General features: G+C 53.9%; 181 protein-coding genes, 7 tRNA genes, 3 rRNA genes, 1 riboswitch and 1 other annotated feature (2 of these 193 only partly in view). Of the genes, 36 read left to right on the forward strand and 155 right to left on the reverse strand.

Annotated features, from left to right (window positions below):
- On the forward strand, positions 1–834 hold the final stretch of the coding sequence (locus tag NST69_RS23185) for a sensor histidine kinase (protein ID WP_051478650.1). 915 nt of this gene lie to the left of the window's left edge; the window shows 834 of its 1,749 coding nt (coding positions 916–1,749); its start codon lies off the left edge, out of view; the stop codon is at positions 832–834.
- Positions 812–2,419 (forward strand): response regulator, encoded by a 1,608-nt coding sequence (locus NST69_RS23190; protein ID WP_036732293.1) that lies wholly within the window; start codon positions 812–814, stop codon positions 2,417–2,419. Before NST69_RS23185 ends, NST69_RS23190 begins: the two co-directional genes overlap by 23 nt.
- A 5-nt stretch (positions 2,420–2,424) precedes the next feature.
- Here NST69_RS23190 and NST69_RS23195 read toward each other — a convergent pair whose 3' ends face one another.
- From NST69_RS23195 to NST69_RS23220, 6 genes are all read right to left on the reverse strand, one after another.
- Positions 2,425–5,397: a hypothetical protein gene (locus NST69_RS23195; protein WP_342547252.1), complete on the reverse strand. Its 2,973-nt coding sequence runs from the start codon at positions 5,395–5,397 to the stop codon at positions 2,425–2,427.
- A 208-nt stretch (positions 5,398–5,605) separates the two neighbouring features.
- The gene (locus NST69_RS23200; RefSeq protein WP_051478652.1) at positions 5,606–10,159 is read right to left on the reverse strand and encodes a carbohydrate binding domain-containing protein; all 4,554 of its coding nucleotides are present in this window, start codon (positions 10,157–10,159) and stop codon (positions 5,606–5,608) included.
- Positions 10,160–10,402: 243 nt separating this feature from the next.
- A complete protein-coding gene (locus tag NST69_RS23205; protein WP_036690502.1) occupies positions 10,403–10,612 on the reverse strand; it encodes a hypothetical protein in 210 nt (69 codons plus the stop codon).
- 14 nt (positions 10,613–10,626) lie between these two features.
- Positions 10,627–11,148 carry a PRC-barrel domain-containing protein gene (locus NST69_RS23210; protein ID WP_036732295.1) on the reverse strand — a complete coding sequence of 174 codons (522 nt, stop codon included), beginning with the start codon at positions 11,146–11,148 and terminating at the stop codon, positions 10,627–10,629.
- 87 nt (positions 11,149–11,235) lie between these two features.
- Complete coding sequence (locus NST69_RS23215) at positions 11,236–12,387, reverse strand: cysteine desulfurase family protein (protein WP_036732296.1); 1,152 nt, start codon at positions 12,385–12,387, stop codon at positions 11,236–11,238.
- Positions 12,388–12,518: 131 nt separating this feature from the next.
- Positions 12,519–12,989 (reverse strand): DUF523 domain-containing protein, encoded by a 471-nt coding sequence (locus NST69_RS23220; protein WP_036732298.1) that lies wholly within the window; start codon positions 12,987–12,989, stop codon positions 12,519–12,521.
- A 113-nt stretch (positions 12,990–13,102) separates the two neighbouring features.
- Here NST69_RS23220 and NST69_RS23225 point away from each other — a divergent pair, with 113 nt between their 5' ends.
- The 3 genes from NST69_RS23225 (at position 13,103) to NST69_RS23235 (ending at position 16,322) form a co-directional block, all read left to right on the forward strand.
- Positions 13,103–13,801 (forward strand): SOS response-associated peptidase, encoded by a 699-nt coding sequence (locus NST69_RS23225; RefSeq protein ID WP_339250363.1) that lies wholly within the window; start codon positions 13,103–13,105, stop codon positions 13,799–13,801.
- 110 nt (positions 13,802–13,911) lie between these two features.
- A complete protein-coding gene (locus NST69_RS23230) occupies positions 13,912–15,726 on the forward strand; it encodes an alpha-glycosidase (protein ID WP_339250365.1) in 1,815 nt (604 codons plus the stop codon).
- Between the two features lie 191 nt (positions 15,727–15,917).
- Positions 15,918–16,322, forward strand: a complete 405-nt coding sequence (locus NST69_RS23235; protein ID WP_339250367.1) for a GNAT family N-acetyltransferase — start codon at positions 15,918–15,920, stop codon at positions 16,320–16,322.
- Positions 16,323–16,328: 6 nt separating this feature from the next.
- Here NST69_RS23235 and NST69_RS23240 read toward each other — a convergent pair whose 3' ends face one another.
- The 3 genes from NST69_RS23240 to NST69_RS23250 are packed head-to-tail and all read right to left on the reverse strand — an operon-like array spanning position 16,329 to position 18,254.
- Positions 16,329–16,808, reverse strand: a complete 480-nt coding sequence (locus tag NST69_RS23240; protein WP_036732304.1) for a hypothetical protein — start codon at positions 16,806–16,808, stop codon at positions 16,329–16,331.
- Positions 16,805–18,064 carry a DNA polymerase IV gene (locus tag NST69_RS23245; RefSeq protein ID WP_339250369.1) on the reverse strand — a complete coding sequence of 420 codons (1,260 nt, stop codon included), beginning with the start codon at positions 18,062–18,064 and terminating at the stop codon, positions 16,805–16,807. Before NST69_RS23245 ends, NST69_RS23240 begins: the two co-directional genes overlap by 4 nt.
- Complete coding sequence (locus tag NST69_RS23250) at positions 18,057–18,254, reverse strand: hypothetical protein (RefSeq protein ID WP_339250371.1); 198 nt, start codon at positions 18,252–18,254, stop codon at positions 18,057–18,059. The genes NST69_RS23245 and NST69_RS23250 overlap by 8 nt, the downstream gene beginning before the upstream one ends.
- Positions 18,255–18,516: 262 nt before the next feature.
- Here NST69_RS23250 and NST69_RS23255 point away from each other — a divergent pair, with 262 nt between their 5' ends.
- Together NST69_RS23255 and NST69_RS23260 are read left to right on the forward strand one after the other, a co-directional pair.
- Positions 18,517–18,861 carry a DUF3221 domain-containing protein gene (locus NST69_RS23255; RefSeq protein ID WP_339250373.1) on the forward strand — a complete coding sequence of 115 codons (345 nt, stop codon included), beginning with the start codon at positions 18,517–18,519 and terminating at the stop codon, positions 18,859–18,861.
- 634 nt (positions 18,862–19,495) lie between these two features.
- The gene (locus NST69_RS23260; RefSeq protein WP_339250375.1) at positions 19,496–20,497 is read left to right on the forward strand and encodes a VanZ family protein; all 1,002 of its coding nucleotides are present in this window, start codon (positions 19,496–19,498) and stop codon (positions 20,495–20,497) included.
- Between the two features lie 106 nt (positions 20,498–20,603).
- Here NST69_RS23260 and NST69_RS23265 read toward each other — a convergent pair whose 3' ends face one another.
- The 7 genes from NST69_RS23265 to NST69_RS23295 all read right to left on the reverse strand — a co-directional run bounded on the left by NST69_RS23265 (position 20,604) and on the right by NST69_RS23295 (position 27,687).
- Positions 20,604–21,092 carry a DUF4358 domain-containing protein gene (locus NST69_RS23265; RefSeq protein ID WP_342547253.1) on the reverse strand — a complete coding sequence of 163 codons (489 nt, stop codon included), beginning with the start codon at positions 21,090–21,092 and terminating at the stop codon, positions 20,604–20,606.
- Between the two features lie 22 nt (positions 21,093–21,114).
- Positions 21,115–22,263 carry a DHHW family protein gene (locus NST69_RS23270; protein ID WP_339250379.1) on the reverse strand — a complete coding sequence of 383 codons (1,149 nt, stop codon included), beginning with the start codon at positions 22,261–22,263 and terminating at the stop codon, positions 21,115–21,117.
- A 23-nt stretch (positions 22,264–22,286) separates the two neighbouring features.
- Positions 22,287–23,693, reverse strand: a complete 1,407-nt coding sequence (locus tag NST69_RS23275; protein ID WP_339250381.1) for an MBOAT family protein — start codon at positions 23,691–23,693, stop codon at positions 22,287–22,289.
- A gap of 35 nt (positions 23,694–23,728) precedes the next feature.
- Positions 23,729–24,415, reverse strand: a complete 687-nt coding sequence (locus tag NST69_RS23280) for a GDSL-type esterase/lipase family protein (protein ID WP_339250383.1) — start codon at positions 24,413–24,415, stop codon at positions 23,729–23,731.
- Between the two features lie 174 nt (positions 24,416–24,589).
- Positions 24,590–26,407, reverse strand: a complete 1,818-nt coding sequence (locus tag NST69_RS23285) for a HAMP domain-containing sensor histidine kinase (protein ID WP_339250385.1) — start codon at positions 26,405–26,407, stop codon at positions 24,590–24,592.
- On the reverse strand, positions 26,404–27,081 hold the full coding sequence (locus NST69_RS23290; RefSeq protein WP_036732321.1) for a response regulator transcription factor: 678 nt from the start codon (positions 27,079–27,081) through the stop codon (positions 26,404–26,406). The genes NST69_RS23285 and NST69_RS23290 overlap by 4 nt, the downstream gene beginning before the upstream one ends.
- 186 nt (positions 27,082–27,267) lie before the next feature.
- Entirely contained in the window at positions 27,268–27,687 is a 420-nt protein-coding gene (locus NST69_RS23295) for an Rrf2 family transcriptional regulator (protein ID WP_036732323.1), read from the reverse strand.
- A 276-nt stretch (positions 27,688–27,963) separates the two neighbouring features.
- Between NST69_RS23295 and mnmA the strand changes: the two genes are divergently transcribed.
- Entirely contained in the window at positions 27,964–29,085 is a 1,122-nt protein-coding gene (mnmA, locus tag NST69_RS23300; protein ID WP_036732325.1) for a tRNA 2-thiouridine(34) synthase MnmA, read from the forward strand.
- Positions 29,086–29,301: 216 nt separating this feature from the next.
- Here the strand turns inward: mnmA and NST69_RS23305 are convergent, their stop codons facing one another.
- The 4 genes from NST69_RS23305 to NST69_RS23320 all read right to left on the reverse strand — a co-directional run bounded on the left by NST69_RS23305 (position 29,302) and on the right by NST69_RS23320 (position 37,042).
- Positions 29,302–32,172: a glycoside hydrolase family 48 protein gene (locus NST69_RS23305; RefSeq protein ID WP_339257597.1), complete on the reverse strand. Its 2,871-nt coding sequence runs from the start codon at positions 32,170–32,172 to the stop codon at positions 29,302–29,304.
- 30 nt (positions 32,173–32,202) lie between these two features.
- Positions 32,203–34,938 carry a glycoside hydrolase family 9 protein gene (locus NST69_RS23310; RefSeq protein WP_339250388.1) on the reverse strand — a complete coding sequence of 912 codons (2,736 nt, stop codon included), beginning with the start codon at positions 34,936–34,938 and terminating at the stop codon, positions 32,203–32,205.
- A 350-nt stretch (positions 34,939–35,288) separates the two neighbouring features.
- On the reverse strand, positions 35,289–36,593 hold the full coding sequence (locus NST69_RS23315) for a replication-associated recombination protein A (protein ID WP_340950727.1): 1,305 nt from the start codon (positions 36,591–36,593) through the stop codon (positions 35,289–35,291).
- 158 nt (positions 36,594–36,751) lie between these two features.
- Positions 36,752–37,042 carry a CD3324 family protein gene (locus NST69_RS23320; protein WP_036690524.1) on the reverse strand — a complete coding sequence of 97 codons (291 nt, stop codon included), beginning with the start codon at positions 37,040–37,042 and terminating at the stop codon, positions 36,752–36,754.
- Between the two features lie 610 nt (positions 37,043–37,652).
- On the opposite strand from NST69_RS23320, the gene NST69_RS23325 reads away from it, so the two are divergent.
- A complete protein-coding gene (locus NST69_RS23325) occupies positions 37,653–39,668 on the forward strand; it encodes a methyl-accepting chemotaxis protein (protein WP_342547256.1) in 2,016 nt (671 codons plus the stop codon).
- Positions 39,669–40,114: 446 nt separating this feature from the next.
- Here NST69_RS23325 and NST69_RS23330 read toward each other — a convergent pair whose 3' ends face one another.
- The 10 genes from NST69_RS23330 to NST69_RS23375 form a co-directional block, all read right to left on the reverse strand.
- Entirely contained in the window at positions 40,115–42,325 is a 2,211-nt protein-coding gene (locus NST69_RS23330) for a UvrD-helicase domain-containing protein (protein WP_342547258.1), read from the reverse strand.
- A gap of 210 nt (positions 42,326–42,535) precedes the next feature.
- On the reverse strand, positions 42,536–43,837 hold the full coding sequence (locus tag NST69_RS23335; RefSeq protein WP_209872288.1) for an NCS2 family permease: 1,302 nt from the start codon (positions 43,835–43,837) through the stop codon (positions 42,536–42,538).
- Positions 43,838–44,030: 193 nt separating this feature from the next.
- Positions 44,031–44,789 (reverse strand): tRNA threonylcarbamoyladenosine dehydratase, encoded by a 759-nt coding sequence (locus NST69_RS23340; protein ID WP_340980023.1) that lies wholly within the window; start codon positions 44,787–44,789, stop codon positions 44,031–44,033.
- 76 nt (positions 44,790–44,865) lie between these two features.
- Positions 44,866–46,644: an aspartate--tRNA ligase gene (aspS, locus tag NST69_RS23345; RefSeq protein ID WP_339311227.1), complete on the reverse strand. Its 1,779-nt coding sequence runs from the start codon at positions 46,642–46,644 to the stop codon at positions 44,866–44,868.
- A gap of 50 nt (positions 46,645–46,694) precedes the next feature.
- Positions 46,695–47,954: a histidine--tRNA ligase gene (hisS, locus tag NST69_RS23350; protein WP_339311228.1), complete on the reverse strand. Its 1,260-nt coding sequence runs from the start codon at positions 47,952–47,954 to the stop codon at positions 46,695–46,697.
- Positions 47,955–48,984: 1,030 nt separating this feature from the next.
- On the reverse strand, positions 48,985–49,446 hold the full coding sequence (locus NST69_RS23355) for a hypothetical protein (protein ID WP_036732344.1): 462 nt from the start codon (positions 49,444–49,446) through the stop codon (positions 48,985–48,987).
- A gap of 59 nt (positions 49,447–49,505) precedes the next feature.
- Positions 49,506–50,012 (reverse strand): type 1 glutamine amidotransferase domain-containing protein, encoded by a 507-nt coding sequence (locus NST69_RS23360; RefSeq protein ID WP_209994230.1) that lies wholly within the window; start codon positions 50,010–50,012, stop codon positions 49,506–49,508.
- 259 nt (positions 50,013–50,271) lie between these two features.
- The gene (locus tag NST69_RS23365) at positions 50,272–50,427 is read right to left on the reverse strand and encodes a hypothetical protein (protein ID WP_209872300.1); all 156 of its coding nucleotides are present in this window, start codon (positions 50,425–50,427) and stop codon (positions 50,272–50,274) included.
- Positions 50,428–50,609: 182 nt separating this feature from the next.
- Positions 50,610–51,053, reverse strand: coding sequence for a D-aminoacyl-tRNA deacylase (dtd, locus tag NST69_RS23370; RefSeq protein WP_341167292.1), 444 nt, complete (start codon positions 51,051–51,053; stop codon positions 50,610–50,612).
- Positions 51,054–51,082: 29 nt separating this feature from the next.
- A complete protein-coding gene (locus NST69_RS23375; protein WP_036690535.1) occupies positions 51,083–53,263 on the reverse strand; it encodes a bifunctional (p)ppGpp synthetase/guanosine-3',5'-bis(diphosphate) 3'-pyrophosphohydrolase in 2,181 nt (726 codons plus the stop codon).
- A gap of 312 nt (positions 53,264–53,575) precedes the next feature.
- Here NST69_RS23375 and uraA point away from each other — a divergent pair, with 312 nt between their 5' ends.
- Positions 53,576–54,886 carry a uracil permease gene (uraA, locus tag NST69_RS23380; protein WP_076081673.1) on the forward strand — a complete coding sequence of 437 codons (1,311 nt, stop codon included), beginning with the start codon at positions 53,576–53,578 and terminating at the stop codon, positions 54,884–54,886.
- Positions 54,887–54,998: 112 nt separating this feature from the next.
- On the opposite strand, the gene NST69_RS23385 is transcribed toward uraA, so the two are convergent.
- The 6 genes from NST69_RS23385 to NST69_RS23410 form a co-directional block, all read right to left on the reverse strand.
- Complete coding sequence (locus NST69_RS23385; RefSeq protein ID WP_036732465.1) at positions 54,999–55,517, reverse strand: adenine phosphoribosyltransferase; 519 nt, start codon at positions 55,515–55,517, stop codon at positions 54,999–55,001.
- 82 nt (positions 55,518–55,599) lie between these two features.
- Positions 55,600–58,002, reverse strand: a complete 2,403-nt coding sequence (gene recJ, locus NST69_RS23390) for a single-stranded-DNA-specific exonuclease RecJ (protein ID WP_342547259.1) — start codon at positions 58,000–58,002, stop codon at positions 55,600–55,602.
- Positions 58,003–58,031: 29 nt separating this feature from the next.
- Positions 58,032–58,997, reverse strand: a complete 966-nt coding sequence (locus NST69_RS23395) for a cation diffusion facilitator family transporter (RefSeq protein ID WP_209872317.1) — start codon at positions 58,995–58,997, stop codon at positions 58,032–58,034.
- A gap of 121 nt (positions 58,998–59,118) precedes the next feature.
- Positions 59,119–60,018 carry a protein translocase subunit SecF gene (gene secF, locus NST69_RS23400; protein ID WP_076081676.1) on the reverse strand — a complete coding sequence of 300 codons (900 nt, stop codon included), beginning with the start codon at positions 60,016–60,018 and terminating at the stop codon, positions 59,119–59,121.
- Positions 60,008–61,261 carry a protein translocase subunit SecD gene (gene secD, locus NST69_RS23405; RefSeq protein ID WP_076081677.1) on the reverse strand — a complete coding sequence of 418 codons (1,254 nt, stop codon included), beginning with the start codon at positions 61,259–61,261 and terminating at the stop codon, positions 60,008–60,010. Before secD ends, secF begins: the two co-directional genes overlap by 11 nt.
- A 233-nt stretch (positions 61,262–61,494) precedes the next feature.
- Positions 61,495–61,746: a post-transcriptional regulator gene (locus tag NST69_RS23410; RefSeq protein WP_340980030.1), complete on the reverse strand. Its 252-nt coding sequence runs from the start codon at positions 61,744–61,746 to the stop codon at positions 61,495–61,497.
- Positions 61,747–61,960: 214 nt separating this feature from the next.
- Here NST69_RS23410 and spoVB point away from each other — a divergent pair, with 214 nt between their 5' ends.
- The gene (gene spoVB / locus NST69_RS23415) at positions 61,961–63,562 is read left to right on the forward strand and encodes a stage V sporulation protein B (protein ID WP_076081678.1); all 1,602 of its coding nucleotides are present in this window, start codon (positions 61,961–61,963) and stop codon (positions 63,560–63,562) included.
- On the opposite strand, the gene NST69_RS23420 is transcribed toward spoVB, so the two are convergent.
- Entirely contained in the window at positions 63,559–64,368 is an 810-nt protein-coding gene (locus NST69_RS23420; protein WP_076081679.1) for a DUF421 domain-containing protein, read from the reverse strand. The genes spoVB and NST69_RS23420 overlap by 4 nt on opposite strands.
- Before the next feature lie 200 nt (positions 64,369–64,568).
- On the opposite strand from NST69_RS23420, the gene NST69_RS23425 reads away from it, so the two are divergent.
- Complete coding sequence (locus tag NST69_RS23425; RefSeq protein WP_342547260.1) at positions 64,569–64,961, forward strand: TIGR04086 family membrane protein; 393 nt, start codon at positions 64,569–64,571, stop codon at positions 64,959–64,961.
- Positions 64,962–65,060: 99 nt separating this feature from the next.
- Positions 65,061–65,900, forward strand: a complete 840-nt coding sequence (locus NST69_RS23430) for a phosphatase PAP2 family protein (RefSeq protein ID WP_340980032.1) — start codon at positions 65,061–65,063, stop codon at positions 65,898–65,900.
- A gap of 89 nt (positions 65,901–65,989) precedes the next feature.
- Here NST69_RS23430 and yajC read toward each other — a convergent pair whose 3' ends face one another.
- The 9 genes from yajC to NST69_RS23475 all read right to left on the reverse strand — a co-directional run bounded on the left by yajC (position 65,990) and on the right by NST69_RS23475 (position 75,191).
- Positions 65,990–66,304, reverse strand: a complete 315-nt coding sequence (gene yajC / locus NST69_RS23435) for a preprotein translocase subunit YajC (protein WP_036732365.1) — start codon at positions 66,302–66,304, stop codon at positions 65,990–65,992.
- Between the two features lie 45 nt (positions 66,305–66,349).
- Positions 66,350–67,486 (reverse strand): tRNA guanosine(34) transglycosylase Tgt, encoded by a 1,137-nt coding sequence (tgt, locus tag NST69_RS23440; protein ID WP_036690552.1) that lies wholly within the window; start codon positions 67,484–67,486, stop codon positions 66,350–66,352.
- A 21-nt stretch (positions 67,487–67,507) separates the two neighbouring features.
- Positions 67,508–68,536 (reverse strand): tRNA preQ1(34) S-adenosylmethionine ribosyltransferase-isomerase QueA, encoded by a 1,029-nt coding sequence (queA, locus tag NST69_RS23445; protein ID WP_340980036.1) that lies wholly within the window; start codon positions 68,534–68,536, stop codon positions 67,508–67,510.
- Between the two features lie 17 nt (positions 68,537–68,553).
- Entirely contained in the window at positions 68,554–70,656 is a 2,103-nt protein-coding gene (locus NST69_RS23450; RefSeq protein WP_076081682.1) for a SpoIID/LytB domain-containing protein, read from the reverse strand.
- Between the two features lie 95 nt (positions 70,657–70,751).
- Positions 70,752–71,759: a Holliday junction branch migration DNA helicase RuvB gene (gene ruvB, locus NST69_RS23455; protein ID WP_036732369.1), complete on the reverse strand. Its 1,008-nt coding sequence runs from the start codon at positions 71,757–71,759 to the stop codon at positions 70,752–70,754.
- Between the two features lie 26 nt (positions 71,760–71,785).
- A complete protein-coding gene (gene ruvA / locus NST69_RS23460) occupies positions 71,786–72,409 on the reverse strand; it encodes a Holliday junction branch migration protein RuvA (protein ID WP_209872343.1) in 624 nt (207 codons plus the stop codon).
- Complete coding sequence (gene ruvC, locus NST69_RS23465; protein ID WP_340980038.1) at positions 72,406–72,909, reverse strand: crossover junction endodeoxyribonuclease RuvC; 504 nt, start codon at positions 72,907–72,909, stop codon at positions 72,406–72,408. Before ruvC ends, ruvA begins: the two co-directional genes overlap by 4 nt.
- A 205-nt stretch (positions 72,910–73,114) precedes the next feature.
- Entirely contained in the window at positions 73,115–73,861 is a 747-nt protein-coding gene (locus NST69_RS23470) for a BofC C-terminal domain-containing protein (RefSeq protein WP_076081684.1), read from the reverse strand.
- Between the two features lie 88 nt (positions 73,862–73,949).
- Positions 73,950–75,191 carry a serpin family protein gene (locus tag NST69_RS23475; protein ID WP_342547262.1) on the reverse strand — a complete coding sequence of 414 codons (1,242 nt, stop codon included), beginning with the start codon at positions 75,189–75,191 and terminating at the stop codon, positions 73,950–73,952.
- 194 nt (positions 75,192–75,385) lie between these two features.
- Here NST69_RS23475 and fabV point away from each other — a divergent pair, with 194 nt between their 5' ends.
- The gene (gene fabV / locus NST69_RS23480) at positions 75,386–76,576 is read left to right on the forward strand and encodes an enoyl-ACP reductase FabV (RefSeq protein ID WP_340980040.1); all 1,191 of its coding nucleotides are present in this window, start codon (positions 75,386–75,388) and stop codon (positions 76,574–76,576) included.
- A gap of 372 nt (positions 76,577–76,948) precedes the next feature.
- Here fabV and NST69_RS23485 read toward each other — a convergent pair whose 3' ends face one another.
- The 3 genes from NST69_RS23485 to NST69_RS23495 all read right to left on the reverse strand — a co-directional run bounded on the left by NST69_RS23485 (position 76,949) and on the right by NST69_RS23495 (position 79,542).
- Positions 76,949–77,659 (reverse strand): ABC transporter permease, encoded by a 711-nt coding sequence (locus NST69_RS23485; RefSeq protein ID WP_340980041.1) that lies wholly within the window; start codon positions 77,657–77,659, stop codon positions 76,949–76,951.
- Positions 77,656–78,501 (reverse strand): ABC transporter ATP-binding protein, encoded by an 846-nt coding sequence (locus tag NST69_RS23490; protein WP_209872352.1) that lies wholly within the window; start codon positions 78,499–78,501, stop codon positions 77,656–77,658. Before NST69_RS23490 ends, NST69_RS23485 begins: the two co-directional genes overlap by 4 nt.
- A 105-nt stretch (positions 78,502–78,606) precedes the next feature.
- Complete coding sequence (locus NST69_RS23495; protein WP_342547263.1) at positions 78,607–79,542, reverse strand: LytTR family transcriptional regulator DNA-binding domain-containing protein; 936 nt, start codon at positions 79,540–79,542, stop codon at positions 78,607–78,609.
- A gap of 109 nt (positions 79,543–79,651) precedes the next feature.
- On the opposite strand from NST69_RS23495, the gene NST69_RS23500 reads away from it, so the two are divergent.
- Both NST69_RS23500 and NST69_RS23505 read left to right on the forward strand, forming a co-directional pair.
- Positions 79,652–80,113, forward strand: a complete 462-nt coding sequence (locus NST69_RS23500) for a hypothetical protein (RefSeq protein ID WP_342547264.1) — start codon at positions 79,652–79,654, stop codon at positions 80,111–80,113.
- A 104-nt stretch (positions 80,114–80,217) separates the two neighbouring features.
- Positions 80,218–81,360 (forward strand): glycoside hydrolase family 88 protein, encoded by a 1,143-nt coding sequence (locus NST69_RS23505; RefSeq protein ID WP_342547265.1) that lies wholly within the window; start codon positions 80,218–80,220, stop codon positions 81,358–81,360.
- A gap of 44 nt (positions 81,361–81,404) precedes the next feature.
- On the opposite strand, the gene NST69_RS23510 is transcribed toward NST69_RS23505, so the two are convergent.
- The 20 genes from NST69_RS23510 to NST69_RS23605 all read right to left on the reverse strand — a co-directional run bounded on the left by NST69_RS23510 (position 81,405) and on the right by NST69_RS23605 (position 104,014).
- Entirely contained in the window at positions 81,405–82,064 is a 660-nt protein-coding gene (locus NST69_RS23510) for a response regulator transcription factor (protein WP_342547266.1), read from the reverse strand.
- Positions 82,042–84,423 (reverse strand): ATP-binding protein, encoded by a 2,382-nt coding sequence (locus NST69_RS23515; protein ID WP_036732390.1) that lies wholly within the window; start codon positions 84,421–84,423, stop codon positions 82,042–82,044. Before NST69_RS23515 ends, NST69_RS23510 begins: the two co-directional genes overlap by 23 nt.
- 33 nt (positions 84,424–84,456) lie before the next feature.
- The gene (comX, locus tag NST69_RS23520; protein WP_209872369.1) at positions 84,457–84,636 is read right to left on the reverse strand and encodes a competence pheromone ComX; all 180 of its coding nucleotides are present in this window, start codon (positions 84,634–84,636) and stop codon (positions 84,457–84,459) included.
- 145 nt (positions 84,637–84,781) lie between these two features.
- Positions 84,782–85,699: a polyprenyl synthetase family protein gene (locus NST69_RS23525; protein ID WP_051478665.1), complete on the reverse strand. Its 918-nt coding sequence runs from the start codon at positions 85,697–85,699 to the stop codon at positions 84,782–84,784.
- Between the two features lie 109 nt (positions 85,700–85,808).
- Positions 85,809–86,591: a hypothetical protein gene (locus NST69_RS23530; protein ID WP_342547267.1), complete on the reverse strand. Its 783-nt coding sequence runs from the start codon at positions 86,589–86,591 to the stop codon at positions 85,809–85,811.
- 18 nt (positions 86,592–86,609) lie between these two features.
- The gene (locus NST69_RS23535) at positions 86,610–87,437 is read right to left on the reverse strand and encodes a SagB family peptide dehydrogenase (RefSeq protein ID WP_342547268.1); all 828 of its coding nucleotides are present in this window, start codon (positions 87,435–87,437) and stop codon (positions 86,610–86,612) included.
- Positions 87,421–88,335 carry a thiopeptide-type bacteriocin biosynthesis protein gene (locus NST69_RS23540; protein WP_342547269.1) on the reverse strand — a complete coding sequence of 305 codons (915 nt, stop codon included), beginning with the start codon at positions 88,333–88,335 and terminating at the stop codon, positions 87,421–87,423. Before NST69_RS23540 ends, NST69_RS23535 begins: the two co-directional genes overlap by 17 nt.
- A 12-nt stretch (positions 88,336–88,347) precedes the next feature.
- Positions 88,348–90,288, reverse strand: a complete 1,941-nt coding sequence (locus tag NST69_RS23545) for a YcaO-like family protein (RefSeq protein ID WP_342547270.1) — start codon at positions 90,286–90,288, stop codon at positions 88,348–88,350.
- Positions 90,230–91,597 (reverse strand): hypothetical protein, encoded by a 1,368-nt coding sequence (locus NST69_RS23550; RefSeq protein ID WP_342547271.1) that lies wholly within the window; start codon positions 91,595–91,597, stop codon positions 90,230–90,232. Before NST69_RS23550 ends, NST69_RS23545 begins: the two co-directional genes overlap by 59 nt.
- Complete coding sequence (locus tag NST69_RS23555; protein WP_342547272.1) at positions 91,578–92,678, reverse strand: hypothetical protein; 1,101 nt, start codon at positions 92,676–92,678, stop codon at positions 91,578–91,580. The genes NST69_RS23550 and NST69_RS23555 overlap by 20 nt, the downstream gene beginning before the upstream one ends.
- Positions 92,659–95,238: a lantibiotic dehydratase gene (locus NST69_RS23560; protein WP_342547273.1), complete on the reverse strand. Its 2,580-nt coding sequence runs from the start codon at positions 95,236–95,238 to the stop codon at positions 92,659–92,661. Before NST69_RS23560 ends, NST69_RS23555 begins: the two co-directional genes overlap by 20 nt.
- A 19-nt stretch (positions 95,239–95,257) precedes the next feature.
- Positions 95,258–96,421: a M20 family metallopeptidase gene (locus NST69_RS23565; RefSeq protein WP_342547274.1), complete on the reverse strand. Its 1,164-nt coding sequence runs from the start codon at positions 96,419–96,421 to the stop codon at positions 95,258–95,260.
- Complete coding sequence (locus NST69_RS23570) at positions 96,405–97,130, reverse strand: ABC transporter permease (protein ID WP_036732404.1); 726 nt, start codon at positions 97,128–97,130, stop codon at positions 96,405–96,407. The genes NST69_RS23565 and NST69_RS23570 overlap by 17 nt, the downstream gene beginning before the upstream one ends.
- Complete coding sequence (locus NST69_RS23575; protein WP_209872394.1) at positions 97,127–97,987, reverse strand: ABC transporter ATP-binding protein; 861 nt, start codon at positions 97,985–97,987, stop codon at positions 97,127–97,129. Before NST69_RS23575 ends, NST69_RS23570 begins: the two co-directional genes overlap by 4 nt.
- Positions 97,988–98,028: 41 nt before the next feature.
- A complete protein-coding gene (locus tag NST69_RS23580) occupies positions 98,029–99,867 on the reverse strand; it encodes a YcaO-like family protein (RefSeq protein WP_342547275.1) in 1,839 nt (612 codons plus the stop codon).
- Positions 99,864–100,922, reverse strand: a complete 1,059-nt coding sequence (locus NST69_RS23585; protein WP_342547276.1) for a hypothetical protein — start codon at positions 100,920–100,922, stop codon at positions 99,864–99,866. The genes NST69_RS23580 and NST69_RS23585 overlap by 4 nt, the downstream gene beginning before the upstream one ends.
- A 4-nt stretch (positions 100,923–100,926) precedes the next feature.
- Positions 100,927–103,350, reverse strand: a complete 2,424-nt coding sequence (locus NST69_RS23590) for a hypothetical protein (protein ID WP_342547277.1) — start codon at positions 103,348–103,350, stop codon at positions 100,927–100,929.
- 74 nt (positions 103,351–103,424) lie between these two features.
- Positions 103,425–103,583, reverse strand: coding sequence for a thiazolylpeptide-type bacteriocin (locus tag NST69_RS23595; RefSeq protein WP_036732412.1), 159 nt, complete (start codon positions 103,581–103,583; stop codon positions 103,425–103,427).
- A 55-nt stretch (positions 103,584–103,638) separates the two neighbouring features.
- Positions 103,639–103,797, reverse strand: a complete 159-nt coding sequence (locus NST69_RS23600) for a thiazolylpeptide-type bacteriocin (protein WP_036732414.1) — start codon at positions 103,795–103,797, stop codon at positions 103,639–103,641.
- Positions 103,798–103,855: 58 nt separating this feature from the next.
- On the reverse strand, positions 103,856–104,014 hold the full coding sequence (locus NST69_RS23605) for a thiazolylpeptide-type bacteriocin (protein ID WP_081751417.1): 159 nt from the start codon (positions 104,012–104,014) through the stop codon (positions 103,856–103,858).
- Between the two features lie 238 nt (positions 104,015–104,252).
- Here NST69_RS23605 and NST69_RS23610 point away from each other — a divergent pair, with 238 nt between their 5' ends.
- The 6 genes from NST69_RS23610 (at position 104,253) to NST69_RS23635 (ending at position 110,491) form a co-directional block, all read left to right on the forward strand.
- Complete coding sequence (locus NST69_RS23610) at positions 104,253–104,828, forward strand: DUF6609 family protein (protein WP_340950674.1); 576 nt, start codon at positions 104,253–104,255, stop codon at positions 104,826–104,828.
- Between the two features lie 88 nt (positions 104,829–104,916).
- A complete protein-coding gene (locus tag NST69_RS23615; RefSeq protein WP_036732416.1) occupies positions 104,917–105,882 on the forward strand; it encodes an MBL fold metallo-hydrolase in 966 nt (321 codons plus the stop codon).
- Positions 105,883–106,053: 171 nt separating this feature from the next.
- Positions 106,054–106,758, forward strand: a complete 705-nt coding sequence (locus NST69_RS23620) for a response regulator transcription factor (RefSeq protein ID WP_209872412.1) — start codon at positions 106,054–106,056, stop codon at positions 106,756–106,758.
- Positions 106,755–107,753: a sensor histidine kinase gene (locus NST69_RS23625; RefSeq protein ID WP_209994201.1), complete on the forward strand. Its 999-nt coding sequence runs from the start codon at positions 106,755–106,757 to the stop codon at positions 107,751–107,753. The genes NST69_RS23620 and NST69_RS23625 overlap by 4 nt, the downstream gene beginning before the upstream one ends.
- 118 nt (positions 107,754–107,871) lie before the next feature.
- On the forward strand, positions 107,872–108,639 hold the full coding sequence (locus NST69_RS23630; protein WP_036732423.1) for an ABC transporter ATP-binding protein: 768 nt from the start codon (positions 107,872–107,874) through the stop codon (positions 108,637–108,639).
- Positions 108,611–110,491, forward strand: coding sequence for an ABC transporter permease (locus NST69_RS23635; protein ID WP_342547278.1), 1,881 nt, complete (start codon positions 108,611–108,613; stop codon positions 110,489–110,491). The genes NST69_RS23630 and NST69_RS23635 overlap by 29 nt, the downstream gene beginning before the upstream one ends.
- Positions 110,492–110,626: 135 nt before the next feature.
- On the opposite strand, the gene NST69_RS23640 is transcribed toward NST69_RS23635, so the two are convergent.
- The 6 genes from NST69_RS23640 to NST69_RS23665 form a co-directional block, all read right to left on the reverse strand.
- The gene (locus NST69_RS23640) at positions 110,627–114,400 is read right to left on the reverse strand and encodes an Ig-like domain-containing protein (RefSeq protein WP_342547280.1); all 3,774 of its coding nucleotides are present in this window, start codon (positions 114,398–114,400) and stop codon (positions 110,627–110,629) included.
- 37 nt (positions 114,401–114,437) lie between these two features.
- Entirely contained in the window at positions 114,438–115,988 is a 1,551-nt protein-coding gene (locus tag NST69_RS23645; protein ID WP_342547281.1) for an ABC transporter substrate-binding protein, read from the reverse strand.
- Positions 115,989–116,026: 38 nt separating this feature from the next.
- Complete coding sequence (locus NST69_RS23650; RefSeq protein WP_036732429.1) at positions 116,027–116,911, reverse strand: carbohydrate ABC transporter permease; 885 nt, start codon at positions 116,909–116,911, stop codon at positions 116,027–116,029.
- Between the two features lie 15 nt (positions 116,912–116,926).
- Positions 116,927–117,913, reverse strand: coding sequence for an ABC transporter permease subunit (locus NST69_RS23655; RefSeq protein ID WP_051478672.1), 987 nt, complete (start codon positions 117,911–117,913; stop codon positions 116,927–116,929).
- Between the two features lie 257 nt (positions 117,914–118,170).
- Positions 118,171–120,480, reverse strand: coding sequence for a helix-turn-helix domain-containing protein (locus tag NST69_RS23660; RefSeq protein ID WP_342547282.1), 2,310 nt, complete (start codon positions 120,478–120,480; stop codon positions 118,171–118,173).
- A gap of 69 nt (positions 120,481–120,549) precedes the next feature.
- A complete protein-coding gene (locus NST69_RS23665) occupies positions 120,550–121,302 on the reverse strand; it encodes a GDSL-type esterase/lipase family protein (protein WP_342547283.1) in 753 nt (250 codons plus the stop codon).
- A 133-nt stretch (positions 121,303–121,435) separates the two neighbouring features.
- On the opposite strand from NST69_RS23665, the gene NST69_RS23670 reads away from it, so the two are divergent.
- The gene (locus tag NST69_RS23670) at positions 121,436–122,302 is read left to right on the forward strand and encodes an AraC family transcriptional regulator (RefSeq protein ID WP_340950655.1); all 867 of its coding nucleotides are present in this window, start codon (positions 121,436–121,438) and stop codon (positions 122,300–122,302) included.
- A 19-nt stretch (positions 122,303–122,321) separates the two neighbouring features.
- Here the strand turns inward: NST69_RS23670 and NST69_RS23675 are convergent, their stop codons facing one another.
- Positions 122,322–123,227, reverse strand: coding sequence for an AraC family transcriptional regulator (locus NST69_RS23675; protein ID WP_342547285.1), 906 nt, complete (start codon positions 123,225–123,227; stop codon positions 122,322–122,324).
- Between the two features lie 129 nt (positions 123,228–123,356).
- On the opposite strand from NST69_RS23675, the gene NST69_RS23680 reads away from it, so the two are divergent.
- Both NST69_RS23680 and NST69_RS23685 read left to right on the forward strand, forming a co-directional pair.
- A complete protein-coding gene (locus NST69_RS23680) occupies positions 123,357–125,342 on the forward strand; it encodes an alpha-amylase family protein (protein ID WP_342547286.1) in 1,986 nt (661 codons plus the stop codon).
- A gap of 65 nt (positions 125,343–125,407) precedes the next feature.
- On the forward strand, positions 125,408–125,830 hold the full coding sequence (locus NST69_RS23685; RefSeq protein WP_339311266.1) for a VOC family protein: 423 nt from the start codon (positions 125,408–125,410) through the stop codon (positions 125,828–125,830).
- A 21-nt stretch (positions 125,831–125,851) separates the two neighbouring features.
- On the opposite strand, the gene NST69_RS23690 is transcribed toward NST69_RS23685, so the two are convergent.
- A complete protein-coding gene (locus NST69_RS23690; protein WP_340950653.1) occupies positions 125,852–126,736 on the reverse strand; it encodes a LysR family transcriptional regulator in 885 nt (294 codons plus the stop codon).
- A 141-nt stretch (positions 126,737–126,877) separates the two neighbouring features.
- On the opposite strand from NST69_RS23690, the gene NST69_RS23695 reads away from it, so the two are divergent.
- Positions 126,878–127,825, forward strand: coding sequence for a hydroxyacid dehydrogenase (locus NST69_RS23695; RefSeq protein ID WP_339311270.1), 948 nt, complete (start codon positions 126,878–126,880; stop codon positions 127,823–127,825).
- 70 nt (positions 127,826–127,895) lie between these two features.
- On the opposite strand, the gene NST69_RS23700 is transcribed toward NST69_RS23695, so the two are convergent.
- The 44 genes from NST69_RS23700 to NST69_RS23915 all read right to left on the reverse strand — a co-directional run bounded on the left by NST69_RS23700 (position 127,896) and on the right by NST69_RS23915 (position 170,928).
- Positions 127,896–127,974, reverse strand: a tRNA-Leu gene (locus tag NST69_RS23700).
- A gap of 66 nt (positions 127,975–128,040) precedes the next feature.
- Positions 128,041–128,117: transfer RNA gene (locus NST69_RS23705), tRNA-Arg, on the reverse strand.
- A gap of 6 nt (positions 128,118–128,123) precedes the next feature.
- Positions 128,124–128,198 (reverse strand) — tRNA-Gly (locus tag NST69_RS23710).
- 32 nt (positions 128,199–128,230) lie between these two features.
- A tRNA-Asp gene (locus NST69_RS23715) sits at positions 128,231–128,308 on the reverse strand.
- Positions 128,309–128,317: 9 nt separating this feature from the next.
- A tRNA-Met gene (locus tag NST69_RS23720) sits at positions 128,318–128,391 on the reverse strand.
- 40 nt (positions 128,392–128,431) lie between these two features.
- A tRNA-Val gene (locus NST69_RS23725) sits at positions 128,432–128,507 on the reverse strand.
- Between the two features lie 187 nt (positions 128,508–128,694).
- Positions 128,695–128,769 (reverse strand) — tRNA-Glu (locus NST69_RS23730).
- 821 nt (positions 128,770–129,590) lie between these two features.
- Positions 129,591–129,707: ribosomal RNA gene (rrf, locus tag NST69_RS23735) — 5S ribosomal RNA — on the reverse strand.
- Between the two features lie 145 nt (positions 129,708–129,852).
- Positions 129,853–132,778 (reverse strand): 23S ribosomal RNA (locus tag NST69_RS23740).
- 250 nt (positions 132,779–133,028) lie between these two features.
- Positions 133,029–134,589: ribosomal RNA gene (locus NST69_RS23745) — 16S ribosomal RNA — on the reverse strand.
- Together the 16S, 23S and 5S rRNA genes form the textbook arrangement of a ribosomal RNA operon.
- A 463-nt stretch (positions 134,590–135,052) precedes the next feature.
- Complete coding sequence (locus NST69_RS23750; protein WP_340950649.1) at positions 135,053–136,597, reverse strand: LysM peptidoglycan-binding domain-containing protein; 1,545 nt, start codon at positions 136,595–136,597, stop codon at positions 135,053–135,055.
- Positions 136,598–136,811: 214 nt separating this feature from the next.
- Positions 136,812–137,693 (reverse strand): branched-chain-amino-acid transaminase, encoded by an 882-nt coding sequence (gene ilvE / locus NST69_RS23755; RefSeq protein WP_209877020.1) that lies wholly within the window; start codon positions 137,691–137,693, stop codon positions 136,812–136,814.
- 4 nt (positions 137,694–137,697) lie between these two features.
- Positions 137,698–138,585: a prephenate dehydratase gene (pheA, locus tag NST69_RS23760; protein WP_036725885.1), complete on the reverse strand. Its 888-nt coding sequence runs from the start codon at positions 138,583–138,585 to the stop codon at positions 137,698–137,700.
- On the reverse strand, positions 138,582–139,562 hold the full coding sequence (gene thrB, locus NST69_RS23765; RefSeq protein WP_036725886.1) for a homoserine kinase: 981 nt from the start codon (positions 139,560–139,562) through the stop codon (positions 138,582–138,584). The genes pheA and thrB overlap by 4 nt, the downstream gene beginning before the upstream one ends.
- A gap of 64 nt (positions 139,563–139,626) precedes the next feature.
- Positions 139,627–140,913, reverse strand: coding sequence for a homoserine dehydrogenase (locus tag NST69_RS23770; protein ID WP_036725890.1), 1,287 nt, complete (start codon positions 140,911–140,913; stop codon positions 139,627–139,629).
- Positions 140,914–140,921: 8 nt separating this feature from the next.
- Entirely contained in the window at positions 140,922–141,359 is a 438-nt protein-coding gene (locus NST69_RS23775) for an ACT domain-containing protein (RefSeq protein ID WP_036698990.1), read from the reverse strand.
- A 175-nt stretch (positions 141,360–141,534) separates the two neighbouring features.
- Positions 141,535–142,290: a hypothetical protein gene (locus tag NST69_RS23780; protein WP_342547288.1), complete on the reverse strand. Its 756-nt coding sequence runs from the start codon at positions 142,288–142,290 to the stop codon at positions 141,535–141,537.
- 15 nt (positions 142,291–142,305) lie between these two features.
- A complete protein-coding gene (locus tag NST69_RS23785; protein WP_342547290.1) occupies positions 142,306–143,052 on the reverse strand; it encodes a hypothetical protein in 747 nt (248 codons plus the stop codon).
- Between the two features lie 5 nt (positions 143,053–143,057).
- Entirely contained in the window at positions 143,058–144,236 is a 1,179-nt protein-coding gene (locus NST69_RS23790; protein WP_342547291.1) for an SPFH domain-containing protein, read from the reverse strand.
- 213 nt (positions 144,237–144,449) lie between these two features.
- Positions 144,450–145,757, reverse strand: coding sequence for a GTPase ObgE (gene obgE, locus NST69_RS23795; RefSeq protein WP_036725896.1), 1,308 nt, complete (start codon positions 145,755–145,757; stop codon positions 144,450–144,452).
- A gap of 15 nt (positions 145,758–145,772) precedes the next feature.
- A complete protein-coding gene (locus NST69_RS23800) occupies positions 145,773–146,513 on the reverse strand; it encodes a Spo0B domain-containing protein (RefSeq protein WP_342547292.1) in 741 nt (246 codons plus the stop codon).
- Positions 146,514–146,752: 239 nt separating this feature from the next.
- The gene (gene rpmA / locus NST69_RS23805) at positions 146,753–147,064 is read right to left on the reverse strand and encodes a 50S ribosomal protein L27 (RefSeq protein ID WP_020429282.1); all 312 of its coding nucleotides are present in this window, start codon (positions 147,062–147,064) and stop codon (positions 146,753–146,755) included.
- A 17-nt stretch (positions 147,065–147,081) separates the two neighbouring features.
- Complete coding sequence (locus tag NST69_RS23810; protein WP_036725900.1) at positions 147,082–147,417, reverse strand: ribosomal-processing cysteine protease Prp; 336 nt, start codon at positions 147,415–147,417, stop codon at positions 147,082–147,084.
- A gap of 12 nt (positions 147,418–147,429) precedes the next feature.
- Entirely contained in the window at positions 147,430–147,741 is a 312-nt protein-coding gene (gene rplU / locus NST69_RS23815; protein ID WP_036698983.1) for a 50S ribosomal protein L21, read from the reverse strand.
- Between the two features lie 203 nt (positions 147,742–147,944).
- Positions 147,945–149,186, reverse strand: coding sequence for an Rne/Rng family ribonuclease (locus NST69_RS23820; RefSeq protein WP_036725903.1), 1,242 nt, complete (start codon positions 149,184–149,186; stop codon positions 147,945–147,947).
- Between the two features lie 34 nt (positions 149,187–149,220).
- A complete protein-coding gene (locus NST69_RS23825) occupies positions 149,221–150,063 on the reverse strand; it encodes a M50 family metallopeptidase (RefSeq protein ID WP_342547294.1) in 843 nt (280 codons plus the stop codon).
- On the reverse strand, positions 150,056–150,922 hold the full coding sequence (locus NST69_RS23830) for a M23 family metallopeptidase (protein WP_342547296.1): 867 nt from the start codon (positions 150,920–150,922) through the stop codon (positions 150,056–150,058). The genes NST69_RS23825 and NST69_RS23830 overlap by 8 nt, the downstream gene beginning before the upstream one ends.
- Positions 150,923–151,088: 166 nt before the next feature.
- A complete protein-coding gene (minD, locus tag NST69_RS23835) occupies positions 151,089–151,883 on the reverse strand; it encodes a septum site-determining protein MinD (RefSeq protein WP_342547297.1) in 795 nt (264 codons plus the stop codon).
- 5 nt (positions 151,884–151,888) lie between these two features.
- Positions 151,889–152,548 carry a septum site-determining protein MinC gene (gene minC / locus NST69_RS23840; RefSeq protein WP_036698972.1) on the reverse strand — a complete coding sequence of 220 codons (660 nt, stop codon included), beginning with the start codon at positions 152,546–152,548 and terminating at the stop codon, positions 151,889–151,891.
- Positions 152,549–152,629: 81 nt separating this feature from the next.
- On the reverse strand, positions 152,630–153,160 hold the full coding sequence (gene mreD / locus NST69_RS23845) for a rod shape-determining protein MreD (RefSeq protein WP_083685133.1): 531 nt from the start codon (positions 153,158–153,160) through the stop codon (positions 152,630–152,632).
- Positions 153,160–154,029, reverse strand: coding sequence for a rod shape-determining protein MreC (gene mreC, locus NST69_RS23850; protein WP_342547298.1), 870 nt, complete (start codon positions 154,027–154,029; stop codon positions 153,160–153,162). The genes mreD and mreC overlap by 1 nt, the downstream gene beginning before the upstream one ends.
- Before the next feature lie 67 nt (positions 154,030–154,096).
- Positions 154,097–155,131, reverse strand: a complete 1,035-nt coding sequence (locus NST69_RS23855) for a rod shape-determining protein (RefSeq protein ID WP_036725912.1) — start codon at positions 155,129–155,131, stop codon at positions 154,097–154,099.
- A 39-nt stretch (positions 155,132–155,170) separates the two neighbouring features.
- Entirely contained in the window at positions 155,171–155,860 is a 690-nt protein-coding gene (gene radC, locus NST69_RS23860) for a DNA repair protein RadC (protein WP_036725914.1), read from the reverse strand.
- A gap of 26 nt (positions 155,861–155,886) precedes the next feature.
- Positions 155,887–156,489: a Maf family protein gene (locus NST69_RS23865; protein ID WP_209877001.1), complete on the reverse strand. Its 603-nt coding sequence runs from the start codon at positions 156,487–156,489 to the stop codon at positions 155,887–155,889.
- A gap of 37 nt (positions 156,490–156,526) precedes the next feature.
- Positions 156,527–156,772, reverse strand: a complete 246-nt coding sequence (locus NST69_RS23870) for a DUF4321 domain-containing protein (protein ID WP_036698966.1) — start codon at positions 156,770–156,772, stop codon at positions 156,527–156,529.
- A 227-nt stretch (positions 156,773–156,999) separates the two neighbouring features.
- Positions 157,000–158,355 (reverse strand): SPOR domain-containing protein, encoded by a 1,356-nt coding sequence (locus NST69_RS23875; RefSeq protein ID WP_342547301.1) that lies wholly within the window; start codon positions 158,353–158,355, stop codon positions 157,000–157,002.
- A 76-nt stretch (positions 158,356–158,431) separates the two neighbouring features.
- Entirely contained in the window at positions 158,432–159,619 is a 1,188-nt protein-coding gene (locus NST69_RS23880; RefSeq protein ID WP_342547302.1) for a glycosyltransferase, read from the reverse strand.
- Between the two features lie 175 nt (positions 159,620–159,794).
- A complete protein-coding gene (locus tag NST69_RS23885; protein WP_342547303.1) occupies positions 159,795–160,976 on the reverse strand; it encodes a glycosyltransferase family 4 protein in 1,182 nt (393 codons plus the stop codon).
- A 229-nt stretch (positions 160,977–161,205) separates the two neighbouring features.
- Positions 161,206–162,582 carry a UDP-N-acetylmuramate--L-alanine ligase gene (gene murC / locus NST69_RS23890; RefSeq protein WP_036725920.1) on the reverse strand — a complete coding sequence of 459 codons (1,377 nt, stop codon included), beginning with the start codon at positions 162,580–162,582 and terminating at the stop codon, positions 161,206–161,208.
- A gap of 7 nt (positions 162,583–162,589) precedes the next feature.
- Positions 162,590–163,966 carry a folylpolyglutamate synthase/dihydrofolate synthase family protein gene (locus tag NST69_RS23895; RefSeq protein ID WP_342547305.1) on the reverse strand — a complete coding sequence of 459 codons (1,377 nt, stop codon included), beginning with the start codon at positions 163,964–163,966 and terminating at the stop codon, positions 162,590–162,592.
- A gap of 5 nt (positions 163,967–163,971) precedes the next feature.
- Entirely contained in the window at positions 163,972–166,608 is a 2,637-nt protein-coding gene (locus NST69_RS23900; RefSeq protein ID WP_342550215.1) for a valine--tRNA ligase, read from the reverse strand.
- Positions 166,609–166,767: 159 nt separating this feature from the next.
- Positions 166,768–167,052: a binding site (T-box leader), on the reverse strand.
- Between the two features lie 92 nt (positions 167,053–167,144).
- Positions 167,145–167,807 carry a stalk domain-containing protein gene (locus NST69_RS23905; RefSeq protein ID WP_342547306.1) on the reverse strand — a complete coding sequence of 221 codons (663 nt, stop codon included), beginning with the start codon at positions 167,805–167,807 and terminating at the stop codon, positions 167,145–167,147.
- Between the two features lie 199 nt (positions 167,808–168,006).
- The gene (locus NST69_RS23910) at positions 168,007–169,371 is read right to left on the reverse strand and encodes a LysM peptidoglycan-binding domain-containing protein (protein ID WP_342547307.1); all 1,365 of its coding nucleotides are present in this window, start codon (positions 169,369–169,371) and stop codon (positions 168,007–168,009) included.
- Positions 169,372–169,506: 135 nt separating this feature from the next.
- Positions 169,507–170,928 (reverse strand): glycosyltransferase family 4 protein, encoded by a 1,422-nt coding sequence (locus NST69_RS23915; RefSeq protein WP_339250528.1) that lies wholly within the window; start codon positions 170,926–170,928, stop codon positions 169,507–169,509.
- 195 nt (positions 170,929–171,123) lie between these two features.
- Between NST69_RS23915 and NST69_RS23920 the strand changes: the two genes are divergently transcribed.
- Entirely contained in the window at positions 171,124–172,365 is a 1,242-nt protein-coding gene (locus tag NST69_RS23920; protein WP_339311292.1) for a GGDEF domain-containing protein, read from the forward strand.
- Between the two features lie 297 nt (positions 172,366–172,662).
- On the opposite strand, the gene NST69_RS23925 is transcribed toward NST69_RS23920, so the two are convergent.
- The 11 genes from NST69_RS23925 to hemA form a co-directional block, all read right to left on the reverse strand.
- Positions 172,663–173,523 carry a neutral zinc metallopeptidase gene (locus NST69_RS23925; protein WP_340980081.1) on the reverse strand — a complete coding sequence of 287 codons (861 nt, stop codon included), beginning with the start codon at positions 173,521–173,523 and terminating at the stop codon, positions 172,663–172,665.
- 194 nt (positions 173,524–173,717) lie between these two features.
- Positions 173,718–174,269, reverse strand: a complete 552-nt coding sequence (locus tag NST69_RS23930) for a hypothetical protein (RefSeq protein WP_036725930.1) — start codon at positions 174,267–174,269, stop codon at positions 173,718–173,720.
- A 182-nt stretch (positions 174,270–174,451) separates the two neighbouring features.
- Positions 174,452–174,895, reverse strand: coding sequence for a hypothetical protein (locus NST69_RS23935; RefSeq protein WP_342547310.1), 444 nt, complete (start codon positions 174,893–174,895; stop codon positions 174,452–174,454).
- Between the two features lie 419 nt (positions 174,896–175,314).
- Positions 175,315–176,508 carry an RluA family pseudouridine synthase gene (locus tag NST69_RS23940; protein ID WP_342547311.1) on the reverse strand — a complete coding sequence of 398 codons (1,194 nt, stop codon included), beginning with the start codon at positions 176,506–176,508 and terminating at the stop codon, positions 175,315–175,317.
- Positions 176,505–177,806 carry a glutamate-1-semialdehyde 2,1-aminomutase gene (hemL, locus tag NST69_RS23945; RefSeq protein WP_342547312.1) on the reverse strand — a complete coding sequence of 434 codons (1,302 nt, stop codon included), beginning with the start codon at positions 177,804–177,806 and terminating at the stop codon, positions 176,505–176,507. The genes NST69_RS23940 and hemL overlap by 4 nt, the downstream gene beginning before the upstream one ends.
- A 24-nt stretch (positions 177,807–177,830) precedes the next feature.
- Entirely contained in the window at positions 177,831–178,829 is a 999-nt protein-coding gene (gene hemB / locus NST69_RS23950) for a porphobilinogen synthase (RefSeq protein WP_342547313.1), read from the reverse strand.
- Between the two features lie 141 nt (positions 178,830–178,970).
- A complete protein-coding gene (gene cobA, locus NST69_RS23955) occupies positions 178,971–180,518 on the reverse strand; it encodes a uroporphyrinogen-III C-methyltransferase (protein ID WP_342547314.1) in 1,548 nt (515 codons plus the stop codon).
- A 91-nt stretch (positions 180,519–180,609) separates the two neighbouring features.
- Complete coding sequence (hemC, locus tag NST69_RS23960) at positions 180,610–181,554, reverse strand: hydroxymethylbilane synthase (RefSeq protein WP_036725936.1); 945 nt, start codon at positions 181,552–181,554, stop codon at positions 180,610–180,612.
- A 350-nt stretch (positions 181,555–181,904) separates the two neighbouring features.
- Positions 181,905–182,924 (reverse strand): NAD(P)-dependent oxidoreductase, encoded by a 1,020-nt coding sequence (locus tag NST69_RS23965; protein WP_342547315.1) that lies wholly within the window; start codon positions 182,922–182,924, stop codon positions 181,905–181,907.
- A gap of 1 nt (position 182,925) precedes the next feature.
- Positions 182,926–183,753, reverse strand: coding sequence for a cytochrome c biogenesis protein CcsA (gene ccsA / locus NST69_RS23970; RefSeq protein ID WP_340950627.1), 828 nt, complete (start codon positions 183,751–183,753; stop codon positions 182,926–182,928).
- A 5-nt stretch (positions 183,754–183,758) separates the two neighbouring features.
- Entirely contained in the window at positions 183,759–185,150 is a 1,392-nt protein-coding gene (gene hemA, locus NST69_RS23975) for a glutamyl-tRNA reductase (RefSeq protein WP_036725939.1), read from the reverse strand.
- A 331-nt stretch (positions 185,151–185,481) separates the two neighbouring features.
- A riboswitch (purine riboswitch) is annotated at positions 185,482–185,584 on the forward strand.
- A gap of 127 nt (positions 185,585–185,711) precedes the next feature.
- Between hemA and NST69_RS23980 the strand changes: the two genes are divergently transcribed.
- The 3 genes from NST69_RS23980 to hpt are packed head-to-tail and all read left to right on the forward strand — an operon-like array spanning position 185,712 to position 188,378.
- Positions 185,712–186,272, forward strand: a complete 561-nt coding sequence (locus tag NST69_RS23980; protein WP_342547316.1) for a phosphoribosyltransferase — start codon at positions 185,712–185,714, stop codon at positions 186,270–186,272.
- Positions 186,273–186,305: 33 nt separating this feature from the next.
- Positions 186,306–187,820 (forward strand): IMP dehydrogenase, encoded by a 1,515-nt coding sequence (locus NST69_RS23985; RefSeq protein ID WP_342547317.1) that lies wholly within the window; start codon positions 186,306–186,308, stop codon positions 187,818–187,820.
- A gap of 30 nt (positions 187,821–187,850) precedes the next feature.
- On the forward strand, positions 187,851–188,378 hold the full coding sequence (gene hpt, locus NST69_RS23990; protein WP_342547318.1) for a hypoxanthine phosphoribosyltransferase: 528 nt from the start codon (positions 187,851–187,853) through the stop codon (positions 188,376–188,378).
- Positions 188,379–188,802: 424 nt separating this feature from the next.
- Here the strand turns inward: hpt and NST69_RS23995 are convergent, their stop codons facing one another.
- The 13 genes from NST69_RS23995 to NST69_RS24055 all read right to left on the reverse strand — a co-directional run bounded on the left by NST69_RS23995 (position 188,803) and on the right by NST69_RS24055 (position 202,962).
- Positions 188,803–190,365 (reverse strand): glycoside hydrolase family 76 protein, encoded by a 1,563-nt coding sequence (locus NST69_RS23995; RefSeq protein ID WP_342547319.1) that lies wholly within the window; start codon positions 190,363–190,365, stop codon positions 188,803–188,805.
- Between the two features lie 56 nt (positions 190,366–190,421).
- Positions 190,422–191,480 (reverse strand): glycoside hydrolase family 76 protein, encoded by a 1,059-nt coding sequence (locus NST69_RS24000; RefSeq protein WP_342547320.1) that lies wholly within the window; start codon positions 191,478–191,480, stop codon positions 190,422–190,424.
- Between the two features lie 18 nt (positions 191,481–191,498).
- Positions 191,499–192,575 carry a glycoside hydrolase family 76 protein gene (locus tag NST69_RS24005; RefSeq protein WP_340980090.1) on the reverse strand — a complete coding sequence of 359 codons (1,077 nt, stop codon included), beginning with the start codon at positions 192,573–192,575 and terminating at the stop codon, positions 191,499–191,501.
- 42 nt (positions 192,576–192,617) lie between these two features.
- Positions 192,618–193,505: a carbohydrate ABC transporter permease gene (locus NST69_RS24010; protein WP_036725951.1), complete on the reverse strand. Its 888-nt coding sequence runs from the start codon at positions 193,503–193,505 to the stop codon at positions 192,618–192,620.
- A 34-nt stretch (positions 193,506–193,539) separates the two neighbouring features.
- Complete coding sequence (locus NST69_RS24015; RefSeq protein ID WP_339250561.1) at positions 193,540–194,427, reverse strand: sugar ABC transporter permease; 888 nt, start codon at positions 194,425–194,427, stop codon at positions 193,540–193,542.
- Between the two features lie 75 nt (positions 194,428–194,502).
- A complete protein-coding gene (locus tag NST69_RS24020) occupies positions 194,503–195,804 on the reverse strand; it encodes an ABC transporter substrate-binding protein (protein ID WP_342547321.1) in 1,302 nt (433 codons plus the stop codon).
- A 48-nt stretch (positions 195,805–195,852) separates the two neighbouring features.
- A complete protein-coding gene (locus NST69_RS24025) occupies positions 195,853–197,139 on the reverse strand; it encodes a glycoside hydrolase family 125 protein (protein WP_342550216.1) in 1,287 nt (428 codons plus the stop codon).
- A 249-nt stretch (positions 197,140–197,388) separates the two neighbouring features.
- On the reverse strand, positions 197,389–198,552 hold the full coding sequence (locus NST69_RS24030) for a GntR family transcriptional regulator (protein ID WP_342547322.1): 1,164 nt from the start codon (positions 198,550–198,552) through the stop codon (positions 197,389–197,391).
- Between the two features lie 265 nt (positions 198,553–198,817).
- The gene (locus NST69_RS24035; RefSeq protein ID WP_036725959.1) at positions 198,818–199,084 is read right to left on the reverse strand and encodes a hypothetical protein; all 267 of its coding nucleotides are present in this window, start codon (positions 199,082–199,084) and stop codon (positions 198,818–198,820) included.
- Between the two features lie 128 nt (positions 199,085–199,212).
- Positions 199,213–199,545, reverse strand: a complete 333-nt coding sequence (locus tag NST69_RS24040; protein ID WP_036725961.1) for a DUF3139 domain-containing protein — start codon at positions 199,543–199,545, stop codon at positions 199,213–199,215.
- Positions 199,546–199,977: 432 nt separating this feature from the next.
- Entirely contained in the window at positions 199,978–200,760 is a 783-nt protein-coding gene (locus NST69_RS24045) for a glucose 1-dehydrogenase (protein ID WP_342547325.1), read from the reverse strand.
- Between the two features lie 113 nt (positions 200,761–200,873).
- Entirely contained in the window at positions 200,874–201,191 is a 318-nt protein-coding gene (locus tag NST69_RS24050; RefSeq protein ID WP_076079414.1) for a hypothetical protein, read from the reverse strand.
- A gap of 580 nt (positions 201,192–201,771) precedes the next feature.
- The gene (locus NST69_RS24055; RefSeq protein WP_342547326.1) at positions 201,772–202,962 is read right to left on the reverse strand and encodes a hypothetical protein; all 1,191 of its coding nucleotides are present in this window, start codon (positions 202,960–202,962) and stop codon (positions 201,772–201,774) included.
- Positions 202,963–203,168: 206 nt separating this feature from the next.
- Between NST69_RS24055 and NST69_RS24060 the strand changes: the two genes are divergently transcribed.
- Positions 203,169–203,348 carry a hypothetical protein gene (locus NST69_RS24060; RefSeq protein WP_036697495.1) on the forward strand — a complete coding sequence of 60 codons (180 nt, stop codon included), beginning with the start codon at positions 203,169–203,171 and terminating at the stop codon, positions 203,346–203,348.
- A 72-nt stretch (positions 203,349–203,420) separates the two neighbouring features.
- Here the strand turns inward: NST69_RS24060 and NST69_RS24065 are convergent, their stop codons facing one another.
- From NST69_RS24065 to NST69_RS24085, 5 genes are all read right to left on the reverse strand, one after another.
- On the reverse strand, positions 203,421–204,317 hold the full coding sequence (locus NST69_RS24065; protein WP_342547327.1) for a sugar phosphate isomerase/epimerase: 897 nt from the start codon (positions 204,315–204,317) through the stop codon (positions 203,421–203,423).
- 44 nt (positions 204,318–204,361) lie between these two features.
- Complete coding sequence (locus tag NST69_RS24070; RefSeq protein ID WP_342547328.1) at positions 204,362–205,384, reverse strand: LacI family DNA-binding transcriptional regulator; 1,023 nt, start codon at positions 205,382–205,384, stop codon at positions 204,362–204,364.
- 66 nt (positions 205,385–205,450) lie between these two features.
- Positions 205,451–207,025 carry a DUF3502 domain-containing protein gene (locus NST69_RS24075; RefSeq protein ID WP_342547329.1) on the reverse strand — a complete coding sequence of 525 codons (1,575 nt, stop codon included), beginning with the start codon at positions 207,023–207,025 and terminating at the stop codon, positions 205,451–205,453.
- Positions 207,026–207,104: 79 nt separating this feature from the next.
- A complete protein-coding gene (locus tag NST69_RS24080; RefSeq protein WP_036725974.1) occupies positions 207,105–208,001 on the reverse strand; it encodes a carbohydrate ABC transporter permease in 897 nt (298 codons plus the stop codon).
- 27 nt (positions 208,002–208,028) lie between these two features.
- Positions 208,029–208,964, reverse strand: a complete 936-nt coding sequence (locus NST69_RS24085) for an ABC transporter permease subunit (protein WP_036725975.1) — start codon at positions 208,962–208,964, stop codon at positions 208,029–208,031.
- A gap of 407 nt (positions 208,965–209,371) precedes the next feature.
- On the opposite strand from NST69_RS24085, the gene NST69_RS24090 reads away from it, so the two are divergent.
- Together NST69_RS24090 and bglX are read left to right on the forward strand one after the other, a co-directional pair.
- Positions 209,372–212,722 (forward strand): cellobiose phosphorylase, encoded by a 3,351-nt coding sequence (locus NST69_RS24090; RefSeq protein WP_342547330.1) that lies wholly within the window; start codon positions 209,372–209,374, stop codon positions 212,720–212,722.
- 29 nt (positions 212,723–212,751) lie between these two features.
- Positions 212,752–214,917 (forward strand): beta-glucosidase BglX, encoded by a 2,166-nt coding sequence (gene bglX / locus NST69_RS24095; protein WP_342547331.1) that lies wholly within the window; start codon positions 212,752–212,754, stop codon positions 214,915–214,917.
- Between the two features lie 85 nt (positions 214,918–215,002).
- Here the strand turns inward: bglX and NST69_RS24100 are convergent, their stop codons facing one another.
- Positions 215,003–215,773, reverse strand: coding sequence for a DeoR/GlpR family DNA-binding transcription regulator (locus NST69_RS24100; protein WP_342547332.1), 771 nt, complete (start codon positions 215,771–215,773; stop codon positions 215,003–215,005).
- 890 nt (positions 215,774–216,663) lie between these two features.
- Here NST69_RS24100 and NST69_RS24105 point away from each other — a divergent pair.
- The 3 genes from NST69_RS24105 (at position 216,664) to NST69_RS24115 (ending at position 221,755) form a co-directional block, all read left to right on the forward strand.
- A complete protein-coding gene (locus NST69_RS24105) occupies positions 216,664–217,632 on the forward strand; it encodes a metallophosphoesterase family protein (RefSeq protein ID WP_342547333.1) in 969 nt (322 codons plus the stop codon).
- Between the two features lie 25 nt (positions 217,633–217,657).
- Complete coding sequence (locus tag NST69_RS24110) at positions 217,658–218,530, forward strand: EamA family transporter (protein WP_036725981.1); 873 nt, start codon at positions 217,658–217,660, stop codon at positions 218,528–218,530.
- A gap of 69 nt (positions 218,531–218,599) precedes the next feature.
- Positions 218,600–221,755, forward strand: coding sequence for an ATP-binding protein (locus NST69_RS24115; RefSeq protein WP_342547334.1), 3,156 nt, complete (start codon positions 218,600–218,602; stop codon positions 221,753–221,755).
- A 95-nt stretch (positions 221,756–221,850) separates the two neighbouring features.
- On the opposite strand, the gene NST69_RS24120 is transcribed toward NST69_RS24115, so the two are convergent.
- The 4 genes from NST69_RS24120 to NST69_RS24135 form a co-directional block, all read right to left on the reverse strand.
- On the reverse strand, positions 221,851–227,121 hold the full coding sequence (locus NST69_RS24120) for an S-layer homology domain-containing protein (RefSeq protein WP_342547335.1): 5,271 nt from the start codon (positions 227,119–227,121) through the stop codon (positions 221,851–221,853).
- A 262-nt stretch (positions 227,122–227,383) separates the two neighbouring features.
- Complete coding sequence (locus tag NST69_RS24125; RefSeq protein WP_342547336.1) at positions 227,384–229,168, reverse strand: aminopeptidase P family protein; 1,785 nt, start codon at positions 229,166–229,168, stop codon at positions 227,384–227,386.
- Positions 229,169–229,245: 77 nt separating this feature from the next.
- Positions 229,246–229,398, reverse strand: a complete 153-nt coding sequence (locus tag NST69_RS24130; protein ID WP_155991469.1) for a hypothetical protein — start codon at positions 229,396–229,398, stop codon at positions 229,246–229,248.
- Between the two features lie 357 nt (positions 229,399–229,755).
- Positions 229,756–230,686, reverse strand: the 3' portion of a protein-coding gene (locus tag NST69_RS24135; RefSeq protein ID WP_342550217.1) for a helix-turn-helix transcriptional regulator. The gene runs 470 nt beyond the window's last position; the window shows 931 of its 1,401 coding nt (coding positions 471–1,401); its start codon lies beyond the right edge, outside the window; its stop codon occupies positions 229,756–229,758.

A 230,686-nucleotide genomic window follows, 5' to 3' on the forward strand; every position in this document is an offset into this window, starting at 1 on the left:
TACCGCCAGGTGCAGCGTCCGGTGAGCCTTCTGCTGCGTTCGCTCAACCGGATGAAGGAAGGGCGCTGGTCTACCCGTATCCATACCCGGACCAACCCGGAGTTCACGCTGCTTAATGAAGAATTTAATGATATGGCCGAGAAAATTCAGTCGCTGATCGAGCAGGTCTATCTGGAGCAGCTCCGGGCCAAGGATGCCCATCTGAAGCAGCTTCAATCACAGATCAATCCGCATTTCCTGTACAACTGCCTGTTCTTCATCAAGAGCAAGGCCGCCATAGGAGATACCGAGTCCGTGGAGGCGATGGCACTCAGCTTAGGCGAATATTACCGCTATATCACCAGGGTCGATCATTCCCTCACCACCCTTCAGGATGAGCTGAAGCTGCTGGAGAATTACCTGAAGATCCAGAACCTGCGGAAGCAGCGTATCTGCTACGAGATGGATATGGAGAGCGAGCTGCTGAACCTGCACATTCCGCGGCTGCTGATTCAGCCGCTAGTAGAAAATAGTATCATTCATGGCATTGAGCGAAAAATCGGCCCCGGCTCCATCCGGATCACCGGCCGCCATACCGAGGAAGCCATTCTCATTACCGTCGAGGACAACGGCGCCGGTATGACAGAGGAAGCCATTGCCGCACTTCAGGCGCGTATCAACGAAACTACGCGTGAGGATGGAGGCTGCGGGCTATGGAATGTTCAGCAGCGTCTCAAATTACATTACGGCGAGGCTTCCGGCCTGATGATTGCCCCTTCACCGGAAGGCGGTCTAATAACAACTCTCCGTATGGAGAAGAAAGAGGAACCTGATGCACCAAATTCTATTGGTTGACGATGAACCCTATGTGGTCGATGATCTGTCCATTTCGATTCCCTGGGCGGAGATGGGCTTCGGACAGGTCCACAAGGCTTATTCCGGGTATGAGGCGCTGGAGCTGCTCCAGCGTCATCCCATCGATATTGTAGTCACAGATATCAATATGCCGGAGCTGTCCGGCACCGAGCTGATTGCCGCCATCCGCAAGCGCTGGAAGCATATCCGGGTGGTCATGCTGACCGGCTATGCGGAGTTTGAATATGCCCGCAAGGCCATTGAGGAGCAGGCCAGTGCCTATCTGCTTAAGCCGATAGCCAATGACCAACTGATCGCCGTCATCGGTAAGCTGCAGGAGAAGCTGCGCAGTGACTGGGAGGCCTGGTCCTCCCACCAGCGGACGATGCAGACCTTCCGCGAGCATCTGCCCATTCTGCGGGACCGCCTGCTCGGGGAGCTGCTGCAGGGACGGAAGCTGCCCGGGCCGCAGCTTCAGGAGCGGCTGGACCAGTTCGACCTGCCGTTCAGGGCCGGACAGCCGGTCTGTCTGGCCGTGGTCCGGCCCGAGGAATTCTTCCGCCGCCAGGATATGCACAGCATGCTGCTGTTTGAATATGCAATCATTAATATCGCCCAGGAGCTGTTCCAGGACCGGTTCCTGATCTGGTCCTGCAAGGATGTGCATGACTATCTCGTATTCCTGCTGCAGCCCAGGGAGGATCTTGAACATGGCGGCAATCCGGGAAATGAGGTGGCCCAGGCTGCCTATCAGCTGCAGAATCATGTCAGTACCCTGATGGGAGGCGGCCTGTCCGTGGTGACCACCGGCTGGGGAGACTTCCCGGATCAGGTCTACACTCTCTATCAATCCGCCATCTCGGCCATCCGCCAGCATATCGGGAGCGAGACCGGCATCTATCTCGATACTACGGATAACAGCAGCTCCCAGCCCGTGGAGATTCTCCAGCCGCTGTATGAGCCTCCGCTGCTGTTCCACATGTTCGAAGCGAACAACTGGCAGGGCATTGAAGATAAGCTGAACGCTATCGTATCGGAGCTGATCCACAGTCCCGAGCGGTCACTGGAGCATATCCAGGAAGCCCGTCTGCACTTGGAGACGGCCTTCTATTACTTCGCCCACAAGAATAACAAGCTGCTGAGCGAGATTGTCGGCAATCCGCTGCTGGAGCAGGCTCCCTTTCAGACGCCGGACAAGCTGCGGGAGTGGGCCATGGAGGTTATCCTTCTGCTGAGAGAGCATACGGATTCCGAACGGCGGAACAGCCGGACCGTGCTGATCCGCAAGGTACATGAGTATATCAACCGCAATCTGCACTATGTCTCCCTACAGGCCATCGCCGACCATGTCCAGATGCATCCGGTCTATCTCTCCAAAATGTACAAGCTGGAGACCGGCAAGCGGATCAGCGACTACATCAGTCAGGTAAAGATGGAAAAAGCGGCGTATCTGCTTATCCATACGCCGCTCAAAATTTATGAAGTTTCCTCGGAGCTCGGGTACTCCAACGCCCATTATTTCATCAAGCTCTTCAAGGAATATGCGGGGATGACCCCGCATGAATACCGTGACCGGGCGTTGTAATTCCATCAGCCTGCGAAGATAAGCTCTACCTCATGGGCGAAGCCGTCATCTACGGCCGGTACCAAGCCGTCCTCCAGTACCCGGCCGTCCAGCATCAGGCGGGTTGCCCCATCCTGCATGCGGTGGAAGCCCTCCGGCTTACGGACCTGAATCCGGTAGGAGGAGCTGCCAAGCTTCAAGGTGTAGGTAAGCTCCGTCTGCTCTTCCCGCAGCACCGGACTCAGGGCTATGCCCTGCTCCGTATATTCAATACCCAGCGCTTCCATCAGCGAGAGGGTGAGCCAGGTCGAGGTGCCGCTAAGCATCGGACCGATGTTCTCACCAGTCTCGCTGTTGTTGTATTGGGTGCAGAACCGCGGATTCCCGCAGACGGCAAACGGATCATCCATCGTCTTGAACGGCATAATCCGGTCCAGCAGCCAGTAACCCAGGCGGCAGAGCTCTGCTGCCAGATCCGGGCTGGATACTTCCTTGGCCCCCTTGAACATAGCCGCAGCAGCCATCATGCAGGCATGCTTGAATACGCCGCCGTTCTCACGGTCACCCGGGAAGTATTCATCCGATGCCGTGTGCGTGGATACCCGGCCCAGCGCCACCGGCGAGACCAGCTTCATGCCGTAAGGCGTCATCAGATGCGCCTTCATGGTGTCCAGCATCACCGCGATCTGATTCTCATCTGCACAGCCCGCCAGAATGCTCCAGCTGAACGAATTCAGGAAGTACGAGCCGTCCTTCGCCGGATCGGAGGACATCCCGTCCCCGGCAGCGCCGAGATACGTGTATTCTCCGTTCGCATAGCGGTTGAACAGCACACGGGCGAAGAAATCCCCCTTCCAGGCATGCTCCTGGATGCGTTGACGCAGCTTGGCTCCGAAGCCGGTCAGCTCATCTGCATACGCCTGCTCGCCTTTGCGGGCGGCCAGGGCGGACAATTCATCGACCGCCACCTTCAGCAGGAAGGCGTTCATGACGCTCTCGGAATAATCACTCTCCAGCGAATCCCCGAAGACACCGCCGGCCTCCAGCTGCTTCCGGTAGAGTGCTTCCTTGGCCGGGCCGTTCAGGTAGGTGTCATCGAGCTTCAGACAGTCGTTCCAGTCTGCGAAGTCGAGCAGCGGCAGGCCGTGGCGTCCGATCGAGATCTGTCCGGAATAGACAATAATGGCCTTCAGGGTCTCGAATACCGGCCGTTCTGTGTCCGTGCCTGCTACCGGACAAGACTCATCGAGGAACTCCGAATCTCCGGTCAGCATGACATAACGGTAGACAGCCTGGATCAGCCATAGCGCATCATCGGACCATTTGCCCGGCTCTTTGCCGGCCCAGAAGAAATTGTGATACGCATACCCCAGCTCGAAGACCATGCTGGTCCATTCTTTCAGCAGGCTCTTGACGAGGCCGCCCCGGCCCATCCCGACGAAATAATACATCGAGGCATACATATCCTGAATTTCACGGAAGCCGATCTCCCGGTAGCCCTTCTGGGTCTGACAGAAGGAACGGGAGACAAAGCTCTGGTAGAGCACCTGAAAAGGCAGATTACGGTTCACGAACTGGTCGAAATCCGCGTCCCCGGAGGATACCTGCAGGAACCTGGAGTAATTCCGCACGAACTTCAGGGATTGCGCCAAAGCTTCTTCCGCCGAGCTGCGGCTTGTGAAGCGGGCGATCAGCGCACCTACCTCTTCCTCCAGTACCGTATCGCTCCAGGATGCACCGCTCTTGTCGGAGACAAGGCCCGTCAGCTGGTCAACTGCTGCCGTGGCTCCGGCAGCAACCTGAATCTCCCCTGCTACCGCGAAGAAGCCCGGCCCCTTGCGGTGCAGAATGCTGCTTAGCTTCAGCGCGCCGGATGGGCGGTGAAGCGAGCCGGTGCCGACGAACTCATTGTAGCTGACGCAATATTCGCGGGGCAGCACCGGTCCGTCTTCCCCGTGGATGATCATCGTGTGGAAGCGCAGATCATGACGCCCGCCTTCCGGGTAGTAGTCAGGGCTGATTGCAGCCACGGCACCATCAGCGTCCTGCAATACGCCGCCTTGCATAATAACATTGCTATACAGCACATCCTCGAACAGAGCGCCCGGTGCTGCCGAACCGAACATGCCCGTGTACACCAGACGAAGCTGGCGGCTGCTCTCTCCATGGTTCGTAATCGTAACGCGCTGCATCTCGGTCGCCAGCGGCAGACCCTCAGCATGCGGCAGAATGAAGATGGTGCGCGTAATCTCAAGTCCGCCGTACAGGCGGTACGTGATGATGGTTACATTCTGTGAATGGCGGCAGACCGCCGATTCAATGCCTTCTCCGCCCGGATCAGCGGAATAGAAGATCTGCTTCCCGTCCTCGAACAGATAGAATTGACGGTTGGCCGGGAAACCGTTCTCCTCCTGGCGCATATCCCAGCGGGTCGCCAGCACCTGGGTAGCCGCATGGGAACGGAAGCTGCCGCCGCCAAGGCGGTCTACCACGCTCTTCGGTGTAGTCTGGAGCGGATGAGGGAACTCCAGCCGGTTGCCCAGCAGCAGATTGACCGCGAAGTGCGGACCCGGAACGGGGGAACGCAGGTCAATCACATGCTCGCCTTCAGCGTTAAGGGCACCAGCCCAGCCCGGTGCAGCCTGAAGCTGCACCAGTGCCGCGTTTGCAGCCGCCTCCGGTATAGCTATTGCCTGTTCCTGTCTTCCGGCATGGCGGATATGCAGGGATAGCTCCGTACCTGTATCATTCACGGTGAACAGCGCCGATGCGCCAGTCTCCTTCGGCAGCAGCGCTGCCACCTCCGGGAGCTTAAGCAGCTCCTGAATGGCAGGCAGCCGAAGCGGAAGGCCCGCTACGCCAACAGCCCCGATGCACCTGGAATCCGTGAAGACGGCGCTTAGCTGGCCGCCCTCGTCTATCCGGTCTGCGAATGCCTGTCTCAGGATATCTTCAGGCGAAGCAGCCGCTGCTCTTGCGGTATTGAATTTCAGCATCATGAATGGTTCTCCTCTTTTCCTGTTTTCTATTGGATGATACTCATTCCCTGTTATGTATACTCATTGGGCCGAAGAATTGGGGAAGGTTCTGGACAAGCATGAAGAACGGTTGCCCGTTCTCCATGTAATGATTATAGAAGTGTATGCGGCCAGTCTAAATACCAAATCGTAAGCCTGAATAACAAAATCCAAAGCATGTTCAAGGTGCTTAAGGTGCAGCTGCTGTCCCGTTATTCGTGAGCACAATATCATCCACGTCCACCGTCAGATGCCCGGTGCCGCCATCCTTGATATCCCCCAGCTCGAAGGAAATGCGGCCGATGGAGGTGCTGCCTCCGGCAACATCGAATTCTACGGTATATTCCTGATATTCACTGCCCAGATCAACAATTTTGCTCGTATACCCGTGCCAGTTGTAATTGTCTGCTACATCCAGCCAGCCGATGCTGATATTCATTTTGCGTTCAGCCGATGCCTTGGCCTTGAAGGTAAGTGTATAATGATTACCTTCGTTGTAAGCGACTCCCTCATAAAAGACCTGCCGGTCCCAGGTGTTCGTGCCGGTGGAGCCCACCTTGATCTGCAGCGCTCCATCCACATTGTCAATGGCTAACTCCCCGTTGTCGGAGGAGTAGCTGCTCCAGCCCTTAAGCGGCTCTGAGAAATCTCCGTTTGGAATCAGATTCTCCCCGTAAGCCTCACCATCCAGCACCGGGCTTACCTGAAGCAAGGAGATATGGCTCAGGTTGACCGTATGCGCTCCCAGCTCTTCGGTGATCTTGCCCAGACTGAACTGGAGCACCGCTGCGGGATCCGTTGCCGGGGCAGTGAACAGATATTCATAGTGTCCGCCGTCTTGGCTGAGTCTCAGCTCCTGTTCCAGATAAGGAGTCCAGTTGCCATCGTCAGTCCCGTCATGCTGAACCAGCGCTTTAATATCCCGGCCTACCGAAGCATCCGCATCGAAGCGCAGCAGATATTTCTTGCCCTGCTCTACCGGGATGCCCGGTTGCTTCACCTGTGCATGCCAAGCCTCCGTTCCAGTTCCGCCGAGGCTAACCTGCAGTTCTCCATACACAGCCTTCATTACAGTGCTCTTCCCCGGGTCATTGTCATCCCAGTCCTTCTTGTATAGCGTCCAGTTGTCGGTGGAAGCGTCCTTGAAGCTGCCGTTCACCACCAGCTCGCGGGACAGATCCAGCCAGGCCAGATTGTAGCCGCTGCCGCCAAGACGGATGTAATAGCTTCCCGCAGGCAACTCCAGTGGTGCTCCAACGATCGCCCGGTAGGACTGAAGCCCTCCGGTATCGCCTACTGCCGTGCTGTAGACAGATTCCGTCACCACATTCTGCTTGCCGGCATCCAATACGGACAGGGTAAGCTCCGAATCCGCGCGCACACTGGATACACGGGTTACCGGAACAATGCTGCCTGCCTGTGGCAGTACCACCTTGTATTCCACATAGTCGCCCTTATCCATATCCGTGATATCCTTGCCTCCTTCACCGCTCGGAATCAGGCCGGTTCCTGAGGCGCTCCAGAACTGGTCTCCGCGCAGATGCAGGTAGTTAGTGAGCACTGGCGGATCGGTCATCCGTACCAGACGCACATTGTCAAGCTCGGTCTGTCCCGCAGCCGCGCCCAGAAGGAACGATAATGCAGCTTCCGTACCGGACCCGCCGGACAGCTCAATTTCTGCTGTATAACTCTTCCACTCCGGTGTCAACGTGAAGGTGGTTCCGTCAGGATAGACCGTCTGTCCACCGCTGCTTGCCAGCTTAATGCCAAGCGGCTGCGCCTCGGCCGATCTCGCATCGAAGGCAAGCTGGTAGACGGCTGCCGCCGACACAGGAATTCCTGCCTGGGTCAGCGTCACATCCTCCGGCGATCCTCCGGCCTTCTGCACGTCCGCCCGGAATTCCCGCTTCATCATCGGCAGGGCAAGTGTATTGGTTACACTGGCCTTCGCCGCTGCTTCCGAGCCCTGCCTAACGGCAAAGCTCCAATATCCGAGCCGCGCTTCTCCCAGATCGAAGCCTCCGTTATAGATCAGGTTGCCGTCAGCAAGCGGGGTGCGTACTACCGGCGGTGCTTCTGTCTCTACCACTCTTACATTCGCGAAGTAGGCGGAAATGTTGTTCAGACCCAGATTGAATTCAAAGCGGGCATTATTGTCCGAAGCCTTGGCCATTGTGAAGCTGTACTCATACGGCTGCCAGTCCGGTGTAAGCTGGAAATTGCGCTCCCCGGAGTAAGCCGTCCATCCGCCGCCGAATTCGGTCAGCTTGCTCATCAGCGGCCGGGCTGCATCCGCTTTGGCATCGAAGGTTACCTTATAGGCTTTGCCCCGCTCCAGCAGCAGCGGCTTCTGCGCAAGCTGAATGGAATAATTCTGTTTGCCGGCCTCATGGACGGCAACCTTCACCGCCTTTCCCTTATCCTGATCATCAATGACGGAGGCTGTTCCGCTCCCGCCTTCATTCTCAATTAATTCCCAATATTCCGGCTGACCCTGGGCTGCTACAGTACCCTTGAAGTCCCCGTTGTAGATCTGATTCCCGTCTGCCAGGGCAGGACGCTGCGGGGCCGAGTGCCCCGGATCGATCGGCCGCTTGCCTGTTACATCCGGCCATTGGTCCAGGTTCTTGTACTTGTAGACCCTTACATAGTCCACATACATCTTATCCGACTTGAAGTCGGCCTTCGGATCACCCGGCCAGTCGCCGCCCACGGCCAGATTCAGAATCATATAGAACGGCCGGTCAAACGGAGCAGGGTACGTATAGTAATCCGGCTGGCCTTTGGCCATCGTTCCCCAGTCTTTGGTTTCAAAATACATTTCATCGTCCACATAATACCGGATCAGGCCCGGAAGCCATTCCAGCGTGAAGTCGTGATAATCATCCGCGAAGGTCTGGCCCTCCGGCAGTACATAGGTTTTGGTCTGGGATGCGTGCGGAATGTCGTAGTGAATCGAGCCATGGACCGTTCTTGGATAGAGATCCGCCTCTGCCTTGCCGGCAACCGGTCCCGTCAATTCCATAATGTCCATCTCGCCGCTTCCCGGCCAAGGTCCATACTGCGTCTCGTCATCGGTTGGCATCATCCAGATGGCTGGCCACATGCCCTGCTGAACCGGCAGCTTGGCCCGCACGGTAAATTTGCCGTAGGTCCAGTCGCCCTTCATCTTCGAGGTCAGCTTGGCTGAAGTATAATTCTTCCCGCCGTAAGCCTGCTTCCGGGCTTCCAGCTCCAGTACGCTCTGCCCGCTCTCTGTCGTAAGCGAAGCGTTGTCCGGGTGATAATATTCCAGCTCGTTATTGTACACCGTGCCGGTATCCTGTACATTCCATTTGCCCTCATCAATGGCCTGGCCGTCGAATTCGTCATTCCACACCAGCTCCCATGGATTGTTCTGGGTTGGCGGAGTCGGGGCCGGCGTTGGGGTTGGTGTGGTAGCAGGCGCCGCTGTCGGCACCGGCGTCGCTGGTGAAGGTGTTGAGCTTGGCGCTGGTGTGACACCGCCTGCACTTCCGCCGCCCGCTTGGGCCGGGGCAGTGGTAGCCTTGGCACTTGCCTGCGCTGTAGCTCCCGTGCCGGACAAGTCCCGAAGCGTCTCGCCGGACTTGAGTGCCTGGCCGTTGAGCAGCACACGATCTGCCTGGTTCTCAAGCCGGCCGATCTGCCCCCGGCTCACGATCTCTGATCCTGCAGCGCCTGCGCCAATGAGCACAGTCTCTGCGCGTGAGCCCGCTCCGATCTCCACCTTCGCCGGCTTAAGCAATTCAATGCGCGCTGCGGTGCTGCCATCCTCCAGTACCATCCTTACCAGGGTGGTAAGCTTATTCAGCTTGATCTGTCCCAGGGTAGATTGGCGGAACACCACCGAATGGTCACCGCCTCCTGAGATATGTGCCGTTCCCTGCACCTTAATGCCCGAGAACGAGACTTCCCCTTCCCCTGCTCCGGCTGTGACGTAGAGATTGCCGCTGACCGGGCCGCCTTCGAGCTGCACATTCGCCCGGTTGACAATCACATTGCCGGACACGGCTCCAAGCTTCTGGCTTCCCTCGCCTGAGCTGATCCACCCGACCATCCGGCTCAGCAGCTCGGCCAGCTCGGCCCGGGTCATCTGCGCCTTGGGATTCAGCTTGCCGTCCGCATCGCCGCGCAGGTAACCGGCGTCCAGCATCGCACTCACGGCTTCCCGGGCATAGCCGCTGACCACTGCCGCATCTGACTGTGCAGCCAGCGCACCCGGGGAGCCCGCCTCCAGCGTGAACGCCCGGCTCAGCATGGTTACAGCTTCCTGGCGGGTGACCGCCGATCCCGGCTGGAACCGGCCGTCCGCGTAGCCTTGAATAACGCCTGCGGCATTCACGCGGCTTACATCCTTGCCATACCAGGAAGAAGCGCTTACATCACTGAACACAGTGCTGCCCGAATCCGAATAACGGAACACGCGGCTGATGATGGCGGCCATCTCTGCCCGTGAGACCGCTTTTCCCGGTCTGAATTGTCCTGCCTCGTCCCCTTGCAGAATTCCTGCGGCTGACAGCTTGTTCACTGCAGCCGACGCCCAGTGCTGTTTCATATCGGTGAACCCTGCCGCCCGGGCTGCATCTGCCTGTCCTGTACATGCAGACAGCCTGTCTGCGTCTTTCCCGTTATCTGCCTGCGCTATTCCTGTAGTTCCCGGAAGCTGAATTCCTGACAGCAGCAATCCGGCAATCAGAAGCTTCGATATTCCTTTGCGGTACATCTGAATATTCCCCCTCGTGTAGAACCTTGTTGAATTCTGGCCCCGTGCCAGTCGATTTCAGTATAGGGTCCGTGTCCCGGAGACGACATACCAATTCCTTAGCCCTTATAACAAAGATGCAACTTTCGTAGTGTTGTTTTGCAGACGGCAAAAAGCCCAAATACCGGACGGCTTCAAGAGCCGCCCGGTATTTGGGCACGGCGAATCTATGTAACTGTTAGCCGGTTATGAATCAGGCAATGCTCAAGAGGAGGCGTGGATTTGCGGGAAATCCTGTGCAACCTCTTCACCCGAGAACAGATCGTCAAGCGAGCTGAGCGTGCCATCCTCTTCAACCTGATACACCGACATTTTCTCGCCGTTGACCGTTAGTTCGATGAAACAGCCCCAGCAATAGAACTGGTGGGAGCCGATCTTGCCGATATCCTTGGAGTTGCAGTTTGGACACTTCATATAATACATTCCACCTATCCGTTAACAATATTAATGGCATTTTGGAGCCGTTCTTCACTCATCGCGGGAACCAGTACAGAATCCTCTCCGATAGTCATCTCTTCAGAACAAGGCAGCCATTTGCGGCCTTCGATCAAATCAGTTACAAGCCCGTCACTGATTTCCAGCGCTACTATTGTGTTTCCCAACTTTTGGTCAAAATAAACATCCGATATTCGCCCAAGCACCGTTCCCGATGCTGTAAGCACCTGCCTGTCCTTCAATTTGTTCTTTCCCAAGAGGAAAGTGTAGGATATATGGTCAGCGTCAACCTTAACAATCGACTCTTTATTGCGGATCATGACAGCATCTTCGCCATAAGCGGCAATATTATCCCATGCCACAACTTTCACAAGCCTTCCAAAAAAAGATTTACTTTCCAGTTCAATACCCGTAATATTCCAGTTTGAATCCAGTCCAATGTCGATTATTTCACCGACTTCCGTACCTTCTTCAACTTCATATACAGTGAGGCCAATCATATCTTGAAGCTTCATGGTATCCAAAGTCCCCTCACCTTAAGTATTGCATACGGGTCCCATGGGCCAAAGACCTCCCGAACGTCTGCCAGACTGCACGAAAACCTAGTCTTTTGTACGCAGCCGGTTCAAAACGGTTCCAACTTTCTGGGCCACAACCTGCATTTCTTCATTAGTATTACCCAAACCTGTACTAAAGCGAATCGCAGAGTTCAAAAGTTCTTCCGGAAGCTTCATCGCCTGCAGAACATGCGAGATTTCCAGAGATCCTGATGTACAGGCTGAGCCGCTGGCTGCCGCAATCCGTTCCATGTCCAGGTTCATCAGCAGCACATCTGTCTTGGCCCCGGGGAAGCTGATATTCAGAATTCCAGGCACCGTATGCTGTTCATTTCCGTTGACGACATATCTCTCTGCTCCGACCTGCTTGTCCAGCTCTTCCAGCAGTGTTCTGCGGAGCTCCAGAGCCTGCTCATGATGACCCGGCAGCCCTTGTACAACCAGTTCAACGGCTCTGGCGAACCCGGCGGTATGAGCCAGACTCTCCGTGCCCGCCCGCCGGCCGCGCTCCTGAAGTCCGCCATGCTGTCTTGGCATAAGCGGCGCCCCCCGCCGGACGTACAAGCCTCCAATCCCCTGCGGACCTCCGATCTTGTGGGCCGAGAAGCTCATATAGTCTACCGGCAGATCGCGGAGCACCAGGGGCAGCGTTCCCAGAGCTTGTACAGCATCTACATGCACAAGCACACCCCGTTCGGCCGCTAATCTGCCAATCTCTTCTATAGGCTGTACAGTTCCCACTTCATTATTCACATACATTATGCTAATCAGTACTGTATCCTCGCGCAGAGCCGATTCTACATCCTCCAAAGAGACACGGCCGGTAGAATCGACAGGAAGATAGGTGACCTCGAAGCCCTGCCCTTCCAGTTCCGCGCAGGTATGCAGCACTGCATGATGCTCAACCGCTGTAGTAATGATATGTCTACCCTTGGAAGCAGAAGCATAGGCCGCCCCGAACAGGGCGAGATTATCGCTCTCCGTGCCGCCGCTTGTGAACACCCACTCCTCAGGGGAACAGCCCAAAAAGCCCGCGATTCTATCGCGCGCCCCATTTATAATTCTCTTGGCAGACCGTCCGAACTGGTGCACACTGGACGCATTGCCGTACTCGTTCAACAGCATATGATACATAACCGCTGCCACCTCCGGATGAACCGGTGTTGAGGCGGCGTGGTCCAAATAGATGGGTTTCATAACGAAATTCTCCACTTCTTGAAATTCAGGATTTTCTTACAGGACTACTAGATTATACTGCTGAACTGCCTGTTTTACCACCTGTTAATAAACACAATATTGTAACATTTGTCCATGGTTGGCGCTCCCGATCAGCCCTCTAATTCCGGCAACCGCGCGGCAAGCTGCTCCTCGGAGATCACTTCAATACCATGCAGCCGCAAGAGGGCTGTGGTCACCCCTTCTCCGGGGATTTTCCCGCCCGCAAATTCTCCGTTATAGATCCTTGAGCTGCCGCAGGAAGGGCTGTTCTCCTTAAGGACAACAAGCGTGGCAGCTAAGCTGCGTGCCTGCTCCAGCGCGGCATGCGCGCCTTCTATATACATTGCGGTTACATCATTCCCTGTTCTGTCAACCACCCGGGCCTGCCCCTCCAGCACATCTCTGCCGCTGCCGCCTATAATCTCTGCCGGTTCTCTTGGGGTAGAGAAGCCGCCCAGCAGCTCGGGGCATACTGCAACCGCCTGCCGGCTGTCCAGCAATTGCCGGATGCCCTGCTCCAGACAATCGGTTCCATTATATCTGACCTTCATTCCTGCCAAGCAGGAGCTTACGATAATCATGTGCTGCCGTCCCCCTTCGCAATCTTCAGTCTCATCTTATATAATTCTAATATAATGCTAAGACAAGCTGTTCAGTCTGTAAACCGTTAACTACCCAGGGAGGCATAGATAAAATGTGCGGAAGATATACGATTACGGTAACGCTGGAGGAGCTGATCGCCAAGTATTTCATCCGGGAGCATCCGCTCATCCAATATGCGCCAAGGTATAACGCGGCTCCGATGCAGCATATTGCTGCGGTTATTCATGACGGCACACAGAATAAGCTCGGAGAACTCCGCTGGGGGCTGCTCCCTTCCTGGTCCAAGGAGGACAAGAACGCTGCCAAGCTAATCAATGCACGCAGTGAGACGCTGCTGGAGAAGGCTTCATTCAAAGGGCTGGTGGCCTCCCGCCGCTGTGTGATTCCCGCAGACGGCTTCTATGACTGGAAGGCCCTGGAAGGCGGCAAGCAGCCGATGCGGATCACGATGCGGGACGGTAAGCTGTTCTCCATGGCTGCACTGTATGATATCTGGACCAGTCCGGACGGCGGCAGAATCTCCACCTGCACGATCATCACCACCGCTCCGAACACTCTCATGAAAGACATCCATGACCGGATGCCGGTCATTCTGGATGCAGACGGGGAAGCGCAGTGGCTGGAGCGCAACAACCGGAATATTCCCTACCTGATGAAGCTGCTGCGGCCTTACGATGCGGAACAGATGATGGCTTATCCCGTCTCCCCAGCCGTGGGCAATGCTCGGAGTGACTACCCGGAGCTGATCCGCAGAGCCGGGCCGGAGCCGGTGCAGGGCACCCTATTTTGACTGCTGCCTGGTGAAATATCTGCTGTTTGAAACCTCCGGTCCCAGGGTATTAACTAAAGCTCATACCTCATAATATCCATCCACAATACGTATCCCAGGAGGAATTTCATATGGCTCCCAGCAGACAAGCAGTGTCCTTAAGCGCATCCGGCGCCTCCATCGAGCTGGAATGTCTCTATCATTCAACGCAGGGGCGATGGGCGTATGCCTATAACAAGGACACCTACCACTTAAGAATCCGCAGCAAAAAAAACAATGTAGACCGGGTATTTGCCCTGATCGGCGATAAATACGACTGGGAGCAGCATCATCAGGAGCTGAGCATGCGCAAGGTGGCTACCGACAGCTTCTTCGATTATTGGGAAGCAGAGATCTTCCCCGAATTCAAACGTTTCTCCTATGGCTTCCGGCTGGAAACCGATCAGGAAACCGTATGGATGCTAGAATCCGGCTTCTTTACAGACGGGCTGCCCGAGCCTGCCGGAGGCTACTACGAAATGCCTTACCTTCATGAGGCCGACCTGCTCCAGGTTCCCGAATGGGCGAAATCTGCGGTCTTCTATCAGATTATGCCGGACCGCTTCGCTAACGGAGATCCGGCGAATGACCCCGAAGGGACGCTCGAATGGGGGGCACCGCCCACCCACGACAGCTATTTTGGCGGAGACTTGCAGGGGATGATTGACCATCTGGATTATATTGCCGAGCTTGGCGTAACGGCGCTGTATCTGACCCCGATCTTCCAGGCTCCCAGCAACCATAAATATGACACCGTTGACTACGGAACGATTGACGCCAGCTTCGGGGATCTTGATAAGCTCAAGCAACTGGTTGATCTCGCCCATTCCAAAGGGCTTAAGGTGGTCCTCGATGCCGTCTTCAATCATACCAGCTCCGAGTTCGCACCGTTCAAGGATGTGCTGGAGCATGGAGCGGATTCCAAATACGCAGGCTGGTTCCATGTCCATGATTATCCCGTTCAGGTGCTGGACGGCAAGGCCAACTATGATACCTTCGGCTTCTTCAGCGGAATGCCCAAGCTCAACACTGCCCATCCGGAAGCCAGAGATTATCTGCTGGATATCACCAAATTCTGGCTCAAGGAGGTACACATCGACGGCTGGCGGCTGGATGTAGCCAATGAGGTGGACCATGTATTCTGGCGGGATTTCCGCAAGGCGGTCAAAGAAATTAACCCGGAAGCGTTCATCATCGGCGAGGTGTGGAGCGACTCCCTCAGCTGGCTGCAGGGCGACCAGTTCGATTCGGTAATGAACTATCCCTTCTCTGACCGGCTGCTGAAGTTCTTCGGGACCGACGAGGAGGTTGATCCCGGAACCTTCGCTGCTCAAATCTACGGGCTGCTCATGCGTTATCCCCGGCAGGCGAATGAGGTGCTGTTCAATCTTCTGGCGAGCCATGATACCCCGAGAGTGCTTAACCGGCTCGGCGGGGACAAGGGGCGGCTGAAGCTTGCGGTCACCTTCCTCTTCACCTTCACCGGGACGCCGTGCATCTTCTATGGGGACGAGATCGGACTTACCGGCGGAGACGACCCGGACTGCCGCAAATGTATGATCTGGGAAGAGGACCGGCAGGACCGTGAGCTGCTGCGCTTTTATCAGAGCCTCATTGCCCTGCGCAAAGAGCACGAGGTGCTGCGCACCGGCCAGTTCCGCTTCCTGCGGAGTGATCCGGGCAGCCGGGCCCTAGTGTATGAACGCTGGAATGAGCACACCCGCTTCACAGTCTGGATGAATAATTCCGCTGAACCGCTGACGCTTACGCAATCACTGAGCGGCGGAGCTTGGCAGGATGCCTTTAGCGGTGAGCCGGCCAAGATGAACGGAGATCAGATCCGCCTGACGCTGGAGCCGCTGGAATACCGGATTCTGTATAGCGGACAAGCTGGCGGCGAAGCCTGATTACCTGCGCACCAGCACAATGTATGCTGTTTTTGGCATACATTCGGGCCAATCAAAAACAAAGACAAGCCCCGGGAAGGGGCTTGTTTGTTTATAGCTGTTTGTTACACCGAACCAGACAACCAGAGGTGGTAGACTTTTGTAAGGACAATCGTTCTTCACACACTATACAATGACAGGAGAATCGCCCTATGAACATGAGAACCGCAACTGAAGCCGATTATGATTATCTCGCAAGCCGTGACCGCCATATCCTGAACTCACTTCTTCTCTCTAAAATAAACCAGCAGGAGATTTACATACTGAGCGAGGGTAGCCTGGACATTGGCTGGCTGCGGTACGGGTATTTCTGGGACCAGATCCCCTTCATGAATCTGCTGTGGATTGATGAGCCTTATCGCGGCGCAGGCTTTGGCAGACAGGCGGTGCAGCACTGGGAGCAAGCGATGCAGGCCATGGGCCATAAGCAGGTTATGACCTCCTCGATGGCGAGTGAAGAGGCACAGCATTTCTACCGGAAACTGGGCTACCGGGACTCAGGCTGCCTGCTGCCGGATAATGAGCCGCTGGAGATTTTCTTCACCAAAGCGCTATAGCTGATACTAACTGCTCAAATGCTGGTTTTTCAGACCGGCTCCAAGCTCCGCCGTGTACCTGGTCAGCCGCAGGCTGATCTCGGTGCGCATCACATCCCGGGTAAGTCCGAAGCGTTCCTGATAGCCCCGGCAAAAGATTTTGTAATACACCAGGAACTCCTCCTGCTCATCGGCCAGCACCCGGATATTATGCTGCTTCAGCTCTTTCTGGAGCTGGTAGGTATCCTGCATAATACGCTGCTGAATCGCCTGGCCGGCGAGCATGAAAGCCCGCTTAAGAATACTATTGGACAGCTCAAGCTCCTTCAGACTTTTGCTGACCATCGTATCCAGGTAAGGAAGCAGAATGAGGTCACGCACCATCGTCCGCTCCTCTACCGTAATCATTTTCCTGCCCTCTGTCCCCTGCTTCTGCTCATACTGCTGGACATGCTCTGTCATTAACATTTTGGATTTCCACCGCTCATTTCCGTCTAGCTTGCTCATTTATAGTGCCCCCCAATCTGCTGCGCCCGTTCCAGAGCAACCCCAGACTCCAGCAAAGAAGACGCGCGGATCAGCGCCCCGCTTCCGTACCGGTTCTTGATCTGATCAATAGCCCGTTCTCTGCTACTGCTCCGCATCCGGTCGTCGAACAAGGTCAGCTGCATCACGCTGTCATCTGTCAGCTGGGATATGGAGATAGTCAACCGGCTAATCGGCAAGCCGCTCCAATGATCCACGAATAGCCGGTAGGCTGCCGCTGCCACCTCATGGGTTAACGACGAAGGCTCCGGCAGTGTCGTCTGCCGGCTGTAGGCATTCGAGGTGTTGCCGTCTGTCTCTACTACCGCAACAGACACTACCGCCCCCATGTACCGGTACTTCCGCGCCCGCCGGCAGACCTCAATCACCAGCTCCAGCAGCACCACCTCAATCTCCGGCAGCCGGGTATACAGATTCCAGCGCAGCGCTTTTCCATGGCCGACAGACTTCATCTCATGGCGTATCCCGGTGACCACCGGGCTGGGATCGATGCCGCGTGCGGTCTGCCAATAATATTCCGCTTGAATATCGCTCTGCTTGCCCAGGGTGCTGCGCATTCTCCGCTTCAGCTCGCCCAGCTCCATCCGGGCAATATCTCCAATGGTCGTAATGCCCATACGATAGAAATTCTTGGTCATCCGGCCCGCCACCATGAACATTTCATGCACCGGGCGCGGCCATAGCTCTGTGTCCAGATTATCGTAATCCAGCCGGAAGGTTCCGCCTGCCTTCTTCTTGGCGAAATTATTGGCCATTTTAGCGAGGATTTTGGACGGGCCGATGCCCACCCGGGTCCACACTCCGGTAGATAACAGAACATGCTGCTGGATCGAGTAAATCAGCTCCGGCAAATCCCCTCCGAACACGCGCAGAGAACCGGTCACATCCAGGAACTGCTCATCAATGCTGAACGCCTCCACCAGATCGGTATACCCCTGGTAGATCTCTGAGATCAGCAGCGAGACCTGAATATACGTCCCCATCCGCGGCCGGATGACCACGAGATCCCGGCATTTCGTCAGGGCTTCGCCCACGCGTGATGCGGTAGTTACGCCATAGGATTTCGCAAGCGGGCAGGCGGCCAGCACAATCCCGTTCATCCGCGACGGATCACCCACAGCGACAGGCTGATCCGCATATTCGGGATGGGCCGCCTTCTCGACGCTGGCATAGAAGGACTGGCAGTCCGAGAGCAGAATAATCCGGTCCTTAGGCATACCTCCGCCCCCGTACCGGATGCCACGACAGAATATTGGCGGTTAGGAATACACGGGGCTGGCCGGTACTCAGACAGGTGGCACGTATGCGGCCGTCACGAATGCCGCGCACTTCAATTTTCCGCTGCGTAATCTGGCCCGCTTTGTCCAGGTATATGATTTCTATGGTTTGGCCGATGCTCATCTTCATGACTAATCGCCTCCGAGCTTAAGTAAGAACATTTGTTTGTATTATAACCAGGATTAAGATTTTTAAGCAATGGTAAAATAGAACAAATGTTCCCGTTAAGATAAGGGTATGCTGAGTCGGGGATAGTTAGAACCGGGAAGGAACATTTAGAGATAGAGAAAAGCTGGAACAAACAGGAATTCCACCGCATTCCCTAGATGGAACTGAAACCCAAAAGGAGGAAATATTGAATAATCTCATACCCCTTCAAAGGAGAACGTCCATGCTTCTAAAAGCGAGTCTCCAATCGACTCTCATTTTCGTTTTTTTGTTAGCCCTGGCCGCCTGTAGCAAGGGGGATAATGTTTTAAAAGGGAAGGTACACACAGTAGATGTAGAGAATACAAGGATCTTGGTAATCGCTCAGTTGAAAGAAGAAGACTTGAATAAGAATTACAAGGAAGTTCTAGAAACTAATATGTATTCTCAAGCCATTTGGGTAAATGGAGTTTCACCTTCTAAATATAAAAAGGGTGAAGAAATTGAAGTGTTCTATCAAACAAGTGATGATTCGTTTCCGGCACAAGTTACCGCCAGCAAAATTGTAAAATCAAAAATTGAGCAATGAAGCCTGCAAGCCAAGCAAGGGGCCCCGAGCTACTTCGGTTCCTTACGGACCAGAGAGCCGTTAATTTGAAGAAACAGGAACTTCTTGCGGAGTAACGGACCGAGTGGACCTTATTGTCTCTCTAAAGAACGTTTAGGAGCGGAATATTCGTTAATAAGGGCCGTGGTGTCCGCAACTTGCCCAAGTTGTGACTCTCCTTCGAAATAAGCGCGTCTCAGTCCGTAACGCCGAGCCGACCGTCCCATTAAGACCGAACCCCGTCGGAGTATGAGCATACACTGATCAAGGAGAATAGAGGATGAATGGATTGATCTAGTATAAAAAATCCCGCCGGCCAATTAAGGCTGACAGGTTTTTTTTCTTTTATCCAGTCGAAACGCCGGAAAAGGTCACGGGTCCGGTAACACTGGCAGTATTGAGCAGAACATTGGTGCTGTTATTGGCCACACCCAAAGAATAGGCATTGGATGGATTGCAAGTACGATTAACACATTAATGTGTGTGGATAGAGGAAGCTCGATTACTGAGGGGCTGGACTGCAACTGTCCGCCTTGCTTGGGCTAACGAAGATAGCTTATACTTCCTTTGTCCTCTGCAAGGGACATAAACTACCGGTAAAGAGAGGTTAACCATCATGCTTCAAGGCAAAACGAGGACGGCCGTTTGGACCGGTTTGGTTCTGTACACGGGTCTCACTCTGTTTTTCTTATTTGTCGGCTTCAACCGCTCATCGGCTCTGCCGGAGACAGGCTTACGGTATCACCTGTCTTTTGACGGGATTCCGTTGATATTTCCGGGCTATGGTTATTCGGAGCTTTGGGTCTTCAGCCTGGGTAACTATCTGGCCTTCGTACCGTTCGGGCTATTCATTCCGCTACTGGTCCGCTCCCGGTTCCTGCCGTTCCTCTTGGTCTTCATAGCAGCCATCACCGGGGTAGAGCTGATTCAGATGGTGACCCATTTGGGTGCGTTCGACATTAACGACATCGTCGTTAATACGCTCGGTGCAGCTGTCGGCTACGGCGCCCAGCGGCTGATCCGCCGCGACCGGTGGGCGCCAATAGGTATGCTCAAGCTCCTGTCCTCAGGCGCGGTCTTGACACTACTTGTCTACTCCGCCGTGAGCGGTATCAATTATTATCTGGAGCATGGCCGCGGGGAGATCAGGGCGCTGGATCAGCTCCCTGTTGAACGTGGTAAAATACAGTGGGAACAAAGGCTCAACAGCTTCACTATGGCCCAAGAACAGATCGAACCAGCTATCAATCTGTACAGCCCTAATCATCCGGGACTCCACGAGTTCTCACTGCGCCTGGATGGACAGTATAAGGAGTTAACCGGGAATTTCGGCGTCCCTGACGATGCTATCCCTGCTAAGGGCAGCGGCACCAGCAGCGTCATGATCAGCGCCGACGGAGAAGAGCTTTACTCCCTGGATGTGAATATCGCACCAGGCGAGAATCAGCCGCTGTCTTTTCAGGTGCCGCTTGAAGGCAAACAGGAGCTGACCCTTACAGTCAAAACTGATGCTGCCGACCCTCGAACCCATGCGGTATTGTGGGACCTTACGCTCGTAGAGGCCAATGCCGGCCAAAAGCTGGCAACGCGGCTTCAGCGGCTGTTGGGCGGGGGATAAAATAAATAGGCCCGCTAGCCAGATAGCTCCTGCAGATAGAAACTTATGCGTGCCCCTTCCAAGCCGTGGATGGCCCGAGGGGTCTTTTTCGCATTTGTGAATGAGATTATTTAAGCGCTTCGTTAAACGCACTTTCGATTTGCTCCGCATTCTTGGAGACCGTAAACAAAATATATGGGCCTTTGACCTTTAATATATGCTTTTCGACGAGGTAAAATTGCTCAGGACGGTAGTCCTTCAGCTTGACCTTTTGAGCCTCAATTCTTTTCATGATTTTCTCCTTAACGCTTTCCGCCTGATTCTCTTGCTTCACCCTGATCACGGCCAGCTCATTTGCTTCGACGTTCGATTCTGCCGTATAGAGCACAAAATCCTGAACTTCCTCTACATTAAAATGATAGAGCTTCTTAAGCCTGTTCATATCCCCTTTTTCCATGGCTTCCATAGAAGCCGCTTGCTTGATACGCTCCTCAATGGTATGGACAGGAACATCCTTGGCGTCTTCCTTCTTACTGGAGCATCCGATCAGAATGCCACATAAGCTCATGACTGCAGCCAGGACAACTAAGTATTTCATTCTCTTTCCCGGAAACATCGTTACTCAACCCCTTTATGGATTATTCCACAGAATCTGCTAATGATGTAATAGATGGATCTTCAACAAATGTGGTGATGTTATACAAAATCAGCATGTCGCGGATTTGCCGTTCTTCCGTAAGCTTCAGTAGATCCCCATCATAATAACGGAGGTCTACCACATCAATTTCACTGAAATGCGATGTTAAAAAAGGGATCAGGCTGTTGGCATACGAATCTTTAACAATAAGCAGTCTCCGCCCTTCCGTATGTCCGGTTGTTATGCGGATCAGGCTATGATTCCCATTGAAAAAAACAGTGTATTTATCCTTCTTTGTGAGGTTTTCCATAACGTACATCGAATCCGCACTTTGCTGTTCGTGGGCATAATCCACGGACAGGGCCGCCGGTCTCTTGGGATAATACAGCTCTATAGAATCCGGCTGTACGTGCCTGAATCCGCTTTTCGAATACAAAGATCCGTAGAACTGACCGGGGACCTCACGAATGTTGAAATCGTCTTCGTTCTTGGGGGTAAAACTTATGGATGCACCCAGCTCCCGATAGGCTAGAAAAGTGCCTTTGGTCGTCCAGTGATGGTCAGTTTTGTAATAGAGCGGCTGCTCCTTGTTCGCCTCCAGCGCGGGGAAAACATCGATCCAGTGAATATTCCCGAGATCAGAAGCCTTTATCTTGTTCCAATAGACCCTCTCACCGCCCCCGGAAGCATAAGGCGGCAATTTATCCTCAAGTATGGAAGCTGCCGTCGGCACCAGCATCATATATTTGCGCAGACCAGGCGTAGCCTGATCAAAGGCTTGAATGGCTTTCACCTTGTCTTCCAACTCTCCTTCCCCGGGAGGAGTAAATTTTTGAATTAAGTATCCGTCCTTGCCGATGTAAACCCCGTTGCTCTCTTTCCTTCCCAATCCCCGGTCCGCGTCAGATTTCAGTCCAATCCAAAAGTCCCTCTCCATAAACTGATCCGATAGATACGCTTCAAATTCGGAAGTAAACTTGCCTGATTCTAAGGCTTGAAGCGAGAAGGCCGGGAGCTGCTGCAGCATCCGGTTCTCTGATTCGGAAAATACCTTTCCCGGGGTCAGAATATTGACAACCAATACCGCCCCGGTAAACATAAGCAGTACAATGGCGAGTGCGCGGTAATAGACTTGGTCGTATTTCTTCAATCAAATCACCTCCAGCAAAAACATCAAAAACGAAAGTATAAGAATGGATTGTACGTTGCATTGACCAGATACGCTGTTGAGGCCACGATGAAAATGCAGTAGATGACAAGCGTGGCAATCGTGCCGGACCGGGCAAATCTGGTTCGGATACGGGCCAAGGCTTTGCCGGGTAACGGAGTGGCACAAACCGTGAGGATCAGCAGCAGCAGGGCATTCCCCGACAGATCGTAGAGCGCCCGGTTGTCAGCGAATCCATGTGTTCCGGCACCAAACATCGTTCCGATGAAGGTCAGGGCTGCGGGCAATTGTTCAAATTCGAAAAATACCCAGCCGATGATCACGATCATCAGGGTGTAGACATGGCTTACCAAGACAGGCAAGCGCTGAAGCTGTTTCAAGAGAATTAGCTTTTCAAGTGTGACAAAGAGACCGAAATATAAGCCCCAAATGATAAAATTCCAGCTCGCTCCATGCCACAATCCGGTTATAAACCATACCACCGCCAAGTTTCGGAGCTGTTTCAGCTTACCCGCCCGGTTCCCGCCGAGCGGGATGTAGATATATTCACGGAACCAGGCACCGAGCGAAATATGCCATCTCCGCCAAAATTCCGTAATGCTCCTGGAAATATAAGGATAGTCAAAGTTCTTCATAAATTCGAACCCGAACATTCTACCCAGACCACGTGCCATATCCGAATACCCGCTAAAATCGAAATAAATTTGAAACGTGAAGGCGACAATGCCGAGCCATGCAGAAAGAACCGACAGCTCCCCCGCAGGCACCGCTTTGACGCTTGTCCACAGCAAACCGATATTGTTGGCAAGCAATACTTTTTTAGCAAGCCCCCTAATAAATAGTTCCGCTCCTTCGCCAAAACGCTCCAACGTCACTGTGCGCTTAGCGAGCTGTCCCGCGATATCTTCATATTTAACAATCGGTCCCGCCACAAGCTGCGGAAACATCGTTACGTAGGCGCCGAAGGAGATCAGGTTCTTCTGAACACTCACTTTCCCCCGATAAATGTCGATTACGTAAGACATCGTCTGGAACGTGTAGAACGATATGCCCACCGGAAGCGGAAGATCTGCTGCCTGCAAATGCAGGTTAAAGAGCGAATTGATATTATCGAACACGAAGCCCGCGTATTTAAAGAAGCCAAGAATCCCCAGGCTGCCCATCATGGACAGGATCAACACTCCGCGTGCAATCACTTTACGATGCCTGTATCTATCGATCAGAACCCCGTTCACATAGTCGAATATCGTCGAGAAGATCATCAGGAAAATGTAGACGGGCTCGCCCCATGCATAGAAGATCAGGCTTGCGGCGAGCAGAACAGCATTTCTAATCCTCATAGGCGAGATATAGTAGATCAGCAGGGTGACCGGCAGAAAGAGAAATACAAATATAAGGCTGCTAAAAACCAATCCCCGTCACCTCCAGAGCTTCACCTGGCTGCATGTTATTTCACCCGATCTTTCAGCAAATCGAGCATACGTGTATAGAATTCCGGTTTAAAATGAATGCCGTCCGAGCTATACAAATGTTGGCCGTCATCAAAGATCGAAGATAAATCGGCAAATCCAACCTGCTGCTTGTCCGCCAGCTCTTGTAAGCCTTGGTTGTAATCGCTGATATTTTTGTAACGTGGCTCCACTTGTTCAGCCTCTGGCGTGACCGGAGTGACCGGCAAAACCGTTATGGATGCCTCCGGAAGCTTCTCCCTGATACTGTCGATCAATTCGGCGTAAAACTTCAGCGAATACTGCTTCGGGTTATCGGTAATTTGGGGCGGCAACAGGATATCATCGGACCCCAGCATGATAAATACATATTGCGGCTTCCGCTCTGCCAGCTTGTCCACATCTCCACTCATCAGAGATAGCTCGGTAGTCTTTCCGGCACCTGCCACTACATTGAACTCGTCCAGAATGTCATGGTAAGATAGTGCCTCTGTAATCGAATCTCCCAGAAATACGCTGTTCTTAAATATCGTTTTATAGGAAGTCTGGTTTGACTTCTCCACCTGAGCTGTGTCATTGGCTTGCGGCTGAGACGTCGCGCTTTGCGGGTTTTGTCCACTCCCGCATGCTGCCAGGGTGAGTACGGTGCTGCCTATAACTAGCGTTGAAATGATTTTTTTTAACATGAACATGGTCCTCTCTTTATATAAAATTAGGTAAAGATAGTAAGGCTCTTGCCCCTCTCTGATAGAAAGAGTAACAGGGAGAGATGCAGAACAAGTGCAGAGGATATCAAGGCGGTATCAAAAAAGAACAAAAGAAAAAGCGCAGAACCAAGGTCTGCACTTTCTTCCGTATTGCTACGCCTTTTTATTCAATTGAAAATAAAAAATCACTCCATCGGAGGTATTGTTCACGCCGTAAGGCACATCGTGCATCTCCAAAATTTTCTTGGATATGGCAAGACCAAGACCCGTCCCACCAGTAGACCGGTGGCGGGAGGTTTCACCGCGGTAGAAACGGTCCCATACTTTCTCCAGCTGCTCATCGGGGATATGGGCGCCTTTATTTTCGATACAAATTAGAATGGTGTCCCTCTCTTCCGAAGCGTTGACATATATAGATTCTTGCTCCGGCGTATACGAAATCGCATTGGTCAGGAAATTGACGATGACCTGCTCTATACGGCGCTCGTTCCCCTGGACTTGGGCAGGGATAAGTGAAGTGTGGAGAAGTAGCTGCTTGGCTGCAAAATCCGGCGTTAATTTAGTACACACCCGGTTGATGACTGCATCGATAGAGAACGAGCCGGTGTCCATTTTATAAGTATCCGATTCATATTTGGCCAATTCCAGCATATCGTCAATCAGCACATTCATCCGGCCGACCTCGTCTTCCATCGCCGCAAAATAATGCTCCCGCTTATGGCTTGCAACCCCGTCATTCAAAATGGCAAGGCAGCTCTGAATGACGCTTAACGGAGTCTTCAGCTCATGCGATACGCCGGATATAAATTCTTTCCGCGTATGCTCCAGCTGCTTTTCCTTCTCGATGTCCTGCTCCAGCTGGAGAATATGCGAGTGCAGGCGCTCGGAAAGCTCGTTAATGTTGCCCGACAAGTCTCCGATTTCATCCTTCGTGGTGACGGGAATTTTCTCCGAAAAATCGAGCTCTGCCATTTGCCGGGTGGTACGGCTGATACGCAGCAACGGGCGGGCAATCTGACGGGAGTAGTAAAACGATGTCAGCAGTACAAGCAGCAAGGCCGCAATAATGATATACACATAGTAGTCGTTGATGATCCCAGCGGCTTCATTAACCGGCTGCAGCGATGTCATCGCAAACAGGTATGCCGGATTTCCGTCGCGATCCCGGGTGTGGTCCACGATAATTTTGTAGTTCACGTGATTTTCTTCAACATCTATAACCTGTTTTGCGTTCGCGGCATCCTTCAAGTCACCGTACAACAGATCCGCCTGAAAAGCTTTGATGCGGTCCAGAAACAGGTGATTGGTGTAACGCGAGACCCCAGCCCCTTCCGGCACCCGGACTTTCGTAATCGTTCCTGTGACCAGAAAGGTGGAATATTGCTCACGATATTGGACCGCACCCAATCGGCCCAGTACCTCGTACTCTTTGCTCACCATCTGATGATTCTCCAGCCGGCTCTCATCTCTCAGATTGGCACGAATCCTTCCCATCCGCTGGATCACTGGCTGATTGTTGATGATTAAGCCTTCCATGGCGATCATTCCCCCTTCTTCAATCCAGGGAGTGAGGAACGTTTGATTGCTGCTGAAGTCCTCTACGTTAATAAAACTGTATAGCGGCACGGTTATCGTTGTATCAGCAAGCGCCGGTTCGTCCGAATGATCCAGCTTAATGTCCATGAAGAAATCATCTGCAAACTTTAAATTTCCGCGGGAGTCCAAAGCCGTGATCCAGGTGTTATGCTTTTGAAAAAAGTCTTGCTCCAGCTTGGCCATCTCCTGCGTGTTCGAGCCATGATCCAGGTAGTCTTGTTCATAAGCCTGAAGTGCCGCGTTAACGTCTTTTATTTTCTGATGAACGTAGAACTGTTTGAAAAATACGGTCTGCAAGATGAAAATAACGGCGATCAGGAACAGGCACAATCCTGCTGTCAGCAGGAACAGTTTAAGCACAATCCCCTTTTTCATAGCTCTTCCTCAAATTTATATCCTGAACGCACAACCGTAACAATCTGCCTGGCATGCTCCCCCAGCTTGGAACGCAAATTGCGGATATGACTGTTAACCGTACGATCATCGCCCGCGAAATCATATCCCCAAATTTTCGTAATCAGCTGCTCTCTGCTGATAATGATCCCTTTGTTTTGCAGTAGATAGGCTAATATTTCGAATTCCGTATGCGTTAGATCAGAGCTTTTGCCGTCAACCGAAACGGTCCGGGATGGAAAATGGATTGAAATGCCTCCGCCGGACACCCTGTCGCTTTCATGCTCATGCGTATGCCTGCTCTCCAGCAGCCGCTTGGCCCGGGCCAACAGAATGAGCGGGCGGTAAGGCTTGGTCACGTAGTCGTCAGCGCCAAGCTCGAACCCCAGCAACGTATCGTCCTCATCCGAACGGGCCGTCAATATGATAATCGGCACATTCGACGTCTTGCGGATTCGCCTGCATACGGACCATCCATCCAATTCCGGCAACATGATGTCCAGCAAAATCAAGTCCACCTCATGCTCCTGAAATAACGAGATTGCCTGCTTTCCGTCAATGGCTTCAATCACGCGATATCCCTCTTCCAGCAGATAATCTTTCATAATTTCACGTAGAATATTTTCATCTTCCACAATCAATATTGTTTTTGACATATGATAACCTCACCCTTTTTTTGTAGAACCAGGAACATAAAACGCATAGAACTACCAAAGTATACAATAAGGTTACCCTATACAGATAAAGATCATATGCAGATGAACTGCAGATCAAATAAAAAGACAGCGAGATAAAAAAAGATCCTCCCCAAGTTTCTTGAGAAGGACGATTTAAAGACATTTTTATATATAAAACATGTAATTATCCGCCTGGCTCTCTTCCTTGAAGTTGATCAGGTCGGACAAGGTGGTGGAGTCCAGCACATCGGCGATGCTGTCGCGGATGCGCAGCCAGAGGTCGCGCTTGGCCGGGTCGTCTTCTTCGGTGAAGTCTACCGGGGAGATCGGGCCTTCCAGGACGCGGATGATATCTCCGGCGGTAATGGTGTTGGTCTCGCGGGACAGAATATAACCGCCGTAAGCTCCGCGGATGCTCTTCACCAGGCCTGCATTGCGCAGCGGGGCGATGAGCTGCTCCAGGTAATGCTCGGAGAGTCCGTTTTTCTCGGCGATGCTCTTAAGTGATGTAGGCCCCTCGCCGAATTTCAGGGCAAGCTCCATCATAATGGTTAATCCGTAACGTCCTTTGGTTGAGATTTTCAAAGGGGCACCTCTTTCGGTTTAGTTGCATATCAATGTATTCCGATGTCTGCTCTCAGCTTATGTTATCATATCTATGGACACATTTGAAACAGCAAACGGCAATAATTCACGATTTTGTTCTCCACTGGTGGACAAATTGTCAATTTCGGACCGTTTTTCGCTATATTTCATAGCAGTAGTGTCCTCGTTTGGGGTAGACAGGTATGTTATAATACACAATGAGCCGGGTGTTCAGTGAGAACGCCGGTATTTTGTGTACAGAAAATGGTGATCACGATGACAAAAGCTAATCAGGATATCCGGGTCGTCGTCGGGATGTCGGGCGGAGTGGATTCCTCTGTTACAGCGCTGCTGCTGAAGCAGCAGGGATATGACGTCATCGGCATCTTCATGAAGAATTGGGATGATACCGACGAGTTCGGCGTATGTACGGCCGAGACCGATGCCGAGGATGTGCGCCGCGTCTGCGAGCAGATCGATATTCCTTACTATACCGTTAATTTCGAGAAGGAATACTTTGATAAAGTCTTTTCCTATTTCCTTGAAGAATATAAGGCTGGCCGGACCCCGAATCCGGATGTGATGTGCAACCGCGAGATCAAGTTCGGCGAATTCCTGAACAAAGCACTGCAGCTTGGCGCAGATTATGTCGCTACGGGGCATTACGCCCGGGTCGTGGAAGAAGACGGCCTGTTCAAGCTGCTGCGCGGTGTGGACAACAACAAGGACCAGACGTATTTCCTAAATGCGCTGAACCAGTACCAGCTCTCGAAGGCCATGTTCCCGATCGGACATCTGCCGAAGCCGGAGGTACGCCGGATTGCCGAGGAAGCCGGACTCTATACCGCGAAGAAAAAAGACAGCACCGGCGTCTGCTTCATCGGAGAGCGCAATTTCCGCGAATTCCTCAGCCAATACCTGCCTGCACAGTCAGGCAATATGGTCGATATCGCTACGGGCGAAGTGAAGGGCCGGCATGACGGCCTCATGTACTACACGCTGGGCCAGCGCCAGGGGCTTGGTATCGGCGGCTCGGGGACAGGTGAACCCTGGTTCGTGGCCGAGAAGGATCTGGCAAGCAATACCCTGTATGTGGTGCAAGGTGAGAAGCACATCAGCCTGTACTCGACCAGTCTTATAGCTTCAGGGGTGAACTGGATTGATCCGGACACCCTTGGTGATGAGCCGCTGAAATGTACTGCCAAGTTCCGCTACCGCCAGCCGGATCAGGGCGTTACGCTGACGAAGCAGGCCGATGGAACCGTCCATGTGGCCTTTGACGTTCAGCAGAAGGCGATTACGCCCGGACAAGCCGTGGTCTTCTATCTGGGCGAGACCTGTCTTGGCGGCGGAACCATCGAGACGGCCGACAAAGTCGCGCCACTGGCGCAGGTCTGATTGCACCCCAGCCAGAGAGCTACCCTACTAAAGAAAAACTTTCTAACGGGTGAACAGTGCTGGTGCCTACCCCATTATGTTCGGTTTTTCGCATACAGTTTCTTATTTCGCTTAAAAAAGAACCTTCAACACCACAGCGCGTGGAGTTGAAGGTTCTTCGTCATTGATGGGTCAGGACACGGAGTCACGCCGGGGCTGACTCACAAGGCTTCAGCCTTATTCCGGCTGAACGCCCCAGACCAGCACACCGTTCAGATACAGCGGCACCCGGTTCCAGTCTGTGAAAGACGTTTTGGTTGCATCATAGGAGTAATCGTCAGCCTCATTGTAATTGCTCCAGTCGTTCTTGTTAACGCGCAGTTGAATCTCGCCGGTATTCGCACCCGGAGCAAGACTGCCCGCGCCCGCACTAAAGGAAATCTCCACATAGTGGTCCGCTCCTGTAACTGCAGGCTCAAGCTTCACGAAGCTGCCCAGCACATTGCTGCCGCCGAGAGCCGCATAATCGACATTGAACTGCTGTGCCCGCTCGCCGTCAATCGTGTAGTAATACCGTACCTTAACCTTGCTGAGGTCTACCGCTGTGGTCCCGTTATTGACAATCCGCAGCTGCGGACGGAACTGCGGGTCTGTGGCGTTCGTATCCGTTGTACGGTATTGAACAACCAGATTCCCTACGGCAGGCGTAGCGGTTGGTGCGACTGTCGGTGTAGCCGTTGGCACTGTTGTCGGTGTAGCGGTTGGCACTGTTGTCGGTGTAGCTGTCGGTGCGACTGTCGGTGTGGCTGTTGGCACTGTTGTCGGTGTAGCTGTCGGTGTAGCCGTTGGCGTGGTTGTAGGGGTAGCTGTTGGCATAGGGCCGCTGCCGTTATTAATCAGCCGGTCATACTCGGCATAGGCCGTAGCCATGTCCACCTGAGACCAGAAGCGGTGATAGGTGAACTCAGGTGCGCCACCCTCCCAAGTCTTGGTGGTTTTGTTGTAGGAGGTATTGTATTTGTCTTCAAGATAACTCCACTTGGGATCATTTTTGATATCTGGATACACATCGGTGTAGCTCGCATACACTCCGTTTCCACCCTTGGCCGGATCAGAAGGTACGGTAGCGTTGCCCGGTATGGTATTTCCTTGGCCGAAGGTACCTGTCCAGCCCGCTGGGAAGTATACCTCTTTGGTGAAGAAACGGAAATAATCCGCACGCTTCTCAAGTGTCGTAATGCCCACCCCGTCATTGTAGCCCCAGGCCGTATCCAGCAAGGATTTGGCCAATTGTGAAGCGGTTCCGCCGAGCGCAGTATTGTTGCCATGCTCTGCTTTGTTCCCTGCGGCGAAGAAGGTGAGGGCTTTGATATAGCTGCCCAGTACGCCGGTATCCTGCCCCGGGTCTTTGGTCACTGCCTTCAGGCTGCTGTTACCGTTAAAAGAGCTGAAGCTGCTCCAGGTATTCGGCTGGCCGGACCACTCCACATTGCCTGGAAGCCAGAACTCGCCAGGTGCGGGAACAGTGGCAACCTGCGCATTGGTTCCGCCCAGAATCCGGTTGCCCTGCTGATCCAGATAATAGCCCGCAGCATCCGATACCGGACGGCTGTCTGCAAAGACATAATCCTTGGACCAGTTAATCCAGTTCTCAATGACCCGTTTGGCCATTTTGAAATTGTCTGAGCTGGTATCCCCGCTGGAAGCCAGGATGTAGTACAGCTCAGCCATCCGCTCCATACTCCAGGACTGCATCCCGAACCAGTTGTTGGACGGCGGGTCATGATACACAGGGGCCTCTTCGTAGGCCATGCCGTAGAAGGTGCTTTTACCGGCCGGATAAGCGCTATACGAGCCGCCGTAGCTGTTGGTGGCCCCGCCCGCAATCGCCCCTTCGGCGGATTGCAGCCAGTTGTAGAATTCCAGCTGGCGGGTCAGTGATTTGCCCCAGTCCGTTCCGGCTGTCGCCGAAGACGGAATCAGCCCTCCGGCTGCGGTGGACAGCGCATAGGCTGCAACCACATTCTGATACCCCTGGTGCGCATGGCTGGCGCCAATTCTCCAGGCCCAGTCCCCGCCGGTTCCGAGACCACCGCCCCAGGCCGTATACCAGGCCAGGAGGTATTGGCTGGAATCCTTACCGGTTCCCGGCTGCGGCGAACCGTTAGCAGCACTGCCGATCTTTTGGAAATACTTGTCGTACATGCCGTAACGCAGGAAATCGCCCATTTTTTTGGCTTTGTTCAGATAGACCGTATTGGTATAGCCAAGATCCTTAGCCCAATACATGGCTTGCACAGCGCGTGCATCGGCATCCGTAGCGTTAGTGTAACGCCATTGTGCTGAAGGTACGCTATTTTCCTTGGTGAACAAGCTCATAAAGCCTTCATTGGCTTTACCGAACGTTTTGTTATCCTGTGAGGGGTGGCCTACTGCTTCCCAGACCGATTCCTGCACTCCGCGCTGGAAGGTGTTCACATAACTGGCGGTATGGGTAGGGTTCAGCAGGTTGCCGAAGCCATACCAGTTGTCCACATCCACCAGCCAGTGCATCAGATAAGTCTGGTTATTGCCATAGGTGGACTTCAGCTCTGCATCGAGCGGGTCCTTCCCCGGGGTATACTTGCCGTTCAGCGCGCTTGGATACTGATCCGGCTGAGGGAGCTCCGAGGCGTAGGTGGCCGGGCTGTTCGGGTTGTAGCTGCTCATGGTCGGCTGCTCCTGCACGCCGTCGCCTTCATTAATCGGAATAATGTATTTCTCCATGTTGTCCCAGGCTGATTCGAGCTTGCTCCAGTCCCCGGTGTTATGGCCGTACAGCACTTCAAGCCACATCCAGTAGCTATAGGCCTCGGAGGTAGTCATATGCCCATAGTTGGGCGCCTCGCTGAGCAGGGTCTCTACCGCATGATACGGGATGCCTTCAGCCGAGAAATACCCGCTGGCCGGGTCCTTCAGCTGGTCATACAATTGCAGGAATCTGGTCTTCTCCACCGATTCCGCCTTGGCGGTTCCCGGATGGAAATTGATGATCCCGCTGGTGAGAGACAAGGTGAGGACAGCACTCAGCGCGATAGAAAGCGGTTTCTTGAATGAACTTAGCTTCATCATTTCGGCATACTTCCTCTCTGGTATGGTTTAGGGTTCGAGGCCCCAGACAAGTGTTCCTGCACGGTACAGCGTGACTTTATCCCAATCCGCGAAGCTTGCTTGGCTTCCTCCATACGAATAGTCGTTGCTCTCATTGTAATTGGTCCAATCCGACTTGTTGAAGCGCACCTGAATCTCCCCGCTGTCTGCTCCCGGAGCCAAACTTCCTGCCCCTGCGGCAAAAGAAATCTCCAAATACGAATCGGCCAGTGCCACAGGCGTACTCAGCTTCCCAAAGGTTCCGCTCACATTGCCGCTGCCGACTTGGGCGTAATCACAGTGGAATTCCTGCGGCTTGTCCCCGTCCACGGTGTAATAATAGCGCAGCTTAAGGCCGCTGAGCGGAATGGCCTCGGTTCCCGTATTGACAATCCGGAACTGGCTGCGGATCTGGGAATCCCCGGGACTTGTGTCATTGGTGCGGTACTGCACACGCAGAGCGCCGGCAGGCACAGTAATCTCGCGCGGCTTGGCAGTCACCTGGGCAGACGCTGTACTCTCGCCTACACTGTTCGTTGCAGTCACCACATAATAATAGTCCACACCATTGGTCAGCCCGCTGTCATTGTAGACCGCTGCGGTTGCCGTACCCACTGTAGTGTACGGTCCGCCGCTCACCAGAGAGCGCTTGACCGTATAACTGGAAGCACCGCTGACCGGAGTCCAGCTCAAGGCTACACTTGCATTGCCGGGCACGGCCTGCAGGCCGGACGGACGGGCCGGAACCTGCGGTTCACCCGGTGTTCCGCCGCCGGAAGGCAGCTCGCCGTACACTTTGACACCTGCATCGTATACCGGGATATACGGGTTCTTCGTTGCCGCTGAAGCATTCGCAGCCACTCCCTTGAAGGAGAAGTCATTGCTGTTGTCCCAGAAGGTAGTATTCAGCGGTCCTGCAATCCGGAACTGTACTTCCTTGCGGTAAGCAGACTGTCCGCCCGGATAGATCGGGGTGCCGGAGAAATCTACTTTGGTATAGTAGATATGGTTCGCTTCATCGTAAGGCAGCAGCTGCGAGACGGTGGCTCCCTGGTTATAGCCGCCTGCCTTGACGGTGATATCGCCGGGGCCATATCCTGCGGCAACAGCCTCACTGATGTCCAGATAGTAGTTGAAGGACAGCTGGCTGCTGGAGCGGGCAGGCCATGCCGAACGGTTATTGAGAACCGCGCGGATCTCCACAAAATTGCTGCCGCTGGCATTCACAGAAGTCTCCGTGAACATCTCATCCTCACGCGTTTCGGCCGGCGGGAAGTTCGCAAGCGGGCTCTGCCCCTGCCCGTGGAGCATCATCATCCGGGCCAGAGAGCCGGTAAAGGCTGAATTGTAATCGGTTGCAACTTCGTTTGAAACATAATCGCTGATCGCATCGGTATAAGCATCGGTCTTGGAGGGGCCGCCAACGAGTGCGCCGTAGAGCACATGCCGGTGGTTGGCCGGAGTGGTCTGGCTGTCGCTCCAGGAGCCGTGTGAGGTACGGTGGTGAGGATGCTCAGGTGCATTCGCGCCGAAGCCGATGACATAGCTGCTATTACGCGGATTATCGCCCAGCATATAGTTAATCTGGCGCTCTGCGAAGGCCTGGGCGGTATTTTTTTTCACCGGATCAGTAACCCAGTCTGCATAGACAAAAGCAAGAAAAGCATGGTTGGCTGCATACCGCAGCGCCCCCCATTGATCCAGATGGGCCAGCCCGCCTGGAGTATACGCTACCCGGTCAGAGGTGCCGTTCACCCCGGTCGTCCAGAACTGCATATTGCGTTCCGTGGACTGGATAAACTTCGGGTCCTCGGTGATGCGGGACAGCAGGAGCTGCGCACCATAATGCTTGTCATCCCAGGATTGGGTCCATTGGTAGCCCCAGTCACCAGCCTGGTTGGTGCCCCACAGATCACTGGCGGCAATCGCCTTATCGAGATAGGTCTGCTCACCGGTCGCCAGGTATAGCCAGATACCGCCCCAGCTTAACTCATCCGCGTAACTACTCCACGAATTGTAATACTGCTTGGCGTCAGTGATGGTATCGGAGTAAGCTCCCCGGTACGTATCGGCAAAATTGTATAATTGCTTGGCATGCAGCAGGAGCTTGTCCGCATAGGCGGCATCTGAATCCCTGAAAATAATGGAAGCCGAGGCAAGGGCGGCGGCAGTCTCACCAGCCAGGTCCGAGCCGGGATGTGCAGCATCAATCTTGTAAGCCGGGCGCGCCATAGGCATGACCTCCGCCGGTCCCCACCAGTTATGGTCCGCCGTACCGTTACCCACCTGGCCCCACAGCTCATTCGGTGCAGTATGCGCTTTCACAAAATAGTCTGTGGCCCAGCGGATATTGTCCAGAATCTCCTCCAGCTGTCCGGACTGCACGTAACCATCCTTGTATTCATAGACCGACCATGCCAGCATAGTCGCGGTGTACGCCATCGGAAATCCGAATTTGACATGATCCCCTGCGTCATACCAGCCACCCGTCAGGTCATGGCCGACATCAGCACCATCCTGCAGCCCCGAGTCGCCTCTCCATTCCACGCGGTTGTCCGCCGGCAGCTCACCCGAACGCTGGGCCTCGTAGAAATAAATCGATTTCTGCAGTGCCTCTGCATAATTAAATCCGGCGGTTGCCGCTTCGGTGACAGACGGGCGGACAGCCGTCCCTGATACAATGGTGAAGGCTAACATCAGGCTTAGTGAAGCGATACAGCCGGTCTTCCGTTTACTTTGACTCATCCTTACTCATCTCCCTTCGTTTTCTTGTTTGTTCAGTCCTTCAGGACTCAGGCACGCACAAATACCTCCCCAGTGTCCATAATTAGACATAGTATTTGAGCACGTTCCATTTACCACCTCCATATTACAAATTAAGGTAAAATACCCCCACCTACACATATACCACATACAGTAAATTAATTCTATATATTTACATTATATTTTTCTGAGAATACCGGTTTTTTGTCAAAATATTTCCATTTTTATCATATTTACAGCGTCAAAAAGAGCAGCCTCCTCCAGTTATGGAGAATGGCTGCTCTCTGTTTGTAAAAATCTATAATTGGCTGGAGTGAACTATCATCGAAGCCCTATTGCCCGCGCCGCAGCTGCTGGTTATGGCGGATCTTCGCCTCGTTGCCCTGCTCGGTGGCCTGATAGAAGACCTTACGGGAGATGGCCTTCGGCAGATAGTCCTGCTTCACATAATGGCCGGGAAAATTATGCGGGTACTGGTAGCCCTCATGGCCCAGCTGGGTCGCACCTTTATAGTGTGTATCCCGCAAATGCAGCGGCACCTCAGCCGACTTCAGATCCTCCAAGCTGTTCATGACATTCGCGATAGCGGTCACTACCCCGTCTGATTTTGGGCTCTCTACGGCGAACAGAATCGCCTGCGCGATATTCAGCTTCGCCTCTGGCCAGCCGTTATTACGGTAGGCATCCAGCGCACTGACCGCCTGGACCATCGCCTGCGGGTTCGCCAGGCCGATATCCTCACTGCTGGCCGCAATCAGGCGGCGGATGAAGGTCATCGGGTCCATTCCCAGCTTCTCCACCGCGTAGAGGAACCAGAACAGGGCGGCGTCGCTGGAGCCGCGAATGCTTTTGTGAAAAGCGGACAGCACATCGTACTGTGTTGACTCGTCCGCTTTGACAATCGGGCGGCGGATCGACTCCTCCGCTACCTCCAGCGTAATATGCACGCTGCCGTCACGCTCAGGGGCCGTAGTCATCGCCGCCAGCTCCAGGGCGTTCAAGGCGCGGCGGATATCGCCGTTCGCCATCGCGGCGATATGCAGCAGCGCCTCCTCATCCGCCTTCAGATCCATGAATCCGAGGCCCCGCTGTTCATCGGCGAGCGCACGCTTCATGGCCAGCAAGCTGTGCTCGCTGGTCAGCGCCTCCAGCTGAAACAGCGTCGAGCGGCTCATCAAGGCCCCGTTCACATAATGGAACGGATTCTCTGTGGTCGCACCGATGAAGGTAATCGTCCCCTTCTCCACGGCCGGCAGCAGCGCATCCTGGCGGGAGCTGTTGAAGCGGTGTACCTCGTCCAGGAACAGAATCGTCTTCGAGCCGTACAGCGCCTTATTGCTCTGTGCGCGTTCAATGACCTCCCGCACATCCTTAACCGAAGCCTCCACCGCATTCAGCCGCACGAATTCACCTTGGGTGTGATGCGATATGATATGGGCCAGAGTGGTTTTGCCGCAGCCCGGAGGCCCGTACAGCAGGATGGAAGAGACCTGGTCCGCTTCAATCGCTCTGCGCAGCAGCTTGCCCTTGCCTACAATATGCTCCTGTCCGATATATTCATCCAGATTGCCGGGCCGCATCCGGTCTGCAAGCAGCCGTCCGCTCCCGTTGTCTTCACCCTGCGAGAATAAATCCATCCTTACACTTCCTTGCTATCATCTAAGATTTCAATAGAATACATACACTTCTCCTATCATACCATACCTGTCCCAAACGTTAAAAAGAGCATGACCCCGCCGCCACCGGCGGGAGCCATGCTCTTTGTTCTATAATTAGAACTCATATCCGTTCCAGACTAGCGGTTCATCGCCAGCCGCGTTTGCCGCATTTTTGAAATGATCTTGCGGATGCTTTCTTCGGATAAGTGATATCTCTTCTGCAGCTCGTTCACCGAGCAGCCGCTGCTGTGACTACAGAAGATCTCTTCGTTGCGGGCAGCAATCTCTTGCCGGGAGCCGCTGTTCTCGCCCCATCTTACCCGTTCTTCCGCTTTCTTCGGGATGTATAACAGCTCACCCTGTATGTAACCCTGCAGCTCTTCGAGCAGCCCCGGGGGGAGCACATCCTTTCCATTGACGTAACTCACGTTCAATTTCCTCCTTCAACAGGTGTATTCCGTTCAGTCCGATCACTGTACTGTTCTGAATAATCATTCCACCTGCCTCCTTTCTTCTCCTCAAATTTGGTAAATCACCTAAATTCATTATATTAAACCCTACGGTTATCGTCTACATTCATTATGGATCAGCGGTCTGTCAGTGGTTGGTCAGTGTCATTCTTTATATTGTAGTAACCGGAATTACATATCCGCTCGTGTTCGCTCATTATACATAAGGAGGCCTCGCGGCCTCCCGTTTAACAGGTCTCCGTCTTAGACGGAAACCACCTCGTATTCTGAAAACATATCTTCAGCCTCCTTCCAGAAGTAATCTTGCCCGGCCGGACACTTATTATTAAGCCACAGGCCGCCCCGGGTTACAAGTTCAAGAATAGTTATAATCGTTCTCCACCTGAAGGCTGGCACGCGAACTCTTTTGGAAAGAGGGAGAATTGCAGAAATATTGGAGTACATTTTTTGACGAAAAACTAATTATTTAGTCGATCCCTGTCGAAATATATATTAAAATATCTAGTTACTTCGAGATATGGAAATAAATTTTAACGTCCATCCATTCAGAAATTCAGGAGGAACTTCCATGCCAACACCGAAAAACCCCCTAAAGCGCCTATTCCGTATCACGAAGCTCAGAACTGAACTGATGCTGCTTATCATTACAGCCATTGTACTGCCCTCGCTGGCTCTGGTGGCCATATCGACACAAACCTCAGAATCGGCTCTGCGCTCCAAAATGGAAGACACCACACGCTCCAGCATCCACCTCCTGGATAAAACACTGTCGCAGCTGATTCTGCTGGAGAGCGCCGGAGTGAATGAGCTGGCATACGAGATGAGCAGCGCGGGGCTAACGAACAATTCTCCACAGCTGCGCAAGCTGATCGACAACTTCAAGCTGGAGCATCCTGAGGTAGATATCGTGGCGATAGGCAACGAGGACGGGAAATACATGTTCGCGCCGGATTCCAAGCTGGACAATTATGATCCCCGCGTACGCGACTGGTACATAGATGCACTTAAGACCCCGGAGACAACATCGGTGATCGATCCCATTTTCTCCAAAGTAACGAACAGCTACATTCTGCCGATCTCCAAGGCTTTTCCGGACGGCAAGGGGGCTGTTACGATCAGCATCAGCATGAAGGAGCTTATGGAGCTGGCGAAGAATGTCAGTCTGGGCGATAGCGGATATGTCTTCATCCTGGACGGCAATAACAAGGTGATCTACCACCCTGCCATGGAGATTGCATCGGAAGCCACAGGCGCAATGACAGCAGGAATTAAGCAAGGACCGGCGGGTAAAATCTCCTACAAGGATGCTGCAGCCGATACGCAAATGGACGGATACTACATTACCAATGAGCTGACCGGCTTCACCTTGGCCGGAGTGCTTCCAGAGAGTGAATATACGAAGGCGGTCTACCCGATTCTGTACAAATCAGCTATCGTTCTCGTGGTTGCGCTGCTGCTTGCTGCAGTAATTACCTTCCTGATTATCCGCCGGATAACCGGGCCGGTAGAACGCCTGAACCGTTCGGCCAAGCGGGTAAGCGAAGGGTATCTGGATGAATTCGTCCAGACCAGCCGCAGGGACGAGATCGGTCAGCTTGCCGGCAATTACAATGAAATGGTCTCTTCACTGCGCACCATGGTGCAGGAGGTTGCCGAGACCTCCGGCCAGCTCGCCGCTGCCAGTGAACAGCTCACCGCCAGCACTGCCGAGAACAGCAAGGCGGTCGAGTATGTGACGGAGCTGGTGGAGGAATCCACCCGGGGCGTGGAGACCCAGGCGTATGCTTCCGCCGAAGTCGCTACAACGATGGAGGAGATGTCCACCGGCATCCAGAAAATCGCTTCTGCTTCAGAGGCGATTGTGAGCGCCGCTATACTTACGGAAACGGATGTCTCGACCGGCAGCTCCAGAATGCAGGAGGTGGGGGAGCAGATGAAAACGATCCGCGAATCGGTACAGCAGTCCGGCACCCTGATCGCTGAGCTTAACGGCTTAAGCACCAGAGTGGCTGAGACCAGCACGGCGATCTCCGCCATTGCCAAGCAGACCAATCTCCTGTCGCTAAATGCCGGCATTGAGGCGGCCCGGGCCGGTGAACACGGCCGGGGCTTCGCCGTAGTGGCGGGTGAAGTGCGCAAGCTCTCGGAAGCTACGAATAGCAGTGCCGGGCAGATTCAGGAGACCATCTCCGAGATGGTGGGCCTGATCGCCAGCGCTTATGATGTGATGAAGCATAAGGTGGCAGAGGATGTGGAGCAGGGCATGGCGCTTACCCTGGAGGCGGGCGAAGCCTTCCGGCAGATTGAGCAGTCCACCCGGCAGGTCGGCGAGCAGATCCATGAGGTGTCGGCCATTACGGAGCAAATGTCGGCCAGCAGCTCCCAAGTAGCCGCCTCCGTCCAGGAGATGGCCACAATTGCCCGAGCCGCGCTCGATTCCTTCCAGAGCGTAACCGCAGCTACCGAGGAGCAGCTTGCTTCGATGGAGGAGATCACCTCCTCCTCTGCGGCCCTCTCCGGCATGGCTGCGGATATGCAGGGACAGGTGGAGCGCTTCCAGTTCGATGCGAAGGACAAGGCTTAAAAATACAGAACCGCCCAAAATACAAAGCAGCGATCCTCCAATAAAGGAAAATCGCTGCTTTTTCTCTTCAATCAGGGGAACTCCGCCTGTCATTACGGACAGAAGGGCGCTTATTTCGGATGAAGGTCATGATTTGGCAAATTTACGGACACCACGGCCCTTATCAGCCGATATTCGGTTCATAAGCATCGATTGCTGAGACAATAAAGGCGCTACGGTCCGTTACAGCCCAAAAAGTGGCGTTTTCCTGAGAATAAGGGCGCTACGGTCCGTAAAGAGCCCGACTTGCCTTTGCGCTTATTGACGCATCGGTGGTTCGGCGGTTTTGGCGGCGCATCGGCGGTTCGGCGGATCTGTTTCGCCAAACCGCTCAACCGTTGTACCGGATCGTAGACGGATTGCCGCTGGTTCGGTTTCCGGGACCGCTTGACGCTGTCTCTCTCGGCCTATTGTACCTCTGGCTCCGGCCAGCCGGAGACGCTCTCCTCTGCGTTCAGTTGAACGTAAGGCGGCAATTCTCCGCCCCGCAGCAGCCATAGCTCATGCAGGGCACGTGTGCAGCCCACATACATCAGCTTCGCATCCCAGGCCGCCGCTCCATAATGGGCGCTGTCTGCGTCTGCCAGAATGACGGCATCGAACTCCAGTCCCTTGGACAAGTAGACGGGCAGGATCGACAAGCCGCCGCGATATTCCGTGATGCTGCCGTCAATTAGATGAAGATCCTCGAACTGCGTGGCGAGCTCAGCGTACAGCACAGAGGCTTCCCGCAGGCTGCGGGTCAATACCGCCACCGTGCGGTATTCGCGCCCGGAGAGCTGCGCCAGCGCGCTCTTGACCGCGCTGAGCCGCTGGTCCGCCGATGCAGCAGCCACCGCTCCCGGCAGCACATCCTCCTCATAGGAGATCAGCCGCACAGGATTCCCGCTGCGGAAGACCGGCACAGCCAGCAGCTCACTGCCCACGCCCGCAGACAAAATGCCATTGGCAAACTCGATGATCTCCATCGTTGAGCGGTAGCTTCGGGTCAGTGCATGGTATGCGGTGTATTCTTCGGCAAACAGCGTCTGCATCTCTCTCCAGGCATGTACTCCCTTGTAGGCGTGGATGCCCTGCGACAGGTCACCCAGAATGGTGAAGGAATGCCCCTTCACATACAGATCCAGTACGGCAATCTGGAACGGCGAGAAATCCTGCGCTTCATCAATCACGATATGGTCAAAGCGTTCCGTACCCTCATTGCCGTTCAGCAGATAATGGATATAGAGCAGCGGAGGAAGATCCTCCTCGCGCAGAATCCCCTTCTTCAGCTCTTTGACGGTCTCCTTCAGCACGGATGGCGGAATCTCCTCCGGTGCTGCCGCCGGCCAGTCCTCCGGCACTTTCGCCGCCCGGAAGATCTGCTTATAGATGGCGAGCGGCTCGTATTTCGGCCACTTGGCGCTGTAGGCCTTCTCGCGGGCCGCGCCCTTCTTCTTGCGCTCCTTCAGCGCAGCCGCTGAAGGGCTCTTCTTCAGCTCCATCTCGATCCAGCGGTGAAGCCGCGCCATGACGCGCTCCTTGCGCTTCGCCGGAGGATACGGTGCGTATTCCTCATTGTGCCAGCGCAGAATCACCTGGCGGCTCAGCACCGCCCCGTCCCAAGGACTGAAATCGCCCTCCGGCACAGCACTGGTCTCCAGCAGCTTGACGCTGGATTCAATGACGCTCATCAGCACCGTTGAGCCTTTGAAGCGCCCGGGGGTCTCTTCCGTGATGGCCGGCATTGCTCCCGCCGTCTCGAACCAGCGGCTCATGACCTCCGAAGCATCCTGCTCCGGCAGCGTGACATCAAGCACTCCGGCCGCCCAGTCCGGGAACGTGCTCTGGGCAATATTGCCGACACCCAGCTCCGGCAGCACATCCGAAATATAGTCCAGGAACATGCGGTTCGGGGCGAAAATAATCATTTTCTCCGCCGAGACCTGCTCCTTGTATTGATACAATAAGAACGCCAGCCGGTGCAGCGCAACGGTGGTCTTGCCGCTTCCTGCGACCCCCTGGATGATCAGCGCCGTATTCTTGGCCGCCCGGATAATCTTGTCCTGCTCCTCCTGAATCGTGGAGACGATGTCCCGCAGCCGGTTATCCTTGTTCTCCCCCAGCCGGTAGACCAGGAATTCATCCGATACCGCCGGTGCGTCGCTGTCACGGTTATACGTATCCGCCACCCTCTCCAGGATCTGCTTGCGGATCACCACGTTGCGCTTGAGATAGACCAGCCCTTCGATCAACCCCTCCGGCGCTTCATACGAGGCGGCTTCCGTTCCTCCGGTAAAAGAATAGAACAGGCTTGCCACCGGTGCCCGCCAGTCAATGACAAGCGGACGGTCGCTAACCTGCTCGCGGTCTACGCCGATTTTGCCGATATACAGTGCCTTGCGGTCTTCCTCGTCATTGCCCTGAAAATCAAGCCGTCCGAAATAAGGCTCCTGCCTAAGCTTGGCAAGATCTTTGCGCCTCTGCTCCCTTGAATCCTCCAGCACCTGCTCGGTATAATCGTGTCCCGTGTACACCGGTGTTGAGCGCAGCCGCTCAAGGGTGGAGTCAATCTCTGTCAGCACGTGGTTCAGCCTGTCTTCTTCCTCTTGATAGGCACTTTGAAAGTTGTCTTCCAATTTCAGTTACCTCCTAAAAGTTTTGCGGGCATTAGCTTCCTGAATCTCTCCAAGCAAAACTCGCTCCGGAAGCATGCACCTCAATTGATGTGAGCTGTCCATCATAACACAGCAGAGCAGGGAAAGCCATATTTTTCAAACTGCTGTCCACGCGGAGGACAAGCGGAAGGGGGAAGGGGTGCTTCCCCCTTCCCCCTTCCGCCTTTGCTGTTAGCCCATCAGCGCATGCAGCACGAAGTTCGCAATGAACAGTCCGGCAATACCATACAAGGCAGGAGGAACCTCCTTGCCTTTGCCGGTAGCCAGCTTCACCAGCGGATAGGTGATGAAGCCAAACGCCATGCCGTCCACGATGCTATAGGTGAAGGGAATCATCACCATGACCAGGAACGCCGGAAACAGCTCCGTCATGTCGCCGAGATCCATCTCGCGCACACTCTGCACCATCAGCCCGCCGATCACGATCAGAATCGGCGCAATCGCGCTGTCCGGCACATAAGCCAGCAGCGGGATGAACAGGAAGGTCGCGCCGAACAGCAGGCCGGTGACGAGTGAAGTTAAGCCGGAGCGTCCCCCTGCCGCAATCCCGGCGGTGGATTCGGCAGCGGCGACCACCGGGCTGCTGCCGAACAGACCTGCCGCGATGTTGGCGAGCGAGAGCGCCCGCAGACTGCTTTTGAAGCGTTCCGGGCGTCCTGCCATCAGTGTCTGGGAAGCGATCAGGCCGATATTCTCAAACACCACAATCAGCAGCAGCAGGAAGACGGCAATCCAGAAGACGAGGCTGACGAATCCGCCCCAGTCCATACTGGCGAACACGCTGCCATAACCGCTGAACACATGTCCCGGCTCGGTATTCTTCGGCGCATGAGCGGCTCCCAGCAGATAGGCAAGCCCTGTGCCCACGAGCATACTGATCAGCAGACCGCCGCGTGTGCCGCGGATGAACAGCACCAGCGCCAGCAGCAGCGTCACCACCGAGGTAATGACCGCAGGATCACTGAAATGCCCGATGGCGACGAAGGTGGTGGCGTGGGCAATGACAATCCCGCTTTTTTGCAGGCCGATGAAGGTCAGGAACAGTCCGATGCCAACTGTGATCGCATGCTGCAGATTATGGGGAATCGCATCGCTGAGAATGCGGTAGAGCGAGGTGAAGGCCACAATGGCAAACAGCACCCCGGTCACCACTACCACGGCCAGCGCCTCACGCCAGTCCAGCTTCATGGAATGCACCAGCGTATAGGTGAAAAAGGCATTGATCCCCATGCCCGGGACCACGATAATCGGCGTTTTGCCGCCAAACGCCATGAGCAGGCAGCCTGTGATGGCTGTCAGCAGCGTGGCAACCATCCCGGCCCGCAGCGGCATGCCTGCATCTGCCAGGATCGCCGCGTTAACCATTACAATATATACCGAAGCGAAATACGACAGGATGCCGGCCGCCCATTCCTGCTTCCAGTTGTCGCCCGGCTCCATTCCCACGCTATTCCGCCAAATATTCGATTTCATGTAACAACCTCCACTTAAGTTCTTCTCATAGGATGTCAAGTATCTCTCCACAAAACATACCGTAAAAATATCCCCACAAAGTGAGGGTTTGCTTCGATGTTTACTCAGGTACTTTGCGGGGGGCCCCAAAACATACCGTAATAAAAGGGCATATAGCCGGAAGCCGGCTACACACCCTTTTACCTGATAGAATTCATTCAAATGTAATGCCGCCCGTTTCGAGCAACTCCCGTACCGTTACACTAACCATAATCAGGCCGACTACAGGGGGGACAAAAGAAGTACTGGCCGGAGGCTGCTTCGCCTTGCGCCGGTCCGGCGCATTCGCAGGCACAATCTGCTCCGTCACATCTTCGCGCGGCTTCACAGGCTTCTCGGTAGAGAAGACCACCTTCACGCCCTTCTTGATGCCTTCCTTACGCAGTCTGGTGCGGATCACCCGGGCAATCGGGTCCATGGTAGTCTTGGAGATGTCGGCGACCTGGAAGCGGGTCGGGTCCATCTTGTTGGCCGCTCCCATGCTGGAGATCAGCGGGATCTTCCGGGCCAGACATTCCTTGATCAGGTGAATCTTATAGATAATCGTATCCGAAGCGTCAATCACATAGTCCAGCTTGTATTTGAACAGCTCCTCATACGTCTCTTCGGTGTAGAACATATTCAGCGCAATCGCTTCGCAATCCGGATTAATCAGCTTGATGCGGTCCACCATCAGATCGGTTTTGTTCTGGCCGATGGTCGTGGTCAGCGCATGGAGCTGGCGGTTGATGTTGGTAATATCGACCGAATCCTTATCAATCAGGATAATGCGGCCGATTCCGGTCCGGGCCAACGCTTCCGCTGCCATAGCGCCAACTCCGCCGATCCCCAGCACAGCTACTGTGCTGTTCTTCATGATCGCCAGGCCTTCCGGCCCGATCGCCAGCTCCGTACGCGAGAACTGATTCAGCATGATGTCAGCCTCCTTGGGCAAGGCTTCCGGGACGTCCCTCTGCTCTCCTGGAGCGCCCCGTCAGTCCATAGTTAATTTATTTCTTTTCTTTCTCCGGTTTCGGTGCCAGCTTGATGTGCAGCTGCTCCAGTTGTCCGGCATCCACCGGGGATGGGGCATCCATCAGCAGGTCCGTTGCACTTGCTGTCTTAGGGAAGGCAATGGTCTCACGCAGGTTCGTGCGGCCCGCCAGCAGCATAATCAGACGGTCGAAGCCAAACGCGATACCGCCATGCGGAGGCGTGCCGTATTCAAAGGCATCCATCAGATAGCCGAATTTCTCATAGGCCAGCTCCTGCGAGAAGCCGAGTGCATTGAACATTTTCTCCTGAACGTCACGCTTGTAGATACGCTGGGAACCGCCGCCTACCTCGTAGCCGTTAAGCACCAGGTCATACGCCTGTGCGCGGATGGCGCCAGGATCGGTATCGAAGAGATGCAGGTCTTCGTCCATCGGACGTGTGAACGGGTGATGCTCAGCCACATAACGCTTCTGGTCCTCATCGTAGCCGAGAAGCGGGAATTCCGTTACCCAGGCGAATTTGAACACACTGTCGTCGATCAGACCAAGCTGGCGGCCGATCTTCAGACGCAAGGCGCCAAGTACATCTGCTACCACCTTCTTGGTATCCGCGGAGAACAGCAGCAGGTCGCCTTCTTCGGCACCTGTGCGCTCCTTCACGGCAGCGATTTCTTCCTCGGAGAAGAACTTCACAATCGGTCCCTTGAACTCGCCGTCTTTGACCTGAATCCAGGCCAGACCCTTGGCGCCGTAGCGTGCAGCGTATGGTCCAAGATCGTCAATCTCCTTACGTGTCCAGGTGCCACAGCCCTTGGCGTTCAGACATTTCACTTCTCCGCCCTTCTCGATCACGGAAGCGAATACCTTCACGCCGCTCTCAGCAACGATATCATTCATCTCTACCAGCTCCAGGCCAAACCGCAGGTCCGGCTTGTCCGAGCCGTATTTGCCGATCGCTTCGGCATAGGTCAGCCGCTGGAACGGTGCGGATACCTCAACCCCAACCGTCTCCTTCAGCAGACGCTGCATGAGCTTCTCCATCATCGACAGCAGCTCATCCTGCGGCATGAACGAGGTCTCAATATCGAACTGCGTGAATTCCGGCTGGCGGTCAGCGCGCAGGTCCTCATCACGGAAGCAGCGGGCCATCTGGTAATAACGCTCGATGCCGCCGACCATCAGCAGCTGCTTGTAGATCTGCGGCGACTGCGGAAGCGCGAAGAATTCCCCTTCATGCACACGGCTTGGCACGAGATAGTCACGTGCGCCTTCCGGCGAGCTTTTGGTCAGGATCGGCGTTTCCACATCGATAAAGCCTTCGTTGTCGAGGAAATCGCGGAAGATCTTCGCTGCCTTGGAACGGAGCAGCAGCGTCTTGTGCATCTCCGGACGGCGCAGATCCAGGTAACGGTATTTCATACGCAGGGATTCGTCTACTTCCACTCCGTCTTCGATGAAGAATGGAGGCGTCTTGGCTGCATTCAGCACTTCGATGTCTGTAATCTGCACTTCGATCTCACCGGTCGGCAGGTTGCGGTTAACGGTCTCCTCATCGCGCTTAACCACCGTACCTGTCACGGACAGCACGTATTCACTGCGGACCTTATCGGCAATCTGCAGCGCTTCTCCGGAATAGTCAGGATTGAATACAATCTGTACAATCCCTGTACGGTCGCGCAGATCAATGAACAGCACGCCTCCAAGGTCACGGCGGGTCTGCACCCAACCGTTCAATGTTACTGTTTCACCGATGCTCGCTGTCGTTAATTGTCCACAGTTATGGCTTCTGGTCATCTTTTATCCTACCCCTTCATGATTAAAATTACATATACTCGCCTTTTCGCCTAATTCTGAATCAGCGCCTCTGCCAGTTCGTCCAGCTTCACAGTCCGCTGCTCGCCGGTCTCCATCGACTTCAGTGCGATGACGCCGCTATTCAGCTCGTCTTCACCAAGAATCGCCGTATACCGGGCTGACATACGGTCCGCCGACTTCATCTGTGCCTTCATCTTGCGTCCCAGGTAATCGCGCTCCGCAGAGAATCCAAGACTGCGCAGACGGAACAGCTGCTTGGTGATCTCCAGATCTGCTGCTTCACCTAATGCGACGAAGTACACATCCAGCGGCTTCGCCGCTTCCAGCTCCACACCCTGATTCTCCAGAATCAGCAGAATCCGCTCCAGTCCAATCCCGAACCCAATGCCCGGCTGATCCGGTCCGCCGATCTCCTCGACCAGACCATTGTACCGGCCGCCGCCGCCCACCGTGTCGATGGAGCCAATGCCTGCCGCTTTATACTCAAACGCTGTATGCGTGTAATAATCAAGGCCGCGCACCAGGCGGGGGTTGATGCTGTATTCCACACCCATCACATCCAGGTGCCCCTTCACCTTGGCAAAATGCTCTGTACACTCTTCATCCAGACTGTCCAGAATAGAAGGCGCTCCGCCGAACTTGTCCTGATCAACCTTGCAGTCCAGCACGCGCAGCGGGTTGCGTTCCATCCGCCGCTGGCAGTCGCTGCACAGGCTCTCTCTCATCGGTCTCAGGAAATTCAGCAGCTTCTCGCGGTAAGCCGCACGGCTCGGAGCATTGCCGACCGAATTCAGCTCTACCCGCACATCCTTCAGCCCCAGATCAATGTAGAACTGGTACCCCAGCGAGATGACTTCAGCATCAATCGCCGGGTCCACCGCGCCGAACGCTTCGATGCCGAACTGATGGAACTGGCGGTATCTGCCGGCCTGCGGACGCTCATAACGGAACATCGGTCCGATATAATACAGCTTGCTGACATCCGGCTCCCCGTACAGCTTGTTCTGGACATACGCGCGTACCACGCCTGCTGTCCCTTCGGGACGCAGCGCCAGATCGCGGTCGCCCTTATCCTTGAAGGTATACATCTCACCTTCTACAATATCCGTTGTTTCGCCGACTCCGCGCTCGAACAGCCCGGTGTGCTCGAACAGCGGGGTGCGGATCTCCCGGTAATTGAAGCGGCGGCACAGCTCTCTGGCCTTAGCCTCCACAACCTGCCATTTCTCTACTGCACCCGGCAGCACATCCTGTGTACCTGTTGGTTTCTCGAATCTTTCTTTAGCCACAGTCTATCCCTCCTGAAAATAACCCCTTAAAACAGCAAAAAACCCCTCATCCCTGTTCAATTACAAACAGGGACGAGGGATTATCATAACCAATAATTCACCCGTGGTACCACCCACATTCCGGGCTTAGCAACTTGCTCTGCGTAAGCTCCGCTCTAAGCGGTTAACGCCCGCCTACGCGCAATCGGCTACTGACTGTAGGCAATCCTGCTGCCTGCGTTCGCCGTGCGTTCTCGGGGAGGTCATTCGTCCGTTCATCAACAGAATCCTTACAGCCTTGCGGATCAGCGTACGGTCCTCCTTACCTGGACGACAGCCATGATCTGCGGGATTCCTCTCTGGGGTTGTGGGTTACGGATTACTTGGTCCCGTCATCAAAACAATATAAACTTACCGTATACTGTTAGATTCTACTGAACCACTGCGCTAAAGTCAAGGATTGAATAAAATAAGCTGCCACGAGCCAGCGTTCCTTCAGCCAAGTGGACTGAAATACCGCTATTGGGGCAAAAACTCCTCATTCTCAGCTTAAGCGGACTCAGATTCCGCTATGCACCTACATATGCCTCGTTATCCGCTCAAATCAGCCTAATAACGGAATGTCAGTCCGCGTCTGCCGCAAAAAAACAGTTTGTGGACAAATAGGCGCTTCTCAGTCCGCTTCATTACTTCACTCTAATGACACTCCATGTTGCTTGAAATCTCCCCAAAAATAAAAAAGTGACCTGCAGCCGATTGCTGCAGGTCCATCATCATATATTATAAAAAAGGGGGTCATGCTTCTATTATAAACACGCTATATTAAGGAATCATGAATGTAGTGTTACAGTTGCATTACAGAAAAGAAAGCGTTTCACCAAGCCGTCCAAATTCCCGCTGTCATGCTAATCCATAGGTTACACCATCCCCCAGCTCCTGTCTATATCTATGACGCTGTCCTCGCCTTTTATTCTGCATATAAAACAGCTCCAGCCTCTCCATAACGGAGGGCTGAAGCTGAAATGTATACCGGCGGGAACCGCGGTCCCTTTTAATCAAAAATCTCCACATAGGCCTGCTTGCCGCGCAGAACCTCTACAACCTCGTTGTAATGATTCTCGGCTACCTTGAGATCCATCACATAATGCAAGTGCTCCAGGTCACTGCTTGTCAGCTCTTCCCCTCTATGCACTTCGCCCTCCGTGCGTACTTCATCGGCGCGTACTTCATCCGTACGTTTCAGATCATCCTCTGCCGCAACTGCCGGGACAATGGCCGCCCCGGACCCCATACCTGTTGCACCTCCGGCAGCGTAAACACCTCCGGCACCTGTTGAAGCGGTATTGGTGGAGCCCAGCGGTATTAGAATGTTGCGCCGGTTATTTACTCCATTATCCAAAGGGTCCGTTAAAGCCGATACCTCAATCCCCTCTACACCGTAAGGAATCAAAGAAGTCTTGGCACCTTCCGCTGCATCTTCTGTACTGAAATAGGCTTGGATTCTTCTAGTCATTGTAAATCCCTCCCATAAAGTTATATTATGCCAAACGGGTTATGCATGTATTTCTTGTATTACAACACCTTAAGCAGCTCACGCACAAAAGCGGGCTCATCCTTGGGTGTGCGTGAAGTAATGTAATTGCCGTCTACGACGACCTCTTCATCCTTGAACTCCGCGCCGGCATTGATCAGATCATCCTTCAGCGGCGGGTAGGAGGTAAGGGTGCGGCCTTGCAGCAATTCAGCGCTGATCAGAATCTGCGGGCCGTGGCAGATCGCGGCAATCGGCTTGCCTGCACGGTCAGCATCCTTCACGAATTGCAGAATATCCGGGTCAAGACGAAGATTCTCCGGCGAAGATCCGCCCGGAATGACTATCGCATCATACTCTGCAGCCGTGACCTCGCTGATCGCTTTATCGGCGGCATAGGATACGCTTCCTTGTTTGCCGAGCAGGGTCTCATTTTTCTTCAGACCGATGATTTCTGCCTGATGTCCTGCCTGCAGAACTTCTTCGTAAGGAACCTTCATTTCAGAATCTTCAAAGTCATTGGCGAGTAGAAAAGCTACTTTACTCATGAGATCCATATCTCCTCTCTAGGGCTGCTGTCGTCTCGTCAATCTATTACCCTCATTCCCCCGCTTTATAACGAAGCCTAAGCATTTCCCGTAAATTCTGTACCGTCCCTAATGCCTACGCGCCAAGTGGAAACGACTTTGCCGTCCTTTTACAGGACGGTACCGTTTAAGCGAGAAATAGAAGGATAATGGATAGCGTGAAACCTATACATTCTTATATTTTCAAAAAAAATCCACTTCCCGCATACCTTCGCTCCAGTTAGGTACGCGGCAAAAGACCTCGGCCTCTACGCTGGAGTCCCTGCGGTTCCTTCGGGTCCCCGGCTTCCTTGGCTGTCGCTGAGGCTTCGGTCATCGACCCGGCCACGTGGGCCTGAATCATGTTCCACATCCATGCTTTTGGTGCTTGTCTCATTCTGCTTGCTCCCCGCACTTGAATAATGGTGCATCATTCATAGTCTATCCAGCCAGGGCTGCTGCTATCCGGTTTGGTTAACTAGAAGCAAAAAGACCCCACCTTGTGGAGTCCCGTGATGTATCTTATCAAGTGGAAACGGCTTTGCCGTCCTTTAAAGCGGCGTCTGCCCGGCTCTAATCCTAACCCTTGCTGTCCAGCAGCAGCGTAACCGGTCCCCAGTTGGTCAGGGCGACATCCATCATCGCTCCGAACACGCCGGTCTCAACCTGTAGCCCTCCGGCACGCAGCATCTGGTTGAAGTAGTCGTAGAGCCGCTCTGCCTCAGCCGGAGCCGCTGCCGCCATGAAGTTGGGGCGTCTGCCCTTGCGGCAGTCCCCGTACAGCGTGAACTGGGAGACGGACAGAATGGCCCCGCCGGCCTCCGTCACACTATGGTTCATTTTACCGGCCGCATCCTCAAAAATCCGCAGTCCGGCAACCTTGTCAGCCAAATACTTGGCATCCTTCTCTGTATCCTCATGGGTTACGCCGACCAGCAGCAGCAGGCCCTCTCCAATCGCTCCGGTCACTGCTCCGTCCACCGTCACACTGGAGTTCTTGCAGCGCTGCACAACGACTCTCATCTCATCCTTCAGCTCCTTGCCTTAGCACCTTATTGCATGATGCGGTTAACGGTATATACATCCTTGACCCGCTTCACTTTGTCGACCACAGACTGCAGGTGATCGGTATTGCGGATCAGAATTGTCATATGGATCATCGCCATCTTATTCTTGTCGGAGCGCCCGGTGACCGCTGAAATATTGGTCTTGCTCTCCGATACCGCCTGCAGCACTTCATTCAGCAGCCCGTTGCGGTCATGGCCGGTAATCTCAATATCGACGCTGTAATTAGCCTCCATGCTGCCTTCCCACTCCACTTCGATTACACGGGCTGCTTCCTCCCCGTCCATCTCATTCGGAATGTTCGGACAATCCTCACGGTGTACCGATACGCCCCGTCCACGGGTCACATATCCGATGATATCGTCGCCCGGCACAGGATTACAACATCGTGCGAAGCGTACCAGCAGATTGTCGATCCCCTTGACACGGACCCCGTTGGTCGGCTGGTTGCGCTTCTCTCCGCTGGATTTGATCGCCTTCATCTCGGAGGTAAGCTCCAGATGGCCTGCGGCCTCCTCCTGGTCCTTACGCAGCTTTTCAGTCAGCTTGGAGGCGATCTGCGCTGCGGTAATCCCGCCGAAGCCGACCGCTGACAGCATATCCTCCACATCATTGAAGGCGAACTTCTTCGCAGCCTCGGACAATTTGTCCTCCGTCAGCCAGTCAGAGACCTCCACGTTCAGGCGCTTCAGCTCGCGTTCGATGGCCTCCCGGCCCTTCTCCACGTTCTCCTCGCGCTTCTCCTTCTTGAACCACTGCTTGATCTTGCTCCGCGCATGTGAGGACTGGGCAATCTTCAGCCAATCGCGGCTCGGGCCGTAAGAATTCTTCGAGGTCAGAATCTCCACGATATCCCCGGTCTTCAGCTTATGGTCAAGCGGAACAATACGCCCGTTCACCTTGGAGCCGATTGTCCGGTTCCCGACCTCGGTATGAATGCGGAACGCGAAATCCAGCGGCACCGAGCCGGCAGGCAGCTCCACTACCTCACCCTTAGGCGTGAATACGAAGACCAGATCAGAGAAAAAGTCCATCTTCAGCGATTCTACAAATTCTTCGGCATCCTTGGCTTCGTGCTGAAGCTCCAGAATCTCGCGGAAGAACGGCATCCGGTTCTCGGGATTAACGTTGTTGCTGCTGCCTTCCTTATACGCCCAGTGGGCGGCGATCCCGAATTCGGCCGTGCGGTGCATCTCCCAGGTGCGGATCTGAACCTCCGTCGGCTCTCCTCCCGGACCTACTACGGTTGTATGCAAAGACTGATACATATTCGCCTTGGGCATAGCAATATAGTCCTTGAAACGGCCAGGCATCGGCTTCCAAAGCGTATGAATAATGCCCAAGGTGGCATAACAATCCTTAATATTGTCGACGATAATGCGGATAGCCAGCAGATCATAGATCTCGTTGAACTGCTTGTTCTTCGTGTTCATCTTGTTATAGACACTGTAGATATGCTTCGGGCGTCCCGAGAGATCGCCTTCGATGCCCATTTCATCGAGCTTGGCGCGGATGCGGCCGATGACACTGTCAATGAACTGCTCGCGTTCTGCCCGCTTCTTGTGTACAAGATTCGCAATCCGGTAGTACTGCTGCGGGTTCAGGTAACGGAGTGCAATATCCTCCATCTCCCACTTGATCGCAGAGATCCCCAGCCGGTCCGCAATGGGACAAAAGATCTCCAGCGTCTCATAAGAAATCCGGCGCTGACTCTCTTCGGACTGGTATTTGAGCGTACGCATATTATGCAGACGGTCCGCCAGCTTAATCACGATCACCCGGATATCCTGGGCCATGGCGATGAACATCTTGCGGTAGTTCTCGTTCTGCTGCTCTTCCTTGGAGCGGAAGCGGATGCGTTCCAGCTTGGTCAGGCCGTCCACCAGCATGGCGCAGGTATCGCCAAATTTCGTGCGGATCTGCTCCAGGGACACCGTCGTATCTTCCACAACATCATGCAGCAGCGCAGCAATAATGGATATGACATCCATTTGCATATTGACGACAATATCTGCGACCGCCAGCGGATGCAGAATGTATGGCTCCCCCGACTTCCGTACCTGCCCGTGATGAGCCTGATCGGCGAATTCATAAGCTTCACGGATGCGGAGAAGATCTTTTTCTTTTATATAGGCGCCAGCCTTTTCGGTTAGTTGCTCTATGCCCATTCTCGTCGTATCCGTTTCCCTTCTATAATAAAATGAACCTGCAAGCATGCAGAATTTGCAGGTTCCATACGTTCCCGGCTGCATTGCGCTCAGGTTAAAGTTGTCTATAATTATGACGCTTACGAGGGATTCCGTCAACACTTGCCATAGCGTGGGATTCCTGTCAGGGAAAGGGTCAAGAAAAGACAATTTTGTGGCACGGATAAAAATGTTGTTGTAAAAACCCGCTGTTCTATTTAATCTAGTAAAGGCGGTTTTTTAAAAGATAAGAATTGTCAAATCAAATTAGATCAGAAAGAGAAGTGAACTCCATTGCAACGCGAAATTCAAGTTAACGAAAGACTCCCTTGGGGCCCGGGCTTCCTCCTGAGTCTTCAGCATCTGTTCGCCATGTTCGGCAGCACCGTGCTTGTTCCCAACCTGTTCGGGGTAGATCCCGGCATGATCCTGCTGATGAACGGTATCGGCACCTTGCTCTACATTCTGATCTGCCGCGGCAAAATCCCCGCCTATTTGGGTTCAAGCTTTGCCTTCATCTCTCCGGTGCTGCTTGTGCTGAAAGAGCATGCCGGCGACCATGAGCGCGGATATTCGCTTGCATTGGGCGCTTTTATCGTGACTGGTGTTATCTTCATTCTTGTGGCTTTAATTGTACGTTATGCCGGTACCGGCTGGATTGATATTGTATTCCCTCCGGCAGTTATGGGAGCGATAGTTGCCACGATTGGACTGGAGCTTGTGCCTGTAGCCGCACGGATGGCCGGACTGATTGCTCCAGATGGTGTGGCCACCGCCGACTGGACGCCTGACGGCAAAGCCATTACCCTGTCGCTCGTCACGCTTGGTGTTACCGTGCTCGGCTCCGTGCTGTTCCGCGGCTTCCCCAAAATCATTCATATCCTCATCGGTATTGTTACCGGTTATGTACTCGCCTATATCTTGGGTGAGGTGAATACTGGTGCCATCTCTCAAGCAAGCTTCCTCTCGCATCCCACGATCATTACCCCATCCTTCAACTGGCAGGTCATTCTGACTATTATTCCTGTATCGCTTGTGGTCATTGTGGAGCATATCGGCCATTTGCTGGTCACCAGCAATATCGTGGGCAAGGATCTGACCAAGGACCCGGGACTGGACCGCTCACTGATGGGTAACGGGATTTCAACAGTACTCTCCGGGTTCCTGGGTTCTACGCCTAATACAACCTATGGTGAGAATATCGGCGTTATGGCTCTGACCAAGGTGTACTCGGTATATGTTATCGCGGGCGCTGCTGTAATCGCCATCGTGCTGTCGTTCTCCGGAACGTTCTCCTCGGTCATTGCCAACATTCCGCTGCCGGTTATGGGCGGTGTATCCCTGCTGCTGTTCGGTGTTATTGCGGCGTCGGGTCTGCGTATCTTCGTTGAACAGAAAGTCGATTTCTCCAAAGCCACCAACATGATTCTGGCTACGCTCGTCCTGGTGGTCGGCATCAGCGGCATTTCGCTGAAGCTTGGCGGTGTAGAGCTGAAAGGCATGGCACTGGCGACTATCGTCGGTATGGTGCTCGCCCTGCTCTTCAAGCTGATCGAGGTTCTGGGCCTGTCCAATGAACAGGAAGCTGACAAATCGGCACATTAAATAACCCACATCTGTTATTATCCACCCAGCACATCAACAAAAAGTGGACTGCTGTCTTCATTCGACAGCAGTCCGCTTTTTATTTCCCGGGAAAAGTTGCCGGGCACGACGATTAATCCTCGTAAGTCAACAAGGTAACCACTTCAATATCCGACAGCTTGTCCCGTCCGGCCAGAGCCGTCAGCTCGATCAGGAATGCAGCGCCGACCACTTGTCCGCCAAGCTGTTCCACCAGATTTACTGACGTAGCAATCGTCCCTCCGGTAGCCAGCAGATCATCCGCAATCAGCACCTTCTGGCCGGGCTTGATCGCATCGGTATGCACAGCGAGGGTATCCTTGCCGTATTCCAGATCATAGCCCACTTCGATTGTCTCATAAGGAAGCTTGCCGCTTTTGCGGATCGGCACGAAGCCTACACCCAGCGCGTAAGCCAGCGGTGCGCCCACTACAAAGCCACGCGCCTCCGGTCCGGCAATGACATCGATCTCCAGGTGGGCCACGAGAGCTTTAAGCTCATCGATGGCTGCACGGTACGCAGCGCCGTCCTTCAGCAGTGTAGTAATATCTTTGAAGCTGATTCCAGCCTGGGGGAAATCCGGAATTACGCGAATATTGTTTTTGAAATCCAACATCATCATCTCCTAAAAGTAAGCGGGGATCACCCCCGCTGAAGTTACTCAAACCAAATGACCGTGACAGCATTTGTAGCTGTTATGAGGCCCCTAAACGCCGTGACAGCATGAATTCCTGCAATTCACTGCGGCTGCCTTCCATGAAATACTGCTCCATCTCCGCCGTCTTGCCCAGTCTGACGAAATGCTCTGATGTGCTCAGACTCTTGGCGGCAGGCTGCGGGACAAAGGTGATCTTGCCGCCGCTGCGCTCAATGAAGTCAAGCTCATCGAACACATCCAGCATTCTGCTCACCATACGCACACCAAGCGCCGACTGGCGGCTGAGCCGCAGCAGCACTTCTTGCTCAGGAGTTGGAGATGCAGCGATTGCGGCAATCCATTGATATAACGATTTGAAATGATCACGGGTAGGAACCTGCAGCCGGTCACGCCCGTCACGGATCGAATGCAGCAGGGCAATGTTCTCCGCCCCCGGAAAAGCAGTGAACAGTGCTTCCAGTTGCTCCGGAGACTCCGGCATATCAAGCACACAGAGCAGTGACAGTCCCTCTTCGTCACGCGTGCCCTCCGGCTGATGTACAGCCGAGATCCCGGCAGACTCATCGTATACCCAGAGGGACATGTCCTTCAGATCACGCAGCGGCGTTGTCCGGCTGTTCTGGAAGACCGCTGCACTCCGGCCGGGACTGCTGCCGCTATAGGTGCGGAGCAGCTCCTGAATATGCGCCGCCTGCTTGACGGCATCGGCTGCGCCGCGCAGATCGAACAGCTGCGCCTTCGGCACCGCAAGATCCTGCAGCATTAGCTGAGGCTTGCGCGAGCCGTTCCATTCATTGACGGACAGCTCTGCCAGAACATCCACGACTGTACCATCCGGAAGCAGATCAGCCAGCGGCCCCTTGCCGAAGGCTACAGCTTCAATCGTCAGCTTGTCCTGCTGGAGCACAAGCTTCAGGTGCTTGCCCTCCTGACCCATCTTCCGTGTCTCCTTCACAACTGCTCCGCGCAGAATGAATCTCGGCAGCGGATTGGCCATCCCGAACGGCGCAAGCCGCTCCAGCTCAAGCGCAGCCTGGAGGGTCAGATCGGCAATGGATACCTCCCCGTCCGCAGCCGTAACAGCTACGAAGTCATCCGGTGTCAGAACAGACGCAGCATAGCTATTCAGCGCCGCATCGAAGGCTTCCAGCTTGCCCTGCGGCAGACTCATCCCGGCAGCGGCCGGATGTCCTCCGAAGTGGTCCATCAATTCGGCGCATGAGGATAAGGCTGCATAGATATCCAGGCCCGGGATGGAACGGGCAGAGCCCTTGCACATCCCGGTCTCCGGATGAATGTCCAGAATAATAACCGGACGGTAATACCGCTCGAGCAGCTTGGAGGCCACAATGCCGACTACGCCGACATTCCAGCCCTGGTCCGCCAGCACTATAATATCCGGCAGTCCGCTCCGGCTGATTCTCTCCTCCAGCTTGGCTGTGGCTTCGGTGACAATTCGCTCGACAACCAGTTGGCGTTCCTTGTTCAGCAGATCCAGCTCTCCGGCAAATTGCTCAGCTTCTGCCGCATCTTCCGTGGTCAGCAGTGTAACCGCCCGGCCAGCATGATCCAGTCTTCCGCTGGCATTAATACGCGGCGCCATCCCGAAGGCGATATTCACCGCACTGACGGTGTTCATCGCAATACCGCCCACCGAGAGCAGCGCACGGATGCCCGGAAACGACGAATTCCGCATGCTGCTGAGGCCTCTGCGCACCAGACTGCGGTTCTCGCCCAGCAGCGGCATCAGATCAGCAACGGTACCTATAGCGGCAATCTCACACCATTCCTCTGGCACTTCACTGCCAAGGAGTGCCTCAGCCAGCTTGTAAGCCACCCCCACTCCAGCCAGACCCTTGAAGGGATACGGGCAGTCCGGCAGCTTCGGGTTAATCAGCGCATACGCCTCGGGCAGCAGCTCCGGCGGCTCATGATGATCCGTGACAATAACATCAATGCCCAGCTCCGAGGCATAGGCAATCTGATGATAGGCACTGATACCAGTATCAACCGTAATGACGAGAGATACACCCTGCTGGACCGCCCAGTCCAGCGCATGATTATGCAGTCCATAGCCTTCATTGGAGCGATGGGGAATATAAATATCAAAAGAGGCCCCAAGATGACGCAGAAGGTAGATCATCAGCGCAGTGCTGGAAACCCCGTCTGCATCATAATCACCATACACCAGAATATGCTCTTCCTCTTGCAATGCCTTCTGTATCCGCGGCACCGCTTCAGCCATTCCTTTGAGCAGGAATGGATCATGTCTATCTTCCGCTCCTGAATCCATGAATACCCGTGCCTTGTCGGCGGTATCCATACCTCTTTGCACCAGCAGTGAAGAAAGGAGCGGAGAAATAGAAAGGCTCCGGGCCAGTTCCGAAATACGCTCGGAATCGGCTGCCGGAGATTGCCAGCTTGTTTTTGAATGAAGCAATACAGTTCACCTTTCTCTCACCTTGCAGACTACTGAAGCAGCGTGGGAATATCGTTGTCCACAAGCTCGTGATTGCTTTTATAAGGATAACCCGGATCATACGGCACAACATCCATATGAACCTCGCCTACATGAACGAACCGGTGTTGCAGCAGCTTGCGGGCACATTCTGAAATATCCTGGGCCTCCATCACGCTGATCCGCGGATTCACACTAATCTTCACATGCAGATTCACATAACTGCCTTCCTCCAGCGCCCGGAGCTGCTCCACCCGGATGACTCCATGCACCCGCTGAACCGTCTCAATGAAGCTGGCAGCTTCCTCGGAAGGAAGCTCCTGAATCTTCTTGCTGTATACAGAGGAAGCAATTAACGAATAGCCTTTGCGGAGAATCAGACATCCGGTCAGCAGAGCTGCAATGGGGTCCATGTAGAGCAGAGGATGCCAGTTCAAGTATCCTCCAGTTATGGCCAGGGCAATTCCGATAAATACAGTTATAGAGGTGTACAGGCTGAACCGGTGGCTATCGGCATAAGCAGCATGACTGCCGTCACCCTTTTTTTTGAAATAACGGTACTGGTATTGAAATACAGCCTCTTTGAACACAATGCACAGCAGGACAGCAACAAGCGCTGACTCCTCCGGTGCCGACAGATGTCCCCTTGTCAAATCACGGATAGCCGAGAAAGCAACCTGCAGCCCGCCCATAATAATCAGCACAGAGAACAGAATAGCCGCCATCGGCTCCTTGCTTCCTTGTGCAGCCCGGCCGCGTTCCGCTGAGCCTTCTGCCTTGTGGCTCTGCTTCAGGTTCCACGGAATCACCCCCGCCAGTCTGGCAGCGGCATCTGCTCCGGAATAGATTGCATCCCCCAACAATGCCTTGCTGCCTGACAGATAACCGATACTACCCTTGGCTAGAGCGAGTAGAACATCACTAAGGATTCCGGTCCAGGCAACGGTTTGTTTCCGGGGTAATGGTTTGTCATTCATAACGAGGCCCTCCTTACCACTAGCAGGTAAACTCATGATGATGAAATCAAGCAAGACGCCCTGACCCGAAGATTCCGAAAAGCCGCGTCGCTACAGACGCGGCTTACAGAATAACCGGGTGTTAGGCTTTGGCCGGGGTCTTCGCAGCAGGCTTCTGGTTCTTTTTCAGGAGCAGCCAGAGCGGACTTGCGATGAAGATCGATGAATAGGCTCCGAAGAGCAGACCGATAACCATAGCAAGCGAGAACATACGGATCGACTCCCCGCCCATAATCAGCAGGAAGAATGCGGCAATAAATACAGTGAAGGCTGTATAAAGAGAACGCATGAGTGTCTGCATTACACTTTTGTTAACCAGGTGCTTCAGATCCTCATACGACTTCTGCTTGCCGAAGCGCAGATTCTCGCGTATCCGGTCAAAGATAACGATGGTATCGTTAATCGAGTAACCGATAATGGTCAGCACCGCGACAATGAAGGTGATGTCTACCTCCAGACGGAAGATTGAGAAGACCGCCACTACCATAAATGCGTCATGAAGCAGCGCCACAATGGAAGCCAGCGCAAAACGCCATTCAAAACGGATACTTACATAGATGATAATCCCGATACTGGATAGCAGCACGGAATAGATCGCATTGCGGGCCAGTTCCTTAGCCATCTCAGTATCTACGGTATTGATTTCAAAAGACGCCTTGTCATCAATCTTGTTGATTGACTTCTTGAGGGTCTCACTTTGTGCATCACTCAGCTCTTGATCATAGCGGATGTTGACCCGCTTGTCGCCGATGGTAACGGTTGGTTCATGCTCGATGCCCGCATCCTTCAGAGCCGGCTGCAGCTCAGCCAGCGTGACACTCTTGGAGAGCGCTACGTCCACATTGGACCCGGCCTTGAAGTCAACGCTGTAGTTCAGGCCGAAGGTTGCCAGAAAGACGAGCCCCGCCACAGTAAGGGCAATCGAGAAGATATAGAAGAATTTACTTAAATGTACGAAATCAAGCTCTTTCTTAAAGCGCACTGATGTCACTCTCCTTTACCCCAAATTGCTTCGGCTTTTTGAGTGCGCCGGCTTTAACCAGCACAGTCAGCAGCCAGTGGGCAAAATAAAGGTTTGTTACAATACTAAGTACAATTTCCACGATCAGAATCAGTGCGAAGCCTTTAACCGCACCCGTACCGAAGGCGAACATGACAGCCGCTACGATAATAGTGGTTACATTCGCATCCATAACTGTACGGAAGGAGGTCTTGTTCCCTGCTTTGACGGAAGACATAATGCCCTTCCCGCTGCGCATTTCTTCCCTGATCCGTTCATTGGTAATGATATTGGCATCGACGGCCATCCCTATACCGAGGATGAACGCGGCGATCCCGGGAAGGGTCAGTGTAAAGTCTGCCAGGACAAATACCAGAATCAGCAGCCAGGTGTGCAGGATCAGCGCAAAGCTGGCCAGTACGCCCGGAAGACGGTACATAAGCAGCATGAAGATCAAAATAATCACAGAACCGACAATCCCGGCTCTGACGGTCTCATCCAAGGATTGCTTACCCAGTGTAGCCCCTACGCTCTGGGAATATTTCTCTGTCAGCTTCAGCGGCAAAGCACCGAGGTTGATTGTATCGGCAATCTCGCGGGCTTCATCCAGTGTATATCCCCCGGAGATCGAAGCCTTACCATCGGTCAGGACAGCTCGTACCGTTGGAGGCGAAGATAACAAGTTCTCATCCAGATAGATGGCGAGTTCCTTACCCAGCAGGCGCTCGGTAATCTCTGCGAATTTCTTCTTGTCTTTGATGGAGATGCTGATTTCGGGCCGGTTCAGTTGATCGCGTTGAACCTCTGCCGCACCTTCAACAAAGTCACTGCCTACCAGCTCAATCTTGCTGTACACCCCGGGAGCATCCCCTTCATTGGCACTGCGAAAGGTCAGAACTGCGGGTTCTTTCATTTTTTTGCGGACCTCTGCTTCGTCGGTTACACCTGCGATCTTCAGACGGATGCGGTCCGTACCTTCGGTGGTCACCTCAGGCTCGCTGGTTCCGAGTGCATTCGCCCGCTTCTCGAGGCTCTCTGCAGTCTTCTGCAGCGAAGCGCGGGTCAGAGTTCCTCCCGTATCCATTGGCTCGGCGTGGTACAGAATTTCGAATCCGCCCTTGAGGTCAAGACCCAGACGGACTCTGTCCAGCAGCCCGGGAGTAGTAAATACCATGACGCCCGTTAGAACGACCACGGTAATGATAAAGCTCAACATTCTCTTCATGCTCTAGCTAGTTCCCCTTTCATTACATCAATATTCCTATTATAGCTACGTGCGAAATGACCGTCAATTCAGAAGGAATGACGGTGTCTTGATTCACACAAAGAAACGGCAGGTTCTGCTGCAAAGCGAAGATACCTCCGTTTGATAGGACAAGTCTGAACACTCTTTACTTACTTTACTGCTTCCTGTACCCGTTTGCAAAAGAAAATCGTTCCTTTTGGCAAATCCCCCCGTTAATTCAATCCCCGGTAGGCCGCCAAGGTCAGATAAGTCATATAACTGCCTGACTTGAGTGAATAAATGTCATTGACCAGCCTGTGCAGGGGAGGTCTTCCCTCCTTGGCATAATTGCGGCTGATGCAATCCCAAATATCCTTACCGGTCACATATTCATAGCCGAGGAGCCGGAATTCCTCCGCTTTGCTGATGCACATGGCTTCGATATCTTCACTAAGCTCGTCATATCCCCATTGTTCCGATTCCACGTGCAGGCACCTCCAAAGATTCCTCATTTACGTATGCTCAGTGGTACGTATTCGACCCTGCGCTCACACTTTCCTGCTTAAGACCAAAAAACTTGTCTACAGAATGCTTGTCATGCAGCGCACCTGTACCGGCATATCCTTATACAAGCCTGGCTTGGTTATGGCGGTAATTCACCTGCAGTTTCATCTCATATGTAGGAAGAAGGAGTGCCCTGTGAGGAAACAGACCTTTATACAAGGAACGATCATCCTGCTGCTCGCCGGTATCATTAATCGGATGCTTGGCTTCATTCCCCGGATTGCCCTGCCCCGGATCATCGGCGCTGAGGGGGTGGGTCTGTATCAGCTCGGATACCCGTTTTTCATTGTGCTCATTACGGTAATTACGGGGGGAATCCCGCTGGCGATTGCCAAGCTGGTTGCCGAAGCCGAAGGAGAGAACCGCCCGGAGCAGTCGCGTAAAATCCTGCAAACCGGCCTCGCTCTCAGCCTGTCGCTGGGCATTGTGTTCACCTTCGTCGCCCTGTTCAGCGCCTCCTGGGTATCCAGCGTTCTTCTGACGGACCAGCGTGTCTATTATACCTTCGTCAGCATGACCCCCATGATCGCCATCGTCGCCGTTTCATCCATCTACCGGGGATACTTTCAAGGCAGGCAGAACATGATTCCCTCGGCCTTCTCCTCCGTGCTGGAATCGGTCATCCGGATCTTCTTCATGCTGTGGTTCTCCTGGATGCTGCTGCCGAAGGGCATCGCCTTTGCGGCTGCGGGTGCCATGCTTGGCGTGACTGTGGGGGAGATCGCCGGAATGCTGGCCCTGCTGGGGCAATATTATTTTAACGACAAAAAAGACAGGTCTGAACTCCCGCCTAACGTGGAACCTATGGTTCAGGATACGCAGGGCAGTGCCGGACGCGAACCCGCGCAGACGACTACACCTGTCTTCAAGCGTCTCATCGGCATTTCAATACCGGTAACTGCCGGACGGCTGATCGGCTCATTCTCTTACCTTCTGGAATCGATTATTACCGTGCGCAGCCTCGCGCTCGCCGGAATCGCAGCCGCCGCTGCAACCGCACAATATGGTTCCTTGCAGGGAATGGTGATTCCGCTGCTGCTGCTGCCGGGTGTGCTCAGCTCCTCGCTGGCCGTCTCCCTTGTCCCTTCCTTATCCGAGGCCGCCGCCCGCAACGATTTGCCCACGATTCACAAAAGAATGCACCAGGCCCTGCGGCTAGCCATGGTGACCGGTGCCCCGTTTGCTGCTGTTATGTATATTCTTGCCGTACCGCTCTGTACGCTAATGTACGGCAATGCGGCGGATACGGCCCCTATGCTTAGGATGATGGCCCCGTTCGCTGTGTTTCTCTATGTCCAGGCCCCGCTGCAGGCTGCCCTTCAGGCCATGGACCGCCCAGGCAAGGCACTGATCAATACGCTGATAGGAGCCGTTGTCAAAATTCTGCTGATTCTCCTGCTGGCCTCCCGGCCCGAGTACGGCATTCTGGGCGCCATCATCGCCATTATGGTCAACAGCTTACTTGTCACGCTTCTGCACGGCTACAGTGTAGTCAAGCTCACCGCCATGTCCTTGCGCTGGTCGGACCCGCTCAAAATCCTGGCCGCTACGGTCATCATGGCCGCCGGGATGTCGTATGTCTATACTTCTGTTCCAATCTCACAGTCGCAGTGGATACAATTCTTAGCTGCTGCTGCCTGCGGCATGGCCATCTATCTGAGCATCTGCCTGTTATCGGGGCTGATCTCCAGGCGTGACCTGGAACGGGTGCCCTTTTTCAGACGCTGGCGCAGTTAGGTTGGCTTCCCCTTATCCGGGCTGATCGGGGCAATATAGAGTTCTCCCTTATGATCCACGGAGCACAGGAAAACATCCCGGAAATCAGAGACACCCTTCTGCCGGATCTGGGTTCTAAGCCAGAACCGGTTCTTGCCGATCATCTCAAGATTGCCGTCCTGCACCTTCCCGTCCATAATCAGCGGAATCGGCAGTCCTTCATAACGGATCTTATGCTTCGGCAGCTTCACCGAAGCAGAGTCACCGCCGGATGATTCAGCATCGCCGGAGTCCTTCTGGCTATCGCCGTTATTCTCCTTCCGCTCTGCGCCGGAGCTGCTGTTGCCCGACTGATTGGATGAGGTGACGTTGGCATTCTTCTCAATCACCGTTAACTGCCCGCTTGTCTCCAGGATAGCGAACTCCACATCTGCCGGACTGACAATATTCTGCCCGCGGAGCTGCAGCAGCAGATCATCAATATTATACCGCTGCCTGCGCATTTCGCCCCGGTGAATCTTCCCGTCCGAGATCAGAATGCTGGGCCTGCCATCCACCATTAAGCGCAGTTTCCGGCTCTTCAAGCTGAGCTGTGCGACCAGCACTTGAATCAGCACCAGGGTCGCCATAGGAACAACACCATCATAAATAGGCCGCTCGATATCCTCAATCACAAAGACACCGATCTCGGCAATCATGATGGAAATGGTCAGGTCAAATACAGACAGCTTGCCGATTTCACGTTTGCCCATGATGCGCATGCTCAGGAAAATGAAGATATACATCAGCACGGTCAGAAAGATATGGGTCGTAATATGCTGGAACATATTCTCTTCGCTCCCCTTCCGCTACTCCCCCATACTGGCGGATTAATGTACCCCTATTCTGACCTGACCGTAAAGGGAACATTCGGAAAGCTGCTGATTAATTACTGGTAAAAGTCATACCGCCTATTCTTGTACTATTGGGGCAAGCCTCCCCATACAATAATTAGTATCCGGTTAACAAACTTTTAGGGGGTTTTACCATGTCTCTGATCAAGCGTCTATTCTCATGGAAAATATCTAGTCCGGTATTATCGGGTTTAATCCGCTCGTTCCTGTGGATGATGCTGGGTGCGTTCATCCTCTCCCTCCTGCTCTGGGGCAGCGGACTGCAGGAACAGGATCTCACCATGTACACCTACATTGTGCACGGCGTCGCTGCCGCATTCGGAGGCTTGACCGCAGGCAGCAGGGCCGTCCGCAGAGGCTGGTACCAAGGAGCACTCACAGGCATGTTATACGGACTGGCTGTACTGCTGATCGGATTTTTGGCGCTTGACAGTTCACCGGGGGGAATGGACTTCCTGTGGGTTCTGGCGGCTGCAGGCATTAGCGCACTAGGAGGAATGTTTGGAGTTAATTTACAGAAAACCTAATTAATATAATTTTCGAAAATTGAAACCTTCCCTTGAAAATATGGTACACTACCTATGTCTGACTTCATATGAGCGATTATCAAGGAGGCTTCGAATGCTTTGCTGTATCAGTCCATGAATCTTGTAGTTGTATATACCGTTGCCATTGTTGTGATCTTAATCTGGATCGGCGCACGGCGCAATCCGCTGATGGCCTTAGTTGAAATCGGGAGAGAGCTGCTGAGATCCTATAAATTCACACTCATTATTATAGGCATGTTCAGCATTCTTGCCCTGAATAAATATGAGCTGCAGATCGAAGAAAAGATGCGGCTGACCGCAGATTACACAGGTTTTATCTTCGGCCTGGAGGGGCATTTCGTCCGGATGGTTCAAGAGCTGTTCTACGCTCCCTGGCTGACACCGGTGATTGTCTTCTTCTATATCTTCATGCTGCAGGCCGTGCTGGCAGCCTCACTGGGGATCTATCTGCTGGACAAAAACCGTGTGATTCTCTATGCGACCTGCTACACCATTATTTTAACCTATGCTATCGCTATTCCGTTCTATCTGTACTTTCCGGTCAATGAGGTGTGGTCCTATGCGCCTGCCGGGGTTCGGTTCATCATGCTGGATGTTTTCCCGAAGTTTGAACAGGAATACCGGCCGCTATCCGGCCTCAATAACTGCTTCCCGAGCCTACATACCGCTATCTCCGTATCCATGGCTCTGCTCGCTTTCCGCTCAGGCAACCGCCGCTGGATGGTGATCAGTACAATCTCAGCCGTTATTATCGTGTTTGGAATCTTCTATCTCGGCATTCATTGGCTGACCGACATGATTGGCGGCACCCTGCTGGCTGTACTGTCCACGGCTATCGCCGTACCGCTTGCCAAGCTTACCCTGCGCAGCGGGGAACAGGGCTTGAGAGTGCGGGGCCGGGTCACCAATACACGTTAAGGCCCTCAATTCCGTATATGACGTATAAAAAAATCGGCGTTCTCTCGTAAGAGAAACGCCGATTTTTATGTAATTTAGCAGAGAGACTATTACATCTTGTCTTCTACTTCCACAACTGCGTGACTGATCGAGCCCCGGTCAAACGTCAATCGGGTTACATCATTAACCCGCAGAATAACGATGTCATCCGAAATCTCCATGATCGTTCCGTGCAGACCGCCGATGGTAACTACCTTATCGCCCTTCTTCAGCGCTTTTAGCATTCCGTTGCGTGCCTTGGTCTTCTTCTGCTGCGGACGAATCAGCAGGAAGTAGAACACAACAAACATCAGTACAAACGGACCTACCAGACCCAGTATGCTGCCTCCGCCGCCTGTACCTGCTGCCATATAAAACTGTGACATATCATTTCCCCCCTTTCAAGAATAAACATGAACACTCCGTACTCTCTAGAAGCCTTTTAAATTATCATATAATCCGTATTGTGCAAAAAACTCATCGCGAAAATCAAGCAGCCGATCTTCCATGATGGCTTCACGCACTTTACGCATCAATTCCAGCAGGAAGTGTAAGTTATGGTACGTTGTCAGCCGCAAGCCGAAGGTTTCGTCGGCCTTAATCAGATGACGCAGATAAGCACGGGAATAGTTCCGGCAGGTGTAACAGGTACACTCCGGGTCCAGCGGCCCGAAATCACGGGCATACTGGGCGTTACGCACGACGAGTCTCCCCTGACTGGTCATTGTTGTTCCATTACGGGCAATACGGGTAGGCAGAACGCAGTCGAACATGTCTATTCCGCGGATTGACCCTTCCAGCAGCGCATCCGGTGAACCTACGCCCATCAAATAGCGCGGTTTCCCTTGCGGCAGCAGCGGAACCGTGTAATCCAGCACTTCATACATAAGCTGCTTGGACTCTCCGACGCTGAGTCCCCCAATAGCATACCCCGGGAAATCCATGGAAGTCAAATCAGCCGCGCTCTGGCGGCGGAGATCCTCATGCATGCCTCCCTGTACGATAGCGAACAGTCCCTGGTCATTCGGACGGGCATGGCTTTTGAGGCAGCGTTCGGCCCAGCGGGTGGTACGTTCGAGTGATTTCTTCACATACTCATATTCAGCCGGATAAGGCGGGCATTCATCGAAGGCCATCATAATATCGGAACCGAGCGCATTCTGGATCTCCATAGCGACTTCGGGAGACAGAAACTTCTTGTCTCCGTTCAGATGGGAGCGGAAATGAACCCCTTCTTCGGTGATCTTACGCATGTCGCTCAGGGAGAATACCTGGAAGCCGCCGCTGTCGGTCAAGATCGGGCGGTCCCAGTTCATGAACTTATGCAGGCCGCCCGCTTCGCCGATGATCTCATGACCCGGACGAAGGAACAGATGGTACGTATTACTCAGAATAATCTGTGCTTCCATCTGCTTAAGCTCTTCAGGACTCATCGTCTTGACAGTAGCCTGGGTGCCCACCGGCATGAAGGTCGGTGTCTCAATAATTCCGTGCGGGGTGTGGACTCTTCCGAGCCGTGCCCCGGATTGCTTACAGGTCTTAATGTGTTCGTAAGTGATTGCTGCCATTGGTTTAACCCTTCCTCTTGCTTAATAAATGAACATTGCATCGCCAAAGCTGAAGAACCGGTACTGCTGCTTAATCGCTTCTTCATATGCGGCGAGAATCAGCTCCCGGCCAGCCAAAGCGCTTACCAGCATGACCAAGGTTGACTTGGGCAGATGGAAATTGGTGATCAGTGCATTAACGACAGTAAATTCATAACCCGGATAGATAAAAATATCCGTCCAGCCGCTGCAAGCCTCAATCGGCCTGCCCTGGCATTGTCTGCCTACGGTCTCCAGGGTCCGGCATGAGGTTGTGCCTACAGCTATTATTCTTCCGCCCCTTGCTCTGGCTTCATTAAGCACATCCGCCGCTGCCTGGGACAGCTCGAAATATTCGGCATGCATGACATGCTCTTCCACAGTCTCGACAGACATGGGACGGAAGGTCCCGAGACCAACATGAAGTGTGACATAGACGATATTCACACCGATGGCTGCAATCTGCTCCAGCAGCTCGGTGGTGAAATGCAGTCCGGCTGTCGGCGCTGCCGCCGAGCCTTCATGCCGGGCATACACGGTCTGATACCGCTCACGGTCATCCAGAGCTTCCTTGATATAAGGAGGAAGCGGCATGGAGCCGAGCCTGTCCAGAATCTCCTGGAAAATCCCCTGATAGATGAAGCGGAGTGTCCGCCCGCCCATATCTGCTTCATCTTCAATCACGGCACGAAGCTCTTCACTGAATACAATGACCGCGCCGGTCTTCAGCTTCTTACCGGGCTTCACCAGCGCCTCCCAGCGGTCCCCTTCGAGATTCTTAAGCAGCAGGACCTCCGCCTTGGCTCCGGTATCTTCCTTGACTCCGAACAGTCTGGCGGGAATAACCCGTGTATCATTAAGTACTAGCGTATCGCCCGGGCGGAACTGCCCCAGTATATCCGTAAAATGACCGTGGTCCAGTTGCCCGCTCTCCTTGTCTACCAGCAGCAGTCTGGATGAACTGCGGTCGGCAAGCGGAGTCTGGGCAATCAGCTCCTCCGGCAGATTGAAATCATAAAGTTCAACATTCATAATAGGATCTTCATTCCTTAATTCTTAATTATAGTAACGTTATTAAAATAGTGTTGCAATATTTGCTTATAATCATACCCTTTGTCGGCCATTCCCTTCACGCCCCATTGAGACATGCCGAGTCCGTGCCCGTAACCCCAGCCGATGAAATAGAAGCCCGGACTGCCGGTCACGACTCTTGCGGTCTGATCCGCGCCCATCACGACCGTACCGCTGCCGCTGGACGTCACTTGGCCCGAGGCAGACAGCACTCCGGCCGAGCTGGTGCTGCCGATAGCAGCTGTAGAGCCGTCAGCGCCTAATACAGTATAACTTCCGGCAGGTACAATATCAAACAAGGTGCTAGGCAATCCCCCGAAGGAGGAACGGAACAGATCCGGGTACTTCACCTGCAGGATCTGGCCGTTCGCCTTGACCTCCACTGCTCTTCCTGATGGCCCGCGCCGGGTAACCTCCAGAGTGGTTATAGAAGAGGGCAGAGTGCCGCTGGTCTTGCCGGCCAGGCTCTTCAGCAGTTCGGCTGAAGAATACGGACCTTTGATCCAGCTGTAGCTGCCGGATTCATAGACCTGATTCAGCACTACGGCGTTCTGTCCGGGATTTAGCTTGCCTGCCGGAGCAGCACTGCTGTCAACGACAGGCAGCGGCCGGATATTCACATCCTTGGCAGTGGCTGTGGCAATGGGGAGCCCTGCGGCTGTCTTGCTGCCTGTTAATTTGATGTTATCTTCCCGGGCATAGCCGGAGACGCCGCTGTCCAGCAGTACATAGTACCACTTCTTAGCAGAGCCCACCGCAGCCACATCCTCTGCGCTGGCCACACTGGCATAGTTGCCGCCGCTGTTCCATACTTCCGACGGGTCAGCCGTAACGCCGCCGCTGTTCGAGGAGAATACCGCCTCTACGACCTTGCCGCCGCTCTGCAGCACTTCACCTGCAGTGGCATCGACCGCCTTGATGATTGTGGGTGCTTCTGCACCGATTCCGTTATAGACCTGACTGAGCGTTGTATCCACCACATTGGCAACATCGAAGCGGTTCCCTTGGGACAGCGCGTAGCTGCGCGCGGCTACAGCCTGGGCCTTCAGCGCTTCCTCCGGCCAGCCGGAGGATACCTCTCCCCCCACTACCGCATACAGATATTGCTCCAGCGGAACCACGTTAATGACAGACAATGAACCATTCAGATTTCCAAGCTCCATATCGCCGCGATAGATCCGTTTGGATCGCTCGGTTAGCATAATTCCCTTCTCATTGCCGGATAGGATGAACTTTGCGTCACTTCCGGATAACAGATAGTGAAAAGCCTGGACTTCGCTGTTGAAATCGAGCCCTGCGTCCATACGGATCATTACTCCGGGTGCACCCGGAGCCACAGGCGTTAGAGCAAGCTGAGGCAGCAGCGCAGCTGCCGAAGCAGAGACCGCCGCAAGCTCGCTGTCACTTGAAGCCTCTCCTACCCATACCTCGGTACGCGCACTGCCGCCCTCACCGGATATGAATACCGGCCAGGCATCTAAGCCGGCAGTGGTCAGGCTGCCCACTACCGCCTGGGCTTCCTCGAGTGTAGCGTAGGAGCCCGCAGACAGATGCTTGGTTCCGGCCACCGCAGGGGTCTGCCCCTCAGGAATTGCCAGACCGGCCTTGAGGACTGCGTTCAGCCCGTTATTGGCTGCACTCTCACTGGCATAGCCTCCAGTGTATAGCTGATATACCTTGGCTCCGCCTCTCGCAGCCATAAAAATCTGCGGCTTATTGGAAGAAGACTGGAGCTTCTTCGCCGCATCCGCAGCGGTCTGCCAGCTTGGCGTCTCCAGCACCTTCACCCGGTACCCGTCCAGACTGACACGGACCTTGTTCTGGGCCGGAACCGACAATAACGGGCTGCCGCCGGCTGCCGGAAGCAGGCTGAAGCTCTGCTCGGACTGCAGGGTTACCAGCGGTACGGTAGATTTATATTTGCTGCCAATATCGGCATACAGTGCAACCCGGATCGACCCGCCGGAATCGGCGCGGGCGTGATCTGCCGGAATGAGCAGACTGCCTGCTGCAAGCAATGCAGCCAGCGCCCCCCGGCCCAGCAGCCCGATTCCTGTTGTTGTCCACTTCGCAAGTTTCATTGTAGGCCTCCTAAAAAGTATTAATGATACATCCACTTCGGTTTGTAGCCCAAACAATACGTAAGATGTTGTACTATGGGCAGGATTCTAAGTAATCAGTTCTGCTGCGGGGGAAGCGGAAGGCCAAGATGATGATACGCTGCAGGCGTAACAATGCGCCCGCGAGGCGTGCGCTGCAGGAAACCGATCTGCAGCAGATAGGGCTCGTATACATCCTCAATGGTCTGGCTCTCTTCACCTATCGTAGCGGCGATGGTATCCAGTCCGACAGGCCCGCCCCGGAAGGAGCTGATCATGGATTGCAGCATCTTATGGTCGATGCTGTCCAGTCCTCGGGGGTCCACCTGGAGCATCTTCAGCGATTCAGCAGCAATCTCCGGGGTGATGATTCCGTCGCCCCGGACCTGGGCATAATCGCGTACCCGCTTCAGAAGACGGTTGGCAATCCGCGGTGTCCCCCGGGCCCGCAGGGCAATCTCTTCCGCTGCATCGCCCAGAATCTCGATGCCCAGCAGTTCAGCGTTGCGCGCCACGATGAAGCTCAGTTCATCGATGGTGTAATACTCCAGCCGGCTGACCACTCCGAAGCGGTCACGCAGCGGAGCAGACAGCAGTCCCGCACGTGTCGTCGCCCCAATAAGCGTGAAGGGCGGCAGGTCCAGCCGGACCGACCGTGCGCTTGGCCCCTTGCCGATCATGATATCCAGCGCGAAATCCTCCATCGCCGGATACATGACCTCCTCCACCGTCCGGTGCAGACGGTGAATCTCGTCAATGAACAGCACATCGCCTTCCTGAAGGTTCGTCAGCAGTGCTGCCAGATCGCCGGGCCGTTCAATCGCCGGACCGGAGGTGGTCCGCAGATTGACACCCAGCTCGTTGGCAATAATATTGGCCAGCGTCGTCTTGCCGAGACCCGGAGGCCCGTACAGCAGGACATGATCCAGTGCTTCACTGCGCATCTTGGCCGCTTCTATATATATTTTCAGGTTCTCTTTCACCTGGTTCTGGCCGATATATTCACCCAGATAACGGGGACGCAGACTTAATTCCACCGCCTGCTCGTCCATCATCAGATTAGCCGATATAATCCGGTCATCCATTCTTCCTCACTCCGTTCTTCGGGGACCTATTTGGCGGTATACAGCAGCCCCAGCGCCTTCTTCATCAGCACATCCACCGGTCCGGTATCCGTGCCTTCCTGCTTCATCTTCAGATGCACCCTGTCCAGCTCGGCATCGGTATAACCGAGCGCCTTCAGCGCATCCCTGGCTTCTTCCCACGGCAGCGCCTCTGCCTTGCTCTGCGCTTCAGCCGCTACTGCGAATAATCCCGTCTGCAGGGCTGCTCCGCCGAAGCCGTCCAGCTTGTCCTTCAGATCCAGAATCATCCGCTGCGCCGTCTTCTTGCCGATCCCCGGCAGCTTCGTCAGGAAGGTGATATTCTCCTGATAGATGGCCGCGATCAGCTGGTCCGGCGTTCCGCCGGTCAGAATGCCCAGCGCAACGCGCGGGCCGATGCCCGATACCTCAATCAGCTTGCGGAACAGCCGCTGCTCCTCGCGTGAAGGGAATCCGAACAGAAGCGTAGCATCCTCGCGGGTCTGATAATGAATGAACACAGTCACCGGACCCTCAGTCTTGGCAAAAGCATACGGATTCGGGCAGAATACCCGATACCCCACGCCCTGCACATCCAGCACAACGTATTCCGGCTCCAAATGTGCAACCGGTCCTCTAAGAAAATCTATCATTTTCGCAATACCTCATTTAATTTGGAATTAAGACTCACGGAATGGGCATGGCATACCGCCACCGCCAGCGCATCCGCCACATCATCGGGCTTCGGCACAGCCGTCAGCTTCAGCAGCAGCTTAACCATCTCCTGCACCTGCTTCTTCTCCGCCTTGCCGTAACCGACTACAGCCTGCTTCACCATCATCGGGGTGTATTCTGATACCGGAAGCCCGCGCTGCACGGCTGCCAGAATCAGCACCCCGCGTGCCTGCGCCACCGGTAAGGCTGTAGTCACATTGCGGCTGAAGAACAGCTTCTCTACCGCTACTGCGTCCGGCTTATATTTATCAATCAGCTGCACCATGCCTTCATAGACATGCAGCAGACGCTCTTCTTCCGGGGTATGTGCCTCTGTCTGGATGCAGCCGTATTGGACCGGTGTTAATTTGTTGCCGACCTTATCGACAAAGCCAAAACCGACAATCGCCAGCCCCGGATCAATCCCCAAAATGCGCAAAGTCCTTCTCTCTCCTCTATGCCCGGGCGGATACTCCGGCCCTAAAGCGAACATATGTATTCCTTCCACCCATTATAGCAAAAAAAATTCCCCGGGAGACAAAAAGTTTGTCCCCGGGGAAATGAAACATGCATAACACAACAAAGACCCGCAGGCCACCTGCGCGCCCGCGAGTCCTCATGCTGCTAACTCTATAGTCTCTCCCTCACTCCGCATGCATCACCTGTTCAGAGGAATCACGAGCATAGTCGCTGAAGGTGGAGAGCACGCTGTTGTACTCCTCCAGATCCTGCACCCGGATGCCCTGATGAAGCTGCTCCCAGATGCCCTTGGGCAGAGAGGATTTGATGGAGCCCATGTCCATCTGGAAAAAGGTCTTCATGACCCGCTCCGCCTCGGGCGGGCCTTGGAACAAGGTCAGATTGCCCTGCTCGTCCACCCCGAAGTAGGCTTCTTTTTTGGTCAGCGGCGACAGATCATTGACCCGCTGCTCCAGCCATAGGTCCCCTTCCCGGCTGAGCCAGCCGCTCCAGCCCGCATGCCGGACAATCAGCTCGCTAAGCTGAGCCGGAGTCTGCTTGCCGGGCAGGGTCTGCACCTCTTCACCAGCTACATAGAGGGTCTTAAGATGCACCGTTCTGCTGATGGCTTCCTTGTCCACAGCCTTCAGCAGCTCTTGACTGTTCATCACGGCGGCATCCTCTTCAGCATCATCGTCTGTATGGTTATATACGGCGGCTACAGCCGGTAAGCTGCTTCCGGGTTCCAGATTCTGCACTGCGCTTCCGCTCAGGAATGACGAAGATTTAAGCAGCGTACTGATCTCTTCCGGAACCTGCATGCCGCGCCAGGCGAGCAACGTCAGCACGAGGCATGCCGCACCAACCCAGGGAGCTTTTTTCCAGCGTCTCCACCGCCGCCACAGTTGTTTTTTCAGGCGAAAAGCATTCACGTTAATCCCTTCATTCTGGTTTTTTCCTATTGTGACCTGTGAAGGGATCATTTATGCGTAAATGCTTGAAATTCATCCCAGCATGGATTCAATCCGTACGCTGGGGATTCTCAATGGCCCCAAGGAACAGCACGACTCCGCTCTGCGTGTCCCGGATCATGAACAGGAAGGGCCGATTGACGTTCATTTCAAAGGGCGGGTCTACAGGGGGCGCCGATCCGGCACGCATAGCAATTACAGTGGAAGCCGCTGCCTCCGTTCCCCGCTCGTTCACATCAATATAGGTTTTGTGGATGACCTGTCCAAAATAGATCGGGCTGTCCAGATCCGCCATAAGGGAGAAATCACCCCGGTTCGGATCAAAAGCAAGCTTCACCCCCAGCGCCTGCAGCGCCTTGGAGAGCTCTGTGCCATAGCTGGCCGTGAACCTTGGCAGCAGCAGCGTCCCCCGGGAACTGGAGAAACCCTTATCCAGCAGCAGAGTCCCCTGCTCCAGTTGACCCACAAGCTCCGCGAGAGAAGATTGCTCACCCGGAAGGACCACTACCATCTCCAGCTCTCCCTCTCCGTAGGGAAGCTTCACCGTCTGCCAACCGTCATGAGCTGCATACTCGAACATACCGCTCCGCTTCATCATCATCACCTGCACTGCCGGTCCGTCCGGAGGATAAAAGTCCGCCTGCTTCGTAGCCTGTTCCTCGAACACATCCGTCCAGGCACCTTGGAAATACAGCGCATTGACAAGGACGGCAACAGCCTGCGGTCCTGGCGGCTCCGTGATCATCTCCTGAATCTTGTCCCCCGTATGGTCCGCCACCCATCCGTTAATCTCCTTCACAGACTTCTCTGCCGACAGGTCCGTGGTCTTAATCTGCGCGTCATAGAAATCCTCACCGGTCTTGAGATAGTCCCTGCGCAGCGTCAGACCCTTCATACCCCAGACCGAATTCGCGATCTTCAGCTCCACGCCCGGTCCCCCATCATTTAAGAGCTTCATTAATGACTGATGGCCGGTATTCAGCTTCTGCCGTTCGTCCGGGGTATAGCCGAGCAGCTTCCCCAGCTCCTCTGCCGTCTCTCCGGCACTGCCGTTATAGGCCAGGGCCAGAGCGGCAGCGGCACTGTACGGGGATATCGTCAGGTTCCCGCTCCCCGGCTTCCACAACTGGCCGAACAGCTTCACGCCCAGCCGGTTGCTGCTGTCAGCCAGACCTGAATCGAGCTTAGCTGCGGCAGCCTGTCTCTCCGGGTAGCTCATGCCCGAACCTCCTTCACTGCAGCCGCCCAAGAGCAGTACGGCCAGTATAAGTGCGGATAATCTTTTGCCCATGCTAAGCCCTCCCTAAATTTCTCCGTAGCCTCTCTACCAAATGACGCTGCAGATTGGGAAAAGTTGCAAATTCATAGCGGCAGGCATACAAAATTGCTATTCATTATATTGAAGGCTTATCTTTCTATGCCATCATTTGCTATACTCTATATTAACGAAAAAAGTTAAAAACTAAAACAAAGGGGATATCCTTGATGATTATTCAGCCAAAAACACGCGGCTTTATCTGCACAACAGCTCACCCGGAGGGATGTGCCGGACAAATACAGGAACAGATCGATTATGTACGGTCCCAAAAGAAGCTTACCGGCCCGGTGAACGTGCTGGTCATCGGCGCTTCCACAGGCTATGGACTAGCTTCGCGGATTGCCGCTGCCTTTGGCGCAGGCGCGAACACCATCGGCGTCTTCTTTGACAAGGCTGCTGAAGGCACCCGCACCGCTTCCGCAGGCTGGTACAATTCTGCTGCCTTTGAACGGGAAGCGGCCAAGCAGGGGCTGAAATCCTTCAGCATCGTCGGCGATGCCTTCTCGAATGAAATTAAGACCAAAACAATCGAGCTGATCAAGGCCGAATTCGGCACCGTTGATCTGGTCGTGTACAGCGTGGCCTCCCCGCGCCGCACCCATCCGGTAACCGAAGAAGTGTTCTCCTCGGTGATTAAGCCGGTAGGCCAAGCCTATTCGAACAAGACGATGAACTTCCACACCGGAGAGGTCTCTACCGTTACCATTGAACCGGCTACAGAGGATGAAGTCCGCCAGACCATCGCCGTGATGGGCGGGGAAGACTGGGGCATGTGGATCAGCCAGATGCAGGAGGCCGGTGTGCTTGCTGAGGGAGCAACTACCGTAGCGTACTCTTATATCGGACCCAAGATTACGCATCCTATCTACAAGGACGGAACTATCGGCCAGGCGAAGAACCATCTGGAGCAGACCGCCATTGCCTTGAACGAGCAGCTCTCCGCCACCGGCGGCCGGGCCTTCGTATCCGTGAATAAGGCACTGGTTACCCAGTCCAGCTCGGCGATCCCGGTGGTGCCACTGTATATCTCCGCCCTGTACAGAGTCATGAAGGAGAAGGAGCTGCACGAGAACTGCATCCAGCAGATGTACCGTCTGTTCGCAGACCATCTGTATAACGGCGGAGAAGCTGCTGCAGACGGCAGCCACCTGATCCGTATTGACGACTGGGAGATGCGCGAGGATGTGCAGATCGAGGTCATGAGACGCTGGAATGAGCTGGAGACGGATAATGTGCCTGAGCTGGCGGATCTGGCAGGCTATCAGGACGACTTCTTCCATCTGTTCGGCTTCCGTACCGAAGGCGTAGACTATGAAGCTGAGACAGACCCTGCCGTAGAGATTCCTAATATGGTATAAAAGCTTGACGTTTGCTGTACAGCAAGCTGAACAAAATGACCATTCGGGCTATGTACCTGCATCCGAACACATTGTATGATGTTTTTCACATACATTCGGGCCATACGCCTTCATTTGAGCACAATGTATGCTGTTTTTCACATAAATTCGGGCCATGCACCTTTATTTGAGCACAATGTATGCTGTTTTCCGCATATATCGGGCCATGCACCTGCATGCGAGCACAATGTATGCTGTTTTCCGCATACATTCGGGCCATGCACCTGCGCAATTCCTGTACACCAAGAAAGCCGCTCCTCCCGGAGCGGCTATTTAGCCTTCTGCCCGGCTGTAAGGACAGCCCGCGCCACGAATTGTCACAGCCGCGCCAGCCTATTCGTCCCGGAGCCGCTTCTGGTACAGCACCACAGACACAAGGGTCAGCACGGCTGTCCACGCCGCAATAATTAGAAGAGACGGCCACACCTCTCCCGCCGAATAACCGGCTGGGCTCAGGTTCAGCAAGTGCACCAGCTGGCTGCTTGGCATGTAATCCAGCACCCCGAACACCGGATAATCCTTCGCCAGTACGGCACCCCAAGGTGCGCCCATGAAGATGAAAGCTACCGGGATGATCGATAAGGAAGCATCCAGTAAGGTTTTGGAATAGAGACCGCAGATCGTACCGGCTGCCGTGTAGAGAACAATGGAAAGAACGATCGCGGCTACGAATACCCCTATATTTGCAGGCTCATAGCCAAACAATAGTGTAGAAATGGCGAGAACCACCGTCGACATGACAAAGACCAGACTGCTTTTACCCATCAGCACATCCATTGTTGTAGCCGGTGTCAGCATGAGTGTACGCAGCGTGTTGCGCTCCTTCTCTTCCGCAATCAGGCAAGCTTGGGCGAAGCAGGTCAGTAGAACAAACGAGCTGTTGAACAGAAATCCGGCAGCTCCCGGCAAGGATGCACCTGCGCTTTTGAACAGCACCGCAAACAGAATCGGAAACAGCAGCATAATGGACAGCGCATAATTGCGCGAGAATTCCTTATAATCCTTCACAAAGATCGCGCTGGCCCGCTTATAGGAGATGTTCATAGCAGCTCACTTCCCGTCATTTTGATAAAAATATCACCCAGGCTAGGTTCCTTCGTCTCTACCCGTTCAATGAGTCCCCGCTTCATCCAATCCGCGATCCGGTCCGCCGTGTCCCCATCCACCGGAAGCTCATAAGCCTCTCCGCTGGTCAGCTCCACCCGGATCAGGTTCTCGCGGTGCTGCCGCTTCAGCTCCCTTGGTGAGCCGATGGTCTGGATGCGTCCCTGATAGAGAATTGCTACACGGTTACAGAGCAGCTCCGCCTCCGCCATATCATGCGTGGTGATGAAGATGGTGGTCCCCTTCTCATTCAGATAACGTAAGCCTTTATAGATATGCGCTGAATTCACAGGGTCCAGTGCCGAGGTCGGCTCATCCAGGAACAACAGCTCCGGCTCATGGATAATGGCGCAGGCCAGCATCACCCGCTGACGCATCCCTTTGGACAGCGTATTTGTTTTCTTCTTGCGCTCACTGCTTAAATTAACGAACTGCAGCACCTGCTCCACCGCAGAGCGGGGAAGATCGTACAGCTTCCGGTACAGCTCCAGATTCTCCTCGATGGACAACCGCTCGTACAAGCCGCTGTTATCGGTCAGAATGCCAAAACGCATCTTCTGGGCCGACTGCTGCATCGCCTCCGCCGGCTGATCGAATACTTTGGCCACTCCGCCTGTCGGCTTCAGCTGTGCAGTCAGAATCTTAATCAAGGTGGTTTTGCCTGCACCACTCGGACCGAGGAACCCAAAAATCTCCCCTTTTGGAATACTGAAGGACACCTCTGTCAGCGCATCTCTCGCCCCGAAGGTCTTGCGGACCTGTTCTACCTGAATAACCGCCATCTCACCACATCCTTATGTTGTTGATGACTTAACGTTATCCAGAATTCAGCCTTTCAGCCACCAAAACCGGATGAATTGTACCCATTCCGGCCTGAACGGTACCTTTTACAGCTTAAGCAGCGCCTTAAGTTCCTGCAATTTGGAGCGGGATAACGGAACCACGGCCTCCTTGCCGGTGTTCAGCCGCAGACTGTAGCTGTTCTTCGTCCAGGTAATGATCTCGCGTACCTTTTGCAGATTGACGATGTAGGACCGGTGGCACCGGAAGAATCCGAAATTCAGCAGCCGCGCTTCAAGCTGGGTCAAGGTCAGGGCACAGTCATAATGCTCACCGCCGACATGTACCAGGATAGAGCCTTCTACACTTTCAATAAAATCAATCTCGGGCGGATCAAATAAAATCACCTTATCCTCCCGTTTGGTCGAGATCTTCTGCAAGGTGATGTTGGCCTCATCCTGCTTCACTGCCTCCTGCTTCTCCTCTTCCGAATCGCGGATATCCAGCTGATGAAGCCCGGACCCGCTCAGCCGGTAGATGACATCACAGGAGATCAGCGCATCCTCCAGATTCGAGGTCAGAATGAGTATCCTTTTCTGCTGCGACAGGTCATCCAGTATCCGCTTCAGCTGGCGGCGGTCTTGCTCCTCCAGATAGAAATACGGCTCCTCCAATACGAGCGTGGACTGATGGGCGAAAAAGGCCCGCAGCAGGGTCACATACACCCTTTTCGAAGAGCTGAGCTGCATCAATCTGACCTTACGTTCCTCCTTAAGCGCAAAATAATCAGTCAACACAGCCGCCCGCTCCTCCCGTCCCGACATTCGGATCAGAAACGAGATTAGCTCCTCTACCGTCAACCGCATATATTCGTTCTGCCCGGCCCACGACAAATAATTGCCGGATTCCCGGGACAATTGCTCCATTAATAACTGCTTGCGCCTCAAATCTGTGATAATACCAACCGAAGGGCTCGCAGACAGATCAAGCTCAAGCTTCGGCATAATTAATTCTCCGTCTTCATATATAGGTTGAAATTGCATATCTTCCTCCCGCTCCAGACTCTCTAGGATATATAATGCAATTATAGAGTTATGCTATGTATTTGTCAGGTACGGCCACTATCAATGCTCAGGAAGGCGGATTTCTGCGATGGGACTGCATGTTCAAGGTTTTATCATCTCTTTACTCGTATTACTGCCGAATCTAATATTCATATTCTTCCCGCCCCGGAGTGTTCCCGGCTCCCTGGACTCCGTCCCGCTGGTCTTTACGCTCCTGGAGCGGGCAGGCCAGATCACCTGCTTCATGATGCCCATTCTTTTCGGCCGAATGATTGCTGCTGAGCCCCTGGGAGTATCCGCCATACTGATGGCACTCTGCATGCTGGTGTACTATGGCTGCTGGGTGCGCTATTACCGGAGCGGGAGAGCTTTTGCGGTGCTGTTCAAGCCCTGGCTGGGTATCCCCGTTCCTATGGCCGTCTTCCCAGCCCTCTACTTCCTGCTGCTTGGCGTATGGCTCCAGTCCTGGTTATTCGTTGTTCCGGCCTGTCTGTTCGCCGCCGGTCATTTAGTCAACAGCTGGAGCGTCTACGGGCACGTCCGCTCATAGCAGATCCGCAATATAACTATAGTTCTGTGCAACAAACCTACAGCTTGATCGGCTTATAATATGGTTAAGCACACTATAGCGATATGATGGAGGTTATGGCGGGTATGATGAACTGGGAGCAGACGATTGAGCAGACGCTTACGACTACGCGGCTTAATGTGAAGCGATTTGGAGAGGGTTATCCGATTGTAAGTATGGGGGACGGCAAATACCATCTGACAGACCACACCAACTGGACGGAGGGCTTCTGGTCCGGCATTCTGTGGCTAAGCTATGAATACAGCCAGGACCCGGAGATTCATGCCGCCGCCATCCAGGCGACAGATTCCTTCCGCCAGCGTATGCTGGACGGGCAGGCGCTGGATCACCACGATATCGGCTTCCTGTACTCGCTCTCGGCCAAGGCCCGCTGGATTGCAGACAAGGATGAAGCCTCGCGTCTGCTCGCTCTTCAGGCAGCGGACCAGCTGATGAAGCGCTGGCGCCCTGGTCCGCAGCTGTTTCAGGCTTGGGGACCCGAGGGCGATGAAGACAACGGCGGGCGAATCATCATCGACTGCCTGATGAATCTTCCGCTCCTCTGCTGGGCCAGCGAACAGACCGGCGACCCGAGCTATGCCAGGGCTGCCCGTATTCACGCCGAGACAAGCCGCCGCTTCCTGGTGAGGGGCGACGACTCTTCTTACCATACCTTTTATTTCGACCAGCAGACGGGGGATGCCCTTCGCGGGGGGACGGCGCAGGGGTATCAGGACGGCTCCACCTGGACACGGGGCCAGGCTTGGGGCGTCTACGGCTTCGCTCTCGCTTACCGCAGCTTCCAAGATCCGCATTATCTTGAAACCTCCAAAAGACTGGCCCGCTACTTCGTGGAGCATCTCCCCGCCGATCATGTCGCCTATTGGGATTTCGATGCCCCGCAGGAGGAAGGCACCCCGCGCGACAGCTCCGCTTCCGCCATCACCGTATGCGGTCTCTTGGAGCTGCTGGAGCATCTGCCGGAGAATGATCCGGACCGGGACTATTTCAGGGACACCGTGAACAAATCCATGGACTCGCTGATCAATCACTACTTCACCGCAGGCCACCCATTAGAAGAGGGATTTCTGCGGCACGGCTCCTATTCCGTCAGAGGCAACGCCTCCCCGGATGACTTCATGATCTGGGGCGATTACTTCTTCCTGGAGGCGCTGCTGCGTCTTGCGCGGGGTGTACCGGGGTATTGGTATGAGCGGGGGGACAGTTGAAACGAAGCAGCATCCGCTGATTCATATTGCCAGAAGCCCGGGGTCTATAAAAAATTCCGGTCTCCGATTAGTCCCAGTTGCTTGGCCTTCACTGTAGCCTCGGAACGGGAATGGACGCCGAGCTTCTCGAACACCCGGGTCAGATTATACTCTACGGTACGCTGGCTCATCAGCAGCTTACTGGCAATGTCCTTATTGCTGCGGCCTTCCGCTACCTCCTGCAGAATCTCCTGCTCCCGCTCGTTAATAGAGATGTCTTCCATCTGCTGCTCATCACGGGAGGCAGACACCCGCATGTCACTGCGGCGAAGCTGCCTGAGCAGGCTGACAGGAATGACGGATTCTCCCCGGAGCGCACAGCGGATGGCGGTAAGCAGCTGTTCTCTGCTCGCTGTTTTACTGACGATGCCAAAGACCCCGGCTTCCACCAGAATGTTGAAGTTCGAGCTAATTTCGTAGCCCGTATAGATCAGAATCCGAAATTCCGGGTTGATGCCGATCAGTCTCTTGGTCAGCTCAAGTCCGCTCAGCACAGGGATATTCAGATCAAACAGCATCAGGTCGTATTCCCCCGATGCAGCCATTTCCAGCGCCTCCGGTGAACTGTACGACACGGTTACGTCCATTTCGGGGTCCTGCTCGATCATAGTTTTGGTCCCTTCGCAGACCGATGGATGATCGTCAACCAGTAATATACGAATCATCATCATAACCTCCCTCTTCAATGCCGGCTGCCAGCGGAAGCACAAGCCGTACTTCAAATCCCTGATCCGGCGCCGATACAAATTTGATCTCGCCGTCCAGACTCCGCACACGCTCCTGAATACCGGATATCCCCATATGGCCGAATGAATCCTTAAGCTCCTTGAGATCCAGCCCTCTCCCGTTATCCTTATAATAGAAGTATAATCTCCCGCTATGGGATTCCAGCGACAATATGATATGTGAGGCCTTGGCATGTTTGTCAGCATTTCTGAGCAGCTCCTGAACGATGCGGTACACCGCCAGAATCTGGACATCATCCATTTCTATGGTATCAGGTTCCGTCTGAAGCTCCACCGTGTAGTCGGAACGGATCTGCTCCTGCTGAATCAACTGCTTCAAGGCTTCCACAATGCCCATCTCCATTAACAGCGGCGGCCTAAGCTCATTGCAGGTCTGCCGGATCTGGTGTATGACATCCAGCAGCCCCTCCTTAATCTGATCGAGCTGCACGAGAAGGCCCGGCTCCATCGGATAATCCAGCATCAGCGACTCCAGCTTGCGGTACCAGATCAATTGGTCCTGAAGCGCTGCATCATGCAGGTCGGAGGCCAGCCGGCGGCGTTCGTTCTCGGACAAGGTGAAGATCAGACGCAGCACCCATGGCGGCGCCAGCGCATTACGGTTCTTGATTTCACCCTCCAGATTCTCAATCAGTCCCGCTACGAGATACAGATTCTCATAGATTATACTGCTGTAATGCGCTATGGTTTTCAGCCAGTTTTTTTCAGCATAGTTAAAGCTCGTGTAATTGGTTTTGTCATCGATCCAGAGAATATGCCGGGCGGGGCCATAATTTCCAATCACCAGGCAGATCCCCCGGTACATCCGGGTCATTTCACCAACAGCAAGACCATTTACCGCCTGCTCCAGGTCCCGCTCAATCTGGGGATCGGCTCTCCCGTCACTGGTAACACTAACCTGACTCTGCTCATCCCCGCGCGTAATCTCCAAAAAAGAAACATTGCGGACCGGCAGCACCAGTAGGGTCTCCCGCTCCAGAATCTGCTCCAGATCCGAGCGCTTCATCACCTTCGAGATCCGTTTGGCGAAACGGTCAATGCTCCCCTGGAAATCCTGCAAATCCTTCATGAAATACGGGCGCAGCCGGTAATCCATCAGTTCCTTGAAGAACAGGAACAGCGTAATCATCAGATAGATAGCCAGAAAAATTTGAACCCAGACAATCCAGCCGTACGGATTCTGGTGAATCAGCAGCCCCATCACCCCAAGGATCAGCAGCGCGGGAACCAGCGAAAGCGCCGTATAATAAAATAGCCGGTTAAGCAGAAAATCAATATCAAACAGTCTATGGGTAACAAAAAGATAGAAGTATACGACAGGAATCGCATATACAAAGATCGCGGTCATTTCTGCAGAAATAAACGTCACGCCAAACAGCCCCGGCAGAGCGTTAAACAGCAGGAACGGTGAAAAAGCTACGGTATGCGCCGTCAAGGCAAACTTGAACAAGGTATGCAGCTCACCCGTCCGGTGCTTGCGGAAGCCAGAGATCAGCTTATAGACAATCAGGAAATTGGCGGCTACAAAAAAGATCAGCAGCGTCTGGGTTTCGAGCGGATGAATCCGCCGCGTCAGCGCCACATCCAGAAACATCAGCACACTCACCAGAGCTGCACAGGCATACATCACTTTCAGAACGGCTCTGGACAGGAACGGCTCCTTGAACCGCATAAGATAGACCTGCATAAAGTGGACGAAAAAAACGGGAACGACAGCGAAGCTGGTACCCAGGCATACTCTCCCTACCTTATCCGCCATCCCCGAGGGCGTTGAGCTGAAGTAGCTTAACCCGATACTGAGAAAGAACAGGATAAGCTGCAGCGCAGCCCGGTCATTCCGCTTTTTGCGGTATACGTATACGGAGAACCCGAAGAGCAGCAGCAAAGAAATGCCGGGGATCAGCAGGCGGAAGATCAGCTCATGCGCAGACAAGCCCGGCTCCACTTCCATGCTGGTGGTCACCGAATTTCCCTCCGGTCCCGTATGCTCAATAACGAGTGAATCCACATTCTCAATACTGTTATATTTGCGGATCGTCTCCAGAAGCAGCGGATCCTCCCCATTAGCCTGAAGAACCGTATCTCCGGGGTGAATTTTTTGCTCGCTCCAGCTGCCTGCTGCAACGCTGGTTACCGTAACCCTGCCTTGCGGCGTTAACTTCACATCGATGCCTATCACAGGACGGGATAGAATCACATAGGCCAAATACATGGCCAGAAGGATAAACAGGGACAGGCCCGCTATAATTTTGGGATGATGGCTAGATAGTTTAGGCAATGAGACAAGCCTCCAGGAATATATTGTAAGCTCTTAACACCAGTACATCTCTCTAAGAAGAGTCTGGCCATGATCTTTATCGCGGCTGTTCATCACATCCATCAGCGCCCGCTCTTCCAGCGCAGACATTCCGGCAAGCTGGAGCTGTCCGCTCTGTAGCTGCATCAGGGACCCCGGCTCTTGTACCAACTTGCGAATGATTTCTTGTAACATAATCTGCTCCCCCTTATTATTGGCTCGTTTCTTCTTCCTGCAACCAATATATCAGGTTCTCTCCCTGAGCAAAACGACATTGTGGCCCGTAATTACCGCCAATCTGTTACGGTATTCCGCATGCGGTATTACGGGGTTCCGTGAGCTACATTGCGGCCTCAATAATGAGATCCCGCCATTTGGAGTCCAGCTCCATACGGTTAATGACATCCAGGAACCGGTAATAATGCGAACGCATCCGCACCGAGGTATACAGTTGGGTGCCCGTACGTTCCACAGCCTCGCCGAATTCGGCGAACCGGTGCAGCACATCCTCCGGCTCCAGGCCGCCGGCAAAGTATTCTGCAATCCACCTATCGTTCTCCCCGATCTCCGCAAGCAGGAACAGCAGAGGCAACGTCCGCTTGCGGCGGATGAAATCATTTTTGCCTTCCCAGTTCAACAGATCCCGGTAGTCATTCTTAATCTGGGCAGCAATTCCGATCTCTTCGGCATATTCGGCTACGCGCTGATCCGCACTTCCTGTAGCCAGAATTACACCGGTCATACAGGCACACACAAGGAGCGCCGCTGACTTCTGCCGCACCATGATGAGGTAATCCTCTTCGGTCTCCATTTCATTCAACAGGTCAAGCGTCTGTCCGTTAATCGCTGCGAGTAGCTGATTATTGAATAATGCTGCAATGCTCCTGGCGTGTTCGTCAGGCATGTCGCTATCCATCAGCACTTCCTGGGAGAGGCTGAGGAAGCCGAGGGCCAGATTAAGAGCGATCTCCTTTGGCATCTGGCACCACGGCATATCCGCATGATCCTCATCCTGTATATCATCGATGATATCAAGCGCCAGAATCATCATTTCCACGGCGGCAGCCGCTTTATAGATCCCGGAATCCTCCCCGCCGAACATCCGGTAGTGCAGAAGGGTCATTTTGCCAAACAGCAATGATTCTGAACACTTCATATTGATGGCCGCCTGGGCAGCTTCGTGCAGCAGCTTCACCCGGAAATACCGGTCGATCTGAGTCTGAAATTCGGACATGACATTTCCCATAAAATACTCCATGAACCGTCCCCCGCATCTGCGTCTATCATCTTCTGCTTCTCATGGTTCATTTTAATAGATACCGTCCGAGAATTCCATTGTTTTCCTGTAAAAGAAACCCTCTCATTCTCTATTTTTGACATTGGCAGTGGGCGGAACGCGGGGAAATGAGGCTGGTGTAATGCTTTGCACTGGCATCTAGTATCATTTTACGCTCATGTACGTTAGAAAGGAGTGTAATGTATGAGCTGTAGTAATCGACGAGCGCGCGCAGGAATTCCTCCTCCAGCACAGCAGACCGTTCCCCTGCCAGGGGGCCTGTCCAGCGGATATGATAGGTCTCAAGCCTGTCGATCAGGCAGTCGAAGCAAAAGGATGGATGCAGCGCATACACCGGCCCGATCTCCGTAATCTCCCCTTCGGCCACCCGGCAGAGAAATATAGTATCCCTGCGTGTCAAGTCAACCTCCTCTCGCAATCTCCGCAGCTGCGAGGGATCACTGTACATGACGAGATGATGCTGCGGGGCATTCTCATCCTTGATTAACGGTGCCGCAGCATAAGCAAAGGGGACAGCTGCTCCGGCATAACGGATGACCCGAATCTCGGAGCGTAGATACCCGCGGGTCAGTACGAGTGATAATGCATACGGGTCAACGTCGGCATCCACACCCGCGAACATCTCTTTGAAGCGCTCAAGCACCGCCAGATGGACAGGGTCCACCAGGATGCCATTCTCATACAGCCGCCCCGCTCCCTTGGAATCGGCAGAGAGCTGACGGTCTTCAAGCACCCGCTTCAGCCGCACCGGATCACGGTGGGAGATCGTGTAGAGCGGGCTGGTCCGGCGGTAGCAGTTCATGACCTGAAGCGTATCTTCTGCTGCCTGCAGCTCAAAAAAAGCATTCAACATGTCCTTCTCCTCCTTCGTTTAGCCTAGCACTATGCCATACACACAGTGCTGGTATTTATGCTCCCTTAGCAGCAGAAGCTCCTCTACCTTGTCCGCAAAATACCCGCAGATTGGAAGCGTATTCTTGTCCATTGCGGTGCTGATCAGCTGTACATTCTGGGCAATATGGCCGGCTTCGAGCAAGGCAAGCTTATAGGCCAGACGGCCGTATTTCTTGAAGCTGTATGTTAAATCCGCCATGAAGAACAGCAGAATGGACGCGCCCTCCAGCGCCAGACTTCTCGCATCCGTCTTGTACAGGGTCATGGGGAACAGATGCTCCAGTTCTTCCGGCGGCAGTGCGCTGCGGAAGCGGTACAGCTCTTGCTGCAGCGGCGCATAATAATACACACCGTCCTCAAGCCCTTCCACTCCACGGATATACATATACAGCTTGATAGAATACATCGCACCGCCCGAAGGGTAGGTCCGCATGGAGATCTGCTTGCCTGCATGATGACTTCCCATATGCCGCTCCTCACCGCGCGGTCCGGCGGACCAGCTCAGCATGGCAGCCAGCTCGTCCAGCGACCAGGACACCCCCATCTGGCCCAGCAGTGTAGATCTGCGCTTCAGCAGCAGCTTATCGAGCCGTACCTCATATTTCTCCGGCAGAGACGGGCCGCGCTCCAGACTGACCTTGTCCAGGTATTCCTCCAGCGGGACTTCATTGCCGGGGAACTCGTAGTTGTCCAGCGGCCGCTGGTTGAATCGCCAGGCCACAGAACGAGGCTCCTCCCCGGCTATTTCCTCGAACAGCAGATCATAATCATAGAACTCGGATATCTGATTATGGGACGGTAACATTTGAACCCACCTCCTGATTGATTGTGAGACTCCAGAGCGTCCGGTACAGCGCATATTCATATTCAGGACTAATTCCGCAGCGGTTGTTCAGCATATGCAGGTGCGAATACAGGATGGATCTTATCCGCTGTTCATTCTGCTCCGCTGCGGCAATGGCAGCATAGCCGTCCAGCAGAGCATTCCGCAGGCAACGGTAATTCCCCTGGCTCCATAGCAGACTATCCACTGAATCCCGCCAGTCGGGGTGCGCCGTACACCAGCGGGCAAGCTTGGATGTAAGCTCCATGTCGCCGAGCTGATACAGCCGCTGCCAGCTCTCCGCACTCTTGCGGTAGAAGGAATGGACCTCCCCCAGGCGGGGAATTCGGGTAAAGATACTCTCCGCAAGCTCTTCCAGCACCCGCATTCCCGTAAGCAGGCGCCGGGTGAAGGTGCTGCCTGCCGTCAGCTCCAGGATACCGCCGGCCAGCCTGCTGGACTCCATGAACAGAGATTCCGTCAGCGGCATCAGTGAAGCACCGCCATATCGCTCAACTTCCGGTTCATACCGCTTACTGATGATCTCGCCTTCCTCATACCAGTCCAGATTCTGCAGCTCAAGCGGCTCCCCGTCGAATTTATGGCCCTGGAAATATTCTTCCTTGCTCAGCTTGCGGATCGAGGGATAGCGCTGAATATATGCTCTCACCTTGTCAAACAGCTCTTCTTCGCCAAGCTCTCCATCCATCAGATACCGCACCCGGATATGCGGGCCGTCTTCCCAATATCTCAGAAAGAACCATTTCGAGATTCTTCCCCTGGCCGCGAGCCGCTCAAGCTGTTCGGCCAGCAGCAGAATCAGTCCGTCATAGCCCGGCTGGAACTGATAATACACCCTGTAGCTTTTCCACGTTTGCATAAATACCCCTCCTTATGGAAAAGGATGCGGGTCGGGGTTGACCGTAAAATCCTTGTCCAGCCCCCGCCGCTCTCTTTCCCGGATTAGCCTTTCCTTAATCACGCGTCTATGCTGCTCTCCGAACGTCATGGGCATCATGCCGGGAACCAGCACCTTGGCCGCACGGTAACCGAAGTCCGCCACTTCATCCGGAGTCACGTCGGCTATATACAGCTCCCCGTAACGGTCAATGACAGCAGCGGCCAGCTCCTCCAGATCACCGGCCAGATCATCATGAGTGAAGCGGCCTCCAGGGTCATAGGCATCGGGGTACAGCTCCTCCAGGGATGCCTTCTGCCGCCCATCTCCCCGCAGTACAAAGTCCAGCGCCTGGACACAGTTGCTCTCGCTGGCATAATACAGAACATGGTCTTCGAATTCAGTAACCGCCCCGGGATTGTTCACAAGCTGCTGCGCCCGTGTGTATGCACTGCCGCCTTCCTTCAGCTCCGCCGCATAGATAGGCAGCGAGGTGATAACCTCCATCGCTGCGGATTCCACCGCCTTGCCGGGAATGACATGGGCGGCGGCGGCATTATAGGCCTTCATGACAGCCCCCTCGCGCGTATCGTACGCCAGCGCCCATACACTGGGCACCTTAAGCTCCATTGAAATATCGAAGAAGCGGATCTGAATACCTTCCAGCTCCAGGAAATATATAAGCTGCTTCAGCGCCTCCAACGGACTGCCGGAAATATCGATCTCCCGTAGGGGAAGCCGGTTATACCAGGCGCAGAGGAAGTTATCTCGTTCAATGACCTCGAATAGACCATGCAAGGCCGCCTCCTCCCAGGTGCTGCCCAGTGCCAGGCCGTTAGAGCTGTCATAGACGAACCGGTTGGTTCCTCTTCTAAAATGTCCGTCCGCGAAGTACACCAGCTGCTCCGGCACCAGTACTTCCCTGTGCTCCCTCATTGAGAACACCGGTGTCCAGTACACAGGCAGACTCTCCTTGTAATGCTGCAGTCTGTAGGCCGGATGCGCCATGGTCTCAGCATCGTGAAGACCGAACACAGCAGGGTTCACCGCCTGCCCTGAGAGCTGCTCATAGGAGAATCTCTCTGCCGCAGGCGCGGTCCGGTCACACATTCCGCAATACCGCTCCAGGGCTTCAAGCACCGCAAGCTTCATGGCCTCCGGCCTCCGGTAGGCCCGGCCGAATCCGGTCTCAACATAAGCTGGTCCTATCCGCAGCTCCATTCCGCCGGCTTCAATATAGGAGGAGCGCAGTTCACGGTAGCGGTGGGTGATCGTTCCGCCATCGGGATCATACCACTTGCGCAGGATAGCCTCTGTATCCAGCTCTGAGCGCATCCGGTAGGTGCGTCTACCCTGCTTCACCGTATCTGCCGTCTGCCGATGACGCGGGACAGCCACGGATGGAGCTGCCGCCGAGCATACGGGACAGCCTTTATGCTTCCGCAACAGATAACCTTCCGCGCGCAGGGCATCCCAGTGGATATGCTCAACATGGCCTATGTAGCGGTGAAGACGGTCCGCCGCAAGGAGGGCGCCGCGGATACAATCGGCAGCGAATCCGGCTGCCTGCGGTTGAGCCACGTACTCTGTCTTCTCGCCATACAGCAGCGGCAACAGTCCCTCCCTTCCGGTATCCTTATATTTCTGCTGCAGGCAGGCCATGCAGCCCCCGGTGTCTGCCTCATGATACAGAGGACCCACAAGCAGCGTGTCCAGCAAATAATGGAAGAAGAAGACGCCGCCCGGACCGGGAACCTCCCGGTAGAAGGGACTAAGGTCCTCCTCCAGCAAATGATCCAGGATGACGAACAGCACGGAGCTGTCTGCTACAACCCGCTCATCCGTCAAGCGGTAAGGGATCTTCTGCTTCTCCAGCTCAAGAACAACTTCCCGCAGAAACAGACTGTCCGTCCGGTATAACATGGCTTCCTTCATGGCCTCTCTCCTCCTTTCGCTGCACATGCAAGATGGTTATTCCCGTATTCTCCAGAACCGGAATCAACAGCTCCATGCTGCTATACTTGTCCCGGAATGCTTCTGTCAGCCCCTGCTCCGGCGGCTCCACCGGTGCAGCGCTCATCCGCTCATCTGCGGCATATGGGCTGGAAACGCGGATACCATTCTGCTGCACCTGAGCGTAGAACCGGATTAACACTGCCTGAATGGCCTCCTGCTGAGATGAAGCGCAGCAGCCGTCTGTCCAGGCGCTTCCTGCCCTCCCGGCAGCAGCACGATATGCGCCGACTCCGGGAATCCGCTCTACATAGATCTCAAGCTGCTCCGCTTGTGGAACGAAACGGCGGATCATAGCCTGAATCCGCGTATTCCCCGTGAGCTCCGCGAAGGCAAGCTTCCGGCCTTCCAGCACTGCCGGGCCTCCCGCAGCTTCCCATGCCGTGAAGAGCTGCTCGGTCTGCCGTTCCAATCTGTGCTGCCGCCCTGCCGTAACCAGCCATTCTCCGGGCGGGCCGGGATGAACCTGATTCAGCAGCCGCTCCAGATTGCGGCAGGAGGCGCGGACGATCTGCTCTGCATTCCCCTCGCCGCTATGGTAGCTTCCGTCAGAAGCGGTGGCTATTTTATAGGGAATCTGCAAAAGATCATTTCCATGATACACAAAGCTGTGCACAAGCTGATTCTCCAGACGCTCCAGGGCATCCAGGCATGAAGTCCAGTCCACAGCCTCCGCCGGCTCCGCAGGATCACTCCGCGTTTCTCTGACTGCTGTCCGCAGAACATCGGTCAGCAGCCGCTTGGGCTCAACCACAGTTTTGGCCCCGCCGAGGTCAATCTGAATGACGCGTTTGGCTGCCTGTGCTTCCTCGTCCTGAAGGCCGTCGCAGGCCGCAGCTATACTTTCTGCATAGCTAAGCAGAAGGGGCTGAGCCATTGCACTTTTCCACTGCGGATTGCCTTCCTCCACGGCAGCAGTGATCTCCAGTTCGTCACCTGGCGTCAGATAGCGCAGCAGCAGCGCTTTGTCGGGAGTGATCACCCGCAGCTGCCATTCTCCGCGAGGCGTAAGAGTACCGTCCGAATTCCCGCCAGAAGACGCAGAGCGCTGCTCCCCGGGAAGCAGCCGCGCCGCCAGCGCCTCGTCAATCGGCATCCAGTTTGCGGAGCGGTCACCGAACACGGCCTCCTTAAGCTTCCGGGCGGTTTGCGGGTTCGCTTTTAGCTGGTGCAGCCCCTGCTTGCCATATAGATACAGCCGCTCCTCCCGTCTAATGAACCAGTGTGTCATGTTCACTCTCTCCCGCCATCTTCATCTCCAGATAACTGTAAGCATCCTTCCAATCCATCCCGTAGCCTGATTCCACACTCTCGGAGGCCACGCCGGTGATGCGCTGCTTGCGCAGAGGTGAGATTTCCAGCATCGGCATTAAGGAATACAGGACAGCGGCTACGAACCGGTAGACGACGAACCCTTTATCGTGATAATGCTTCAGGAAATCGGGGTTGGAGAAAAAGGTCTGATGAAACGTACTGACCTGATCATGGCGTTCGAAGAAATCATCGCCGTAATACAGCTTGTCATGCACCAGCTCTCCCCGTTCATACGCCTGCTCCAGCATCGTCCACAATGAACTGATGAAGATCCGCAGCCGCCCAAAAATAAACTCCCGCTCAAACCGGCCCTCGGTAAAGCTCTGCACTCCGCTTGCTATAAATTCCTTTTCGGTATCCGTCCGGCCATGCAGAGCTTCGTGTATTCTGGACTCCATCCTTTCATCTTTTCTGAATTCGGCCAGCTGGGTTTTGAAATATTCAAAATTGGAGCGGAGCGACAAATATCCTATCTTTAGCCCCCCTGGACTGTTGCTGCCGGTAATAAAAAACATCTTGGCCGCCTCCACGTTCTGCCTGTCTTCAGGCAGCTCCACCCAGGACTCATAAATATCCGCAATCAGCCGGCTCTTGAGCAGCTCAATGCTGTAATTCACCTTGGCGCTGCACAGCGGATTGCCGTGGGTCAGCATGCTTCCCACCTCTACCGTCACCTCACCGTCACGGCGAAGCGGCAGGAACGTCCCGGAATACTCCTCCATTAGGGCAAGCTTATTCACCATACGCTCGTATTTCACGTATTCATCCTCAGACCGTTCTCTGGAATACCGCTCCGCATGACGGCGGATCAGATCCTCAAGCTGCGGATTGGCATTAGAGGCGTCCAGCGTAACTTTAAGATGGAACCCGTAGACCCAGCTTTTCTGCAGAATGAGATTCTCCAGCTTCGAGGTCTGGACGAACGACAGGATGGACCGGACCAGTAAGGCAGTCGCTTTGCTGTCGTATAAATAACAATTAATAGTTCGCAGCTGCATATTCCTCTTCCCCTCCGCATGTAATTTCGTAGGTATACTCCAGCACATGATCAAGCTCCGTGTCCGCCACCGGATACTCCTCTTCGATTAAGAGATGTTCTCCCTTGGCCGCAAGCTGCAGGAATACCTGGAAGAGCAGCGGCGAGGATAAATTAATGAATTGCGGCTTGCGTTCTGTCGCCTCTGAAGCCGGTTCTGTGCTTGTGCTGAACGGCCTGGCGAAGAACCGGGTAGGAATACCGTTACTATCACAATAATCAATGGTGCTCTTCCAGGCTGTGAAGCGTTCCTTCTCACTGAGCGCTCCCGATAAGGCTGAAGTGCTGAGCAGCCACTTCTCCCGGGAAACCATCAGTTCATGTTCGCCCAGCCAAATCCGGGGAACATGGATAACCGTCTCATCCTTTCCTCCTGCCGGCTTCAGCCTCTCACGCAGAACCAGCTCCCCAAGGTCAAAATAACTAGTCCCATGCGAGGACAGGATATCGAAGGTCGTCAGAATTGCCGGGGCGGCTACCAGCACCAGCGTACCCAGAAATTGCGGACGCACGGTGTTACCTGTCGTAGGATCAAAGAACTCAGGGCTTTCCGTGGAGGGATTGTACCGGAACCCCAAATCCAGCCATGAGAGGGACTGCCCGCTCTCGGTCATAGACTGAATGGGCAAGGCGATCTCTTTTTGCACCGTTCTCTTGCGGATATTGGCATTGAAGCCGAAGGTATTGCGGATATCTGCCACCTGATTCCCATCGAAGCATTCCCGCAGATAAGCGGCGTATTCGCTGCCGGAGTCCTTCAGATACTTCAGAAACCGGGCGAAATAAATCGAGAACCCCTTATACATATGGTTCAGTACCATACGTTCCCCGCTCTCCTGTACAAAAAACGAGTGTGAGAGCAGGCGGTCCCCGAGCACATCCTGAATCTCACGCTGCCAGGCTGCTGTCTGTGTATCAGAGAGGACAATCTCATCCTGCGCTGCGGCTTCGTTCAGGAATCCCGTCAAGCGGCTGGCGATATTGTGCAGACGCTGAGTCTTCTTATGGCTGAATGCTTTATCCCAGTTGAACAGTCCGGAGGTCTCCTTCAATAACTCCGGGTCCGAGAAGAACACCTGGGCCATATCCCGGAGTACCCTTGAAGCCTCCTGCGAGTTCGCGGGAATGTAACTTGTACCGTAATGGCTCTTGAAGAACTCCCCTGCGGCGAACTGCATCTTAACGACCGTGTCGAAGCACATCATCAGCCATTGGTAACGGGATAACTGGGCCAGCCGCCCTTGCCGGCCTGCATAGTCTTGGGTCTGCACCGTCTCATCAATACCGTCAATATACAGCAGGCTGCGGCGGGGCATCGGCTCCAGGCCGAACAATGCAGCCAGCGCTTCGGCACACTCATACAGGCGATCCGTAGCTTCCATATCCAGCGAGTCACTGAATTGTCCGGTCAGGGCGTTCAATTCGTGCAGCAGCGGAATACACGGGTGATCTACACCGTAGCGTTCCAGCTTCCGCAGCAGCTCTTCAGGCAGATTGCCAGCTTGCTCGTTCAGATAGTCAGTCCGCTCCAGCACCCCATTGCTGATCAGCTGGCGCAGGGTATTGTCTGCCTGTTCGCCGGAGACACCAAGAGTGTTGAGGAGCTCCCGCATGGCCGGATAGGCGAGCACCTCCACCTCCTTAAGTCTCCCGAACAGCTTATGCAGTGCTTCACTGGCGCGCAGTGTAACAAGCCCCTGTCTCGATTTATACAATTGGCGTTCACCTTTGGTGTTCTGCAGCACAGTAATATAATATTTCCCCTCGAGCTCCACGCAAGTGGCATTCAGGCGGTATTCGAGCCGCGTAATCCACTCCGGCTCAAGAAACAGCTTGTCGTAGATTTGCAGGATCAGCGAATCATTCAGCCGGGGATAGAGCCGCTTGGCGCCTGTCTTCCTCACACCGCTGAAGTTTCCGATCCCGGAGTAGGTGAGATTAGCGAAGGGACTAGTCTTCATGCTGGCCCGGGTCAGAAATTTAACCAGGGTATAATCGAGCTTGCGCAGATTCCGGTCATGCTCCTCAGCCGGAGTCCGCAAGTATTTAGCCAGCTTGGCTGTTATCGCACTGTTTACAAACGTCAGGGCATCCCGCAGCTCCCGGTCCTCCAGATAAATTCCCTGCAGCCAGCGGCGGTCCGCTGCGGCAAGCGCCTCGAATTCCTTCTGTACCTCTTCCATCCGTTCCCGTTGCTGCTGCCGCAAGGCGAATACCTGCCGGGTCTCGCCGCGCAGCTCTTCGGTGAACAGGGCTTCCACTTGGCTGTACCGCTTCTCGGCGCTGGCTCGCTCATTGAAGAAGTCACGCTTGAACCGGATCGCCTCCATCCGCTCGTCATCCCGCTCCAGGCTGCCGATCTGCCGCTGCATTTCTTCCGTGATATCAGCCAGTCGCAGCGCCGGTTCGCCCGCGCTTTGCCGCACCGCTGTATACCGCCCGCTAAGATTCCCCATATACTGGGCTACATATCTAAGCGGGAAATTGGTTTGTCTGTACATATAAAGGGGTGCTACCCGCATCTTTCCCACTCCTGTCTATTTATTCGGTGACCCTCCGGGACCGGCCGGCCTGCCCGAACATTTGAATAATGGCCTGATAACTGTTGAGTCCAAACAGCAATGCATTCTCGTCAATGTCAAAAGCTCCGGTGTGAACGTTGTTATTCTCCCGCACATAAGCGCCGATGAAATAATAGCAGGTCTTGACGCCGGGCAGTTCCCTGGCATAGAAGGCGAAGTCATCGCTGGAGAACAGGAACGGCGCCTCCAGCACCTGCTCCCTGCCAAACCTGGTACCCAGCAGCCGGGCCGTAAGCCTGGTCAGCGCCGGATCATTCAAGCAGCAGGGATACTCGGAAATAATCCGGCTGTCCAGAATCCCCCGCACCTGAGAGGATGCGGTTAGGGCATCCATTAGCTGCCGATACCCGTCCCGGAGTGCGTCCGCTTCCGCAGAGCGGATTGTAAGATACAGCTTCAGCCGGTCCGGGATCACATTATAGTAGCCATTCGTTTCCACATGCGTGATCTTGCAGAACTGCCCGGCTGTTTTATAGGCCTCCTGGAAATGCTGCACCTCGGCGATCACCCGGAGAACATCCGGCTGGTCAGAAGCATGGCCGGAGGCCAGCTCCAGCAGCAGCTCCGCGTTCAGGCAGCCTGCCAGGGCAAGGCCGGGCCGCAGGGAGAAATACCCGGCATACAGATCCGGTGTGACATGAAGCGAATACAGGTATTCCAGCTTCTGCGCCCGGAGCAGGGGAATGAGCTCCCGAGCTCCCGCCATCACTTCCTCGGCCGCCTGAAAGATAAAGCGGCAGTTCACAGCCGGTGCGCTCCGGTCCACCCAACGGATGAGCTGCAGCAGAATGGACATATGGGCATCATGTCCGCACGCATGGCTTAGGCCGGGATGCACGCTTCGATAAGGAGCATCCGCTTTGGTATCCTCAACCGGCAGGGCATCCAGCTCTGCCCGGAAGCCGATGACCGGTAATCCGGCGCCGCCCTGATAGGAAGCGATGATCCCTTTTTTCGACGAATGCTCGATTCTGATCCGGGTGGTATACCTAACAATGTAATCCTCAATGTATGCCCTCGTCTTCTTCTCCTGCCCGGCAAGCTCAGGGATGCGGTGCAGTTCCCTGCGGGTCCTCCGCAGCTCCTCCAGCTCACCGGCGCCTTGCTTAAGCGACGATTGCATTCTTTTTGTAGCGGTAGACTACGAGAGTTACGATCAGCAGCAGCCCGATGTTCAGCGTCATCATCAGAATACTTTGAAGGGCATCGCCTCCGGTATAAAGGGTCTTAACCGCTTTGCTCAGATAATAGCCCGGGAAGAAGCGCTGGATATGGGTCATGAAGCCCGGAACCGAGAATCCCAGATCATTCGTGATGTTCATGGACATGAAGCCCAGGTACAGCGGGAAGGAGATCGATTGCAGCGACACAATGTCCAGCAGGAAGCCGAGAATCAGGCCGAGGAAAATATAATATAGACTGGAGTACAGCGCCAGCAGCTCCATCTTCAGCAGCACCGTGTCCATTCTCAGGTGGAAGACAGCGGCGCCAAACGTGATGATTACCGCCGCGATCACCACATTCAGGATCAGTTGAACCAGAGCGGTGACGAAGATGAACTTGCCTGGCGAGTAAGGGGTGACGGTGTAGATGCTGCCGATATAAGACTTCTCTTTGGCCACCCGGGTGCTCAGCGTATTCAGTCCGCTGCCCGCTGTTCCGAACAGGGTACAGAATACCGCCAGATAAGTAATAAACTCCCCTTGGCCGTGATCAGGCTTCACGAAGGCATTCAGAGCAAGGAAGAACCCAAGCGGCATCACGAGTGTGAAAAATACAAACCTCTTGTTACGCAGCACCTTGAGAATTTCATAGCGGATAATTGTAATCATGCCTGCATCACTCCTTCTTCATAGTGGTCATAGATTTCACGGTAGCAATCCTTCACTTCCTTAAGCCGTTCTTCATAAGGAATCTGCCGCTCCTTCAAGACATCCACAAGCCGGGATTGCTCCGCCGGATGAAAGACATACAACCTTCCATCCTCCACCAGACCGCCGAACCGGCGCTGCAGCTCCTCTGCTTCCTCTGCTTGCGCGGGATGGACAACGAGGATTTTCTGGGCATTCAGATCCTCCTTGCTTACAACCGCAGCGACCTTCCCTTCTTTGAGAAAAATAAACCGGCGGCAAAAGTCGTTCAGCTCATCCAGATGATGTGAGGTTACGAATATGGATTTGCCCTGCCCCTGCAGCTCCTTGATCTTGCTCCAGAACATTCTGCAGGCGGTAACATCCATGCCGACCGTCGGTTCGTCCAGGAACAGCAATTTCGGATTGGCTACCAGAGAGAGTGCGAAAGACAGTCTGCGCTTCTGCCCGCCGGACAGGCTCTGGACCATACTGCGCGTCTCTTGCACCAGATCCCCAGCCTTAAGCAGCTCATTCGTATCCACCTTGGATTTGCTATAGCTCTTATGCAGTTCAATCAGCTCCTTGACCCGCAGTCCATCGGGGAAAAGATCCTTTTGCAGCATCATTCCGACATCCTTGTGGTTATCGAAATGCCGCTCTATGACCCCGGCATCGATACTGGTAAGCCCTAGAATAGAGCGGATCATCGTCGTCTTGCCCGCCCCGTTCGGTCCGATTAAGGCGATACTCTCGCCTTCCGCCACATCAAAGCTCACTCCGGCCAGCACCTGCTTATCCTTGAACCGCTTCTCTACAGCTTCTAATTTCAGCAGCATTTGCAAGTTATTCTCCTTCTTTCTGTTATCGTTTATAGTGTTCAGGGAAAGGGATGTGGCGCCTGGTTGACCTCCGCCGAATCCATCCCCCAGTACTGTGCAGCCTGCCGGATGCGCCGTCCGCAGAGCATCCGGCCTGGTTCACCGAACCACATCGGCTGCATCTGAGGTACAAGCACTTTGACCGCCTCCAGTCCAAGCGCCTTGTAGCCCTCTGGTGTCTGACGGACGATGAACGCCTCGCCGTAATGGTCCGTCATCCGGTTCAGCAGCGCTGAGGTTTCTTCCGCCAGATCAATCACCGTATGCTGAAGCTCCCCGTAGAACCGGGCAAACCGCTCGCGGATGCTGTATTGACCGCCGCCATTCAGGAAGCTGAAGTGATGCCGTTCTTCCTGAAGGAAATAGAGAATGGGATGATCCTCGACCCGAAGTACCCCTTCATGGCGGATGCGCCGGGCTTTCTCACGGATCTCTGCGGCATGAGTGCCGTAGTATTCCAGCGCCAGCAGCATTTCTTCCAGCGCCGAGAGGATGGCCTTCTCCGGATGGGGGTGGGCACCCGCCGTACTGTAGGCAGCGAACTGGTTCTCAGTCTGTCCCAGACAGAGGGCCCAAATGACAGGAATCTCTGTCTCCATCGTGATGTCGAACAGCTGCACGGTATACCCGAGCGCCGTAAGCCGTCCGGTCATATAACGGATCTGTGCATTCTCTACCGAATCCGGCAAGATCTCGGGCGGTGAACGCCGCAGGTACCAGTGGTTCAGGAAGGCATCCCGCTCAATCAGCTCCAGACAGGCATAATAGATACCGTCCAGCAGGGTTATGCCCAGGGCATTTCCGTTGGAATTGCCTTTGTAAATCCTCGGCCCGGCTGGATACCCGTCATCCGGCTTATAATAGGCCAGGCATTCCGGGACATACACTGTGCCTTGCCGCTTCCAGTCAAAGGCAGGTATCCAATTCAAGGGCAGCTCCTCCTGGTAAGCTGCTATCTGTCCGCTTCCCTTCACCGCATCGGTGAACAGCAGCGGATCGATGACTGTCTCCCGTTGCTGCAGGCTCCGGGTGCCGGATCTGACACTCAGCCCTTCCCGGCCGCGCGGGTGCATTCCCGCATAACGTTCCAGCGTCTCACACCTCGACTTTAGCTCGCTGGCTCTATAATCCGTTGAGCTGCCTATGCCAAGCTCATATTTCTCCTCCCTATAGATTCTGAAGAAGCTGGTCAGCGAAAAGAAGGAACGGGTATTTCTATCCCTGTAGATCATAAAATTGGAATCTGCATTGCCTGGCGCGAATACGGCATCGCATACCGCAGTAGGCTGAGCCCGGTATGAATCGCCATACCGGAACATCGGTTGCCGTTCAAACGCCTGGCGGATTAGGGCGGTGTCGTCCTCCGGTTCAGCTGCGTCACAGTGCTTACAACGGTGTGCAGGCCAGAAGGAGTACCTGCGGACATTGCCGCCGGGTTCCAGCCGGTAATAGTCGAGCACGCCGGGCACCCCGGTCTGCCGGAGCAGCAGAGCCAGACATTCCTGCACCAGCTCTTCATCCACGCTGTAGCTTCCAATGAGCTCACTCCGGCCTTCATCCCCGGGCAGCCGCTCATTCGCCCTAAGGTTCTCGTTCCTCCGTTGCCCGAAGCAGGACGGACAGCCTATCCCGCCCGGATTGAATATAGGCCCGGCAAGCACTTCATGAACATCCACCTGCAGTAGCGCAAATCTCTCCTCGCGGGGCCAGACCCGCTCCCTGCCCGTCTGGTGAGCGTAGGCTATGAAGCATAGCAGCCGTTCCCCGCCGAGCTCAAGAACCACCTGTTCCTCCAGGCGGTGCACCGCCTGATCCAATGTCGTTACTGCTGTCTTCATCGCCGTTCACCTCCTAAGAGAGAGAAGCCGTATCTGCGGGACAGACCGTCCTCATACCGGCAAAGCGCACCATAGCCCGCTTCAGGAAAAGGGGACGGGTAAGGCCTGGCGGGATCACTATCTCCTCTACGAATCTGGTTCCATACCCGGAATACCGCGTCTTCCAGGTCTTCACCGATTGCGTTATACCGCTTCCCCTCGTATTCAGCCTCTATGAGATACACAATCATGAGGGCTTGTAACTTCTTATATCTGACCTGTGAAGGAAGCGGCGGCTCCGTATCCGGCCAGAAGGCAAGGCGGCCTGAAGCCAAATCCCCCTGCTCCAGTTCTTCGGCATCCCCGGCTCCCTGGCGGTTCAGGTAATGCAGGTAGGCGGCCTGGTCGGTTAACCCCGGCGATAGCTGACGATAGCTGTAGCAGTGCTCCAGCAGATAGGCATACAGATCCTCCAGTACCCGGCGTTTGCTGGGTCCGGCGAAGCTCACCGCCCGGCCGCCGGCATCAGCGTCCAGCCTCCAATAACGGTCGAAGCGGAAATCGATGCTCTTGACCACTGCGCTTACCAGCTCCTGTGAAAGAACCCCCTCGTCAAAGGCCGCCTCCTGCAGATGCTCCAGCAGACTGCATTGAAGCGGGCAACATTCGGCATGAGCTACTTCAGGCAGAGACTGGATGGACTGAAGTCCGAAGGCATCTAATCTGACCAGCTTATTACCGGTATACTTCCCGGCTCTCATAAAGGCAGGAAGCGGGAATCTGAACCGGCTTGCTGCAGGATACTGTAAGCCCAGACAGCGTGGACAGACTCCGGCGGACAGAATGACCCGGTCACCCAGTTCATACGCATCTGCCTCTGTGGCCATCTGCTCTGCTCCGTTCAGCTTGTGCCGGAGATCCGCCAGCCGCTGTGCTGCGGCAGGAGACGGCTGCGGATGTGTGAATAACCCGACAAGCTGCTCATAACCTGCCGTTTTGAGCCTGATCCTCCTTTTGCGGCCAATGACTTCAGTACCCTCTTTAGCTTCCAGAATACGTACCGGTTGCTCGCCCATCGCTTTATCCCCCCCTTCTGAGCGGTTCTTTATGCATTTCGTACACAAACTCAGCGGTATATTCATTGTCATACGGATCGGGTAGCGCCTCTTCGAACACAACGGCCAATTCCCCGTGCTGCCTGCGGCAGCGTTCCCTGTGCTTAAGCCATTCCATACAATACTGCGGCTCCTCTGCGTCCAGAAAAATAGGCTTATGCAGCCCGGATTCGCCATATTCGATGTGTAGCCTGTTGTAGCGGACAGGAAACAGCCGGACGAATGAATGCAGCGGAACATGATAGGTCTCAAGCAGCTCATGAAGCCGCAGATATCCGTCGAAATCCGGGGTTACCCCGGCAAACAGCTTCTCGTGAAGAATGGTTTGCCTTCTGTGCAGGATCAGCTTCCCGTAGCTGATTCTGCCGATATGCAGGCATTCATCAACGGCGAGCTCATCATAGTCCAGTCCAGTTCCAGTGAGGAAACCGGATTGGGTGAGTAAGGCAAGATTCCTGTATTCCTCGGGCAGACAAGCCGGGGCAAGCATACCTGTATATAGGGGAACCACCCGCTGCTCCCCGGACTGCAGCTCGAAGCTGGTGCGTTCGGCATTCCATATCAGTACGGCATCCCGCAGCTCCGCAGCCAGGCTACTGCCCTCTGCAAAACCATTCATATTGGGATTGAACCCGCAGGAGGGCGAGTAGGTGATTAGCTGCGCCTCCTCTCCGCAGTGGAGCACTTCTTTGATCCGTTCAGCGATAGCCTCATGGCTCTCCGGCAAATGATACATGGAATAAGCCAGATAGCTGTTCTTGCAATCATTCAATACAAGCTCTCCGGCGCCGCTCTGCTGAAGCCAGAAGCCTGCTGTGGCAGGCTGGCGGATATGGAGGGCCTGCAGCCCTGCCTTCAGTGAAGCCAGATCCGCACGCTCTAGTGCAACATCCTCTCCCGATGCTGCGGCAGCCAGCTTCATCCGGTACTGATCTCTCAGCTCCTCCAGATGCGCTACTGCGGGAGCATTCTCGAATACACTTCCCCTGCAGGTTCTGTTCAGCGCTACATGCTGCTCATACTCTGCGGCATACCTGGACAGGCTTGGCTGAAGAGAGGCATAGGCCACAGGGAGCGTATCGTGCAGATGATGCTCCATATAGAGCCGGAACTTCAGGCGGTTATCGAACACCGGCAGCACTTCAGCCCACTCTGCAAGCGGATCACGAAGCGGCTCCACTTCCACTTCCAAAGACGGACCGGCTGGTGCATCTGTGTAGCTGTCCTCATTAAACGGGTTGGCCGGATATCTGCCTTCCCATCTAAGCCATTCACAGCAGCGGTTCACATGCTTTTGGGCGATTTCCAGCAACCTCTCCCTTTGCGCAACCTCATGGGTCAGTTCGAGCTGACCGGACAACAGACGGATGGCTTCCAGATGCTGAGCCAGGGACTGTATCCTGCTGCTTGCGGGACGAAACGCAGAAACGGTCTCGATGAATACCTCCAGTGTAAGCGGCCCGCTCTCCCTGTGGATCGTATTCTTGAGGTAGCCGCAGCGCAGCAGCTGAACCGCCTTGGCTGTCATAGCTTCTAGGCTTTCGTTCCAGATCAGCGCCAGTTCATCCAGGGTGACGATACTGCCCGGTTGGATTTTGGCGGCAGCCGGTGTCTTCAGGCGGTAACTTCGCTTCGTTCTAATATAGAGTCCAGGCTCTGCCGCCTGCGGTCCAGTGCTTCCCTCCGTAAGAAGGGTTCCCTCTTGCTCCCTGTACTCCACCTTATAGCGGCTGGCCCGTATCACCTCGGGAAGCAGCAGCCATAGCTCATACCAGTGAAGGAGAATCCATTGTGCGAAGCTGATCCGGCTCTCCCTTCCTGTCCCCGGCCCCCGGCAGATTGAAGTGAAGGAAGAGAGCGGTGCTGTTTTGGCAAAAGAACGCATCATCATTTTCCATACCTTTCCGCTTTTTTTCGAGCTATACGATTTGTTCAATGAACAATACATTTCATAGTTAGTTAGCAGCAGTGCATTCTGCACACTCGGTTGCTGCCGGAACAGCTTATACAGCTCCTGTTCCTGCATTTGGCATTCGTTCTTGAAGCGGATGGTTAATTCCTGATGCCGCTCCAGCAGCCCGCTGCCGGTCTGCTCCAGAGAGAGCGCCTCAGCCATAAGCGCCGGTGCGACTCGGTTTGCCTTCGGAATCTTTCCGGGCTGAATTCGCCCTTTGCGGACTCCCTGTTGCAGCCGGATATAGGCAATCCGTACCTCCGGCTCTTGTTCTATGCGCTCGGACAGCCGCTGCTGCAGCAATTCCTTACGCTGATTGAATCCTTTACGTTCTTCACAATAAGCTAGAAGCTCCTGGTAGAAGCCATGCTTAATCTGCATCAGGTCACTGGAAGGAACATGATTCCTTCTTTCAAACAGGAAGGTTCGACTCAACACGGCTCCCCCTTCTGGGATTGTTTATTGGATGGGCACGGCTTATGCCGTCCCATCCATGGTTTAGCTAACAATTAGGCACAGGAGGAGGAGCACGACGAACATGATGACGAGCCGCAGGTGGAAGAGCTGCCGCTGCCGCTGGATGCCGCCGTTGACGGAATAGCCTCCACTTGATCAAGTTCAATCAGTTCCAGGTCCAGTGCTTCCAGTTCTTTATTTAAATCTTTCATTATTTATCATCCTTTTCATAATTAGTATTTTATTATCATTGCGATACTGTTACTCTTAAGCACAGGAAGAAGAGCACGACGAGCATGAGGACGAACCGCAGGTAGAGGAGCTGCCGCTGCCGCTGGTTGCGGCTGTTGACGGAATAGCTTCCACTTGCTCAAGTTCAATCAGTTCCAGGTCCAGATCTTCCAGTTCTTTGTTTAAATCCTTCATTTTTTCATCATCCTTTTCATAAAATTAGTGGTTAAGTATTCTTGTGAATCTGTCTGTCTTACGCGCAGGAAGAGGAACACGACGAACATGACGATGATCCGCAAGTGGATGAACTGCCGCTGCCGCTGGTTGCGGCTGTCGATGGAATAGCTTCCACCTGATCGAGTTCAATCAGCTCCAGGTCGAGATCTTCAAGCTCTTTATCGAATGATTTCATAGGTTACTTCACCTCCTTCAGTCCGTCCGGAATGCTGCTTACAGGCGCTCCGTTTCAGTGGTTATTGTCTTTCTGAAGTAAGAGTATCACAGCTTATTCAAGCCTTCACCGACTACCATTCCAGTAATTCCCACAAATAAATTGCGGTACGGCTGCAGGTTTTTTGCGGGTTAACCTGCTGATTCAGGTGTCAATACTGATAAAGCTCAACAAAAATATCCATAAGGGGAAGAAGACAATGAAGGAAGACGGAAGACAAGTACGGGGCAGAAGCTATCTGAATAAAAGAGTGTGCGGATTGTGGCTGATCTGGGTGGCCGCCATCCTGTTTGCGGGGCTGCTTGCGGGGGGAGCGCAGCTGATCTCCATGCCGGTATTTTCACTCGGGTATATGGCCGGGTTTTTCTGGATCTTGACCGGTAAAGCGGTCAGCCGCAAGCTGTCCTACGGACCACAAACCGCCTTTCAGGGCAAAATGACGCTCTACTCTATCATTCTAATGTTCGTGATTATGGTGCTGGTAGGCGGTCCTCACTTCGGAGACGGCAATTACCGGATGGTCTGGCTGGGGGCTTTTTTGGCAATAGGTCTCCATTTCATTCCGATGGCCTGGGTGCATGGACGTTCCATGTTTCTGCTGGCTGTTCTGCTAAGCGCTAATGCTGTGGCCGGTATGGTCTGGCCGGAGCTGTCTTTTCACGCCTTGGTCTATGCGGATCTTGCTGTCAAAGTGCTCTGGGGGACTCTACTCCTCTTGTCTGGCCGCCCGGCTGCTGCTGAACCGTTCGCAAGCTCTTCGAATATCGCCAATTAGCGGAAATAAAGTGGAGATTAAGTTAAAAGTTGTCTAGTGAACTCAGATAGCGTATAGTATATTCCCATGTTGGAAGGGAGAGATTACTATGCTGAACAGGATTGAATCATTTCAAGGCTCCAGGCATTTCCGTCTGCAATATGTTGCAGATAGCACCGTTGCAGCGGTTGCGGTTCCAGGCACAGGCTCACTCGCAAACGCGGCCATTATTGATCTGGGGGGACTCACTCTGGTGGTGGATACATTCGCTACGCTGGAGGCGGCTCAGGATTTGAAGGCTGCTGCTGAGCATCTCACAGGGAACCCTGTATCCTATGTAATCAACACACACTGGCACAGCGATCATACCACTGGCAATCAGGTGTTTGCGCCTGACGCTCAGCTTATTGCAACATCGGGCACTCATGAGACGATGAATACATTTGCCAGAGACCGGGTAGCCCAGTACCAGAACAACAGAGAGAAGATGCTAGAGGCGATCGAAGAAGCTGAATTGCAAAGTCAGCAGGAGACGGATACTAAGCTACAGCAGGAAATGGCCTGGGAGAGTGCAACGGACCGTGAATTTGTGAATATGCTGCCGCAGCTGGTGCATACGGTGCCGACGATAACTTTTGACCGGCAAATGACCATTCACGGCAGCAACCGCAGCGCGCAGCTCATTACATATGGCGGAGGACACACACAAAGTGATGCCATTGTGTACCTCCCGGAAGATAAAATTGTCATCATCGGGGACCTCGTGCTCTCGAACCACCATCCGGTTCTGGCCAATGCCAACCCTCAGGAGTGGCTGCATATTCTGGAGCAGATTGAGCGGTTGGATGTGGAGACGATTATACCGGGGCATGGTGAGGTATGCTCCCTGCAACAGCTTCATGAGGTGAAGGGATACATAAGCAGAATGATCGCCATCGTGACCGAAGCCGTTCAGAATCAGCAGAGTATTGAAGAGATCGAAATACCCGAAGAATACCGGGCTTGGTACTTCACAACCTATTTCAAGACAAATTTGAATAAGCTGTATGACCTGATTACTGCATCAGGGGAGTAACAGAGAGTATTCGATGTACATCGTATAACCTGACGAGGCAAGAAAAGAAGAGCATGTCCCTTCTTTTCTTGCTTTTCTCTATGCAGGCTGTCCCTTCTTGAATACAAAACAGAGTGTATCTGCTTCCCCTATATATGTACTTAACTGAACAAGACAAGGAGACCCGTGAAGATGTCCAGAATCATGATTGTGGAAGATGATCCGAAGATTGCAGATCTGCTGCACTCGGCTATTGAGAAATATGGATATGAGGCCGTAAGGGTCAGGGACTTTCGCCTGGTGCTGCAGGAATTCGAGGAAATGAGACCGGAGCTGGTTCTGCTGGATGTGAATCTGCCCAGCTATGACGGGTATTACTGGTGCCGGCAGATCCGCAGGGTCTCCACCTGTCCTGTGCTGTTCATCTCGGCGCGCGACGGTGAGATGGACCAGATCATGGCGCTTGAGAACGGCGGGGATGATTATATCACCAAGCCGTTCCATTCCGGGATTGTGCTCGCTAAGATCCACAGCCATCTCCGGCGGGCCTACGGGGAATATGCGGCTAAACGCGAGGAGCTGGTGCTCGAGAAGGAAGGGCTGATGCTGTATCCTGAAAGGCTTGAACTGCAGTACGGGCAGGCGGTCGTGCCCCTTACCCGCAAGGAATCGGATCTCATCGAGAGTCTGATGGAGCGTTACCCGAGGGTTGCCAGCCGGGAAGCGCTGCTGGAGAAGCTATGGGACCCGCAGGCTTTTGTGGATGAGAATACGCTGAATGTGAATATCGCACGGGTCCGCAAGAAATTCCAGGAGCTGGGGATGGAGGATGCCGTGCTTACCGTCAGGGGTTCGGGATACCGGCTCAACAACAGCTGGTCAGAGGCGGAGTCATGAGGCTGTTTCTCCGTGAGCATGCGTTGTTATTGGCTGTGCAGATCGTGCAATTCGGCGCTATGCTGTCCATTTACTGGCTGGACGGCTACCGCGATCTGCCGACCGCGCTCTATGCGGTCTTCATAGGCTTCTTCTTCCTCAGCTGCTACTTAATCTACCAATATATCAGCAGGCGCCGTTATTATCTCCGCCTCAGCAGACCTCTGGAGACACTGGACGAATCCTTTCAGAAGCTGGAGAACCACCCTGTGTCCACAGCGCTGGAGCAGCTGCTGCACACCCAGTACGGCTACTATCAGCAGCAGCTGACGGCGGTGAAGCAGCAGCAGGAGCAGCATCTGACTTTCATCGACCAATGGGTCCATCAGATGAAGACGCCGTTGTCGGTCATAGAGCTGACCGTGCAGAATATGGACGAGCCGGAGTTTGCCAGCATCCGCGAGGAGCTGGAGCGTATGCGCAGCGGACTGAATACCGTGCTGTATATGGCCAGGCTGCGGGCTTTTGAGAAGGATTTTCACATCAAGCCTGTCGTCCTGCCGAAGCTGGTGAACGAGGTTGTCCATGATCACAGACGCCTGTTCATCCGGAGCCATATCTACCCCGAGGTCCACGCCTCCGCTCCGGACATTACCGCCCAGACGGATGAGAAATGGCTGTTCTTCATGCTGTCGCAGATTATGAACAATGCCATCAAATATTCAGCGGCGGCTAACACAGAGAACGGCCGGAAAATCACGGTAGCCTGCTATCTCAGAGGAACGGATGCGGTCATTGAGGTCAAGGACCGGGGAATCGGGATTCAGGCGTCTGATCTCAAACGGGTATTCGACCCTTTCTTCACCGGCGACAACGGGCGAGGACTGCGGGAGTCTACAGGAATGGGGCTGTATCTGACGAAGGAGTCCGCAGACCGTCTCGGACACCGGCTTGAGCTGGAATCGGCGGCCTGCGAGGGAACGGTGGTGCGGATTATTTTGACGGCGAATCCTTAGCTTAGCTTACAGGCATGTAATAAAAGTGAAATCTAAATCGATGGCTGAGCTGCTGCCGTCTCCGGTATATTGGTTACAGATCAAGTGTGTTGCACACATAGAAGGGGAGTACAGCCATATGCTGGAGGTAAAAAAAGTCAGTAAAATCTATGAAGGAAACGTAGCCTACCGGGCATTGACCGACATTGATTTAACCATTGCAGCCGGAGAATTCGTGGGGATAATGGGACCCTCGGGCAGCGGAAAAACCACTCTGCTGAATCTGATTGCCACAGTGGACGTTCCGACTACCGGAAGCATTAGGATTGATAACAAGGACACGGGCAAGCTGGACAAAAATGAGCTGGCGGTCTTCCGCCGCCGGGAGCTGGGGTTTGTGTTTCAGGATTTCAACCTGCTGAACACCCTGACTGTGGAGGAGAATATCGTGCTTCCGCTGACACTGGATGGAACCCGGGTCAGTGAAATGAAGCATAAGGCCCGGGAGATTGCCGGTAAGCTGGGGATCAGCGCCATTATGAAAAAACGCACCTATGAGATCTCCGGCGGACAGGCCCAGCGGACAGCAATTGCCAGAGCCATGATTCATTCGCCGAAGCTGCTGCTGGCGGATGAACCTACCGGCAATCTCGATTCCAAAGCCGCCAGGGATGTGATGGATCTGCTGGAAACGCTCAACCGTGAGCAGTCCGCGACGATGATGCTTGTTACCCATGATGCTGTAGCCGCCAGCTATTGTCACCGGGTCGTCTTCATTAAGGATGGCAGATTCTATACGGAGATTCACTGCGGGGATAACCGCCAGAGCTTTTTCCAGAAAATCATTGACACACTTTCGCTGTTAGGGGGATATAGCCATGACATTCCGCCAGTTCGCATTCCGTAATGTCACCCGGAACATGAGGCTATACACCGCCTATTTTCTCAGCAGCATGTTTACCGTGATGGTGTTCTTTACCTTTTCCATCTTTGCCTACCATCCGGTGCTGAGCGGGGACAATATTCAATCCAGTGCGGCTCTTGCGCTCTCGGTCTCCAAATGGGTGATCTATGTGTTCTCCTTCTTCTTCGTGCTCTATTCCATGAGTGCATTTCTGCAATCGCGGAAACGGGAATTCGGGCTGATGATGATGCATGGCATGACGGTCCGGCAGCTCCGGCGGATGATCTTTCTGGAGAATATGATCGTCGGGTCAGGCGCCACGCTCAGCGGCATCGGACTCGGCGTTATTTTTGCCAAGGGGATTCTGCTTGCCGGGGAGAATGTGCTTGCGCTGAATGAGCCGCTGCAATTCTATTTCCCCTTCAAGGCGATAGTACTGACGCTGATCTCCTTCCTGCTTCTGTTCGTCCTGATCTCCCTGTTCATCTCTACGGTGCTGCGCAGCGGCAAGCTGATCACGCTCATCCATTCGAACCGTCAGCCCAAGCCGGAGCCGAAGGCCTCGCTTCTGCTGTCGTTGCTGGTGGTAACACTGCTGGGAATCAGCTACTTCCTGTCTCTTCGGGCGAGCGGTCTGAGTGTGGTGCTGCTGCTCGCGCCGGTGGTCATTATGGTGTCAGTCGGAACCTATCTGCTGTTCACACAGCTCAGTGTGTACTTGATCCGTAAGCTGAAGGCGCGTGAGCAGCTATTCTGGCGCAGAACCAATATGCTGCTGCTCTCTGATCTGGCCTACCGGATGAAGGACAACGCGCGTTCCTTTTTCCTGGTCGCGATCATCTCTACTGTGTCCTTCAGCGCGATAGGAGCTTTATACGGCTTCCAGTCGATGATCAACGGAGCGCTGACACAGAAGAATCCCTATCTGTTCACCTATCAGTCCTTGGATGGAGACAGCAAGGTACAGGCCCATATACAGCTGATTGACGAGAGCCTGGGCAGAGCCGGGATTGCCGCCGAGAAAACAGGTCTGGAGCTTAACTACTATAAGGCTATGGAGGGCCGGACAATGGTTCTGGTGAAGCAATCCGAATATAACCATGTAGCCGAGCTGCTGGGGCTAAATCCCATCCGGCTTACCGCAGGGAAAGCAGCCGTTGTAGATTTCGGCCTGTCCCGCGAGGGAGAAGAAATGCTCAACCAGCCAGTCGAGCTGCAGTCAGGAATCATCATCGAGGCGGACCAGGCTATCGTATCTTGGGCGGTGCGGGGAGTCAGCGGTTATTACGTCGTCCCCGATGAATGGATCGGCAAGCTTGGACAGCCGCTCAAAGTGAGCCGGTATTATGCATGGCACGGAGCGGTTGGACAGCCGGGTGCAGAGAAGGCAGGCGCAAAGCTGACGAATGAGCTTCCCTATGATGAGCAGTATACTTTCTATGCACTCGAGTATTTAACCTCCAAGACGAATGACGGCTTTGGCCCCGTGATGTTCATCGGTTTTTTTGTCGGGATCGTGTTTTTTGTCTCTGCCGGCAGCTTTCTCTATTTCCGGCTGTACAGCGATCTGGATGAGGACAAACAGAAGTTCAGGGCCATCTCCAAGCTGGGGCTAAGTGACAAAGAGCTTCGCCGGATATTGAACCGCCAGCTCAGCCTGCTCTTCTTCGCGCCGATCGTGGTCGCCCTTATCCATGGAGCCGTTGCCCTTACAGCGTTGTCGCATATGTTCCAGTACTCCATATTCAGGGAGTCCCTGCTTGTGCTGGGCCTGTTCTTCGTCATTCAGGTAATCTACTTCTTCATTGTCCGCCTGTTCTACACGAGGCAGATCCGGTCCGCGCTGGCCGGATAAGACCGGTAGCGCAAGGCAAAGAAGCCGCCCCGTAAGGGAGCGGCTTCTTGCTGTATCCATGGTCTATTCCAGCTGGACCCGTGGTTATTCTAACTGCACCCGTTCGGATTCTGCGCAAGCAGCGCCCGCCCTCCGTTACGGCAGAACCGAGAAGGTGATATCGTCGAACAGCATATAAGCGAAGCCGCTGGTATAGAAGCCGACCTTGCCGGACGGGCGTTGGTTCGGATCGCTGCCGGAGAGCCTTGGCGAACCATTCACAGATACGGCGATATCTCCGCCTCTCACCGTTACCTTCACATCATATTCCGTATCCGGCAGCAGGTCATGCCCCGGCAGTACACTCTCGGTAAGCTTCTGCCACGCTGTATCATACAGGATCCAGGAGGAAGATCCGTCTGCCCGGGTCCGGTAGCCGATCCGGGTGGAGCCGGAGCTGTCCTGGCGGTCGAAGATGTACAGGATGCCGTTATCCGGCATCACGGACGGCGTCTTCAGCTTGAACTCCAGCTGATAATCCGTGAAGCTGCGGTCCAGCAGGCCTGACGCGCCGTTCAGCAGCTTATAGCGGCGGTTGCCGTCCGGATCAGCGGCGATGCTGCGGTTAGGGTCCACCGGCCAGCCGTTGCCCCCGTTCTCGAAGTCCGTCTCATGCATAATATTAGAGACGGTGACGGTAATATCCGCCTTGATGAGCGGATTCACCGTAGACACCGCCGAGATGACCGTCTGCCCCTCGTATACGGCATGCACAACGCCCGCATTGTCCACCGTAGCGACCGCCGGGTTGGCCGACTGCCAGGTCACGCCTGTATCCGGCGTATCGGAAGGATCGAAGGCCACCTGCAACGGCCGCTGCTCCCCTGCGGCCAGACGCACCGCGCTCTCCGCCGGAATAATCCCGGCCAGCGTAGTCGTCAGAGCCTTGAACTGAATGTCATCGAAGTGCATCTGGCTGACATTGCTGACGTAGAAGCCGACTTCGCCCTCTGCATTGTGTCCCGGATCATTGCCCTTCAAGCGGAAGGCTCCGTCCAGATAGACGCTGATATCGCCGCCCTTCACAAGCATTTTGACACTGTATTCCGTATCCGGCTGCAGGTCATGCCCCGGCAGCTTGACTTCCTTCAGCACCGTCCAGGCCGAATTGTACAGCAGCCACGCAGAGCTGCCGTCCGCCCGGGTCTTGTAGCCGATCCGGCTGGAGCCGCTCCCGGCCTGACGGTCGAAGATATACAGGGTCGCATTATTCCCCATCACCTCCGGCGTCTTCAGCCTGAAGCTCAGCTCATAGTCGGAGAAGGTCTTGGCACTGAGCGATGAAGCCCCGTTCAGCACCTTGTACCAGCGGTTCGTGCCAATCTTCTCAATGCTGCGGTTGGCATCCTGCTGCCAGCCGTTCGCACCGGATTCAAAGTCCGTGAAATCCATCACGCCGTCGCCGGCCTCCACATGAACCGTGACCGTGGCGGTCAGCAGCGGATTCTCTGCCGAGGCTACCGTAATGACCGTGCTGCCGACCGACTGGCCGGTAACATTACCTGCGCCGTCCACTGCCGCGATGGCGGGATCAGCCGAAGTGAAGGTCAGGGCGGGATGATCCGCATTCCACGGAAGCACCGCCGTGCGCAGCTTCACCGTTTTCCAGCGGTCCACGGTTATTTCATTGTCATAGACGGCAACTCCCTGCACGGGATAGCTGTCCGGACTGGTTGTCGTGCCCGCCTTGCCGTCAACGCCGATATCGTTAAACGGAATGTCAGGGAAGCCGGGAATGGCACCAAAGACATCCGCATCCGGCCGCAGCGACAGATCGCCTCCCGCCAGGTCGGTGAAGCCGGGATCTGCGGCAGTCACCCAGTTATTCGCATACTGGACCAGTCCGAACTTGTCGTAGGCCCCATACACATTGGTCGTTACGCTGCGCGGAACCGACGGGTTGTAGACGACATTCCCCTGGAACGTATTGGTGTCGGGATAATACCGGTTCTCCGTGAAGAAATCCGCCAGCTCGGGATACTTGGTCATATAAGGGGTGCCGGAGAAATTATTGTTCGCCGCGAACAGCGCCTGCCACTTCGGCATGTAGTTGAGCGGCACCTGATCATCCGGCTGGTCGCCCAGGAACATATCCGCATAGTCATAAGGAATCTTGCTGTCGATGAAGATATTGTTGCGGGTCAGGATATGGGATCCGCCGTTATTTTTAATGGCCGAATTGCCCATCTTGTAGAAAATATTCTCGTCAATGGTCAGTCCCATCGTGAAGTTGTCAGGGTATACCCCTTCTACTCCGGCTTTGCTCTCGCCGATGTTATGGAAATAATTGCGCCGGATGACCGTCCCCCGCTCATGGGGCTGCTCCCCCGCATTCATATAGATCGCGCCGAGATCCGAGAAGGTCGTGCATACGTCATAGATCTCGTTATACTCCACGGTATGGTCATTGCCGAAGATCAGCACGCCGGGATGGGGCGCGTCATGCAGCTCATTGTTCGACATGCGGTTGCCGACGCCGGACAGCAGCACGCCGGGATTATAGGCTTTGTGATAGTAGGCAAAATCGTGGATATGCGAATTCTCCACCACATTGTTCCCGGGCGCAAGCGTTGTCTTGTTCCCTCCTGTCAGCGTGACGGCAGTGCCGCCGATATGATGGATATGACTGCTGATAATGGCATGGTCCGTACCCGGCGCCCCTTCAAAATTGTTGTAGTAGAACCGGCTCTGCGTATTGACCAGCACCCCGCTGTTGGTGAAGTTACGGATCTCGCTGTTCAGGATACGCATATGACTGCCGCCCATGAATACAGCTGCCGAATCACGGCCGTTCTCCAGAATAAGCTCGGAGAAGTCGATGTACGAAGCATTCAGTGTGTTAATCATCGGACTCTTCAGCATTGTGACTTCAATATCGGGATTCGCGGCAGCGAACTCGGCGTTCGGCAGGAAATACAGCTTGCCGGCCGGGCGGTCGATATAATATTCGCCGGGCATATCGATTTCCTCCAGCAGATTCTGCGCGAAGTGGAAGTCAGGATACCAGTTCTTGAAGATGCCGCTCATCTCCCCGTAGCGGAGGGTGATGCTCTTAGCGGCCGTATCGATGGAAGCAATCTTATTGTACGACCACTCCCAGCTGTAGCCGAAAATCCCGTCCAGCCAGATATCGTCTGCCTGCGTCCAGTACTGGGGCCGGTCATACGTATAGGTGAAGGTGCCCCCGCGCGTATGCACTTCCCCGTTCGGGTCCTTCCGGGTCGGACCGGGATCCAGGATTTCATCCATCTGGACGGTGCTCTCATTGGGCCAGCGGGCCAGGGTCATGCCCTGCCCGGCCACATACAGCTCCATCGGCGGCACCTCGCTGAGATCATTGGCCAGATAATAGCCGTGGCGGCTGAGCTGGCCGTAATCGGTGATGCCCAGTGCCCCCAGATCTGCGGCCAGCACCTTCGTTCTCGCCTCCGGGCTGATGATCCGGCTGAGAATGGCCGGATCCGTGACCGGAACGAATGCCGATTTGGCCAGCTGGCGGGAGCCTGACAGCGTAACCGACTCCCCCGGATAGGCCATGTACGTGACCGGCTTGCCGGCCTCGCCCGAATCCTGCTCCCGCAGCTCGAAGCTGGACGTCCGTTCATACCTGCCTTCACGCAGATACACCGTAACGCCGCCTTCCGGCAGTCCTTCCTCCGCTTTGAGCGTCCGGATGGTATTGCGTGCTTTCTCAAGCGTCAGAAATGGGGCATTCAGCGTCCCGGCATTGGAATCGCTTCCATTATTGGCCACATAAAATGCGGTCCCGGACAATACCTCCTCCGCATGTACAGGGGACGCAAACGGAGTAGAGGGATTGAGCGTGAACAGCAGACTGGCCGCAAGTGCCGCAAGCAAACGTTTTTTCACCAAGGCTCCTCTTCCTTTCAACGTGGGATGTAGGGGCTTACTTCTTCAGACCTTTATCCTTAAGGAATTGTTCAAATTGTTTGGTGACTTCAGCCACGTATTTCTCTTCGCCCGCTTCCTTCAGCTTGCCGTACAGCGCAGGCCAGGTTTCTTCAAAATCAAGCGTTCCGGTCACGAGTCCGCGTTTGTATTCTCCCCACACGGCGTTCAGGTTGGCAATCTCCGTATTCACCGGCTCGGAATTGAATTTGAAGGCACCTACAGGATTAACCTCGGAACTCAAGTTGATCTTCTTGGTCTCCTCCCAGACATTCTCCGGCTGTCCTTCCTTCAGATAAGAGTTGAATACGCTGCCGAACACCCAGTCCATATTCGGCAGATAACGGGAGTCCGCTTTGGCCTTGATGTACTCCCCGTCCAACTTGTCATAGTGTTCTCTGGCAATGCCGTTGCAGAGCAGATTGTACAGCTCCTTGTCGGTATTGACCAGATTCAGCAGCATCATGGCACGCTCCGGATTAGGGGCAGTACGGCTGATCGACTGGTTGGTGGTCGCCGAATAGCCGTTGGAGAACCAGTCGCTGAGCGGAACCGTAATGACATCGTTACCGCCGTTTTTGGCTTTGACCTCCGCTTCCACGCCCGGCTTCAGCGTCACGTTGAAATCGACGGCAATTTGGCCTTTGGCGAGGTAATCATTCGCTTTTTCGGTAGCGGCATCCTTGTAAATATAGCCCTCCTTATACCATTTGCTGGCCAGCCGGAAATTGTCCAGCTCTTCTTCCGGATAGCGCTGGAGCGTATACGTAGGATCATCGGTTTTGATATAGAAATGGTCATCCAGACCCGGAACTACCCAGTACTTGTCGTCATGCGACTGCGGATTGATGAAGGAAGTGCCGAATATGCCAAACGGAATGATATCCGGCTCGTTCTGCTTAATCTGGGCCAGGAACGGCTCGATGTCTTCTATTTTTTTGATGGAAGCGGTATCAAGATTATACTTGTCGGCAAAACGCTTCTGGATGATAAATCCGTAACGGGAGCCGTTGATCTGCTGGTTCGGGATACCGTAAATCTCCCCGTCCACCGAGAGGCCGTCCCACATCACCTGCGGCACCTCCGCCTTCAGCTCCGGCGCGTATTCCTCCAGCAGCTTATCCATCGGCTGAATCGCGCCCTTGCGCACCAGCTCTTCCGGCTTCAGCATGTAGCCGGTCCAGAGAATGTCGAACTTCTCGCCTGCTGCAAGCACCGTGTTCATCTTCTGCACATAATCCCCGATCGCTACAGGCATCAGCTTGACGGTGGCATTGATCTTCGCCTTCGTAATCTTGTTGACTTCCTCCTGCACCTTATCCTGGTCTGCCTGAAGCTGGGACAGCGGATAATACCAGGTCAGTTCGACCGGCTTCAGCTCGCCATCCTTCCCGCCTTCGCCAGCCGCACTTTGCGTCGCCTCCGCTCCGCTTCCTTCCGTCCCTTTAGCGGCATTAACGTTGCCGCCGTTATTGTTCCCTCCGCAGCCTGACAGCACGGATGCAGCCAGCAATACGGATGCCAAAACGCCAACCAGCCCTTTTTTCATGTGAGTGACCTCCTGTACTTAGTACATGTAATTGTATGTTAACCCTTTAGGGAGCCAACCGTAAGCCCTTTGACGAAAAACCGCTGAAAGAACGGGAAGATGACCAGCATCGGTCCGCCGGCCAGTACGGCAATCGCCATCCGCGCGGAGCTGTTGGGGAAGCTGCTCAGATCAATGCCAAGCTGCCCGGTAAATTCAGAGTTCGTCGTGAGAAACTCGATGCTGTTGAGCGTCCGCACCAGCAGAAGCTGCAGCGGCACCTTGTTCGGATCATCAATGTAGAGCATCGCGTTAAACCATTCGTTCCAGTAGGTGAAGGAAATCAGCAGGCCCAGAGTAGCCAGCGCAGGCGTTGAGAGCGGCAGGATGATCCGGAAGAAAATACGGAATTCCCGTGCGCCGTCGATTTTGGCCGATTCGATGATCTCCAGCGGGATCTTGGACATGAAGCCCTTCATGACCATAATGTTGAACGGCGACAGCAGGATGGGCAGAATCAGCGCCAGCAGGCTGTCCTTCAGATGCAGATATTGCGTAATCAGAATGTAGGAAGGAACGAGCCCCCCGCTGAACAGCATGGTGAAAAATACATAAAAGGTCGTCGCCCGGTTATACCGGTAATCCTGCCTTGAAATCACGTATGCCGTCATCGCGGTCAGCAGCAGCCCGGTCAGCGCACCGATGATGGTTATCGTGAAGGTCACGCCATAGGCCCGGAGCAGGATGTCAGGCGCGTCCAGCAGATAGCGGTAGGCATCCAGACTGAAGGACTCGGGGATGAACTGGTACCCGTTTGCAGTCAGCGACTTTTCATCCGTCAGTGAGACTGCGATGACCAGCACAAACGGCAGAATGACCACCAGCGACAGCACCGTAAACAGCAGATTAATGAACAGCTTGGAAAATTCGAATGTTTTGCCCATGCTCAGGGCACCTCCTTACCACAGGGAATTATCGGGATCGACCTTGCGCACAATTCCGTTGGCCGTCAGCACCAGCACCAGACCGACCACCGACTGGTAGAAGCCTGTAGCCGCAGACATGCTTACATTGCCGACTTCACGCAGCGCGCGGTACACATAGGTATCAATGATGTCAGTAGAGCCGTAGAGAAAGCCCGAGTTGTTCGGGATGAAATAATGCAGGCCGAAGTCGCCGCGGAACATATTGCCGATAGACAGGATCAGCATAATGATGATGATCGGGGCCATCAGGGGAATCGTGATTTTGAAGGCCATCTGCCGCTTGGTCGCCCCGTCGATCCGCGCCGCCTCGTAATATTCGCTGTTAATGCCGATAATGCCGGCAAAATAAATCAGCGTGTTGAACCCCACCACCTTCCATAGCTGGACCAGAATAAGTATCACCGGCCACGGCCCGGCATCCTGGTACCAGCTCACCGGGTTAAGCCCGAAGGATTCGAGGGTGCGGTTGATAAATCCGTCCGAATGGTTCAGGAAGGCGTACGCCACATAACCTACAAGCACCCAGGACAGGAAATGCGGCAGAAACAGGGCCGTCTGGTAGAACTTGCTCCATTTCGCCTTGATTTCGTTCATCAGAATCGCCAGCAGCAGCGCTGCCGAGGTCCCCACCAGAATGTACGCGGTATTATATAGAACCGTATTACGGGTGATCCGCCACGCCGTATCCGTAGTGAATAAGTAACGGAAATTGTCCAGTCCCACCCACTTGCTGCCGAAGATCCCGAGATCGTACCTGTAGTTCTTGAAGGCGATAATCAGGCCGATCATTGGAATATAGGCAAAAATCAATTTGTACAGCAGTCCCGGCAGCGAGAGCAGAAACAGCTCCCGGTTGTTCCGGAAATGGTGAAGCTCCCTTCCGATCCAGGTCTTTTTGCGCGTTGCCGCAGGCGCACCCGGACTTGCTTGTTGTTCCGCCAGTGGAACCTTATTCAACATAACCAAAGCCCCTTCCTTTCCTTCCTTAGCTGCAGCTGTCTGCCTGTGTCCCAGGCTTTGCACGACTAACATAGCGCAGAACCAGGCCACTGCGTTACTGTACAATTGCAAGATTGCTGTAGATCCGGGCTGTATTGTTGCCAGATTCCTGCTCCGGCCGGGCCGTGGCATGCATCGCGCAGCAAAAAGCCCGCTATAGGAACAATGTCCATTAGCGGGCCTGGCTTAAGGCTGAAAAACCTGTTTATTGGCTTGGTTTATTTGCTGCGTTCAATGGCCGATTTCAGGCGGTATTCCTTCGGCGTGGTGCCGTAGCGGCGTTTGAACAGGCGGTAGAAATAGCTTTCATTCCCGAACCCGACTTTCTCCATAATCTCTGTCACGGTCAGGTCCTTCTGCTCCAGATACTCTCTGGCGCAGGCCAGGCGGGCTGCGTTGATCTGATCAACCACCGTCGTTCCTTCCTGCGCCTTGAACACCTGGCCCAGATAGACGGAGCTCATCTTGAGCATGTCGGCGATGCGCTGCACATTAAGGTCAGGATCGGCGTAATGCTTATCAATAATTTCCTTCACGGTCTCCGCCAGCAGCCTGTTCTTATCCTCGCGCCCGCTCCGCCGCTGCTCAGCGACCTCACGCACCACCTCCAGGAGCACAGCCTCGATCTCATCCAGCGTTTCCTTTTCCAGAATACGGCGGTTGACGGCCTGCAGGTTGACCGAGACCGGGTTGACGTTGCGGCTGTTCATCTCGCCAAGCGTGTTGCTTAGCGTAACCGCAAGATGAAGCACCGCAGAGAACATATTCTCGTAGCTGAAGCTGCCCAGCAGCTCCCTCCATTTGCGGATCGTCTGCTCCGTCTCTACCAGATCCCCGCCCTTCAGCCCCTCCGTCAGCTGCCGTTCCAGCTCCTGCGGGATACGAAGGGATTCATTTGCCTCATTCTCCCGGAGCATCCCCGGCTCAAGCACTGCCCCCTTGCCGTAGATCATCCGGTAGCCGGAGTGGCGGATGGCCAGATTGTAATGCGCCGTGATGCTGCGGTAATCCGTGAAGACCTCGCTTAGCGTGACTGTAAAAGTAATATGATAATAGTTGCCGATCGTCTGCTGAAGCTCCCTGAACCGTTCCTCCAGCTTCTCCAGTTCCCTGTCGTCACTCCCGGCAATAAAGACCAGATGGCCGCTCTTCATATCGGCCGCTTCACAAGTGCCTTCCAGCCGCAGCTGCTCCTGGCCGATGTTAGCAATGGCGAAATACAGCAGGGACTCCATCGGCAGCCCCGGTTCGGAGGCCAGCCCCTGCAGATTATCAATCTGCACCAGCGCCAGACGGAGCGGAGACGGATAAGCGATGTCAATGCCATGCTGCTCCCTGAGCTGCCTGAAGGCAGCCTCATCCATGCTGTGGCTGGACCCGATCAGGCTGCGCAGCTGATAGAGCTTGGCAATATTCGACTGCGAGGCCCGCTCCAGCTCAAGCCCCTTCAGCTTGCTGATCATCTCGGTCACATTAGCCGCAATCAGCGACAGCTCATCCTTCGCCTGCGGAGTGCCGTGCGCCTCCTGCGGCACCAGCGTCAGCAGCTGGCCGACCGGCTTATACAGCCGCACCGCAAAGAACACGGACAACAGCACGGCCAGCAGAACAACAGACAGCGTAACCGCGATTTCCGTCCATTTCATCTGCCGGACGCTGCCCAGCACAACATCGTAATCCTGCATGCTGACAATCTGCCAGTTGTTCAGCGCTTTGCTCAGATAAGTGACCTTATACTTCCTGTCTTCATGTGTATAATTGAAGGAATCCAGCGGCTTGCCCGAGGCGCTGATCCGCGGCAGCAGCTCACCCCTGATATTCAGCCCGGCAGGAAGCAGGCCGTCCGTAGAAATAAGCACCTCACCCTCGCTGTCCGTTACGAACAGGACATCATTCTGCCGCTCGGCCACCTGGTTAAGCGCTTTCATATTATCCAGCATCCACCCCGGCTTCACCGTCAATATCAGCACGTTGTCATTGATTGAACCCAGCGACTCCCCGTCATACAGGAAGAAGGCAAAGACGTCTATGCCCCCGCCCTTTCCGTCAAGGTCCAGGGGAATCAGCTGCAGCTTGGGCAGATCCGCCCGGGAGCCCATGTAACCCTTCAGGGAATCGTACAGAACGCGGTTATCAATCTCATGATTCAGCGACGAGAAGAACCGGTGCTGGGCGCCGTTATAGAACACGGCAGCGTGCAGATAAGGGGAAGCCGCCACGGTATGATTCAGGCGCTCGATCTTGAGAATGCTCTGCCTGTAATCCGCACCTGACTTCAGGGCCAGCAGCTCCTCATCATTGTATAGAGATACGGCCAAATCCTTAACGATGCCGTTCATGTTCTCTATGTTGTAATTAATCTGGGTCAGCAGCTTGCGGTCTGCCTCGTTCTGCAGGCTGAGCACCTTGCTGCGGGCACCTGAGTTCACAAACAGCGAAGCGGCCGCCAGTGTGGCGACAACAAGCATGAAGCTGAGCAGAATCCGCTGTAAATATTTGCGCGAGCGGATTGTCTGAAGTATATTCATGGTCCTCTCTCCCGGCTCTTAGGGTGACACTACTATAATCCCGCGCTATTTTGCTTGTCAATCAGGGGTTCAGGAACAGGGCTGCTCCCGGAGTCCGTCCGGATCCTGGCGGAATAACTCCCGCAGCAGCACCTGCGCCATGATCCGGTGACCGGACAGATCCGGGTGGATACCGTCCCCGTAGCGGTAAGAGGCATGAAGCAGCCGCTCATGCCGGATATGCTCCAGCAGCGGTGTACGTATGTCGATGACACCGTCTGCAGGACAGCCGCCGGAGATCAGCCAGTCCGCATAACGCTCCAATACACGGTCATAATCCCGGTAAGGCGCGAGATAGCTGAAATCAGCCGCCTCTGCGGGCTGCAGCGGACCGTCCATCGAGGCGGCGTGAAACGGCGGCGGTGTCAGCAGCACGGCAGCGGCTCCTGCTTCACGGATAAGAGCGCTCAGACGCTTCATCCCGGACTGATAGGCTGCAAAGCGCGCTTCCGAGAAGGGATGATAGATCCCGTCATTCATCCCGTAACAGGCAACGGCCACATCGGGACTGGCCGCCGCCAGCTCGCCTGCCAGCCGGTCATGGACACAGGGCCGCGGAAATGGATGCGCGGCTTCGCTGAGTCCCGAGACGGTCTCGCTGGGAACCCCGCACGCAAGCAGTTCCACCGCCAGCTCCGGCCGGTGCCTGCTTAAGCCTTCCCGGAACAGGCCGATATACCGGCCGTCTGCCGTAATACTGTCCCCGAGGAACAGGATCCGCAGATTTCCGGTACTTGGTTTTTCTTTATGATTCAGTACGCTGTGATTTAGTAAATGAAGCATTTTTTTCCCTCCTGACCATTACGCAGGTCCCCCCGGCTGTCCCCAGCCAGGCAAATATGCCCGCAATCTAATGGTAGCGCCGCCCGCCGTTCTCCGCCTTGACGATCCCGACCTTCTTTAGCATAATATTGCCATGACAACCAAAATACTAGCGCGGGACATTGGACTTGAGCCCGGCTTCACCTTCAGAATCCAGAAGTGCCCGCTGACCCATGATTACTACGTCCACAGCCATGACTTCTCCGAGCTAGTCGTCATTCTGTCGGGAAACGCCGTGCATATCATTGAAGGGAGAGAGTATCCGGTTACCGCCGGGCAGGTTTTTCTGATCCACAGCAACGTTTCCCATGGCTACAAGAATGTCGAGGGCATCGAATACGTCAATGTGATGTTCCAGCCTGAACAGCTGCTCCAGCAGTCCGAGCTCAGACTGCTGCCGGGGTTCCAGGCATTATTCTATATCGAGCCGTTCTACCGGAAGGAGATGTACTTCAAGGGCATGCTCTCCCTGGAAGCCGGGCAGCTCCAGGAGGCGACACGGCTGCTGGATGACATTCTGGAAGAGCATGACCGTCAGCCTGAAGGATACCGGCTGATGATCCGCACCTATTTCACCGCCTTGGTAGGCATGCTCTCACGTTATTATCAGAATAGCAGCGGCCATGAGGATAACAAGGCGCTGCGGATCGGTGAGACGGTCACCTATATCGAGGAGCATTTCCTGCAGCCGGTCACCCTGCAGTCCATGGCGGATATGGCCTATATGTCCACCCGCCAGTTCCTGAGAGTGTTCACCCGCAACTACCAGACCACGCCGATGGATTATGTGATCCGCAAGCGGCTGGATTATTCCTGCACGCTGCTGCGCAGCCCCGGCCTGAGCGTCTCCCAGGTGGCGATGGACAGCGGCTTCCATGACCAGAATTACTACTCACGCCAGTTCCGCAAAGTATTCAACTGCACCCCCACCCAGTACCGCGAGCGAATCCAGAATTCCTGACCTTATCCCCGGCCATTGCTCAGATTTCCTCCGTATCGGCGGCAGCCTCATCCCGCATGCGCAGCCGCCGCCGGTAGGCCCCGGGGGTGACACCGAACCTCATGCTGAACAGGCGTGTCATATAGTTCGGGTCCTGAATACCGACCCGTTCGGCAATTTCAGCAATGTCCAACACCGTACCGCCAAGCAGCTTCCTCGCTTCCTCCAGGCGCCGCTGCAGCACATACTGCAGCGGCGTCGTGCCGATATGCTGCTTCATGCACCTCGTAATATAATCCGCCTGGAAATGCAGCTCCTCCGCAAGCCCGGCCAGATGAAACGGCTGTCTCCAGTGGACATCCAGATAAGCAGCGGCAGCCCGGGCCAGCCGGGCCGCCGGCTCCGGCTGGCCCGTCCGCTGGCATTCCGCCTGCAGCGCCGCCAGCAGACCGGCCAGCAGCAGCTGGAGCCGGAGTGCATTCTCTGCGCTCAGCCGGCTGTGAATCTCGTTCATCTCCTGCAATACCGGCTCCAATGCCTCTATATCAACCGGGGCGAATTTGGGCAGGTACAGGCGCTGCTGCGCAGACGGCTCCTCATCCTCCACCGTTCCCTTAGCCAGCAGTGAAGACCAGGGGATCTCCCCGCGCCGGATATATCCCGGCTTATGCTCATGGATGAAGTGCACCCAGTAAATTTCCGTATCCTCCGCACAGGCCCGGTACCCGTCATGCGGTCTTCCCGCTTCCAGCACCAGCAGTTGTCCCGCACCCACTGCGTATTCCTTGCTTTCCTCTGCCATATAGAGCGTTCCCCGCTTGACCAGCAGCAGATCGTACACACCGAACGTGCGGGCGAAATGCCGGTCCCCCGGAGACCAGACCGCATGTCCCACCGTAACCAGCTGCGGCAGCGGGGGAATCGCAAATTCCAGGCACAGCATCATAGCTCCCCCTTGTCTCAGGTCGATTTTGTGCTATTCAAAGTCTATATTATCACTGGCTGCCACGGCGGAAAAGAGGTACATTGACTGGGAATCCGCTTTTCATCCAATTCTCTAAGGGGTTGTGTATCCATGCGTTTCCGTCAGGTTCATCTTGATTTCCATACTTCCGAAGCCATTCCCGGCATCGGGCAGGCCTTCTCCAAATCCCAGTTCCAGTCCATGCTGCGCTCAGGTCACGTAGACTCGGTCACCGTATTCTCCAAATGCCATCACGGCTGGGCCTATCATCCCAGCGACGCCAATGAGATTCATCCCGGCCTCTCCTTTGACCTGCTGGGCGAGATGATTGAAGCCGCTCATGAAATCGGGGTCAAGACCCCGGTCTATCTGTCAGCCGGTCTTGATGAGAAGCTGGCCCGCCGTCATCCGGAGTGGCTGATCCGCGATGCCGAGGACCGTACACGCTGGGTAAAAGACTTCATGACCCCGGGCTACCATGAGTTCTGCCTGAACACGCCTTACCTGGACATCCTGCTGGCCCAGATTCATGAAGCCGTCTCCCGGTACGAGGCAGACGGTATCTTCCTCGACATCGTCGGCGTCCGCAAGTGCCGCTGCCAATACTGCGTCGCCGCCCTGCGGGCAGCCGGCCGGGACCCCCGCGACGAAGCAGCCGTCATCGCCCTCGGCGAGCAGACCTACCTGAATTATGCCCGCCGTGTGCGGGAGACGATTGATGCCGTGAAGCCCGGCCTGCCGGTCTATCATAACAACGGCCATCAGCAGCGGGGACGCCGCGATCTGGTACAGGTCAACAGCCATCTGGAGCTGGAGTCGCTTCCTACCGGAGGCTGGGGGTATGACCATTTCCCGCTGTCGGCACGCTACGCCCAGACGCTCGGTATGGAATTCCTCGGCATGACCGGCAAATTCCATACCTCCTGGGGCGAATTCGGCGGGTATAAGCATCCGAACGCGCTGCGGTTCGAAGCCGCGCTCAGCCTCGCCCATGGCGCCCGATGCTCCATCGGCGACCAGCTTCACCCTTCCGGCTGGATGGATGAAGCGACCTATGCCCTGATCGGCGCCGCCTACAGCGAGGTGGAGGCGAAGGAGGAGTGGTGCAGCGGGGTTACGTCCGTTGCAGATATTGCCGTCCTGTCCCTGGAGGCTGCACGTGAAGCCTGCCCCGGCGGACAGGCACGCAGGGGGGAACGCAATCTGGCCGATGCCGGTGCGGTACGCATACTGACAGAAGGCCATTACCTGTATGACATCGTAGATACGTTCAGCGACTTCACCGCCTACAAAGTGCTGGTGCTGCCCGATGAGGTGCCCGTATGGCCGGAGCTGGCCGACGCGATTGGGGCCTTTACCGCCGGAGGCGGCAAGGTGCTGGCCACCGGACGCTCCGGCCTGAATCCGGAAGGCGATGCTTTTGCACTGAACCTGGGGATCAGCTGGCTGGGGGCCAACCCTTACCGGCCGTCTTACTTCAAGCCCCATTTCACGCCCGGCGCCCTGCTGCCTGCATCCTATGTAATGTACGGCGAGGGTCAGCTGGTGGAACTCTTGGAAGGACAATCGCTCGGTCATCTGGAGAATCCTTATTTCAACCGTGATGTCTTCACCTTCTGCTCGCACCAGCATACGCCGGGTACACAGGAGGATAACGGGCCGGGGATGGTGGAGAGCAGCAGCGGGATCTATATTGCCTGGGATGTATTCAGCGAATATGCGGATGCCGGCCATCTTATCCTGAAGGAAATGGTGCTGCATGCACTGTCGCGTCTGCTTCCGCTTCCTTCCCTTCGCACTACTCTGCCGGCCCGGGGCATAACGACCCTGCAGTACCAGCAGGCAGAGCAGCGCTATGTGCACCACCTGCTCTACGCCGCTCCCGCGCTCAAAGGCCGGATCGAAGTCATCGAGGATATTGTGCCGCTGCAGGACATTTCCGTCAGCCTGCGCCTACCCTCCTCTGATCCCGTACACCGGGTCTATCTGGCCCCGTCGATGACAGAGCTGCAGTTCACCGTCAGCAGCGGGGGCGGGATCACCTACACGATTCCTTACCTGAAGAATCATCAGATGGCGGTAATTGAGCTGGTGTAGATTAGGTCCATTTATAGTAGAATAATAAGAGCTATACCATTGCCTAGAATGAGAGGATGACCGGGATGCTTCAGTCCATTGTGCACATTGCTCTAGTCGTTAAGGATTATGATGAAGCTATAGAATTTTATACCAACAAGCTGAATTTCACATTAGTTGAAGATCTCTATCAGCCCGAGCAGGATAAAAGATGGGTCGTAGTCTCCCCTCCCGGATCATCAGGCACTACCCTTCTGCTGGCCCGGGCGTCGAAGCCTGAACAGGAGTTCTTTATCGGCAATCAGGCAGGCGGACGAGTATTCCTATTTCTGAACACCGATAACTTCTGGCGAGATTATCATGAAATGGTCTCCAGGGGGATTGAATTCGTTAGAGAACCCAAAGAAGAAGCTTATGGAATCGTTGCGGTATTCAAGGATTTGTACGGCAACCTGTGGGACCTGCTGCAGATGAACGCAGACCACCCGATTTCCAAGCGGATACAATGATTGCACAGCACTGCGGCCAGGTCATTGGACTCCAAATGTATCTCGCAGATAGCTATCAAGAATCTGAAGGGGCTCGTGTAACGCCTGGTTTGGAAACTTATGAGTTACCTTATAGCCTACTCTAGGGGGCACTGACACCGCCAGCTTCTGAAGAACAAATTCTCCCATCCCCTTCATATGGGCGCCAATCGAAGCGGGCACAATCGTCCATTGTCTGGCATTCGTCAAAAAAGTAGTGATGAGTCCCGCTGAGTCCAGATGTACACGGGACGGACACAGCGGGTCCCACCACTGGTCATGTCTGAATTGAAACTCCCGATTCCAATTGACGAGGACTTCATGCTCTGCCGCCAATTCTTCCATTTCCACCGTATCTCCAGCCTGCCGCCCTGGCACAGCCAAGCGCAACAGCACCATTTCTTCAGTGAAAAACGGTTGAACAGTAACGCTAGGCGACACAATTTCCCGTACCACAAACGCCACATCCATCTCACGCCGCTCAATACTATCAAAAGCCTCCTGAGTATGCTGCGTACGAATCTGCAATCGGATGGACGGAGTATGCTGATTAAGCATTCTATATACCGGAGGCAAGACAAAGTGGCTTATACTTTCGGCAGCGCTTATGGCCAGACTTAACTGCGAACCATTCGCCTTTAAAATTTGAGTTTCCCTCCAGAGCGCCTCCCATCTTTCCGCAATACTAAAAAAGTTCTCCCCTTTTGGGGTCAGGCTGATTTTGGCTGCCCCTTTTCTTCGCTCCACTAACAGTCCGCCCATCCCTTGCTCTAATGTCTTTAAGCGGTAACTTACCGTTGCTTGTGACAGATGCAGCAGATCGGCCGCTTTACTTATACTCCCAGTCCGTACGATAGCTAAAAACGCTTCTATCCCAGGAAAATACATAGAATACCTCCTCAATATATAGAAAATATTAATATAGTTCACAAAATATTTGCGTTTTACAACATTATTCTTTATGTCTAAAATTATCATTAACACAGACAAGGGGTCAAATAGTCCAGGTTATGAAAAGGTGGTTTAGCTATGAAGGTTCTCATCGTTGGTCATTTTAACGAAACTGCACAATCAAAGATTACCGGGTATTTTCCGCAAGACTGGAACGTTATCATTGTCCCGCCTGGACAAGATATGCTGCATCATATTGAAGATTGTCAGGTCCTCATTCCTGAACATATCCAAGTGGACCCTAGCCTGCTGGCTAGCGCCAAAAAATTAAAATTGGTACAGACAGGTGCAGGTTATGATAATGTCGATATCCCTGCCTGCACACAGCTCGGCATTTGGGTGGCCAATGCTGCAGGAGTGAACGCACAGGCCGTGGCCGAGCAGGTAATGGCACTAATGCTGGCTTATTATAAAAACATCCCGTTTCTTGATCATTTCATGAAAAACAGGATGGATGAACATCACTTGGAGTACACAGGAAGTGAATTAGAGGGCAAAACCATGGGGATTATCGGGCTGGGCGCTATCGGAAAAAAGGTAGCTGCGTTTTGCAGCGCTTTTGATATGAATGTGTTGGCTTATGCGAGAAATACCGAAGCGCCATCGGACGGCATAGTGAAAATGACCGATTTCGATACACTCCTAAGCACATCCGACATCGTCAGTGTTCACGTACCCTTGACTGAGCAAACCAAGCACCTGATGAACCAAGAAGTCTTCAAGAAAATGAAGGATACTGCTATTTTTATCAATACCGCCCGCGGGGGGATTGTCAACGAAAGAGACTTGCTGGACGCATTAAAAAACGGAGATATTTCCGGAGCCTGCCTGGATGTGTATGAATCCGAACCGCTTCCTATAGACAGTGAGCTCCGCACGCTGGATAACGTGATCCTTACTCCCCATACCGCAGGAATGCCTGACGGCCGGAAATTCCACCAAAAAAGATATGATTTCTTCATAAAGAATATAAAACGTGTACAATACGGGGAAGAACCTGAAAGCAGGCTAAATCAGTTAATATAGTTTCAGTGCAATAAAAACAAAAAAGGTTTATGACATTGTCCAAAATACAATGTCATAAACCTTTTGGTAGTACCGGCGAGAGGACTCGAACCTCCACGGTTTCCCACTCGATTTTGAGTCGAGCGCGTCTGCCATTCCGCCACGCCGGCTTAATATCATATATATCCATCATGGATAATTAAATTTAAAATGAAAAACATTCAATAAAGTAATAATGGCGCGCCCTGAGAGATTCGAACTCCCGGCCTTTTGATTCGTAGTCAAACGCTCTATCCAGCTGAGCTAAGGGCGCAAAATATGGAGCGGACGACGGGAATCGAACCCGCGACCCTCGCCTTGGCAAGGCGATGCTCTACCGCTGAGCCACGTCCGCACACGGTATGTATTCAACTGCTTTAATGAAAATGGCGGAACCGACGGGATTCGAACCCGCGATCTCCTGCGTGACAGGCAGGCATGTTAGGCCAACTACACCACGGTTCCAAGATAATATTGCGGGGGCAGGATTTGAACCTGCGGCCTTCGGGTTATGAGCCCGACGAGCTACCGGGCTGCTCCACCCCGCGTCAGTAAAAAAATATTCTCTTCTAGCTTGCAAAGTCTGCATGGTGGAGGCTGAGGGGTTCGAACCCCCGACCCTCTGCTTGTAAGGCAGATGCTCTCCCAGCTGAGCTAAGCCTCCATCGAAGAAGCAACTTAATGATCATAACACATTTTCATAAGATATACAACCATTAATTTATTAAAGAAGAAAGTGGTGACTCGTATGGGATACTCTCCACTCCGTTACGAGATTGCGAAGTATTCCTTACGATGCCTATGCTTCAACGAACCCAGGGAATTCTCATCCCATAATTCAAAGAAGAAAATGGTGACTCGTATGGGATTCGAACCCATGTTACCTCCGTGAAAGGGAGGTGTCTTAACCCCTTGACCAACGAGCCAGATAAGCAAACAATCTTTCGACAACAAAAAATATTATATCAGATAAAATAGATTAATACAATAGAAATATTATTATTCTATTCATTACTTAGCGGATTCTCCACCAAAGCCATAATAATCTCGGCAACCACGGAAATAGACTTATGTTCAGTATCTACATCACATGCAAAGAGCTTATTCTCATGCCCTCTAAGACATCTCTCCATCTGTAAAGCGCCCCAGGGACTCCTGCCTTCATCACGGCTCTCCAGTCAACTGTATAGAGTCTCAGAGGAAGCAGACAAGGTTAAATGACGGACATCTCGTCCCTCGCGTCTCAGCCTGCCCACAATCTCTATGAAATACTCTTCTTCCACTAGTACTGCATCAGATTAAAAATAGTGGAGCAGACGCAATTCCTCTTCAAATTACTTCTTTTTTCCAATCGGGAGTTGTTCTTCAGGGGCGTTTGGCTTAGCGTAACGGACTGAGGTGCTCTTATTTGGGAAGAAAGTCGTCAATTGGGCGAGTAACGGACTCCACAGGCCTTATCCTTTGTACTTCAGCTCCGAAACATCTCATAGAGAGACGATAAGGTCGCCTGAGTCCGTTAAGCTGCAAAAAGTGGTGTTTTCGCGGGGATAAGATCTCTCCGGTCCGTTAGATTTTGGGTTGATAAGGTTTAACAAGCTTATTCATCCTTTTCATCCTTTTAGATCTGATGAGGTACTAGTGTCATAGGTAATGCTTCCGCCATAGCCTGAATCCAGGTATATCAGCATCGAATAGATAAAGTCACGCAACAAAAAACCACCATTGATAATCAACAGTGGTCTTAAGTGCTTGGCAACGTCCTACTCTCCCAGGACCCTTCGGTCCAAGTACCATCGGCGCTGGAGGGCTTAACGGTCGTGTTCGGGATGGGTACGTGTGGAACCCCTCCGCTATCGCCACCAAACGGGCATTTACAGCGTAAATGCTTCAGGAAATTGATTCCTGAAAACTGAATCCGAAACGAATCTGCGTTTGCCCTTCTTACGGGGCCCCCGGAAAGTATTCGGAATCCGCTTCGTCAGCGTCATCTTCACTTTTTGGGGTAGCTTTTGGATAAGCCCTCGACCGATTAGTATTGGTCAGCTCCATGCATTACTGCACTTCCACCTCCAACCTATCTACCTCGTCGTCTTCAAGGGGTCTTACTAATTGGGAAATCTCATCTTGAGGGGGGCTTCACGCTTAGATGCTTTCAGCGCTTATCCCGTCCGTACGTAGCTACTCAGCCATGCTCCTGGCGGAACAACTGATGCACCAGCGGTACGTCCATCCCGGTCCTCTCGTACTAAGGACAGCTCCTCTCAAATTTCCTGCGCCCACGACAGATAGGGACCGAACTGTCTCACGACGTTCTGAACCCAGCTCGCGTACCGCTTTAATGGGCGAACAGCCCAACCCTTGGGACCTACTTCAGCCCCAGGATGCGATGAGCCGACATCGAGGTGCCAAACCTCCCCGTCGATGTGGACTCTTGGGGGAGATAAGCCTGTTATCCCCAGGGTAGCTTTTATCCGTTGAGCGATGGCCCTTCCATGCGGTACCACCGGATCACTAAGTCCGACTTTCGTCCCTGCTCGACTTGTAGGTCTCGCAGTCAAGCTCCCTTATGCCTTTGCACTCTGCGAATGATTTCCAACCATTCTGAGGGAACCTTTGAACGCCTCCGTTACTCTTTAGGAGGCGACCGCCCCAGTCAAACTGCCCGCCTGACACGGTCCCCGTACCCGATGAGGGCACTAGGTTAGAACCTAGATACGATCAGGGTGGTATCCCAACGGCGCCTCCGCAGAAGCTTGCGCTCCTGCCTCCACGGCTCCCACCTATCCTGTACAGATCGTACCCAAATTCAATATCAAGCTGCAGTAAAGCTCCATGGGGTCTTTCCGTCTTGTCGCGGGTAACCTGCATCTTCACAGGTATTAAAATTTCACCGGATCTCTCGTTGAGACAGCGCCCAAGTCGTTACGCCATTCGTGCGGGTCAGAATTTACCTGACAAGGAATTTCGCTACCTTAGGACCGTTATAGTTACGGCCGCCGTTTACTGGGGCTTCGGTTCACAGCTTCGGATTGCTCCTAACCGCTCCCCTTAACCTTCCAGCACCGGGCAGGCGTCAGCCCGTATACTTCGCCTTGCGGCTTCGCACAGACCTGTGTTTTTGCTAAACAGTCGCTTGGGCCTTTTCACTGCGGCCCCCTCGGGCTATTCACCCTACCGAGGCACCCCTTCTCCCGAAGTTACGGGGTCATTTTGCCGAGTTCCTTAACGAGAGTTCTTCCGCGCGCCTTAGAATTCTCTTCTCGCCTACCTGTGTCGGTTTGCGGTACGGGCACCTTCTCCTGACTAGAGGCTTTTCTTGGCAGTGTGAGATCATGACCTTCGCTACTATAATTTTCGCTCCCCATCACAGCCCAGCCTTACGATGTGCGGATTTGCCTGCACACCAGCCTCACTGCTTAGACGGACATCCATCAGTCCGCGTCACTACCCTCCTGCGTCACCCCATCGCTCATAGCGGATTACGGTGGTACAGTAATTTCAAACTGTTGTCCTTCGACTACGCCTGTCGGCCTCGCCTTAGGTCCCGACTTACCCTGAGCGGACGAGCCTTCCTCAGGAAACCTTGGGCTTTCGGCGGATCAGATTCTCACTGATCTTTTCGTTACTCATACCGGCATTCTCACTTGTATGCTGTCCAGCGCTCCTTACGGTACACCTTCAACCTACATACAACGCTCCCCTACCCCAGATGCAAAGCATCTAGCCATAGCTTCGGTGGTGTGTTTAGCCCCGTTACATTTTCGGCGCAGAGTCACTCGACCAGTGAGCTATTACGCACTCTTTCAATGGTGGCTGCTTCTAAGCCAACATCCTGGTTGTCTGTGCAACTCCACATCCTTTCCCACTTAACACACACTTGGGGACCTTAGCTGATGGTCTGGGCTGTTTCCCTTTTGACAATGGATCTTAGCACTCACTGTCTGACTCCCGGCAAGAAGTAAATGGCATTCGGAGTTTGACTGAGCTTGGTAACCCTTGCGGGCCCCGCACCCAATCAGTGCTCTACCTCCACCACTCCATTCACCGAGGCTAGCCCTAAAGCTATTTCGGGGAGAACCAGCTATCTCCGAGTTCGATTGGAATTTCTCCGCTACCCCCACCTCATCCCCGCATTTTTCAACATGCGTGGGTTCGGGCCTCCAGTGCGTGTTACCGCACCTTCACCCTGGACAGGGGTAGATCACACGGTTTCGGGTCTACGTCCACATACTTAGTCGCCCTATTCAGACTCGCTTTCGCTGCGGCTCCGGCTTCTCACCTTAACCTTGCATGTTAAACGTAACTCGCCGGTTCATTCTACAAAAGGCACGCCATCACCCATAAAGAGGGCTCTGACTTTTTGTAAGCACACGGTTTCAGGTTCTATTTCACTCCCCTTCCGGGGTGCTTTTCACCTTTCCCTCACGGTACTGTTTCACTATCGGTCGCCAGGTAGTATTTAGCCTTAGCAGATGGTCCTGCTGGATTCATACGGGGTTTCACGTGCCCCGCACTACTCGGGATCCGTCTCGGAGAGAACACAGTTTAGGCTACAGGGCTTTTACCTCTATCGCGGGCCTTTCCAGACCTCTTCGCCTACTCTATTCCTTTGTAACTCCATGTGAGACGTCCCACAACCCCAAGAGGCAAGCCCCTTGGTTTAGGCTGTTCCGCGTTCGCTCGCCGCTACTGACGGAATCACTATTGTTTTCTCTTCCTCAGGGTACTTAGATGTTTCAGTTCCCCTGGTCTGCCTCTGCATTTCCTATGTATTCAGAAATGAGTAACTGCGAATTACCACAGCTGGGTTTCCCCATTCGGACACCCCCGGATCAAAGCTTGCTTACAGCTCCCCGAGGCAGTTTCGTTGTTCGCCACGTCCTTCGTCGGCTCCTGGCGCCTAGGCATCCTCCGTGTGCTCTTAGTAGCTTAACCAATGCGTTTTCCCTAAGGAAAATCGCTAGTATCGCCATTAATATGAAACTTGTTTACACAAGTTCAGCTTAAAGGAATGTTCTAAAACGCAAATTCGTTTCGGTATCCAGTTTTCAAGGATCAAGTTTAAAGATGAGAGCTTAAACTCTCAAAACTGACCAACGAGTGAGTATTCGAACCCAAGGGTTCTATTAGTGGAAGCAAAGCTTCCGATTTGAATGTCTTCATTGCAGAAGACGATTCTCCATAGAAAGGAGGTGATCCAGCCGCACCTTCCGATACGGCTACCTTGTTACGACTTCACCCCAATCATCTACCCCACCTTCGGCGGCTGGCTCCCTTGCGGGTTACCCCACCGACTTCGGGTGTTGTAAACTCTCGTGGTGTGACGGGCGGTGTGTACAAGACCCGGGAACGTATTCACCGCGGCATGCTGATCCGCGATTACTAGCAATTCCGACTTCATGCAGGCGAGTTGCAGCCTGCAATCCGAACTGAGACCGGCTTTGCTGGGATTGGCTCCACCTCGCGGCTTCGCTTCCCGTTGTACCGGCCATTGTAGTACGTGTGTAGCCCAGGTCATAAGGGGCATGATGATTTGACGTCATCCCCACCTTCCTCCGGTTTGTCACCGGCAGTCACTCTAGAGTGCCCAGCTTCACCTGCTGGCAACTAAAGTCAAGGGTTGCGCTCGTTGCGGGACTTAACCCAACATCTCACGACACGAGCTGACGACAACCATGCACCACCTGTCTCAACTTTCCCCGAAGGGCACCTGATGCATCTCTGCTTCGTTAGTTGGATGTCAAGACCTGGTAAGGTTCTTCGCGTTGCTTCGAATTAAACCACATACTCCACTGCTTGTGCGGGTCCCCGTCAATTCCTTTGAGTTTCAGTCTTGCGACCGTACTCCCCAGGCGGAGTGCTTACTGTGTTAACTTCGGCACCAAGGGTATCGAAACCCCTAACACCTAGCACTCATCGTTTACGGCGTGGACTACCAGGGTATCTAATCCTGTTTGCTCCCCACGCTTTCGCGCCTCAGCGTCAGTTACAGCCCAGAAAGTCGCCTTCGCCACTGGTGTTCCTCCACATATCTACGCATTTCACCGCTACACGTGGAATTCCACTTTCCTCTTCTGTACTCAAGTCACCCAGTTTCCAGTGCGACCTCAGGTTGAGCCCAAGGTTTAAACACCAGACTTAAATAACCGCCTGCGCGCGCTTTACGCCCAATAATTCCGGACAACGCTTGCCCCCTACGTATTACCGCGGCTGCTGGCACGTAGTTAGCCGGGGCTTTCTTCTCAGGTACCGTCACTCCGGTAGCAGTTACTCTACCGGACGTTCTTCCCTGGCAACAGAGCTTTACGATCCGAAAACCTTCATCACTCACGCGGCATTGCTCCGTCAGGCTTGCGCCCATTGCGGAAGATTCCCTACTGCTGCCTCCCGTAGGAGTCTGGGCCGTGTCTCAGTCCCAGTGTGGCCGTTCACCCTCTCAGGTCGGCTACGCATCGTCGCCTTGGTGGGCCGTTACCCCACCAACTAGCTAATGCGCCGCAGGCCCATCCCCAAGCAGCAGATTGCTCCGCCTTTCATTCTTCTCTCAGGAGAAAAAAGAAATTATCCGGTATTAGCTACCGTTTCCGGTAGTTATCCCAGGCTTGAGGGCAGGTTGCCTACGTGTTACTCACCCGTCCGCCGCTAAGTCTGAAAGGAAGCAAGCTTCCTCTCAAACTCCGCTCGACTTGCATGTATTAGGCATGCCGCCAGCGTTCGTCCTGAGCCAGGATCAAACTCTCCAAATTGGTATTTAGAAAGAGCGATTGCTCATTTTGAAACATCTGACGAGAATTTACATTCTCATTTTTGGATCTCACCGAAGTGATCTCCAGATACTCACTCGTTGTTCAGTTTTCAAAGATCAAGCTCGTTGTTAGTGTCGATTATCTCGTCACCAGCAACTCTTATAATATAACATGTTCTTCTTCTGAATGCAACACTTATTTTCGATGAAGCAAAGTGTGTATTCATCAGAGCAACATGTCCAACCTTGTGCAAGGCACCCGCCTTGCGATTGGATATATAATATAACATTATATATCCCTGCTAACAACCCTTAATTTCTACTATTTTCGAGATAGTACTATAGACTTTCATAGATATCCTATACAAGCCTCTGTACCTGTATAACCATGCCCCAAAAGCACATGCCGGCCCTCATATCTAGCAGGACCTGCATGTGCAACTCTCCTCTTAGGGACTATCCTCTTAATTGGGAATCCAAGGAGTCTGATTCTTCTTATCTGTACTTGAACGTCCGCTTGAGCTCGAACGCGGCTTGGAGTGGGCCTTATCCTTGGCGGCAGAGTTCTGGCTGGAGGTTTTCGCTTTTGCCGCTGCCGGTTTGGATTTCCCTGGTTTTGTATCCTTTGCTGTTGTGGCCTCAGTGCGCCCCTTATCCGGCACCTCCTCCGCTTCCTCCACTACAGGCTCAGGAATCTGAATCTCGGGTACGCGGTTGTGGGCGAAATTCTCCATGCCCGGATAAGCCGGATATGGCGGAATATTCGATACCATAGGCTGTTCATACATCGGTGACACCGCGTTAGGCATGGCATTCATTCCTCCAGCATAAGGAGAAACCATCCCCATCTGCGGCATGCCGTACACCGGATACCCGTTATACATCGGCTGCTCATAAGGATAGGGCTGAATCGACATTGCGCCGCATCCGCAGGAAGGCCACGGAAGATTAACCTGCTCACTCTGGTACTGCGGAGCAAACGCAGCATTGTCACTGACAGGGCTGACTGCTGACATATTCACATTGTTATAATCCGGTTCTGCATTAGGATACCATGCTCCGGGGTATTGTCCAGGCGGACAAGGATTAACCGGCTGAGCATAGAACGGCGGGCATTCCGGCATAAACGCTGCAGGCTGAACATAACTTGGAGCGTTATTCATATTGTTCATATTCATATTGTTCATATTCATATTGGCCATTGGCTCATATACGGGATACACGGGTGCATAATTCATAAAATACGGATTCTCGCTAAGGCCGGGATAGCCATCGCTCTTTCCCCAGGGCGAGGTTTTACCCTCATCCCAGGCGGCAGGCTGAACCTCTGACTTATGATGCACTTCTTTGGTTTTCTCTTCCTGTGCGGGAACAGAGATTTGCACATACAAGCTTTGTTTCTCATAGACGGCTTCCTGAACCGGCTTGACTTCCGGCGCTTTGTTAGGTGCAGGGTTAGGTGCAGGAACCGCCAACGGGATAGGGACTGCTTCTGCAGCAGGTGCAGGAACTGGCGCAGGTGCGGGAGCCGGCTTTTCGATGACACCAGTGTAGGTTTTACCGCCAATCGCCGTTTTATCGACCACTGCCGGAGCGGTGGACTGAGCCTGAATTGGGGTCGTATTAGCTTTTACCGGATCGATGGATTGGGCCTGGATTGGAGAGGTACTGACTTTCTTAGGGATATTCACGACTTCACCCGTCATCAGTGCATTAGGGTTCTTAAGCTGCGGGTTGGCATCAATCATATCCTTGAGTGTAACTCCCCAAGCCTTGGAGAGCTTCCATAAGGTATCGCCTTGCTTGACTGTATGCTTATAGTAGATATCGTTGTTGTCCGGAACAGGCAGAGCTACGGGCGCAGCCGGGATCTTAACCTTGTCTCCTACAGCAAGCACATCTGGATTGGTGATTTGCGGATTGGCCTCGATTATTTTTTGCAGCGGCACTCCATACTTCTGTGATAACGCGAACAGCGAATCACCTTGCTTAACAATGTGTATTTTCACGCAGCATTTACCTCCTAAAAGTATCTATTGATCGGCACTGCACCCCGGTTCAGGGATGATAGCCCTCCAGATTCGGTAGTTGCGGTACAGCCGCCTCCTTCGTTACTACATCTTATGCAGCCCATGGGCGAATGACATCCCTATATGCAAAAAAAATCCTTCCATGCTTGGCATGAAAGGATTTTTCTCTATTCGCTCACGCGAAATTTCTGTACTATTCCCAAACCTTATATCCGTCTTTATCAACCACATTGCGGAATTCTTCCAGCAATTGCAGGGTAATCGGCCCGGCCTGGCCGGAACCAATGACTCTGCCGTCGATCTCACGGGCAGCAATAACTTCAGCCGCTGTTCCGGTGAAGAAGACTTCATCGGCAATATAGACATCATGCATGGTGAACGGCTCTTCCTTCAGCGGCAGTCCCAGCTTCTCACACAGCTCAATGATCGCCAGACGGGTGATCCCCTCCAGGGCACCCAGGTAACAAGGCGGTGTATAGACTACCCCTCTTTTGATAATGAAGATATTATCGCCGGAGCCTTCGGTTACATACCCTTGAGCGTTCATCATGATCGCTTCATCGGCTTCCGCCAGATTCGACTGAATCTTCACCAGAATATTGTTGAGATAGTTCAACGATTTGATCTTCGGATTCAGCGCATCCGGGATATTGCGGCGCTGGGACACCGAAACGGCACGAAGTCCGTTCAGATAAGCCTGTTCCGGGTAGATCGCGAGTTGCTCAACAATGATGATCACACTTGCTTTGGGGCAGCGGCGCGGATCAAGACCCAGGTTGCCGGGACCGCGTGATACGATCAGCCGGATGTAGCCGTCCCGCATTTCGTTCAGGCGGATTGTCTCGGCCATGGCCTCCAGCATCTCATCATAGGCCAGCGGAATGTCCAGCATAATCGACTTCGCCGAATCATACAGCCTGTCCAGATGCTCCTTGCACTTGAAGATGTTGCCGTTATAAATACGGATACCTTCAAAAATTCCGTCTCCATATAAAAAACCGTGATCGAATACGGACACCATTGCCTTGTCCTTCGTTACATGTTGTCCATCCAGATAGATCCATTGCTCAGCCATGAACTTACTGCACCTCCGCTTTCTCTTCCTCATAGGTGTATGTGGGATAGGACCCCAGAATCCGTACCTGACAGCCCAAGGCTTTGATCTCTTCAATCGCACCCGGGAGCAGTACCGATTCTATCGGTTCCAGCACATCAATATAGAAATAATAAGTACCCAGCTTCTTCTTCGTCGGCCGTGATTCAATACGGGACAAGTTCAGCTTACGCCAGGCAAAAGCAGCCAGCACCTGATGCAGTGCACCAGGGAAATCCTCGGGCAGCGTAACAAGAATACTCGTCTTGTCTCCACTGCTCTTCTGCGGAAGCTCCAGCTTCTGCGGACCAACCAGCACGAACCGTGTGTAATTGTTATTATGGTCTGTAATCTGGCGTTCCACAACCTCCAGCCCGTGCGTAGCGGCTCCAAGCGCGGTACCGATGGCAGCCCAGCCTTTACCGGGATTGCCCTTCACAATCTCCACCGCTTCAGAGGTGCTTCCCACAGACTCCAGCTCAGCCCAGGGCATAGCCTTACGGATGAACTGCGTGCATTGCGCCATAGCCACCGGATGGGACAGGATCTTGACAATCTTGGTATAATCCTTGTCCCCGTTCTCCTTCGTGAATTCCTGCGGACAGCTGATCAGATTCTGTATCGACGGGAAAATCCACTCCGCCTGCATCGGCAGGTTCACTTCATTAATGAGCCAGTCGATATGCAGGCTGACCGAGCCTTCTATCGTGTTCTCAATCGGAATGACGCTGTAATCGGTGACTCCGCCAGCCGTGGACAGAAAGACATCGGATATGAGCTTATGATGCTCCAGATGAGCAGGGTTACCGCCAAATAAATGCAGCAGCGCTTCATGCGAGACGGAGCCCTGAGGCAATAACGCTATCGATTTCATGACTGTAATTCTCCTTTTATCATATCCAAAAATGATTCGTTTTGCATCCCGTTTCTTTCAAGCAGCTCTGCCGTGACACCTGTGGTGCATGGGGACAGCCATACGGTACGGGCAGAAATCCCGTTCTCCTGCATAGTCTCTGTCAAAAACAGCTCCAGCTCCTGCTTCCGCGCCTCCTTGCGGTCCACCATGCACAGCAATGTCGGGCCTGCACCGCTAAGCGCAATGCCCAGCGCACCATGGCCGGGCGCTTCCGCCAGCAGCTTCTCCATCCCAGGCACCAGCGGTGCACGGTAGGGCTGATGCAGCCGGTCCTGCATCGCTGTGCCAATCAGGTCCAGCCGGCCTGCGGCTAACGCTGCGGTGAGCAGCGAGGTACGGCTGATATTATGAACAGCATCGCCGAGCGTAACCTCCGCAGGCAGCGCCTCTCTGGCCTTGACGGTCTCCAGCTCGAATTCAGGAATGACCACCAGGAATTCCAGCTCCTGCGGCGGCTCAATCCGGATGTAATCGGCATGCTCGCCATCCCATACGGCCGTAATAATTCCCCCGAAGAGCGACGCTCCGACATTATCGGGATGCTTCTCGATCGCTGTAGCCATATCGAACAGCTTCGCCTGACTCAGCGGTGAACCTATCATAGCATTCGCCGCAGCCAGCGCGCCAATAATGGCCGAAGCACTGCTGCCCAGCCCGCGGGTGAGCGGGATTTCCGAATACATGGAGATGGACAACTCCGGAACCTGGACCCCGGCCTCTGCAAATACCATTTGCGCAACCTTGTAGAGCAGATTGCTTTTGTCCCGGGGAAGACCGGCCATCTCATCTCCATACAGATGAAACACCGTTTCAGCGGCTTCCTCCATTTCAATCCAGGCATACAGCGACAGAGCCATGCCCAGCGTATCGAAGCCCGGACCGAGGTTGGCCGTGCTCGCAGGAACCTTCACTCTAGACCTTCCGTAAATACTCATGGCGGGTAAATCTCCTTCATTATATTTGCGCGCAAGCCCTGTATTCCATGGACACCTGCGATAGTTAGCCTTCTACACGGTAGTGGCTTTTGATGCGGTGAATGACATTCAGTTGCTCCAGATGGCGCAGCACTTTGTTCATACTCGCTCTGCTGGCGTTATGTGTGACAATGATAATTTCGGCATCAGGATTATTAGGATTGGCCTGCTGCACAACGGAATCCAGACTGACATCATATTCGGCAAACACCTGGGTAATCTTCGCCAGTACACCCGCCTTGTCATCGACATGAAGCAGCAGGAAGTTCTTGTAATAAATATCCTCGTCGCTCTTCAGCTTCTTCTGCTTGTACGGCACAATCTGCTTAAGCCCGTTGACCCCCAGCTTCAGGTTCTTGATGACCGCCACCAGATCCGCCACAATCGAGGTTGCCGTAGGCATCGCCCCTGCCCCCGCACCGTAGAACATCGTCTCTCCTACAGCCTCACCATATACATATACCGCATTAAAGACGCCGTTCACGGAGGCAATCGGGTGGTTCGTACGGATCATTGTAGGCTGGACGCTAATGCTGAATTCTTCATCCTGGCGTTCTGCAATCCCGAGCAGCTTCATCTCGTACCCCAGCCGTTTGGCAAAAGCCATATCCTCCTTGCTGACGCCGGAAATCCCGCTTACACTGACATCGCTCAGCTCTACATTGGTCCGGAAGCCCAGCGTGCCCAGAATGGCCATCTTGCGGGCTGCATCCAGTCCCTCCACATCGGACGTCGGATCAGACTCGGCATATCCCAGCTCCTGCGCTTCCTGCAGTGCGTCGAGGTAAGATGCGCCTTCCTGGCTCATTTTGCTGAGGATGTAGTTGGTTGTCCCGTTCACAATCCCCATAATCTTCATAATCTTATCCGAGGAAAAGCCTTCGATCAGCGTGCGGATAATCGGTATGCCTCCCGCCACACTTGCTTCATAGAACACATCGCACTGCTTCTCCTGTGCCTTGGCCAGAATCTCCGAGCCGTGCAGGGCCATCAGGTCCTTATTGGCTGTTACGATATGCTTGCCGCGCTCCAGTGCCTCCAGAATGTACTCCTTCGTCCCTGCGACCCCGCCCATGACCTCAACAATGACATCAATCTCCGGGTCGCGGATAACGGCCCATGGATCATCAGTAATCTTGGACGGGTCCACTTCGATATCACGCGGCTTCTCCGTATTCTTCACGGCAATCCGTTCAATCAGGATCGGCGAGCCGACCTGGCTGCTCAAATCCTCCTGATTTCCTTCCACAATACGGACAACACCCGTACCCACAGTACCCAGACCCAGCAGACCTACTTTAACCGGCTTCATTCGTATTCTCACCCCTGACCAATAATTAACGCACGCTTCACACCGGGAATTGCCTTGAGACTGTCCAGCAAGTCGCCCAGCTCTTCATTCAGATGGGAGATCTCGACAGAGATCACCACGTTCGCCCGTCCTTGCAGCGGTATACTCTGATGGATTGTCAGCACATTCGCCCCGTGAACAGCCACCGAACCGAGCACCTTGGACAACATGCCCGACTCGTGCTCCAGATCAATCGAGATCGTCACAATGCGCTCGCGCTCCAGCTGATGAATTAAGTGTATCCCATCTTTGTATTTATAAAAAGCACTGCGGCTAAGCCCGACCTGTTCCACGCCCTCGTGTACGGTTTTGGCATCTCCTGCTTCCAGCAGCTGCTTGACCTGCATGGTCTTCAGCACCGCATCGGGCAAAATGTCCTCCCGGACCAAATAATAGCGTTCTTTCACGAACGTCCTCACCCCAAAGACTTTTGTATGTACATAGTGGACATTATACGGGATTGAAGGCTTTTATTGCAATAACTTTCTGCAAACATGCGGAAAAGGCTGTCCCCCTATTAGCTAGGAGGAACAGCCTTCACCTGCAGGAATCCAAGAAAATACTTATAGCTGCTGTAACGCTTCAGCTGTAGGCGATGGTCGTTCCGCAGTAATCACAGCTAGTAGATTGGTTGGGAGCTACCGTATTCTGTGCCCCGCAGCCGGGACAGCGGACAGATTTGGGAAGCTGCTGCGGCCTCGGCTGCTGATAGGACGGCTGCCTTGCAGGCTGCGAGAAGGGAGATGCATCTGCCTGCCCCGCCTGGGCCTGCGGCACTGCATCCGCTCCTTCATGGAAGAGAAGCCCGGAGTCCAGCACCCCGTACTTCTGCAGATAGATAAGATCTCTGTTCACATCGCCTTCGCTCTGCCCGGTGCGGTCAGCCAGATTCCCGGTATAGCGGACTCTCTCCACCGTGATCAGATGTACATACTGATTGGTGAGCTGCGAGAAGCGGAATCTGGCTTTGGCCGCGCTTCTGGCAAATACGGCCGCAGGCAGAAGTGTTATCAATGAGAACATAATTAACATTCCAATTAACGTACCAGTATCAACGGCGACTTCACTGAAGATGGAATTGACGACAATCCCCATCAACTGCACGAAGCCGCCCACAAATACATGGAACAACAGACTATAATTGACGGGCTTGCGGTAATTTTTATAATGGGTGCTCAGCATTCGTACCAGCGCAAGCGCAAGTCCCAACGGCATAAACAAATATCCGGCGCCGATAGTTACAACATCAAAAGTGGTCCGCTCATACTTAGGCAGACTATCAGAGGGCTGTCCTTCCCGGCCCGGCAACAGTCCCCCCAGCTCATTCCCTATCCCCATTGCTGTCTACTCCTCCTATTTAAGCCCCGCCAGCTCCAGATTACGCCGCTGGAGCGTGCCGGCAATACTCTCCGTTAATTCCTCTGTCTCCGTGTCCCAGCGGGCCGGCAGCTCCTTCAGGACAAGCAGCAGCGCCACATGGTCATGCAGCAGAGAGATCTGCTGCCTAATGATGTCTTCCGTGGCATACAATCCCGGTCTCGATACCGGGTCACTGTAGCGGAATTTCTCCTCCAGAGAATCAATCAGTTCTACCAGCCTGCTTGCCTCAGAATGCTTCCAGGTGCCGGCAATCCCTCTGATCTCCTGCAGCTCCTGCATGTGAGTACGCAGACTCCGCGAAGCGTCCGCAGCTCTGCGCTCCCCGGATGCGGCATTCCGCCCATATCCCCCTGTAGCCACAAGTACGACGGAAGCTACAATCAGGATCAGCAGCTGCTCTCCCGCATACCAGAGCGGACTCAGCTCCAGAAGCCAGTCCAGCAGAATAGCCGAAGCAAGTACCGCAGCCAGATAGAATACTATAATTACAGCTCCGCTTATGAATACCGGTGAAGTCCGGCCCGCTTCAGCAGCACGGCGCAGCCAGAGCATGCAATATACATAAACCACAGACTCTGCCATACCTACAGCAAGCAGAGTCACTACGAAGCGCAGCAGCGATTCCGAGAATCCAAACGTGAAGAAGGTACCTGCAGTAACTGCCAGAACAGCAACATAAATGCCAGTAACAAGACCCGTATATGACCTCTGCCTCTGCATCCCGCTCACCCGTTAGCCGCTCTGGTACCGCACTCTGGACAGAATTTCTGTCCGGGCTTCAGCTCATGCCCGCAGCCCGTACACTTCAGGATCAGGCCCTCTCCACAATGCGGACAGAATTTGGCACCTGGGATGACCGCCTTACCGCAGCTATGGCATACCTTATCCTCCACCGCCGGCGGGGATTGCAGACTGCGGCCGCAGCCGGTACAGAAGCGTGCATTTGCCGGATTAAGGGTTCCGCAGTCCGAGCAGGATTTAGAAGCAGCAGGAGGTGCCGGCTGGCTGCCCGTACTGCCGTCCAGAGACATGCTACGGGTCATCCGGGTGGCTATCTCAGCCGCAGGCCCGGCCAGCCCAAAGCCCATGCCGAGCCCCAGCCCCGCATTCATCATGCCTACGCCTGCATTGCCCGGATTGCCTGCTGCCTCCTCCATAGCGTCGAAGCTTCGTTCCTGCTGGTAGGTGAAGCCGATAATGTCCATCTCCGCTTTTTTGGCCAAGGCTTCCTTGAGACGCTGGGTTGCCGGATCATCATCGGGAATATTGATCGAATCAATATAGAAATTATTAAGTTCAATACCGCTGTCCAGGAACGAGGAGGACAAGCGCCCCTGAATATGCTTGGAGATTTCAACCACGTAGGCGTTGATCTCCAGGATGCTGATTTTTTTGTGCACCAGATAAGAAGAAATAAGTTCATTAATATTGGACATCAGCAGCCCGCGGAAATAATTGATCATCGTATCCTGATCGAAGACCGGTAGGGTCCCTACCAGCTTCAGCAGGAATTTGCGGGGATCTTCGATCCGGACCCCAAACTGTCCGAAAGCGCGGACCGCTACCATGAGCTTGTACTTAGGGTCTTGCAGCTGCAGCGGCGCACTGGTCCCCCACTTCACATTCATGGAGTTCAGCTTGTTCACAAACCATATCTCTGCGGTGAACGGAGACTTGCCGCCGAACGGCAGGTTCACCACATTCGACAGAATCGGAATATTCGCTGTGCTTAAGGTATGGCGTCCGGCTGTGAAGGAATCCAGCGCCTCTCCACCCTTGAACAGAATCGCTTCCTGGGATTCATTCACAATCAGCTGTGTCCAGGTCCCCAGCTCCTGATTCGGATACTTCCAGGCGAAGACACCCGGAGGCCCGTCATATTTGACTACTTCAATAATTGCCATCTGTCCATTCCCTCTTTCCTGACAGGTATGTATGATATACGCAGATTACACCCTTTGGATTCAACTTAACATCGCTTATATAATGATTGTAGTAAATTAATCCAGATTTATAAAGAAAACTTTATTAGCAAAAATAGCTTTGCCACCTGTTAAGCAATAAAAAAAGGCCGCATCCCCCTCTCGGAAGATACAGCCGGAAACCTTACTTCTCTATTAATAGTAGCTGCTATTCTCGACAAATTCGAATTCAAAATCAGCAATGCGCACGATCGTACCTTCCACAGCGCCGCGTCTGCGCAGCTCGGCATCCACACCCATGTGACGCAAAGTACGGGCCAGCCTAAGAATCGCATCATGTGTGCTTAGCTGCATTCTCTTAATCATCCGCTCAATCCGCGGACTATTGACTACAAAGGCCTCGTTGTCACGGGTAATCGTGAATGAGTTATCCTCTTCCGCTTCCAGCTTATACACCTTGCGCTCTTTGCCGGCCACTTCTTCCACCACCGGAGCCACAGGAATACTGTCAAGAATATCTGTAGCACGGTAGAGCAGCTCCTGAACGCCCTGACGGGTCAGTGAAGAGATCGGCATAATCTCAAGGTCCGGGCGAAGCTCCGCGACACGCTCACGGAAGGAAGCCAGGTTCTCCTCGGAATCAGGCATATCCATCTTGTTCGCCGCCACGATCTGCGGACGGTCAATCAGCGCCGCATTGTACTGCTTCAGCTCATCGTTAATCAGTACCCAGTCTTCAAAAGGATCGCGGCCTTCCGAGCCGGACATATCCACGACATGAATGATGATACGCGTCCGTTCAACGTGGCGCAGGAACTCATGTCCAAGCCCCACCCCTTCACTCGCGCCTTCAATCAGTCCAGGCAGATCCGCCATCACAAAGCTGCGGCCGTCTCCGACATCAACTACACCCAGGTTGGGGGTAATAGTGGTAAAGTGGTACGCTCCGATCTTCGGCTGGGCAGCGGACACGACCGACAGCAGCGTAGATTTGCCCACGCTAGGGAAGCCTACAAGGCCTACGTCCGCCATGACCTTCAGCTCCATTACGATGTAACGCTCCTGGCCCTCTTCCCCGTTCTCCGCCAGCTCCGGCGCCGTATTGTTCGCCGTCGCAAACCGGGTATTCCCCCGGCCGCCCCGGCCGCCGCGGGCCACTACAACCTGTTGTCCATGACGGGTTAAATCGGCAAGGATCTCCTGGGTATCATCATCAATCAACACGGTTCCCGGTGGAATCCGCACGATCATATGATCGGCGTTGGCCCCGTGCTGGCTCTTGTTGCGCCCCTTAATTCCCTTATCAGCCTTGAAGTGCCGCTGATAACGGAAATCCATCAAGGTCCGTAAGCCTTCATCCACGCGGAAGATCACATCTCCCCCGCGGCCGCCATCTCCGCCGGCAGGACCGCCATCCGGCACATACTTCTCCCGGCGAAATGCTACGAGACCATCTCCGCCGTCTCCGCCTTTTACATAAACCTTAGCCTTATCTACGAACATAAATGTTCACCTTCCTTACATCTCCAGCGGTAACCGCAGTTCCACATTACCCTTGGCAGGCTGAACCTGCTCCGCCTTCATGATTTTTCCTTGTACTATATTATAAATTTGCCCCTGAAGCAGTTCGGGATTGTCTTGCTCTCCCTCACCTTTGAAAGAGATCAGAATGTCCCTTCCCTCCTGTGAAAAGCTGAGCTCAAGCTTCCGCGTGTCTCCATGCTGTGTTATTCCGCTGTACTGGTACGCTCTAACCGTCTGCATAACTACCGAAGTCAGCTCAGCTCCTGCCTCTGGACTCAGCTTGTCCTCCAGGTGGAGCCCTTCCTCTACCTGTATGTCCAGCTCCAGACTGCTTCTGAACGTACGGAAGGATTGCAGATAGAACACCAGGGAAGGTACTCCCAATTTGGCAATACGGCTGTCCAGCGCAATACGCTCCTTTATTCTTTCCACACATTGTACGGATTTATCAGGCTTGCCCAGCTGGATATATCCGTAAAGCACCTGCAGATCATTCATCCAGTCATGACGATGATGATTCAGTGTCCGGTTTGCCGCCTGCTGCAGAGTATTCTCCTGTATACGCAGTTCCTCTTCATATTGACGCCGGTTGTAAACAAAGCTGAATGCAAGCACTGCCGCTACCCAGACTCCGAGCAGCAGGCATGTGAAAAGGGAGGTTTGCCAATACACGAGACCTAAAGGAAACACTGCGGATAACATGACTGCCCAGACCTTACTTTTCCAGGATTTCATTCTTTCTCCCCGTCCCTTGGTTCGCAAAATTGATTCCAATGTAAGCACTGCTTATCTTGCTTCATATTCACCATTTCCCAGTATAACACAGGCTTTCTCCGCAATCACCAGAATCCCACCACAAAGTGAGGCTTAAGCTTCGATGCTTACTCAGGTACTTTGCGGGACCCCGAAACAATTTCAAAAAAAGCCCCCGGCACTGATGCCGGAGGCTTCTCATCTTCATAGGTTCCGTAAGCTTACGCTTCCAGTGCCGCTGCTACCGGAGCGACATCCACCGGATACACGCTCACTTTTTTGCGGTCGCGTCCCCAACGTTCGAACTTCACTACGCCGTCCACAAGTGCGAACAGTGTGTCATCTTTACCGATGCCCACGTTCGTGCCCGGGTGGATTTTGGTTCCGCGTTGACGAACCAAGATGTTGCCGCCGGTTACTGCTTGACCGTCAGCACGTTTCACGCCAAGACGCTTAGAATGGGAATCACGTCCGTTCTTTGTGGAACCAACACCTTTTTTCGATGCGAATAATTGAAGATCCAATTTCAACATGTTGTCAACCTCCTTCTTCAAATGATGACTTCCTGTATCTGAATATATTTCCTGTAGGATTTAGCAATATCCTTGAGCATCAGCACCATGGATTCCAGCAAGAGCTGTACCTTGGCGGAGACTTCGGGATCATTCACGGGAACCAGGGTTCCGCTTAAGAATCCATCCTTCATCGAAGTATCCAGAACAACTCCGGTCAGGCTTTCAATCGCATTCACAGTTCCAACGGTAACCGTCGAAACACCCGCGCAGACGATATCCTTGCCATTCCTTGCGTATTCCGCATGCCCCTTGACGGCAAAACCGACAATGACACCTTGAGCAGAAGCCCGTGTAATCCGCACGTTAATCATTAACGCACCTTCTTACGCTTGAATCTTCTCGATAGTTACTTTGGTGTACGGTTGACGATGGCCTTGTTTCTTGTGGTAGTTCTTCTTAGGTTTGTATTTGTAAACTACAACCTTATGACCCTTACCATGCTTCTCGACTTTGGCTGTTACAGACGCGCCGCTTACCAGCGGAGTTCCTGCAGTCAAACCACCTTCGTTAGAAACAGCCAAGACACGGTCAAACGTTACGCTTGCGCCGTCTTCAGCTTCCAGCTTCTCAATGAACAAAACATCGCCCTCTTGGACTTTGTATTGTTTACCGCCAGTTTCGATAATTGCATACATTGTACTTGCACCTCCTCATGTCTCAGACTCGCCTAGTCAAGGTGGCAATCCCCGGAGGAATTACGCTTCATCTACCCGATCGGAGCGGTTACAGCATGTGCAGGAATGGAACAACCAAACACATACTTGAAGATATTATCATACATATGGGCCCTAGTCAATATCCCCTTACAAAACATATACAACCCTGACCGTCTCTTCCCCTACTCCAGCCATGTTCCAACCTTGCCTGTACCGCCGCAGCACTGGCAGATCACCGGGGCAAACCCGGCGGAATCATGTCTGGCCTTCTTACGGGTCATCTCCAGCAGACCGAGATGGGTCCAGCCGAGAATATGTGTCTTGGTCCGGTCCCGGCTGATAATGCTCTCCAGCTTGTCCGTCACCTGCCTGCGGTGCTCTTCCCGCTCCATATCAATGAAATCAACAATAATAATACCGCCCGTATCCCGGAGCCGGACAAGTCGCCCGATCTCCTCCGCAGCCAGCAGGTTGGTCCGCGTTACCGTATCCTCAAGGTTCGTCCCGCCAGTGTACTGCGCTGTGTTGACGTCAATCACAGTCAAGGCCTCTGTCTCATCCCAGATGAGCGTAGCCCCGCCTTCGAGGATGATCTTACGGCTGAAGCTCTTATGAAGCTGATCCGTCACCCCGTAAGCAGAGAAAATGGACTCCTGCCCCCTGTAGAATCCCACAGGCTTGTACCCTTCAGGAGCCATATCCGTCAGGAAGGCTTCCGCTTCCTTCACCGCCTTGGCCGAATCAATCAGCAGCTCATCACGCTGCGGATTGAAGGCATCCCGGATGAACCGCTGGACGATACTCAGATCGCAGTGCAGCAGAGCGGGTGCCTCCACTTCCTTGGAACGCCGGGTAATCATTTCCCACTGCGCCCGCAGAAAAGCCAGATCTCCCTCCACGGCATCCAGCGGCTCGTCCTCGGAGACGGTGCGCATAATGAGTCCTTCCTCACCCTGGCGCAGCCGCTCGCCGATGCCTTTGAGCCGGCTGCGCTCCGATTCCCGGCTTATTTTCTTGGAGACCCCGACATATTCGGCAAAGGGCATGTACACCATCCAGCGTCCGGGCAGTGTATAATGCGTGGTTACCCGCGCGCCCTTGCCGCCGCGCGGTTCTTTTCTCACCTGGACGACAATCTCCTGACCGGGCTGCAGCAGCATCTCAATCGAAGGCTTGACGGCCGGCTGCTTGTCCAGATGGGGATGCAATACATCATCTACGTATAGGAACGCATTCTTTTTCTGTCCGATATCTACAAAGGCCGCCTGCATACCAGGCAGCACATTCATTACCCGGCCTTTATAATAACTCCCGACCAGACCTTGCTGCTGATCGCGTTCAGCCGCATATTCCACCAGCCTCCCGTTCTCCAGAAGTGCCATGCGGGTAATATGCTGTGTACAGTGAACGATCATTTGTTTCATGGCTTCACCTCTGGTTTGAATCGTTACTCGCTTGTTACTTTCCGAAATACGAAGCAATCAGACGCTGCTCCGGCACAACGGCTACGATATCCCTGTCGTTGTTCATCACATAGATATAATGATAATGGTTACGTTTAAATAGACGCAATATCTCATCCAAAGGTTTCGCGAGCGAGGCAACTATTGGGCGGGCAATGTTCTCCGCCACTAGATACCGCTCATAAATCCGCTCACGGTTCATCAAAAAACCAACAAACCGGTACGGCAAATTACGCTGGTCTGTCCAATTAGAATAGAGCAGAAACGCTCCGATCATCAGCAGGTTAAGGCGGAGGCCGTCCCCGTTCCCAAGCGGAAGCAGGGCGTACCCTATCACAAGCAGGCTGGCCGCAATACTGACTCTGCCGGTCCACAGCAGCGTGTAATAATACGGAAGCAGCAGACTCAGGGCTGCCTGAAGGATTTTGCCACCGTCCAGCGGAAGCACCGGCAGCAGATTGAACAGAGCGATCATGGCGTTGGCTCCGATAAAATAATCCAGATAGGCGATATTTCCATACTCCACCTGCTTAAGCGCCAGTGCCATCAGAATCATAATTCCGTTCTGCAGCGGACCGGCCAGGGCAATCCCGATCTCACGGACAGCCGTAAGCCGCCCATGATCCTCTATAACCGCAACGCCGCCGAATGGCAGCAGTTGGACCGATCGTACGTTAATTCCGGCCAGCAGCGCCGCACATACATGTCCAAGCTCATGAATGAATACGATCAGGAACAAGGTTAGCAGCTCCAGGAACTGTCCGGTAAACACGGATACCATGAGAATCAGCACAAAGAGCGGATGCAGTGACAATTCAATACCGCAGACCCTAATCAAACGATACCACTTCGGCCGGATCAATATAAGTCTTGTCTTTCATAACTGCAAAAAACAGCAACGGGACCCGGGCATCCTCCGTCCCCTGAATCCAGCCTATTTCGTCTCCGCTCTGTACCCAGTCATCCACCGCGAGCCGTGTCCCGCTCAAATGACCGTATTCTGCCGTGATCTCCCCGGTATGCCGGACCGTAATACGGATGCCTCCCCGGGCTTCCTTTGAAACGGCCAGCACACGGCCCGTATCTACACTTTTCACCGTGACACTGGCACTTGAATCGTCTGCCGGTATAATTTCAATGCCATTAAGCGAAGTGGCAAAAGGACGCACAATACTTCCTGCAAGCGGAGCGCTAAGCTCATGGGCGGCTGTCACCTTCTCCGCCGGTACCTGTTCATCTCCGAAAATCGGAATAAAGGACGGGGCTCCATTGAAATGTTCCTCGTACCACACCTGTGCTGCTGCAAAATCCATATCATTGCTAAGGATGTCTGTAATAAAGTACTGTGCCTTCACGGCCCATGGCTCCTGCACGGCAAAAATGCCCCATACAGCGCCGAAGACCAGAAGACTGGCCACCGTCCGCCGCAGCAGACCAGCACGGAAGCCCTGCCCCGGTCCCCTCCCGTCTTCCTCTTCCCAGTGGTTACGCTGCTGCTTCCACACCGTCTCGGGGTCAGGCTCAGGGGAAGAGGCCAATTCATTCCTGTCCCCAGCCCCCCATTCTCTGAAGGAGGGAGGACTGTCAGACAGCCGGAACCGCTCTGGTGCTGGTGCTGCTCGTGCTGCCGGCTTCTCCTCCAGCAGATTTTGTATACGCTTCTTGCGGCGGTTCTTGGACTCTCTCGGGTATTCCATTATGATCCCTCCGGCGGGCTTGTTTTACTTCCATTTTATGAGTGGCGGAAGCCGCTTTAGAACAAGCCCTGTCCAAGTTACTGCACAACAAAAATAAACCCGCTGCTGATGTCTCAGCAGCGGGCTCTTAACAGAAGATAGCCGTGTATAAGTGCGTGGCCGGGATTCAGCCTATTCCAAAAAATTTCTTGAGCTTCTTGAAGGCGCCCGTCTTCTGGTCAAGCTGCATCAGCGGCACCGCATCGCCAAGAATACGCCGGGCAATATTACGGTAGGCGATCGCTGCTAAGGAGTCCGGGTTCATCACGGTAGGCTCCCCGTTGTTCGCCGCCCGGATGACCTGTTCATCATCGGGTACAATCCCGATCAGATCAATATTAAGCACCTGCAGAATATCCTCGATATCAAGCATATCCCCGGACTTGATCAAGCCCTGACGAATCCGGTTGACCACCAGCTTCGGAGATTCTACCGATGACTGCTCCAGGAGACCGATAATCCGGTCCGCATCCCGCACCGCAGCATGCTCCGGAGTGGTAACTACAATTGCTTTGTCAGCACCGGCAATCGCATTGCGGAAGCCGTGCTCAATTCCCGCCGGACAATCGATCAGAACATATTCGTACTCCTTCTTAAGCTCAAGAATGATATCCTTAACCTGCTCCGGTGTAACGGCTGTCTTGTCCTTGGTCTGGGCTGCGGGCAGCATGTACAGCTCATCAAAGCGCTTGTCCTTGACCAGCGCCTGATTCAGCCGGCAGCGGCCTTCCGCCACATCGACCAGATCATAGATGATCCGGTTCTCCAGCCCCATGACAACATCCAGATTCCGCAGTCCAATGTCGGTATCCACCAGACATACTTTTTTGCCCTGCAAGGCGAGTGCGGTACCAATGTTGGCTGTTGTGGTTGTCTTGCCAACTCCGCCTTTGCCCGAGGTTACGACAATCGCTTCTCCCATGGAGGCTACACCCCTTTAAACACATTTAAATCCTGACGTAACTTCACTATATTATGAATTTTGTCGATTTGCATAGCACCGCCTGATAAGTAGGCAAATTCCATGCTGCTCTCCCGGGTTCCCCATTCATCCGGAGGCCTGCTGATAATCTCAGCAATCCGGAGCTGGGTAGGCGCGAGCAGCGAAGCGGCAATAATGGCCTCCTGATTACCGTTGATTCCGGCGTGTGCCATCCCTTTGAGTGCTCCAAGAATATAGATATCCCCTGAACAGGTAATGGTCCCTCCCGGATTCACATCCCCGAGGAACAGCAGATTGCCCTCATGATGCAGCACCTGGCCCGAGCGGAGCATTCCGCTCATCATGAACAAGGCTTCCGTATCCTTCTCTTCAGGATCTTCAATAGCTTCAACCGAACGGATCAACAGATTCCCCTGACTCTTGAGGATCTCCAGTACCGCCTCTTTATCCTCTTCAGTAACAGCACGGTTGCCCAACTTAATATCCACATGCACAATCGGTCCGGTCAGAATATTTTGATGGCTGTGCTCCAGCTTGTAGCGAAGCTCGCTTAAGAGATCTTCAAAGGGACACTTGTCGTCTAGCAGGAATACCAGGCCATCCTTGATGCCCTTAATCCTTACGTGCTTGGATTTAACTGTCATATGCCTGTCCCCCTATCCTCATTCATTCGTGCCGGGCCGGGCAAACTCCTTCTTTGGGTGATAAGAAAATGCTGCTGCAGCTTAGGCAGCCTCCTCATCGATAGTCTCTTTCTTCAGCAGCTCCAGCTGGCGCCGGAGCGGAACGTAGAGAAGCAGGCCTGCAGCAAAATGAATGAGCATGGTAGGCAGCATATGATGCAAGAGTGCCCAATTATATGGCTCCTGGCTTAGATTAAACACATTATAGATAGCAAAAAGAATACTGTCTTCCAGCAGACTGCCCAGTAGCACCACTGTCATCATGAGCGGCAGCGGAGCACGGGGAATCTGGAATATCAGCCCGATCAGGTACGCAGATAAGCCCATAGCGAAGGAATGAGCACCCAGTATGCGGCCATAGAAGACCACATCATGCAGCATACCGAACGACAAGCCCAGAATAAGTGCTGTATGCCGGTGATGGTATACCGTTACGAACAGAATGACGATGAAGACGAGATTAGGAATAATCCGCATCTGCCAGCCGTCAGGAATCAGCCAGGGAAGCACTGTGCCTTCCAGAATAAATAAAATGAATAACAAAAGTACCAGGACAGGTCTGCGCATCCTCACTATTCTACACGCTCCTCCGTATAGACAACGAGGAGTTCCTTCCAGTCCTGGAATCCTGCCGCCGGCTTGATAATCGCTGTAGAGGTGAACCCGTACTGTCCGACCTTAACTTCTTCTACTTTGCCGATAGTCATGCCACGGGGATACATGCCCCCGCCGCCAGAGGAAATAATCATATCCCCCTTGGCAATCGGATCGCCTACGGGAATTTTGTTCATCAGCAGCATTCCGGTCTGCTGGTCATAGCTCTCAATCATCCCAAAGGTCTTGCCCTCCTTGTTAACAGCGGTTGCCGATATAGGAGGCTGTGAGTTGGGGTCCTTGCTATCCATCATTGTCATCAGCTTCACGGTAGAGGTGAAGTTACTCACATTGCTGATGACTCCTACAAGGCCCTCGACAGAAGTTACGGACATATTCAGCCGGATGCCATCCTTCGCACCAAGATCAATAACAAGTGTATTATTGCCTGGCTCTGTCGTAACACTGACAACATTGGCAATCAGATAATCATAATTATATAATTTCTTTTGAGCTTCAGTGAATTTAAGAGCTTTTGCATACTTTTCATTGTCAGCCTTAATAAAATTTAACTGCGCCTTATCCCGGGCGTACTGTGCAGCCAGAATCTTAAGTTTCTTATTCTCTTCGGCCAGCTCATTCAGAGTCCCGATATCTTGGAAGAAGCCCGCTACGTATCCAGCGGGCTTGTAGAACAATTTCTGCACGAATCCGGTCGTATCTCTGAGGAAGTTCTCCGGCCAGGACAGGGTCTTCCTCTGCCCCAGGCTGAAGCCCATCAGAACGATAAACGTAACCAGTGTAATCAGCAATATAAACAGTCGTTTATTGTTAAACAGCTTGAACAATCTCGAGCACCCTCTAATAACCGTATTTCTCCAACCTCAGGGGTTGACGTTCACAGTCCGCATGATCCTAGCGTTTGGAGCGGAGGCCCGAACTGCTGCGGCTCTTGAACAAGTGGATATTCTCCAGCGCCTTGCCTGTGCCGATTGCAACACAGTCCAGCGGATTCTCGGCCACAATCACCGGCATTCCGGTCTCACGCGCCAGCAGCTTGTCCAGGTTGCGCAGAAGTGCGCCGCCGCCTGTAAGCACAATGCCGCGGTCCATAATATCGGCAGCCAGCTCCGGCGGACATTTCTCCAGCGTAACCTTCACGGCTTCAACAATTGCATTCACAGTATCGGACAGAGCTTCGCAGATTTCATCGGAGGTAATGGTCAGCGTCTTCGGCAGACCGGTTACCAGATCGCGTCCGCGGATCTCCATCGTCTCAGCCTTCTCAAGCGGCAGGGCAGAGCCCACATCCATCTTGAGCTGCTCGGAGGTACGTTCACCGATCATAAGGTTATACTGGCGCTTGATGTATTGGATGATAGACTCATCTGCATCATCCCCTGCCACACGTACAGAACGGCTGGTAACAATACCGCCGAGTGAGATTACCGCCACCTCGGTAGTTCCGCCGCCGATATCTACAACCATACTTCCGGTTGGCTCCCATACAGGAAGATCTGCACCGATGGCAGCAGCAAAAGGCTCCTCGATAATGTAAGCTTCCCGCGCTCCGGCCTGCTTCGTAGCATCCTCTACCGCACGCTGTTCAACGGCAGTAATTCCGGAGGGCACACACACCATGACATTCGGATGGCGCTGGAACATCGAGCGCTGCTTCTGGGCCTGGCGGATGAAATATTTGATCATAGTTGCTGTAGTATCGAAATCAGCGATGACCCCGTCCTTCATTGGACGGATGGCACGGATGTTGCCCGGTGTGCGTCCGATCATTTTTTTGGCGGATTCCCCTACTGCCTCTATCGTCTTAGTATCGGTATTAATAGCAACCACGGACGGCTCTCTGACAACAATTCCTTTACCGCGCACGTAGACAAGCGTATTCGCTGTCCCCAAGTCAATTCCTAAGTCTTTCGTAAAACCACCTAACATCTTGTATGCTCCTTTTCCATGTGAATCTAGACAATTGTATTACATGTAGCCTTTCTCTTTCAAACTTACGTAGCTGCTGTCTCCGATCACCAGATGATCCAGCACATCAATGCCGACAATCTCGCCTGCCTGCATCAGCCTGGAAGTCAGTGAGATGTCTTCAGGGCTTGGTGTAGGATCACCGCTCGGATGATTATGTGCGCATATAATTGCTGCGCTGCTGCATTTCATGGCTGCCCGGAACACCTCGCGGGGATGCACAATGGAGGCATTAAGGCTACCCATGGACAATGTTTCCTGCGCAATAACATGATTCTTCGTATTCAGGAACAGACAGATAAAATGCTCCTTCTGCAAATAACGCAGCTGCTCAGTCAGAATCTCCGCCGCGTCCTGGGGACTGCGGATAATGACCGGTTCGGTAAGCCGGGAATTCGCCATACGTCTTCCCAGCTCTATGCCTGCTTTGAGTTGCACGGCCTTGGCAGGGCCAATGCCGTTAATTGTTGTCAATTCTTCAATGCTCAGATCCGCCAGTCCGCGGAGACCGCCTGCATGGCTCAAGAGCCGCTGGGCGATAAGAAGGGCTGATTCACGGTGCGCACCTGTGCGCAGCAGGATAGCCAGAAGCTCCGCTTGACTTAATGATTCCGCCCCATAATGCATCATGCGCTCTCGTGGTCGTTCTTCATGGGGGAGATCACGCAGCATAAATGATTGCGACTCCATCCCTAACCTTCTTTCTTCGGCTACCCTTACCGGTTCAGCACCGAAATGCCAAACCCGGACAACATACCGCTCAGCAGTGACAGCGGCAGACCGACCACGTTAAAATAGCAGCCTTCAATTTCTTCCACCAGGGTGGCGCCCAGTCCTTGTATCGCGTAAGAGCCGGCTTTGTCGGCAGGCTCCCCGGTCGCTATGTAAGCGGAGATTTCCTCTTCGCTCATTGCTCTCATAGTTACAGAGGTTACCCTATGATCTACCAGGGTACGTCCCTCTGCGGAACCGATGCAGGCCACCCCGGTGTATACCTGATGCGTCCGGCCTTGCAGCATGCCCAGCATTCTGGCGCTGTCCTGCTCGTCCGCCGGCTTGCCGAGCACCATTTCGTCAAGCACAACGATCGTATCGCTGCCGATAATAACGGCATCCCGGTCTCCTGCAACAGGAATCACAGCTTCTGCCTTACGCAGCGCCAGATTCCGTACAATAGCTTCAGGGCTCCATTCAGGCGGCGTACTCTCATCAGCATCGCTGGACAGCACCTCAAAGGGCAGGCCAAGCGAGGCTAACAGCTCACGCCGCCGCGGCGAACCTGAGGCCAGAATAATATGCCGCGAATTGTCATGCTCCACTGTAATTAACGTCCCTTCTTGATGCTGCCAGCTAAGGCTACAGCCTGCGGTACAGCCACACGGCTGTAATAATTCCGGCAAGACTGAGCAGGCACAGTTTCAAATGGATTGTGATGTCATAGGTTATGATGTCTAAATCGGCTTGCGGCGACCACTTGAGAACAGTCGAAGCTGTAAGAAAAGACAGAGCTTGTACAGGTTCCAGCAGCTTGGCAATCCAGGCTCCGGCCAGCCAGCCCAGAATAAGAAATAACAGCAGTGTTCCTACATTTTTCTTCTTCATTCAAGTCTTCCCTCGCCATTTTTTGACACCCTAATTATTATACGGTGAAACGGAGTGCAATACAAACTCAAAATCCATCCAGGGAATGTTTACCACGTAAGCAGCCTGCGGATCTTATCACACCGCAGGATTATGTCTGGAAATACAGCAATCCCCCGCCGGGCAAACGCCTGGTACGGGGGATCATTTATTTAGCCTATAGTCAGCAGTGAAGTACGCCTCAGCTGTCAGCTCATGGCGGACAACAGGCTTTTCTGGCCGGTCAGGAAGCTCATCATGGCCTCCTGCACCTCCCAGAGCAGCCCCTCCGCCTTATTCTTATTGTATTCGTTCAGGGCGGCTATCCCCTGGCTCATGGATTTCTCCAGCCCGTCAGCGATTCTCTGCCCTTCCGGTGTGAGGCCCGGCTCCAGTGCCTTGACTGCCTGGGTCCACTGCATATGGAGATCGCTTACCGCTCCGCCAGCGTTCCCGCTGTCCCCCCCGCCAAGCAGGGAAGCAGACAAGCTGCTGAGCTCGCTTAACAGCTGGCTGCTAAGCTTGAAGTAGCTGTCCACCGCCGCCGCCGTTCCGGTATAGCGGACCTGGTTCACCGCTGGCAGGGCCACTTCTCTCACGTACAGCTCGATGCCCTGCCCCTTAAGGCCATTGCTGAGCAGCTTGGCCTGCTCACGGTCAGGAGACAATCCGGCGTATACACGGTTGCCGTCTGCCGGGTCAAGACCTGCGGCAAGGCCGGCGGTCAGCAGCTCCTGCCGGGCCTGCTCCGCTCCTGCCGGTGTACTGAAAACGCCATATTGCAGCAGATAATAGCTCTGCGGCGCAACCTGAACCGGAATCTGCGTGCTCACCGCTTCTCCCGTCTGCTCAGGAGGCACGCCCGTAATGTCAGACGCGTCACCGCTGTTTGCCGCCTTTTGCCCCTGAGTAATTCCTGTCTTAACCGCTGCATTGCCGGGAGCTTTAGCAGTCTCCCCCGTCCCTCCTGTGATGAATGACAGGGCTGCGTATCCGAGCAGAATTCCCGTTCCCAGCGCTCCAGCGACGGACAGTGCGAACTTCCACCAATACGAGGGACGGCGGGTATGATAAGAGCCGCCGTAGCTATTCCCTTGAACTCCGGATGGATCATGACTGTCTGTAGCGGATTCACGGTTATCTTCATACAGCGGGTAGTACTCATCTGCTGAATGCAGACCTTCTTCATCTGCCCCTCCATAGAAGGAATGATCCTCCGAATCTTCACTCTCTTCCCATAGATGCCTTGCAGAAGCAGGACGGACAACAGAATACAGCCCCAAATCATAGTTATCCTCAGGAGCTTTCGGTTTCCGGCGGCCGGAGCCCGGGGGCTTCAAGTAAGCTGCCTCTACAGGCCGGGGCAACTCCACCTTCTCCAGATCCACAATATATTCATCGGCCTTGGAATAGGAGGATGTCTTAATTTCCCCGTGCTGCACCTTGTCAGTGTCCTTATTCTCCAGAACCACACCGGTTTCGTTCACTGCCCGGCGCTCTGCCGTCTCTGTCCGCTGTCTGCCCTGGTTCCCGTCGAAGCGGAATGTCATTCTTCCGTTATTCAATACCCTCACCTCGCGATCTTCAGTTCTATACTGAAAGATATGAAAGATGCGAGAGAGATATGCTATTTTAATATATTTACACCAGACTAAGCAGCTTCGCCTTCACGCCGTCTGCTGCATAATGCCTGTTCAGTGTCCGGTAGGCCTGATCTGCAATAATGGAGCCAAGCTCCGGCGTGGTCAGCAGCCTGATCAGATGATCGGCAGTGTCAGCCGTTGTTCCTGCCAGCAGGATATTCCGTCCCGGCTCGCAGAGCAGCTCCTCCGAGCCCTTCAGGCTGCTGACCACCGGCGTGCGGAGGGCCCAGGCCTCCAGAATGCTGCTTTGAGCGCCGCAGTCCTCGCAGCATGAGGCAACCACAGCTCTGGCCCTGCGGATATAATCGGCTGTCTGTATAGCTTCACTGATAATTAAAATAGAAGAGTCCTTCCGGACGGCAGCTGCGACCTCTGCGTGCACCTCTCTGCTAATAATGCAGCAACGGATATCCGGCACCGCCGCCCGAATCAGCGGATATACCTTCTTGAAGAACAGCAGCGCTGCATTCTTGCCGTCAGTGGAATACATGTTCCAGTGCAGAACGATGGAGTTATCCTTGGCAGTATCTCCCGCAGCCGCATAAGGGGGGGCACTCAGATTAATGTACGGCGGAACAACATGCACCTTGCCTGCATCGGCAAAGGATAGCGCCTTAAAGGACAGCGCCTCATCTTCTGAAGCGGCCAGCAGCAGGCTGGTCTTGTTCATTAACCGGCGCTCTTCGCGGCGGATCAGCGCATCATTCAGCTTGCGGTAGCCTGTACTTATTCCCCGCTTGCCAGCCGCCCGGCTCTGCACCCGTATGCCACCGGCACGGCGGGCGTCGGTGACGATAACAGCCCCGGGAAGCAGCGAGGCGACCAGATCCAGCCCATTGCCGAGCATGGCATATGAGACAAACACATGGCTGTAGGCATGCTGGCTGCACATCTCGGTTATTACCGCCCGCAGCGACTTGTCATTGCCGATCATCGAGGCATCCTTGCGGAGCCTGTTCAGCGGAAACAGCAGGCTTCTGCGGGTGGATGCAGGCCGCTTCACCTGATGCACGGTCAGGGCAGGACTGCGCAGAATCTGCGTCTCGCGGCGGTGGTAGCAATACTCCAGCAGATCAATATCAAACCGCTCCAGCAGCATATTAAGGAAATTCTCTGTTCTGATGTCTCCTTCCCGGTCTCCCGGTGTGTGACTACGGGCAGAAAGGAACAGCATTCTCTCTCTCATGGCTATAGCTCCTTGGTTCTATGTAAATGTGTATGAATATGTACGAAACAAAAAAGGCCGGATGACATCCAGCCCAGAAATGTGAAACTTTCGATGTAGATCTATAGTAACGCAATTCCCCTGAGAAGGTTGTCGATTTATGGGGAAAAATAATTATTTTACCTTCCACATCCCTTCAGACCAGACGAAGCAGCTTATCCTTGACACTTTGCGCCTCATAATTCGCCAGCAGAATCTCGTATGCACGGTCCGCAAGCACTACTCCTCTTTCATGATCCTGAAGCAGCAGTGTCACACTATCGGCAAAGGAAACCGGGTCATCGGCAATCATAATATTCTGCGAATGCTCATAGAGCAGCCCTTCTGCCCCCTTGGAACTGGATACGACAGGAGTCCTCAGCGCCCAGGCTTCCAGAATTTTCAGCCTTGTCCCGCTGCCTTCCAGGAGCGGAGCTACGACCACCTGCGCCTTGCGTATATAATCCGCCACACTGTCCACATACCCGGTGATGACGATACAGGAATCCTTCAAGGCCAGTGCCGCTACCTCCGGATGCACATCCCGTCCGACAATATACCACTTAATGTCCGGTACCCTCGCCTTAACCAGAGGATATACCTCACGGTAGAAGTAGAGGGCTGCGTTAATATTAGGGAAGTAGTTCATATTACCCGGAAGAATAATCCACTGCTCCTTGGACAGCAACGTCTTGGTCCGGTAATCCTCCATGCGTATGAAATTGGGAATGACATGAACCTTCTGCGACCGGCTTGGAGACAGTGCCTTGAAGGCCAGAGCATCCTCTTCCGAAGTAGTCAGCAGCAGATGGGTCTTGTCCATCAGCTTCAGCTCATCCCTGCGCGTCCATATAGCATTAAGGGAATAGTAGACCTTGGCGATCCCCTTTTTCCCGCCTGCCAGCTGTGCAGACAATCCGCTCTCGAAATTATGCGCATCGGTAATGATCACAGTGTCAGGCAAGCAGCGCTGTACAATGTCGATGCAGCAGCCCAGCAGGCTGTGCGAAATAAATACATGACCGTAGGAATTCCGGCGGCAGAGCTCTATAATCTTGGCCTTCATGTCCACATCAACATGGCTCATATACGAGCAGTTCCGCCAGGTATAGAGGGAACGGAGAAGCGCTCTGCGGTAGCTGACCGTACGCTCTACTTCATACACTGTAAGTGACGGAAGTTCCTCCGGCGTCCCTGTCTTCCGGGGATTGGCATAGGTGATGAGCTCCACCTCATATTTGCCCTGCAGAAGCTTCAGAATATTGCCTGTTCTCAGCTTGCCCCCGCTATCCTGCGGATATGGATTCTCTGCGGAAATGAATAGCAACGGTTCCTTCATGGCCTCTTCTCCTACTCTCCAATGATCAATTCGCCCTGGACTGCCCGGGACATCTAGGATCTATTACCCAAGTTCGGGTGCTTGACCACGCAGTTCCTTCCCCGCTGCCGAGCTGGTGCTCAATCCTGCGATTCTATGGGGAATATAGTAACTTCGCATGCAAAAAAACGGCCCTACACTCCCTATTAAAGGAATGTGGAGCCGTTTCTGTAATCAATGCGATGCTATCTTACCGGTTCTTCAGGCTGTCTGCCAGCGCATAACCGACCTTCCAGATATCGCCTGCACCCATGGTGATGACCAGATCACCGGGAGCGATCCGGTTCTGCAGATCTGCCAGCACAGCTTCCTTCGTCGGCAGATGCCGCGCACCGGCGTTGCTGTTCTGTACGATCAGCTCTACCAGCTTGGCGGAGGTGACGCCCTCAATCTGCTTCTCACCCGCAGGGGAGTAGATATCGGTAATAATCACTTCGTCCGCCTCGCTGAACGCACGGCTGAACGCATCCAGCAGGAAGAAGGTACGCGTGTAGCGCTGCGGCTGGAACACGGCGATAATGCGTTTGCCGGTTGCCTTGGCGGCGCTGATCGTAGCTTGAATCTCTGTGGGATGATGCGCATAATCATCAATGACGAGAATCTCGTCAACCTCGCCCAGCACCTGGAAGCGCCGTTTGGCGCCATGGAACTTCACAATCGCAGCCGCAATGGCTTCAAAGGCAATGCCCGATTTCAGGCAGGAAATCACTGCCGCCATAGAGTTATACAGATTGTATTGTCCCGGAATAGAGAGCTCAATCCGGCCTAACACCTCAGTTCCATGGTTCATCGTATAGGATACCTGCCGGTCGCCGAGAACAATATCAGTCGCTGTATAATCAGCCGTCTCTGATTCGATCCCATAGCTGATCACTGTACCTTTTACCTTAGGCAGCAGGGATTTCAGATTCTCATCATCCGCACATACGATAGCTGTCCCGTCCTCGCGCAGCTGATTCATGAACTGAACATAAGCATCCTTCAGCTTGCCGAAGTCGCCGCCGTAGTTCTCCAGATGGTCAGCTTCTATGTTCGTAACGATTCCCAGCCAAGGATGGTATTGCAGGAACGAGCCGTCACTCTCATCGGCTTCTGCCACGACGAATTCCCCTTGTCCCGCTTTGGCATTCGTGCCGACATTCATAATCTCCCCGCCGATAATGTAGGTAGGGTCCACGCCGCAGTCTTCCATCACCAGAGCAATCATGGAAGAGGTGGTAGTCTTGCCGTGCGCTCCGGCCACCGCAACGCCCTTGCGTTCATTCAGCAGCCGAGCCAGCATCTGCGAGCGGTGCAGAATCGGAATTTTCAAACGCTCCGCTTCCACCCATTCCACATTATCCGCGGCAAGCGCCGTGGAATAGACGACCAGATCCGCACCTTTTACCTGCTCCGCCGTATGCCCGATGAAGACCTTGGCACCTTTGGCAATCAATTTCTCCGTTAACTCCTGGGCAGCTACGTCAGAGCCTGTAACTGTATATCCCATCTCCAGCATCACCCGGGCAATCGCGCTCATACCATAGCCGCCGATCCCTATAAAATGCACACGTTCAGTAGTATCCAACAGTTCGTCACCAGCCTTTTTCAGAATCGGGTTGCCGTAAAAGCGTACTGCGCACATCAGAAATCAAATACAGCGTTCCGGACACAACTGCAAGGTCATCGTCCGCTGTGATCGTCTGCAGCTTCTGCAGCGCTTGGCCCCAATTACGTTCTACTATGATTTCCAAGTTTTCCTTGGCATATTTACTCCGCAGACTTTCTGCGATCGCCTGCAGATCTTCCGCGTCCATTTTCTTACGGAAATCCGGTTCGGTCAGGATGAGCGTATCCACTATAGGCAGTATATGCTTGAGATACGACTCGTGATGCTTATTTGCCAGCATCCCCATGAGCAAATTTAATTTACCGTAAGGCTGGAACTGCGGAAGGCTCTTCGCAAGGCTCTCAGCCCCTTCCGGATTGTGCGCGCCGTCCAGAATAATTCTGGGCGAGACGCTCACTTCCTCCAGTCTTCCGGCCCAGAATGTGCCCCGGAAGCCCTCCAGCACATCCTCGTCCTCAAGCATGAAGGCCATATACTGCCGCAGCACCTCAAGCGTCATCATGGCCCCGGCCGCATTCTCCAGCTGGTGCTCGCCTTTCATAGCAATATCCAGCTCAAGCCCGCGGAATGGCCCATTGAAGGTAAAGTGCTGGCAGCCGTCTCTCTGCTCAACATTACTATAGCTGAAATCTTCTCCCGCTAAATAGAGTGTCGAGCGGGTAGCCGCCGCCTTGGCCTTCAATACAGCTACAGCCTCGGGCTGGCTTACACAGCTGACTACAGGAACGCCCGGCTTAATAATCCCGGCTTTCTCGCCGGCAATCAGCGTAAGCGTATCTCCCAGCACATCGGTATGGTCATGTCCCACATTGGTAATGACCGACACAACCGGAGTAACGATATTCGTTACATCCAGCCTTCCCCCAAGCCCCGTCTCCCATACGACTACATCGGGATAACAGACTTCGCCGTAATAGAGAATCGCGAGCGCCGTCGCCACCTCGAACATGGTCGGTGAGCCTAGCTCAGTGCCCGCAATCTCCTCTACCAGCGGACGCAGCTGATTGGCAAGCGCAAGCAGCGTCTCCTCAGGAATATCCGTCCCGTTGTACTGGAACCGGTTCGTGAACTTTGTGATATAAGGAGAGGTAAAGGTCCCCACCGAATATCCGCTCTGAATAAGGGCCGAGGTCAAAAAGGCGCAGGTCGAGCCCTTGCCGTTGGTCCCCGCCACATGAATGAACTTAAGCTTCCGGTGCGGATGTCCGAGCTTCTCCATTAGCAGCTCTATCCGCTCCAGACCCGGCCGGATTCCAAAAGGAATCAGGCTGTTGATCCAGTCAACGGCTTCTGTATAAGAACTTAAGGGAGCGGCAGCGCCGCTCCAGGTGATCTCTTCCATGTCTGTTATCCTCTCAGTTCTGCAATACGGGCCAGCACCTTCTCGCGTCTGTCGGAATAATCCGCCTGCTTCGCCCGTTCCTCTTCGATGACTTTCGCCGGAGCTTTGGCCACAAAGCCCTGATTACTGAGCTTCTTCTCCACACGCTCCACTTCGCTGTTCAGGGTCTGAACTTCTTTTTCGAGACGAATAATCTCCTGATCGATATCAATCAGACCGGACAGCGGCAGAAGCAGCTCCGCTCCGGTAACCACGGCGGACATCATTTTATCCGGCGTCTGCGGCGCAAGGCCTGCTTCGAAGGAAGAGGTGTTGCAGAAGCGCCCGATGTAATTGTCGTTGCGGGAAATAATGTCCAGGGTGTCCTGGCTGCCGGCCTTGATAATCAGCTCGACCTTCTTGCTCATTGGCGCATTCACTTCCGCACGGATACCGCGAACGGCCCGGATAATATCCATCAGCAGGTTCATCTCTGATACTGCCTGCGGATTCTCAAGCGCCGCATCGTACTTCGGCCACTCGGCCAAGGTGATGGATTCGCCCTGATGCGGCAGATGCTGCCAGATCTCCTCCGTAATGAACGGCATGAACGGGTGAATCAGCCGCAGTGTGCGGTCCAGCACGTAAGCCAGAACAGACTGGGTCTTGGCCTTGGCAGCTGCGTCCGCTCCGTATAGCGAGAGCTTGGCGAATTCGATATACCAGTCACACAGATCATCCCAGATGAAGTTGTAGAGCAGGCGTCCGGTCTCGCCGAACTCGTACGAGTCAATTAGACGCGTAATATCGCGGGAAGTTTCGTTCAGGCGGTGCAGAATCCAGCGGTCCGCTGTGCCAAGCTCACCTGTAATGTCAATATCTTCAAAGGTTACGCCTTCCAGATTCATCAGCGCGAACCGGGAGGCATTCCAGATCTTGTTGGCAAAATTACGCGCCTGCTCTACCTTTTCCATACGGAACCGCAGATCCTGGCCCGCTGTACTGCCGGTAGTAATCATATAGCGCATGGCGTCAGCGCCGTACTGCTCGATTACATCCAGCGGATCAATACCGTTGCCCAGAGACTTGGACATCTTGCGTCCTTCGGCATCGCGTACGAGTCCGTGCATCAGCACATCGGAGAACGGCTTCTGGCCAGTGAATTCCATGGCTGAGAAAATCATGCGCGCTACCCAGAAGTAGATGATATCGTAGCCGGTAACCAGTACATTGTTCGGATAGTAACGCTGATAGTCGCTGCTGTCCTGATCAGGCCAGCCTAAGGTAGCGAACGGCCAGAGGTTCGAGCTGAACCAGGTATCCAGAACATCCTCATCCTGCTTCAGGTCAGACAGCCCGCTGATGCGGCGTGCTTCTTCTTCATCATGTGCAACTACAAGCTCCCCGGTGGATTCAGAGTACCAGGCCGGAATACGGTGGCCCCACCACAGTTGGCGGGAGATACACCAGTCGCGGACATTCTCGATCCAGTTCAGGTACGTCTTCTCGAAGCGGTCCGGCACGAAGTGGACCCCGTCACCGTCCTTCTGTGCAGCGATGGCTGCTTCTGCCAGCGGCTGCATTTTGACGAACCACTGGGTGGACAGATAAGGCTCTACTACGGCCCCGGAACGCTCACTGTGCCCAACCTGGTGTACATGATCCTCAATGGAGATCAGCACGCCTTGCTCCTTCAGGTCGGCTACGATGGCCTTACGGCAGTCGCTGCGGTCCATTCCCTGGTAAGCGCCCGCTTCCTCATTCATCACTCCGCCTTCATCCATTACGTTGATCTGCGGAAGGTTATGGCGGACTCCCATCTCGAAGTCGTTCGGATCATGCGCCGGTGTAATCTTAACTGCACCGCTGCCGAAATCCTTATCTACGTATTCATCGGCAATAACCGGAATCTCACGTAAGGTAACCGGCAGAATCAGCGTCTTACCGATCAGATCCTTATAGCGCTCATCCTCCGGATGTACCGCTACCGCTGTATCGCCCAGCATCGTCTCGGGCCGCGTGGTAGCCACCGTGATATGGCCGCTGCCATCCTTCAGCGGATAACGCAGATGGTACAGATGCCCGTTCACTTCCTTGTATTCAACCTCGATATCCGACAGCGCTGTACGGGCAGCCGGGTCCCAGTTAATAATCCGCTTGCCGCGATAGATCAGGCCCTTCTGGTACAGCTCCACAAATACCTTGCTTACCGCCTTCTTCATTCCATCATCAAAGGTAAAGCGTTCGCGGGAGTAATCGAGGGACAGGCCCATCTTGGCCCACTGGTCATGAATAGTCTCTGCATACTGGTCTTTCCAAGCCCACACCTGCTCCAGGAACTTCTCACGTCCCAGATCATGGCGGGAGATTCCCTGCTGGCGCAGCTTCTGCTCTACCTTGGTCTGTGTAGCAATCCCTGCATGGTCTGTACCCGGCAGCCACAGGGTATCATATCCCTGCATCCGCTTGGTGCGGATCAGCACATCCTGAAGCGTGAAATCCAGCGCGTGTCCGATATGCAGCATTCCTGTTACATTCGGCGGCGGAATCACGATGCTGTAAGGCTCTGCATCCGGCCGCTTGCCGGCTTCGAAGAAGCCCTTCTCCATCCAGTACGCATACCATTTCTTCTCTGCCGCTCCCGGATCATATGTAGTCGGCATGTCGCTCTGCTTGTGATTAGCTGAAGCGGTAGCTTCTGCCGCTTCCTGCTGGTTCGGCAGCTCTGCTGCCGCATTGTTGTTATCAGCCATTGTGAACCCTCCACTGTTAAATGTATTGAGTAGCTAGCGGTTTCTGAGAATACAAAAAGGCCCTTCGTCTCAAAGGACGAAAGGCCATTCTTTCGCGGTACCACCTTTGTTTCGCGCCAATAAAAAATAAACCACTGCCTTAAGTTCCCTTACAGGTTCCTGAAGCTTAGCGCGACACTCATGCAGGGTAACGGCTGCAACCGGCCGCATCCTAACCGGTCTTCATGATGAAGACAAGCTCAGAAGGGCAACTCCGGGGCGACTTCGGGGGCTGCATCCTGCGGGAATTCACACCAATGATAATCCCGCTCTCTGAAGGGCTGACCGCCTACTCTTCCCGTTCCCAGTCTTTATGCTAGTTATTACTTAGTTCAATAATACATTCAGTGTTATCCCTAGTCAACCAGCATATACACAAAGGGCGCGCAGCAGACGTACCTTGGTGCCTACTCCCCGCTCCAGATCACTTGAACCACATTGAAGCCCTGATGGCTGCCCGTTCCGGGAGCGCCATCCAGCGTAACGGAGAATGTGCTTCCGGCATCAATAATCGAGAAGGCTGAGGCGGAGACCTCCTCAGATTTGGAGGTTGCCCCTTTTTGTACAAAATAGTCCTTGTACGTATTGCCGAGCGTCTCCAGACTCTGCTTCGTGCGGTAGCTGAAGGTCGCGGACGGCTTACCGGTCGCCGAGCCTTCGATCAGATCAAATATCTTCGCGTCCGCCGGAAGCGGGAAGTCCGCCGGCAGACTCTTCGGCCGCTTCACAGAATCTGCTGGTGTTCCTGCGGACGAGCCGCCGGAGGAGACAGCCGGAGCAGCCGCATCACCGATGATGACCCGGCTGGTTGCAGCATCGTAAGTAACAGCGGTGTTCAGCGCTTCGCCGATGGAACGTACCGGCAGATAAGTGATGCCGTTGTAAGTAATCGGGGCGAGGGTTTTGCCGTTACCGTCTTTGGGCGTGTACGCCTGGCCGTTCACGACGATCCCGATTTTGTTGTTCAGGAGCGCCTTGATCTCCTGCAGATTACTGGCGGCGTAGACTCCAGCCGAGACTGTGAGCGTCAAGCTTAGTGCGGCCGCAGTGGCTGCCACTTTTCTCTTCATGTGATATATCATCCTTCCAGAAGTAGTGTACCAGCGCATAGCTGCCTGAATGTGTAATGTATGTAGGCCGGTAGTGACTATTACCCCCGGCTGAACGGTTTGTAAACCAGAAGCGGATTTCACAAAGAAACAGGAACAGCCCCATCCGTAAGGCAAGGGCTGTTCCTGTTAAGCCTAAATTCTCCGCACAGCGTCAATCTCAAGGAATGTATAATACCTGTCCCTCTTCTACAATCTGGCCGGACAGCCGGTTATACATAGTCAGCTCCCGGGTGCTTAGCTGGTATTTCTCGGCAATCGTATCCAGTGTCTCCTCGCGCTGGACAATGCAGAGCCGTACCTTGCGGAACAGCTCTGTCCCGCCCATCCCGCCGATGAACCGGCTCTTCCACGCTGTATCATTGCCTGCCTCAGGAACAGCCTGCGCTACAGAGTCTATATTGCCCGAGAGCAGTTCCTCCTGCTCTCTGTTGGCGCGGCTTGCGCTGAGCAGCGAGGAGAAGGTGAGCGGCTCCTGCTCGGCGGCTCCCGGTTCTTTTTTGCTGCCAAGGGCAACCTTGAGATCCTGCTTCTCCTCCTGGGGAGACAAAGATTCCGCAGACAGGAAGACTTCATTGTCTGTGGCCTGGATCTCCTCTGCCGCCTCCCCTCCTTCGTTCCCGGCAAACAGCGCAGCGGCATCGTTGGCAGCGGAGGTAAGCACCGGCTCCGGCTGCGACACGGCATGAAGCTTCGCATTGCCCCAATGATCCACAGTGTTCAAGGCGGCGGTGCCTGTCTGAAGCGTGGTGTCCTCCTGAACCGAGCCGTTCACAGCCGCTGGTGCCGTCTTCTCTCTGGAGGTGAGGAAGTGAGCGGAGGCCTTATCAGCCGCCGGCTTGCTGCCTGCCGAAGAAGCCGTATCCAGGCTATGGGTCCTTACTCTGGGTTCCTTGTCCTTCAGGGGTGTGGAGAGATAGGCCGCGGGCTGGCTGTAAGAAGTATCTTCCGCGTACAGCGGCTCCGCTGCTGCCTGAGCCGGAGCAGCGGAGTTCTGATCTTCCGCAGAGCCCTCTGCAGTCCCTTCACCATAGGTCCAGAGCGAATTCTCATACAGGGTATCATTCTCCGGATTGCGGATTATCTCCTCAGCCGCCCTGCTGTCTCCTGCCTCTGGCGAATACGCTACCGTGTATTCCTCCTGCTGCCAGGCCGGCTGTACATCTGCACTTCCGATTCCGCGTAGCGAGAGCACTCCGGTAATGTTGACGGTTCGCATCGTCAGCAGATCAATATCGAAATTCTCGATCTCCACCCCTATGTCATCAAGTGAGCTGACCCGGGTCAGCGGAACAGTGATTTCAACAGGAATTGCATGCTCCAGACGCTGTGTAAGGTCATCCTCCCCCCGGTAGAGTCCGGTGAGCAGCAGTTGTCCGTGCAGCTCGGCCCGGTCCTCCCGCTGGATGACCTGGATGTCGGGAACCAGCTCGACTTCCTCCAGCTCTGCTATTCCCGGAAGCTCTTCCGAAAGGTGAATGCGTTCATAAATATCAAACCGCAAGCCATGGGACTGGTCAAACACGGGAAATGTCCTCCTTCTTGGCATAATCTATCCCTGAGACAAGCCCAGAGTATAAGCCCAAAATGTTACTCCCCTCATGTATATGCTTCAATCAGGCAGGCATGACAACTTTGCCGCTTCAATTGCGGACAGCGCCTATGCCAGGGGAGGAAGGGCCGTACGTGCATCAGGAATAGAGTAGTGCTGCGGAAGCTTGACACGCATCGTTACGGCAAGCGGATTCCCCGGATCACCCTCGTTAAGCACATCTGCCGGATGAAAAGCTGCCGGCAGCGCACCCGCGCCCGGTTCTTCCCCAAACCGGAGGTGATCCGGAATTCCCGGCCGGCCCGCCCGCAGATTGACCGCTCTCTGGTATACATGCAGCGTACCCGCAGCCATGACATCCAGCGAACGGGTCTGCTCTGCCCAGCGCTTAGCCTGGAGGCCGGTGCGTCTTCTCAGTCCCTCATCCCCCAGCAGCTGCTCCATCTGCAGGGCGAGCTGAGCGGCATCTCCGGGAGGAACAATCCAGCCCGTCTCTCCCTGCCGGACCATCTCCGGCATGCCTGCGGTTCCGGCGACAATCGGCGCGATCCCGGCAAGCTGCGCTTCTGTAACCGAGAAAGGCTGCGTATCCTGGAGTGAGGGCTGCACATAGATGTCGGCAGCCCGGAGTGCAGCCGGAATATTGTTCAATTTCCCGGTGAAATGGACCTTCCCGGCGATACCCAGCAGGCGGGCCTGTTCCATGAGCTCCTCCAGGAGGCTGCCGATTCCGGCCACCGCACAGATCCACCGCTGACAGCGCTGCTCCAGAATGCCTAGCGCCTCTATCAGCACATGGACGCCTTTGATATATTCAAGACGTCCGGCATACATGATTACAGGGATTCCTTCTGCAAATTGAAGTGGCGGCGTCTCTGCGGCCCTGGCTGCATATTGATGCAGGTCCAGCCCGTACGGCAAGGTATGAATACGGTCCGGGCTGACCCCCAGGCTCTGCGTAAGCTGTCCGATCCACTCCGAAGAGACCAGAATCTGGTCAGCCGCCTGGGCACCCAATGTCTCAAGCCTGCGGAAGTAGCTCCAGATCGGCCGCTGCTCATAGGCCTCCCGGGTCAGTCCGGGCTCAAGTCCTTTGTACTCATAGTAGGTCTCCTTGGTCAATGCCCCATGAACACTTGCGACCAGCGGAACAGGACGGCGCATGATCCGCCGCAGTGCATATGTGGCTATAGGGTCCTGGGCATGAATGACATCATATTCCTCCAGCCCCAGCACAGCGGCGCCGCCCTCGAATACGTAACGCCCCAGCTCAAAGCTGAAGATGCCATGCTCCAGATGCAGCGAGGGGAACCGGCCGATATCAAGCTGGGGCAGCAGCAGCGAATAGAAGGCTTTTTTATCAAAAGACTCCGTCCGGTTGAGCAAATACAATGTATTGTTCTCCACATGGCTGCCCATCAGTGTAACGGAATGGCCCTGCTCGCCCAGCTTGTCGGCCAGCTGCTTCATATACGTCCAAATTCCGCCCATATTGGTGAGGCCCCAGTAGGTGACCAGCAATATCTTCATGCATTCCTCTCCCCGGCTATAGATGTATTTAGGTACAGGAGCAGTCTGCTCCACCCTAATCAGAATAGTATATGTAGGCTGCGGGCAGGCGGAAAGGGATATATGATCATTCCCTGCAAATTTCAAAAATATCTTTTAATCAAGAATCATCTTTTCGGGTATAATCGGTATAAATCCTGAAAGGAAATTTCCGACATGTCAAAAGCGAGGGTATTTGACCTTTTTCTATTTGTCGCATCCCTGGCTATAGCCTTCATTCCCGCGCATGCTGTAGTCCTGGACGCTACCTATATAAAAGCATTACTGCTATACACTATCTTCTCCAGCATCTACTTCCAATTGCGGATTGTGACCCGGAGCGGGAACTCAACAATCGATTATGCCATCAGCTATACCTCCTCCTTCGGGATTTTTGCCGGTCCGCTCGGCACGCTCCTGTTCGAGACTGTATACCGGTTCATCGTATATTTCTATAAAAAGAAAACAAAAACCGCCGATCCCGGAGAGTTCCTGGATACCTTCTACAATATCGGTTCGTTCACACTGGGCGGCTCTGCTGCGTACTATCTGTATACGGCGCTCTCTCCCCTGGCGGACAAGCTTCCTCTCGGATACTGGCTGTTGTTCCTGCTCGTGGTCTGCGTTACCACCCTGCTGTCCTCCACCTTCCTGGTGCTGACCTTTGCCTTGTCGGGAGATATCAAGACACGCCGGGAAGCGAGGAACCTACTGTTCCGAAGCCGGAATCTGCTGGATTTCAGCAAGGTGGCTCTTAGTAATGCTCTGCTGCTGCGGCTGCTGCAAATGGAGAAATGGGAGATGCTGATCGCCCTGTTCCTGCTCAACTATGTAGTCAGTATCTCGTTCTATTCGAAGTCGCAGAGTGCCCAGCACAAGTATGAACGCGACAAATTCGAGCAGATGGCTTACCGCGACTTCCTGACCGGAACCTATAACCGGGCGCATATGGACAAGATGATGAAGGAGCTGAACCAGAGCGGGGAGTACATCGGAATTGTAGTGGCGGATATCGACCGGTTCAAAAAAATCAATGACAGCTACAACCACGCCGTTGGTGACCGGGTTATTGTTCATTTTGCCAAGACGCTGCAGAAGCATCTGCAGGAGCAGGATATTCTGTTCCGCAGCGGCGGGGAAGAGTTCACGCTCTTTCTAAGGGACAAGACCTTCGAGGAGTGCAGGACGCAGATTCAGGAGATTCTGGACAGCCTTCACGGTCACACCGTAAGTGCAGAATTCGAGGAGCAGATCATCCGCGTGCCCTATTCGGCATCCTTCGGACTCTTTTACTATAAGGCAGACCCGGATCAGAAGACCTCTATGGAAAAAGGGTATGTCTATGCCGACCAGCTCCTGCTGGAGTCCAAGAAGCTTGGCCGCAACCGTCTGTCTTACCGGAATGATGTGCAGCCGTAAGCACATGTTCCCGCGCAGGGGGAACTGCGTGGGAGGGACGGGCAGAACCCGCCAAATGTATGCTGTTTTTGGCATACATTCGGCCCGTGCGCCTGCGCGGGAGCACAATGTATGCTGTTTTTGGCATACATTCGGTCCGGGCGCCTGCGCGGCAGCACAATGTATGCTGTTTTTGGCATACATTCCAGCTTCCCGGCGGAGCAGAAACGGCTCCTCATAATAATGTCCCTAATAAGAACAAGAGCCGCTCTCCGTCAAACGGATGGGCGGCTCTTGTGGTGACAGAGCAGTTGCAGGCTACAGTTCAGCAGCCTTAAAGGTATCTCCACCGGCAATCGTGCCGGAGTTAAAGCCCTTGTAGAACCAGCGCTTGCGCTGTTCGGACGTTCCGTGTGTGAAGCTGTCCGGCACCACATATCCCTGCGCCCGCTTCTGGATCGTATCATCCCCGACTGCGCTCGCCGCGGTCAGCGCCTCATCCAAATCTCCTTCCTCCAGCAGATTCTGGCCCTGAACATGATGCGCCCACACCCCGGCATAATAATCGGCCTGCAGCTCAAAGCGGACCTGATATTTGTTGAATTCGGTCTCGCTGAGGCGCTGGCGCAGCGAATTCAGCTGCTCGGAAGCGCCCAGCAGCGTCTGCACATGATGACCCACCTCGTGGGCAATCACATACGCCATGGCGAAGTCACCCGGCGCCTTGAACTGCTGCTGCAGCTCATCATAGAAACTGAGGTCGATATACAGGTTGGCATCCCCCGGGCAATAGAACGGGCCGACGGCCGAGCTCGCGGTTCCGCAGGCAGAGTTCACGCTGCCGCTGTAGAGCACAAGCGTCGGGTCCTGATAAGTCATCCCCTGCTCCTTGAAGATATCGGACCAGACATCCTCGGTATCGGCCAGCACCACGGATACGAACTCGGATAACTCCTTCTCCTGGGCGCTCTGTTCATAAGGGACACTTGAGTTCGTGCCCGAACCCGTTGAGGTCAAATTCCCCATAATATCGCCGATATTCCCTCCGCTCAGCAGCGTAACAATCACTATAATCACAATCCCGCTGATTCCGCCGCCAATCAGCTTGCCCCCGCCTCCGCCGCCGCGGCCTCTGCGGTCTTCCACATTAGAACTGCCCCTTCTACCCTGCCATTTCATGGCCTTCCCCCCAGTTATGAATACTCGCGCATGCTGATGTATTTGTACTTATTACTGTTATACCCATAATTGCAGGGGTGCCACTCTCTTGAACAGCGGAGCCGGTCTGTCGACAAATGGAAACAGCATAGCAAAACCCCTCCACAGCCGCAGCCATGAAGGGGTTAACATCGTTTAAATGATGGAACAGCTGTTTATTTTGCAGCTTTGGCCGCACTTAGAATGGCCTTCAGGTAACCTTGAGTATCCACCAGAGTTGCACCGCTTACAGCGTCAACAACTTGCTCTTTGCTTTTGTTAGTCAGTGTAGCTTCAAGGGATTTTATAGTTTTGCCTGTTGCGAATTTCTCGATAGCCGCCAGGTTCTTGTCATAGGCTACTGTCGATTTGGCTTCTTCCGTCATGTGCTCACTGTAGTATTTGGCGTTGGCCTTCTTGGAGGCCAGCACCATATTAGGGTCTTTGTAATTCTTGCCAAAATCCTTGTCCGAGTTCGGTACGCCAGTGGCTACATCGGTGCCCAGGAACTGATAATCATCCAGCGAAGCCGCAACGATTACGCCATTCTGGACTACAGCAACCGCTACGGTGAAGCATTTGGTGCCATGGGCAGCCGCTTCCACCCGGCCCACCTTAAGCGGTGCACTCGCTGCCGAAGTGACATTGTTCAGAGCGCCGCTGTTCCCTACCCCGACAAGTGCCAATGAGATGCCGGCCACGAGCATTAACTTAGTAACTTTTTTCACAAATATTCCCCCAGTTCATCAAATAGACTGCGCTTACATAATATTTTTATCAATATATTGGAAGCCCGTCAGTTACAAATGTTACTGGAAATCTGCAAATATCTGGATTGTAAATGCGCAGAGGGAAATTAAAGGGGATATTTGGAGACCAAGCTGCCAAAATAGCAGTCAGCCTCCATAGATTAGCTGCACTTCTCTTTAACCGTCACCTTGTCATTCGTGATTATGACCTTGGAATATCCGGATAAAGTTTCGGTGTAGGAGCATACTCCGATGGTTTTGGGAACGTCCGGTTCTCTCGGGTCCGAATACTTCAGATAAACTCCGCCTTCACCGCTTAAGCTAAGCCGGGGCTTAATTTTTACTGTTTTTCCGCTTTTGAGTATCTTGCCAACTTCGTCTGCTGACGCCTCCGCTGATGCGCCGGTTACCACTCCCGTCTCCAGAATACTCAGCTCAAAGTCCGATTGATTGTCCACCGTCACCCGGAAGCTCTGAAGCTGGGCAACCAGACCCAGTACACCGTAGTTGTTGTTCAGTTGCACAACCACCATTATTCCGGCGGCAATCACCAGGGTCGAGACGGCTAAGATTCCTAACACTCTGCGATTCCATCTCAATCTCACAGCCAGATCATCTCCTCATATTAGTAAGACAGGCTTGAGCGCGGAAATGTATCAGAGGGCACGTGGGCTAACTGGTGGCTACAATGAAATAAGTGGAAAAAGGGCAACTGTTCACCAGTAAATCTACGAATATCCGGCAACAGTTGGAACAACAACACTTATATAACCTGAAAATAAACATATAGGACATATTGAGAAAATTAGATGCCCTAAATCCACTTAACGTTCCCTGGAGAGTAATAGTGCGTAAATTAAATAACATAAATCCACTTCTTGTTCGATGTTTCGGCTGGGGGAGGTCGCGCTGAACAACAACTAAAAAGCCGAGCCGCAATCCTCCAGATATCAGAGAAACGCGGCCCGGCTGGGCATGGCATCTATTGAGTTACTTAACTTCACGGAGCCGATTAGGTAATGGCCTACTCCTGATCTACGCCGCCGATTTGCTCGCGCAGGCGGCGCAGATCCTCCGGCCAGGGATCAGATACCTCGATCTTACTTCGGGTCCAGGGGTGGGCGAAAATCAGCTTCTCGCCATGCAGTGCCTGGCGGTCGGAACTCTCCTGCTTCGCCTTGACTCCCGGCTTCGAAGGTGGAGCTGGCGTCTGCTTGCCTTGGACTTGCAAACCAGGGGTAAGGCCTGCCTTCTCCTGCTCTTCGAACCAGGCCGTAATGGCAGATTTCACCTGACCAGGCTCCGAACGAAGGGGCTGCTTCTCCTTAAGGCTGTGGCCGGAAGGAATACCCGCAGTATGCCAGGCCGATCCTCCATAGAGGTCGTCCCCGAAGAGCGGATGCCCTGTATGGCTGAGGTGGACACGAATCTGATGCGTCCGGCCCGTCTCCAGCTGCAGCTTCACTACGGTTCCGCCGGGCAGGGCTTCGCGTCCCACAATCCGTGTTACCGCCTCCTGCCCTCCCGGGGATACCCGCCTGCGCGCCGCATGATGGCGGTCACGGCCGATCGGGGCATCAATAACCGTAAGCTCCGGCGGCACTATGCCTTCAACAATCGCGGCATACAGGCGGGATACTTTCTTCTCACGCATATCTTCATCCAGCACAAGCTGGGCGTATTCGTTCTTCGCATACAGTACAGGTCCGGTAGTATCCTTGTCCAGCCGGTGGATATGGCGGACGGGAATCCCTCCGCCGGAGGCCGCATAATGCGCGGCTACGAGATGATCCAGCGTCACTTCCGTGCTGCTTCCGTCCGGATGAACCGCCAGACCCGCAGGCTTGTGGACCACAAGGCAGAAGTCGTCCTCGAACAGCACCTCAGCCGCAGCCTCCTGCCATACCGGCTCTATTCCGGCTTCCCGGTGAGGGAACAGGGCCAGCCGCAGCCGGTCGCCCCGCCACTGGATGCCGTTCTCGCGGCGCAGCCGGGCGTGCAGCTTCGCTGGCATCCCGGCTACGCCCAGCAGCCAGGCATCGATGGCGGCCTGCTTGTCGGCAGCCGCTGTAATGACCCGGCCAGGCATGGCTTCCAGCCATTCGCCGCGCCGGGTCCACTTGCCGCCGCCCGCGAAGGGGTCGCTGGCGCCATCACTTCCGTCTTGGATCTCGCCGCCGCCATGCTGGCCGGACAGCTCCTCCGGTCCAGCCGTCATAGCGATTTCAGGGCCTGGTAATGGCCCGCAATCGTATCGTCAATATCCTGCTCGCTGTGCGCAGCAGATACGAACATTCCCTCGAACTGGGACGGCGGAACGCTGATGCCCTGATCCAGCATTTTACCGAAATAACGCTTGAACAGCTCCAGGTTACTGGTCTTGGCCGTCTCGAAGTTAATGACCGGCTCCTCCGTGAAGAACGGACATACCATCGAGCCCACGCGGTTAATCGTCAGCGGAATTCCCGTCTCCTGCGCATTGCGCTTAAGTCCGGCTTCCAGTCTCGCGCCAAGCGACTCCAGACGGGTGTAGACCTCAGGGGTCAGCAGCGCAAGCGTGCTGTAGCCCGCCGCCATCGCCAGCGGATTCCCGCTGAGTGTGCCCGCCTGATAGATCGGGCCGGACGGGGCGATCTGCTCCATGATCTCTCTTTTGCCGCCGTAAGCCCCTACAGGCAGACCGCCGCCAATCACCTTGCCGAAGCAGGTCAGATCCGGGTCCATCCCGAACAGCCCCTGCGCACATCCCCGGTCCACACGGAAGCCGGTCATCACCTCGTCAAAAATCAGCAAAGCCCCGTACCCTGTAGTCACCTTGCGGAGACCTTCCAGGAATCCCGGAAGCGGAGGCACAACGCCCATATTTCCGGCGATCGGCTCAACGATGATAGCGGCAATCTCGTTGCCGTAACGCTCAAACGCCATTTTGACCCCGTCCAGGTCATTATAAGGTACCGTGATCGTATTCACGGCCACACCTTCCGGCACGCCCGGACTATCCGGCAGCCCCAAGGTCGCCACCCCGGAACCGGCCTTAATCAGCAGGCTGTCGGCATGGCCGTGATAGGAGCCTTCGAATTTGAGGATTTTGCTGCGTCCGGTATAGCCGCGGGCCAGTCTGATCGCGCTCATCGTCGCTTCCGTTCCCGAGTTCACCATGCGGACAATGTCCACCGAGGCTACGCGTTCTACCACGGTTTTGGCCATTGCGGTCTCAAGCAGGGTCGGCGCGCCGAAGCTTGTCCCTCTGGCCGCAGTCTCCTGCAGCGCCTTCACCACCTCAGGATGGGCATGTCCCATAATCAGCGGTCCCCACGAGCAGACGTAGTCAATGAAGCTGTTGCCGTCAATATCGTAGATCCGTGAGCCTTCGCCCCTCTCCACATAAACCGGGGTCAATCCTACGGATTTGAATGCCCGGACCGGGCTGTTCACCCCGCCGGGAATATATTGTTTTGCCTCTTCAAAAGCCATGCGGGAAGCCTCTTCCCGGCGGTTCAACGGCATATTGCCCATGCTTGTTCCCTCCAGTTCCTGATCCTAGCCGCGCAGCCAGCGGGCTGCGTCCTTGGCGAAATAGGTAATAATTATATCTGCTCCGGCGCGCTTCATGCCGGTCAGCATCTCCAGCACAACCGCCTGCTCATCGATCCAGCCCTGCTGCGCAGCCGCCTTGACCATCGAGTACTCCCCGCTGACGTTGTAGGCTACAAGCGGCAGATCGAACTGGTCGCGGATGGTGCGGATGACATCCAGATAAGCCAGCGCAGGCTTCACCATCAGCATGTCCGCACCTTCCAGTACATCGGAATCCGCTTCGCGAATCGCTTCCCGCAGGTTGGCCGGGTCCATCTGATACGTCTTGCGGTTGCCGAACTGGGGAGCGGAATCTGCCGCTTCGCGGAACGGGCCGTAGAAGGCAGAGGCGTATTTTACCGAATAGGACATAATCGGCACCTGCTCGAAGCCATTCGCATCGAGTCCGGCACGGATCGCCTGCACGAAGCCATCCATCATGTTGGACGGCGCGATAATATCCGCCCCTGCCCGGGCCTGCGAGACCGCCGTGCGGGTCAGCAGCTCAAGCGAAGCATCGTTGATGACATCCCCGTGCACCACACCGTCCACTGTATGGGTATGCACCATGCCGCAGTGGCCGTGGTCGGTGAATTCACACAGGCAGGTATCGGCGACAACCAGCAGGTCGGGATACCACTTTTTGATCAGACGCGTGGCTTCCTGCACAATGCCATCGTCTGCGAAGCCGGACGAGCCAACCGCATCCTTCGTCTCGGGAATACCGAACAGCAGTACCGCCGGAATGCCCAGGGAGGCAATCTCATCCACCTCCGCCTTCAGCGTATCCAGCGAGAAATGATAGACGCCGGGCATGGAGCTGATCTCATTCTTCACACCTGTTCCATAGGTTACAAAAATCGGCTGGATGAAATCCAGCACATTCAAAACGGTCTCGCGCACCATGCCGCGAATACCGGCCGACCCGCGCAAACGGCGGTGTCTGGTTATTGGAAAGCTCATTGCTGTAAACCTCCTGTTCAGTAAGTAGATACACACATCTATTCGTCTTAAGCATATTGGGGTGTTACCGTTATCGCTGCCAGTAGGCCAGACCCGATTGCAATGCTCAAAGACAATGCTGACAGATCCGGCAGGAACAGGCTATCTCAGCCTCGTCGATTCATTCCAGCGGCACAGCTCCTGCACCAGTCCTTCGATGGTGGCTTCTTCCGGGAGCAGTCCCGGAGTGAGGCCCGCTTCGACTGCGGTCTGCTCGGTAACCGGGCCGATGCAGGCAATCTTGACACCCGCCAGCAGAGTAAGCGGATCTTCCAGGCCCATCCGCTTGAGTATGCCGAGGAAATTGCGCACCGTGGACGAGCTGGTGAAGGTTACCGCATGGATGCGCTTCTCCTCCAGCAGCTTCACCAGCTCAATATCATCCTCCCCGGTGACAATCGTCTCATACGTATCCACCTCGGTCACTTCCAGCCCCAGTTCCCTCAGCTTTGCCGGCAGCCATTCACGCGCCAGGTCGCCGCGCGGAAGCAGCACCTTCTGCCCTGGCAGCAGCTGTGAGCCGAAGGCTTCAATCAGCCCTTCGGCCTGGAAGCGGCCGGGCAGCTCCTCGGAGATCAGCCCGCGCTCTGCGAGCGCCGCAGCCGTCCCCGGTCCCACAGCGCACAGCCGCGCCCCGTGCAAACTGCGGATATCCAGCTTCTGCTGCGTCAGATGACGCATGAAGAAGTCTACGCCGTTCGGACTGGTGAAGAACACCCAGTCGTACGCCGCAAGCCCGCCAAGAGCCGCAGCGATCTCCGCCTGCTTGCCCGCATCCCGCTGCATCACCGTCTCAATGACCGGGAACTCATACGGCTCGCCGCCCAGCTCCTCGATCCGGTCCACCAGCTCGCTTGCCTGCGCGCGCGCCCGCGTCACTACAATGCGCTTGCCGAACAGCGGCAGCGCCTCCACCCACATCAGGTGCTCCCGCTGGAGCACAACATCACCGACCACAATAACCGCCGGCGGCTGAAAATCCGCTGCCGTAACCTTCGCCTCAATATCGGCCAGCGTGCCGGTCAGCGTCTCCTGATCCGCACGGGTCCCCCAGCGCACCAGCGCCACCGGGGTTTCCGGCGGACGGCCATGCTTCATCAGCTGGGCGCTGATGTAGCCGATTTTGGCGACACCCATCAGGAATACCAGCGTGCCTGTCGCATTCGTTACTTTATCCCATTGAATGGAATGATCCAGCTTATCCGGGCTCTCATGGCCGGTAATAATCGACAGGGAAGACGATGCCTCCCGGTGGGTCACCGGAATACCGGCGTACGCCGGGACGCTGATGGCCGAGGTAATGCCCGGCACAATCTCATAGTAGATGCCATTCCTGCGCAGCAGCTCCGCTTCTTCACCCACCCGGCCAAAAATCACGGGGTCCCCGCCCTTCAGACGCACCACCGTTTTGCCCTCCAATGCGAGATCTACCAGCAGCTGATTAATATCCTCCTGCTTCATCGTATGGCGGTCCGAGAGCTTGCCTACGTATATTTTCTCACCGCCGGGCTTCATCCATTTCAGCAGCCTTGGACTGGCCAGCCTGTCATAGACCAGCACATCGGCCTTCCGGATACACTCCAGCCCCTTGACTGTAATCAGCTTCGCATCCCCCGGACCTGCACCTACCAGATATACCTTCCCCGCCATCTCCGTCATCCCCTTATCCCTCTACACATGCGATTCTGGCTTGCATAAGCTTCTCCCCAACGCGCACTATTCCCTGTCTAACCCTTACCCCTTATTCCCTTACATCCGCCAAAATCTTCTCCGCACCTCTGGCCACCAGCTTACGCGCGACCTCCGAACCCAGCTCCACCGGATCATTGCCGGTGCAGGTCTCCTTCAGAATGACTGTGCCGTCCGGTGTTCCGACCATTCCGGTTAACGTTATGGACGGACCCGCAGCTTCGCCTTCCGGCTCAAGGATCGCGTACGCGCCGATCGGCACCTGACAGCCGCCGTTCAGGGCGCCCAGGAAGGTCCGCTCCGCTGTCACCGTGAGTGCCGTGCGCTCATCATTATACAGCGCCAGCAGCTTGCGCAATTCCTCATCGTCCTCACGGCACTCAATACCGAGTGCTCCTTGGCCTACAGCGGGCAGGCAGACCTCAGGCGGCAAATATGCCGTAATCCGGTCCTGCCAGCCCATCCGCGACAGCCCCGCTGCTGCCAGCAGAATCGCGTCATATTCGCCGCTCTCCAGCTTCTTCAGCCGCGAATCAATATTGCCGCGTACCGGCTCAATAAGCAGATCCGGCCGGAGTGCAGCCAGTTGGCTGGAGCGCCGCAGACTGCTTGTGCCAACGCGCGCGCCTTGCGGCAGACCCTCCAGGCCCACTCCGCTATTAGAGATCAGAACGTCGCGCGGATCTTCACGCTTCGGCACCGCACCATTCATCAAGCCTTCCGGCAATTCGGAAGGCATATCCTTCATGCTATGTACTGCCATATCAATATCCTTTGCCAGCATCGCCTGTTCAATTTCCTTGACGAACAGACCTTTGCCGCCCACTTTGGACAGGGTCACATCGAGAATCCGGTCACCCTTGGTCACAATCTTATGCACCTCAAAAGTAAAATCAAACCCATGCTCTCCGCTAAGCCGCTCCAGATCGGCAATCACATGCCCCGTCTGCGTTAAAGCCAGCGCACTTTGTCTGCTGCCCACGATAATCTTCCGCATGCCCATTCCCCCTGTTCAAGTCAGTCCCTTATTTCATCCGCCGCCGTAACTATCCCCTGAATTTGCTCGATTGAGCTGATTCGGCCGTATTCAGTTGTATTTATACACCTAATTTGCTTGACTGAGCTGATTCGGCCGTATTCAGGTGTATTTATACACCTAATTTGCTCGATTGAGCCGTTTCGGTCGAATTCAAGGGTATTTATACACTTCATTTGCTCGATTGAGCCACTTTAGCCGAATTCAAGTGTACTTTTACACCTCATTTGCTCGAATGAGCTGATTCGGCCGAATTAAGGGCATTTTTGCCCTTGCTTCGCTCATCTCGGTGGCCCAGCCACTTAAGCCCCCTATTCCTCCCGGTTGCGCGCCACCCAAGCCTCAATCTCCTCGGCCGTCCATGGTATAAAGGTGCCCTGCCTCAGCTCATTCAACACATCCAGCTTCCCCAGCCGCCGCAAGAGCCGCGACCGGTTCTCTGCCGCTGGCTCCAGCTGCTTAATCGCTGTCCGCAGCTCATGCAGGAAATCCAGATACGGCTCGTATTCCTCGCCGAGCAGCCCCGCAATCTGCTGCGTAATATCCGCAGCCGCAGACGGTCCCGCCCCGGAGGTCGAGACCGCAACCGTCAAGCGCCCGCGGCGGAGCACGCCGGGCGTAATGAACGTTCCCGCCTCCGCATGGCTGGCCACATTAACGGGCAGCCCCAGCTGCCGGGCTTCCGCGGCAACGGCCTCGTTCACCGCCCTGTTATCGCTGGCGGCATAGACCAGAACCGCTCCCTGGAGATCCCCGGGAGCATAGGGGCGGCTGATCCATTGCAGCCGCCCCTCATCAGCCATCGCAGCCAGCGTCCCGCTGAGCGAGGGGCTGATCACCACCAGCTCCGCGCCTGCTTCCAGCAGCGGACCCGCCTTACGTGCAGCCACCGCCCCGCCTCCAACGATCACCACGCGCCGGCCTTCCACATCCAGCATAATCGGCAGATACTTTTTCATCCTGCTCACTCCAGCTCTCCCCAGCGCTTCCAACTCGCTCTCATCCATCGTCCATCCCACTGGCAAGCTACTCTCCATCCCGCTCACTCCAGCTCTCCCCAGCGCTTCCAACTCGCTCTCATCCACCGTCCATCCCACTGGCAAGCTACTCTTCATCCCGCTCACTCCAGCTCTCCCCAGCGCTTCCAACTCACTCTCATCCAACTTCCATTCCACAGACAAGCTACTCTCCATCCCGCTCACTCCAGCTCTCCCAAGCACTTCCAACTCGCTCACATCCATCGTCCATCCCACTGGCAAGCTACTCTCCATCCCATTCACTCCAGCTCTCCCCAGCGCTTCCAACTCACTCTCATCCATCGTCCATCCCACTTCATTCCCCGCCCCAGCCATGGAACTCCGACCAGGAATTCAGCAGGAAATTAAGAATAATGAAACCGTACCCCGCAATCGCCCAGCGGGCCATGACTGTACCGCTTCGGCGGCCGGAGAACTTCAGCACAAGGTAGACGATGTAGACGCCAAGGCCCGTAAGCGTAGTCAGGACCTTCGTATCCTGAAACAGCGGCGTCCGCCCTTCCGCGACAATCGACAGTCCCGCCAGAATCAGCGAGGCCAGCAGCAGCGGAACTCCGGCCAGGATCGCCGTGTAGGAATATTTGTCCATCGTCTCCAGGCTGGGCAGCCTGCGGACGCGGTCATCCCACTTCTTATTCTTCAGCTTCGTATGCAGGAACAGATACATTATCGCAAATACCGTCCCCAGTGTCAGTGCGGCAAAGCTCAGATTCGCCAAAATGACATGCATCGCCAGCCACCCGTGCACCGCACTCCAGCTCTGCAGCGTATGATCCTCTGCCGTCAGCCATACCCGGTTCAGCAGAAATACGCTGAAGCCCGCCATGCTGAGCAGCAGCACCGTGAACTCACCACCGCGTGTATACGTCACGGCAAACGAGGTAACCACCATGCTGAAGGAGAACCAGAACAGGAAATCATAAGGCGTGAAAATTGGCAATCCGCCCTCCTGGGAGAAGCGGATCGCAAGGCCGGTCAGCTGAAGCAGGCCTACGACAGCAAGAAGCCCTGTGCCCAGCCGCTTTCCGCCCGGATTGCGCCGAAGGCAATCCGAGAAAACAAACAGCAGGCTCAGGGCATATAGCAGCAGAGCGGCATCATATATTCCGTTCAGCAGTAGCATGTTGCTCACCCGCCCAGCAGACCGGCTGGGGTAAGCACCGCTCCCGGCCCCCGGATCTCTCCGCCGGAGGGCCGTTCAGCAGAGCTGCGCTGATGCGGTTCAACACTTCCACCGGCCGGAGCTGCATCCAGCTGCTCCTGCAGAGCGAAGATTTGAGTGAAATACTCCAGTGCTTCATTGCCCTGCTTGCCGCCGGACATCTCCTTGATCACATTGATCGGATCATGCATCATCTGGTTGACAATGCTCTTGGTCAGCCGGCGGATCACCTTGCGCTGATGCTCATCCAGCTCAGGCAGCTTGTTGAACAGACTATCCATCGTTTCTTCATATATTCCGTTTGACTTGTCCTGCAGTGCACGGATCACTGGTCTGACGCCCAGCGTCTTCAGCCATTGCTGGAAATCCGCCATTTCGCCTTCAATCATAACCTCGATCTTGGCGGCTTCACTGCGGCGCATCTCCAGATTGCTCTCCACAATGCCTTCCAGATCATCGATATCATAGAGGAATACATCCGGCACACTGGCAGCAGCAGGGTCAATATCGCGCGGCACAGCAATGTCGATCATGAACAGCGGCCGTGAAGGGCGGCGCTTCATGCCCTCGGCTACCTGGGCAGCCGTCAGCACATAGCCGTCTGCACCCGTAGAGCTGATCACAATATCCACTTCATCCAGAGACTTCAGCGCCTCTTCAATCGTGCTGGGCTTACCCGAGAATTTCTCGGCCAGCTCGATGGCACGGGACAAGGTACGGTTGGCGACAATCACTTCCGCCGCGCCGCTGCTGTACAGATGCTTCACCGTCAGCTCGCTCATTTTGCCGGCGCCGAGAATGAGCACTCTTTTGCCGGTGAACATGCCGAAGATCCGCTTCCCCAGCTCCACCGCCGCATAGCTGACCGACACCGCGCTCTCGCCAATCGAGGTCTCACTATGCGCACGCTTGCCGAGCGTCACCGCCTGCTTGAACAGCCGGTTGAACCAGGTTCCGGTAACCCCTTCCGCCTGAGCCGTCAGGAAGGCACTGCGCACCTGACCCAGAATCTGCGTCTCGCCAATCACCATTGAATCCAGACCGCAGGTGACACGCATCAGATGGGCAATCGCCTGCTCGTCTTCATATATATACATATGTTGCGTAAATACATCGCTTCTTACTCCGAACCACTGCTCCATGAAGCTGCGGATGAAATATCCGCACATATGAAGGCGGTCCACGACCACATAAATTTCCGTCCGGTTACAGGTGGCGACAACGACCCCTTCCAGAACGCTCTTCGTCTGCAGCAGCTGATGAAGCGCAGCAGGCAGATCCTTTTCGGCAAAAGCGAACTGTTCCCTCACCTCTACGGGAGCCGTACGGTAATTCAGGCCAACGACGACAATATGCATCGCTTGTTCACCATCCTAATCTATATTCATTGGTGTAGGCTCTGTTACTGCTTAGCAGCAAATATTAGTATCAATTTCACAAGATCTCAAATCGCTGTGTTAAGTATATCACATCAAAATACGGCTTTTAACAAAACCTTTGAACTATTTATGAATTGCAGATAATAATTATTATAAACAAGTACATAAGTTATGGAATATAACATATTGATGAAATATTGACACACTTTATTGCGGATGATAGCATATAACAAATGATCTGAGTTAAGTTTTATAACATATGTAGCAAAAATAATCTGATTCTCCGTATCCAAGTTAGTATCGCGTCAGTTATATCTCTTCAAACCTCTCTTGTATAAGCCCGTTAATCCGGAATGGGCGTATCTACAGGCAACCGTAAATTGCCCCAGGCTACAAGAGGCCAGCCCCCCCCTGCTGGATTAATCAGTGTGAGCTCACGGGCGAAACCGGGCTTTTCTCCGCTGATGTATCCTGCTCTGGGCTGCGCCTCCTTTAGCCTGGGGTTTTTGGCATCCATTATAATAGAAGGAGTGAGGGCAAATGAGTGCTTCCTACGCAAGCTTAAGTGAATCGATCCGTAAGGCCAGAAATGTGAGGATCTACAAGAACAAGGACACCGCCTATGACTTCAAGCTCTACCCCTTCGGAGAACGCGGTACGTACATTGCCCCCGAGCTGATCCGTGAAATCACTCACAATCTGGCGGATGCTGTAACGGAGCAGTTTCCCGATTTTGATTACATTGTCTCCCCTGAACCCGGTGGTCATACCTGGGGGATGCTGGCTGCCTATAAGCTGATGAAGCCGATGAATATTCTGAGGCTCAGCACGGAGCTGTATGAGAATTATGAGGTTAGTGTCAGACGCGAGACGGCGTATAATGAGAATTATATCTATTTTGACGGCTTCTCTGCCGGTGACCGCGTGCTGCTGCTGGATGATGTGATTAGTTCAGGTGCTACGATCCGCTGCATTGCTGCTCAGTTGTCCGTGATGGGCATAGAGCTTGTCGGTGTGCAGGCAATTCTGGCCAAAGGGGAGCATTACAGGCAGCTGGAAGCGGACATTGGAGTACCCGTCAGATTTTTGTCCCAGGTATGAGTTGTCAAAAAAATAGCAGGGGAGTGACAAGCCATGGCTTTTTATTACGAGCAGCCTTCAAGAACCTTCAGTGAGTTCCTGCTGGTACCCAGCCTGACCACCAAAGATTGCATTCCCACAAATGTGGATCTTAGCACACCGGTAACCAAATTCAGGCGAGGAGAGACCCCGGCACTGACCATGAACCTCCCCGTGACTTCGGCGGTAATGCAGGCCGTATCCGACCATAACATGGCGATTGCCCTGGCCAAAAGCGGCGGTATCTCCTTCATCTATGGCTCGCAGTCTATCGAGCAGCAGGTCGAGATGGTCCGCCGGGTCAAAAAATTCAAGGCCGGCTTCGTCCTCAGCGACTCCAATCTGCGGCCGGAGGATACCCTGCAGGATGTGCTGGCACTCAAAGCACGCAGCGGCCACTCTACCATTGCCATTACGGACAACGGGGAACCGACCGGCAAGCTGATGGGGATTGTCACCAGCCGCGATTACCGCGAGAACCGGCTGCCTCCGGAATGCCCGATTACGGAGTTCATGACTCCGCTCGCTTCGCTGATCTTCGCGCGGGAAGGTATTACCCTGACCGAAGCGAACGACATGATCTGGGACCACAAGCTGAACTGCCTGCCGATTGTAAATGCCGGCGGACATCTCGTCCATCTCGTCTTCCGCAAGGATTATGACAGCCACCAGGAGTATCCGCTGGAGCTGCATGACGGCAACAAGCAGCTGATTGTCGGCGCGGGTATCAACTCCAGGGATTACAAGGACCGTGTACCGGCGCTGGTCGAAGCCGGGGCAGATGTGCTGTGCATTGATTCCTCGGACGGTTACTCTGAGTGGCAGGCGGAGACCATCCATTATATTAAGGAGACTTTCGGGGAGAGCGTGAAGGTCGGCGCGGGCAATGTTGTTGACAAGGAAGGCTTCCTGTACCTCGTAGAGGCAGGAGCAGATTTCATCAAGGTCGGTATCGGCGGCGGCTCCATCTGCATCACCCGGGAACAAAAGGGCATCGGCCGGGGCCAGGCCTCCTCTGTCATCGAAGTGGCGGCGGCCCGCCAGGAATATTACGAGCAAACTGGCATCTATGTTCCCATCTGCTCGGACGGCGGGATTGTCCATGATTATCATATTGTGCTGGCGCTGGCGATGGGCGCTGACTTCGTGATGCTTGGGCGCTATTTTGCCAGATTTGATGAGAGCCCCGGACGTAAGCTGCTGGTCGGCGGGAACTTCGTGAAGGAATATTGGGGCGAAGGCTCCAGCCGGGCCCGCAACTGGCAGCGTTATGACTTCGGCAATGCCGATAAGGAGAGCAAGCTGGAATTCGAGGAGGGCGTGGATTCCTTCATCCCCTATGCCGGCCGGCTAAAGGATAATCTTGATCTCAGCATCAGCAAAATCAAGTCCACCATGTGCAATTGCGGCTCGCTGACCATCCCGGAACTACAGCAGAAGGCCAAGATTACCCTCGTCTCCTCGACAACGATCTTTGAAGGAGGCGCACATGATGTTATGCTTAAGGAAAAGGACAGATCATCCTCGTGATCACATCCTAATCCATAAGGAGCGTCAACCATGACCCAAATTACCAAAGTTCTGGTCAGCAAGGACCAGCTGCAGCAGCGAGTACAGGAATTGGGCGCTGAAATATCGCGTGACTATGAAGGCAAGGAACTGGTGCTTATCGGCATTCTTAAGGGCGGGGCCATCTTCATGTCTGATCTGATGCGTGAGATCACCTTCCCGGTCGGCGTCGACTATATGTCGGTGTCCAGCTACGGGGCAAGCTCCACCTCCTCCGGCGTCATTACGATCAAGAAGGATATCGACATGGATATCCGCGGCAAGCATATCCTGCTGGTCGAGGATCTGATCGACACCGGCCTGACGCTTCAGCATCTGAAGGAGCTGTTCGCCCTGCGCGAGGCGGCAAGCGTGCGGATCTGCACTATCCTCAGCAAGCCTTCCCGCCGTCTCGTCGATGTTCCCATTGACTACAGCGGGATTGACATCCCGGACGAATTCGTCGTCGGCTATGGTCTGGATTACGCCGAGCAGTACCGCAATCTGCCGGAGGTCTGGATCGTAGAAACCGGGGACTAACAGGGTCAGATTTAAAAAGTTGGAGTGGGCGCGATGAGTGGGCTCTAACGGACCTGATAGACCCTATTCCCAGGAAAACGCCCCTTTTTGAGGTTTAACGGACGGAGTGGACCTTATCGTCTCTCTACGAGATGGTTAAGATTAGAAATTCCAAGAATAAGCTCCATGGGATCCGTTACTTTGCCCAAGCGGTAGCTTTCATCTGGAATAAGCGCGCCCCAGTCCGTTACACCTTGCCAAACGCCGCAATGAACAACTCCCATCTTCATCTTTAAATCTGACGCTGTACTAGAACTAATAAGCAAGCAGAAGGGAGCGCCAATTACGGCGCTCCCTTTGTGCTGCAATATTACCTCAGGACCCAGAAACTCCTGCGTGCCCTTGCTTTTTGCTTTAACAATCCGCCTGTTCTGCCGCCCCGCATTTACAGCCCGCTCAGCAAATCAACATTCAGATAATTCGTATTTCCGAGTGCACTGTTATACCCAAGTTGAATAGTGTTCGAGCCTGCATTCAGCGGAATCGTGACGGATACCGTTCCGTAGGTGCTCCAGCCGGAGGTAGAATTGAATACCAGATTGGAGGCTGTTACCACGCCGTTCACTTTCACGTAGCGTGAAGCATTGCCGGCCGCCGCCGCGTAGCGGAAGGTGACGGTTCTGGTTCCGGCCGTATTCTGGTTGACATAGAAATCAATGGAGGTGCCGCTTGTGTTCCATCCCCCGACATACCCTCTTCCGCTAAATCCGGCATTGGTGCTCTCATTGATCATCCCGCCTCCCCCAACCAGCGTCCGCACTGCGTTCTCCGCTTCATAAGCCCCGTTGCCCGCAATGTACCCGGTGTAGCCGTCGGCGGGAACGAGCTGCAGAATAGAAGCGCCCGCAGCGGCGGCCAGGCTCTGCACATAGGAGGAGCCTGTATTGCGCAGCCAGTCGCTGCCGATGATTCCATCGCTTACGCGGCGGTGATTCCAGGCCTGCGTTGCATTCTGCTGGAGAAAGTTCAGGTATTGCGGCTGTCCGCCCAGCGTACGGAGACGGTTCAGGTTGCGGGCGAAGACCATCTTGAAGCCCGCGGCATCATTCTCCCCTTCATACATCAGAGTCTGGGCTGATACCATTTTGTTAACGGCATACCCGGCTGCATTATTGGCATCCGTAAGGTAAGCAGCAGCTCCGGTAGCCTGATACAGGGACACAGCCGCCCCCAGGAACGTTCCGTAATTGTAAGTGAAGTCCCAATCCTTAACGATACCGCTGCCTGCACCTTCAATATGATCGTTGATTTTGCTGCCGCCAACCAGGGTAGATTTGGTCCAGTTATAGATTTGAGTAGCCTTGGTCAGATAAGCAGGATCATTGTAGGCACTAGACAGCTTGACTGCGGTCATAACCATCGGGGCATTCGTGGCCATATTCTTCTGGGCGTTGGCCTGGCCCGGCACATGGGCGTCCCTTCTCCACCAGATCCCGCCGCCGTACGTGCTGTCCCATTCGCTGTAGATTTGGCCAAACAGGAAGCTGGCGCGGTTCAGATACTCCGTGGTTCCAGTCAGTTCATAGGCTCTTGCGCAGGCCAGCGCCCACCAGCCCAGGTCATCGTTGAACGGATTCGTCATCATATCCGGGTATTTGGCGTTGAATCCGGTGTAGATCTCATCGATCATCGTGCGGTAGACATTGCTGCCCGTGCGTTCGTAGGCATCCATTACGGTCTCCCAGAGCTGTGCCTCCCACCAGAAATCAGTGTAGAGACCCCCGTTCGGCCCATGGGCATGTTCAGAATGAATCTGGTGATCGCTGTTGGTATAGAAGTATTTGGCGGAAGAATCATAAAATACTTGCACAAAAGAGTTCATTGCAGCATCAGCATTAGAGACGGTGAAAGCCTTTGCCGTACTTCCCGCACCGGGAGACGGTACAGACAGAGACAGGGACAACAGACAGAGAACTGCGGCCGTTCTTACTTTCTTCCAGGTGAACATTTCCATATACCCCCTTCATTTATACATCCATTCCACAACCGTCAGGCGGCAGCGGGCTAATGGCTAAGCTTGGCTGCCCCCTCAAGCAGCATCAGACCGCTGAGCTGTACACTAAGCTGTACCGGCAATACGGGAACCTGCTCCCAAGAGGGTCCGCACAGCCCCAGCGTCCGGTCCAGCCCTTGCGCCCATAGCGTACGGGCATTGGCCCATATGACTTCACGGACCCGGTCATTTCCGGGGAAATGCTGCTCCAGCTGTACCAGATAGCGGATCAGAATTCCCTTGAACAATCCGGTGTCGTCAATCCCTTCATCCGGCAGCAGCAGCGAATCAGAATGACATAAGCGGCCGATGCAGGCCTCAGCGGTCCGGCGGGCATCTGCGGCATAGCCGGAATCGCCGGTGACACGGCAGAGCTCTATCCCCGCTCCCACGAACACGCCCTGACAGTAAGTGAATTCCCAGTCGTAATCGATCTGCCCATCGCCCTGCCGGTTCATTCCATCCCATACGAACCCGGTGTCAGGGTCAACCAGATTGGCCTGGTTCCAGCGGTAAATCCGGATCGCCCAGTTCAGATCCTCTTCATGCCCAAGCAGCGAGTATAGGCGGGCGGCCAGAATAGCGGCCGGGGCATTCGCCGGCGTGTTCTTGTAATCCAGCTGGTCTTTTTTCCAGGCCATGCCGCCCCCGCAGTGCTCATTCCAGGCCGTCTGAATATCCGCCCATAATTCAAGTACAGCATTCAGATATTCCGCTTCACCGGTAGCCTGATGCGCCCGCAGCAGCGCAAGGGCAGTCCATTCCATATCATCATAATAATTATGCTTGAACGTCCCGCCGTTATAGATTTTCAAGCTGCGGCTCAGGCCGCGGATGCGTTCGGCATATCCAGAATCCCGCGTCCGTTCGTAAGCATCGGTCAGAGCATCAATGACATGCGCCTGCCACCAGTAGTAGAAATTGTCGCCTGCCCTGCTGTATTCCCGCGGATACCACTGGTTCATAATTCCGCTGTCCGCATTATAGTAGTGCCGCCACAGGGAGTCCTGGAGCCAGTCTGCACGCGCTGCCCAGTCCTCTGCTGATGATGTCCCGTTGTAATGATCCATACGCCACCTCCTCCTATTCTAAAATGAGGTTCGAGTTTTCGGCTGCCCGGTCCCTGCAAGCACAGCCATCCGCTCCAGCAGCTTCAGGCCGCTCAGCTGGGTGCTCAATTGAACTACGCCTGAAGGCACCGCAGTCCAATCAGGTCCGAACAGAACCCGGTCTGCCGGCTTCCCCTGGTCCCACAGCATCTCTGCGTTACTGCGCAGGAAGGCCGCAGCGGCTCCGTCTTCCGGCACGGCTTGTGCCAGTTCTGCCGCATAGCGGACCAGAATGCCCTTGAAGAGACCGGCATCGCCGCCGCCCTCATCCGGGAGTATACCGGAATGCGGGCCAGCCAGCTCCTTGACCGCTGCGGCGAACGTGCGCCGGGCCTCCTCAAGATAGTCACGGCTCCCGGTAACCCGGTACAGCTCGATAGCCGCACCGATATAAACACCCTGATTGTACGTATATTTCCAATCCTTATCGATCCGGCCGTCACCGGTACGGTTCATCCCATCCCAGACGAAGCCCGTGTCCGGATCCACCAGACGGGATTGCTGCCAGTTATAGAGCGCATGCGCCCACTCCAGGTCCTGCGGATCTCCAAAGGCCTGATACAGGCGGGCGGCAAGGATGGCAGCCGGTGCATTGGCCGGGGTGTTCTTGTAATCCAGCTGCGATTTCTGCCAGGCGATGCCGCCCCCCGAATGGCTGTTCCAGCCGGTTCTGATATCCGTCCAAAGGATAAGAACCGTCTCTTTGTACAGCTCATCTCCCGTTGCCTGATAAGCGCGAAGCCAGGCCAGGGCCATCCACTCCATGTCGTCGTACAGCTCATTGGGCCATACTCCGTCATTGCGGCGGAGCAGCCCCCCATGTAGAGCGGACAGTCGTTCGCGGTACTTAGCAGCCCCAGTCCGCAGCAGGCCGTCGACCAGCACATCCACGGCATGGGCCATCCACCAATAATGAAAGACTGTATTACATGCGCCTTCCGGACATGGTGTCTCAATGTCATACATTCCGATGTCTTCGTTCCAGAAGAATACATCCAGCGCTTCCTGCGCCGAGTCCGCCCGTTCCGCCCATTGTTCAAGCTCTATTTGCTTCATATGGTCTCTCTCCCCGTCTATAATTTGCCTCCCTTAGTTGGCTCAGCCTTTGATGCCGCTGAAGGCAATCCCCTGTACAAAATAACGCTGCAGCGCCAGGAACAGCACCAGTATCGGCAGAATCGCCACCAGCGCCCCGGCCATCATCGGCCCGTAATCCGTCTGAAAATTATAAGAAAAAGCCTGCAGGCCCATCTGAATCGTCGCCTTGTCCGGATCATTCAGCACGATCATCGGCCACAGGAAGCTGTTCCAGCCGGCCTGGAAGGTGAAGATGCTCAAGGTCGCCAGCGCCGGACGGGTAAGCGGCAGATAGATCCTCCAGAAAATTTTAAATTCCCCGCAGCCCTCAATCCGGGCCATCTCCAGCATGTCAGTGGGGAGCGTAAGAAAAAATTGCCGCATAAAGAATACAGCGAAGCTCCCGGAAGCGCCGGGAAGAATAATGCCCCAGAAGGAGTTCATCAGTCCATTGCCGCCCCCGCCAAAAAGATCATTGCCCCCGGCGAACGGAATATGGCGCATCACATACACTGTCGGGATCATGGTCACAATGCCGGGAATCATCATTGCCGCCAGCAGCACGCGGAACACCGGCTTGTTCAGCCTGAATCTCAGCTTCGCAAAGGCATAGCCGCTAAGTGATCCGAAAAACAGGTTAGCCAGGACGCCCGACACGGCAAGCACGAGCGAATTCCAGAAGAATAAAGCAAACGGCACCGTTGAAAAGGCTTTGCGGTAATGCTCGAAGGTCAGATGCTTCGGAAACCACTGGATCGGCATCGCAAAAATCTCATCATCCGGCTTGAGTGAGGTTAGCAAACTCCAGTAGAATGGCAGAAACATAACAACCGCTATAAGGATACATACAATATAGAAAATGAGCTTGTAGAGGCCCTTCTTCAAGGCCGAACCCCCAGTAACACCCATCCTGCAAACCTCCTTTTTCCTGGACAAGCTGCCCCTAAATGATCGATTCCTCCGCTTTGGAGACCCGCATATTAATCAGCGAGAAAATAAGAATGGCTACAGCAAGCACAAAGGCCTGCGCCGAGGCATAGCCCATCTGCAGCTGATTGAAGCCCTGCTGATAGATTAGGTAGACCGGGGTCTTGGTCACATTGGCCGGACCGCCCTGCGTCAGTACAAAGGCCTGGTCAAACAGCTGCAGCGCACCGATAATCGCCATCGTGCTGACCAGAAAGGTAGTTGGCCGCAGCTGCGGCCAGGTGATGAAGCGGAAGCTGTCAAATGTATTCGCCCCGTCCAGCCGTGCCGATTCATAGAGATAATCCGGGACCCCCTGCAGACCGGCCAGATAAATAATCATATTGGAGCCGACGGATTGCCAGAGGGTGAGCATTACAATGGACAGCATCGCCGTACTTGTCTCGGACAGCCAGGCAGGACCGGTAATGCCCACATAGGACAGCAAGCCGTTCACCAGACCGAATTCCGGATGCAGCAGCCAGATCCATACGGTGGCCGCAGCTACAGCCGACGTCAGCGTGGGCAGATAATAGAAGGTGCGGAACAACTTGACTCCCCGCCACGCCCTGCTCAGCAGCATGGACAGCAGGAGGGAAATGATAATATTCAGCGGAACAAAAATAATCGAGTAGAAGAACACATTCTTGAACGTCTTCCACAGCAGGCTGTCTTCAATCAGGCGGCGGTAGTTGTCCAGGCCGACCCAGTCATTCTGGCTAAGCACATCATAGTTGGTGAAGCTTAAATACAGGGCCATCACTACAGGTATAACTGTAAACACAGTGAACAGCAGCACCGTAGGCGTAATGAATACATAAGCCGTCCGGGCTTCGTGCCGTTCCACTTTTCTCATGGAAGCCATACAACTCCCCCTCTCATCATCCGGCAAGGCTCCATGGCAGCAGGGAGGCACCACCTCCCCGCGGCATCAGGCTGGTTACTTAACAACCGCGTTATCCTTCAGCATCTTGTCGCCTTGTTCCTGAGCCTTTTTCAGCGTGTCTTCAATGCTCTGCTTGTTCTGCTGGTTCAGCTGAAGATTAGGCGCAAGCGCATCGGTCTCCATCACGGAATAGCCGGGATGAGTCGGGCGGATTTTGGCAAATTCCAGCGTATCCAGAAACGGCTTCCACTGCGGGTCATCCTGGAAAAACGGATCTTCCATCGAAGGCTTGAAGCCCGGAAGATTCAGGCTGGTCTTGGCCCACATCAAGGCATTATCCTTGTTCGCGGTCCACCATTTAATGAATTCCCATGCCTCATCATGATGCTTGGAGCCCTCCGGAATCACGAGTCCGAAGCCGCCCATCACACTGCCCTTGTCGCCGTTCGGCCCGGCAGGAGGGGGTACAATGCCATATTCGAGATCTTTACCGTATTTGTTATAGGTACTGAGCATCCAGGGGCCGGAATAGAGCATGGCGACCTTGCCTGTAACGAAGGCATCCTGCCCTTCGCCAAGTCCCAGCTCAAAGCCAACCTTATACACCTTGTCTTTGTTCATCAGGCGGTCCCAGAATTCAAGCACCTGCTTGCCCTGCTCATTATTGAAATTGGTTTTGCCGTCCTCTGTAAGCATCTGGCCGCCTGCCTGCTGGAGATACATATTGAACAGGCCGAGGTCGCCCATGGAGAAGCCTGCCACCTCCAGCTTGTCGCCGTTCCACTTGGTCAGCTTGGCAGCAGCCTGCTCCAGCTCATCCCAGGTAGCCGGAGGCTGAAGCCCCGCTTCATCCAGCAGCTTCTTATTGTAGAATAATGCCCGTGCATCAACGGTCAGCGGAAGCCCGTATAATTTATCGTTATAGGAGAGCTCGGTCAATGACTCGCTGTAGAAATCATCCTTGGAAATGCCGTCACGCGTTAAGTACTCATCCACCGGATGCAGCACGTTCTTGGGAGCATACAGCGAGGTCCGCCAGCGATCCCAGAACAGCACATCAGGTGCACCGCCATTGGTGGCCGCCGTCAGGAATTTGGTGATCATATCCTGCTGCAGCACATATTTGACATGAATTTTGTCCTGTGATTTGTTGAAGGCATCCACCATGGTCTCGAACTGCTTCTGGCCTTCACCGCCCCAATCGCCCCAGAACGTCAGCTCCGTCTTCTTGCCGCTGCTGCCGCTTCCGGCTTTGCCGTCATTCGCAGGGCTTTCTTTTGCCGAATTACCACTGCAGCCTGCCGCCAAGGCAGCGAACATCATCACCGAGAGTACCGTAACCCATCCTTTTTTCATTATTACATCCCCTTCATTTGTATTGTCTGTTATTAGAGCCAGGGCTGCTCAGCCTCTACTCACCTCAATTCCGCAGCGCATCAGCAGCAGCTCGCAGAACATCATATTGGCCCAGGAAAACCAGGGTCTGGTATACTCTTCCGGATAATCCGCATGAAAAGCCTCATGCATCAATCCGGTTCCGGCATCTGTCTGTTGCAGCAGCTCAAGCATTGCCTCCTGCTCCTCCCCCTTCCCGGAGGTCATTCCTTGAACCGCCAAGGCGATAGGCCATATATAATGCGGAGGGGTATGCGGACTGCCAATACCTGCTGCCGCCTTGCCTTCATAGAAATAGGGGTTGGTCCGGCTTAGAATAAGCTTGCGGGTGTTGAGATACACCGGATCATCCGCAGATGCATAGCCAAGGTAAGGAATAGACAGCAGGCTGGGCACATTGGCGTCATCCATAAGGTTCACGCCTCCCAGGCCGTCGGTCTCATAGGCGTAGACAGGACCATATTCAGGGTGCTCCACAATGCCATGCCGCCGGATTCCCCCGTCAATCTGCTCAGCCAGATCTTCCGCCGCCTGTGCAAGCTCCGGGTTGCCAAGCACATCGGATGCGATTTCGCTGACGTACCGCAGGACAACGACGGCGAACATATTGGCAGGCACCAGGTAACCGTATTCGCAGGCATCATCGCTTGGACGAAAGCCTGACCAGGTCATTCCGGTATAGGCGGTTACAGAGCCTTTGCCGTCGCGGACAAGCGTATCGGTTGGCACACAGTTCACGCGTTCAAAAACATAATCGGAACCGCTCTCATGACTCTGCTCCCTGATCCATAATTTAATAATCTGCCACACTCCTGCTTCAAACGCTGAATTGAACTGCGTGATCCGCCCGGTGTTTTTCCACAGCAGATAGCTGAGCTGAATGGGATAGCAGAGGGAGTCAATTTCGTATTTCCGTTCCCAAATCCATGGACTCATCGCCGTTTTGTCTTCCTGGTGACCCCGTCCATTCGCTTCCCGGTTGAACGCATTCGCATAGGGATCAATGGCTATATAGGCAAATTGCTGTGCGATAAGCCCTTCAATCATGCCGGCAATTTCTTCATCTTCGGAGGCGGGGATCAGGAAGGGACGGACTTGTGCGGTGGAATCCCGCAGCCACATGGCCGGTATATCACCGGTAATGACAAAGGTTGTTCCATCCGGGTTGCGCTGTATCGTTGTGTTCCAGGTATTAAGCATGCACTGTTCAAACATATCTGCCAGGTGCGGATAGCCGGGCAGTTTTTGACGTACACGGCCAGCCAGCTCCCGCAGGGAATTAGGTGTTTCCTTCATCGCTTTCAATCGGAATGACCTCCTCTGTAATGAATGAAGCGCTTTCACAAATGAGTATATTGGTATGTAAATGATATGTCAATATGTATATTTAGATAATAATATATTAACATATGAAATACACTGATATTGACTAGACTAGGCTAACTTGCAAGCTTAATCTTCCGGCCGGAAACGGATCACATTGGACACAGCAAAAAAACCCATCCGGCGGAATGTCCGGCGGAATGGGTCTTTAGATTACAGCAGCTAGTTGTGACGGACAGGGCCGGTCGAATTCCCGGGCACCAGCTCAGCTTCCAGCATCACCTTATGGGGAACAGCCTCCCCGTTCATAATACGTAGCACATTCTCCAGGGCAATCCGGCCCATCTCCTCTTCATTCTGCCGCATATGGGTGAAGGCATACCCGCCTCCCAGATGGGTCGGCGGACTGTCGAAGCATATAATGGAGATATCCTCAGGTATGCGTAGCCCCAGACGTTCCACCGCAGTCTTCGCGAGCAGCGCGATATTGTATTCAATGGCAAATAACGCCGTGACGGACGGATGGCTCTGCAGATGGGTGACCAGCCGCGAGATGTCCCGTTCAATATTATCCGCATTAAAAAACTTCGGCAGCGTCGAGGTCAAATCGCTGACCCACAGCTCCTTGTCAACCATGACCCCCCGCTGCGCATGGGCCTGAATGAAGCCCTCAATCCGGTCCTCCACCGCAGTGGTGTCCACGGGAGGCGGAGACAGAAACGAAATATGCGTATGCCCGAGGTCAAATAAATACTCCGTCGCTTCAAGGGCCGCCTGCAGATTATCGGTGCTGATGGAGGCCGCAGCTACTCCTTTTAGATGTCTGTCTACCAGCACGAGCGGAAAACGCCCGATGACCAGCTTCAGAATTTCCGCATTGAAATACTCGCCCTGGGCCGGGAAAATAATCAGACCGTCTACACCCAGATTCAGCAGCTTCTGGATCGCCTGCTCTTCATTCTCCGGAATCCCGAAGGTTCTCCGCAGCACCAGAAAGCAGTCATTATCGCGCGAAGCCTGCTCCATCCCGTAGATCAGTCCCGTCCCGTAGCTGTTGCCGAAGTCGGTGATGATCAGGCCGACTGTTTTCTCATTGGCACGAATATTCAACGCAGCCGGGGCTGTGAGGTTCATCCCCGGGTCAGACTGCTCAGCGGAAGCATCTGTTACGAACGAGCCGCGGCCGGGCTTGCGGACAATCAGCCGTTCGGCGGCCAGCATCTCAAGTGCTTTTTTGCTGGTTATGCGGCTGACACTATAGGTCTCAGCCAGCTCTTTCTCGGAAGGAACCCGCTCTCCGGGTTTATAAGCCTGTGTAAGGATGCTATCCTTCACTTCATCAAAGATCTTCTCATACATCGGCTTGGAAGAGGTTGTTTCAGTCATAACGTTCATGGTCCCCTGACGTTCATTTTTCGGTATCATACATAATAATATATCATGATATATTAAAAATGTCGATCCGGGTCACCAGAACTTGTCTACCAATAACGCCGCCACTCTCCAAGCCTCGTATTAAGGCTTCGCAGTAGAAGGAATCCCCGTGTATGCTTCATTCTGCCCACAGCAAAAACACCCGCAGCAGGAGACCTCTCTCCAGTTTGCGGGTGTTCGGGTAATATCGTTTATTCCTGCCAGGATCAAGGGCAGGCTAGAAGCTGCGGCTGTCCTGAATATGAATATAATTAACGCCTTGCGCAGTCAGTTTAGAACCGCTCGTATTCGCGACGCGGACTGCCTTCTTGCCTTTCCCGCTAACAGAGAAGCTGATATTGCTCGCCAGCTTGTTCTCTGCGATCTGTTCCAGCGCACTGTGGAAGCCCCCGACCGTCACACCCTCCAGGTTATCCAGTACCGGTTCTTTGCCCTCTTCAATCGTCTTGAGAATCTGATAGATCAACGACTTGCTTCCGTCCATCCCGTTCGCCTCCCGCTTATTGTTAGCGTTTACAATATACCAGCTGTGCGTATACAAATATTTTCCAACTGTATATATATTCTCTAATTCGACAGTGTATGCTGATTACCTCTTCCCGCCAAGCTCATTCAGTAAAAAGTTTCATCCATATGATTTCCGTACAGGCTGGAAGCGCCAACCAATCTGAACGCTCCATCCACTTTGGCGTACGTATAGTTCTGATTGGGTTCATCCTTATAGCGTACCTCCACTTCATAATCTCCCGATTTGAAGCTGTAGACTCCCCGGACCTCCTGAATATCTGCTGCGGGGTATGCTCTGGTATGAACCAGGTATTCTCTGACCTCGCTTGCAATTTGGCTTCTTTTATAAGGTAAGCCTGTAAGCGACGCATAGATTCCACCCACAACTATAATTATTACTATACCAGCTATAATCGTAGTCCGGTTCGTAAGCCTCATGCGGATAACCTCCATTCAAAAATAGTTTTTAGACCAGAGTGGGAATGACATATTTTTACATGTGCCAGTTCATTTTAACACACTGAGTGAATGCCAGCATATTGCATACGATTTTTCGATTACATTTGGCCTACCCGGCGCTCCCGGTCCATTTGTGTTCGGTTTTTCGATTACATTCGGCCTACGCGGTGCACCCGGTCCCATTGTGTTCAGTTTTTCGATTACATTCGGCTTATGCGCTGCACCCGGTCCCATTGTGTTCAGTTTTTCGCATACACTATATCCGCCTCCGCACTAGACGAATATCATAAATCCCCTATACAAAAGGCACAAAAACACCCCCGTAGGTGCTTTTGTGCCTTTTTGTAGCTCGTAGCTCGTGGCTTGCAGCTTATAGCTCGTAACTTATGGCTTGTAGCTTATACTTACGCGTTATGCATTCTGCCGGTATACCGGCGCGCCCAGCGGCGAGCTGCCTGCACCGCCGTCCACGGCGATATCTGCACCTTGGATATACGAAGAATCATCGGAGGCCAGGAACAGGGCGACCTTAGCGATCTCTTCGGGTACACCCGCGCGGCCCAGAGGAATCGACAGTGCCATGCCTGCCTCGACCTGCTTCCAGTTATCCATCGCCGACTCTCCCCAGATCGGAGTGCGCGTTACGCCAGGCGCGATGTTGTTGACGCGGATGCCCAGCGGAGACAGCTCGGAGGCCAGCACCTTCGTCATGCTGCTGACTGCTCCTTTGCTGGCAGCATAGGCGGAATTGCCGGGTCTTCCGGCCTTGGCTAACACGGAGCCGGTCAGAATGACGGAGGCTCCGGCCTTCAGATGAGGCAGTGCAGCCTGGACGGTGAAGAAGGTACCGGTCACATTGATCCGGAGCACTTCCTCGAAGGTGGCAAGCTCTGTGCTGCCCAGCGGTGTATAGCCCGCGATTCCTGCATTCGCATAGACCACATCCAGTCTGCCGAAGGCCTCTATTGCTGAATTCACAGCCTTCACCGCACTCTGCGGATCAGTCGCATCCGCCTGGACAGCAACTGCATGCTCCGCACCCAGCTCTTCTACCGCCGCATGCAGGGATACCGGATTACGGCCGGTTATGACCACTCTTGCGCCCTCCGCCACAAATAGCCTGGCACTAGCCAGCCCTATCCCGCTATTTCCTCCAGTAATCAATGCAACTTTCCCGTCAAGCTTCCCCATCATTAACACTCCTCATCCGTTTCATTTGAGACCGTTCGTTCTACTATAATCAAAAAAATAATCTGCCTCGTACCAGCATTTTAGCATATTCGAGAACGATCAGTAAAGTATTATTTTTACCGGACGTTCTCAAATAGCATCAGCCTTGCAAAAAGCAGAAAATATCCCCCAATCCACAGTAACGCCCCTATCATGATGAAGATTCCTATGTACCCTGCCCAGCCTGGCGGCTTCCTTGTGTACTTCAACAGAAGAAGCGATGCAACAACCAAAACCGCAGAGGGGATGCCTAATATCTGGAGCAGCATTATATTTACGACATCCAGGATAAACCCTTGGCTGAACCCCGGGCTCGTCTGTAACAGAAAGAGGGCCAATCCTACGATATTCACTACTACAGCGCTTATCCAGAGTATTCTAACGGGTCTAACCATACTTCACCCCCTATGCTATCCCATTACCCGCTACTCACAAGTATTACACCAAAGCTAACGTTATTCTCCACAATACCTCTTCTTCTGCTGCACCACAATAGAAACGATATCGTTCATTTAAAGGACGGTATCGTTTCAGCCGAACACAACGTATGCTGTTTTTCGCATACATTCAGGCCGGGTGCCTGCTTACGAGCACAACGTATGCTGTTTTTCGCATACATTCAGGCCGGGCCTGCTTGCGAGCACCGAATGTAATCGAAAAACCGATTACAATGGGACGGCGAGCGGCGCGTAGACCGAATGTAATCGAAAAACCGATTACAATGGGACGGCGAGCGGCGCGGGGGCCGATTGTAATCGAAAAACCGATTACAACGGGACGGCGAGCGGCGCGGGGGCCGATTGTAATCGAAAAACCGATTACAACGGGACGGCGAGCGGCGCGGGGGCCGATTGCTCCTATTACAACAATCAAGACGGGCCCGCCCCCATAGGGAGAAGACCCGTCTTTGTCACTCATCTTTGTCCTTCATCTTTATCACTCATCTTTGTCCTTCATCATTATCTTACGGACAATCTACCGCCCTGCCGTCTCAAAAGAAAACCGCGCTGCCCACGTAGCACCTGCATCCTTCGTCACGTAGAGGGTGGAGCTATTCATATCCTTCACAGCCATCCAGCCCTGATTGGCATCGGTGAACGAGATCGTTCCTTCGAAGCCGGGAACGGTCTGCTGATTCTTCCAGCTCTGTCCGTTGTTCTTGGTGAGCCCGATGCCCACTTGCTCCGCTGCCGGCTGGTATCCTGCCAGGAAAGCTACCGATTTGCCGATCAGCACCATATTGCCGGGACTGCCCGAGGCCGGCCCCTTCTTCGCTACGGCTGCGCCCCTGCCCGGAGCCGGACCGCCGCCTGCGGTCTCCTGGGCAATCACCCGGGTCCAGCTGCCGCCGGAGTTAGAGCTGCCGTAGAGAGAATAAGAGGTCTGCGACATGCCGACGCCGCCGTACAGCAGCGCATACACCTGACTGTCCTTGGCGTAGATCTGCCCGTAATTCGCCTCAGGGGTGGAGGCGCTAAGTACCTGCTTCCAGGCTGCTCCGCCGTTAGTTGTCTTCATTACCCGATAGCCGCTCCCGGGAACAACTACCACAGCCCAGCCGTTATTCCTGCTGGTGAAATGGGCTCCGCGGGTATTGGTAGGTGTCTTGATCAGGCTCCAGCTCTCCCCGCCATCGTTCGTATAGTAAGTAGAGGTCCGGTTGTAGCCGAATCCCTTGCTGCTGTCCAGAAATTCTACCGATTCAAAGGTCACGGCCTGGTTCGACAGCCTTGTCCAGGTAGAGCCGCCGTCTGCCGTTCTTAACAGATATTTAGCCTGTCCGTCCTTGACCGCGGCAAGCGCCCAGCCGTGAACATTATCCGGGAAATCAATCTGCTGGAAGCTCCACTGTCCTTCATAGATCTTTTGGAAATGGCAGCCGCCGTCCGAGGTTCCAATCAGGAAGCCGTTCCCGGCTGCCCGCCCCGTATCTGAGCTTAGGAACTCTACATCCGAGAAGGTGAGCGGCTGCGTTTCCGCTCCCTGGTGTGCCTTCTGCAGATCCTTAAGCAGCCCATGGTCTCCGGTGCTGCATCCCTGCGGCGGAGTTGGGGCCGGTGCTGCTGCCTGAACCGAGGGAGATGACGTCCCCCAGCCGACTAGAGAGATTAGACTTGCGGTAAGGAGCGTTACGGTGATCTGCTGTAATCTGGTTGTCCAATTCATTGGTGACACCTCCTAGAATATATATACCCTCTGAGCAGAGCATTACTCTGACAGTACATGAACATGTTACTCCATCTGAGGCCAACTATGTAGGTGTGAAATGGTACAAAACTGTAACTAATTTCGCTGTTAAAATCTCCTATTCGTGTTTAATAATAAGTAAAGAGATTTACAAGCATTCTGCATTCAAGGAGGAAGTGAAGAGTATGATTAAACAGGATATTCAGCATGCACTTCTCTCCAATCTATGCCAGCGCGTGCATTTGATCAGCGGAGAAACGTACACCGGAGTATGCCAAATCGATCATTCCGCAGATGCACTGCATATTGAAACGAATAAAGGGACCTTCACCGTCCCCTATTGGACCATCAAGCGATTCATCTAATCACATAACTACAACCAAAAAGACCTCACGGCCACATCCGCAGATGTGAATCATGAGGTCTTTCTTGTATACTCATACAACCGGATTTGGTATCATACTGCCGCCCCGGCAATGCTTAAGAACATTCAACGCATGGACCTGGCCGGTCATCTCCAGCTCGTCCCGGTAGACCGGATCATGCCAGCCTTCAATATCAATCGTGCCCTGATAGCCGCCCTGCCGGAGAATGGTGATAATATCCGTCCAGTTCGTATCCCCGAAGCCCGGCGTCCGGTCCCACACATAAGGCTTCGGACCATGAATTCCGTACTCCTTGACTATGTCCCAGGCAATCGTCGCATCCTTGCCATGGACATGGAAGATTTTATCCACCCATTTGCGCAGCTGCGGGATCGGATCAATCAGCGCGGTGAGCTGATGGGCAGGCTCCCATTCCAGCCCGAGATTGTCTGCCGTAACGGCGTTGAACATTTTCTCCCAAGCTGTAGGGTTATGGGCGATATTCCAGTCACCCTTCTGCCAGCTCCCGCCCATCGCACAGTTCTCAAAAGCAATCCGCAGACCCTTATCTGCCGCCCGTTTCGACAATTCCCCGAACACCTCGGCGAATCTCGGAAGCGATTCGTCAATCGACGAGCCGGGCGGCCGTCCGGTGAAGCCGCCAATAATGTCCGTCCCGAACAAGTGAGCGTGCTCGATCAGCTGCTCCCAGCCCGCCAAGGTGGCCTCCGTCTCAGCCTCCGGTCCGCCGCCGAGCGGATTGCCGTAGATGCCGACAGCAGAGATGACGAAGTGATGCTCCGCCGCCAGCTCCCGGACCCGGGCTGCGGTCTCCACCAGGTCGATTCCGCCTGTCGTCTGCCAGAAATTCAGTTGAAAGGATTCGAAGCCATGCTCCACAATCTGCGGAATGACCTGGACGGCTTCGCCGCCACGGACCAAAGTGCCTATTCTCAAAGATTCTTGCATCCTTAATATCAACTCCAGTTAGTTTTATAGTCAGCGCCCTGCTGTTACCGGCCCTTAATCATCTTGCAAGAGCCGCGCTTGAGCAATACCGCATCATAGACAATATGCTGATGGGAGGAATGTTTGGTAATCAGGTCGAACAGCACGCCCACACTGGACAACGCCATTTCGGTGCCCGGCTGGCTGATCGTATCCAGTGCAGGATGATAGTATTCGGCCATCTCAATACCGTCGAAGCCGATGATCGAAATATCATCGGGGATAGATAAGCCTGCGGTAAGCACAGCTTTGGCCGCACCGATCGCAATCGTATCGGAGGCCGCAAAGATAGCAGTTACGGTTCTGTCGCGGTTCAGCAGTCTGCGTGCAGCGTTGAAGCCCGAGCTTGGACTGTATTCACAATCCTCTACGAATCCCGAATTATAAGTTATGTTATGTTCTTCCAGCGCCATCTTGTAGCCAAGAAGGCGGCGGCTGCCTGTGGTGTCTTCCAGTAAAGGGGATTTGGCGAGAAAGCCGATGTTCCGGTGTCCAAGCGAAAGTAAATATGAGGTTGCCTTATAGGCTTCCTTGGATTCATCGATCGTTACGCTTGAGAAGATGGACGGGTCCACTTCCTGTGAGGTAGTGATGGTCGTGAGTACGAATGGAACCGTTAACTGCTTGAATTTCTCTTCGGAGTGATTATAGGTACCGCCCATGAAAATAATCCCGCTAAGATTCTTCTCCTTCACCAGTTGAATGGCAGCGTTGATCTCATCGGTGCCGTCCTCTACCTGATGGATGAGAAACGGATAGCCGCGCAGATTGACCTGACGTTCAATCTCCTTAATCATAATGGAGAAGAACGGGTTAGTGATCCCTTTTACCATAAGTGCAATATTTTTGGATTGGGTTGTTTTCAGATTTCGGGCATTGGAATTGGGAATATAGTTATATTCCTTGACGACACTCAGTACCTTCTCCCGGGTGGCATCGCTCACCAGACCCTTGTTATTAATAACTCTGGACACTGTTGAAATGCCGACACCGGATATCCTGGCGATATCCTTAATGTTTACGTCCACTCTACTCCCCCATTTATAGGTAAGGGAGCTATATAGATATAGCTCCCCTGTAACCTATACATTCTTTTAGTTAACAGGTGTAAAATCTGCCAATTGTTTCTCTACTTCGGCAATGACCTTGTCAACTCCTGCTTTTTTCAGCTGATCGCGGTATTCTGCTACAGCCGTTTTTGGATCTTTATTTGTTTTACCCAGCATGAGCTGAATACCAAGCTGTGCATTCACGTTCGAGATCGAGGCAATTTCAGTAGTTACATTAGCCGGGTCGAAGCTGAAGCCGTTGTACGGATCATCGATCGCTTCTTTATCCCATGCCGTGAACAGGTCTTTACGGACCGGGTTCTCAGTATCACTAGGAATCACGAACTTGTCGTTTCTGAGCGACCAGGCCGAGAAGCCGCCGCCGTCTGTTTTCTCATTGAAGCCTGGAGGCTGTTTCTTCACGCCGTCTTCAATGATATAGTGCTTGCCTTCAATACCGTACTGCATCAGGTTGTAGTAGCTTTCATCTGTCATGAATTTCTCAATAACCATCAGAGAACGCTCTGGGTTAGAGGAGTTCGCACTGATGACTGTCGAGTTGTCTACACCCATCTTACGTTTGATTTTCTTGTTCGCTTCAGCAAAAGTATAGAAGGCTGTAGGAGAATTAGGCAGCGCCTTGATATCTCCGCCATACTGCCCGATCCAGTCCTGGGCATGAGTCAGATAACCCGCAGAGTTCGCGGCTCTGAAGTTGTCTTTGCTGCCGAGGGAAGCGGACAGAACGTCTTTTCCCCAGTAGCCCTTGTCGCCCCACTCACGCATTTTCACAGCCCAATCCTCGAATTCCTGAGTGAAGGCCGGATGGAATACAGTCTTGTAATCCTCTGGGCTCTTAGTGACCAGGTTCAATTCATTAAGCGAGATACCAGGTGCGTTCAGCCACATGCCTGTAGTATCTACGAGCATTCTGTACATGTTCTGTGCATCCTCAGCCTTACCGTTAATTGGCGGGAAGGATTCATTGGCAACCACATTATCCATGTATTTAACCATATCATCGATTGTCTTAATTTCAGTCATGCCGTATTTCTTCAGCAGGTCAGTACGGTAGGCATAACCGGCAGGCGTGTATTCACTGAACAGACTCGGTACGCCGTAGATTTTGCCATCCACCTTCGTGTTCTGCCAGGAGGATTCTGGAATCTCCGCTTTCAGCTTAGGCGCTACCTTGTCCAGCATGTCGGTAATGTCGGTCAGCGCACCTTCAGTAGCCAGAGTGTAGTAAGACACAGGAGCACCCGGAGAAGCATGCGACAGATCGAACGATTCGCCGGAAGCGAACAGCAGCGGATACTTGGTCGCTACGTCTCCCCAGTCAATATATTTGATTTCAAGCGTAGTATTCAGATCGGCCTTAAGCTTCTTGTTAATCTCAGCCAGAATGTCTTTATTGGTAACTCCTTCACTGCCCCACAGGTAGTACGTCAGCTTCGCTTCCTTAGAAGTGTCTACGCCTCCGGAATTAGTGGAAGTGGATGGAGTGTTCGACGAGCCTGTATTTCCACCATTTGCATTATTGCTTGACGAACAAGCGGATAGCACTCCAGTAAGCATGAGGACAGCGGCTAGAGAAGAAGCAATCTTTTTACCTTTCATTCGGTAAGCCTCCCTTTTCTTTTCTATATTATGGTTTTTGCATCTATAACAAACACCCTTCATTTGAAGCAGGCGTCCATTAACCCTTGACAGCACCGATGGTAAGACCGGTTACGAAGTAACGCTGAATGAATGGATACAGGAGAATGATCGGGCCTGTGGCCAGCACGGCTGTAGCCATTTTGATCGATTGGGTCGGCAGATCGGCTGTATTAATGACCGCCCCCGAGTTGATGAGACTGCCCATATTCGCCTGGTTGATCATGCGCTGCAGGAAGTACTGGAGCGGGAACTTGCTCTGAGTGTCCATGTACAGCATTCCGTTGTACCACTCATTCCAGAAGCCCAGTGCCGAGAACAGTCCGATCGTTGCCAGTGACGGAACCGCCAGCGGCATGAAGATCCGCCAGTAGATGCGGAAATCGCCTGCGCCGTCAATCGTCGCTGATTCATACAGGGAATCCGGGATCGCCTTCATGAAGTTACGCATCAGGAAGATCGACCACGCCCCTACCACCGCCGGCAGGATCATGGCGAACAGATTGTCCTTGAGGTGCAGATGCTTAACCATCAGAATGTAAGTCGGAATCAATCCTCCGCTGAACAAGGTGGTGAAATAGATCAGGAAGGAGAAGAAGTTACGGTATTTGAAATCCTTGCGGTTCAGGACAAATCCGGCCATGGACATCATGAACAGCCCGAGCACCGTACCGACGACTGTGATAAAGATCGTTACCTGATAAGCATCCACCAGCTTGGAGGAGTTACTGAGCAACAATTCATAGGCCTTGAAAGAGATCTCATTCGGTATCAGCTTGTACCCCTCGCGGATAATCTCCTGCTCATTCATGAAGGAGGAAGAGATCATCAGCGCAAACGGAAACACACAGAACAGGGCAAATACGGAGATGCAAATGTAGCTGATCACCTTAATGAAAATGCTGCCTGAATCCTGTTTAATAGTATTACTTGCCATATTAACACCCCTGTTTCTTATCTTGTCTTAGAACAACGCGCTATCCGGTTCAACCTTGCGCACAATAAAGTTAACGACAAGCACCAGAACCAGACCGAATAAGGATTGGTAGAAGCCTACTGCAGCACCCATGGAAAAGTTAAATTGTCCGACGAGCGACCGGAAGACATAAGTATCTATAATATCCGTCTGCGGATACAGCACGGAGTTTGTTCCAATCAAATTGTAGAAGAGGTCGAAGGAGCCTTTGAGAATTCCGCCCATACCGAACAGGAGGAGCAGAATGAAGGTTGGCTTCAGAATCGGCAGAGTCATATAACGGATACGCTGCCAGGTAGTGGCGCCGTCCATATAGGCTGCTTCATATAGATCATGGTTGATCCCCGTTATAGCTGCCAGATAGACAATCATACCGTAACCGGTACTTGCCCAGATCTTGAATGCTACAATGATGTATTTCCAGATTCCAGCGTCGGAGTAGAACTCAATCTTGTCTAAGCCCGTACTGGTAAGCATCGTATTGATAAACCCGGAGTTGAAATTGAACAGGTTATACGCGAACACGCCGACGATAACCATCGAGATGAAGTTCGGAAGCAGAATAACCGACTGCGAGATCTTCTTGAACCATTTGCCTGCAATCTCCGACAGCATGATGGCAAATACAATCTGTATGATGTTACCCAGTGCAAGGAACACCAGATTGTAGAGCAAAGTATTCTTGGTGATATTCCAGAGGTCTCCGTTCTGAATCAGGAACTCGAAATTCTTGAGTCCGATAAAGTCACTGCCGAAGATCCCTTTGTTGAGCTTGTAATCTACGAATGCAACGTAAGCGCCAGGCATTACCGCATAATGAAACACAGCAAAATACACAATGACAGGCAGCAGCATGAGATACAGCACTTTGTTCTTCAATAATTCCCGGACAACATTTCCGCCCGATTGTACAAATCTTGCCAATGAACCCACCTCCAAATTAAACATTGCATTCCACTGCAACTAATTAAGCTTTCTACTGCAACTAATTAACCCTTTTCGACCATATAGAAACGTTTCCATTATTTCTTTGTGTTTCCCCTGCTCAGAGCATACTCCTTCCTTGTATACGCTGTCAAACATTTTTTATTTTTAAATAACAAGTAATAAAATTACATTTCGCTGTACATAATAGATGAAAACCCGTTTTTTTTATAGATAATTGACTTTTTTCAGTCAAAAGTCTAAACTCGAAATGTATCGCCTATGGAAACGTTTCTATTTATTCTTTACATGGACATGTCAGCCCTTTTTTGTGACATCTGATGATGAATTCCCCCGTTCTGATCGATTTCATGTCCTAACTTAAGCACTGGAAAGCGAGGCTCGATATGATATTCAAACAACAAATGAACATGATTACCTTAACCCGGGATGACCTGTCGTATACATTCCTGCCTACAGGAGATATTTTTGAATTCACGCAGGGCTCCACTCTTATTAATCTGTTCCAGGGTAATCCGGCAGACGGCTCTTCTAATAATATCTATCTGCGCGTATATACGGAGCAAGGAATCCAGAGCTATCCGCTGCTGGGTATTAAGTCGGGCTCCAAGCTGTCCCGTACCGATGACAAACTGATTTTTGAAGGTTCTATAGAAGCAATCAGCTACCGTGTTACCTTCGCACCGGCCAAGGACGGCATCTGGTTCTGGCAGCTCCAGCTCTCGGGCAACGGCGAGACTGTAGATGTAGTGTATGGCCAGGATGTCGGCATTGCAGACAAAGGCGGCATTCTCGCCAATGAGCTGTACATGAGCCAATATCTGGATCACAGCATCTGGGAAGGCCCGCAGGGCTACGCCGTCTGCTCGCGCCAGAACCAGCCGCAGGGAACTAACTTCCCGTACCTCCAGCAGGGTGTAGTCGGTTCACGGGCTGTAGGCTATTCCACCGATGGTATGCAATTCTTCGGCATTTCCTATAAAGGAAGCTATGTGCCGGAGGCGCTGAACGGCAATCTGCAGAACCGTAATTATCAATACGAGCTGGCTTATACCGCACTCCAGACCGAGACTATGGTCCTGTCGGCTCCCGTTGAGTTCGCCTTCTACGGCCTGTTCCGTCCGAATCATCCGGCTGCTGTTACCGGGCTTGAATTCCAGGCTGAGCTGCAGGCAGCTTATGCAGAGATCGACTGGAGCAGCAAGGAAGCCGTGCCAAGCCGGGATGTTCCTGTGCTGAGTGACGACATCGGCAAGCCTTATGTCTCCCCACAGTGGTCACAGGCCGAGATTGATGCCACCTTCCCTAACCGGAAGCTTGAAGAGATGGAGAACGGACAGCTGCTCTCTTTCTTCACAGACGGGCATGTCCATGTGGTTCTGCAGCCTAAGGAGCTGCTGGTGGAACGTCCGCATGGCCATATTATCACCTCGCTGCTGGGCGACAAGACGGTAGACAACAACCTGATCTCATCCACTAACTATATGTACGGTCTTTTCAACGGTCAGACCGTGGTGGGGAATACCTCTTTCCATAAAGGGCTCTCTACGCCGCGCGGCCTGCTGAACATTCAGCGCAATAGCGGTCAGCGGATCTATGTCCGCATAGACGGGGTTTACCGGATTCTTACACTGCCGGCGGCTTACGAGATGGGCGTGAATTTTGCGAAATGGCATTATCAGCTGGAAGACGATGTACTGACCGTTACTTCGATCGCAGCAGCAGGCCAGCCGGATGTCGCGCTTCAGGTACAGTCGAAGCTGGGCAAATCCTATGATTATCTGATCACGAACCAGCTGGTCATGGGCGAGCATGAATTCCAGCATCCGGTACGGGTGGAAGAGAAGGACAGCATCCTGCAGCTTCTTCCTGATGAAGCATTACTTCAGAAGCTTCCTTATCCGGGCCTGCATTTCGATATCCAGCTGCCGGGAACCGCATATACCTACAGCGATGACCGGATGTTCTTTGCCGACAGACAACCGCGCAACGGCACTCTGCTCACCTTGTCGGTAACGCAGTCCTCCGGCTTCCAGCTTGTGATTCAGGGCAGACTTACAGCAGCAGAGGCTCTTCCGCTGACGGCCCCTTACACACTGGAGAAGGAGCAGGCACAGTATAACGAATTCTATGCTTCGTTCACTTCCGGCTTCCAGCTTGAGCTGGATGGCGCGGAGCAGGCGCGGATTGACATTCTGAATGAGACCGCATGGTGGTACACCCATAATGCGATGACCCACTTCATCATGCCGCATGGCCTTGAACAGCCGGGCGGAGCTGCCTGGGGTACACGCGATGTCTGCCAGGGGCCAATGGAATACTTCCTGATGACCCAGCACTATGAGCTGGCCCGCAATGTTCTGCTGAAGATCTACTCGCATCAGCTGTGGGAGAGCAAGGAATGGCCGCAATGGTTCATGTTCGACCAGCATCCGGTTCAGGCCCATGAATGGCATGGCGACGTCGTGCTCTGGCCGCTGAAATGCATCAGCGATTACATCACAGCTACCGGAGACTACGCGATTCTTGACGAGAAAATCGGCTATCACCATCTGGCAGACGCTCAGCCAAGCCAGCAGACCGAGACAGTCCTCGAACATGTGAAGGCTGCTGTAGAGACCATCCGTGAACGCTTCGTACCGGGCACAGCTCTGATCAACTATGCCGGCGGCGACTGGGATGACACCCTGCAGCCTGCCAATGAAGCGCTCAAGACCAAGCTGGTCAGCGCATGGACGGTCGCGCTTGCCTTCCAGGTAATCCGCAATCTGTCCCAGGTGACTTCTGCCGATCCTGAATTCTCCGCCAGCCTGTCAGCTATGGCCGAAGAGATGAAGGAATCGTTCCGTACCCTCCTGATCAAAGACGGCGTGATCGCCGGCTTCGCTTACTTCCAGGAGGACGGCAGCATTGATTATATGCTTCATCCGCTGGATACAGAGACCGGCATTCATTACCGGTTACTACCTATGACCCGCAGTATTATTGCGGAGCTGGTTACTCCGGAGCAGGCGGCAGAGAACCTGCGCCTGATCGACGAGCACCTGAACTGCCCGGATGGCGTGCGCCTGATGGACCGTCCTGCCCGCTATGAAGGCGGCGTAAGCACCATCTTCCGCCGTGCGGAGCAAGCAGCCAGCGTCGGCCGTGAGATCAGCCTGCAATATGTACATGCCCATATCCGCTATATTGAAGCTTCCGCCAAGCTGGGCAAAGCGAAGCGTGCCTGGGATGGCCTGTTCCAGATCAACCCGATCAACATCCGGCAGAGTGTGCCTAATGCCCAGCTGCGCCAGAGTAACATGTACTTCAGCAGCTCGGACGGCGACTTCCCTGACCGCTACAGCTATCAGGAGAACTTCGACCAGCTGCGTGACGGCAGCGTAGAAGTGAAGGGCGGCTGGCGGCTGTACTCCAGCGGTCCCGGGATCTATCTTAATCAGCTGATCTCAGCCGTTCTGGGTATCCGCTTCAGTGAAGAAGAGCTGATTATCGATCCGGTCCTTCCGGCCAGCCTTGACGGCCTGCGCTTCACTTATGAGTGCTTCGGCAAGAAGATGACCTTCGTCTATCACATTAGCGCAGGTGAGGCCCGCACCCCGGAAGTGCAGGCAGCAGGCGTTGCTGTAACCGGTCAGGTACTACCGAATCCATACCGCCCGGGCGCGGTAAGCATTGCCAAAAATCACCTGCTGAGCCTGCCCGGCGATGAGCTGCATATCTATGTAACACAATAACTTTCAGTACGCTTACGAAGGAGTTAGCCATGACTAAACCGTTTATCCAGGATCTCGTGAACGATATGACACTAGACGAGAAGTTAGCCCAGCTTACCCAGCTTGGTCCATACTATTGGGGTCTGGATGATACCGTGGATTTGACGGGTCCATTCAAAGAGCTTAATATCGAGCCGCAGGTGATCAAAAGCATCGGAAGCGTTCTGAACGGTATCGGCGCACGGAATGTCATTGAGCTGCAGACCCGGCATCTGGAATCCAGCCGTTTGAAGATCCCGCTGATCTTCATGGCCGATGTCATTCACGGCTACCGGACCATTCTGCCGATTCCGCTCGCCATGGGCTGTTCTTTCGATCTTGATGCCTGTGAGCAGTTCGCTGAAGTAGCTGCGCGGGAGAGCGCTGCCGCCGGCATTCACCTCACCTTCTCTCCGATGACCGACCTCGTACGCGATCCGCGCTGGGGCCGGGTCATGGAGACCTCCGGTGAGGACCCTTACCTGAACGCCCGGGTGACTGAGAGCATGGTCCGGGGCTACCAGGGCAAGGATCTGAAGGAGCCGGGGCGGATCGCTGCCTGCGTGAAGCATTTCGCCGGCTACGGCGCGCCTGAAGGCGGCCGTGAATATAACACGGTGGACATGTCCACCGGCGTACTCCGCGAGTTCTATCTGCCAGCCTACAAGGCGGCAGTAGATGCCGGTGTCGCTATGGTGATGGCTGCGTTCAATACCATTGACCGCATTCCATCCAGCGGCAACAGCAAGCTCCTGCGCGGTATTCTCCGCGAGGAATGGGGCTTCGACGGCGTAACCATCGCCGACTTCAACTCCGTGAACGAGCTGGTGCCCCACGGCGCAGCGCAAGACGGACGTGAAGCTGCCCTGAAGAGCCTGGTAGCGGGACTTGATATCGAGATGATGTCCACCCACTATCTGAACCATGCTGCCTCGCTGGTCCAGGAAGGTCTGCTCGACCTCCGCCTCATCGACGAAGCGGTTACGCGGGTACTGGAGCTTAAGGATGCCCTCGGCCTGTTCGACAATCCGTTCAAGGATGCCGACCCTGTAGCTGACGAAGCCGATAAGCCAAGTCCTGAGCACCTTCAGGCGGCACGCGAGATGGGCGCCCGCTCGATCGTTCTGCTGAAGAACGAAGGCGGAGTCCTGCCGCTGAAGCGCGGCATGAAAATCGGCCTCGCCGGTCCCTTCGCTACCTCGATCAATGTTCTTGGCGGCTGGGCCGGTACCGAGAAAGACCCTGCGGTCTCCCTATACACGGGCATCACCGGCAAAATCCCGGCAGCGGACCTGCTCACAGCCATGACCGGCGAGCTGGGAAGTATGCTGGAGGGTGTATTCGATGTGGAGGATGCTTCCGAAGCGGCTTACGAACAGCTGAAGGACTGCGATGTCATTCTGGCCGCAGTCGGCGAGAATCAGCAGGATACCGGAGAAGGCGGCAGCAAGGCCAGCCTGCGGCTGTCCGCCAATCAGGAGAAGCTGATCCACCGCCTCAAGGCAACCGGCAAGCCGGTGGTCACCATTGTGTTCAGCGGCCGCCCGCTGGAGCTTGCACCAGTGCTTGAATCAAGTGACGCGCTGGTACAGGCCTGGTTCCTCGGCACCGAGTCGGGGAATTCCATTGCAGATGTGCTGTTCGGAGATTATAATCCGTCTGGACGCCTCTCCATGAGCTTCCCTTACTCCGTGGGACAGATTCCGGTGTACTATAACGCATATCAGACGGGACGCCCTTATGATCCCCAGTATCCGAATGTGCGTTATGTAACCCGTTATCTGGATATTCCGAATGATCCGCTGTTCTGCTTCGGCTACGGCCTGAGCTATTCTACGTTTGCCTACAGCGGCTTTACGGTAGAAGCTGCGGCAGACGGCAAGGTGCTTGCCTCCATCCAGGTGGAGAACACCTCGGAGGTTACCGGCAAGGAGACCGTTCAGCTCTATATCCGCGATGTTACCGCAAGTGTGGTCCGTCCCGGCAAAGAGCTGAAGGGCTTCAAGCAGATTACCCTTGCCCCGCATGAGAAGCAGACGGTGTCCTTCGAGATCACCAGAGACATGCTCATGTTCTATGGCCAGGATGATCAGCTCGTGTTCGAGCCTGGAGACTTCGATATTATGCTCGGCGCAAGCTCCAGCGACCATAGCACGCAGCGGATCTGGATCGGCTGACCCTACCCATAGTCATAACAAATAGCGCCAATCCTACACTTCATAAGTGTATGGATTGGCGCTATTTATATTGCACAGCTCTGCGTTACGCCCCGGTCAGCAGCTCGATATCGAGCCGGGCAAAAGTATCCTTCCATTCCGCAGAGCAGCCGCTGTCCGTCAGCACCATGGAGATATGCTCGAGCGGAGCAATCTGGGCAAAGGTAGTGATGCCGAATTTGGAATGATCCGCGACCAGAATGGATTCCTCGGCCCGTTCCATCATTTTGCGGGAGATGAGGGCTTCCTCCAGATGGTAGTCGGTGATTCCCTCCGAGAGCGAGATCCCTCCGGCAGAGATGAACGCCTTATTCACCTTGAACTGACCCAGCAGATCATGGGCGGTGCCTCCTACTGCTGCCTGATACCCTGCATTCACCTCACCCCCGGCAAAAATAACCCTCCCCGCAAACTGCTCCAGCGCACAATTCAGCACGGGAACAGAGTTCGTGATCACCGTCACCTGTGTACGGTCCTTAAGCGCGCGCATAATCTCAAGGGTCGTTGTCCCGTTATCGAGGATGACCGTCTCGCCATCTTGAATAAGTGAAGCTGCCAGCCTGCCGATGGCCTGCTTGCCCGGCAGATGCATCTGGGCGCGCTTCATGAACGTAGGCTCATGATTCTCCGAGCGGATTCGCACCGCTCCCCCGTACACCTTGCGCAGCCGGCCTTCCTTCTCCAGCCGGTCAAGATCGCGCCGGATCGTCTCCGTCGTCACCCCGAACCGTTCCGCAAGAAAATGCACCTGCACCTTCCCCGCAAGCTCCAGCTGGGACAGAATCGTGTGCTTGCGTTCTTCATAGGTCAGCGACATCTATGCTTCCTCCAGTCGTTATGGATTTTATAGTGATTGTATTTTTAATTTCTTTAACTAACTAATGGCTTGCTAAGGGTTTACCGCGCCCGTTTAGTGGGCAAGGGGGAGGCTTAATTGCAATTTGTACAACTAAATCGCCTTATGTGCTGTCAAATCTCCGTTTAGTTGTAGTTCCTGCAATTAAAATGCCTCTATATCTGGATTTTCGCCCATCCGGACAAATTTAGTTGTACGAACTACAATTAGAAGAGGAAGCCCACCCGTTTCACTGTTTTTAGTTGCACAGAATACACTTATCCCTGTTGCTTTGCTAAGAACGCAGCTTCATACCATACCATATTTATGGAATGAAATCACTTATTTATTTCTGATTCTCTACTAGTTAGTACAAAAAAATGTATGTTGGGTATCCCTAGTTGGAATGTTGTTTCTAGTGTATTGATGTTGTTTTCACCAGTATATGAATCTGAATTCCACTTGTCAATGCGGACCCCTTGCCACAGAAAAATCCTTGGTAGGCATGTAGGTGTGGCACACATTGTACTTTATACAGCAGATTACTCCAAAATCTTCCGAAAAATAGCCTCTGCTGCACTTTGTACACTAGAATTCTGCTAAAAAGAGGTTTTGAAGCTATATTAGTGAAATCTAATGTATGAACTACAGCAGAATGAGCTTTTGCCTAATCTCGTGCTAATTCTATTGCAGAGAATACAACCAGCACGAAATGAAGCTTGACAGAATAACCATCCGAGCCTAAAATCAACATGAAACAACATAAAGTAACACAAATCAACAACACATTGAATCAACAAACACCGCACTATTACATCACACGCCTTACCGCTTAACCCATAATCGGATTGACAAGAGAGGGGATTTCCCGCATGAACAGTAAATTATCATTTCGGCCAGACGGTACCTTCACCATCGTACAGTTCACCGACCTCCACTGGATGGATGGAAGAGCAGAGGATCAGCAGACCCGGGAGCTGATGGAGCTGGTGCTGAAGGCGGAGCAGCCGGACCTGGTTATTTTCACAGGGGATACGATCTATACGGGCCCGGTCCGTGAAGGCGAGCTTCCTTGCCAGGACCCCAAGCAGGCCTTCCGCGATGCCGTGGCTGCTGTAGTGAATTCCGGTGTGCCTTGGGCGTTCGTATTCGGCAACCACGACACGGAGAACGGAGTGACCTACAGCGAGCTGATGGAGATTGCTCAGGAGTCCCCGCAGTGTCTGGCTGAGGCTGGTCCGGCGGAGCTTGCCGGTTCAAGCAATTACGTTCTGGAGATTGAGGGCGCGGGCAATCATGCGGGAGCCATCCTCTATATGCTCGATACGGGTGCCTACTCTCCGCTGGAGCAGATTCCCGGGTATAGCTGGGTCCGGCGTAACCAGATGGATTGGCTGGCAGAGCAGTCTGCGCGGCTGAATCCCGGAGAAGGTCAAGGGAAGCGGCCTGCGCTGGCGTTCTTCCATATCCCGCTGCCCGAATATGACGAGATGTGGAATACCCAGACCTGCTACGGACACAAGTATGAACGGGTCTGCGCCCCGGTTCTGAATTCAGGGTTATTCGCTACGCTCGTAGAGATGGGCGATGTGGCAGGCACCTTTTGCGGACATGACCATATCAATGATTTCACCGGCACGCTGCATGGCATCCGCCTCAGCTATGGCCGGGCAACCGGCTATAATACTTACGGGCACGACAACCTCAAGCGGGGCGCGCGCGTCATCCGTCTAGAGCAGGACCATCCGTCCTTCGATACCTGGCTCCGGCTGGCAGACGGCTCCCGGTGCACTGAACAGCCTGCCCATACACCTCTCTCTGCTGCCGATTCACAACACTAACTACTTCCTGAGGGGTTGACTATCCATGCTGCTGCCAATTCTTTTGGTGCTGGCTTCCGGAATGTGCCACGCAGTGTGGAGCATGTTCACCAAAAGAAGCCTGAATAAAAGCATCTTCCTGTGGTCGATCATGATGGTCTCCACAGTGCTGCTGCTGCCGGTCCTGCTTATCGAGCTGTGGACACAGCCGCTGGCCGCTGGTGCTTACGCCCTGCTGCTGCTGTCTGTGGCGCTGCAGGCCTTATATTCCTGGCTTTTATCCATAACCTATGAGATGGGCGACCTGTCCCAGATCTACCCGGTGATGCGGGGGACAAGCACGCTGCTGATCCCGCTGATCGGCGTTATTTTCCTGAAGGAATCCTTGTCTGTCTACGGCTGGATCGGGATCTGCTGCATGCTCGGCGGCTTCGCTGTCCTCAGCGGAATCGGCGCAAGAAGAAGCCTCCCGGCTTCATCCGGCTCCGGCACCACCCTCGGCTACTACACACCGATACTCATGGCCCTCTGCGTAGGATTATGCACCACCTGCTACGTGTTCGTCGATAAGCTGAATCTTCAGCATATGTCGCCGCTGGCGCTGCTTGAGGTGACCAATATCGGCTTCGTGGCCGGACTGACCCCCGCGGTCCTGAGATCGCGGAAGCTGCTTGAAGAGTGGCGCCGCAACAAATTCACCATCCTGCTGGGCAGCGTGCTGAATCCGGGCTCCTATCTGCTGTTCCTGTTCGCACTTCAGCAAGCACCGCTCGCCCACATCAGCCCGCTGAGAGAGATCGGAACCATATTCGCTACGCTCCTCGGTGTGCTGCTCTTGAAGGAGCGGCAGGGCCTGCGGCGGATGATATGCTCGGTCGTCATTTTCTGCGGAATTCTGCTGATTGGCATCTGGGGGTAAGCAGGATAACTATCACAGATGTCGAATTGAAACCGTATGATGAAGATAACCTCGATGAGTACACACCTAATGAAGACAAAAGCCAGATTCAACCCTAAGCATGCTCTATTGCTGCTTCTCTACTTAACCATTCTGATCAGTCTGCGCGATCTGTGGTTCAATGCCAATACGGCGTCTGAGCATCCCGAGGCACAGCAAGGTGTGCTGGATATGCGGGGCTGGGACTTCGTGAATTCCCCGTCCATTCAGCTGGATGGAGAATGGGAGTTCTATCCCGGCCAGCTCCTGGGCTATGAGGATTCCGCCGCACTTGCTGCGGCCACACCGCATGTTGTCCAGGTTCCCGGTGATTGGAGCAGCGGCTTCCCGGAAGGGGAGCAATCCTCTCTGGGCTACGGTACATACAAGCTGCGTATCCTTATAGACCCGTCACAGACCGAATCTTACGGCTTCTGGATTCAGCGGATTCAGGCCACCTCCAGCATCGATATTAACGAGCAGAGAGAGACCAGCTTCGGGAAGCTGTCCACGGATAGCGGGGACTATATCCCTAAGGCGGTCTCTTACACCGCAGCCTACGAGAATCCGGGAAGACAGGAGATCGTTCTCCTCGTCCGGGCAGCCAACTACGACCATCCGCTGGAGGGCGGGATTGTGAGGTCGATCCGTTTCGGCTCCCAAGCAGCGGTGGATAGCGAACGAATGTATTCACTCGGCTTCCAGCTGGTGGCGTTCATGATCATGCTGCTGCATGCGCTGTATGCGGGGATTTTATTCTTTTTTAACCGGAAGCAGCGGGCGTTCCTGCTCTTCTTCCTCCTGCTGATGGCAGTAGCAACTACCATTGTAGCCGATAACGATACGATTCTCCTGCTCTGGTTCCCCATTAACTATACCTGGGCACTGAAGCTCAAAATGCTGGCCTATCCTGCGTTGTCCCTGTTCATGCTACTGCTGACGCGCAGCTTCTCTGCCTACGAGCGCCCCGGCCGTCTGTTCAAAATCTATCTGCTGGGTCTCCTGGTCTATACCGCCTATGTTCTGATCTTACCGGCACATTACGTGGTCTATGCCAGACTGTTATTCTCCGTCCTCTACCTGCTTCCGGTAGTCGGAGTCATCTATTCTATAGGCCGGATGGTGATGCGGCAGGAGCAGGATTCCTTCTTCCTGCTGTTTGCTGCCGCCGCTATCGGCTCCAGCGTCATTGGCGGGGCCATGGAATCCAATGCCAAGGGAAGTATCCTGTATTATCCTATAGATGTCATTGCCGCAATTATTGGCTTCTCCTCCTACTGGTTCAAGCGGTACTTCCGCAATGCAGAGGAGAACCGGCTGCTCAACCAGCAACTGAAGGAGAGCGACCAGAAGAAGGACGAATTCCTGGCGAATACCTCCCATGAGCTGCGGACACCGCTGCACGGCATTATCAGCATTGCTCAGACTGTAGCCTCCAAGGAACAACAGGTGCTGGACGAACAGAGCTCTAAGGATCTGGAGCTGCTCATTACGATCAGCCACAGGATGTCCCTGATGCTTAACGATCTGCTCGATGTGACCCGTCTGCAGGAAAAGCGGATTGTGCTGCAGCGTGAGCCGCTGGCCATGGGTTCACTGGTCTCGGGCGTACTGGGGATGTTCGAATTCATGATCGAAGGCAAACGCCTGCAGCTGCGTAATGAGCTGCCCGCTTCATTGCCACCGGTCTGGGGTGATGAGAAGCGGATTGTGCAGATTCTGTATAACCTGCTGCACAATGCCATCAAATACACGCAGGCCGGAACAGTCACCGTCTCCGCCGTTAACGACGGCAAGCTTGCTTGGATTAGTGTAGCCGATACCGGGGCAGGGATCGACAAGGAGACGCAGGCGCGGATCTTCTCGCCCTATGAACAGGGCAGCAAAGGCATCATTGACGGAGGCGGCATCGGTCTGGGCTTAAGCATCAGCAAGCAGCTGACGGAGCTGCACGGAGGAGACCTTACACTAGACTCTGAGCCGGGAAAAGGGTCCGTGTTCACCTTCACTCTTCCGCTGGCCTCCTCTGCCGGGGCCCGGGAGAGGACAGGTCAGGATACAGATGCCGCAAGGCAGCCGGACAACCCGGATCTGAAGGGACTGCTGCTTGAGGAGAACCGGCTGCTATTACAACAGTCCGATATCCGCAATCTCACAGTCCCTATAGAGTTAACGGCTCCGCCGCAGATACAGGACGCCTCTCAGTCGGCCAAGTCTCTGATCCTGGCTGTCGATGATGATCCGGTCAATCTGAAGGTGCTCTCCAGCATGCTCTCGGCAGAGCATTATCAATTGGTCACCGCCACCAGCGCCGGGGAAGCCTTGGAGCTGCTTGGCACCGAGCCGTGGGATCTGCTGATCGCCGATGTGATGATGCCGTATATGTCCGGCTATGAATTAACACGGATCGTCCGGCAGCGCTTCTCCCTCTCGGAGCTGCCGATCCTGCTGCTCACCGCCCGCAACCAGCCGGCGGACATCTATACCGGCTTCCTGGCCGGGGCCAACGATTATGTCGCCAAGCCGGTGGACGCGCTGGAGCTGAAGTACCGGGTCCGCTCGCTGACCGGACTGAAGCAGTCCATCAACCAGAGCCTGCGGATGGAGGCAGCTTACCTGCAGGCACAGATTCAGCCGCACTTCCTGTTCAACACGCTGAACGCACTGATGGCGCTGAGTGAATTCGACCAGCCGAAGATGCGCGATCTCGGAGAAGCCTTCTCCTCCTACCTGCGCATCAGCTTCGATTATATGAACTCGCAGCAGCTCGTCGGATTATCCCATGAGCTGGAGCTGGTAGAATCCTATCTCTTCATTGAGAAGGCCCGCTTCGAGGAACGTCTGCAGATCGAATGGGAGGTTGATCCCGGCATCGAGCTGCTGCTTCCTCCGCTCACCCTACAGCCGCTGGTGGAGAACGCCGTCAGACACGGCCTGCTGAGCCGCAAAGCCGGAGGCAAGCTCCAGGTCCGCATTCACCGCCAGAAGGGATACACCTCCTTCGAAGTGGAGGACAACGGCAAGGGCATGAGCGGGGAACAGGTGGCCCGTCTGCTCGACGACACCTTCCGGGCCCACCGCGGCATCGGCCTGCTGAACACCAACCGGCGCCTGACTCAGCTCTACGGCGAAGGCCTCGTCATCCGCAGCCAGCCCGAAGTTGGCACTACGGTATCCTTTGTGATTCCTGAGCGGAGGCGGGAGTGATCCTGTAGTTATACAGCTCAGACTTTTGACCACAACACAAAGCAGCGATTCTCCAATACCGGGAGAACCGCTGCTTTTTTGAGTTTAGATATCATTCAGTATTTCAACTGATATAACCGGTAGATCAAGGCCGCAGCCTCTGCTTTACTGGCGGTCTGGGCAGGACGGAAGCTCTGATCCCCGAAGCCTTCGAACAGATGCATACTCTTGGTCAATGCCACACTGGATGCCGCCCATTTCGATATTTTGGCTCCATCTGTGAAGGAGGCAATCAATGCTTCCGGCTGGGCAACAGCCGATTTGCCGTTATACGTTGTAAGTGCCCGTGCAAGCATCGTTGCAATCTCCTCACGGGTGATGGTTGCCTCAGGGTCAAAAGCTGCCGGTGATTTACCGTTAATGATCCCTGCTGCGTAAGCTGCAGCAATCTCATCCGCATAAGGATTCGTTGTCTTGATATCCTTAAACGGCAAGACCATTCCCTCACCATTCAGTCCGTAAGCTCTGGCGATCATTGCCGCGAACTGCTCACGGGTAATCTTGTCAGATGGAGCAAATGCTCCGCCTTCGTCCAGGACTCCCTTGGTCAACAGGTAGTTGATCTCTTTCACTGCCCAGTGACTGGCAGGCACATCTGTGAATACAGCAGCTCCAAGCATCACAGTGTACTTGCTGAAGTGTCCTCTCGGCGCAGTTACAGTTTGAGTAACAGGATCATATTTACCCCCAACCGCTTCCCAGGTAAGACTCTCCTCATTCAGGACGTACACGGTCAGATTCTCCAGATTCGCCTCCGAATATTTCGAAATATCAATGGCTGACACATCAAAGGTCACATCGATCGGCTTAGCGAAGCTCTTCACCGGCTGGCCGCCAACAGAAGCACTGAATTCCATCACTGGGATGTTAGCCAGCGGTTCTGCCTGACGGGGTTTGTTAATCACAGCATTCTGTACAACTTCTGCTGCCAGATTAATCTTCTGGCCTGCCTCAACCTTACCGAAGGTATCCGGCTCAATGGTAAATGCCGTCTGATCCATTTGAATCTTCAATCCGGCAATATCATTCTCCCGCACCAGGGTAAGAATCTCGGAGGGAAGCGTGGTGTTGAGCTTATGAATCCCTTTATCCACCGGAGGTACCTTCACCGTCAGGCTCAGCTTGAGGTCAGCAGCTGTTCCGGCCCCAAGCTTGCTTGTCAGCTCTCCAGCGACTGATGCTAATGCCTGCTTGGCCGTTTCAATCTGTGCGCTGATGAATCCCGCATCCAGCTGTGAAGAGACGGCATTTCCTTCTACAGCTACATTTTCTTTGGTAATTGTAACTTCGCCAGCCTTGTTAAGCACGGCCTGGCTGGAATGAATAACAGCATCCTTCAGCTTCTGAACCTCTTCAGCCTTGATGCCCTGCGCGTTATTCAGCACCGCAGCCGCATTATTAATAAGGGCCTGGGCAACCTCTACTGCCTTGCTGGAGCTATCCAGCTTGTTCAGTAAATAAGGCGCACTTCCTATCAATTGAGTAATTGAACTCACAATCTTCTGTTTCTCTGAGGAATCCTGAATAGTTCCCAGCAGCTGCGCTGCTGTGCCCATGGCCTGAGACAGACTCTTACTGTTCTGTTCAGCCTGTGCAGGCGTGTTAGCCGATTTGAGTGACTCGGCAATGCTGGACAGCGCATTCTGGGCCGCCGAAGCCTTCTCTGCCGCAGAGCCGGAAGTATTCTTCAGCAAGTCCTGCAGCTTGTCATTCTGCTGCTGAACATTCGCGTCATTCCCTGTTGCCGCAGCCGGAGCCGGAGCAGCCGGTGTTGCTGCTGGTCCAGGTGCTCCCGGCCCGCTTCCTCCTGGTGCCGGTGCAGGATTTGGATTCGTACCGGTGTTGCCGCCGCTACCACCATTATCGCTTCCCGGCGGGTTCGGGGCCGGATTAACCACAGTACCTCCAGACGACTCCAGGATTACTTTTTTGTCCAGGGTATAGGTCTGTCCATCAATAGTCATCGAAGCTTTGATCACATAAGTACCGTCCGTCAAAAATTTGTTATCTGCATAATTATAAGAGACCGCCATTAGCGGGTAGCCTTGTATCGTCTCTGTAGAGAGCACTTTCCCCGCTTCGTCCTGAAGCTCATAGGTAGCCTTGTCCGGGGACAGACTCTTGCTGCCTCTGCTTGATCCGCCATTGGCAACCAGAATTTGCGGCTTCTTGATTTGTCCGATGGAGTTGCCTGCCGTATCGACCAGTCCAATCTCAAGCAAGGTCGTACCTGCGGGCCGGATTAATTTTCCATTCTGCAACCCTACAATATCCAGCCCTTTCAAGGCCGGTGGCGCAATCTGGGTTAGTGTGCCTGCTTGCAGCGTTCCAGGTGCGAAATGAATATCGTACTGGTATTCGATGGCACCCTTGATTTGGTCTACAGATACTACTACATCGCCAGGGGTAACTTGTACCTGATTGGCATTGAACGCATAGCCCTGGAGTGTCGATTGGCCCGCAGTCGTATATTTAACCGCATAGATGGTCCCCGATTCAGGCGCCACCAGCGTAGCCAGCGCGGACGCACTATCATCCATCGACAAGCTATTGTCTCCTGCACCGATTACCACCTGATCACGGTATACAAAAGTGTCCGACCGGGTATGTGCCAGCATGCTATAGGTTCCTTGAGTTGCGTAGAAATAATTCTCATCTGCAGGATTACTGTCGATAACATAAGGGATATAATCCGCCCCTGCCAAGTCCCGCCGCACCACATACAACTCATCTGTCGGCTGATCTAATAGAACCTTGCTGACTTCCTGAAGCTCTTGTCTTGCATCCAGCACCAGCGAATAATCCTTGCCGGGTTCTGTGTTAATGGAGCCATACATGTAGTAACCATATTTGGACTCAACTCCATTATGGCTTCTGTTGTAGCGTATGAAATCAACATCTACGGCAGAAGGAGAATCTACTACCAGGAATCCCTGTGATCCGGGAGTGCGAATGTAAGAAGAGGCGGTAGCAGAAGTTCCGTCGCTTCTTTTCACTATAGCCTGGATATTCGCATTATCGAGCGGAATCCCGCCCGCATAGTTCCCGCCTTCCGCCTTATCGAGACCCCGTACACGGATGACAGCCTGCGATTGCGGATCAATGATCGCTACGTACACACTTTTAGCTAAATAATCAGTCTTCTTAAAATACAGCTCTCCTATATAAGAAGCCTTGTCAGCCGGAATGGTGAACGTTCCCTGCTCATCGGTGGTGCCAAGCACCTCATCATAACGGCGGATCTGCACTCCTGCCACCGGTTGCCCCTGGGCACCCGTATCATGCTGGCGTACAGTAATCGTTACCTTCTGCGCCTGGTCAACGGTCAGGTATGGCTTGTCTACCAGATCCACCAGCTTGCCGTCATTGCCTCTAATCTCAATATCCAATTCGTTCTTCGGCAGAACCTTCAGCTCAGCCTCACTCAGCAAGTCCCCCTGAACATAACCATTATTTATCCAGGTGTTTGGGAATAATTGAACCTTATACGTGCCTGATTTGGCAGGCTTCCAATTCCGCATGTTGATTCGCTGCGGATTGCCTTCCTGTTCCTCAGTAGACCAATAGAGAGAGTCATCCGAGATCACTGCACCGCTCTCATCTGTGATGACCAGCTTATAATTACTGCTGAGATCAAGACGATTCTCGTACTCATCTGTCACCTTCACCAGAACATCTACACTCTCGCCCAGAACTACCTGATTGCGGAGTTCAGCCTCGTCATAATAATTGGAACCCGGAACCCGGAAGCTGATTCCGGCCTTATAAGTACTGCCTCCACGGATGGTATACTCATTATCTGACGGAGTGAAGTATGAACTCAATACAAGTTCATTCGGATTGCTGTTAGAATCCGCACCGCCAAAAGTAGTGTTTGCCGTCAAGCGGTGAATTTCTTCACCCTTAGGTACATACAGATGATCGCCTACAGCAAGATTCATACTGATCTGGTTATAGTTATATCTTTCGTTCAGATAAGAAATGTTTATTTTACCACGCCCCATCCCCATAGCCGGTATCTGAAGTTGCAGCTTGCTGAAATCCCGGGAATGTCCATCATAGAATATTTCATGTTTTGCTTCAGTCGGAGTGATTTTATTGCGGAATAAGATATTGACGCCGGTATCACGATTTCTAGCAAGCGACGTGAATTCATATTCCTTATTCTTCTCAAGATAGATACTTTGCCCGAAAAAGAGCTTAGCACCTCTTGCATCGCCAATCTGCTTGTACCTGGTATTATCAATGAGAGAATAGTTCTCTACATATACAGGCTCACCGTCCAAGGAGGCACGGAAGCTGATCCGGCTGTAGTCACTGGCATCCTTGATGATTTCTTTGTGTAGCCCGTCTTCCGTTGCGTACAATGAAGAGGCAGGAAGCTGGAACATGTAAGCTTCACGGTCCTCAGTGGCTATATAAGCTTTATAGTCTCCAGACACCTCTCCCGTTCTGAATACCAGCACCGTATATCCCGGCACCGCAAACTGATTCACCATTCCACTGAGTCCGGAGTTAGTCAGGAACGGCTGAGTGAACAGCTTCCCCTTGGCATCCAGATAACGGACAGCCACCATATATGTACCCGCTTGCTCCCGATCAGTTACATAGATAGGCTTAGCCTCATACTGTTCGCTTCCCTGCTTAAGCAATACGAACATTACCGGACTATTCATAGATAATTGATGATTATCCCTAAGCTGAATCTGTCCGTTCGCATCCGTGGTATAGTTATAAGACTGATAATTCATCCATACCGCCACAGATCCATTCACAAGCGGAACACCATTATTCAGGATGGTAAGCCTTACATTCTTATCATCGCTGCGGATCTCCGGTTGTGTAGCACTTTCATATGTATTGGAATCCTTAGTCATCCGTTCTACAGAGATATCAATCCCCGTAGCTGAAGGCACCCGGATGCTCTGCGGGGGTGTCACCACCAGCCCCTGCTCGCCCGTATATTCGGCATGGAGAGAATATTCCTCACCGGCAGCCAGCCCTTCAAAAGAAAGATAATTGTACTCCATAGAAGTATACACTGCATCCAGCACAGTCAGCTTGGCTTCACTTCTCGCCTTCACCTTACTGGCTATCTGGGCATCTTCTTTCATAAGTACGAACTTAACCTCATTTAGAACCTTAAGATCGCTATAAGTCACATCTACTACACTATTGACCGTAATCCTTTGTGTGCCGTCCGGGAGCTGGTCATTCGAGATTACCCCTGCTCTGAACGGGGCGGCTGATACCTCAAGCACACTTAATAACGATAATAATACGACCATAACCATGGATACTGCCGTTCTTAATTTCTTCGAATACATATTCCATCTCCTTCTCCCCAGTTCAATCAACACATTTTAACTTATAGTTAGATTATTACTCCCTCCCCAGTTAATCCTATTCAGAAGACTCACAACAAGGATGTTACATTTTTTTCGCGAAAATGTCTATTACTTCCTTAACAGGGTCCCGGAAAGTTAACTTTAAGCCGGGATTTTGTCACATTTTGTCTGAAATAAATTCCAAAAACATATAAAAAAGACGAAGACCCCAAGGTCCCCGCCTTTTCAATTCTACTATTCCTCACAACACCAAAGCCCCCGTCTCCCGCTTCAGCCACAGCCGGTGCTCTTCATCCAGCAGCGGAGCCAGCTTATCGTACACCTCAGCATGATAATGGTTCACCCACTCCAGCTCCTCGCTGCTTAGCATAGACGGCTCAACCGCCCGGAGGTCTATTGGTGAATAACAGAGGTCTTCAAATTTCAGGAATCTTCCGAACTCCGTAGTCACATCCTCCGTAATCAGCAGCGTGTTCTCCGTACGGATACCATGACGGCCTTCCTTATAGACTCCCGGCTCTACCGTAATAATCATCCCAGGCTCCAGGCGGACCTCATTCGGCTTGAAGCTGAACCGCTGCGGCTCTTCATGCACATTGGAGTAATAGCCCACACCATGTCCGGTTCCACACTTGTAATCGAGGCCATGGTCCCACATCGGCTTGCGGGCGAGAATATCGAGCGTAGATCCGGTGGAGCCATAGAGGAACTTGGCCGTAGAGAGCGCAATCACAGACTTCAGCACCAGTGTAAAATCTCTCTTCTCCTCATCCGTCAGCGGGCCAAGCGCCAGCGTGCGGGTGATATCCGTTGTCCCGTTCTGGAAGTGTGCGCCCGAATCCAGCAGATACAGGCCTTTGGCTTCCAACTCTACCGGATGGTCGGCGGACGGCGAGTAGTGCATCATCGCAGCATTCGCGCCGTAAGCAGAGATACTGGAAAAGCTCAGCTCAGCGAATAACGGCTGCTGCCGGCGCAGCTCCAGCCCCTTCTGGTCTGCTTCCACCTCTGTCACCGGACGCACGGGGACGGTCTCCTGCAGCCATTTGAACAATCCTACAAGGGCAACGGCATCCTTCAAATAGACATCACGGATATTACGGATCTCCACCTCGTTCTTAATCGACTTAAGGGCCACCACAAGACCCGGCGCTTCCATAATAGAAGCGGATTCCGGGATGGCCGCCGCCAGACTATATCCGGTTTTATTCGGATCGTACAGCACCGAAGCCGCTTCCGGGAGCGCCTGCAGGAACGGCAGGATGTCCTCATACTCCTTGATCTCCACTCCATCCCGGGCCAGCGTATCCTTATCTTCCGGGGTGGCTTTATGTCCTCCGGCGAACAATATTGCGTGATGTACCCCTACTATGGCAAAAGCAGTCACATACGGATTGAACGGAATATCCCGTCCCCGGATGTTGAACAGCCAGCACAGATCATCCAGCGCAGACAGCACATAATAATCAGCGTCCTTACGCTTCATCCCCTCCCGGACCTGCTCCAGCTTATCTACCCGGCTGAGGCCCGCATACTGTTCATCATGCAGCATTAGCGGCTCGGCCGGAATGGCCGGTCGGTCCGTCCAGATCGCCCCTACCGGGTCGAGGTCTGTAATCGTCTGAATCCCTTTCGCCGCGAACTTGGCCTGCAAGCCCTTCATAGCGTTTACGGACAACGTTCTGCCGTCTACCGCCATACGTGCGCCTTGCGGCAATTGCTCAGCCAGCCATTCATCCCATTGCGGGACGCCCGGTTCAGCCATACGGAACAGACGGATGCCCGAGCCCTCCAGTTCCCGCTCCGCCTGAATGTAGTACCTGCCATCCGTCCACAAGCCAGCATCCGTTAGCGTGATCACAGCCGTTCCGGCGGAACCGGTGAAGCCGGTAATCCAGCGGCGGCTTTTCCAGTGCTCCCCCTCATATTCACTGATGTGCGCATCTCCGCTTAATACCACACAGGCCGCTATCCCGCGCTCCGCCATCCATTCTCTTAACTTATGTACTTTCTCCTTAGGCAACATATCCGCAACTCCTTCTCTCTATCTAGTCTACTGAATCATCATACACCTGCATTTCCTATAAAAAAAGATGAAGACCCTCAGGTCTCCATCGTCTCATTATCCTCTTTCCGTACCAGCTTCCGCCGCTGCTTCCCCTTCTTCACCCACAGCCGGTCCTGGTCATCCCGGTAGAATCTGATCCCGAACAAGCGTAACGGTGTCCACACTTCCCTAAAATAATAATTAGGCATGGTCCATTTCTCCCAGACTATAAATAGATTTGCTCCTAATTATAGACCGGGATACCTGGTTTGTTTGTCGCATTGTGGAAGGAGAGCCTTAAGGTTACCGCCTATTTCCCAAAATCGCCTTATCTGCGGAACCAGCGCATGATCTGCTTCAGCGAACCCTTCGCTTCAAATTAAAAACGCTCCCGATATACCGGGAACGTCGTTTGCTCTGTGTACTGACTTGAAATCATATCTTTGCTGACCGGTAAGTATCAACCGCCACCTAAACCGTGATTCATAATTTGAATAAGACTTTGAGTACTGATGTTTGCTACAGGCTCAGCAATACCAACAGTTATAATAATTGCAATAGCCAGACTACAGGAAACTAGAAGCTTGAACAATTTTCTTTTCATGTGAATCCTGCACCTCCCTAATTAGAAGTTTGTATTGCTCTTTCTCTTCTTCATCTGCCAGATGCCGGTGCTGTTCGAACAGATCAACACATCGGATGATATTGCTCTCATTATTGATTCTAGCAGACGATTCCAAACTTTGCAGGACGAATCTAATACCTTCTTTACGCTCATTATGTAAAAAATAAGCTGCCATTTCAGCAAGGAATTGAGTGTGTTGGTCCAACATAACCTGCCTATTATAATCGCCAAATTCTGTAGAATACGTCCGGTATGGAATATAGGCAGCAAATCGCTCCAGAATAGAATCAACATTCCACTCATAACGGTTAGCCGACAAGATAATATTGTATAACCCTATGAATATCTCATCTGGTCGGTGAGAGAGATACTCGACATATGCTGAGAGTACTTCGGACTGTCCTCCCAGCACCTGATAGAGCAGTCTGTTTGCGGTACCCCACTCCTGGAACTGAACCATAGTCCGCTTCACTTCTTCATTGTCCTCCTGTATCCAGCTCCCATCCATATAGAGGGACACCCAATCTAATGCCGAATTGTAGTCTCCTAACTCCTTACACACAGCTGAACGGATAAGCTGCGCGTACAGGATATAGAAGTACAGGGGTTTTTCGGTTTTTTTCTCGTTACTCTCTCTACGGTCCGGCTGACGCTGGAGATTATAACGAAGAGTTGCTAATTGCTGCATTTGTTTCGCCAGCTCATCCACCTTATGCCACTTGTTCAATGAAACATATACATGAGCGAGATGCTTCAAGCCGTCCAATTGATCCGCTTCATCCAGCCGGTCCAGGTAACCTTCGAAGAGATGCGCAGCCTGTAAATTCCGCGCCTGGTCATCACCAATGGCGATACGGAACAGACGGTATTGG

The sequence above is a fragment of the Paenibacillus sp. FSL P2-0089 genome (assembly GCF_038595095.1).
Lineage (GTDB): Bacteria > Bacillota > Bacilli > Paenibacillales > Paenibacillaceae > Paenibacillus_AQ > Paenibacillus_AQ silagei.

Coding starts and splice junctions, on each gene's coding strand:
- NST69_RS24030 (WP_342547322.1), bottom strand. CDS start 198,552: ATGACTGAAACAACCTCTTCCAAGCCGATGTATGAGAAGATCTTTGAT.
- NST69_RS24000 (WP_342547320.1), bottom strand. CDS start 191,480: ATGGATCATTACAACGGGACATCATCAGCAGAGGACTGGGCAGCGCGT.
- NST69_RS23855 (WP_036725912.1), bottom strand. CDS start 155,131: ATGTTAGGTGGTTTTACGAAAGACTTAGGAATTGACTTGGGGACAGCG.
- NST69_RS23620 (WP_209872412.1), top strand. CDS start 106,054: ATGTCCAGAATCATGATTGTGGAAGATGATCCGAAGATTGCAGATCTG.
- NST69_RS23310 (WP_339250388.1), bottom strand. CDS start 34,938: ATGAGTCAAAGTAAACGGAAGACCGGCTGTATCGCTTCACTAAGCCTG.
- ccsA (WP_340950627.1), bottom strand. CDS start 183,753: ATGCTACTGCTGAACGGAATATATGATGCCGCTCTGCTGCTATATGCC.
- NST69_RS23525 (WP_051478665.1), bottom strand. CDS start 85,699: ATGGAGTATTTTATGGGAAATGTCATGTCCGAATTTCAGACTCAGATC.
- NST69_RS23190 (WP_036732293.1), top strand. CDS start 812: ATGCACCAAATTCTATTGGTTGACGATGAACCCTATGTGGTCGATGAT.
- NST69_RS23695 (WP_339311270.1), top strand. CDS start 126,878: ATGAAGGTTCTCATCGTTGGTCATTTTAACGAAACTGCACAATCAAAG.
- NST69_RS23485 (WP_340980041.1), bottom strand. CDS start 77,659: ATGAACATCTCCTATAAGCGGGCCAGCGCGATCTTTGTGAAGGATTAT.
- NST69_RS24015 (WP_339250561.1), bottom strand. CDS start 194,427: ATGGCTTCCATGAGAAAAGTGGAACGGCACGAAGCCCGGACGGCTTAT.
- NST69_RS23870 (WP_036698966.1), bottom strand. CDS start 156,772: ATGAAGAAGAAAAATGTAGGAACACTGCTGTTATTTCTTATTCTGGGC.
- NST69_RS23655 (WP_051478672.1), bottom strand. CDS start 117,913: ATGTTGAATAAGGTTCCACTGGCGGAACAACAAGCAAGTCCGGGTGCG.
- NST69_RS23450 (WP_076081682.1), bottom strand. CDS start 70,656: ATGAAACTTGCGAAGTGGACAACAACAGGAATCGGGCTGCTGGGCCGG.
- NST69_RS23575 (WP_209872394.1), bottom strand. CDS start 97,987: ATGCTGCTGAAATTAGAAGCTGTAGAGAAGCGGTTCAAGGATAAGCAG.
- NST69_RS23770 (WP_036725890.1), bottom strand. CDS start 140,913: ATGAAGCCGGTTAAAGTAGGTCTGCTGGGTCTGGGTACTGTGGGTACG.
- NST69_RS23780 (WP_342547288.1), bottom strand. CDS start 142,290: ATGGGGATAGGGAATGAGCTGGGGGGACTGTTGCCGGGCCGGGAAGGA.
- NST69_RS23500 (WP_342547264.1), top strand. CDS start 79,652: ATGGGACTGCATGTTCAAGGTTTTATCATCTCTTTACTCGTATTACTG.
- secD (WP_076081677.1), bottom strand. CDS start 61,261: ATGAAGAGAATGTTGAGCTTTATCATTACCGTGGTCGTTCTAACGGGC.
- NST69_RS24120 (WP_342547335.1), bottom strand. CDS start 227,121: ATGTATTCGAAGAAATTAAGAACGGCAGTATCCATGGTTATGGTCGTA.
- ruvA (WP_209872343.1), bottom strand. CDS start 72,409: ATGATAGATTTTCTTAGAGGACCGGTTGCACATTTGGAGCCGGAATAC.
- NST69_RS24080 (WP_036725974.1), bottom strand. CDS start 208,001: ATGGCAAGTAATACTATTAAACAGGATTCAGGCAGCATTTTCATTAAG.
- NST69_RS23535 (WP_342547268.1), bottom strand. CDS start 87,437: ATGTTACCGTCCCATAATCAGATATCCGAGTTCTATGATTATGATCTG.
- NST69_RS24025 (WP_342550216.1), bottom strand. CDS start 197,139: ATGAAGGAAACACCTAATTCCCTGCGGGAGCTGGCTGGCCGTGTACGT.
- hemA (WP_036725939.1), bottom strand. CDS start 185,150: ATGCATATTGTCGTCGTTGGCCTGAATTACCGTACGGCTCCCGTAGAG.
- rpmA (WP_020429282.1), bottom strand. CDS start 147,064: ATGTTGAAATTGGATCTTCAATTATTCGCATCGAAAAAAGGTGTTGGT.
- NST69_RS23895 (WP_342547305.1), bottom strand. CDS start 163,966: ATGGAAGAGATCACCTGGAGCGGCGCTGCCGCTCCCTTAAGTTCTTAT.
- hemC (WP_036725936.1), bottom strand. CDS start 181,554: ATGCGGAAGATTATCGTGGGCAGCAGACAAAGTGCGCTGGCTTTAACG.
- NST69_RS23420 (WP_076081679.1), bottom strand. CDS start 64,368: ATGTTCCAGCATATTACGACCCATATCTTTCTGACCGTGCTGATGTAT.
- NST69_RS23205 (WP_036690502.1), bottom strand. CDS start 10,612: ATGAAGTGTCCAAACTGCAACTCCAAGGATATCGGCAAGATCGGCTCC.
- NST69_RS23940 (WP_342547311.1), bottom strand. CDS start 176,508: ATGACGGCTGGACCGGAGGAGCTGTCCGGCCAGCATGGCGGCGGCGAG.
- NST69_RS23660 (WP_342547282.1), bottom strand. CDS start 120,480: ATGAATATACTTCAGACAATCCGCTCGCGCAAATATTTACAGCGGATT.
- NST69_RS24050 (WP_076079414.1), bottom strand. CDS start 201,191: ATGGTTAGACCCGTTAGAATACTCTGGATAAGCGCTGTAGTAGTGAAT.
- NST69_RS23355 (WP_036732344.1), bottom strand. CDS start 49,446: ATGACTAGAAGAATCCAAGCCTATTTCAGTACAGAAGATGCAGCGGAA.
- NST69_RS23885 (WP_342547303.1), bottom strand. CDS start 160,976: ATGAAGGAACCGTTGCTATTCATTTCCGCAGAGAATCCATATCCGCAG.
- NST69_RS23690 (WP_340950653.1), bottom strand. CDS start 126,736: ATGTATTTTCCTGGGATAGAAGCGTTTTTAGCTATCGTACGGACTGGG.
- hemL (WP_342547312.1), bottom strand. CDS start 177,806: ATGGGCAATATGCCGTTGAACCGCCGGGAAGAGGCTTCCCGCATGGCT.
- NST69_RS23630 (WP_036732423.1), top strand. CDS start 107,872: ATGCTGGAGGTAAAAAAAGTCAGTAAAATCTATGAAGGAAACGTAGCC.
- ruvB (WP_036732369.1), bottom strand. CDS start 71,759: ATGGATGACCGGATTATATCGGCTAATCTGATGATGGACGAGCAGGCG.
- NST69_RS23545 (WP_342547270.1), bottom strand. CDS start 90,288: ATGAAGGAAGCCATGTTATACCGGACGGACAGTCTGTTTCTGCGGGAA.
- NST69_RS23625 (WP_209994201.1), top strand. CDS start 106,755: ATGAGGCTGTTTCTCCGTGAGCATGCGTTGTTATTGGCTGTGCAGATC.
- bglX (WP_342547331.1), top strand. CDS start 212,752: ATGACTAAACCGTTTATCCAGGATCTCGTGAACGATATGACACTAGAC.
- NST69_RS23240 (WP_036732304.1), bottom strand. CDS start 16,808: ATGAGCAAGCTAGACGGAAATGAGCGGTGGAAATCCAAAATGTTAATG.
- NST69_RS23880 (WP_342547302.1), bottom strand. CDS start 159,619: ATGAGAGAGAGAATGCTGTTCCTTTCTGCCCGTAGTCACACACCGGGA.
- NST69_RS23315 (WP_340950727.1), bottom strand. CDS start 36,593: ATGGATTTATTCTCGCAGGGTGAAGACAACGGGAGCGGACGGCTGCTT.
- yajC (WP_036732365.1), bottom strand. CDS start 66,304: ATGTCACAGTTTTATATGGCAGCAGGTACAGGCGGCGGAGGCAGCATA.
- NST69_RS23210 (WP_036732295.1), bottom strand. CDS start 11,148: ATGAAGCTTCAAGATATGATTGGCCTCACTGTATATGAAGTTGAAGAA.
- NST69_RS23495 (WP_342547263.1), bottom strand. CDS start 79,542: ATGCAATTTCAACCTATATATGAAGACGGAGAATTAATTATGCCGAAG.
- NST69_RS24060 (WP_036697495.1), top strand. CDS start 203,169: ATGATTAAACAGGATATTCAGCATGCACTTCTCTCCAATCTATGCCAG.
- NST69_RS23685 (WP_339311266.1), top strand. CDS start 125,408: ATGCTTCAGTCCATTGTGCACATTGCTCTAGTCGTTAAGGATTATGAT.
- NST69_RS24065 (WP_342547327.1), bottom strand. CDS start 204,317: ATGCAAGAATCTTTGAGAATAGGCACTTTGGTCCGTGGCGGCGAAGCC.
- NST69_RS23665 (WP_342547283.1), bottom strand. CDS start 121,302: ATGCTTCATTTACTAAATCACAGCGTACTGAATCATAAAGAAAAACCA.
- NST69_RS23475 (WP_342547262.1), bottom strand. CDS start 75,191: ATGGGCAAAAGATTATCCGCACTTATACTGGCCGTACTGCTCTTGGGC.
- NST69_RS23245 (WP_339250369.1), bottom strand. CDS start 18,064: ATGCCTAAGGACCGGATTATTCTGCTCTCGGACTGCCAGTCCTTCTAT.
- NST69_RS23200 (WP_051478652.1), bottom strand. CDS start 10,159: ATGTACCGCAAAGGAATATCGAAGCTTCTGATTGCCGGATTGCTGCTG.
- NST69_RS23560 (WP_342547273.1), bottom strand. CDS start 95,238: ATGCGGGTAGCACCCCTTTATATGTACAGACAAACCAATTTCCCGCTT.
- dtd (WP_341167292.1), bottom strand. CDS start 51,053: ATGAGAGTCGTTGTGCAGCGCTGCAAGAACTCCAGTGTGACGGTGGAC.
- NST69_RS23900 (WP_342550215.1), bottom strand. CDS start 166,608: ATGCCGACTACATATGATCCGGGAGCGGCAGAGAAGAAATGGTATGCG.
- NST69_RS24075 (WP_342547329.1), bottom strand. CDS start 207,025: ATGAAAGGTAAAAAGATTGCTTCTTCTCTAGCCGCTGTCCTCATGCTT.
- aspS (WP_339311227.1), bottom strand. CDS start 46,644: ATGACCAGAAGCCATAACTGTGGACAATTAACGACAGCGAGCATCGGT.
- NST69_RS24005 (WP_340980090.1), bottom strand. CDS start 192,575: ATGAAGCAAATAGAGCTTGAACAATGGGCGGAACGGGCGGACTCGGCG.
- fabV (WP_340980040.1), top strand. CDS start 75,386: ATGATTATTCAGCCAAAAACACGCGGCTTTATCTGCACAACAGCTCAC.
- NST69_RS23260 (WP_339250375.1), top strand. CDS start 19,496: ATGCTTCAAGGCAAAACGAGGACGGCCGTTTGGACCGGTTTGGTTCTG.
- NST69_RS23225 (WP_339250363.1), top strand. CDS start 13,103: ATGTGCGGAAGATATACGATTACGGTAACGCTGGAGGAGCTGATCGCC.
- NST69_RS23615 (WP_036732416.1), top strand. CDS start 104,917: ATGCTGAACAGGATTGAATCATTTCAAGGCTCCAGGCATTTCCGTCTG.
- NST69_RS23920 (WP_339311292.1), top strand. CDS start 171,124: ATGTCAAAAGCGAGGGTATTTGACCTTTTTCTATTTGTCGCATCCCTG.
- NST69_RS23565 (WP_342547274.1), bottom strand. CDS start 96,421: ATGCAATCGTCGCTTAAGCAAGGCGCCGGTGAGCTGGAGGAGCTGCGG.
- NST69_RS24010 (WP_036725951.1), bottom strand. CDS start 193,505: ATGGGTGTTACTGGGGGTTCGGCCTTGAAGAAGGGCCTCTACAAGCTC.
- queA (WP_340980036.1), bottom strand. CDS start 68,536: ATGAATGTTGAACTTTATGATTTCAATCTGCCGGAGGAGCTGATTGCC.
- NST69_RS23305 (WP_339257597.1), bottom strand. CDS start 32,172: ATGAAGCTAAGTTCATTCAAGAAACCGCTTTCTATCGCGCTGAGTGCT.
- NST69_RS23250 (WP_339250371.1), bottom strand. CDS start 18,254: ATGAAGATGAGCATCGGCCAAACCATAGAAATCATATACCTGGACAAA.
- comX (WP_209872369.1), bottom strand. CDS start 84,636: ATGTTACAAGAAATCATTCGCAAGTTGGTACAAGAGCCGGGGTCCCTG.
- NST69_RS23360 (WP_209994230.1), bottom strand. CDS start 50,012: ATGAGTAAAGTAGCTTTTCTACTCGCCAATGACTTTGAAGATTCTGAA.
- NST69_RS23980 (WP_342547316.1), top strand. CDS start 185,712: ATGAGTGCTTCCTACGCAAGCTTAAGTGAATCGATCCGTAAGGCCAGA.
- thrB (WP_036725886.1), bottom strand. CDS start 139,562: ATGAGTATTTACGGAAGGTCTAGAGTGAAGGTTCCTGCGAGCACGGCC.
- hemB (WP_342547313.1), bottom strand. CDS start 178,829: ATGAGCTTTCCAATAACCAGACACCGCCGTTTGCGCGGGTCGGCCGGT.
- NST69_RS23600 (WP_036732414.1), bottom strand. CDS start 103,797: ATGAAGGATTTAAACAAAGAACTGGAAGATCTGGACCTGGAACTGATT.
- NST69_RS23905 (WP_342547306.1), bottom strand. CDS start 167,807: ATGAAGAGAAAAGTGGCAGCCACTGCGGCCGCACTAAGCTTGACGCTC.
- NST69_RS23285 (WP_339250385.1), bottom strand. CDS start 26,407: ATGAAAAAGGGGATTGTGCTTAAACTGTTCCTGCTGACAGCAGGATTG.
- NST69_RS23195 (WP_342547252.1), bottom strand. CDS start 5,397: ATGATGCTGAAATTCAATACCGCAAGAGCAGCGGCTGCTTCGCCTGAA.
- NST69_RS23510 (WP_342547266.1), bottom strand. CDS start 82,064: ATGATTCGTATATTACTGGTTGACGATCATCCATCGGTCTGCGAAGGG.
- NST69_RS23215 (WP_036732296.1), bottom strand. CDS start 12,387: ATGAAACCCATCTATTTGGACCACGCCGCCTCAACACCGGTTCATCCG.
- NST69_RS23395 (WP_209872317.1), bottom strand. CDS start 58,997: ATGAATGACAAACCATTACCCCGGAAACAAACCGTTGCCTGGACCGGA.
- NST69_RS24125 (WP_342547336.1), bottom strand. CDS start 229,168: ATGTTGCCTAAGGAGAAAGTACATAAGTTAAGAGAATGGATGGCGGAG.
- NST69_RS23670 (WP_340950655.1), top strand. CDS start 121,436: ATGACAACCAAAATACTAGCGCGGGACATTGGACTTGAGCCCGGCTTC.
- NST69_RS23675 (WP_342547285.1), bottom strand. CDS start 123,227: ATGATGCTGTGCCTGGAATTTGCGATTCCCCCGCTGCCGCAGCTGGTT.
- NST69_RS23595 (WP_036732412.1), bottom strand. CDS start 103,583: ATGAAAGATTTAAATAAAGAACTGGAAGCACTGGACCTGGAACTGATT.
- NST69_RS24115 (WP_342547334.1), top strand. CDS start 218,600: ATGAAGACAAAAGCCAGATTCAACCCTAAGCATGCTCTATTGCTGCTT.
- mnmA (WP_036732325.1), top strand. CDS start 27,964: ATGACAAAAGCTAATCAGGATATCCGGGTCGTCGTCGGGATGTCGGGC.
- NST69_RS23375 (WP_036690535.1), bottom strand. CDS start 53,263: ATGGGCATAGAGCAACTAACCGAAAAGGCTGGCGCCTATATAAAAGAA.
- NST69_RS23490 (WP_209872352.1), bottom strand. CDS start 78,501: ATGGCGGTTATTCAGGTAGAACAGGTCCGCAAGACCTTCGGGGCGAGA.
- NST69_RS23605 (WP_081751417.1), bottom strand. CDS start 104,014: ATGAAATCATTCGATAAAGAGCTTGAAGATCTCGACCTGGAGCTGATT.
- NST69_RS23820 (WP_036725903.1), bottom strand. CDS start 149,186: ATGAAACAAATGATCGTTCACTGTACACAGCATATTACCCGCATGGCA.
- NST69_RS23505 (WP_342547265.1), top strand. CDS start 80,218: ATGATGAACTGGGAGCAGACGATTGAGCAGACGCTTACGACTACGCGG.
- hpt (WP_342547318.1), top strand. CDS start 187,851: ATGACCCAAATTACCAAAGTTCTGGTCAGCAAGGACCAGCTGCAGCAG.
- NST69_RS24130 (WP_155991469.1), bottom strand. CDS start 229,398: ATGCCTAATTATTATTTTAGGGAAGTGTGGACACCGTTACGCTTGTTC.
- NST69_RS23255 (WP_339250373.1), top strand. CDS start 18,517: ATGCTTCTAAAAGCGAGTCTCCAATCGACTCTCATTTTCGTTTTTTTG.
- NST69_RS23540 (WP_342547269.1), bottom strand. CDS start 88,335: ATGCAAACGTGGAAAAGCTACAGGGTGTATTATCAGTTCCAGCCGGGC.
- NST69_RS23230 (WP_339250365.1), top strand. CDS start 13,912: ATGGCTCCCAGCAGACAAGCAGTGTCCTTAAGCGCATCCGGCGCCTCC.
- NST69_RS23220 (WP_036732298.1), bottom strand. CDS start 12,989: ATGATTATCGTAAGCTCCTGCTTGGCAGGAATGAAGGTCAGATATAAT.
- NST69_RS23280 (WP_339250383.1), bottom strand. CDS start 24,415: ATGTTAAAAAAAATCATTTCAACGCTAGTTATAGGCAGCACCGTACTC.
- NST69_RS23785 (WP_342547290.1), bottom strand. CDS start 143,052: ATGCAGAGGCAGAGGTCATATACGGGTCTTGTTACTGGCATTTATGTT.
- NST69_RS23645 (WP_342547281.1), bottom strand. CDS start 115,988: ATGAAAAAAGGGCTGGTTGGCGTTTTGGCATCCGTATTGCTGGCTGCA.
- NST69_RS23925 (WP_340980081.1), bottom strand. CDS start 173,523: ATGAAATGGCAGGGTAGAAGGGGCAGTTCTAATGTGGAAGACCGCAGA.
- pheA (WP_036725885.1), bottom strand. CDS start 138,585: ATGAAATCGATAGCGTTATTGCCTCAGGGCTCCGTCTCGCATGAAGCG.
- NST69_RS24055 (WP_342547326.1), bottom strand. CDS start 202,962: ATGAATTGGACAACCAGATTACAGCAGATCACCGTAACGCTCCTTACC.
- NST69_RS23325 (WP_342547256.1), top strand. CDS start 37,653: ATGCCAACACCGAAAAACCCCCTAAAGCGCCTATTCCGTATCACGAAG.
- NST69_RS23650 (WP_036732429.1), bottom strand. CDS start 116,911: ATGGGCAAAACATTCGAATTTTCCAAGCTGTTCATTAATCTGCTGTTT.
- NST69_RS23550 (WP_342547271.1), bottom strand. CDS start 91,597: ATGACACACTGGTTCATTAGACGGGAGGAGCGGCTGTATCTATATGGC.
- cobA (WP_342547314.1), bottom strand. CDS start 180,518: ATGGCGGGGAAGGTATATCTGGTAGGTGCAGGTCCGGGGGATGCGAAG.
- NST69_RS24045 (WP_342547325.1), bottom strand. CDS start 200,760: ATGATGGGGAAGCTTGACGGGAAAGTTGCATTGATTACTGGAGGAAAT.
- NST69_RS23365 (WP_209872300.1), bottom strand. CDS start 50,427: ATGAGACAAGCACCAAAAGCATGGATGTGGAACATGATTCAGGCCCAC.
- NST69_RS24040 (WP_036725961.1), bottom strand. CDS start 199,545: ATGAGGCTTACGAACCGGACTACGATTATAGCTGGTATAGTAATAATT.
- NST69_RS23830 (WP_342547296.1), bottom strand. CDS start 150,922: ATGGAATACCCGAGAGAGTCCAAGAACCGCCGCAAGAAGCGTATACAA.
- NST69_RS23680 (WP_342547286.1), top strand. CDS start 123,357: ATGCGTTTCCGTCAGGTTCATCTTGATTTCCATACTTCCGAAGCCATT.
- NST69_RS24035 (WP_036725959.1), bottom strand. CDS start 199,084: ATGGACGGAAGCAAGTCGTTGATCTATCAGATTCTCAAGACGATTGAA.
- NST69_RS23585 (WP_342547276.1), bottom strand. CDS start 100,922: ATGGGCGAGCAACCGGTACGTATTCTGGAAGCTAAAGAGGGTACTGAA.
- NST69_RS23580 (WP_342547275.1), bottom strand. CDS start 99,867: ATGAAGACAGCAGTAACGACATTGGATCAGGCGGTGCACCGCCTGGAG.
- NST69_RS24105 (WP_342547333.1), top strand. CDS start 216,664: ATGAACAGTAAATTATCATTTCGGCCAGACGGTACCTTCACCATCGTA.
- radC (WP_036725914.1), bottom strand. CDS start 155,860: ATGGAGTCGCAATCATTTATGCTGCGTGATCTCCCCCATGAAGAACGA.
- tgt (WP_036690552.1), bottom strand. CDS start 67,486: ATGGCAGCAATCACTTACGAACACATTAAGACCTGTAAGCAATCCGGG.
- NST69_RS23335 (WP_209872288.1), bottom strand. CDS start 43,837: ATGAAATCGAATATTTGGCGGAATAGCGTGGGAATGGAGCCGGGCGAC.
- NST69_RS23555 (WP_342547272.1), bottom strand. CDS start 92,678: ATGCAGCTGCGAACTATTAATTGTTATTTATACGACAGCAAAGCGACT.
- NST69_RS23290 (WP_036732321.1), bottom strand. CDS start 27,081: ATGTCAAAAACAATATTGATTGTGGAAGATGAAAATATTCTACGTGAA.
- minD (WP_342547297.1), bottom strand. CDS start 151,883: ATGGGAGAAGCGATTGTCGTAACCTCGGGCAAAGGCGGAGTTGGCAAG.
- minC (WP_036698972.1), bottom strand. CDS start 152,548: ATGACAGTTAAATCCAAGCACGTAAGGATTAAGGGCATCAAGGATGGC.
- NST69_RS23610 (WP_340950674.1), top strand. CDS start 104,253: ATGAAGGAAGACGGAAGACAAGTACGGGGCAGAAGCTATCTGAATAAA.
- rplU (WP_036698983.1), bottom strand. CDS start 147,741: ATGTATGCAATTATCGAAACTGGCGGTAAACAATACAAAGTCCAAGAG.
- NST69_RS23635 (WP_342547278.1), top strand. CDS start 108,611: ATGACATTCCGCCAGTTCGCATTCCGTAATGTCACCCGGAACATGAGG.
- NST69_RS23530 (WP_342547267.1), bottom strand. CDS start 86,591: ATGTTGAATGCTTTTTTTGAGCTGCAGGCAGCAGAAGATACGCTTCAG.
- NST69_RS23265 (WP_342547253.1), bottom strand. CDS start 21,092: ATGTTTCCGGGAAAGAGAATGAAATACTTAGTTGTCCTGGCTGCAGTC.
- NST69_RS23810 (WP_036725900.1), bottom strand. CDS start 147,417: ATGATTAACGTGCGGATTACACGGGCTTCTGCTCAAGGTGTCATTGTC.
- NST69_RS23985 (WP_342547317.1), top strand. CDS start 186,306: ATGGCTTTTTATTACGAGCAGCCTTCAAGAACCTTCAGTGAGTTCCTG.
- ilvE (WP_209877020.1), bottom strand. CDS start 137,693: ATGGCTGAGCAATGGATCTATCTGGATGGACAACATGTAACGAAGGAC.
- NST69_RS24100 (WP_342547332.1), bottom strand. CDS start 215,773: ATGTCGCTGACCTATGAAGAACGCAAGCACACGATTCTGTCCCAGCTG.
- NST69_RS23790 (WP_342547291.1), bottom strand. CDS start 144,236: ATGGCAATTATTGAAGTAGTCAAATATGACGGGCCTCCGGGTGTCTTC.
- obgE (WP_036725896.1), bottom strand. CDS start 145,757: ATGTTCGTAGATAAGGCTAAGGTTTATGTAAAAGGCGGAGACGGCGGA.
- NST69_RS24110 (WP_036725981.1), top strand. CDS start 217,658: ATGCTGCTGCCAATTCTTTTGGTGCTGGCTTCCGGAATGTGCCACGCA.
- NST69_RS23235 (WP_339250367.1), top strand. CDS start 15,918: ATGAACATGAGAACCGCAACTGAAGCCGATTATGATTATCTCGCAAGC.
- NST69_RS23425 (WP_342547260.1), top strand. CDS start 64,569: ATGTCTCTGATCAAGCGTCTATTCTCATGGAAAATATCTAGTCCGGTA.
- NST69_RS23995 (WP_342547319.1), bottom strand. CDS start 190,365: ATGTTCACCTGGAAGAAAGTAAGAACGGCCGCAGTTCTCTGTCTGTTG.
- NST69_RS23570 (WP_036732404.1), bottom strand. CDS start 97,130: ATGATTACAATTATCCGCTATGAAATTCTCAAGGTGCTGCGTAACAAG.
- NST69_RS23340 (WP_340980023.1), bottom strand. CDS start 44,789: ATGCTGAATCAGTTCTCGCGTACGGAGCTGGCGATCGGGCCGGAAGGC.
- NST69_RS24090 (WP_342547330.1), top strand. CDS start 209,372: ATGATATTCAAACAACAAATGAACATGATTACCTTAACCCGGGATGAC.
- NST69_RS24020 (WP_342547321.1), bottom strand. CDS start 195,804: ATGAAAAAAGGATGGGTTACGGTACTCTCGGTGATGATGTTCGCTGCC.
- NST69_RS23800 (WP_342547292.1), bottom strand. CDS start 146,513: ATGAAATCCTGGAAAAGTAAGGTCTGGGCAGTCATGTTATCCGCAGTG.
- NST69_RS23915 (WP_339250528.1), bottom strand. CDS start 170,928: ATGAAGATATTGCTGGTCACCTACTGGGGCCTCACCAATATGGGCGGA.